The 226,992-nt window shown below is 61.4% G+C and carries 204 protein-coding genes and 3 pseudogenes (2 of these 207 cut by a window edge); 99 read left to right on the top strand and 108 right to left on the bottom strand.

Translation table 11 applies throughout. The features are described 5' to 3' along the window. On the top strand, nt 1-583 hold the final stretch of the coding sequence (locus ACZZZU_RS20720; RefSeq protein WP_463551688.1) for an LTA synthase family protein. Its footprint begins 1,667 nt before the window's first position; only the last 583 of its 2,250 coding nucleotides appear in the window; its start codon lies off the left edge, out of view; the stop codon is at nt 581-583. Between the two features lie 6 nt (nt 584-589). On the opposite strand, the gene ACZZZU_RS20715 is transcribed toward ACZZZU_RS20720, so the two are convergent. Then, nucleotides 590-1,726, bottom strand: coding sequence for a PQQ-dependent sugar dehydrogenase (locus tag ACZZZU_RS20715; protein ID WP_463381989.1), 1,137 nt, complete (start codon nt 1,724-1,726; stop codon nt 590-592). 109 nt (nt 1,727-1,835) lie between these two features. After that, nucleotides 1,836-2,564, bottom strand: coding sequence for a substrate-binding periplasmic protein (locus tag ACZZZU_RS20710; RefSeq protein ID WP_463381988.1), 729 nt, complete (start codon nt 2,562-2,564; stop codon nt 1,836-1,838). Nucleotides 2,565-2,698: 134 nt separating this feature from the next. Between ACZZZU_RS20710 and ACZZZU_RS20705 the strand changes: the two genes are divergently transcribed. Together ACZZZU_RS20705 and ACZZZU_RS20700 are read left to right on the top strand one after the other, a co-directional pair. Then, nucleotides 2,699-4,489 (top strand): S8/S53 family peptidase, encoded by a 1,791-nt coding sequence (locus ACZZZU_RS20705; protein WP_463551687.1) that lies wholly within the window; start codon nt 2,699-2,701, stop codon nt 4,487-4,489. A gap of 59 nt (nt 4,490-4,548) precedes the next feature. Next, nucleotides 4,549-5,529 (top strand): zinc-dependent alcohol dehydrogenase family protein, encoded by a 981-nt coding sequence (locus ACZZZU_RS20700; RefSeq protein ID WP_463551686.1) that lies wholly within the window; start codon nt 4,549-4,551, stop codon nt 5,527-5,529. A 214-nt stretch (nt 5,530-5,743) separates the two neighbouring features. Here ACZZZU_RS20700 and ACZZZU_RS20695 read toward each other — a convergent pair whose 3' ends face one another. The 4 genes from ACZZZU_RS20695 to metE form a co-directional block, all read right to left on the bottom strand. Further along, nucleotides 5,744-7,078, bottom strand: coding sequence for a DEAD/DEAH box helicase (locus ACZZZU_RS20695; protein WP_162998689.1), 1,335 nt, complete (start codon nt 7,076-7,078; stop codon nt 5,744-5,746). Between the two features lie 112 nt (nt 7,079-7,190). Beyond that, nucleotides 7,191-8,087, bottom strand: coding sequence for an EamA family transporter RarD (gene rarD, locus ACZZZU_RS20690; protein WP_463551685.1), 897 nt, complete (start codon nt 8,085-8,087; stop codon nt 7,191-7,193). Nucleotides 8,088-8,232: 145 nt separating this feature from the next. Then, the gene (locus ACZZZU_RS20685) at nt 8,233-9,222 is read right to left on the bottom strand and encodes an alpha/beta fold hydrolase (RefSeq protein WP_122492623.1); all 990 of its coding nucleotides are present in this window, start codon (nt 9,220-9,222) and stop codon (nt 8,233-8,235) included. A gap of 583 nt (nt 9,223-9,805) precedes the next feature. Continuing rightward, complete coding sequence (gene metE / locus ACZZZU_RS20680) at nt 9,806-12,100, bottom strand: 5-methyltetrahydropteroyltriglutamate--homocysteine S-methyltransferase (RefSeq protein ID WP_463551684.1); 2,295 nt, start codon at nt 12,098-12,100, stop codon at nt 9,806-9,808. 146 nt (nt 12,101-12,246) lie between these two features. Here metE and metR point away from each other — a divergent pair, with 146 nt between their 5' ends. The 8 genes from metR (at nt 12,247) to ACZZZU_RS20640 (ending at nt 19,919) form a co-directional block, all read left to right on the top strand. Then, the gene (metR, locus tag ACZZZU_RS20675) at nt 12,247-13,170 is read left to right on the top strand and encodes a transcriptional regulator MetR (RefSeq protein ID WP_122492624.1); all 924 of its coding nucleotides are present in this window, start codon (nt 12,247-12,249) and stop codon (nt 13,168-13,170) included. A gap of 110 nt (nt 13,171-13,280) precedes the next feature. Then, nucleotides 13,281-14,945, top strand: coding sequence for an FMN-binding glutamate synthase family protein (locus tag ACZZZU_RS20670; RefSeq protein ID WP_463551683.1), 1,665 nt, complete (start codon nt 13,281-13,283; stop codon nt 14,943-14,945). 190 nt (nt 14,946-15,135) lie between these two features. Continuing rightward, nucleotides 15,136-15,744: a LysE family translocator gene (locus ACZZZU_RS20665; protein WP_463551682.1), complete on the top strand. Its 609-nt coding sequence runs from the start codon at nt 15,136-15,138 to the stop codon at nt 15,742-15,744. A 3-nt stretch (nt 15,745-15,747) separates the two neighbouring features. Continuing rightward, a complete protein-coding gene (locus ACZZZU_RS20660) occupies nt 15,748-16,518 on the top strand; it encodes an AraC family transcriptional regulator (RefSeq protein ID WP_463551681.1) in 771 nt (256 codons plus the stop codon). Between the two features lie 103 nt (nt 16,519-16,621). Beyond that, on the top strand, nt 16,622-16,795 hold the full coding sequence (locus tag ACZZZU_RS20655) for a DUF1427 family protein (protein ID WP_122451872.1): 174 nt from the start codon (nt 16,622-16,624) through the stop codon (nt 16,793-16,795). A 35-nt stretch (nt 16,796-16,830) separates the two neighbouring features. Further along, on the top strand, nt 16,831-17,790 hold the full coding sequence (locus ACZZZU_RS20650) for a quinone oxidoreductase family protein (protein ID WP_122492630.1): 960 nt from the start codon (nt 16,831-16,833) through the stop codon (nt 17,788-17,790). A gap of 105 nt (nt 17,791-17,895) precedes the next feature. Continuing rightward, on the top strand, nt 17,896-18,618 hold the full coding sequence (locus ACZZZU_RS20645) for a substrate-binding periplasmic protein (RefSeq protein WP_463551680.1): 723 nt from the start codon (nt 17,896-17,898) through the stop codon (nt 18,616-18,618). Nucleotides 18,619-18,701: 83 nt separating this feature from the next. Further along, nucleotides 18,702-19,919, top strand: a complete 1,218-nt coding sequence (locus ACZZZU_RS20640) for an MFS transporter (protein WP_122492632.1) — start codon at nt 18,702-18,704, stop codon at nt 19,917-19,919. On the opposite strand, the gene ACZZZU_RS20635 is transcribed toward ACZZZU_RS20640, so the two are convergent. Further along, on the bottom strand, nt 19,920-20,336 hold the full coding sequence (locus tag ACZZZU_RS20635) for a cupin domain-containing protein (RefSeq protein ID WP_463541410.1): 417 nt from the start codon (nt 20,334-20,336) through the stop codon (nt 19,920-19,922). 2 nt (nt 20,337-20,338) lie between these two features. Next, nucleotides 20,339-20,782 (bottom strand): carboxymuconolactone decarboxylase family protein, encoded by a 444-nt coding sequence (locus ACZZZU_RS20630; RefSeq protein ID WP_122492634.1) that lies wholly within the window; start codon nt 20,780-20,782, stop codon nt 20,339-20,341. Nucleotides 20,783-20,896: 114 nt separating this feature from the next. Between ACZZZU_RS20630 and ACZZZU_RS20625 the strand changes: the two genes are divergently transcribed. From ACZZZU_RS20625 to ACZZZU_RS20580, 10 genes and pseudogenes are all read left to right on the top strand, one after another. Next, nucleotides 20,897-21,817: a LysR family transcriptional regulator gene (locus ACZZZU_RS20625; protein WP_122492635.1), complete on the top strand. Its 921-nt coding sequence runs from the start codon at nt 20,897-20,899 to the stop codon at nt 21,815-21,817. Nucleotides 21,818-22,031: 214 nt separating this feature from the next. Continuing rightward, nucleotides 22,032-22,311 (top strand): annotated as a pseudogene (locus ACZZZU_RS20620) (type II toxin-antitoxin system RelE/ParE family toxin). 16 nt (nt 22,312-22,327) lie between these two features. Continuing rightward, complete coding sequence (locus ACZZZU_RS20615; protein ID WP_122492637.1) at nt 22,328-22,615, top strand: HigA family addiction module antitoxin; 288 nt, start codon at nt 22,328-22,330, stop codon at nt 22,613-22,615. A gap of 32 nt (nt 22,616-22,647) precedes the next feature. Beyond that, on the top strand, nt 22,648-23,184 hold the full coding sequence (locus ACZZZU_RS20610; RefSeq protein WP_463551679.1) for a GNAT family N-acetyltransferase: 537 nt from the start codon (nt 22,648-22,650) through the stop codon (nt 23,182-23,184). 250 nt (nt 23,185-23,434) lie between these two features. Further along, a complete protein-coding gene (locus ACZZZU_RS20605) occupies nt 23,435-23,743 on the top strand; it encodes a DUF6482 family protein (RefSeq protein ID WP_463551678.1) in 309 nt (102 codons plus the stop codon). Nucleotides 23,744-23,846: 103 nt separating this feature from the next. Then, on the top strand, nt 23,847-24,710 hold the full coding sequence (locus tag ACZZZU_RS20600; RefSeq protein WP_463551677.1) for a LysR family transcriptional regulator: 864 nt from the start codon (nt 23,847-23,849) through the stop codon (nt 24,708-24,710). 120 nt (nt 24,711-24,830) lie between these two features. Beyond that, nucleotides 24,831-25,886, top strand: coding sequence for a putative 2-aminoethylphosphonate ABC transporter ATP-binding protein (locus ACZZZU_RS20595; protein WP_463551676.1), 1,056 nt, complete (start codon nt 24,831-24,833; stop codon nt 25,884-25,886). After that, the gene (locus ACZZZU_RS20590) at nt 25,886-27,625 is read left to right on the top strand and encodes a putative 2-aminoethylphosphonate ABC transporter permease subunit (protein WP_463551675.1); all 1,740 of its coding nucleotides are present in this window, start codon (nt 25,886-25,888) and stop codon (nt 27,623-27,625) included. Before ACZZZU_RS20595 ends, ACZZZU_RS20590 begins: the two co-directional genes overlap by 1 nt. 39 nt (nt 27,626-27,664) lie before the next feature. Beyond that, nucleotides 27,665-28,684: a putative 2-aminoethylphosphonate ABC transporter substrate-binding protein gene (locus ACZZZU_RS20585; RefSeq protein WP_463551674.1), complete on the top strand. Its 1,020-nt coding sequence runs from the start codon at nt 27,665-27,667 to the stop codon at nt 28,682-28,684. 136 nt (nt 28,685-28,820) lie between these two features. Continuing rightward, on the top strand, nt 28,821-29,972 hold the full coding sequence (locus ACZZZU_RS20580; protein WP_463551673.1) for a TIGR03364 family FAD-dependent oxidoreductase: 1,152 nt from the start codon (nt 28,821-28,823) through the stop codon (nt 29,970-29,972). Nucleotides 29,973-29,978: 6 nt separating this feature from the next. Here ACZZZU_RS20580 and ACZZZU_RS20575 read toward each other — a convergent pair whose 3' ends face one another. The 4 genes from ACZZZU_RS20575 to ACZZZU_RS20560 all read right to left on the bottom strand — a co-directional run bounded on the left by ACZZZU_RS20575 (nt 29,979) and on the right by ACZZZU_RS20560 (nt 34,235). Then, nucleotides 29,979-30,971, bottom strand: coding sequence for an alpha/beta fold hydrolase (locus ACZZZU_RS20575; protein ID WP_463551672.1), 993 nt, complete (start codon nt 30,969-30,971; stop codon nt 29,979-29,981). 93 nt (nt 30,972-31,064) lie between these two features. Further along, nucleotides 31,065-31,616 (bottom strand): DUF3237 domain-containing protein, encoded by a 552-nt coding sequence (locus tag ACZZZU_RS20570; protein ID WP_463551671.1) that lies wholly within the window; start codon nt 31,614-31,616, stop codon nt 31,065-31,067. A 5-nt stretch (nt 31,617-31,621) separates the two neighbouring features. Then, nucleotides 31,622-33,487 carry a CocE/NonD family hydrolase gene (locus ACZZZU_RS20565; RefSeq protein ID WP_463551670.1) on the bottom strand — a complete coding sequence of 622 codons (1,866 nt, stop codon included), beginning with the start codon at nt 33,485-33,487 and terminating at the stop codon, nt 31,622-31,624. 19 nt (nt 33,488-33,506) lie between these two features. Further along, nucleotides 33,507-34,235 carry a TorF family putative porin gene (locus ACZZZU_RS20560; RefSeq protein ID WP_463551669.1) on the bottom strand — a complete coding sequence of 243 codons (729 nt, stop codon included), beginning with the start codon at nt 34,233-34,235 and terminating at the stop codon, nt 33,507-33,509. A 341-nt stretch (nt 34,236-34,576) separates the two neighbouring features. Between ACZZZU_RS20560 and ACZZZU_RS20555 the strand changes: the two genes are divergently transcribed. Next, entirely contained in the window at nt 34,577-35,917 is a 1,341-nt protein-coding gene (locus ACZZZU_RS20555; protein WP_463551668.1) for a pyridoxal phosphate-dependent decarboxylase family protein, read from the top strand. 4 nt (nt 35,918-35,921) lie between these two features. Here the strand turns inward: ACZZZU_RS20555 and ACZZZU_RS20550 are convergent, their stop codons facing one another. Next, the gene (locus ACZZZU_RS20550) at nt 35,922-36,878 is read right to left on the bottom strand and encodes an AraC family transcriptional regulator ligand-binding domain-containing protein (protein ID WP_463551667.1); all 957 of its coding nucleotides are present in this window, start codon (nt 36,876-36,878) and stop codon (nt 35,922-35,924) included. 77 nt (nt 36,879-36,955) lie between these two features. On the opposite strand from ACZZZU_RS20550, the gene ACZZZU_RS20545 reads away from it, so the two are divergent. Then, on the top strand, nt 36,956-37,810 hold the full coding sequence (locus ACZZZU_RS20545; RefSeq protein ID WP_463551666.1) for a sterol desaturase family protein: 855 nt from the start codon (nt 36,956-36,958) through the stop codon (nt 37,808-37,810). Between the two features lie 39 nt (nt 37,811-37,849). Here ACZZZU_RS20545 and phnX read toward each other — a convergent pair whose 3' ends face one another. The 5 genes from phnX to phnD all read right to left on the bottom strand — a co-directional run bounded on the left by phnX (nt 37,850) and on the right by phnD (nt 42,380). After that, nucleotides 37,850-38,677, bottom strand: a complete 828-nt coding sequence (gene phnX, locus ACZZZU_RS20540; RefSeq protein WP_463551665.1) for a phosphonoacetaldehyde hydrolase — start codon at nt 38,675-38,677, stop codon at nt 37,850-37,852. A gap of 32 nt (nt 38,678-38,709) precedes the next feature. After that, the gene (psrA, locus tag ACZZZU_RS20535; RefSeq protein ID WP_463551664.1) at nt 38,710-39,804 is read right to left on the bottom strand and encodes an iron-containing alcohol dehydrogenase PsrA; all 1,095 of its coding nucleotides are present in this window, start codon (nt 39,802-39,804) and stop codon (nt 38,710-38,712) included. A gap of 80 nt (nt 39,805-39,884) precedes the next feature. Continuing rightward, nucleotides 39,885-40,703, bottom strand: a complete 819-nt coding sequence (phnE, locus tag ACZZZU_RS20530; protein ID WP_122492654.1) for a phosphonate ABC transporter, permease protein PhnE — start codon at nt 40,701-40,703, stop codon at nt 39,885-39,887. A 28-nt stretch (nt 40,704-40,731) separates the two neighbouring features. Then, the gene (gene phnC / locus ACZZZU_RS20525; RefSeq protein WP_122492655.1) at nt 40,732-41,517 is read right to left on the bottom strand and encodes a phosphonate ABC transporter ATP-binding protein; all 786 of its coding nucleotides are present in this window, start codon (nt 41,515-41,517) and stop codon (nt 40,732-40,734) included. Beyond that, the gene (gene phnD / locus ACZZZU_RS20520; protein ID WP_463551663.1) at nt 41,514-42,380 is read right to left on the bottom strand and encodes a phosphonate ABC transporter substrate-binding protein; all 867 of its coding nucleotides are present in this window, start codon (nt 42,378-42,380) and stop codon (nt 41,514-41,516) included. Before phnD ends, phnC begins: the two co-directional genes overlap by 4 nt. A gap of 113 nt (nt 42,381-42,493) precedes the next feature. On the opposite strand from phnD, the gene ACZZZU_RS20515 reads away from it, so the two are divergent. Continuing rightward, complete coding sequence (locus tag ACZZZU_RS20515; protein ID WP_122492657.1) at nt 42,494-43,360, top strand: LysR substrate-binding domain-containing protein; 867 nt, start codon at nt 42,494-42,496, stop codon at nt 43,358-43,360. On the opposite strand, the gene ACZZZU_RS20510 is transcribed toward ACZZZU_RS20515, so the two are convergent. Then, a complete protein-coding gene (locus ACZZZU_RS20510) occupies nt 43,342-44,379 on the bottom strand; it encodes an AraC family transcriptional regulator (protein ID WP_463551662.1) in 1,038 nt (345 codons plus the stop codon). The two genes, ACZZZU_RS20515 and ACZZZU_RS20510, sit on opposite strands and share 19 nt — an antisense overlap. Before the next feature lie 131 nt (nt 44,380-44,510). On the opposite strand from ACZZZU_RS20510, the gene ACZZZU_RS20505 reads away from it, so the two are divergent. After that, on the top strand, nt 44,511-46,250 hold the full coding sequence (locus tag ACZZZU_RS20505) for an N-acyl-D-amino-acid deacylase family protein (protein ID WP_463551661.1): 1,740 nt from the start codon (nt 44,511-44,513) through the stop codon (nt 46,248-46,250). A 3-nt stretch (nt 46,251-46,253) separates the two neighbouring features. On the opposite strand, the gene ACZZZU_RS20500 is transcribed toward ACZZZU_RS20505, so the two are convergent. The 5 genes and pseudogenes from ACZZZU_RS20500 to ACZZZU_RS20480 all read right to left on the bottom strand — a co-directional run. Beyond that, nucleotides 46,254-46,577, bottom strand: a complete 324-nt coding sequence (locus ACZZZU_RS20500) for a helix-turn-helix domain-containing protein (RefSeq protein ID WP_122492660.1) — start codon at nt 46,575-46,577, stop codon at nt 46,254-46,256. A 144-nt stretch (nt 46,578-46,721) separates the two neighbouring features. Next, nucleotides 46,722-47,054, bottom strand: coding sequence for an XRE family transcriptional regulator (locus ACZZZU_RS20495; protein ID WP_122492661.1), 333 nt, complete (start codon nt 47,052-47,054; stop codon nt 46,722-46,724). Beyond that, nucleotides 47,047-47,412, bottom strand: coding sequence for a type II toxin-antitoxin system RelE/ParE family toxin (locus ACZZZU_RS20490; protein WP_122492662.1), 366 nt, complete (start codon nt 47,410-47,412; stop codon nt 47,047-47,049). The genes ACZZZU_RS20495 and ACZZZU_RS20490 overlap by 8 nt, the downstream gene beginning before the upstream one ends. A 246-nt stretch (nt 47,413-47,658) precedes the next feature. Next, nucleotides 47,659-49,923, bottom strand: coding sequence for a catalase/peroxidase HPI (katG, locus tag ACZZZU_RS20485; RefSeq protein ID WP_463551660.1), 2,265 nt, complete (start codon nt 49,921-49,923; stop codon nt 47,659-47,661). 305 nt (nt 49,924-50,228) lie between these two features. Continuing rightward, a pseudogene (locus tag ACZZZU_RS20480) lies at nt 50,229-51,719 on the bottom strand (flavin monoamine oxidase family protein); the annotation flags it as partial. A 225-nt stretch (nt 51,720-51,944) separates the two neighbouring features. Between ACZZZU_RS20480 and ACZZZU_RS20475 the strand changes: the two are divergent. The 4 genes from ACZZZU_RS20475 to ACZZZU_RS20460 all read left to right on the top strand — a co-directional run bounded on the left by ACZZZU_RS20475 (nt 51,945) and on the right by ACZZZU_RS20460 (nt 57,145). Beyond that, complete coding sequence (locus ACZZZU_RS20475) at nt 51,945-53,348, top strand: adenosylmethionine--8-amino-7-oxononanoate transaminase (RefSeq protein ID WP_463551659.1); 1,404 nt, start codon at nt 51,945-51,947, stop codon at nt 53,346-53,348. Nucleotides 53,349-53,599: 251 nt separating this feature from the next. Continuing rightward, complete coding sequence (locus tag ACZZZU_RS20470; RefSeq protein ID WP_463551658.1) at nt 53,600-54,271, top strand: GntR family transcriptional regulator; 672 nt, start codon at nt 53,600-53,602, stop codon at nt 54,269-54,271. Between the two features lie 121 nt (nt 54,272-54,392). Further along, complete coding sequence (locus tag ACZZZU_RS20465; protein WP_206000733.1) at nt 54,393-55,499, top strand: polyamine ABC transporter substrate-binding protein; 1,107 nt, start codon at nt 54,393-54,395, stop codon at nt 55,497-55,499. 35 nt (nt 55,500-55,534) lie between these two features. Beyond that, nucleotides 55,535-57,145: a gamma-glutamyltransferase family protein gene (locus ACZZZU_RS20460; RefSeq protein WP_463551657.1), complete on the top strand. Its 1,611-nt coding sequence runs from the start codon at nt 55,535-55,537 to the stop codon at nt 57,143-57,145. Nucleotides 57,146-57,532: 387 nt separating this feature from the next. Here the strand turns inward: ACZZZU_RS20460 and aldA are convergent, their stop codons facing one another. Then, nucleotides 57,533-58,969 (bottom strand): aldehyde dehydrogenase, encoded by a 1,437-nt coding sequence (gene aldA / locus ACZZZU_RS20455; protein WP_463551656.1) that lies wholly within the window; start codon nt 58,967-58,969, stop codon nt 57,533-57,535. 65 nt (nt 58,970-59,034) lie between these two features. Then, nucleotides 59,035-61,185: a PQQ-dependent dehydrogenase, methanol/ethanol family gene (locus tag ACZZZU_RS20450; RefSeq protein WP_463551655.1), complete on the bottom strand. Its 2,151-nt coding sequence runs from the start codon at nt 61,183-61,185 to the stop codon at nt 59,035-59,037. Nucleotides 61,186-61,549: 364 nt separating this feature from the next. Between ACZZZU_RS20450 and ACZZZU_RS20445 the strand changes: the two are divergent. The 3 genes and pseudogenes from ACZZZU_RS20445 to ACZZZU_RS20435 form a co-directional block, all read left to right on the top strand. Further along, a pseudogene (locus ACZZZU_RS20445) lies at nt 61,550-62,308 on the top strand (PAS domain-containing protein); the annotation flags it as partial. Then, nucleotides 62,288-62,866, top strand: coding sequence for a methyl-accepting chemotaxis protein (locus ACZZZU_RS20440; RefSeq protein WP_463384652.1), 579 nt, complete (start codon nt 62,288-62,290; stop codon nt 62,864-62,866). The pseudogene ACZZZU_RS20445 and the gene ACZZZU_RS20440, both read left to right, overlap by 21 nt. A gap of 409 nt (nt 62,867-63,275) precedes the next feature. After that, nucleotides 63,276-63,497: a hypothetical protein gene (locus ACZZZU_RS20435; RefSeq protein ID WP_463551654.1), complete on the top strand. Its 222-nt coding sequence runs from the start codon at nt 63,276-63,278 to the stop codon at nt 63,495-63,497. Nucleotides 63,498-63,535: 38 nt separating this feature from the next. Here the strand turns inward: ACZZZU_RS20435 and ACZZZU_RS20430 are convergent, their stop codons facing one another. Continuing rightward, on the bottom strand, nt 63,536-65,023 hold the full coding sequence (locus ACZZZU_RS20430) for a helicase HerA-like domain-containing protein (RefSeq protein ID WP_463551653.1): 1,488 nt from the start codon (nt 65,021-65,023) through the stop codon (nt 63,536-63,538). A 128-nt stretch (nt 65,024-65,151) separates the two neighbouring features. On the opposite strand from ACZZZU_RS20430, the gene ACZZZU_RS20425 reads away from it, so the two are divergent. Continuing rightward, on the top strand, nt 65,152-67,029 hold the full coding sequence (locus ACZZZU_RS20425; RefSeq protein ID WP_463551652.1) for a methyl-accepting chemotaxis protein: 1,878 nt from the start codon (nt 65,152-65,154) through the stop codon (nt 67,027-67,029). Between the two features lie 52 nt (nt 67,030-67,081). On the opposite strand, the gene ACZZZU_RS20420 is transcribed toward ACZZZU_RS20425, so the two are convergent. Both ACZZZU_RS20420 and purU read right to left on the bottom strand, forming a co-directional pair. Further along, nucleotides 67,082-67,255 (bottom strand): hypothetical protein, encoded by a 174-nt coding sequence (locus tag ACZZZU_RS20420; protein ID WP_463551651.1) that lies wholly within the window; start codon nt 67,253-67,255, stop codon nt 67,082-67,084. A 17-nt stretch (nt 67,256-67,272) separates the two neighbouring features. Further along, nucleotides 67,273-68,124 carry a formyltetrahydrofolate deformylase gene (gene purU / locus ACZZZU_RS20415; protein WP_463551650.1) on the bottom strand — a complete coding sequence of 284 codons (852 nt, stop codon included), beginning with the start codon at nt 68,122-68,124 and terminating at the stop codon, nt 67,273-67,275. 292 nt (nt 68,125-68,416) lie between these two features. Between purU and mvaT the strand changes: the two genes are divergently transcribed. Beyond that, nucleotides 68,417-68,791 (top strand): histone-like nucleoid-structuring protein MvaT, encoded by a 375-nt coding sequence (gene mvaT / locus ACZZZU_RS20410; RefSeq protein ID WP_122492674.1) that lies wholly within the window; start codon nt 68,417-68,419, stop codon nt 68,789-68,791. Between the two features lie 110 nt (nt 68,792-68,901). On the opposite strand, the gene sbcB is transcribed toward mvaT, so the two are convergent. Next, entirely contained in the window at nt 68,902-70,335 is a 1,434-nt protein-coding gene (gene sbcB, locus ACZZZU_RS20405) for an exodeoxyribonuclease I (RefSeq protein ID WP_463551649.1), read from the bottom strand. A gap of 227 nt (nt 70,336-70,562) precedes the next feature. Between sbcB and ACZZZU_RS20400 the strand changes: the two genes are divergently transcribed. From ACZZZU_RS20400 to ACZZZU_RS20370, 7 genes are all read left to right on the top strand, one after another. Further along, entirely contained in the window at nt 70,563-71,375 is an 813-nt protein-coding gene (locus tag ACZZZU_RS20400) for a DUF975 family protein (protein ID WP_122492676.1), read from the top strand. A 92-nt stretch (nt 71,376-71,467) separates the two neighbouring features. Then, complete coding sequence (locus ACZZZU_RS20395) at nt 71,468-72,193, top strand: RDD family protein (RefSeq protein WP_463551648.1); 726 nt, start codon at nt 71,468-71,470, stop codon at nt 72,191-72,193. After that, nucleotides 72,190-73,167 carry a stage II sporulation protein M gene (locus ACZZZU_RS20390; protein WP_463551647.1) on the top strand — a complete coding sequence of 326 codons (978 nt, stop codon included), beginning with the start codon at nt 72,190-72,192 and terminating at the stop codon, nt 73,165-73,167. Before ACZZZU_RS20395 ends, ACZZZU_RS20390 begins: the two co-directional genes overlap by 4 nt. Beyond that, nucleotides 73,154-74,752 (top strand): DUF4129 domain-containing protein, encoded by a 1,599-nt coding sequence (locus ACZZZU_RS20385; protein WP_463551646.1) that lies wholly within the window; start codon nt 73,154-73,156, stop codon nt 74,750-74,752. Before ACZZZU_RS20390 ends, ACZZZU_RS20385 begins: the two co-directional genes overlap by 14 nt. Then, on the top strand, nt 74,749-76,023 hold the full coding sequence (locus tag ACZZZU_RS20380; RefSeq protein ID WP_463551645.1) for a DUF4350 domain-containing protein: 1,275 nt from the start codon (nt 74,749-74,751) through the stop codon (nt 76,021-76,023). Before ACZZZU_RS20385 ends, ACZZZU_RS20380 begins: the two co-directional genes overlap by 4 nt. Next, nucleotides 76,020-77,147, top strand: a complete 1,128-nt coding sequence (locus ACZZZU_RS20375; RefSeq protein ID WP_463551644.1) for an AAA family ATPase — start codon at nt 76,020-76,022, stop codon at nt 77,145-77,147. Before ACZZZU_RS20380 ends, ACZZZU_RS20375 begins: the two co-directional genes overlap by 4 nt. Before the next feature lie 34 nt (nt 77,148-77,181). Next, nucleotides 77,182-78,513, top strand: a complete 1,332-nt coding sequence (locus ACZZZU_RS20370; RefSeq protein WP_463551643.1) for a DUF58 domain-containing protein — start codon at nt 77,182-77,184, stop codon at nt 78,511-78,513. A gap of 561 nt (nt 78,514-79,074) precedes the next feature. Here the strand turns inward: ACZZZU_RS20370 and ACZZZU_RS20365 are convergent. The 3 genes from ACZZZU_RS20365 to ACZZZU_RS20355 form a co-directional block, all read right to left on the bottom strand. Next, a complete protein-coding gene (locus tag ACZZZU_RS20365) occupies nt 79,075-79,431 on the bottom strand; it encodes a PilZ domain-containing protein (protein WP_122492681.1) in 357 nt (118 codons plus the stop codon). Between the two features lie 60 nt (nt 79,432-79,491). Next, nucleotides 79,492-79,914 carry a DUF4124 domain-containing protein gene (locus ACZZZU_RS20360; protein ID WP_122492682.1) on the bottom strand — a complete coding sequence of 141 codons (423 nt, stop codon included), beginning with the start codon at nt 79,912-79,914 and terminating at the stop codon, nt 79,492-79,494. Between the two features lie 94 nt (nt 79,915-80,008). Next, nucleotides 80,009-80,380, bottom strand: a complete 372-nt coding sequence (locus tag ACZZZU_RS20355; protein WP_122492683.1) for a tol-pal system YbgF family protein — start codon at nt 80,378-80,380, stop codon at nt 80,009-80,011. Nucleotides 80,381-80,560: 180 nt separating this feature from the next. Between ACZZZU_RS20355 and ACZZZU_RS20350 the strand changes: the two genes are divergently transcribed. Together ACZZZU_RS20350 and pyk are read left to right on the top strand one after the other, a co-directional pair. Continuing rightward, nucleotides 80,561-81,364, top strand: a complete 804-nt coding sequence (locus ACZZZU_RS20350; RefSeq protein ID WP_463551642.1) for an outer membrane protein assembly factor BamD — start codon at nt 80,561-80,563, stop codon at nt 81,362-81,364. 103 nt (nt 81,365-81,467) lie between these two features. Next, a complete protein-coding gene (gene pyk, locus ACZZZU_RS20345; RefSeq protein WP_463381936.1) occupies nt 81,468-82,919 on the top strand; it encodes a pyruvate kinase in 1,452 nt (483 codons plus the stop codon). Between the two features lie 333 nt (nt 82,920-83,252). On the opposite strand, the gene ACZZZU_RS20340 is transcribed toward pyk, so the two are convergent. Genes ACZZZU_RS20340 through ACZZZU_RS20330 form a run of 3 tightly spaced genes read right to left on the bottom strand, consistent with a single transcriptional unit; the run spans nt 83,253 to nt 86,093 of the window. Next, nucleotides 83,253-84,026, bottom strand: a complete 774-nt coding sequence (locus ACZZZU_RS20340; RefSeq protein ID WP_463551641.1) for an enoyl-CoA hydratase-related protein — start codon at nt 84,024-84,026, stop codon at nt 83,253-83,255. 8 nt (nt 84,027-84,034) lie between these two features. After that, entirely contained in the window at nt 84,035-84,973 is a 939-nt protein-coding gene (locus tag ACZZZU_RS20335; protein ID WP_463551640.1) for an iron-sulfur-binding ferredoxin reductase, read from the bottom strand. Next, nucleotides 84,966-86,093 carry a GGDEF domain-containing protein gene (locus ACZZZU_RS20330; protein WP_463551639.1) on the bottom strand — a complete coding sequence of 376 codons (1,128 nt, stop codon included), beginning with the start codon at nt 86,091-86,093 and terminating at the stop codon, nt 84,966-84,968. Before ACZZZU_RS20330 ends, ACZZZU_RS20335 begins: the two co-directional genes overlap by 8 nt. Before the next feature lie 219 nt (nt 86,094-86,312). On the opposite strand from ACZZZU_RS20330, the gene ACZZZU_RS20325 reads away from it, so the two are divergent. Both ACZZZU_RS20325 and ACZZZU_RS20320 read left to right on the top strand, forming a co-directional pair. Further along, nucleotides 86,313-87,833, top strand: coding sequence for a fumarate hydratase (locus ACZZZU_RS20325; RefSeq protein WP_122492688.1), 1,521 nt, complete (start codon nt 86,313-86,315; stop codon nt 87,831-87,833). A 291-nt stretch (nt 87,834-88,124) separates the two neighbouring features. Then, nucleotides 88,125-88,436 (top strand): hypothetical protein, encoded by a 312-nt coding sequence (locus tag ACZZZU_RS20320; protein WP_463536298.1) that lies wholly within the window; start codon nt 88,125-88,127, stop codon nt 88,434-88,436. A 163-nt stretch (nt 88,437-88,599) separates the two neighbouring features. On the opposite strand, the gene ACZZZU_RS20315 is transcribed toward ACZZZU_RS20320, so the two are convergent. From ACZZZU_RS20315 to ACZZZU_RS20270, 10 genes are all read right to left on the bottom strand, one after another. Then, nucleotides 88,600-88,902, bottom strand: a complete 303-nt coding sequence (locus ACZZZU_RS20315) for a ribbon-helix-helix domain-containing protein (RefSeq protein ID WP_122451933.1) — start codon at nt 88,900-88,902, stop codon at nt 88,600-88,602. Nucleotides 88,903-88,962: 60 nt separating this feature from the next. Next, entirely contained in the window at nt 88,963-89,544 is a 582-nt protein-coding gene (locus ACZZZU_RS20310) for a DJ-1/PfpI family protein (protein ID WP_463551638.1), read from the bottom strand. A 96-nt stretch (nt 89,545-89,640) separates the two neighbouring features. Then, the gene (locus ACZZZU_RS20305; RefSeq protein ID WP_463381931.1) at nt 89,641-90,222 is read right to left on the bottom strand and encodes a DUF2846 domain-containing protein; all 582 of its coding nucleotides are present in this window, start codon (nt 90,220-90,222) and stop codon (nt 89,641-89,643) included. A 152-nt stretch (nt 90,223-90,374) separates the two neighbouring features. Further along, entirely contained in the window at nt 90,375-91,532 is a 1,158-nt protein-coding gene (locus ACZZZU_RS20300; protein ID WP_463551637.1) for a phospholipase D-like domain-containing protein, read from the bottom strand. Between the two features lie 60 nt (nt 91,533-91,592). Continuing rightward, nucleotides 91,593-92,177 carry a YceI family protein gene (locus tag ACZZZU_RS20295; RefSeq protein WP_122492693.1) on the bottom strand — a complete coding sequence of 195 codons (585 nt, stop codon included), beginning with the start codon at nt 92,175-92,177 and terminating at the stop codon, nt 91,593-91,595. A 70-nt stretch (nt 92,178-92,247) separates the two neighbouring features. Next, nucleotides 92,248-92,595, bottom strand: coding sequence for an amidase (locus tag ACZZZU_RS20290; protein WP_463381929.1), 348 nt, complete (start codon nt 92,593-92,595; stop codon nt 92,248-92,250). After that, nucleotides 92,595-93,728 (bottom strand): serine hydrolase domain-containing protein, encoded by a 1,134-nt coding sequence (locus tag ACZZZU_RS20285; RefSeq protein WP_463551636.1) that lies wholly within the window; start codon nt 93,726-93,728, stop codon nt 92,595-92,597. The genes ACZZZU_RS20290 and ACZZZU_RS20285 overlap by 1 nt, the downstream gene beginning before the upstream one ends. 143 nt (nt 93,729-93,871) lie before the next feature. Further along, nucleotides 93,872-94,282, bottom strand: coding sequence for a hypothetical protein (locus tag ACZZZU_RS20280; protein ID WP_163016506.1), 411 nt, complete (start codon nt 94,280-94,282; stop codon nt 93,872-93,874). A 52-nt stretch (nt 94,283-94,334) separates the two neighbouring features. Further along, nucleotides 94,335-94,826 (bottom strand): Hcp family type VI secretion system effector, encoded by a 492-nt coding sequence (locus ACZZZU_RS20275; RefSeq protein WP_463551635.1) that lies wholly within the window; start codon nt 94,824-94,826, stop codon nt 94,335-94,337. A 228-nt stretch (nt 94,827-95,054) separates the two neighbouring features. Continuing rightward, nucleotides 95,055-95,939, bottom strand: coding sequence for an acyl-CoA dehydrogenase middle domain-containing protein (locus ACZZZU_RS20270; protein ID WP_463551634.1), 885 nt, complete (start codon nt 95,937-95,939; stop codon nt 95,055-95,057). A 135-nt stretch (nt 95,940-96,074) separates the two neighbouring features. On the opposite strand from ACZZZU_RS20270, the gene olsB reads away from it, so the two are divergent. Both olsB and ACZZZU_RS20260 read left to right on the top strand, forming a co-directional pair. Beyond that, nucleotides 96,075-96,830: an L-ornithine N(alpha)-acyltransferase gene (gene olsB, locus ACZZZU_RS20265; RefSeq protein ID WP_122451943.1), complete on the top strand. Its 756-nt coding sequence runs from the start codon at nt 96,075-96,077 to the stop codon at nt 96,828-96,830. After that, nucleotides 96,830-97,624 (top strand): lysophospholipid acyltransferase family protein, encoded by a 795-nt coding sequence (locus ACZZZU_RS20260; RefSeq protein ID WP_122492699.1) that lies wholly within the window; start codon nt 96,830-96,832, stop codon nt 97,622-97,624. Before olsB ends, ACZZZU_RS20260 begins: the two co-directional genes overlap by 1 nt. Nucleotides 97,625-97,720: 96 nt before the next feature. Here ACZZZU_RS20260 and ACZZZU_RS20255 read toward each other — a convergent pair whose 3' ends face one another. Further along, nucleotides 97,721-98,296, bottom strand: coding sequence for an acyl carrier protein phosphodiesterase (locus ACZZZU_RS20255; RefSeq protein ID WP_463551633.1), 576 nt, complete (start codon nt 98,294-98,296; stop codon nt 97,721-97,723). A 165-nt stretch (nt 98,297-98,461) separates the two neighbouring features. Between ACZZZU_RS20255 and ACZZZU_RS20250 the strand changes: the two genes are divergently transcribed. From ACZZZU_RS20250 to ACZZZU_RS20215, 8 genes are all read left to right on the top strand, one after another. Next, a complete protein-coding gene (locus ACZZZU_RS20250) occupies nt 98,462-98,767 on the top strand; it encodes an ArsR/SmtB family transcription factor (RefSeq protein WP_122492701.1) in 306 nt (101 codons plus the stop codon). Nucleotides 98,768-98,802: 35 nt separating this feature from the next. After that, complete coding sequence (locus ACZZZU_RS20245; RefSeq protein ID WP_122492702.1) at nt 98,803-99,963, top strand: MFS transporter; 1,161 nt, start codon at nt 98,803-98,805, stop codon at nt 99,961-99,963. Nucleotides 99,964-100,032: 69 nt separating this feature from the next. Further along, on the top strand, nt 100,033-101,082 hold the full coding sequence (locus ACZZZU_RS20240) for an alkene reductase (RefSeq protein ID WP_122492703.1): 1,050 nt from the start codon (nt 100,033-100,035) through the stop codon (nt 101,080-101,082). A 194-nt stretch (nt 101,083-101,276) separates the two neighbouring features. Further along, nucleotides 101,277-101,675 (top strand): ESPR-type extended signal peptide-containing protein, encoded by a 399-nt coding sequence (locus ACZZZU_RS20235; protein WP_463551632.1) that lies wholly within the window; start codon nt 101,277-101,279, stop codon nt 101,673-101,675. A gap of 164 nt (nt 101,676-101,839) precedes the next feature. Next, nucleotides 101,840-104,173: a hypothetical protein gene (locus tag ACZZZU_RS20230; protein WP_463551631.1), complete on the top strand. Its 2,334-nt coding sequence runs from the start codon at nt 101,840-101,842 to the stop codon at nt 104,171-104,173. A gap of 195 nt (nt 104,174-104,368) precedes the next feature. Next, nucleotides 104,369-105,520: a succinyl-diaminopimelate desuccinylase gene (gene dapE / locus ACZZZU_RS20225; protein ID WP_463551630.1), complete on the top strand. Its 1,152-nt coding sequence runs from the start codon at nt 104,369-104,371 to the stop codon at nt 105,518-105,520. Beyond that, complete coding sequence (locus ACZZZU_RS20220) at nt 105,520-106,332, top strand: putative RNA methyltransferase (RefSeq protein ID WP_463551629.1); 813 nt, start codon at nt 105,520-105,522, stop codon at nt 106,330-106,332. The genes dapE and ACZZZU_RS20220 overlap by 1 nt, the downstream gene beginning before the upstream one ends. Nucleotides 106,333-106,362: 30 nt before the next feature. Beyond that, the gene (locus ACZZZU_RS20215) at nt 106,363-106,746 is read left to right on the top strand and encodes a hypothetical protein (protein ID WP_122492707.1); all 384 of its coding nucleotides are present in this window, start codon (nt 106,363-106,365) and stop codon (nt 106,744-106,746) included. 255 nt (nt 106,747-107,001) lie between these two features. On the opposite strand, the gene ACZZZU_RS20210 is transcribed toward ACZZZU_RS20215, so the two are convergent. Beyond that, the gene (locus tag ACZZZU_RS20210) at nt 107,002-107,211 is read right to left on the bottom strand and encodes a cold shock domain-containing protein (protein WP_108095713.1); all 210 of its coding nucleotides are present in this window, start codon (nt 107,209-107,211) and stop codon (nt 107,002-107,004) included. Between the two features lie 406 nt (nt 107,212-107,617). Between ACZZZU_RS20210 and plsB the strand changes: the two genes are divergently transcribed. Then, nucleotides 107,618-110,101: a glycerol-3-phosphate 1-O-acyltransferase PlsB gene (gene plsB, locus ACZZZU_RS20205; RefSeq protein ID WP_122492708.1), complete on the top strand. Its 2,484-nt coding sequence runs from the start codon at nt 107,618-107,620 to the stop codon at nt 110,099-110,101. Nucleotides 110,102-110,258: 157 nt separating this feature from the next. On the opposite strand, the gene ACZZZU_RS20200 is transcribed toward plsB, so the two are convergent. Together ACZZZU_RS20200 and mdaB are read right to left on the bottom strand one after the other, a co-directional pair. Then, nucleotides 110,259-110,654: a hypothetical protein gene (locus tag ACZZZU_RS20200; protein ID WP_122492709.1), complete on the bottom strand. Its 396-nt coding sequence runs from the start codon at nt 110,652-110,654 to the stop codon at nt 110,259-110,261. A gap of 112 nt (nt 110,655-110,766) precedes the next feature. Continuing rightward, on the bottom strand, nt 110,767-111,351 hold the full coding sequence (mdaB, locus tag ACZZZU_RS20195; RefSeq protein ID WP_463551628.1) for an NADPH:quinone oxidoreductase MdaB: 585 nt from the start codon (nt 111,349-111,351) through the stop codon (nt 110,767-110,769). A gap of 161 nt (nt 111,352-111,512) precedes the next feature. Between mdaB and ACZZZU_RS20190 the strand changes: the two genes are divergently transcribed. From ACZZZU_RS20190 to ACZZZU_RS20180, 3 genes are all read left to right on the top strand, one after another. Then, complete coding sequence (locus ACZZZU_RS20190; RefSeq protein ID WP_463551627.1) at nt 111,513-111,830, top strand: putative quinol monooxygenase; 318 nt, start codon at nt 111,513-111,515, stop codon at nt 111,828-111,830. Nucleotides 111,831-111,938: 108 nt separating this feature from the next. Then, nucleotides 111,939-112,553 (top strand): Yip1 family protein, encoded by a 615-nt coding sequence (locus tag ACZZZU_RS20185; protein ID WP_122492711.1) that lies wholly within the window; start codon nt 111,939-111,941, stop codon nt 112,551-112,553. An 82-nt stretch (nt 112,554-112,635) separates the two neighbouring features. Next, complete coding sequence (locus ACZZZU_RS20180) at nt 112,636-113,325, top strand: DUF4197 domain-containing protein (protein WP_463381920.1); 690 nt, start codon at nt 112,636-112,638, stop codon at nt 113,323-113,325. A gap of 56 nt (nt 113,326-113,381) precedes the next feature. Here ACZZZU_RS20180 and ACZZZU_RS20175 read toward each other — a convergent pair whose 3' ends face one another. Then, nucleotides 113,382-116,462 carry an efflux RND transporter permease subunit gene (locus ACZZZU_RS20175; RefSeq protein ID WP_463551626.1) on the bottom strand — a complete coding sequence of 1,027 codons (3,081 nt, stop codon included), beginning with the start codon at nt 116,460-116,462 and terminating at the stop codon, nt 113,382-113,384. A gap of 6 nt (nt 116,463-116,468) precedes the next feature. Next, complete coding sequence (locus ACZZZU_RS20170; protein ID WP_463551625.1) at nt 116,469-117,572, bottom strand: efflux RND transporter periplasmic adaptor subunit; 1,104 nt, start codon at nt 117,570-117,572, stop codon at nt 116,469-116,471. A gap of 94 nt (nt 117,573-117,666) precedes the next feature. Here ACZZZU_RS20170 and ACZZZU_RS20165 point away from each other — a divergent pair, with 94 nt between their 5' ends. Next, nucleotides 117,667-118,305, top strand: coding sequence for a TetR/AcrR family transcriptional regulator (locus ACZZZU_RS20165; RefSeq protein WP_463551624.1), 639 nt, complete (start codon nt 117,667-117,669; stop codon nt 118,303-118,305). A gap of 62 nt (nt 118,306-118,367) precedes the next feature. Here ACZZZU_RS20165 and ACZZZU_RS20160 read toward each other — a convergent pair whose 3' ends face one another. From ACZZZU_RS20160 to ppc, 8 genes are all read right to left on the bottom strand, one after another. Beyond that, nucleotides 118,368-119,147, bottom strand: a complete 780-nt coding sequence (locus ACZZZU_RS20160; protein ID WP_463551623.1) for a class I SAM-dependent methyltransferase — start codon at nt 119,145-119,147, stop codon at nt 118,368-118,370. 44 nt (nt 119,148-119,191) lie between these two features. After that, nucleotides 119,192-119,884 carry an extensin-like domain-containing protein gene (locus tag ACZZZU_RS20155; protein ID WP_463551622.1) on the bottom strand — a complete coding sequence of 231 codons (693 nt, stop codon included), beginning with the start codon at nt 119,882-119,884 and terminating at the stop codon, nt 119,192-119,194. A 2-nt stretch (nt 119,885-119,886) separates the two neighbouring features. After that, complete coding sequence (locus ACZZZU_RS20150; protein WP_463551621.1) at nt 119,887-120,717, bottom strand: isocitrate lyase/PEP mutase family protein; 831 nt, start codon at nt 120,715-120,717, stop codon at nt 119,887-119,889. 56 nt (nt 120,718-120,773) lie between these two features. After that, nucleotides 120,774-121,631: a DUF72 domain-containing protein gene (locus ACZZZU_RS20145; protein ID WP_463551620.1), complete on the bottom strand. Its 858-nt coding sequence runs from the start codon at nt 121,629-121,631 to the stop codon at nt 120,774-120,776. 7 nt (nt 121,632-121,638) lie between these two features. After that, complete coding sequence (locus ACZZZU_RS20140) at nt 121,639-121,983, bottom strand: hypothetical protein (RefSeq protein ID WP_122492720.1); 345 nt, start codon at nt 121,981-121,983, stop codon at nt 121,639-121,641. A gap of 175 nt (nt 121,984-122,158) precedes the next feature. Further along, the gene (gene tsaB, locus ACZZZU_RS20135; protein ID WP_463551619.1) at nt 122,159-122,839 is read right to left on the bottom strand and encodes a tRNA (adenosine(37)-N6)-threonylcarbamoyltransferase complex dimerization subunit type 1 TsaB; all 681 of its coding nucleotides are present in this window, start codon (nt 122,837-122,839) and stop codon (nt 122,159-122,161) included. 95 nt (nt 122,840-122,934) lie between these two features. Beyond that, nucleotides 122,935-123,582 carry an adenylate kinase gene (gene adk / locus ACZZZU_RS20130; protein ID WP_463381911.1) on the bottom strand — a complete coding sequence of 216 codons (648 nt, stop codon included), beginning with the start codon at nt 123,580-123,582 and terminating at the stop codon, nt 122,935-122,937. A 201-nt stretch (nt 123,583-123,783) separates the two neighbouring features. Further along, nucleotides 123,784-126,420 carry a phosphoenolpyruvate carboxylase gene (gene ppc, locus ACZZZU_RS20125; RefSeq protein ID WP_463551618.1) on the bottom strand — a complete coding sequence of 879 codons (2,637 nt, stop codon included), beginning with the start codon at nt 126,418-126,420 and terminating at the stop codon, nt 123,784-123,786. Nucleotides 126,421-126,643: 223 nt separating this feature from the next. Between ppc and ACZZZU_RS20120 the strand changes: the two genes are divergently transcribed. The 3 genes from ACZZZU_RS20120 to ACZZZU_RS20110 all read left to right on the top strand — a co-directional run bounded on the left by ACZZZU_RS20120 (nt 126,644) and on the right by ACZZZU_RS20110 (nt 128,523). Then, complete coding sequence (locus tag ACZZZU_RS20120; RefSeq protein WP_463381909.1) at nt 126,644-126,988, top strand: pilin assembly protein; 345 nt, start codon at nt 126,644-126,646, stop codon at nt 126,986-126,988. 293 nt (nt 126,989-127,281) lie between these two features. Next, the gene (locus tag ACZZZU_RS20115; RefSeq protein WP_463551617.1) at nt 127,282-127,692 is read left to right on the top strand and encodes a DUF4398 domain-containing protein; all 411 of its coding nucleotides are present in this window, start codon (nt 127,282-127,284) and stop codon (nt 127,690-127,692) included. A gap of 54 nt (nt 127,693-127,746) precedes the next feature. Beyond that, nucleotides 127,747-128,523 carry an OmpA family protein gene (locus tag ACZZZU_RS20110; protein ID WP_463551616.1) on the top strand — a complete coding sequence of 259 codons (777 nt, stop codon included), beginning with the start codon at nt 127,747-127,749 and terminating at the stop codon, nt 128,521-128,523. 153 nt (nt 128,524-128,676) lie between these two features. Here the strand turns inward: ACZZZU_RS20110 and cadR are convergent, their stop codons facing one another. Continuing rightward, a complete protein-coding gene (cadR, locus tag ACZZZU_RS20105) occupies nt 128,677-129,144 on the bottom strand; it encodes a Cd(II)/Pb(II)-responsive transcriptional regulator (RefSeq protein WP_463381906.1) in 468 nt (155 codons plus the stop codon). 91 nt (nt 129,145-129,235) lie between these two features. Between cadR and ACZZZU_RS20100 the strand changes: the two genes are divergently transcribed. After that, nucleotides 129,236-131,413, top strand: a complete 2,178-nt coding sequence (locus ACZZZU_RS20100; protein WP_463551615.1) for a heavy metal translocating P-type ATPase — start codon at nt 129,236-129,238, stop codon at nt 131,411-131,413. A gap of 585 nt (nt 131,414-131,998) precedes the next feature. Here ACZZZU_RS20100 and ACZZZU_RS20095 read toward each other — a convergent pair. The 16 genes from ACZZZU_RS20095 to ACZZZU_RS20020 form a co-directional block, all read right to left on the bottom strand. After that, a complete protein-coding gene (locus ACZZZU_RS20095; protein WP_122492730.1) occupies nt 131,999-132,325 on the bottom strand; it encodes a hypothetical protein in 327 nt (108 codons plus the stop codon). Next, nucleotides 132,322-133,227, bottom strand: a complete 906-nt coding sequence (locus ACZZZU_RS20090; protein WP_463551614.1) for an alpha/beta hydrolase — start codon at nt 133,225-133,227, stop codon at nt 132,322-132,324. Before ACZZZU_RS20090 ends, ACZZZU_RS20095 begins: the two co-directional genes overlap by 4 nt. A 37-nt stretch (nt 133,228-133,264) precedes the next feature. Then, nucleotides 133,265-134,560, bottom strand: a complete 1,296-nt coding sequence (locus ACZZZU_RS20085; protein ID WP_122493123.1) for a flavohemoglobin expression-modulating QEGLA motif protein — start codon at nt 134,558-134,560, stop codon at nt 133,265-133,267. Between the two features lie 64 nt (nt 134,561-134,624). Further along, nucleotides 134,625-135,176, bottom strand: coding sequence for a hypothetical protein (locus ACZZZU_RS20080; RefSeq protein WP_122493124.1), 552 nt, complete (start codon nt 135,174-135,176; stop codon nt 134,625-134,627). A gap of 126 nt (nt 135,177-135,302) precedes the next feature. Further along, the gene (locus ACZZZU_RS20075) at nt 135,303-136,034 is read right to left on the bottom strand and encodes a TetR/AcrR family transcriptional regulator (protein WP_463381903.1); all 732 of its coding nucleotides are present in this window, start codon (nt 136,032-136,034) and stop codon (nt 135,303-135,305) included. A gap of 132 nt (nt 136,035-136,166) precedes the next feature. After that, the gene (lysS, locus tag ACZZZU_RS20070) at nt 136,167-137,681 is read right to left on the bottom strand and encodes a lysine--tRNA ligase (protein ID WP_463381902.1); all 1,515 of its coding nucleotides are present in this window, start codon (nt 137,679-137,681) and stop codon (nt 136,167-136,169) included. 124 nt (nt 137,682-137,805) lie between these two features. Then, nucleotides 137,806-138,901, bottom strand: a protein-coding gene (prfB, locus tag ACZZZU_RS20065; protein ID WP_122451979.1) for a peptide chain release factor 2 whose coding sequence is annotated in 2 segments (ribosomal slippage) — nt 137,806-138,828 and nt 138,830-138,901 — 1,095 coding nt in all. Because the reading frame shifts where the segments join, the coding sequence is not laid out codon by codon here. A gap of 229 nt (nt 138,902-139,130) precedes the next feature. Further along, nucleotides 139,131-139,838: a tellurite resistance TerB family protein gene (locus ACZZZU_RS20060; protein WP_122492733.1), complete on the bottom strand. Its 708-nt coding sequence runs from the start codon at nt 139,836-139,838 to the stop codon at nt 139,131-139,133. Nucleotides 139,839-140,265: 427 nt separating this feature from the next. Next, nucleotides 140,266-141,219 carry a diguanylate cyclase domain-containing protein gene (locus tag ACZZZU_RS20055; protein WP_463384649.1) on the bottom strand — a complete coding sequence of 318 codons (954 nt, stop codon included), beginning with the start codon at nt 141,217-141,219 and terminating at the stop codon, nt 140,266-140,268. Nucleotides 141,220-141,298: 79 nt separating this feature from the next. After that, nucleotides 141,299-142,306: a chemotaxis-specific protein-glutamate methyltransferase CheB gene (cheB, locus tag ACZZZU_RS20050; RefSeq protein ID WP_463551613.1), complete on the bottom strand. Its 1,008-nt coding sequence runs from the start codon at nt 142,304-142,306 to the stop codon at nt 141,299-141,301. Continuing rightward, nucleotides 142,307-144,577 (bottom strand): response regulator, encoded by a 2,271-nt coding sequence (locus tag ACZZZU_RS20045; protein WP_463551612.1) that lies wholly within the window; start codon nt 144,575-144,577, stop codon nt 142,307-142,309. Then, nucleotides 144,574-145,254 (bottom strand): chemotaxis protein CheW, encoded by a 681-nt coding sequence (locus tag ACZZZU_RS20040; RefSeq protein ID WP_122492736.1) that lies wholly within the window; start codon nt 145,252-145,254, stop codon nt 144,574-144,576. The genes ACZZZU_RS20045 and ACZZZU_RS20040 overlap by 4 nt, the downstream gene beginning before the upstream one ends. A gap of 5 nt (nt 145,255-145,259) precedes the next feature. Then, nucleotides 145,260-146,495, bottom strand: a complete 1,236-nt coding sequence (locus ACZZZU_RS20035; protein ID WP_463381899.1) for a CheR family methyltransferase — start codon at nt 146,493-146,495, stop codon at nt 145,260-145,262. Continuing rightward, nucleotides 146,492-147,010, bottom strand: a complete 519-nt coding sequence (locus ACZZZU_RS20030; RefSeq protein ID WP_122492738.1) for a chemotaxis protein CheW — start codon at nt 147,008-147,010, stop codon at nt 146,492-146,494. Before ACZZZU_RS20030 ends, ACZZZU_RS20035 begins: the two co-directional genes overlap by 4 nt. Nucleotides 147,011-147,017: 7 nt before the next feature. After that, a complete protein-coding gene (locus ACZZZU_RS20025; RefSeq protein ID WP_122492739.1) occupies nt 147,018-148,640 on the bottom strand; it encodes a HAMP domain-containing methyl-accepting chemotaxis protein in 1,623 nt (540 codons plus the stop codon). Between the two features lie 205 nt (nt 148,641-148,845). Continuing rightward, a complete protein-coding gene (locus tag ACZZZU_RS20020; RefSeq protein ID WP_277342727.1) occupies nt 148,846-148,974 on the bottom strand; it encodes a hypothetical protein in 129 nt (42 codons plus the stop codon). 118 nt (nt 148,975-149,092) lie between these two features. On the opposite strand from ACZZZU_RS20020, the gene ACZZZU_RS20015 reads away from it, so the two are divergent. The 11 genes from ACZZZU_RS20015 to ACZZZU_RS19965 all read left to right on the top strand — a co-directional run bounded on the left by ACZZZU_RS20015 (nt 149,093) and on the right by ACZZZU_RS19965 (nt 163,510). Next, complete coding sequence (locus ACZZZU_RS20015; protein ID WP_463551611.1) at nt 149,093-151,030, top strand: autotransporter domain-containing protein; 1,938 nt, start codon at nt 149,093-149,095, stop codon at nt 151,028-151,030. A 90-nt stretch (nt 151,031-151,120) separates the two neighbouring features. Next, on the top strand, nt 151,121-152,032 hold the full coding sequence (locus ACZZZU_RS20010; RefSeq protein WP_122492741.1) for a LysR family transcriptional regulator: 912 nt from the start codon (nt 151,121-151,123) through the stop codon (nt 152,030-152,032). Nucleotides 152,033-152,169: 137 nt separating this feature from the next. Then, nucleotides 152,170-153,636, top strand: coding sequence for a gamma-aminobutyraldehyde dehydrogenase (locus ACZZZU_RS20005; protein WP_463551610.1), 1,467 nt, complete (start codon nt 152,170-152,172; stop codon nt 153,634-153,636). Between the two features lie 110 nt (nt 153,637-153,746). Continuing rightward, nucleotides 153,747-154,907 carry a putative ABC transporter substrate-binding protein YdcS gene (gene ydcS / locus ACZZZU_RS20000; RefSeq protein WP_122492743.1) on the top strand — a complete coding sequence of 387 codons (1,161 nt, stop codon included), beginning with the start codon at nt 153,747-153,749 and terminating at the stop codon, nt 154,905-154,907. 214 nt (nt 154,908-155,121) lie between these two features. Further along, nucleotides 155,122-156,162: an ABC transporter ATP-binding protein gene (locus ACZZZU_RS19995; protein WP_463551609.1), complete on the top strand. Its 1,041-nt coding sequence runs from the start codon at nt 155,122-155,124 to the stop codon at nt 156,160-156,162. Nucleotide 156,163: 1 nt separating this feature from the next. Continuing rightward, a complete protein-coding gene (locus tag ACZZZU_RS19990) occupies nt 156,164-157,114 on the top strand; it encodes an ABC transporter permease (protein WP_122492745.1) in 951 nt (316 codons plus the stop codon). Further along, nucleotides 157,104-157,916, top strand: a complete 813-nt coding sequence (locus ACZZZU_RS19985) for an ABC transporter permease (protein WP_463551608.1) — start codon at nt 157,104-157,106, stop codon at nt 157,914-157,916. The genes ACZZZU_RS19990 and ACZZZU_RS19985 overlap by 11 nt, the downstream gene beginning before the upstream one ends. A 139-nt stretch (nt 157,917-158,055) precedes the next feature. After that, nucleotides 158,056-159,480 carry a gamma-aminobutyraldehyde dehydrogenase gene (locus tag ACZZZU_RS19980; RefSeq protein WP_122451995.1) on the top strand — a complete coding sequence of 475 codons (1,425 nt, stop codon included), beginning with the start codon at nt 158,056-158,058 and terminating at the stop codon, nt 159,478-159,480. A gap of 248 nt (nt 159,481-159,728) precedes the next feature. Continuing rightward, nucleotides 159,729-161,195 carry an APC family permease gene (locus ACZZZU_RS19975; RefSeq protein ID WP_463551607.1) on the top strand — a complete coding sequence of 489 codons (1,467 nt, stop codon included), beginning with the start codon at nt 159,729-159,731 and terminating at the stop codon, nt 161,193-161,195. A gap of 162 nt (nt 161,196-161,357) precedes the next feature. Continuing rightward, a complete protein-coding gene (locus ACZZZU_RS19970; protein WP_463551606.1) occupies nt 161,358-163,010 on the top strand; it encodes an ABC transporter substrate-binding protein in 1,653 nt (550 codons plus the stop codon). Nucleotides 163,011-163,093: 83 nt separating this feature from the next. Next, a complete protein-coding gene (locus ACZZZU_RS19965; protein WP_463551605.1) occupies nt 163,094-163,510 on the top strand; it encodes a phosphotransferase system, HPr-related protein in 417 nt (138 codons plus the stop codon). Nucleotides 163,511-163,700: 190 nt separating this feature from the next. Here the strand turns inward: ACZZZU_RS19965 and recJ are convergent, their stop codons facing one another. From recJ to ACZZZU_RS19950, 3 genes are all read right to left on the bottom strand, one after another. Beyond that, nucleotides 163,701-165,416: a single-stranded-DNA-specific exonuclease RecJ gene (gene recJ, locus ACZZZU_RS19960; protein ID WP_463551604.1), complete on the bottom strand. Its 1,716-nt coding sequence runs from the start codon at nt 165,414-165,416 to the stop codon at nt 163,701-163,703. An 81-nt stretch (nt 165,417-165,497) separates the two neighbouring features. Further along, the gene (locus tag ACZZZU_RS19955) at nt 165,498-166,598 is read right to left on the bottom strand and encodes an FUSC family protein (RefSeq protein ID WP_463551603.1); all 1,101 of its coding nucleotides are present in this window, start codon (nt 166,596-166,598) and stop codon (nt 165,498-165,500) included. 33 nt (nt 166,599-166,631) lie between these two features. Continuing rightward, entirely contained in the window at nt 166,632-167,177 is a 546-nt protein-coding gene (locus ACZZZU_RS19950; protein ID WP_122452001.1) for a YaeQ family protein, read from the bottom strand. Between the two features lie 95 nt (nt 167,178-167,272). Between ACZZZU_RS19950 and ACZZZU_RS19945 the strand changes: the two genes are divergently transcribed. Both ACZZZU_RS19945 and ACZZZU_RS19940 read left to right on the top strand, forming a co-directional pair. After that, nucleotides 167,273-168,472: a CaiB/BaiF CoA transferase family protein gene (locus ACZZZU_RS19945; protein ID WP_463551602.1), complete on the top strand. Its 1,200-nt coding sequence runs from the start codon at nt 167,273-167,275 to the stop codon at nt 168,470-168,472. 192 nt (nt 168,473-168,664) lie between these two features. Then, nucleotides 168,665-169,534 carry a TIGR02285 family protein gene (locus ACZZZU_RS19940; RefSeq protein WP_122492754.1) on the top strand — a complete coding sequence of 290 codons (870 nt, stop codon included), beginning with the start codon at nt 168,665-168,667 and terminating at the stop codon, nt 169,532-169,534. Nucleotides 169,535-169,724: 190 nt separating this feature from the next. Here the strand turns inward: ACZZZU_RS19940 and thrC are convergent, their stop codons facing one another. From thrC to xerD, 4 genes are all read right to left on the bottom strand, one after another. Further along, nucleotides 169,725-171,134: a threonine synthase gene (thrC, locus tag ACZZZU_RS19935; RefSeq protein ID WP_463536287.1), complete on the bottom strand. Its 1,410-nt coding sequence runs from the start codon at nt 171,132-171,134 to the stop codon at nt 169,725-169,727. A 10-nt stretch (nt 171,135-171,144) separates the two neighbouring features. Further along, the gene (locus ACZZZU_RS19930; RefSeq protein WP_122492756.1) at nt 171,145-172,449 is read right to left on the bottom strand and encodes a homoserine dehydrogenase; all 1,305 of its coding nucleotides are present in this window, start codon (nt 172,447-172,449) and stop codon (nt 171,145-171,147) included. Nucleotides 172,450-172,587: 138 nt separating this feature from the next. Next, on the bottom strand, nt 172,588-173,316 hold the full coding sequence (gene dsbC, locus ACZZZU_RS19925) for a bifunctional protein-disulfide isomerase/oxidoreductase DsbC (protein ID WP_122492757.1): 729 nt from the start codon (nt 173,314-173,316) through the stop codon (nt 172,588-172,590). A gap of 110 nt (nt 173,317-173,426) precedes the next feature. Then, entirely contained in the window at nt 173,427-174,323 is an 897-nt protein-coding gene (gene xerD, locus ACZZZU_RS19920; RefSeq protein ID WP_463551601.1) for a site-specific tyrosine recombinase XerD, read from the bottom strand. 84 nt (nt 174,324-174,407) lie between these two features. On the opposite strand from xerD, the gene ACZZZU_RS19915 reads away from it, so the two are divergent. Together ACZZZU_RS19915 and ACZZZU_RS19910 are read left to right on the top strand one after the other, a co-directional pair. Further along, the gene (locus tag ACZZZU_RS19915; protein WP_463551600.1) at nt 174,408-176,207 is read left to right on the top strand and encodes a cation:proton antiporter; all 1,800 of its coding nucleotides are present in this window, start codon (nt 174,408-174,410) and stop codon (nt 176,205-176,207) included. 110 nt (nt 176,208-176,317) lie between these two features. Beyond that, nucleotides 176,318-176,980 (top strand): hypothetical protein, encoded by a 663-nt coding sequence (locus ACZZZU_RS19910; protein ID WP_463551599.1) that lies wholly within the window; start codon nt 176,318-176,320, stop codon nt 176,978-176,980. Nucleotides 176,981-177,061: 81 nt separating this feature from the next. Here ACZZZU_RS19910 and ACZZZU_RS19905 read toward each other — a convergent pair whose 3' ends face one another. The 6 genes from ACZZZU_RS19905 to ffh all read right to left on the bottom strand — a co-directional run bounded on the left by ACZZZU_RS19905 (nt 177,062) and on the right by ffh (nt 181,110). Next, complete coding sequence (locus ACZZZU_RS19905; RefSeq protein ID WP_463551598.1) at nt 177,062-177,469, bottom strand: acyl-CoA thioesterase; 408 nt, start codon at nt 177,467-177,469, stop codon at nt 177,062-177,064. 88 nt (nt 177,470-177,557) lie between these two features. Continuing rightward, nucleotides 177,558-177,908 (bottom strand): 50S ribosomal protein L19, encoded by a 351-nt coding sequence (gene rplS, locus ACZZZU_RS19900; RefSeq protein WP_108095773.1) that lies wholly within the window; start codon nt 177,906-177,908, stop codon nt 177,558-177,560. Between the two features lie 41 nt (nt 177,909-177,949). Beyond that, nucleotides 177,950-178,702 carry a tRNA (guanosine(37)-N1)-methyltransferase TrmD gene (gene trmD / locus ACZZZU_RS19895; protein WP_122492762.1) on the bottom strand — a complete coding sequence of 251 codons (753 nt, stop codon included), beginning with the start codon at nt 178,700-178,702 and terminating at the stop codon, nt 177,950-177,952. An 18-nt stretch (nt 178,703-178,720) separates the two neighbouring features. After that, a complete protein-coding gene (rimM, locus tag ACZZZU_RS19890) occupies nt 178,721-179,257 on the bottom strand; it encodes a ribosome maturation factor RimM (RefSeq protein WP_463551597.1) in 537 nt (178 codons plus the stop codon). A 5-nt stretch (nt 179,258-179,262) separates the two neighbouring features. Continuing rightward, the gene (gene rpsP, locus ACZZZU_RS19885) at nt 179,263-179,514 is read right to left on the bottom strand and encodes a 30S ribosomal protein S16 (protein WP_108095776.1); all 252 of its coding nucleotides are present in this window, start codon (nt 179,512-179,514) and stop codon (nt 179,263-179,265) included. A gap of 216 nt (nt 179,515-179,730) precedes the next feature. Continuing rightward, nucleotides 179,731-181,110 (bottom strand): signal recognition particle protein, encoded by a 1,380-nt coding sequence (gene ffh / locus ACZZZU_RS19880; RefSeq protein ID WP_122492764.1) that lies wholly within the window; start codon nt 181,108-181,110, stop codon nt 179,731-179,733. Nucleotides 181,111-181,266: 156 nt separating this feature from the next. Here ffh and ACZZZU_RS19875 point away from each other — a divergent pair, with 156 nt between their 5' ends. The 3 genes from ACZZZU_RS19875 (at nt 181,267) to ACZZZU_RS19865 (ending at nt 184,911) form a co-directional block, all read left to right on the top strand. Further along, nucleotides 181,267-182,067 carry a cytochrome c biogenesis protein CcsA gene (locus ACZZZU_RS19875; protein ID WP_122492765.1) on the top strand — a complete coding sequence of 267 codons (801 nt, stop codon included), beginning with the start codon at nt 181,267-181,269 and terminating at the stop codon, nt 182,065-182,067. 8 nt (nt 182,068-182,075) lie between these two features. Beyond that, complete coding sequence (locus tag ACZZZU_RS19870) at nt 182,076-183,362, top strand: HlyC/CorC family transporter (RefSeq protein ID WP_463551596.1); 1,287 nt, start codon at nt 182,076-182,078, stop codon at nt 183,360-183,362. 232 nt (nt 183,363-183,594) lie between these two features. Then, entirely contained in the window at nt 183,595-184,911 is a 1,317-nt protein-coding gene (locus ACZZZU_RS19865) for an MFS transporter (RefSeq protein ID WP_463551595.1), read from the top strand. Nucleotides 184,912-185,066: 155 nt separating this feature from the next. Here ACZZZU_RS19865 and purT read toward each other — a convergent pair whose 3' ends face one another. The 4 genes from purT to ACZZZU_RS19845 are packed head-to-tail and all read right to left on the bottom strand — an operon-like array spanning nt 185,067 to nt 187,658. Beyond that, complete coding sequence (gene purT / locus ACZZZU_RS19860) at nt 185,067-186,248, bottom strand: formate-dependent phosphoribosylglycinamide formyltransferase (protein WP_463381884.1); 1,182 nt, start codon at nt 186,246-186,248, stop codon at nt 185,067-185,069. 40 nt (nt 186,249-186,288) lie between these two features. Further along, a complete protein-coding gene (locus tag ACZZZU_RS19855) occupies nt 186,289-186,498 on the bottom strand; it encodes a DUF1289 domain-containing protein (protein WP_463552169.1) in 210 nt (69 codons plus the stop codon). Beyond that, nucleotides 186,495-187,019: a gamma carbonic anhydrase family protein gene (locus ACZZZU_RS19850; protein WP_463551594.1), complete on the bottom strand. Its 525-nt coding sequence runs from the start codon at nt 187,017-187,019 to the stop codon at nt 186,495-186,497. Before ACZZZU_RS19850 ends, ACZZZU_RS19855 begins: the two co-directional genes overlap by 4 nt. Nucleotides 187,020-187,055: 36 nt before the next feature. Further along, nucleotides 187,056-187,658 (bottom strand): CoA pyrophosphatase, encoded by a 603-nt coding sequence (locus ACZZZU_RS19845; RefSeq protein ID WP_463552168.1) that lies wholly within the window; start codon nt 187,656-187,658, stop codon nt 187,056-187,058. A 164-nt stretch (nt 187,659-187,822) separates the two neighbouring features. Between ACZZZU_RS19845 and ACZZZU_RS19840 the strand changes: the two genes are divergently transcribed. Further along, the gene (locus ACZZZU_RS19840; RefSeq protein WP_463551593.1) at nt 187,823-188,392 is read left to right on the top strand and encodes an NUDIX hydrolase; all 570 of its coding nucleotides are present in this window, start codon (nt 187,823-187,825) and stop codon (nt 188,390-188,392) included. A gap of 52 nt (nt 188,393-188,444) precedes the next feature. Next, nucleotides 188,445-188,948: a L,D-transpeptidase family protein gene (locus ACZZZU_RS19835; protein ID WP_122492773.1), complete on the top strand. Its 504-nt coding sequence runs from the start codon at nt 188,445-188,447 to the stop codon at nt 188,946-188,948. A gap of 137 nt (nt 188,949-189,085) precedes the next feature. On the opposite strand, the gene ACZZZU_RS19830 is transcribed toward ACZZZU_RS19835, so the two are convergent. The 3 genes from ACZZZU_RS19830 to purL form a co-directional block, all read right to left on the bottom strand. Next, nucleotides 189,086-189,403 carry a Nif3-like dinuclear metal center hexameric protein gene (locus ACZZZU_RS19830; RefSeq protein ID WP_122452022.1) on the bottom strand — a complete coding sequence of 106 codons (318 nt, stop codon included), beginning with the start codon at nt 189,401-189,403 and terminating at the stop codon, nt 189,086-189,088. Nucleotides 189,404-189,572: 169 nt separating this feature from the next. Then, nucleotides 189,573-189,809, bottom strand: a complete 237-nt coding sequence (locus ACZZZU_RS19825; protein WP_463552167.1) for a CDGSH iron-sulfur domain-containing protein — start codon at nt 189,807-189,809, stop codon at nt 189,573-189,575. An 82-nt stretch (nt 189,810-189,891) separates the two neighbouring features. Then, the gene (gene purL, locus ACZZZU_RS19820; RefSeq protein WP_463551592.1) at nt 189,892-193,788 is read right to left on the bottom strand and encodes a phosphoribosylformylglycinamidine synthase; all 3,897 of its coding nucleotides are present in this window, start codon (nt 193,786-193,788) and stop codon (nt 189,892-189,894) included. A gap of 166 nt (nt 193,789-193,954) precedes the next feature. Here purL and mltF point away from each other — a divergent pair, with 166 nt between their 5' ends. Next, nucleotides 193,955-195,421: a membrane-bound lytic murein transglycosylase MltF gene (gene mltF, locus ACZZZU_RS19815; RefSeq protein ID WP_463381879.1), complete on the top strand. Its 1,467-nt coding sequence runs from the start codon at nt 193,955-193,957 to the stop codon at nt 195,419-195,421. A gap of 116 nt (nt 195,422-195,537) precedes the next feature. Here the strand turns inward: mltF and tadA are convergent, their stop codons facing one another. From tadA to ACZZZU_RS19785, 6 genes are all read right to left on the bottom strand, one after another. Next, nucleotides 195,538-196,023, bottom strand: coding sequence for a tRNA adenosine(34) deaminase TadA (gene tadA / locus ACZZZU_RS19810; protein WP_463551591.1), 486 nt, complete (start codon nt 196,021-196,023; stop codon nt 195,538-195,540). A gap of 16 nt (nt 196,024-196,039) precedes the next feature. Then, nucleotides 196,040-197,407, bottom strand: a complete 1,368-nt coding sequence (locus ACZZZU_RS19805; RefSeq protein WP_122492778.1) for a multicopper oxidase family protein — start codon at nt 197,405-197,407, stop codon at nt 196,040-196,042. Nucleotides 197,408-197,660: 253 nt separating this feature from the next. Next, nucleotides 197,661-199,718 (bottom strand): TonB-dependent siderophore receptor, encoded by a 2,058-nt coding sequence (locus ACZZZU_RS19800; protein WP_463552166.1) that lies wholly within the window; start codon nt 199,716-199,718, stop codon nt 197,661-197,663. 312 nt (nt 199,719-200,030) lie between these two features. Further along, nucleotides 200,031-201,608 (bottom strand): glutamine-hydrolyzing GMP synthase, encoded by a 1,578-nt coding sequence (gene guaA, locus ACZZZU_RS19795; RefSeq protein WP_463551590.1) that lies wholly within the window; start codon nt 201,606-201,608, stop codon nt 200,031-200,033. Nucleotides 201,609-201,706: 98 nt separating this feature from the next. After that, complete coding sequence (gene guaB, locus ACZZZU_RS19790; RefSeq protein ID WP_463381875.1) at nt 201,707-203,176, bottom strand: IMP dehydrogenase; 1,470 nt, start codon at nt 203,174-203,176, stop codon at nt 201,707-201,709. 245 nt (nt 203,177-203,421) lie between these two features. Continuing rightward, nucleotides 203,422-203,976, bottom strand: a complete 555-nt coding sequence (locus ACZZZU_RS19785; protein ID WP_463551589.1) for a sugar ABC transporter ATPase — start codon at nt 203,974-203,976, stop codon at nt 203,422-203,424. 83 nt (nt 203,977-204,059) lie between these two features. Here ACZZZU_RS19785 and xseA point away from each other — a divergent pair, with 83 nt between their 5' ends. From xseA to leuA, 4 genes are all read left to right on the top strand, one after another. Beyond that, on the top strand, nt 204,060-205,439 hold the full coding sequence (gene xseA, locus ACZZZU_RS19780) for an exodeoxyribonuclease VII large subunit (protein ID WP_463552165.1): 1,380 nt from the start codon (nt 204,060-204,062) through the stop codon (nt 205,437-205,439). A 27-nt stretch (nt 205,440-205,466) separates the two neighbouring features. Next, nucleotides 205,467-206,297 carry a peptidoglycan DD-metalloendopeptidase family protein gene (locus tag ACZZZU_RS19775; RefSeq protein WP_463551588.1) on the top strand — a complete coding sequence of 277 codons (831 nt, stop codon included), beginning with the start codon at nt 205,467-205,469 and terminating at the stop codon, nt 206,295-206,297. 32 nt (nt 206,298-206,329) lie between these two features. Then, entirely contained in the window at nt 206,330-207,589 is a 1,260-nt protein-coding gene (locus ACZZZU_RS19770; protein WP_463551587.1) for a mechanosensitive ion channel family protein, read from the top strand. A gap of 345 nt (nt 207,590-207,934) precedes the next feature. Further along, nucleotides 207,935-209,611, top strand: coding sequence for a 2-isopropylmalate synthase (gene leuA / locus ACZZZU_RS19765; RefSeq protein ID WP_463551586.1), 1,677 nt, complete (start codon nt 207,935-207,937; stop codon nt 209,609-209,611). Between the two features lie 544 nt (nt 209,612-210,155). Here leuA and ACZZZU_RS19760 read toward each other — a convergent pair. After that, nucleotides 210,156-210,992 (bottom strand): ATPase, encoded by an 837-nt coding sequence (locus ACZZZU_RS19760; protein ID WP_463551585.1) that lies wholly within the window; start codon nt 210,990-210,992, stop codon nt 210,156-210,158. A gap of 342 nt (nt 210,993-211,334) precedes the next feature. Between ACZZZU_RS19760 and ACZZZU_RS19755 the strand changes: the two genes are divergently transcribed. Then, nucleotides 211,335-211,598 carry a hypothetical protein gene (locus ACZZZU_RS19755; RefSeq protein ID WP_122492787.1) on the top strand — a complete coding sequence of 88 codons (264 nt, stop codon included), beginning with the start codon at nt 211,335-211,337 and terminating at the stop codon, nt 211,596-211,598. A 10-nt stretch (nt 211,599-211,608) separates the two neighbouring features. On the opposite strand, the gene ACZZZU_RS19750 is transcribed toward ACZZZU_RS19755, so the two are convergent. Further along, nucleotides 211,609-212,607: an NAD-dependent epimerase/dehydratase family protein gene (locus ACZZZU_RS19750; RefSeq protein WP_122492788.1), complete on the bottom strand. Its 999-nt coding sequence runs from the start codon at nt 212,605-212,607 to the stop codon at nt 211,609-211,611. Between the two features lie 289 nt (nt 212,608-212,896). Between ACZZZU_RS19750 and ACZZZU_RS19745 the strand changes: the two genes are divergently transcribed. Beyond that, nucleotides 212,897-213,214: a hypothetical protein gene (locus ACZZZU_RS19745; protein ID WP_122492789.1), complete on the top strand. Its 318-nt coding sequence runs from the start codon at nt 212,897-212,899 to the stop codon at nt 213,212-213,214. Nucleotides 213,215-213,301: 87 nt separating this feature from the next. On the opposite strand, the gene ACZZZU_RS19740 is transcribed toward ACZZZU_RS19745, so the two are convergent. Further along, nucleotides 213,302-214,192: a LysR family transcriptional regulator ArgP gene (locus ACZZZU_RS19740; RefSeq protein ID WP_463551584.1), complete on the bottom strand. Its 891-nt coding sequence runs from the start codon at nt 214,190-214,192 to the stop codon at nt 213,302-213,304. Nucleotides 214,193-214,289: 97 nt separating this feature from the next. On the opposite strand from ACZZZU_RS19740, the gene ACZZZU_RS19735 reads away from it, so the two are divergent. The 3 genes from ACZZZU_RS19735 to ACZZZU_RS19725 all read left to right on the top strand — a co-directional run bounded on the left by ACZZZU_RS19735 (nt 214,290) and on the right by ACZZZU_RS19725 (nt 218,088). Continuing rightward, nucleotides 214,290-214,892 carry a LysE/ArgO family amino acid transporter gene (locus ACZZZU_RS19735; RefSeq protein ID WP_463381867.1) on the top strand — a complete coding sequence of 201 codons (603 nt, stop codon included), beginning with the start codon at nt 214,290-214,292 and terminating at the stop codon, nt 214,890-214,892. 221 nt (nt 214,893-215,113) lie between these two features. After that, a complete protein-coding gene (locus tag ACZZZU_RS19730) occupies nt 215,114-215,695 on the top strand; it encodes a superoxide dismutase (RefSeq protein WP_463551583.1) in 582 nt (193 codons plus the stop codon). 335 nt (nt 215,696-216,030) lie between these two features. After that, entirely contained in the window at nt 216,031-218,088 is a 2,058-nt protein-coding gene (locus ACZZZU_RS19725; RefSeq protein WP_122492793.1) for a GGDEF domain-containing phosphodiesterase, read from the top strand. A 188-nt stretch (nt 218,089-218,276) separates the two neighbouring features. Here the strand turns inward: ACZZZU_RS19725 and ACZZZU_RS19720 are convergent, their stop codons facing one another. Next, nucleotides 218,277-219,149 carry a GIDE domain-containing protein gene (locus ACZZZU_RS19720; RefSeq protein ID WP_463552164.1) on the bottom strand — a complete coding sequence of 291 codons (873 nt, stop codon included), beginning with the start codon at nt 219,147-219,149 and terminating at the stop codon, nt 218,277-218,279. 37 nt (nt 219,150-219,186) lie between these two features. After that, entirely contained in the window at nt 219,187-219,759 is a 573-nt protein-coding gene (locus ACZZZU_RS19715; RefSeq protein WP_463551582.1) for a LemA family protein, read from the bottom strand. Nucleotides 219,760-219,963: 204 nt separating this feature from the next. Between ACZZZU_RS19715 and ACZZZU_RS19710 the strand changes: the two genes are divergently transcribed. From ACZZZU_RS19710 to ACZZZU_RS19690, 5 genes are all read left to right on the top strand, one after another. Next, complete coding sequence (locus tag ACZZZU_RS19710; RefSeq protein ID WP_463551581.1) at nt 219,964-221,304, top strand: imelysin family protein; 1,341 nt, start codon at nt 219,964-219,966, stop codon at nt 221,302-221,304. A gap of 279 nt (nt 221,305-221,583) precedes the next feature. Next, nucleotides 221,584-223,014, top strand: a complete 1,431-nt coding sequence (locus tag ACZZZU_RS19705; protein ID WP_463551580.1) for a di-heme oxidoreductase family protein — start codon at nt 221,584-221,586, stop codon at nt 223,012-223,014. Nucleotides 223,015-223,029: 15 nt separating this feature from the next. After that, nucleotides 223,030-224,109: an imelysin family protein gene (locus ACZZZU_RS19700; protein WP_463551579.1), complete on the top strand. Its 1,080-nt coding sequence runs from the start codon at nt 223,030-223,032 to the stop codon at nt 224,107-224,109. A gap of 1 nt (nt 224,110) precedes the next feature. Beyond that, the gene (locus ACZZZU_RS19695) at nt 224,111-225,211 is read left to right on the top strand and encodes a DUF1513 domain-containing protein (RefSeq protein ID WP_463551578.1); all 1,101 of its coding nucleotides are present in this window, start codon (nt 224,111-224,113) and stop codon (nt 225,209-225,211) included. A gap of 852 nt (nt 225,212-226,063) precedes the next feature. Next, a protein-coding gene (locus ACZZZU_RS19690) for a methyl-accepting chemotaxis protein (protein ID WP_463552163.1) crosses the window boundary here: on the top strand, nt 226,064-226,992 show its 5' portion. The gene runs 160 nt beyond the window's last position; only the first 929 of its 1,089 coding nucleotides appear in the window; it begins with the start codon at nt 226,064-226,066; the stop codon falls past the right edge of the window.

Genomic DNA, 226,992 nt, shown 5'->3' with positions numbered 1-226,992 from the left:
AGGGTTTATCGCTGACCAGGCCCGCTACCTGGGCCGTGTGGGCGGCAAACAGGCGCGGCTGGTCAGTGAACGGGCGGCCTTGCTGGATCAATCGCTGAGCAACGGCCAGATCGGCCAGCAATACCAGTTCGCCAATAACGAACGAATTCGCCTGAAGGCCGAGGCCAAGGACGACTGGGCCGACAACCTGATCGGCGCCCAATATCTGGAACTGCCGCAAGGCACCCGCACGCGGGTAAACGTCACCATTCGCGCGGTGCGCATGGCCAAGCAAGGCGCCAAGCTGCTGCTCAAAACCAAGGAATTCGATCGCGATGTGGCCGGGCTGATTCCCGAGCTGCCGGCGCTCAAGGCTGGGCAAACGCTAAACCTGAGCTTCGGCTTCGACAACCTCGAAACCCGCAAGGCCTTCTCCTTTCACCTGCTGGGCGAAGGCCAAGGCGCCATCGAAATTACCGACTTCAGTGTGGTGACCGAACCGTTGCTCGCCGCCGACATGCTCGATTTGGAGAAAACCGAGGAAAGCGCCCAGGCCGACAGCAGCGCGCCTGAAGAGGCGCTCGACGAGCCCGTCGACCTGTAACGCGGGTTACTCCACCAAGCCGATGCGCACCAGACTGCCCGTGTCGGCATCGGTCAGCACATACAAGAAGCCGTCCGGCCCCTGGCGCACGTCGCGAATGCGGCCGAGTTTGTCTTTCAGCAAACGCTCTTCGTGCACCACGTCATTGCCTTTCAGCTCCAGGCGAATCAGTGACTGGTCGGCTAGCGCGCCAATAAACAGATTGTGCTGCCAGCCGGCAAAACGCTCGGCGTTGTAAAACGCCATGCCGCTCACGGCCGGCGATTTTTCCCAGACATGCTGGGGCGGCTCGGTGCCCGGCGCGGTTTTGCCCTTGGCCTCGCGAATCGGCAGCAGGGTGTAATCGATGCCATGGGTTGCCAGGGGCCAGCCATAGTTTTTGCCGGGCTGGGGAATATTGATTTCATCGCCGCCGCGCGGGCCGTGCTCGTGCAGCCACAGTGCGTCAGTCCAGGGATTGAGCGCCGCGCCCTGAGCGTTGCGGTGGCCGTAGGACCAAATTTCCCCACGCGCGCCTGGCTTACCTACAAACGGGTTGTCGGCCGGAATGCTGCCGTCCAGGTTCAGGCGCACCACTTTGCCTTGCAGCTTGTCGAGGTCCTGAGCCGCCGTGCGCTGGTAATTTTCGCCAAGGGTTACGAACAAATGACCTTCGCCATCGAACACCAAGCGCGCGCCGTAGTGGTTACCGGTAGACAGCTTCGGCGCTTGGCGAAAAATCACCTCAAAGCCTTCCAGGCTTTTACCGTCGGCAGCCAATTTACCCCGCCCCACGGCGGTGCCGCCCAGGTTGTCGTCGCCCTCTTCGGCGTAGGCCAGGTAAACCCAACGGTCATCCGCGAAGCTGGGTGACAGGGCAACATCCAGCAATCCCCCCTGCCCACGGCTATAAACCTGGGGCACACCGCTAACCTGCGATGAACCGGTGAAATCGGCTGCCACCAAGCGCAACTGTCCAGACCGCTCGGTGATTAGCAACTGGCCATCGGGCAAAAACGCCATGCCCCAGGGATGGCGCAAATCGTTGAGTAGGTATTGCACCTGCACGGTGCCGCGTTCGCTGCTCTGCTGAAAATCTTCTTCGGCTTGCGCTGCACCGCCCAACACCGACAACCCCACCACTGCTAACGCTTTGAACAGCATCGTCCGTTCTCCAGGCTTGAAATCGAGTGGGCAAAAGACTGGCAAAAAAACGCCGGCGCAGCTGTTTGCAATTGCAACGGGAAACTACAGCCGAGGGCCTCCGCAGACCTCAATAGTCCGCATATTTGCGCTCAATCTCCTCGTATTCACCCGTGCGGCGTATGGTGGCCAACCCGTGATTGAAGGCATCGCGTTGGCGCTGCAAACGGAAACCTGCCTTGTAAGCGGTGGGCGGGAATAGCTCGTACCACGTCAGCGGCTGGGTGATGTCCACCTGGCCGAGCACGTCGCGGTTGAAGTAACGAATCACCTTGAGGTCGCCAATAATTACGTCGATACGGCCGCTATAGAGCAACCGATTACGCGTGACCTGCTGCGATTCCTCACGGTAATTGGGATGGTCTTTCATGGCGGCGGCGTACTCGGGGCCGAGCAGAAAGCGCGCCCGCTGAAAGGCACTGACCGAATAACCGCGCAGGTCATTAATGCTGTGCAACTGCACCTTGCGCGAACTCAGCGCCACCGCCGTGTTGTGGTAATAAATGTAGGTATCGGAGTAGTACGCCGCCACGCCGCTCAGTTCATTGGTGGTGGTTATGCAGTCCAGCTCGCCGTGGGCCAGCATCAAATGCAGGCGTTCCATGGGCGCAAAGTAAGGCTGCATTTCATAGCCGGCGCGGCGCAACGCCGCTTCCACCACTTCGTACTCCAAGCCGCGGCGTTCGACCTCGAACACATACGGCGGCTTGTTCAACCCAAAGCCAACACGCAGCGGCTCCGCGTGCGCGGCCACCGCCATAATCACGAGCGACACCAAGGCCCACAGTCGGCAAAACATGCGACCTCCCGGGTTTGTCGGCGTGTTGCTCAAGCATAGCGCGCCCAGCCCGCGCTGCCTGGCATAACGTGGCCTGAACCAATGCCGCCAGGGCGACTCACAGCCCTACTTCGATCTGCCATGGAACCCTATCGATGCGCGCCCTTCCCCTCGCTGGTTTGACCCTGTCGCTGCTCGTCACCGCCCTGCCCGCTAACGCCGCCGACCCGCTGCGCCTGGTGCACCTGCAACGTTGTGGCGATGTGTTGAGCGATGCTCAGCAGTTCTGCCTGAACGCCCAGGGGCTGCAAAACGGCGCTGTGCACGTCATGTTCGGCGGCGAGGCGCTGCCCGAAAGCGTGGTGCAACGCGACGGGCAGCACGTGCAAGTGCAACTGAGCGGCGAACGCTACAAAAGCGCGCCGGTGTGGCTGGAGCAGCAGGGCCAAGCGAGTAATCCGGTGTGGCTGTCGCTGAACCGAAGCCACGTGGTCGCCGCCAAGAAAGACGAAGTGACGAAGAACATGGATGGCCTGACCACGTACATCAACCTAGTCAGCCTGATCATCGAGGAAGACACCGACGGCCTGAGCATGGCCCGGCAACTGGCCAAAAAATACGGTGCAGAAGTGGTCGGCGCCATCCCACCGCTCAATACCTACCAGCTTCGTTTGCCGGCGAAAAACCTGATGGAGCGCGATGCCTTGATTTTGCGTCTCGGCACGGAAGTCAGCGTCGACGCGGTGGTGATCGAGGAGTCCGCGGCCGAAGAAGGCGAAAACGAAAACCTCGACGACGACCTCGCCGCCGGCAAACAAGCGCCTGAAGAAAAACCGAGCGGTGATGAGTGGGCCGCCAACCGTTTTCTAGACGCGGTGAATTACTACCAGCGGCGCATTCCATCCAAGAACAAACCGGTGCCGGTGGCACCCGTCCGCATCGGCATCATCGAACGCAATGTCGACTTCGATACTGCCGACTTTGCGGATTACCTCGGCGCGGCGACTCGTGACGACGGCAAGCCGCACACCCGCGTGTACGCCCGCGACGCCAGCAAGCCCGATGGCCACGGCACCACCGTGACCGGCATTCTCGCTGCGCGCTGGGACAAGGGCGGCAACACCGGCTTTTTGCGCGGGCTTGACGGCGCCGGGCCGGGGTTTGAAGTGATTGTGGAGCGCAACTCCGACGCAGGCATTACCGCCAACATCGCCGCCTCGGTGAACCTGGTGGAAGACGGCGTGCGCGTGCTGAATTGGAGCTGGGGCATTCACCGCGTCGGCGCAAAAAACATCCAAGGCGACGAGGTGGATTCGCTGGTGCGCTCTGGCCTGGCCATGAACGGCTACGAAGAGTTGCTGGAAGAATTCTTCCTCTGGCTGCGCGCCAAACACCCGGATGTGATCGTGGTGAACTCGGCCGGCAACGGCTCGTCCTTTTCTGGCGCTGACGAGTACCGCCTGCCTTCTTCGTTTATTACCGATCAGTTGCTCGTCGTCGGCGGCCACCAGCGCAGCGAGCGCCAGGACGTAGCCGTGGACGATCCGGCCTACGTGGTTAAACGCAGCTCGTCCAACAGCGACATGCGCGTCGACATCACGGCCGCCGCCTGCGCCCATGCCTCCACGGTAGCCGCCGACGCGGCGGGCGACGCCCATTGCGGCACCTCGTATGCCACGCCGATGGTCACCGGCATCGTTGCCGCCGTGCTGTCGATCAACCCGCAGCTGCACCCGGAACAGGTGCGCATGCTGCTGCGTCGTAGCGCCATGACCATCGGCGAGGAGTTCGACTTCGAGCCCGCCGACGCTGAAGACCTGACCGCCCCGATTCTGCCTTCCGAGCGCAACTACGACCTCAACAACAAAGACGTCGGCCGCTCCGCGCGGCTGGATATGCAAAAGGCCCTCGACCTTGCGGTAAAAAGCCGTGATCGCGTGCGCTGAGGCGTCGAGGCTTCAGGGCAGCTAGACTGCCTCGTTCGTTTAACTGCCAGGAGATCGACATGCTCAAAGCTCAATACCAAACCCGCAGCAACGTGCCGCATGAGGTGATCGAAGCCGTTGAACTGCAACTGCCGGCGCCCGCTGCCGGGCAGGTGCGCATCAAGGTGCTGGCCGCGCCGATCAACCCCTCCGACGTGCTCACTCTCACCGGCGAATACGGCATGTTGCCGCCCTTGCCGGCCATTGGCGGCAACGAAGGCGTGGGCAAGGTTGAGGAATTGGGCGCCAATGTGAGCAACCTCAGCGTCGGCCAAACCGTACTGCTGCCGGTTGGCAGCGGCACCTGGGTGACACATTTGAACGCCGAGGCCAGCAAGCTGATTCCGCTGCCAGACGCCGACCCGCAGCAGCTGGCGATGCTCACCGTCAACCCGCCCACTGCCTCGTTGCTGCTGAGCCAGTTTGTAGATTTGCAGCCGGGCGAATGGTTGATTCAGAACGCCGCCAACTCCGGCGTTGGCAGCTACATCATGCAGTTGGCCAAATTGCGCGGTTTTAAAACCGTGAACGTGGTGCGCCGTGACTCAGCCGTCGCCGCCACCCAGCAAGACGGCGGCGACGTGGTACTGGTCGACGGCCCGGACCTGGCCAAGCGCGTTCGCGAAGCCACCGGCAGCGCCACCCTGCGTCTGGCCATCGACGCCGTGGGCGGCGCCGCCACCGACCACCTCGCCGCGTGCCTGGGCGAAGGTGGCGTAGTGGTGAACTACGGAATGATGAGCGGCGAACCGTGCCAGGTGTCGCCGTCGGCCATCGTTTTCCGCGACGTCAGCCTGCGCGGTTTCTGGCTGGCGAAATGGTTCCGCAGCGCCAGTCAGGCTGATCAGGGCAAGGTGTTCGGAGAGTTGGTGCAGTTGATCGCCAGCGGCAAATTGAAAACCCGCATTGCGGCGACATACGACGTGAGTCAGATCAAGGACGCGGTGAAGGCGGCGGCGAGTGGCGAGCGTGAGGGGAAGATTTTGGTGGTGCCGAAGTAGTTGCTTTGGAGTTGTTTTCGAATGCTTGTTCCATCTTGAAACTCTGGATCCCCGCCTTCGCGGGGATGACGGTGTATAGACGGGATACACCGGACTTCTAAACATCACCGTCATTCCCCCGTAGGCGGCGGGCCGACGATTCGGGATCCAGAATCTCAAGGTGGAAAAGCATCGCGGCTAAAGCCGCTCCTACGGAAATTGCGGTGTGCAGCGATTACTCGGCAGCCGGCGCTTCCGGCTTTTTGCGCTTCAACGGCGCCATGCCATCGCCACTCACCAAGGAGCTCTTCGGCTTGTTGGCCGTTTTGCGTTTGCTTGGCGCTTTGGCGACTGCCTTCTTGTCGGTCTTCTTGTCGGTCTTTTTCTTCTTCACGCCGACCGCTTTGCCCGAGGCTTTGACCTTTTTCGGGCCGCCGTAGGTGCCTTTTAATTCCTTGACCACGCGGCGCTCGAAGCTCTGTTTCAGGTAGCGCTCGATGCTGGACATCAGGTTCCAGTCGCCGTGGCAGATCAGCGAAATCGCAAGGCCTTCGTTGCCCGCACGGCCGGTGCGGCCGATGCGGTGAACATATTCGTCGCCACTGCGCGGCATGTCGTAGTTGATGACCAGGTCGAGGCCATCCACGTCCAGGCCACGGGCGGCTACATCGGTGGCGACCAGAATTTTCACGCCGCCCTGCTTCAAGCGGTCGATGGCCAGCTTGCGGTCTTTCTGATCTTTCTCGCCATGCAGCACGAACACCTTGTGCTCCGCTGCAACCAGGCGGCCGTAGAGGCGGTCTGCCGCGACGCGGGTGTTGGTGAAGATGATCGCTTTTTGGTACGTCTCGTTGGCCAGCAACCAGAACACCAGTTGCTCTTTGTGCTGGTTGTGGTCGGCGGTGATGATCTGCTGACGCACGCCGTCGCTCAGCTGGCTGACGGCGTTGAGTTGCAGGTGCTGCGGGTCTTTGAGTACCGAGGCGACCATCTCGCGCAAGCCGTTGCCGCCGCTGGTAGCGGAGAACAGCATGGTTTGGTGCGCGCCTTTGCACTCGCCTGCAAGGCGCTGCACATCTTCGGCAAAGCCCATGTCGAGCATGCGGTCGGCTTCGTCCAGCACCAGCACTTCCACGGCCTTGAGGTCGAGGTTGCCGGCGTTCAGTTGTTCGAGCAGACGGCCCGGCGTGCCGATGAGGATGTCTGGCACTTTGCGCAGCATGGCGGCTTGCACTTTGAAGTCTTCACCGCCGGTGATCAGGCCGGATTTGATAAAGGTGAATTGCGAGAAGCGCTCCACTTCTTTCAGCGTCTGCTGCGCCAACTCGCGGGTTGGCAGCAGGATGAGTGCGCGAATGACCACGCGGGGTTTGGCGTCGCCCATTAGGCGGTTGAGCATTGGCAGCACGAACGCAGCGGTTTTGCCGCTGCCGGTTTGCGCGGTAACCCGCAGGTCTTTCCCTTCCAGCGCCGGCGGAATGGCCGCGACTTGTACCGGGGTGGGCTCGACAAACTTCAGCTCGGCCACGGCTTTAAGCAGGCGTTCATGCAGGGCGAATTGGGAAAACACAGGGGCTACCTCGGCGAAGATCACTAAACAGCCGCATAGGTTACCGGTTGTTGCCCCGGAACGCCCGCAGTCTGTGCAGGCGGTCGACCGCAGGCGCGCCGTTTCGCCCCAGTTAAAGCGGCTGTCGGCCCTGCTTGCGCAGCACGTGAATGCTGTCCCAGGCGGTTAGCACAATGGCCAACCAAATGGGCAGATACGTCCACAACTGCGCCGGGTTGAAGGTCTCACCAAGGAACAACAAGGTCACCGCAAACAGCAACGCCGGCTCCAGGTAACTGAGAATGCCGAACACGCCCAGCGGCAATAGCCGGCTGGAGGCCATCATCGCGGCAAAGGCCAGCGTGCCCAGCAAGCCGATGCCAGGCAGCAGCCACCACATTTGCGGGGCTTGGGTGAACAGGTTGTCCGGGCCGTAGGCAACGATCAACCAAATCGCCACCGGCGCCAGCATGAGCATTTCCAGAATAAAACCGGACAGCGAATCCAGACGCATCCAGCGGCGCAGCATGAAATACGGCGGGTAGCCCAACGCGGTCACCAGCGTCGCCCAGGAAAACGCGCGGGTCAGCCACAACTCATGCAATACGCCCAACAGTGCCAGGCCGACGGCGATGCCCTGCAAGGGGCTCAATCGTTCGCGGTAAAACACGCGCCCCACCAGCACCATCGCCAGCGGCAACAGAAAGTAGCCGAGCGTCACTTCCAGCATCATGCCCTGCAGGGGCGCCCAGAGAAAAAGCCCCCATTGGATGCCGATCAGCGCCGCCGCCACGGGCAAGGCCAGCACCAGCAGCGGCTCGCGGCGCAGACGTTGCAGCGCGCCGAGCAAAAGCCCCCATTGCCGTGACAGGGCCACCAACAACAGCACCATCGGAATGGACCACAGCACGCGCTGGGCGAAAATCTGAATGCCATCGAGCGGCGCCAGCTGGTTCACGTAGCCGGGCATAAAAGCGAACAACACCGATGCCAGCACCGACAACGCCACCCCGCGACCGGACAACCTCATGCCTTTTCCCACCCAAATAAATAGCCGGCGACCATAGCGCGGTTGCCGGATTGTGTCGTGAGGGTAGAAGAGAAAACTCGCCGTCAGCGAGACAGAAGCGCGGTCCAGTTGTGCGTGGGCGACAGCGACAACCGACCGCCCCGCTTTAAAGCTGCGCCAAGCCGACCGGCTGGCGATGCTCAGCCAGATATGGCAACACGGCGGCCAGCAACGGCGCTTTGAAGGCTTCCTGGAAGCGGTGGGCCAGCCCCGGAATCAGCTTCAACTGCGCGCCCTTGATATGCGCCGCCACATGCACGCCATGCATCACCGGCAACAGCGGATCAGCGGTGCCGTGCACCACCAGGGTCGGCACCCGCAGGCGATCCAGCAACGCCACGCGGCTCGGTTCGGCGAGGATGGCGAGAATCTGCCGCTGCACGCCGGCCGGGTTGAATGCGCGGTCGTAGGCCACGGCGGCCTGTTCTTTGAGCAAGGCGCGGTCGTCGTGCACCGTCGGGCTGCCCAGCGCGGCGAGCAAGTCGGCCTGTTGCTCGATGGCGACCTCTCGGTTCGGCGCTTCACGGCGGGCCAACAAGGCCAGCAACGCCGGCTTGGGCTCCGGCAATCCCTGGGCGCCCGAGCTGGTCATGATCAGTGTAAGACTGGCGACCCGATCAGGCGCCATGTCGGCCATGTGCTGGGCAATCATGCCGCCCATGCTCGCGCCCAACACATGGAAACGGGTCACGTGCAGGCTGTTCATCAAGCCGAGTGCGTCTTGCGCCATGTCGGTGAGGTGATACGGCGCGGTAACGGAAAAACCGAGTTTGTAGCGCAGCACTTCATACGTGAGATTGGCCGTTTCCGGCGCGTGGGCCCAGGTCGACAACCCGACGTCGCGGTTGTCATAACGAATCACCCGAAAGCCTTGCTGGCAGAGGGCGACCACCACTTCGTCCGGCCAGTGAATGAGTTGTCCGCCCAGGCCCATGACCAGCAATAACGCCGGATCGGACTCACGGCCGATGCTCTGGTACGCAAGGTTTACCTCGCCCAGATCAGCCCGTTGAGTTGGAACCGTGACATCACACCGTGAAGCCGCAAAAGACGGCAAGGCACACCACAAGGCGGCCCAGAAAAGAAACGCTCGCATAAGAAAAATACCAACACGCAAAACCCCAGTAAGGGCGGATTCTGCTGACATCTGTGCGAGCGCGCTGCCACATAACCGTGACAGTTTGATGAAGGGCGCTGAACGGTAGTGGGTTGGGGTGGGGAACGCAGGTGCAAACCAAAAATCTCCGTCATCCTCGCGAACGCGGGGATCCAGAGTTGTGTGGCGGGCATGCATCGCGGACCCATCCGAAATTCTGGATTCCGAATCGTCGGACCGCCGCCTGCGCGAGGATGACGGTGTTGCATTGGGGAACGCAGGTACAAACCGAAACCTCCGTCATCCTCGCGAATGCGGGGATCCAGAGTTGTGTGGCGGGCATGCATCGCGAACCCATCCGAAATTCTGGATCCCGAATCGTCGGACCGCCGCCTGCGCGAGGATGACGGTGTTGCATTGGGGAACGCAGGTACAAACCCAAACCTCCGTCATCCTCGCGAAGGCGGGGATCCAGAGTTGTGTGGCAAACATACATCGCGGACCCATCCGAAGTTCTGGATCCCCGCGTGCGCGAGGATGACGGTGTTGGGGTGGGGAACGCAGTTAGAACCCAAAACCTCGATCATCCGCCCGCCCGCATCTGCCGCGCCGCCGCCACCATATTCACCAACGCCGCCTCCGTCTCAACCCACCCTCGCGTCTTCAGCCCACAGTCCGGATTCACCCACAGCCGCTCCAGCGGGATACGCCTAGCCGCTTTGCTCAGCAGCCCAACGATTGCCGCCGTGTCCGGCACCTGCGGGGAGTGAATGTCGTACACGCCCGGACCAATGTCATTGGGATAAGCAAACGCTTCGAACGCATCCAACAACTCCATGGCCGAGCGCGAGGTTTCGATGGTGATGACGTCGGCATCCATAGCCGCGATGGCTTCGATCACATCGTTGAATTCGCTGTAGCACATGTGCGTGTGAATCTGCGTGGCATCGCCAACGCCGCTGGCGCACAGGCGAAACGCTTCCACCGCCCAGTCGAGATACGCCGACCACTGGGCTTGGCGCAGCGGCAGCCCTTCGCGGAAGGCGGCTTCGTCGATTTGCACAATCTTGATTCCGGCGCGCTCCAGGTCCACCACTTCATCGCGGATGGCCAATGCCAGTTGTCGCGCCTGTTGCTCGCGAGGGATGTCGTCGCGGGCGAAGGACCACATCAGCATGGTCACAGGACCGGTGAGCATGCCTTTCATCACCTTGTCGGTGAGGCTCTGGGCGTAGGTGATCCAGTCCACGGTCATGGCCTGCGGGCGGCTGAGGTCGCCGACTATCACCGCCGGTTTTACGCAACGCGAGCCGTAGCTCTGCACCCAGCCGAAGCGGGTGAAGGCATAGCCGTCCAACTGCTCGGCAAAGTATTCGACCATGTCGTTGCGCTCCGCCTCGCCGTGCACCAGCACGTCCAGGCCAAGGCGTTCTTGCACTTGCACGGCGTGGCGAATTTCGCAGTGCATGGCGTCGGTGTATTCGCCCACCGACAGCTTGCCGCGCTTGTAGGCCTGACGCGCCAGGCGAATGGCCGAGGTTTGCGGGAACGAGCCAATGGTAGTGGTCGGCAACAGCGGCAAATTCAGGCGCGCCCGCTGCACGTCGATGCGCTGCTCGAAGGGCGATTGGCGTTTGCTGTCGGCCGGCTGGATGGCGGCGATGCGCGCCTGCACCTCAGGTTTATGGATCCGTGTGGAATGAGCCCGACTGGTTTGTACCGCCGCGCTGGCGGCCAGTGCGGCGACCACGTCAGCGTCTTGCGGCGTGTTCAACGCCTTGGCCAGCACGGCAATCTCAGTGCACTTCTGCACGGCAAACGCCAGCCAACTGCGCAGCTCTTCGTCCAGTTGGTCTTCGCGGTTCAGGTCGACCGGGCTGTGCAGTAACGAACACGAACCGGCGACCCACAGGTTGTCGCCGAAACGCGCCTGCGCTTCCTGCAATTGCACCAACGCCTGCTGCAAATCGCAGCGCCAAACGTTGCGGCCGTTGACCACGCCCAGCGACAACACTTTGTACGTGGGCACGCGGTCGAGCACCGCCGCCAGTTGCTCCGGAGCGCGCACAAGGTCCACGTGCAAGCCTTGCACCGGCAGGCTGGCGGCCAGGCCGAGGTTGTCTTGCAAGTCGCCAAAATACGTAGCGACGAGTTTTTGCGTGGGCGAGTACTGCAACAGGTTGTAGGCGCGCTCAAAGGCGTTCTTCCAGGCCTGCGGCAGGTCCAGCGCCAGGATCGGTTCGTCGATTTGCACCCACTGCACGCCCTGCGCCGCCAGGCGTCCAAGAATTTCGCCATACAGCGGCAGCAGGCGGTCGAGCAGGTCGAGTTTGTCGAAGTCGCCATCACGGGCTTTGCCCAGCCAAAGGAACGTGATCGGGCCGAGAATCACCGGCTTCACCTGATGGCCCAGCGCGTGCGCTTCAGCCACTTCTTCAAAGAGCTGTTCCCAGCTGAGGGTGAAGTGTTGGTCGTGACTGAATTCAGGCACCAGGTAGTGGTAGTTGCTATCAAACCACTTGGTCATTTCTTCGGCATGGGCGCCAGCGCAGCAACCTTCACCGTGGCCGCTGCTGCCACGGGCCATGGCGAACAAGGTGTCGAGCGTCGGCAGGCGGCTGCTATGACGGAAGCGTTCGGGCACCACACCGCACAGCAGCGAGTGACTGAGCACCTGGTCGTACCAGGCAAAGTCGCCGACAGGCAGCAACTCGATGCCCGCCTCTTTTTGCAAACGCCAATGGCGGGCGCGCAGGTCACGGCCTACTGCGCGCAGGCCGGTTTCATCGAGATCCCCTTGCCAATACGCCTCAAGCGCTTTTTTCAGTTCACGGTCGCGACCGATGCGGGGAAAGCCCAGGTTGTGTGCCACTGCCATTGCGATGTGCTCCAGGTAATCGATGGCGCACATTGTCGGGAGGGGCAACACATGAAACAAACTCAACATTTTCCAGTTGAACCGTAAATCCATTCACGTTAGTTTCGCTCATGTTCAGCCCGTCAGCCGCTTCGAGAGCCACGCCCATGTTGGAATTGCGCCACCTGAAAACCCTGCACGCGCTGCGTGAAACCGACAGTTTGGTAGACGCCGCCGAGCGCCTGCACCTCACCCAGTCCGCCCTCTCCCACCAGTTCAAGGAACTGGAAGAACGCCTCGGCATGCCGCTGTTCGTGCGCAAAACCAAGCCCGTGCGCTTTACCAGCGCCGGCTTGCGCCTGCTGCAATTGGCCGATTCGCTGCTGCCGCAACTGCGCGCTGCCGAACGCGACATGGCGCGCTTGGTCGGCGGCACGGCAGGCCGGCTGCACATGGCCATCGAATGCCACAGCTGCTTTCAATGGCTAATGCCGACCATCGACCAATTCCGCGACGCCTGGCCCGAGGTCGAGCTGGACCTGGCCTCCGGCTTCTCCTTCGCCCCGCTGCCGGCACTGGCGCGCGGTGACTTGGATTTGGTCGTCACCTCCGACCCTATCGAGCTGTCGGGCATCACCTACGTGCCGCTGTTCACCTACGAAGCCATGCTCGCCGTGGCTAACCAACATGGTCTGGCGAACAAGCCCTACATCGTGCCTGGCGACCTGGCCAAGGAAACATTGATCACCTACCCGGTGGAGCGCGATCGCCTGGACATCTTCACCCGCTTCCTGGAGCCGGCTGATATTGAACCGGCGCAAGTGCGTACCTCGGAACTGACGGTGATGATGATGCAGCTGGTGGCCAGCGGCCGTGGCGTGTGCGGCCTGCCCAACTGGGCGCTGCACGAATACAGCTCGCGCGGTTACGTGACGGCCAAGCGCCTGGGCGATAAAGGCTTGTTCGCCACGTTGTATGCCGGCATTCGCACCGACATGCTCGATGCGCCGTTTATGCGCGATTTCCTGCTGACTGCGAAAGACACATCGTTCTCGACGTTGGAAGGCGTCAGCGCGGCGAAGGAAAAGTAGGCGCCTGCGCCCAACAATGAAACGGGCTGCATGCGCGGAATCGACGCTCGACTCCCCTGCCCGGCCCGTCTACTCTCAGCCCTTGCCGCCACCGCCCCAAGGGACTTCGCATGAGCCTGTCGTTACTCAGCCGTTACGCGTTTTTTGTCGCCTGTCTCGTGTTCACCCTCGCCAGCTTGCCCTTCTACCACCACGAATGGCTGTGGCCGTTCACGCTGTTAACCGGCGTGCTGACGTTGGTCGGCATTGGCGATTTGCTGCAGACGCGCCACGCGGTGCGGCGCAATTACCCGATTCTGGGCAACATCCGCTACCTGGTTGAGGGCATCCGCCCGGAGATCCGCCAATACTTGCTCGAGGCCGACGGCGACAAGCTGCCGTTTTCCCGCGCGCAGCGTTCGTTGGTGTATGCGCGGGCCAAGAACGAGGGGGCCGATAAACCCTTCGGCACGTTGATCGACGTGTACCAGAACGGCTTCGAGTTCATCGGCCACTCCATGCGCCCGGCGGCGCTCGCCGACCCTGACAGTTTCCGCGTGATGGTCGGCGGTCCGGCCTGCAAGCAGCCGTACTCGGCCTCGTTGTTCAACATCTCGGCCATGAGCTTTGGCTCTCTGAGCGCCAACGCCATTCGCGCACTGAACAAAGGCGCCAAGCTCGGCAATTTTATTCACGACACTGGCGAGGGCAGCATCAGCCCGTATCACCGCGAGCACGGCGGCGACCTGACCTGGGAACTGGGCAGCGGCTATTTTGGTTGCCGCACCAGCACGGGGTTATTCGACCCCGAGCGCTTCGCCAAACAGGCGCAAAGCCCGCAAGTGCGGATGATTGAGATCAAGCTGAGCCAAGGCGCCAAACCCGGCCACGGCGGCATTCTGCCCAAGCACAAGGTCACCAAGGAAATCTCCGAAACCCGTGGCGTTCCGATGGGCGAAGACTGCGTATCGCCCTCGCGCCACAGCGCGTTTTCCACCCCCACCGAACTGATGCAATTCGTCGCCCAACTTCGGGAGCTGTCGGGCGGTAAGCCGGTGGGGTTCAAGTTTTGCCTCGGCCATCCATGGGAGTTCATGGGCATTGCCAAGGCCATGCTGGAAACCGGAATTTTGCCGGACTTTATCGTCGTCGACGGCAAGGAAGGCGGCACGGGCGCGGCGCCGGTTGAGTTCACTGATCACATCGGAGTACCGCTGCGTGATGGGCTGCTGTTTGTGCATAACACGCTGGTGGGGTTGAATTTGCGCGAGCACATCAAGCTCGGCGCCAGCGGCAAAATCGTCAGTGCCTTTGATATCGCCAGCGTGTTGGCCATCGGTGCCGACTGGGCCAACTCCGCGCGCGGCTTTATGTTCGCGATCGGCTGCATTCAAAGTCAGAGCTGCCACACCAACAAATGCCCCACCGGCGTCGCCACCCAAGACCCGCTACGCCAACGCGCGCTGGTGGTAGAAGACAAAGCCGAGCGGGTGTTCAGCTTCCATCGCAACACCCTCAAAGCCTTGGCCGAAATGTTGGCGGCCGCCGGCCTGAGCCATCCTTCGCAACTCGATGCACGCCACTTGGTGCGGCGCATTTCCAATACCGAGATCAAGCTGTTTTCCCAGGAACACGTTTTTCTCAAACCCGGCGCGCTGTTGAGCGGCCAGGTGAGCGGCGAGTTCTACGAGCGCATGTGGAAAATGGCCCGCGCTGACAGCTTCGACCCAGCGCCGCCTGAGCCGGACCATCAACCGGTTGCACCGGTAAAATCGGATGCGGTGGAAAGCGTTTAGATCGCCCCGTCCACTCAACGGAAAGTTACACAAACCGTGACTTTCTGTTGAGTGATGGTCGCCTTCTGTGGAGCTGGCGGACTTCCTCGATGCGAAGCCTGCCCCCCAAACCGAGCCAAGCTTCGCTATGTAAATGCACGGGGCCGCCCTGCTATTCTCGCCGCTCACTCGCGCGTTTCGGATCACCTCCATGGCTTTGAATACCTGGCTCGTTTATTTGCTCGCCGTCGTCGGCCTGTCGCTGACGCCGGGACCGAATGCGTTGTTGGCGCTCAGCCATGGGGCGTTGTATGGGCAGCGCAAAACGCTGTTTACCATCGCAGGTGGCATGCTTGGTTTCACGCTGCTGATGGCGCTGTCGATGTTTGGCATCGGCGCGTTGTTACAGGCGTCGGCGCATGCGCTGACGGTGTTGAAGTGGATAGGTGGGGCGTACCTGGTGTGGTTGGGTTTTCAACTATGGCGCGCGCCGCCGATTACGCTGACCGAGGAAACCGGGCCGGACCGAGCCGGCCACACCTTGTTTCGTCAGGGGCTGTTGTCCGCCGTTTCGAATCCGAAGGTGATTCTGTTCTTCGGCGCCTTCTTGCCGCAGTTCCTCGATCCAAGCCGCGCGCTGTGGCTGCAATTTGTGATTCTGGTGCTGACCTTCGTGTTGTTCGAAGCGGTGGTGGAGTTTCTGCTGGCGCGCATGGCGCATCGCATTCGGCCGTGGCTGGAACGCACCGGCAAAGGCTTCAACCGGGCCTGCGGCGGTATGTTCGCCCTGATGGGGGCGGCGTTGCCGACATTGCGTTAAACCATGGCTCGCGCTGCTCCCCCCGACCTTCATCGCCCTGGCGCCGCTTTACGAACGGTGGCGCGCAGCTATCCACGCGGTTTGTTTATCGAGCCCCACGCCCATGATTGGGGTCAGTTGCTGTATGCCATGAGCGGCATCATGTGGGTGGAAACGCCCGGCGAGGCGGTATTGGTTCCGCCGTTGCGCGCGGTGTGGTTGCCGGCCCATGTGCCCCATGCGGTTCGGGTGGTTTCGGAGCTGGAGATGCGCAACATCTACCTGCGCCCGGACCAGCCGCATACCTTGCCCACCACCACGCGAGTGGTCGATGTGAAGCCGCTGCTGCGCGAGCTGATTCTCGGTTTGGTGGAGCAGCAAGGCGCCGAAGACAGCGAGTACTACCAACACCTGAGCGCCCTGGCCGTGCTGGAGTTGCAGCGCGCCCACCATTCGTATTTGCGCGTACCGCTGCCGGATGCCAGCGACCGGCGCTTGCTGACCCTGTGCCAAGCGGTAATCGCCTCGCCCTCGCTGGCGTTTTCGTTCGAGCAGCACGCGGCAGCCGCCGGTGCCAGCGTGCGCACACTGGCGCGGCTGTTCCAAGACAGCGTGGGCATGGGCTTCGCCCACTGGCGCCGGCAAGTGCAGTTGGCAACGGCAGTCGCCGCGTTGATTGAAGGTGCGCCGGTTAGTCGTATTGCCGCCGACCTCGGCTATCGGCCCAGCAGCTTCAGCGACATGTTCCGGCGCGAACTCGGCATGGCGCCTTCCGAGTACGTGGCGAAGCAATAGCCGCACAGGTTGGCCGATATACAGAAGCGTTTGACCTGAGCACCGTTTTCCCGTCAGTAGACTGAGCCCCATTCCCACCTCACTTCCGGGAAAGGAGGCTCCCATGAACTACCTTATTTCTCTCGCCGCCGGGCTGCTGGTCGGCGTCATCTACAACGTATTGGACGTGCGCTCTCCCGCGCCGCCGGCCATCGCCCTGGTCGGTTTGCTGGGCATGTTGGCCGGCGAGCAACTGATTCCGGTCGGCCGCCAATTGATTGCCCACTGGTTGTCCTGATTCTTCTTTCAATCTGCCTCGCAAAAGGAGCGCATATGCACGCGTTGCAATTTACCCTCACGGGCGATCTGAACTCTCTCCAGCACGTTGAAGTGCCAACGCCTGCCGTCGCAGAGGGCGAGGTACTGGTGGAAATTCGCGCAGCGGGTTTGAACCCCAGCGACATCAAGAATGTGCTCGGCCGTTTTCCGTACACCACCGTGCCGCGAATTCCGGGGCGCGATTTTGCCGGCGTGGTCGTTGAAGGGCCAAGTCACTTGCTCGGTCAGGCGGTGTGGGGCACGGGCAAGGGCCTGGGTTTTACCCGTGATGGCAGCCATGCCAGCCATATCGCCCTGCCGGCTGCTGCCGTTGCGCTGAAACCTCAGGCGTTGAGTTTTGCCCAGGCGGCCAGTTGCGGCGTGCCGTTCACGACCGCTTGGGATGCGCTGGAGCGCAGCGGGGTAAAAGCCGGCACCACGTTGTTGGTGATAGGCGCCAACGGTGCCGTCGGCGATGCGGCGGTGAACCTGGCCAAGGCCAGAGGCGCCCAGGTACTCGCAGCGGTGCGCCGGCCGGAAGCGGTGGAAAACCTCAATCAGCGCGGCATTGCTGCCTTGCTTTTGGGCGATCCGGCAGCGTTGCCGGCTCAGGTTGAAGCCCACTTTCCGGGCGGTGCCGAGGTGATCTTCGACACCACCGGCTTCTGGCTTCCCGCCGCCGTGCCAGCCTTGGCCACCTTCGGGCGCATCGCCATTATCGCGGCGCCGGTAGACGGCAACGTGCAATTCCCGGCGCTGGCGCTGTATCGGCGCGGCGGCGTACTGGTGGGCGTCAATTCGTTGCTGTACAGCCCGCAAGAATGCGCAGCGATGCTCGACGGCTTTGGCAGTTTGTTCGATCAGGGCTTGTTGCCGCTGCCCGAGCAACTGCGCGAAGTGCCATTGAGCGAAGGCGTGGCGAGTTATCACGCGGTGAATGGCGGCAGCGGCGATAAATTCATTCTGCTGCCCTGATCGCGGCGACACGGGCGCGGGCTTTGTGGTTAGATTTGACCGCCCTCGCCCGCTTCCGGCCTGCTTTTGACCACGTCCGGGCGACTGACTCAACCCGGTATCGCCATGCGTTTTCTGCCTTTTGCCCTTTTGTTGCTTTGCGCCTGCAGCGCAGCAGAAGAGCGCCCGCTGCGTTTTTCGGTGATCGAAAGCTGGGCCATGCCGCTGATCAACGTAGAAAACGGCGAAGCCACCGGCGGCATCATTTATGACTTGCAGACGCGCCTGGCCGAAAAGGTGGGCCGGCGCGCTGAAATGCTCGTGCTGCCACGCAAGCGCGTGCAGGCCATGCTGGTTCGCGGCGAAATTGATGTGCGCTGCTATGTGAACCCGACTTGGATGACCGAGTCCCACCATCAGTACATTTGGAGCGTGCCGTTTATGAAACAGCGCGACATGCTGGTGGCCCGCAACACGCAGGACATGACGCTCGAACAGTTGCACGGCCAGATGGTCGGCACCGTGCTGGGCTATGTGTACCCGCAACTGCAGGGCAAATTCGACAGCCGCGACTTGCAGCGCGACGACGCCCGCACCCAGGAATTGGCCCTGCTCAAGCTTGATGCCGGCCGTAACGACTACGCGGTGAGCAGCGAACTGACGCTGAACTGGTTCAACCGCACCCAGGCGCCGCAGCACAAGTTGCAGGCGCTGCAAGAGCTCTCGTCAGACCTGGCCTCGTGCATCGTTCGCGACGAGCCGGACGTGCCCACCATGGCCTTGCTGCGCGCGCTGGTGCAAATGAGCAACGACGGCGAATTCGAAAAGATATTGGCCAGTTACCGCTAAACCTTCCCGCAAGAATTTGTTCTCACCTGCCCCACCGGTGAATCCGTTCACCCGTTCAAGTTATCCGATTCGAGGCTGTATCCATGTCTGATGTGTTGCCCGCTGCGGCGCCCACTGCACCGATTGCCAAGCAGTTGTCGGCCCGCGCGATTTTGTTGATTGAACTGGCGCTGTCGCTGGGCGGTTTCGCCATTGGCACCGGTGAGTTTTCGATCATGGGCTTGATGCCAGACGTGGCCGCCGACTTGGGCATTACCGAGCCGCAGGTGGGCCATGTGATCAGCACCTACGCGCTTGGCGTTGTGGTCGGCGCACCGCTGTTGGCGATATTGGGTTCGCGTCTGCCGCGCCGTAATTTGCTCTTGCTGCTGATGGCGATTTTCGCCGTCGGCAACTTCGCCACCGCGCTGGCACCGGATTACCACTCGATGATGGCGTTCCGCTTCTTCGCCGGCCTACCCCATGGTGCCTATTTTGGCGTGGCAATGCTGGTGGCGGCGTCCATGGCGCCGCCGCACAAACGGGCCAAGGCCGTGAGCCGGGTAATGCTGGGCCTTACGGTGGCGATTCTAGTGGGCAACCCGCTGGCCACCTGGCTCGGTCAGTTGGCCAGTTGGCGTTATGCCTTTGCTCTGGTCGGCGTTATCGCCCTCAGCACGGTGGCGATGGTTGCGTGGTTTTTACCGCTGGATAAAAACGAACCACGCAGCTACCCGATGCGCGAGCTACGCGCGTTTAACCGTGCGCAAGTGTGGTTGGCGCTGGCCATCAGCTCGGTCGGTTTTGCCGGTATGTTTTGCGTGTTCAGCTACATGGCGCCCACGTTATTGCAAGTGACCCACCTGTCAGCAGCCTGGATTCCCTTCGCCCTTGCCGCATTCGGGCTGGGCAGCATTGTCGGCAATATGGTCGGCGGCTGGCTGTTCGACAAACTGCAATTCAAAGCCGTGGCGTGGCTGTTGGTGTGGAGTGCGCTGGTACTGGCGATATTCCCACTGGCGGCGCTGTCGCCCTGGAGCGTGTTGCCAGCGGTGTTCGCCGTCGGCTCCATGGTGTCGCTCGGCGCGCCATTACAAACGCATTTGATGGATGTGGCCCAAGACGCGCAAACCCTCGCCGCCGCCTCCAACCACGCTGCCTTCAACGTGGCCAACGCGCTCGGCCCTTGGCTCGGCGGCATGGCGATCAGCGCCGGTTTCGGCTGGACGTCCACCGGCTACATCGGCGCGGCCACAGCGCTCGCCGGTCTGATGGTGTTTTTCGTGGCCTGGCGCTTTGAGCCCAAAGCAGCAACGCGCTGATTACTCGGCGCCACCCAGCGGTTTTACCAACGGCGTCTTGCCGTCGGACAGCAACCACGCCACCAGCACAGCCGGCTCGCTCTGGCTGGCGTTGCGTGTCACGCGATGCTCCTGCCCTGGCGCCTCGTACCACGCATCGCCGGCTTTGTAGGTGTGCAGCGGGCCGTCGTCCAACGACGATTCAACCGCGCCGCTGACCACCACCACAAACACCGGTCCGGGGTGCCGGTGCGGCTTGGACGTGGCGCCCGGGGCGAATTCCACACGCAGTGCGGTGGCATCGGAGCTGGCAACCGCAGGCAAATTGGCGTGGGCGACGGGCGCTACCGTTTCGTCGCCAGCACCGCCGCCGTGGGCATGTGCCAGTGAAGTGAACAGCGTTAACAGCAATGCCGAGGTGCGCAAGAGCGTGCCCATGGTCACAACCCCGGCTGCATGGCGAAGCCCACACCGAAACGGTTCCAGGCGTTGATGGTGGCAATGGCGAAGGTCAGGTCGGCGAGTTCGCGTTCGTTGAATTGCTTCGCCACTTCGCTGTAAACCGCGTCTGGGGCACCGCGCTCTGCCAGCAAGGTCAGGGTTTCAGTCCACAGCAACGCGGCCCGCTCGCGCTCACTGAAAAACGGCGTTTCGTGCCAAGCCGACAGGGCAAAGATGCGCCGCGGGGTTTCGCCCAGTTTGATCGCGTCGGCGCTGTGCATATCGATGCAGTAGGCGCAGCCGTTGAGCTGTGAGGCGCGAATTTTCACCAGCTCGTGCAGCGATTTTTCCAGCGACGATTCGCCCATCGCTTTTTCCAGCCCCAGCAATGCCTTGAAGGCGTGGGGAGCGACCTGAGCGTAGTTAACGCGCGAATTGTTCATGTCCGTTTCCTCAGTGGTGGCCGGCGGCTTGCCGGGGTGAAACCACTCTATTGCTCAGCTATGCGCGGATAAATACACTGAAACCGGAAACATTAGACGGATTCTCGGACAACCATGGCCTTTGACCGCATCGATGCAATGCGCGCGTTCTGCCGCATCGTGGAACTGAGCAGTTTCACCCGCGCCGCCGAAGCCATGGGCGTGGCGAAAACCACGCTGTCTGGGCAGATTCAGGCGCTTGAAAGCCAACTCGGGGTGAAATTGCTGCACCGCACCACGCGCCGGGTAACCCCCACCACAGACGGCGCCGCCTATTACGAGCGCGCCAGAACCGTGCTTGAAGATGTCGACGAACTGGAAGCCAGCGTCTCGCAAACCCGCACCGTTGCACGGGGCAAGGTGCGAGTAGAAATGCCTTCGCCGGTGGGACGTTTTTTGCTGATTCCAGCCCTGCCGGATTTCGTCGCTGAGTACCCGGACATTCAACTCGACGTCGGCTGTAGCGAACGCGTGGTGGACCTGGTGCAAGAAGGCGTGGACTGCGCCATTCGCGGCGGCACCGTCACCGACGCGGATTTGGTGTGCCGTGCCATCGGCCAGATGCGCTTCGTCCTGTGCGCATCGCCCGGCTACTTGCACGGCAAAGCGACCATCTGCACGCCCGCCGACCTACCGCAGCACCGCTTTTTGGCGTTTGTGTTTCCGGTGACCGGGCGGCAGAACCCGGTGCGTTTGAGTCGCGCTGAACACAGCGTGGTCATTGAGCAGACGCCGGCCATGCGCTTCAACACAGGCGGTGCGTATATCGCGGCAGCGCAGGCTGGGTTGGGGTTTGTGTCGGTACCGCTGTGCGAAGCGCAACCGCTGCTAGTCAGCGGCGAGCTGGTGCAACTGCTGCCGGACTGGAGCCTGCCGAGCATGCCTATCAGCGTGGTGTATCCCTATGCCAGGCGCCTTTCGGCACGGGTTCGCGCCTTTACCACGTGGGCGGCAGCAACCATGGCCGACGACCCGATGTGGCGTCTGGACGACTGAGCGGCTGAACGCGGCAATAGCGCCGCGCGCTCCCTGCTTTCTCCCACGCTGCTGTGCGTTACTTCCTCCAGACGCAACTGGCGCGGCGGCCTAGTGTCGTTGCAGCCATGGCAGCGGCCTTGGCGGCACTAACGGAGAGGGATTTCCAAATGAGTACACGCACTGCGCTTTTATCACTTGCAAGCCGTGATGCAATACATCACACTTCTTTCCCATGATCCGCAGCTTCCAGCACAAGGGTTTACGCCAGTTTCACGAAAACGGCTGTACCCGCGGCATTCAAGCCGATCATGCCAAACGCCTCGCGCGACAGCTGCAGTTTATGGACCACGCTGTCGCACCTGCCCGACCTCAACATCCCTGGCTGGCGGCTGCACGCGCTCAAGGGCGAGCTTGATCAGTACTGGTCGCTCACGGTGAACGCCAACTGGCGAATGGTGTTTCGCTTCATCGATTCCGATATCGAATTGGTCAACTACGTGGATTACCACTGATAAGGAAAACCGCACCATGGGCATTTTCAATCCGCCACACCCTGGCGAAACACTGCGAGAAGACGTGCTGCCCGAGCTGAACATCAGTGTCGCGGAACTGGCGCGCCGTTTGGGCTTTGCTCGCGAAACCCTGTCGCGCATCCTGCATGGCCATGCCCCCATCAGTCCGGACCTGGCGGTGCGTCTGGAGGCTGCCGGAATCGGTACGGCGCAGACGTGGATGAGCGTGCAGATCGATTACGACCTGTGGCAAGCGCGAAATCGACCCCAGCCTGCCATCGAGCGTTTTGCGGCATTGCCTTGATGCTTGGCGCGCATTGCCAGGAGCAGCGCTTAATGTCGATCACCACCGCTCGCCTGCTGCTACGCCCTCCGGTGTTGGCAGACTTCCCACGCTTCTTTGCCATTCACTCTGACCCCGCGACCAACCAGTTCAACCCGGCGGGGCCGCTCACCGATTGCAGCAAAGCCGAGACGCTGTTCAACGCCTGGCTCGCCCATTGGCAACTGCATGGCTACGGCCAGTGGGCCGTCGCCAGCCGCACTGAACCGGAGGAAATTATCGGTTTCGGCGGTATCGCCCAGCGCCTTTACGGTGAGGTGGAGCGCCTCAATTTGGGATACCGCTTTGCGGCGTCGGCGTGGGGCAACGGGTACGCCACCGAACTGGCCGTTGAGGCGCTTCGCTATGCCCTGGAAGACCTGCAACAACCCCGTGTGTTTGCCATCGTGCGGCCGGCCCATGCGGCTTCTATCCGAGTGCTTGAGAAGATCGGCATGCAGCGAACCGGCGTGCTCGATGATGTGCCCGGCCAGCCGGCCAGTCTCATTTATGAAACGCAGGCAAAGCCCCGCCTCGCTTGCCCTGAATAATTGCGGTGGCGCAGACGCCATCACTTTTGACGCCAATCCCATCACATTTTTTGCCTCAACCGCCCTAGAACGGGCTTTTGCGGGCGAAATGTGCGAGCTGTTTCCTATACAAATGGCGAATCTGGCTTAGGGTTAACTTAGCCATCCCGGATTTCCCCGTACCCGCTTTCGGGTTCGCGGTTGGCCCTGTTGTGTTCGCCTCGTCCAGGCAGAACACAGCGCCACTTGGTTCAAACGAAGGGAAGCGAAGATGAACGTAAACGATGTCTACGAAAATGCTGCCACTGGCGATCTGCAAGCGCTTGAATTGATCTCCATCGAGGGCGGTATTTACTTGCTGCAAGCCCATGTCGAAGGGCGTGTGCATCCCGTCAAAATGCCCGACGGCGCCATGCTGCGTTTACGCTCGGTGACCCATGCCCGCGAGCTGCTCCAGGGTTTGCCGATCACCGTGCCGTTTCATTTGGTGCACAGCGAAGTGCATACCGAAATGTGCGGGTTCAGCGAGGGCGTGCAAGAACCATTGCGAGAGCGCATTTCGCTGGGTTCGGCCTGGTGAATAACATAGCCATCACCGCCGCCTGAACGGTCATTCAACCGTCATATTTTTTTCATACCGTTGCCGTCTCGTGATGCAGTTCCGACTTCAGACGGCCCGTCCAATGCTTTGCAGCGAACTCAAATCCTTTCACATGGTGGCCCGCCTCGGCAGCATCACTCAGGCGGCGAAAAAACTGGGGCTGAGCCAGCCAACGGTGACCACGCAAATCCGCCAACTGGAAGGCCAATACGGCGTCGAGTTGTTTTACCGTGGCGGCCGGCGTTTAACCTTGAGCGACGAAGGCGCACGCCTGCTGCCCATGGTGCAAACGCTGTTGCAGCAAGAGGCCGACATCGAGTTTTTCCTGCGCAATAGCGGGTCGGTTCAGGGCGCGTTGCGCATCGGCGCCACGGCGCCCTACTACGTGCTGGACCTGGTGCGCGGTTTCCGTGAGCAGTTCAGCCAGTGCACGGTCACGCTCACCATTGGCAACTCGCAGGAAGTGCTCGAAGCGCTGGAAGACTACCGCGTCGATCTCGCTGCCTCCTCGCAACTGGTGGAAGACGCGCGTCTGACGCGCCTGGTGCTCGGCCACGATCCCCTGGTGCTCGCCGTGCACCGCAGCCATCCCCTCGCAGTGCACAACCGCGTGCCATTGAGCGCATTGGCCGGCCATTGCCTGCTGATGCGCGAAGTCGGCTCGACCACGCGCCAGCTCAGCGAAAAACTGTTGAACGAGGCTGGCGTGGCGCTGGGGCCGCTGCTTGAAATCGGCAGCCGTGAGTCCATCCGTGAAGCGGTGCTGCGCAACATTGGCATTAGCCTCATCGCGCGCCACGAAGTGCCTGATAACCCGCAGCTCAAAGTCGTTGAGCTCGAAGGCGCGCCGTTGATGGCTGAATATTTGTACTGCCTGAAAGAGCGCCGCCAGGCGCGTTTGCCCGCTGCGTTTCTTAGCCTGGCGCGCAACGGCGCCATCGAATAGCCCGCCCTACCCAAGAATGCCGATACCACTATCGGTAACTTTTGCCTCCCTGCCACAAAGCCTTCGCATGGCCTCTCTAGCATGAGCCTGGTCTAGCCCAATCGCGCTTCGAGGTTTCCGATGGCCACGCCCCACGCCGTGAGCATGAAAGTCCGCAACATCCATAAAGGCTTCGGCGCATTCAAGGCCCTGGATGGCATTTCGCTGGACATCGCAGCAGGCGAACTGGTGTGCCTGCTCGGCCCATCGGGCTGCGGCAAAACCACCTTGCTGCGCTGCATTGCCGGCCTGGAGAAGCAGGACAGCGGCACCATCGTCATCGGCTCGCGCGACGTCTCCGATCTGCCGCCGCAAGCCCGCGACTACGGCATTGTGTTTCAGTCCTACGCGCTGTTCCCCAACCTCAGCGTTGAACAAAACATCGGCTATGGCCTGAACGGCAACAGCCGCGCCACCATCAAGGCGCGGGTTATGCAAATGTTGGAATTGGTCGGCCTTGCCGGCAGCGAAAAGAAGTACCCCGGCCAGCTCTCCGGCGGCCAACAGCAACGCGTCGCCCTGGCGCGCGCGCTGGCACCGGCGCCGTCGTTGTTGCTGCTCGACGAGCCCATGTCGGCCTTGGATGCGCGGGTGCGTGAACACCTGTGCGGCGAGTTGCGCGAGCTGCAAAAACGCCTCGGCATCACCACGCTGATGGTCACTCACAATCAGGACGAAGCCATGCTCATGGCCGACCGTATCGCGGTGATCAACCAAGGTCGCGTTGAGCAATACGCCAGCGCCCAGGACATTTACCGCAGCCCCGCTACACCGTTCGTGGCCGAGTTTGTCGGCCAAGGCAACTGGCTGCCCTTCGAGCGCAGCCTGGACGGCCATGCCCAGGTCGGCGGCCTTCATGTGCGCCTACCCGTTCGCTTGCCCGGTGAGTCGCGCGGGAGGCTGTTCTGTCGCCCCGAATCGGTGGTGGTCAACCCGCCGGTGCACGAAGACAACCTGTTCAGCGCGCACCTGCACGAGCTGACTTTTCTAGGCAATCGCTGCCGCCTGCGCTTTGAACTCGATGCCCTGCCCGGCCATTCGTTGCTCGCCGAAGTTGAGCCCGACGCCATGCCGAGGCTTACCGGTGCAGACATGTGGGTGGCGCTGCCGCCGCGCAGCCTGCAGGTGTTTGTGTGATGGAGGCCGAAACATCCGTTTCGGCTGGGAGCCAAGCGCGGCTGAATCCGCAGCTAAAGGACACGCTGGCCAGCAACGGCGTGATCGCCGACCGCCTGTTTATCAAAGGCGGCCAATGGTTGCTGTTGGCGCTGTTGCTGCTCACCGTGGTGTTTCCGCTGGCGGCCATGCTGTGGCGCGGCATTGCCGGTGATGCCAGCCAGGGCGGCGGTATGCAGGCGGCGATGACGTTATTGAGCAGCGCCAACTTCCGCTGGTTGCTGGGCAACAGCTTGAAAGTCTCGCTCACCGTGGCGCTGATTGTGGTGCCGCTGGCCTACGCATTCGCCTACGCCTTGCAGCGCACCTGCATTCGCGCCAAGCCGCTGTGGCGCGGTATTTCGCTGCTGCCGTTGCTGGCGCCGTCGATGCTGCCCGGCATTGCGCTGATCTACCTGTTCGGCAACCAAGGCGTGTTGCGTGGGCTGTTGAGCGACAACATTTATGGCTTCTGGGGCATCGTCATTGGCCAGGCCATTTACACCTTTCCCCACGCGCTGATGGTGTTGCTATCGGCGTTGGCGCTCGCCGATGCACGCCTGTTCGACGCAGCGTCGAGCATGGGCGCCTCGCCGTGGCGGGCGTTTCGCAGCATCACCTGGTCGGGCAGTCGACAAGGCGTATTTGCCGCGCTGTGTCTGGTGTTCACCCTGTGCATTACCGATTTCGGCGTGCCCGTGGTGGTCGGTGGCGATTACCAAGTGTTGGCGCTGGAAGCTTACAAGGCGGTGGTGGGCCAACAGCAATTCGGCCGCGGCGCGCTAATCGGCATGGTTTTGCTGCTGCCGGCGCTGTTGAGCTTTGCCGTTGACCTTTGGCTACGCCGCCGCCAGCGCGACGCCATGGGAGGCCGGGCGCAGGTGTATCACCCGCGACCATCGCGCGGTCGCGACCTGGCGTTTCTCTGCACCACGGCGCTGATTTGCCTGGCCTTGCTCGGTGTATTCGGCATGGCCATTTATTCCTCGCTGGTGAAGTTCTGGCCGTACAACTTATCGCTGTCGCTGGACCACTACGCGTTCTCGGAACTGCCCGGCGGCTGGTTGGCGTATCGCAATAGTCTGATGCTGGCAGGGTGCAGCGCGCTGTTTGGCAGCCTGGTGATTTTCACCGGTGCGTACCTGATCGAAAAAACCCGGCAAACCGCGCTGACGCAATTGTTGCGCTTGCTCAGCTTCGTGCCGATGGCGGTGCCGGGGTTGGTGTTCGGCCTGGGTTACGTGTTTTTCTTCAACCAGCCGAACAACCCACTGAGTGGTTTGTACGGCACGCTGACGTTGCTGGTGCTGTGCACCATCGCCCACTTTTTCACCACCGCGCAGATGACCGCCGCTGCTGCGCTGCGCCAACTCGACGGCGAATACGAAGCCGCCGCGTTGTCGCTGAAAGTGCCACTGGTGCGCCATTTTTTCCGCGTCACCTTGCCCATCTGCTTACCCGCCTTGCTCGACATCATCCGCTACCTGTTCGTGTCGGCGATGACCACGGTGTCGGCCGCCATTTTCCTCTACAGCCCCGACAGCGTGCTCGCTGCCGTGGCCGTGTTGAACATGGACGACGCCGGCAACGTCGGCGGTGCGGCGGCCATGTCCACCTTGATTCTGCTCACCTCGGCCGGCGTGTCGCTGCTGCTGGCTGGAGTTTCCCGTGGCCTGTTGCGCCGCTCCCAAGCCTGGCGTCAGCCAACGCCGGGCCTTTGATCACGTCCCTTATACCAACGCCAACCCTAGGAGCTTCACATGTTCAAACGCACCGCCCTGGCCGCCGGCCTGCTCGCTGCTTGTGCATTTCACGCTCAAGCCAACACTGAGCTGACCGTGTACACCGCGCTCGAAGTGGAACAACTCAAGGCCTACAAAGAAGCCTTTGAAAAACAGAACCCGGACATTGAGATCAAATGGGTGCGCGACTCCACGGGCATCGTCACCGCCAAGCTGCTGGCCGAGAAAGAACGTCCGCAAGCCGACGCCGTATGGGGCCTGGCCGGTTCCAGCCTGGCGATTCTGAAACAGCAAGGCATGCTTGAAGCCTACGCACCGGCCAACCTGGACAAAATCGGCGGCAACTACCGCGACACCGCCAACCCGCCGTCGTGGGTGGGCATGGACGTGTGGGCCGCCACCATTTGCTTCAACACCGTGGAAGCGGAAAAGCAGGGCCTGCCCAAACCGACCAAATGGGAAGACCTGACGAACCCCGTCTACAAAGACAAAATTGTCATGCCTAACCCGGCCTCCTCCGGCACCGGCTACCTGGACGTCAGCGCCTGGCTGCAAACCTTCGGCGAAGCCCAGGGCTGGGCCTATATGGACAAACTGCACGCCAACATCGGGCAGTACACCCATTCCGGTTCCAAACCTTGCAAGCTCGCCGCCGCCGGCGAATTCCCGATTGGTATTTCCTTTGAATACCCAGCCGTACAGCTCAAGCGCAAAGGCGCGCCGCTGGACATCGTGCTGCCCAAGGAAGGTCTGGGTTGGGAAATTGAAGCCACCGGCATCATCAAAGGCACCGCCCACCTGGCCGCCGCTAAAAAGCTCGCCGACTTCTCCGCCAGCCGCGAAGCGATGGATTTGTACAAGGCCAACTTTGCCGTACTCGCCCAGCCGGGCATTGCCGAACGCTTCCAGGAACTGCCGGCCGATTACGAACAGCGCCTGATCAAGAACGACTTCAACTGGGCCTCGGAAAACCGCGACAAAATTCTCGCCGAGTGGCGCAAACGCTACGACGGCAAATCCGAACCGCTGCCCCAATAACCCGCCGCTATCACCGCCCCGCCCTTGTAGGAGCGAGCGTGCTCGCGAATTGCCCACGCCGTTATTTGCGAAACCGCGTGGCCTTTTTCGCGAACAAGCTCGCTCCTACGGGTCGGTGGAATACAGGAGTCAACACATGTCTGAACACGACTGCGATCTGCTGATCGTCGGCGCCGGCATTCTAGGTCTCGCCCACGCCTGGGCAGGCGCTAAACGTGGCCTCAAGGTCAAGGTATTCGAACGCAGCCATACGCCGTTGGGTGCCTCAATCCGCAACTTCGGCCAGGCGCTGGTGAGCGGTCAGCCGCCCGGCATCATGCTCAATTTGGCGCGACAGTCGCGCGGGCTGTGGGCAGAGTTGGGCCAGGCTGCCGGGCTGACGCTGCACCAGCAGGGTTCGTTGTGGTTTGCCCGCACCGAGACCGAAGAAGCATTGCTGGAAGCCTTCGTACACGGGCGCGGTGACGAGCTGGGTTATCGCACCGAACTGCTGCGCGGCGAGGCGTTGAATGCGCTGTATGACGGCAGTTTCAGTCATCACCGTGCGGCCTTGCATGGCCTCGACGATCAACAGCTCTATTCGCGCGAAGCGCTGCCGCAAATCGTCGACTACCTGCGCCGTGAACTGGGCGTGGCCTTCCATTTCTCAACGCTGGTGCGCGATGTGCAATCCGGCCACGCCGACACCACGGCCGGGCGTTTTCGGGCGCGGCACATTCTGGTGTGCGCCGGCCACGACTACCAAACCCTGCTGGCCGACCACTTGGCTCGCTTGCAACCGAAGGTGTGCCGTCTGCAAATGCTCCGGGCTCGCCCCGCGAAACCCTTGGCGCTCAAGCACGCGGTACTCACCGGGCTCAGTTGCGCTCATTACGGCGCGTTCTCAGACTTGCCCGAAGCCGATGCCATTCGCGCGCAAATCCGCCGCGACCAACCCGAACTGGAAACCCTGGGCATCCACCTGCTCATCAGCCCAACGCCCTATGGCGAGCTGATTATTGGCGACTCCCACGACTACGGCAGCGACGCCTCGCCGTTCAACGCCGAAAGCACCGACCGCATCATGCTTGAGCTGGCTGAACACACCTTGGGCATGGGCGTTGAAGTGCTGGAACGCTGGCAAGGCGTTTATGGCGCGCGCGGGCCAGGCCCGTTCAGCATTACCCGCGCTGCCGACGGCGTCACGGCGGTGTTGATGCACACCGGCGTGGGCATGAGCGTAGGCCTTGGCCTGGGCGAACGCACCCTCGCCGCTGTGCTGGGCGAAGGGGCGTGGCCAACGGCGTAGCGGTTTTTACAGCTTCAGCTGCTCGACCAGTTTCTGATTGAACCCCACCGGATCCTCCATCTGCGGCGCGTGGCCCTGGCCCGGAAATTCCACCAGCTTCGCGCCCGGAATCATGGCGGTGACCTGCTTGCCCAGCACGCTGTAGCGGCCCAGCTTGGCTTTCAGCTCGGGGCTGGCGATGTCGCTGCCGATGGCGGTGGTGTCGGCATCGCCAATCATCAGCACGGTCGGCACCTTGAGGTTGGGGAACTCGTAGAACACCGGTTGGGTAAAAATCATGTCGTAGATTAGCGCCGAGTTCCACGCCACGCGCTGTTTGCCCGGGCCGTTGCTAAGGCCGGCGAGCATGTCGACCCAACGGTCGTACTCGGGTTTCCAGCGTCCGGCGTAATAGGTGTTCTGCTCGTACTTGCGAATGCCTTCGGCCGTGACCTTCAGCTCGCGTTCGTACCATTGATCAACACTGCGCCATGGCACGCCCAGGGCTTTCCAATCTTCCAGGCCGATGGGGTTAACCATGACCAATTTGTCGGTCTGCTGCGGATACAACAGCGCATAGCGCGTGGCCAACATGCCGCCGGTGGAGTGGCCGATGATGCTGGCCTTGCTCACGCCAAGCTTGCTCAGCAAGGCATGGGTATTAGCCGCCAACTGATGAAAGCTGTACTGGTAATTTTCAGGTTTGGTCGAGGTGCAGAAGCCGACCTGATCCGGCACCACCACGCGGTATCCCGCCGCGCTCAGCGCCTTGATGCTGTCTTGCCAGGTGGCGCCGCAAAAGTTCTTGCCGTGCATTAACACGGCGGTACGGCCGTTGGCTTTGCCGGTGGGCGCGACGTCCATGTAGCCCATATCCAACGCCTGGTGTTGCGACTCGAAGGTGAAGCGCTGAACCGGATACGGGTAGTCGAAACCCTCCAGTTGCTGGCCATATTCGGGGGCGGCGCTGGCCAGCAGTGGCGCGGCGAACAGCAGCGCCAGGCATGAGCGTTTGAACATGAATAATCCTCCAAAAGCTCAAAGCCTAGCCGCCGCCGACCGCTCTGGCACAGCCCTTACAGGACTCCAATCTATACAGGATGTTATTAACCATTAGGCGCCGTCGACGCGGTACACGCCGATCAATACCTCATCCTCGCTGACGTCATCGATGGTGCCGACAAACACATAATCGCTCAGCCACGAATAGGCGCCGGGCTGGGTTTTGAAGCTCGGGGTGGTGCGGCAGTAGTAATCGTTTTCGAGCAATTCCTGGCCCTTGGCCTGCTTGGCCAAACCGTCGGCGTTGGGCCGCCAGATGCCCGGGTTGTGAATGATGATGATCTGCCCGTCATCGGTTTTCAGGCGGTACAGCGCTTCGATCAGCGTCACGCCATCGGCGCGCTCTACCGACAGGTCGGCGCCGCCCGGCACCACGATGCCCTTCATGCCTTTGCCGACAAACGTGCCGCCGACAATGGGGTAGTTGATGCGATGGCCGTCTGCGTCTTTGCCCATGTCTTCCTCGGGGCCGAGCTTGACGTGAATTTGCATCACCAACTCGTTGGTCACGCGGTTGGCTTCCGGCTCTTTCAGCTCATCGGCCTGAACGCTGGCTAAGCCCAGCAGTGACGCGGCGAGCAATACGGTGCGAAAACTGTTCATGGTGGTTAATCCTCAGCGATGGGTGACTGGAGCGGGTCGGGACGGCATGGCTGTTTGAGCAGGCTGTTGCAGGCCGGTTGCGGCACCGGCACCTTCACGCCTTGCAACTCGCCCAGCACCAGCTGCGACGGGTGCTCGGCGTCGTGCAGCAATTTGCTGCGCGCGGCCAGGGCGTAGGTGTCGAAGCCATAGCCGCCGGTACGGCCGGGTGCGTCGATCCAGATGCGCAACCGCGAACCGGCGCGGAAGGTGTGGGAAAACGGGCGCAACTCCACCCGGCCCAGCACCGGCTCATCGGGCTCCAGCGGCATCAGGCTGTCCGGCGTGTCGAGCAACCATGGGCGCACGGCGGTGGATTTTTGTGGGTCCAGCGCGCGAGCCGACAAGCGCAGCCAGCCGCGCTGCACATACACTTCCTGGCCGTCGGGCAACAGTTGCGTGAGCGTCACTTGCACGTCCATGTCAGGGCCCAATGGCGTGGCCAGCCACAGGTCGGCACTGCCTGGGCCGTAGGTCACCAGGTCGCGGCTCAGCGGTGCGCTGGTGTAGGCCAGGCTGCCTTCTTTCCAGCCGTGCTTGAGTTCGCCCCAGGCGTTATCGACCTCGTAGGTGTTCACGTCCGGGCCGGCGACTGGGTAGTTGTATTCATCGGGCTCGCCGCTGGCTTTGCCGCCTTCGACGAGCGTGCGGTTGGCGCCCAGGGCGAAGCTCAGCGGTTTGACGGCCACCGGGAAACGCTCGCGGGTGATGGTCCAGCCAGGCTTGGCCGGCTCGTTGAGGCCATGCAGGTCATTGACGGAGCCGGTACTCGTGGTTTCTTGCCATATCTCCACGTGCGGCAGTTTGTCGAAGCCGTTATCCAGCCCCTTCACAAAGTGATCGAAAAACGCCTGCAGCTTTTTGCGGAAATGGGTGGACTCATACAAGTCGTGCGGGCCGTTGGTTTGCACCAGCCACAGTTGCTCGGGATCAAGCGTTTCCTGGTAATAGCCTTCACGCGCCATCACGGCTTCGTCTTGCCAGGCCTGCATGGACAGCACCGGCACCTGAATGCGCTGGGTGCGATCACGAATGCTGCGTTGCGCAGTCCAGGCGTCACGCTGCGGATGGCGGATGATCTGGTAAGTCAGCGCGTGCTTTTTCACCTCCACTTCGTTTTGCGCCACTTGCTTGAGGCAGCGTTGGTCTTGCTCGCTTAGCGCGCTGGCTTTGACGGCCGCCCAGCGCTGGCTCAAATACCAATGCCAGCCGGTCACGAATTCCGGGGCCGGCACGCCGCCGGGCGCCCAACTGTCGCTGCGCGCATCGCCCATGGCCATGCCGGGGGCGATGGCTTTGAGGCCGGCCGGACGCTCGGAGGCGGTCATCAATTGCGACATGCCCGCCCACGACCAACCAAACATGCCGACATTGCCATTGGACCAGCCTTGGCTGGCAGCAAACTCGACCGCTGCGCGACCGTCTTTGCCGTAATCCGGGCCGAGAAAATCGAAGGTGCCTTGCGAGCAGCCGGTGCCCCGCGCTTGCACGCCCATGATGGCGTAGCCCTGTTCAAGCAGTTGTTTGTCGAGGTCGACGGAGAAGGTTTCGTCGTCAGCCAGATAGGCCGAGCCGCCGATGCTGCCGCTGTCGTATCCGCTGTAGCGCACCAGCACCGGAAACGTGCCCTCGCCCTTGGGCAGCAACACCGAATAGCGCAACTCGGTGCCGTCTGGTGCGGCCAGGTAACCGGTGAGGCGTTTGCCCCAGAACGGTTGCCAGGTGCGCGTCGGGGCGCTGCTGACATCCTGGCCTGGCACATCTTGGGCTGCGTGGGCGCCGAGGGAAAATAGCAACGCACAGGCGGCGAGCATGAAGTGTTTTGGGTTCATCGATTAATACCTGAGAAGGTCAGAAACGTTTCGCCACCTGGGCGACCACCGTGGCCGAGCACACATCGTCGAAGCCGTTTACCGAGGCGCATTCGGCCTGCGACAAATCGGTGTCGATGTACGCCACACGCCAGTCAAAACCGAACAACGTTTTGCTCAGCCCCACTTCCCAGTCGTAGTAGCTATGGCGTGTGGAACCGTCGCTGGAAATCCACACCTCGTCTTTGGCATCGCTGTAGCCGTAGCGCAGATCCAGCGCGGCTTCGTACGGCAGGTCGACCGTGTAACCGAGCCACATCACGCTGCGGTCATCGTCGAACGGTTTCACCTCGTTGGTGTACTTGATGCCGAAGGTCGCGCCATAGGCGCCGAACGTGCCGATCCACTCGCCGTAGTTAAATTCGCTGTCCTTGGGGTAGTCGTACTCGACATACATCAGGTTGACGTTCAACTGCTCGCTGAAGTCGTGGGCGAAGCCGACGTAATAGTCGTACTCGCGTCGGGTGTCGGTGCCGAAGTCGACGTTGGAACTGAACACGCCGGCGTACGCGCCGCTGCTGTGGGTCAGGGTGACATCCGTCCACAACGCCGGGTCGCCGGCGGTTTGCGAGATGCCGCCGGTGCGGTAGTCGCTAAGCGCGGTCAGCGTCAGGCTCAGAGAGAAATCGTCATTGAGTTCAACGGCGTGTGCCGGCAGCGCGAGGCAACAAAGCAGGCCGGCGGCGAGGCACAGTGGTGTTCGGGTCATGCGGTTCCGCTCCATTTTTATGATTGTTGAATGGCAGAAGTGCAGGAGATTCATTGGTTATTACTGTTATCTGGTTACTAACAATCCAGGTAACCGTCGATGTCATTTTTGAGCCAAGAACCACGATTTATCTATCCACTTTGCGAAAACCGCACCGCACCGCAACGGTGCAACCAGTTATCACTCATAACTATATTTTCAGCCAACTGTGCTGCACACAGTGAAAATCGCGCGGCCACTGCTGCGCTTAGGAAATAGGCGGCTGTACGGCTGCTTCGCAGCGGCGTCAGTGAATACTTTCTGCACCGCGCCACTGCCGCGCACCAACGCCTGGAAGACGTATGAACGAAGTCGAACTACTCGCCGACGCCGATGCGCGCGGCCTGAATTACACCGCCAGCCTGGCCACGCGCCGGGTGTACCCGGATGCCGAAGCGCTGGCCGGGCTGGCTGCCTTTGACGAGCCACTGCCCGCGCTCGGGCTGCCCGCCGAACAAACACTGCAGTTACTGGATGAACGCGGTTCGGCAGCGACCGTGGTGTCCAACGGGCCGCGCTATTTCGGTTTCGTGATCGGTGCGTCGTTGTCGGTGGCGGCGGCCGCCGAGCGCCTGATGCTGGCCTGGGACCAATGCGCCTCGACCTTCGACAACGCCCCCGTGGCCGCCACGGTGGAAGCCACGGCCGCGCGCTGGGTGCTGGAGGCGCTGGATCTGCCGCGTGACAGCGCCGTGGGTTTCGGCACCAGCGCCACCGCCTGCACGCTCAGTTGCCTGGCCGCTGCACGTCGTTCGCTGTTGGCGCGCCACGGCTGGGACTTCGACCGCGACGGGTTGATCGGCGCGCCGGAAATCAAAGTGGTGGCGTCTGAGCTTGCGCATATCACCGTGAAAAAAGCCCTGCGCGTGCTGGGCTTTGGCAGCGCGAAGATCATCTATGCGCCGGTTAACGCCCTCGGCCAGGTCGACCCGGAGCGCCTACCGGCTCTGGATGCGCACACCATTGTTTGCCTGCAAGCCGGCGAGGTGAACACCGGCGAGTTCGACCCCTTCGCCCAACTGATTCCCAAGGCACATGCAGCCGGCGCCTGGGTGCATGTCGACGGCGCCTTCGGCCTGTGGGCGCGCGCATCGGCCTTGGCGCCGCTCACGGCTGGCATCGAACAGGCGGACAGCTGGACCACCGATGCGCACAAATGGCTGAACACGCCCTACGACTGCGCCATGGCCATCTGCCGAGATGCCGACGCGCTCGCCAGCGCCATGAACAGCGACGCTGCCTACTCCAGCGCCAGCGCCGACGCGCAGAAAAACCTCACCCTGGAATTTTCCCGGCGAGCGCGTGGCATTCCGGTGTGGGCCGCATTGCGCAGCCTGGGCAAACAGGGCGTGGCGCAGCAAGTGGAACGCCATTGCCGTCAGGCCCAGCGGGTCGCCGAGGGCTTGCGCGCGGCAGGCTTCGAGGTGCTTAACCGCGTGGTGCTCAATCAGGTGCTGTTTCGTGCCGACAGCGATGCGCAAACCATCGCCACACGTGAGGCGGTGCAAGCGTCAGGGCAAGCGTGGTTCGGCGGTACCGTGTGGCAAGGCCGCCCGGCGTTGCGCATCAGTGTGTCGTCGTGGCGTACCGGCGATGGCGATATCGAGGCGCTGATCGATGTGGTGGCGCGCCTCAACGCCTGATCGGCTATTCGCTGCGCCAGCGCTTGCGCGCGTGTAGGTAGGCGCTGAGGTCGCTGTAGCCGAGTTGCGCGGCAATGTCGGCGCGGCTTTCGCCTTGCAACTCGAGGGTTTGCTCAAGGTCGGCGCGCACCAGGTCCAGCAACTGGCGGAAGGTCATGCCTTCGTCGTCCAGGCGTCTGCGTAACGTGCGCGGGCTTTGATGCAGCAGCTCGGCCTGGCTATCAAGACTGGGCGTTTGGCCACGGGCAAAACTGTGACGAATGCTCTGCGCCACCTTCCCCGCCCAACCGCTGAGCTGTTGCTGGCGCGCCAGGCAGCGATCCAGCTCCGCACACAACACGGCGAGCATGCCGGGATGGCGGTGGCGCATCGGTAGCGCCAGGCTGGCCGCGCTGAAGTAAAGGCGGTTATGGCCGCAACCGAAGCTGACGTGCTCGCCAAACCAGGCCGCATATTCAGCGTGATAGGCCGGGCGCGGGTGCGCCAATTGCACCCGCGTCGGCAGCACGCGTTGCCCCGCGCCTTCGCTGCACACTGTCAGGGCCATGACGAAATAGTGTTCCACCAGATAACGCGCCAGGTTCGCCGGCGCGTCGATGGTCACCTGCACACCAATGCCATTGGCGTCTTCCACGCGCGTCAGGCGATCCATGTCCGAAGCCAAGCCGGCATAGCGCACCCAGTTGTGGGTGGCCTGCGAAACGGTGTCGGCGTACTGCGCCATCAAGGCAATCACATGGCGGTCTTGCGAACTGAACAGGCCAAACAAGTGCAAGCCAACAGCCGGGTCATGGTGCGCGGCTTCGTCCCACAACTGTTCCAGTGCCAGGGCGCTGTAGTCGGCTTTGGCGGGGCGCTTGCTGTTGAGAAACCGCTCGAGCACGCCGCCTAACGGGCCACGGTGAAAGCGTTGGCCTGGGGCGTGCGGCGCATTGGCCAGTTCGGTCAGTTTTCTGTCCATTTCGCGCCTGTTGTCAGGTGAGGTCATGGTTTCTCATAGGGTGGCACTGCCCGTTCCGGGCCAGACGAAAGATTGCCATGGATATAACAATGACCGCCAATAACCCTATCGCCGTCGTCGCCGCCATCTTCTTTATGTTTATCGCCCTGGAGCTGGCCTTCGCCTGTTTTCGCCAACCCGCCGGCAGCCGCCGTGATGTGCTGATCGAGTGGATCGGTTCGAGCTTGCTGCTGGGCGTCACCTTTCCGCTGGTGATGTTCTTAAGCGCCACTCTGCTGACCCACACCGCGCCGCAGTTAAAAGACAGCCTGGCCAACCTGCCCTGGTGGGCCGGCTTCGGCTTGTTTCTGCTGTTCGATGACATGACCCAATACTGGTGGCATCGCCTCACTCACCGGGTGCCATTTCTGTATGCGTTGCACCGCGCCCACCATTCGGCGCCGTACATGAGCATTCGCATCGTGTACCGCAACAACAGTTTCTATTACCTGCTGATGCCGGGTTTGTGGTTGTCGGGAATGCTCATCTACATGGGCCTGGCGCCGGTGTATTACCCGTACCTGGTGCTCAAGATGCTGGTGATTTTCGGCGCCCACAGCAGCGTGCTCTGGGATGCCAAGCTCTACGAGATAAAAGCGCTGCGCCCGCTGATGTGGCTGGTAGAGCGCACCATTTCCACGCCCTCCACCCACTCGGCCCACCACGGCCTGAACGCCACTGACGGCGTGACCCACTACAAGGGCAACTTTGGCAACTTGCTGTTCCTGTGGGACGTGCTGTTCGGCACCGCCAAGATCACCCGCCGCCGTCCACAGGCCTACGGCATCGAAGACCTCAATCCGGTGTCCTGGCAGGAAGAACTGTTCTGGCCGGTGGTGCGCAAACCCCAGGCCAGCCCTCAGCAAACGCCTGACAAAACCTTGGCTCAGTAAGCCGCGGTCGCCAGCCGTTTGCCGTGAGCGGCGGACGGCTTAGCTGCTCTGCGGCATTTCACCGTTGGCCAAGCGACGGTTGATATCCGCCACCACCTCCGGCAGCTCAGCGATGGTGTCGATGATGTAATGCGGACGGCTCGGCGCGAACAGCTCACCGATGCGCTGGCGCTGGGCGTCCAACTCGGCGGCAGGCAAGGCTTGGTACTGCGCATACGTCAGGCCCAGGGCATTGCCGGAACAACTAAGCGCCACGGTCCACATACCGGCGCTGCGGCCTTCGAGAATGCCCGGCCAGGTGTCGTCCACTTTCACGCACGCGGCGACATCATTGATGCCCAGAGCGATGACGTTGGCCAGCGCCTGCGCCGGGTGCGGGCGGCCGTTAGGCACTTCATCGGTGGCCACCACGTGGTCGGGCACAAAGCCATTCTGGCGCGCCAGCTCCACCACTTTTTCCATCACCACGGCCGGGTAGCCCGAGCACGAGCCAATGGCCAGGCCCGCTTCGCGCAGCTGGGCGACGGTTTCCAGAGCGCCAGGAATCAAGGCTGAGTGCAGGCCGATTTTCTCGATTTGCAGCGGCATGAAACGCTCGTAGATAGCGGTAACGTCGTCGTCCGTGGGGCGTTTACCCACCGCGCGGACGAAGCGCTCAGCAATGGCCGGTTGGTCGCACAGGGTGCGGATGTGGTCCCACTTGCCCATGCCCATTGGGCCGCGCGCTTCCTCCAGCGATACCTGCACGCCGAATTCAGCGAAGGCCTCAACAAAGATTTGCGTCGGCGCGAACGAGCCGAAGTCGACCACGGTGCCGGCCCAGTCGAGAACCACGGCGGCGAGTTGGCGAGGCGATTGGTAGTGCATGGGTAGATCTCCGGTGTCGGGTGAAATAAGGCTCAGCTCAGCGCAGCCGAGCCGATGAAGTTCTGCCCACGGGCGCCTTTGCTGGCGGCCTCCAGCAGGGTTTTGGCTTGTTCGTCGCTGACGCCGTAATCGGCAAAATCGGTTTTCACCGACAGGCTGTGTAAAAAGCCCCGCAAGCGCGCCTGGGCGCTGGGCAGGTCAGGGCCAAAAATGCGTTGCAAGGTGCGGTCGCGCTCGGCGTCCTGGCCCCAGGCCAGGCCCAGCACCAGCGGCAAGGTGAACGAGCAGGCGATGCCGTGTGGCAACCCGTGTTGCAGGGTCATTTCGTAGGAAATGGAATGGGCCAGCGCGGTCTTGGTGTTGGAAAACGCCATGCCGGCTTTCAATGCCGCCAGCGCCATGCGCGAGCGCAACTCGCGATTGCCTAGGTCGTTTTGCAGCGCCGGCAAGCACTCGAGAATGTCTTCAATGGCGGCGATGGCGAAGGTGTCGGAAAGCGGATTGGCGTTGCGATTCCAGATGGCTTCCAGCGCATGGGACAAGGCATCCAGGCCCGTGGAAACCGTCACGCTGGCCGGCACGCTGACCATCAACTGCGGGTCGATCAGCGCCACGCTGGGCCAGGTGCACGGCAGGTGCAGCGAATATTTCTTCTGTTCGGCGGCGTCCCAGATCGTCGCCCATGGCGTGACTTCGCTGCCGGTGCCTGCGGTGGTCGGCACAGCAATTAGGCGCTTGCTACGCGCCGGCTCGAACGGTTGACCACTGGCCAACAGCGCCAGCAATTCATCAAAGCGCCCTTGCTCGGTGCCGACGATCAGCGCCTTGGCGGTGTCGATGGCGCTGCCACCGCCCACGGCAATCACCGTTTCGCAGTGACCCGCTTGTTGCCAGAAGCGCTCGTACACCTGACGCAGTTGCGCCACGTCCGGATTGGGCTGCACGTCTTCCACCACATACACCAGGCGCTCGCCCAGCAGCGCCTGAATACGGGCCAATACGCCCAGCTGGCGAGCCTCGGGAAAAATCACCAAGGCCACGGTCTGCCCTTCGGTAAGGCCGGCGAGCAGCTCGATACTGCCCCAGCCAAAGCGGGTGTCGACCGGGTTATGGAAGCGCGAAACCATACAAACTCCTGAAAGTGATGAAGTTGGCGGCAAAGCACCGCCCTGCCCGACCTGCGCCGGGCGGAAAAAAGGGCTAACGATCAGTGACTGGCGCCGCGCTGGATGGCGTTGCGCAAGCGGCTGGACAGGGTGTCGGCGGCGACCACCATGACGGTGATGACGATGATGCAGGTGGCGGTTTCCGGGTACTTGAACAGCTTGAGGCTGCTGACCAGCTCAAAGCCCAGACCGCCGGCGCCGACCATGCCCAGCACCGTGGCCGAACGCAGATTCACCTCGAAGCGATACAGCACCACGGCGATCCAGGCGGTGACGACTTGCGGAAGTACGCCGAACACGATGATCTGCAACGGCCGCGCACCCGTGGCCTGCAACGCCTCGATTGGGCCTTGGTCGATTTCCTCGATGCTTTCGGCGAAAAACTTGCCGAGCATACCGACGCCATGCACCGCCAACGCCAGCACCCCGGGGAATGGCCCAAGGCCCACTGCGGAGACAAAAATCAACGCCAGAATCAGCTCGTTGATGCTGCGCGTAATGTTCAAAAACTGGCGAGTGAGGTGATACAGCACCGGGTTGCGGCTGAGGTTGCGCGCGGCCAGAAACGAGATCGGCACCGCCAACACCACGCCCAGCAGCGTGCCCCACAAGGCGATTTGCAGGGTTTCCAGGGCGGGTGCCCAAAGACGCGGCAAAATGCTCAAGTCCGGCGGAAAAGTACGGCCAAGAAAGTCGCCGATTTGCGGCAAACCGGCGGCCAGTTCGGCCACGCTCAATTGCGCGCCTTCGGCGCTCCAATTCAGCACCAGCACGGCGACCAACACCATCGCGGCGGTGACTAACCAGCCGCGCGCGTTCTGTGGCGTATCGACGGTCCACTGGTATTTACGCGCCTGCATGACGTCGCTCCGGTCAGTTGGTATACGGTTAGTTGGCATAGCGCACACGCAACGCCTGACCAGCCTCGTCGGCCGGTTGCTCGGGCTCTTGGCCTGGGTAGATGCGGTGCAGATCGGCGTCGGTCATGCCGTGCGGACACCCGTCGTACACCATGCGGCCATGGGCCAGGCCGACGATGCGGTCGCCAAATTCGCGGGCGTAATCCACTTGGTGCAGATTGCACACCACGGTAATGCCCAGTTCACGGGTCGCGTCGCGCAGGTATTGCAGCACCAAGCGCGCGGTTTTCGGGTCGAGGCTCGCCACCGGTTCGTCGGCCAAAATCACTTGCGGTCGCTGAGCCAGGGCACGGGCAATGCCGACGCGCTGCATTTGCCCGCCCGACAACGCATCACAGCGCTGCTGCGCTTTGTGCGCCAACTCGACCCGTTGCAAACACTGCATGGCCAGGTCGATGTCTTCGCGGCGAAACAACTGCAGCACCGAGGCCAGGGTCGATACCGCGCCCAAGCGTCCGGTCAGTACGTTTTTCAGCACCGACAACCTCGGCACCACGTTGTGGTGCTGGAAAATCATCGCTACTTGCTGGCGCAAGGCGCGGGTGTCGCGACAGGTGACGGCGTCCATGCCGGCCACGCTCAGCTCGCCGGCATCGGCCTGAACCAGGCGATTCATGCAGCGCAGCAAGGTCGATTTGCCGGCGCCCGACTGGCCAAGAATCACCACGAACTCGCCGGCCTGAATCTCCAGGTCTATGCCACGCAGCACGGCATTGCTGCCGTACTGCTTGGTCAATTGGCGGGCGCGGATCATTTCATGCCCTTGAGGTCGAGGTTCAGCACCTTGGCGGTCTCACGCACCACGTTGTAGGCGGCGTCGTCGGTTTTCTGGAAACCGTCCAGTTGCCCCTGGTCGCCCCATGGCACGTCTTTCATCGATGCCAGTGCCGCCGCTACTTTCTGCTTGAGCTGTGGGTCCAACGCCTTGCGCCAGACCATTGGCGATTCAGGAATGGGCTGCGAGGTCCAGACCACCTGGAAGTCTTCGTTCTTGACGATGCCCTTGGCTACCGCGCCAGCAAGAATGCGGTCAGCAACGGCAGCGGCGTCGACCTTGTTGTTGGCCACGGCGAGAATGCTGGCATCGTGGGAGCCGGAGAAAATCAAGCGGGAGAACAGTTTTTCCGGGTCATAACCGGCTTTCTCCAAACCGGCCTTGGGAAACAAATGGCCCGAGGCCGAGCTTGGGTCGACGAAGGCAAACGTGTGGCCTTTGAGGTCAGCCAGGTCGTTAATGCCGCTGCCTTTGCGCGCCAGAATCAAACTCTTGTAGGCGCTCTGCCCGGTCTTTTTGGTGACCGCTACGGCGAAGGCTTCCACGTCGGCCACCGAGGCCGCCAGCACGTAGGAGAACGGGCCGAGGTAAGCGACGTCCAGCTTGCCGGCGCGCAGGGCTTCGATAATGCCGTTGTAGTCGGTGGCCACGAACGGCTCGACTGGCATGCCCAGTTGTTTCTCCAGCCCTTCGAGCACCTGTTTGCTGCTCTCGATCATGGCTTGGGAGTCTTCGGACGGAATCAAACCGATGGTCAGCTTTTCAGCCGCCTGGGCATTTGCACCGAGCAACGGCAGCAACGCAAACCCGGCAATACGCAACAGCGAAGCGATAGAAGTCATGGCATTTCCAGCACGTGTGGTTGGGAAGTGAGCACAGGCTAGAAGCGTCACGTGACAGTCATACGATCAATTCAATATGGGTTTTTCCCGGTAACTATTGATGGAGGCTATGGATGTCTACCGCTCGAATTCGCGCGTTTCTGGCTGTGGCGCGGCACGGCAGTTTCAGCGCGGGCGCCCGCGCGCTGGGGCTGAGCCAGCCGACGCTGACCACCCAGGTGCAACAACTGGAGCGCCAGTACGACGTCGAGCTGTTTCACCGCAAAGGGCGGCGCATTGAATTGTCCGCTGTCGGCCAGCAATTGCTGCCCATCGCTCAACGCATGGCGTTGTTGGAACTGGAAGCGAACAACCTGCTGCATGACTCTGGCCGTCTCGACAGCGGCCAGCTGAAGCTGGGCGCGGTGGGGCCATTCCATGTAATCGAGATGGTCGACCACTATCGCCAGCGTTACCCGCGCATCGACGTGTCGATTCGGGTCGGCAACTCGGCGCAGGTGCTGGCCGATCTGGAGCAATACGCCACCGACATCGCCGTGCTCGCCGGCCGCCACGACGATCCCAGTCTCAGCGCGGTGCACTACGCCCGCCACGCCATCATTCTGTTCGTGCACCACAACCACCCGTTCGCCCAGCGCGAAAGCGTGCCGTTGCAGCTACTCGAAGACCAGCCGCTGCTGCAGCGCGAAACCGGCTCGACCACCCGTTCGGCCCTAGAGCGCGCACTGGCCGAGGCCGGCGTCACGCCGCGCAAGGCCATGGAAATCGGCAGCCGTGAAGCGCTGCGCGAAGCAGTGGTGCGGGGCATCGGTATTGGCACGGTGTCTGAAGCCGAATTTATTCCCGACCCGCGCCTGCACGCGCTGCGTATCGAGGGCGACCCGGTGTTTACCGAAACCTACGTGTATTGCCTGGCGGAACGGCGCAGCAGCCGGTTGATTTCGTCGTTCTTCGACGCTATTCAACGCGCGCCGACATAAGCCACCCGCACCGCACGATGCTGCTCACGCCACTGCGAGGGCGCCATGCCGTGATGGGATTTAAAAGCGCGGGAGAAGGCGGCTAAATCGTTGTAGCCCAGGGCATCAGCGAGCCGCGTGAGGTCCATGGTCGAGGCGTGCAAATGCCAACTGGCCAGCTGCATTTTCACCGCCAGCACCAACTGCTTGAAGCTCAGCTGCTCGCTGCGCAAGCGGCGCTGCAAAGTGCGCGGATGCAAGCCGAGCAAGGCGGCGATGTGTTCCAGGCTGTGCAGGTGCAGACCGACAGTTTGGGTAATGAGGGTGCGGACCTGCATTTCCAGATTGCTGTCCAGATAGTTCACCAGCTCGCGCAAGTAGGTGTCGATTCGCGCCTGTGCCTGGGTGGATAAAGGTTTCACCGGCAAGACCATGATGCTCTCAGCAAATACCAGGCAATCGCGCTCCTGGTTGAACAGCACCTCGCAGCCAAAGTGCTGGCGGTAGGTTTTCACCGCCGCCACCGGGCTATGGCTGAACTCCACACGCAACGGCCGCACATCGCCGCCGGCACAGATTTCCCGCGCCAGGCGCGCGCACGCGGCGACCGCCATTTCCCGGTATTGCTGGGCGTGTTCGGCGCCATAGAAATGCTCGATGCGCTGCACATATACGCGCCCGCCGTGCTGCTGCAACCGCCAATGCTCGGCCTTGTTGTGCAAGGCGATATAACGCTGCGCGGCCGCAAAAGCCGCCTGCACATTGGGCTCGGCGCATAGCAACGTGCCGAGCAAGCCCAACATGCTGATGCCTTGATGACTGGCGACGCGCAGGCCCAGATCCGGGCAACCCAAGCGCTCGGCAGCGGTGGCCAGCAGGTGAATAACCTGCTCGCTGCCGATCAGCCGATCGGCTTCGCGCAACTGCGTCACGCTGAGCCCAACGTCGGCCAGCAGCGACGCTAAATCACCGCCCAACGCGGCCACTTCCTCTTCGAAGCCAAGCAGGCTGGCGCTGCGCAATTCATAACGGATGGTCATCGGCGGCTCCCGCAACGGTGAAAAGACGATGCCGAAATTGTCGTGTTATGACAAGGAAACGTGCATTCAGCGCCCTACTCTCGCATCACCACTTCCCCCAAAAACTACAAAAACAAGCAACGAGGTGATCCATGGCTATGTACGACATCGTGATTCAAGGCGGCCGCTATTTCGACGGCACCGGCGCACCGTCAGCCATTCGCAGCGTGGCGGTGAAGGACGGCAAAGTGGTGGCCGTCAGTGCAACGCCGTTTGACCAAAGCCTCGCTGAACGCGTGATTGCCGCCCACGGCAAATGGGTGACGCCGGGCTTTATCGACAGCCACACCCACTACGATGCCGAACTGATTGTGGCGCCGAGCCTCAGCGAGTCGGTGCGCCACGGCGTGACCACCGTGTTGGTGGGCAGTTGCTCGCTAAGCATGGTCTGCTCAGCGCCGGAAGATGCTTCAGACATTTTCACCCGTGTAGAAACTGTGCCGCGCGACAAGGTGCTGCCGATTCTGCGCGCGCACAAAACCTGGAACACGCCGCGCCAATGGGTCGAGTTCATGGGCACGCTGCCATTGGGGCCAAACGTGGTGAGTTTTCTCGGTCATAGCGACCTGCGCGTGGCAGTGATGGGTCTGCACCGTGCCACCGATCGTCAGGTGCGGCCCAGTGAAGCGGAAATGAAGGAGATGGAGCGGGTAATGGAAGAGGCGCTGGATGTCGGCTTTCTCGGCCTGTCCACCATGAGCCTGAAGTGGGACAAAATTGACGGCGACCGCGAATGGTCGAAAAGCCTGCCCAGCACTTATGCGCACTGGAGCGAGATCCGCCGCCTGAATACTCTGCTGCGCCAGCGCGGCCGCGTGCATCAGGGCGCGCCGAACGCGGCCAACCCGTTGCAAGTATTGCAGTACCTCGGGCAAGCCATGGGAGTGCTGCGCAAACCGCTGAAGACCACGCTGATTTCCATGCTCGATCTCAAGGGCAACAAAACCATCGCGCCCATGGCACGGCTGTCGGCCTGGTTCACCAATTTAATGGGCGGTGATTTTCGTTGGCAGCTGTTGCCAACGCCTTTCAAAATCTACGCAGACGGCATAGACGTGGTGCTGTTCGAGGAATTCGGTGCCGGCGAAATGGCGTTGAATCTTAAAGACGCCGTGGCGCGCAACGCACTGCTTGAAGATGAAAGTTATCGCCGCACCTTTCGCAAGTTCTACGCCGAGAAACTCTCGCCCCGTGTGTGGCAACGCGACTTCGGCGACGCCGTGATTCTCGGCTGCCCGGACGAAAAACTGATCGGCCGTAACTTCGCCGACGTGGCCGTAGAGCGCGGCCTGCATGTGGTCGACTTGTTCCTCGACATGGTGGTGGCCTACGGCACGCAACTGCGTTGGTTCACCGTGATCGGCAATCACCGCAAAGACGTACTGCGCAAGATGGTCTGCAACCCGAACACGCTCATCACCTTTTCTGACGCGGGCGCCCACCTGCGCAACATGGCGTTCTACAACTTGCCGCTGCGTTTGTTGAAACTGGTGCAGGAGAGTCACAACGAAGGTCGGCAGATCATGGCCGTCGAGCAGGCCATTCACCGGCTGACTGGCGAACAGGCGGACTGGTTAGGTATCGATGCCGGGCGTATCCGCGAAGGCGACCGAGCCGATATCGTGGTGCTCGACCCCCACGGGTTGCAGCAGGATCTGGAAAATGAAACCTGGGATGACATGCAAGGCTTCGGGATTCAGCGCATGGTCTGCCGCAATCCGGGTTGCGTGTCCCATGTGCTCATAAATGGCCGGCTGGCGGTGGATGACGAAGCGGTGGTAGCGCAATTGGGAACTGCGCCGGGTTACGGGCAATTCCTGGGAGCGCGCTGATAGTCAGCCAAATGACAGGTTCGACTCATCGGGTTGATAGGCCTCGTTTTCCAAGTCGATGAAATTGCTTAGCCGCACCGCGCCTTCGGGGAAGCGCACGATCACTTGCAACTGGCCACCCATGGCCTCGATATGCTGGCGCAACGTAGCCAGGTAAATGTCGGTGTAACGCTCCATTTTGTTCACGGCCGCCGGGGGCAGCCCGAGGTTTTTCGTAAGTGACTGCTGCGACTGGCCAATGGCGAGCATCACTTTGGCCGTGGCCTCGGCGCGTGCCTGGGAGGGCGGCAGCAGCTTGGTTCTGCGGGTGGAATACTTGCTGGTCATGAAGCGGGCTCGAGGCGAAATGAATTGATCGGCGAGCCTAGCCCATCGCCCTAGGTCAACATGAGTGCACGCGGATGGTAGTGAGGTGGGAACACTGCCCCCGTCGTGTATGAACTGGCCTCATTCGTACGAGACGTCTCTGGGTTACGCCTGGTTAAGCGAGCCGTCATCGAGATCAGCGAAGTTGCTGATGCGCACGGCGCCTTCGGGAAATCGCGCAATCACTTCCAACTGTCCGCCCATGGCCTCGATGTGGTTGCGCAGGGTGGAAATGTACATGTCTGTGCGCCGCTCCATTTTCGCGATGGAGGGTTGCTGAACATTCAACAGCTCGGCGAGCGACTGTTGGGACAACCCACGCGCCTGGCGCAATTCGTGTAGCGGCATTTGCGCGAGCATTTCGCGCGTTTTCGCCTCGGCGCGAGCGCGCGCCTCGGGCGACATGTTTTTACGCAGTTCTGAGTATTTGTTAGCCATGTGTTGCGGTCTCCTTTTTCACCGTAAGCAGGTGCTTGTCGTAAAGCCGATCCGCCAGCGGAATGTTCGTGGCGTACCAGCGGTTATCACCTGTTTTGTCACCGCCAACCAAGAGGATGACGCACCGCCTGGGATCAAATGCATACAAGCTGCGCAGTGGCCTGCCACCTTGTTGTGTACGCAGTTCGCGCATGTGTTTGTGGCGCGAGCCCGACACACCGCTGCTATGGGGGAAGCCCAGAAACGGCCCGCACTCAACCAGTAAACCGATCGAAGCGTCCAACGACTCCTGCTGCTTTTGCGACAACCCCTGCCACCACGCGCCGAACTCATCCGTGTATTCAACATCCCAAGCCATGGCGACTTTCCACCTTTATTTATATTCCGTCAATGGAATATTTGCTATTGAGTAAAACCTGGTAAAACCGTGCGATTGAGCCTGGACAACCGCAGCAACAAAAACGAGCGCCTGTAGCGCGCAGTCAGGTGGGAAGACCGCCGCGCCATCGTCTGACGCAGCGCCAGAATTCAGCCATTTACGCGCAAAAAAAACGCCCCCTTTGCCGCGAGAGCAAAGGGGGCGCCGGCTGGGGCGAGGGCTTGATCAGCTATGCAGGTCGAAGCGATCCAGGTTCATCACTTTCGTCCAGGCCGCGACGAAGTCCTTAACGAGCTTGGCCTGGCCGTCGGCACTGGCGTACACCTCGGCGATGGCGCGCAACTGCGCGTGGGAACCGAACACCAGATCAACGCGCGTACCGGTCCATTTCACCTGCCCTGTCTTGCGCTCGCGCGCTTCGAAGGTGGTGGCCGAAGCCGGTTTCCATTCCACGCCCATGTCCAGCAGGTTGCTGAAGAAGTCGTTGGTCAGTACGCCCGGACGCGTGGTGAGCACGCCATGCTGGGCGCCCTCGACGTTGGCCCCGAGCACCCGCAAACCGCCAACCAACACGGTCATTTCCGGCGCGGTGAGCGTCAGCAACTGGGCTTTATCCACCAGCAGCGTTTCAGCCGACACGGTGTATTTGCCTTTGAGGTAATTGCGGAAGCCATCGGCGATGGGCTCCAGGAAGCCGAACGATTCCACGTCGGTCTGCGCTTGCGAGGCGTCCATGCGCCCGGGTGCGAACGGCACGCTGACGGTTTGCCCGGCGGCCTTCGCTGCTTGCTCAACGCCTGCGTTACCGGCCAGTACGATCAGGTCCGCCAAGGAAATGCGTTTGCCGCCGACCTGGCCTCCGTTGAATTCCCCCTGAATGCGCTCCAGCGTGCCCAGCACCTGCGCCAACTGCGCCGGCTGGTTCACGGCCCAGGATTTCTGCGGTTCCAGACGCAGGCGTCCGCCGTTGGCGCCGCCGCGTTTGTCCGAGCCGCGGAAAGTAGAAGCAGCGGCCCAGGCGGTAGAAACCAGTTGCGCCACGCTCAGGCCCGAAGCCAACACTTTGTCCTTCAGCGCAGCCACGTCGCTGGCATCGACCAGGGGATGGTTCACCGCAGGAATCGGGTCTTGCCACAGCAGTTCTTCCTGCGGTGTTTCCGGGCCGAGGTAACGGGCCAATGGGCCCATGTCGCGGTGGGTCAACTTGAACCAGGCGCGGGCGAACGCGTCGGCCAATTGCTGTGGGTTTTCCAGGAAACGGCGCGAGATTTTTTCGTACGCCGGGTCGAAGCGCAGCGCCAGGTCAGAGGTGAGCATCGACGGTGCGCGGCGTTTGCTCGCGTCGTGGGCGTCCGGAATTTTGCCCGCGCCTGCGCCGCCTTTGGGCTGCCATTGATGAGCGCCGGCTGGGCTTTTGGTCAGCTCCCATTCGAAGCCGAAGAGGTTTTCCAGGTACTCGTTGCTCCAGCGCGTTGGCGTGGAGGTCCAGGTCACTTCCAGGCCGCTGGTGATGGTGTCGCCGCCTTTACCGCTGCCAAAAGCGTTGCGCCAGCCCAGGCCTTGTTCTTCCAGGCCAGCGGCTTCCGGTTCCGGGCCCACGTTGTCAGCAGGGCCGGCGCCGTGGGTTTTGCCGAAGGCGTGACCGCCAGCGATAAGCGCCACAGTTTCTTCGTCGTCCATGGCCATGCGGGCAAAGGTTTCGCGAATGTCGCGGGCCGAGGCGACCGGGTCTGGATTGCCTTCCGGCCCTTCCGGGTTCACATAAATCAAGCCCATCTGCACAGCGGCCAGCGGGTTTTCCAGATTGCGTTCCAGCTCACGGCCTTCCTGCTCCGGACGTTTTGCAGGTTCCGCCACCAAGTCTCCCTGGCCAGGCTCTTCCACTTCTTTGCTGGCTTTGCCGTAGCGCTTGTCGCCGCCCAGCCACACGGTTTCGGTACCCCAGTACACGTCTTCGTCCGGTTCCCAGACATCGGCACGGCCACCGGAAAAGCCGAAGGTTTTAAAGCCCATCGATTCCAGCGCGACGTTGCCGGTGAGCACGATCAGGTCGGCCCAGGAAATGGCGTTGCCGTACTTTTGCTTCACGGGCCAGATGAGACGGCGCGCTTTGTCGAGGCTGACGTTGTCTGGCCAGCTATTGAGCGGGGCGAAGCGCTGTTGCCCGGAACCGGCGCCGCCACGGCCATCGCCGGTACGGTAAGTGCCGGCGCTGTGCCAGGCCATGCGCACGAACAGCGGGCCGTAATGGCCGAAGTCGGCCGGCCACCACTCTTGCGAGTTGGTCATCACGGCCTCGAGGTCGCGTTTAACCGCGGCGAAGTCGAGATTTTTGTAGGCGCTGGCGTAGTTGAAGTCTTCCCCCAGCGGATCGGATTTTGCCGAGTGTTGATGCAGCACTTTCAGGTTCAACTGGTTGGGCCACCAATCACGGTTAGTGGTGCCGCCGCCAGCGGCGTGGTTGAACGGGCATTTTGATTCAGTCGACATGGTGTTCTTCCTTAATAAGGTCGAGTAATCCGGCTTCAGCCAACGTGGCTACGAACGCTGATACACAGGTCAGTGTGATCGGGGCGGGCCTGGGGTCGTTACCGCTCTGCGCGGGTGAGGGCTCTGAGTCCCCTCATCAGTGAAACGGCGCCGCAACGAAACGGCGCAGTGCAAGACTAGCCGTCTATGGGAGGAGGTCTAATAGAGCGTATGTGCTGTGTTGATAGCGTGGCTCTGTCAGGCGCATTAAATGCCGACCGACAAAGCCACCGTCGCCCGCCTTGCGCGGGCGATGTGCATCAGTTGAACAGTTTGGAGAAGAAGCCGGGCTTGTCGTCGCCCTCTTTGGCAGGCTTCTTCTCAGGCGCGGCCTGGGCCACCACCGGCTTGGTGGGGTCGACAAAGGTGCCGGCCAACAGACTCTGCGCCTGGCTAGCCGCGCGCTGGCCACTGCGCAGTGCGCCTTCCAGTGTTCCGGGATACAAGGCGTCGGTGTGCTCACCGGCAAACACCACGCGTTGCAGCGGTTGTTCCCACAAACGCCAGTTGCGCGTCAGTTGGCCGGGGCCATAGGCCAGGTACGAACCGCCAGTGGAAGGGTCGGTGCTGTAGCGCTTGATTTCATAGCCGGTGAAGGCGCCACGCGCTTTCGGGTAGAACGCGTGCAGGCGAATCAGCACCTGATCGACCATCTGTTTGTCGCCAAATGCCTGCAGCACGCGGGCGTTGTCGCCCGACAGGTTGATCACCACATTGGCGCCGCCCTTTACTGCGGGCTCGATCCACAACATGCCCAGCCCCTGGTCGGTGAAGATTTCACCGGACAGCCGCGCCTTGCTCTCCCACACCGGGGTTTTGAACTTGAGCATAATCTGGTCGCGCCAGCCGTAGTTGGTGCTTTTGATGGCGCCCAGGTGCGCGGCGTCCAGCGCCGGGGTTAGCTGAATCTGCGCCAGGGCTTTGAGCGGCACGGCCAGCACCACGTAGTCGGCGCTGTAACCGACGCTGCCCACTTTTACCGTGGCACCGTCTTTGTCCTGGCTGATGGCCGAGACCTTGGCGTTGGTTTTGATGGTTTTGATTTGCTTGAGAAACGCCGCCGCCAGCACCTGGCTGCCACCGGGCAGGCGCGCGGCGCGCAGGTCACGGTCGTCCACGCCACGGTAAACACGGGTTTGCTGGGCGAGGTAAAGCAACGACAGGCGCGACGGTTCGTCGTAACGCGAGCGAATGCGTTGGTTCACCAGCAAGCGCGCGGTGGGCGGCAGCGCGAGTTTGTCGAGCCACTTGGCAACGGTGATCTGGTCGAGCGCGAACAGGGTGTTGTTGGCGGCCGGGTTCATCGGGTCGGCAATGGACGCTGCCAGGTCGTCCAGACTTTTGTCGAAACGCTTGAGGCCTTCGGCGGTTTCCGGCTGTTTGGTGGCCAGGTCGGCGGCGGTGAAGTAGTCGCCATTAATCAGGTAGCTGGGGTTACGCACGAACTCCGGCGCCGGCAGGGTCTGCAGCTTAAAGGTGTCGATGTAACCGTTGAGCGTGGGCTGCACTTTCTTGCCCGCGATCCACTCGCTGGTGGCCAGCCCCGAACGCCCGCCGATGCTCGGTTTGGCTTCCAGCAGCGTGACCTGCCAGCCCTTTTGTTGCAGCTCGTACGCGGCGGTCAAACCGGCCAACCCGGCGCCCACCACAATGGCCGTGGGCTGCTTGGTGGCCGCTGGCTTGTCGGCGGCAGTGGCCGCCACGCTGAACACACCCATTGCCAGCAGCGCCAAGGCGCGCAAACCGGTTCGCAACATAAACGACTCCTTACATCCGTTCCGCAGGCAGCGGAACGCTCTTAGATGGCGCGCAGAATACGCCGCCCCCCGCCCAGGAACCAGCCAAGTCCGTCGCCTTGAAAACGTGTGGGCGGTTTGCAGTTGTTCACCGGCGCGCCATTGCATAGGCTGCTGTCCTGCTTTGCGTGCCCAGCACCATGCTGGCCGCGTCTGTACAGCTGTCTTGACTGCCTGGAGTTTCGAATGAGCCTGAATAATCAGTGGATGCAACGCGACCTGGCGGTGCTCTGGCACCCCTGCACGCAGATGAAGGACCACGAGCAATTGCCGCTGGTGCCGATCAAGCGTGGCGAGGGCGTGTGGCTCGAGGACTTCGATGGCAAGCGCTACCTGGACGCCGTCAGCTCCTGGTGGGTAAACGTGTTCGGCCATGCCAATCCGCGCATCAACCAGCGCATCAAAGACCAAGTCGACCAACTGGAGCACGTGATTCTCGCGGGCTTCAGCCATCAGCCGGTGATTGAATTATCCGAGCGCCTGGTCAAGCTCACGCCGGCGGGCCTGGACCGTGTGTTCTACGCCGACAACGGTTCATCCGGCATCGAAGTGGCGTTAAAAATGAGCTTCCACTTCTGGCGCAACAGTGGCCAGGAGCGCAAGAAACGCTTCGTCACGCTGACCAACAGCTACCACGGCGAAACCATTGCGGCGATGTCGGTGGGCGACGTGGCGCTGTTCACCGAAACCTATAAATCCCTGCTGATGGACACCATCAAGGTTCCCAGCCCCGACTGCTACCTGCGCCCGGAAGGCGTGAGTTGGGAAGAACATTCGCGGGTGATGTTTGGCCAGATGGAACAGGCGCTGGCCGAAAACCATCAGGACGTGGCCGCCGTGATTATCGAGCCGCTGATCCAGGGCGCCGGCGGCATGCGCATGTACCACCCGGTTTACCTCAAGCTGCTGCGCGAAGCTTGCGACCGCTACGGCGTGCACCTGATTCACGATGAAATTGCCGTGGGCTTCGGCCGCACCGGCACCATGTTCGCCTGTGAGCAGGCGGGCATCGCGCCGGACTTTCTGTGTTTGTCCAAAGCGCTCACCGGCGGCTACTTGCCGATGGCCGCCGTGCTCACCAGCGAGGCGATTTATCAAGGCTTCTACGACGACTACGAAACCCTGCGCGCCTTCCTGCACTCCCACACCTATACGGGCAACCCACTCGCGTGCGCGGCGGCTTTGGCCACGTTGGATATTTTCGAGCAAGACAACGTGATCGAAGCCAACCGCGCCCTCAGCGCCCGCATGGCCAGCGCCACGGCACACCTGATGGACCATCCGCACGTGGCCGAAGTGCGCCAGACCGGCATGGTGCTGGCCATTGAAATGGTGCAAGACAAAGCCAGCAAAACGCCTTACCCGTGGCAAGAGCGCCGGGGTTTAAAAGTGTTCCAGCACGCGCTGGAACGCGGCGCCTTGCTGCGGCCTTTGGGCAGCGTGGTGTATTTCTTGCCGCCGTATGTGATTACCCCGGAGCAGATCGACTTTCTCGCCGAAGTTGCCAGCGAAGGCATCGATATTGCCACCGCAACGAAAACCTCCGTGCCCGTCAGCGGCCGCCACCCCAACTTCCGCGATCCGGGTTAATAACTCGATTCTCTACCCACCATCAATCCGCCCCCTCTGCCCGCTCGCGGGCGAGGGTTTGGCTTCTAAACTGCGCACTCCCGTAACGCTCCGCTCCAAAACGTGACACCTCTCTTCCCCTACCGCCCGACTCCATCCTCGCGTTAACCCTTAATAATCAGTCAGATACAGATAATAGGCCGCACTGGCCCGCATCCTGCATTTCCTGGCTTTATGGATAATTGGATCCAAAAAACCATGCGAGCACTGCGATGCACATCGTCCCCTCCTACGCCGAACGCAAACCCATGACCGCCGAAGAAGAGGCTTACAGCTTTCTTCTGAATGCGATTTGCACCGGCCACTACCGCACCGGCGACCGTCTGGTGTCGGAAGAAATCGCCAGTGAAATCGGCATGAGCCGCATGCCTGTGCGCGAAGCGTTTCGCCGCCTGGCGGCCGAGGGTTTGGTGACCATGCGGCCTAACCGCGGCGCCGTGGTCAGCGGCTTGAACCTGGACGAGATACACGAAGTGTTCGACATGCGCAGCGCCCTCGAAGGCTTAGCGCTGCGCGTGGCGGTGCCGAAAATTACCGAGCGCCATTTGAACCGGCTTGAGCGCCTGCTCGATGAAATGGACGAGTGCCGCGACGACAGCGCCGAGTGGGTCGGCCGCCATCGCGTGTTCCACGAATACCTGTGCAGCCTCAGCGAGCGGCCGCGGCTGATGCGCCAAATCAGCGCGCTGTATTCGGTCATCGAACCGCCCATGCGCCTGTGGCTGCAACATGCACAAGCGCCCAGCGCCCGCGAAGAACACAGCGAAATACTCGACGCCATCCGCAGCGGCGACGCCGCGCTGGCCGAGCGGGTATTGCGTGAACACATCGAAGGCACCGTGCCGGAACTGGCGCGGTTTCTGGAACAGATGAACCCACTGTAGGAGCGAGCTTGCTCGCGGATCAGGCGCTGCGGTTTGTCGCTGAATCGCACACGCTCTTTCGCGAGCAAGCTCGCTCCTACGGCCCGCTTTTCTCCTCGTCGTAACAGAAGGAATTACCCGCATGAGCCTGCGCCTTTCCGTTTCACGCACACTGCTGGGCGCGTTCTGCGCCCTGGCGATTTTGCCGGCCACCCAGGCGGCGGAGCAGACGATTCGCTTCTACAACTGGTCCGATTACATGGGCCCCGACACGCTGAAGAGTTTCGAAAAAGAAACCGGCGTGCCAGTGCAATACGACGTCTTCGACACCAACGAAATGCTCGAAGCCAAGCTGCTGTCCGGGCACTCCGGCTACGACTTGGTTGTGCCCTCGAGCCAGTTTCTGCCCAAGCAAATTCGCGCCGGTGCCTACCAGCCGTTGCAGCGTGAATTGCTGACCAACTGGAAGCACCTCGACCCACGCCTGATGCAGCGCCTTGAAGAAGCCGACCCCGGCAACAAATACGCCGTGCCGTACATGTGGGGCACCTTGGGCATTGGCTACAACGTGGAAAAAGTGCGCGCCGCGCTGGGCGCCGATGCGCCAGTGGATTCCTGGGCGCTGGTGTTCGACCCGGCCAACCTGGCCAAGCTGAAAAGCTGCGGTGTGGCCATGCTCGATGCGCCGGTAAAAATCATTCCGCAAGCCATGCACTTCATGGGCATGAACCCCAACAGCACCAACGCGGACGACTACAAAAAAGCGTCGGCGCTGCTGCAAAAACTGCGGCCGTCGGTGACCTACTTCAGCTCGTCGAAATACACCACCGACCTGGCCAACGGCGACATCTGCGTGGCCATCGGCTATTCCGGCGACGTGATGCAGGCGCAAACCCGCGCCAAGGACGCCGGCAAAAACGTCGACATCCGCTATGTGATTCCCAAGGAAGGCGCCAACCTGTGGTTCGACATGATCGCCATTCCCAAAGACTCGACCAACGCCAAGAACGCCCATGCGCTGATCAACTACTTGCTGCGCCCGGAAGTGATTGCGCCGGTTAGCGACTACGTCGGCTACGCCAACCCGAACAAGGACGCGACCGCCCTGCTCAGCCCTGCCGTGCGCGACAACCCTGGCATTTACCCAAGCGATGAAGTGATTGCCAAGCTATTCGTGTCGGCCGATTTGCCGCCTGCGATTCAGCGCGTCATCACTCGCGAGTGGACACGAATCAAGTCCGGCAAATAAGCGGACGCCGTTTTTACCTTTTATGAGTTCTGCCCATGTTGAAATTTTCTGCCCATGAATACCCATACGCCTCCCAACGCCAGAGCGTGTTCGCCAAGCGCGGCATGGTCGCCGCTTCGCAGCCACTGGCCGCCGAAGCGGGGATTGAAATGCTGCGTCGCGGCGGCAACGCCATCGACGCCGCCATCGCCACGGCGGCGGCGCTCACGGTGGTCGAGCCCACTGGCTGCGGCATCGGCGGCGACGCCTTTGCCTTGGTGTGGGTGAACAACCAACTGCACGGCCTGGATGCCAGCGGCCATGCGCCGCAAGCGTTGAGCATCGAGGCTATGCAGGCGGCGGGGCATGAAAAAATGCCGGTGTATGGCTGGGCGCCGGTGACGGTGCCGGGCTGTCCGGCGGCATGGGCAGAACTTTCCCGACGCTTCGGCCGCCTGCCGTTTGCAGACCTGCTGCAACCGGCCATCGAGTTGGCGCGCGACGGTTTTCCGGTATCGCCGGTGGTCGCGCATCAATGGCAAACCGCGCTGGACGAATACACCCCCGAGCGCCAGCCCGTGTTGGAAAGCTGGTTCTCGACCTTCTTGATCGACGGCCGCGCGCCTCAGGCGGGCGAGCTGTTCTGTAACCCGGCGCAAGCCGAAACCTTGGCCGAGCTGGCCGCCACAGGGTGCGAAAGCTTCTATCGCGGCAGCATTGCAGAGCGCCTGGCCGCGCATTCAGAGGCCACCGGCGGCTACTTGCGCGCCAGCGATCTGAGCGGTTACCAAGCCAAGTGGGTTGAACCGATCAGCGTGAATTACCGAGGCGTGGATGTCTGGGAAATTCCCCCGAGCGGCCAAGGCCTGATTGCCTTGATGACGCTGAAAATCCTCGAAGGCTTTCAGTTCGACCAGCGCGACAGCCAACTCACCTGGCACCGCCAATTGGAGGCCATGAAATTGGCCTACAGCGACGGCTTGCACCACATCACCGACGCCGAGCACATGCGCGTGGCGGTCGAGCAACTGCTAAGCCCCGGTTACATCGAACGCCGTCGCGCTCAAATTGGCGACCGCGCCCAACCGCCGCTGCACGGCGACCCGCACGCCAGCGGCACGGTGTACCTGGCCACGGCCGATGCCGAGGGCAACATGGTGTCGTTTATCCAAAGCTGCTACCACGGCTTCGGTTCTGGTGTGGTGCTGCCCGACAGTGGCATCGCCCTGCAAAATCGCGGCTCGGAATTCAGCCTCGACCCCGGCCACGCCAACAGCCTGGCGCCCGGCAAGAAAACCTTTCACACCATTATTCCCGGCTTCCTCAGCAAAGACGGCCAAGCCCTCGGCCCATTCGGCGTAATGGGCGGCTATATGCAGCCGCAAGGCCATGTGCAAATGGTGATGAACCTCGTCGACTTCGGCCTTAACCCGCAGGCGGCGCTGGATGCGCCGCGCTGGCAATGGCTCGGCGAGATGAAAGTCGGCATCGAACAAGGCACGTCTCGCGACCTGGCGTTTGCCTTGGCGCGGCGCGGGCATCAGGTGGAAATTGCCCACGACCTCACCGACTTTGGTCGCGGCCAGATCATTCTGCGCGACCCGGAAACCGGCGTGCTGTGCGGTGGCACGGAGCCGCGGGCGGATTCGCATATTGCTGTGTATTGATCTTGCAGGAGCGGTTGGGCGGCATTCCGATTAGCCGCGATGCTTCCGATCTTCCGCAAAGGGCATCGTGCCTCCAGTGCCCACACGATGCTGCACATGTTTCGGGGGAGCGCCCGGCTCAAAATTCTGGATCCCCGCGTGCGCGGGGATGACCGGGGTATTGGCAAAAATGCCGCCCGACCACTCCCACATACACCACCTCCCGCAGAGGCACCCCTTTAACCTGTGGGAGCGGCTTCAGCCGCGATGCTTTTGATCCGAGCACAAATCCAATCGCGGCTAAAGCCGCTCCCACAAAAAAAACCGCCAGGCGTAAGCAAAAAAAGCGGGCGCACGCCGAAACGTGAACCCGCCAAAGCACTGCTTACCTAGTCTGTTGCGGCGCGGTTATTCCTGGATGTACACCACATGGGTGTGGGTGAATTCATACAGGCCGTGCTTGCCATCCGCGCCGCCGATACCGGATTTACGCGTGCCGGCATGGAAGCCCTGCATGGCTTCGAAGTTCTCGCGGTTGATGTAGGTTTCGCCAAAATCGATCTCACGGCTGGCTTTCATGGCGGCGCTGAGGTTGCAGGTGTAGAGCGAGGACGTCAGGCCGTATTCGCTGTCGTTGGCCAGGGCGATGGCTTCGTCCAGGTCGTCGACAATTTGCACCGGCAACACCGGGCCGAAAATTTCCTTGCGCATGATTTCCATGTCGGCGGTGCAGCCGGCGAGCACGGTTGGCTGGTAGTGGAAGCCTTTGCCAAGGTCAGCCACCGCGCCGCCCGTGATGATCTGTGCGCCCTGCCCGCTTGCGGTTTTGACCATTTGCGCGACTTTGTCGAGGCCCATCTGATTAACCAGCGGGCCCATGTCCAAATCTGCCTCGGCTGACGGATCGCCGTACTTGGTGGCGGCCATGGCGCTGGCGAGTTTGTCGATAAATTGATCGGCCACTTTGCGCTCCACGTACACCCGCTCGGCGCAGTTGCACACCTGCCCGGTGTTGATGACCCGCGAGGCGGTAATGGCGTTAACCGCCAGTTCCAGGTCGGCGTCGGCCAGCACGATGGCCGGCGCTTTGCCGCCCAGTTCCAGATTGAGTTTGGTGATGTTCGGCGCAGCGGCGGCCATGATGCGCGAGCCGGTGGCGACGCTGCCGGTAAAGCTGATGAGGTCAATGCCGGCGTGGCTGGTCAGCGCATGGCCGACGCCAGCGCCGGTGCCGCTGACGACGTTGAACACGCCCGTGGGCAGATCGGTTTCCGCCACCAGGCGGGCGAATTCGAAGCAGTTGATCGGCGTTTCTTCGCTGGGCTTGATGACGATGGTGTTGCCGGTAATCAGTGCCGGCGCCATCTTGCGAGCGATCAGAAAGAACGGGAAGTTCCACGGCAGAATGCCGGCCACCACGCCCAAGGGTTTGCGTTGCAGGAAGATGTGTTCACCGGCGCGGTCGCTGGTTAGCACTTCGCCTTCCAGGCGGCGCGCCCACTCGGCCATGTAGTCGAGGTAGTCGGCGGTGAAGTTCACTTCCACCATCGCCAGCCCGGGCACCTTGCCTTGCTCTTGGGTAATGATGCGCGCCAGGCGCTCGGCGTTGTCGCGCACTTTCTGGGCGATGCGGCGCAGGTAGCCGGCGCGCTCGATAGCGGGTTTTGCTGCCCAGCCTTTTTGCGCTTTGCGCGCGGCGGCGATGGCCCGTTCCACTTGCACGTTGGTGGCTTGCGGTACGCGTGCCAGCAACTGGGCGTTGGCCGGGTTGAACACCTCGATCAGCTCTTCGCTGCCGATGAAGGCGTTATCGATGTAGTTCTCGTAGGTCACGATGCTGCTCATGCGTTCTCTCCTGTCCACGCATCGGCCCGCCGGGGCGAGCGTCTGCGTGGTGACGGGTTTACGGATTAGTTGCTGGCGGTTTTCTTCGCGGCGGCCTGCTGTTCTTGCAGGTCGTAGGCGCGCTTGATCAGGTATTGGTGCACCGCTTCGGCTTGCTGAATATCGAGGTGGCCCTGGAACGAGGGCATGCCGTCCGGAATGCGCCCGCCGTAGACGATGCCGAGGAAGCGCTCGTGGTTTTCCTTGCTCAGGGTGCGCAGGTCCGGCACTACGCCGCCGCTGATGGCATTGATGCCGTGGCACTGCGAGCAACTGGCGTTGAACAGTTCGCGGCCCTGGTCGATTTGCGCGGTGGTGCCTGTGAGTTCTGGTGGCTCGGGTTTGCGGTCGGCAAAGCGGTCGTTCAACTCGGGCAACTTGGCGGTGCCGCCGAGTTTGTAGGTGAGCACTTGCGCGTTCGGTTTCACCCCGGCACGCAGCGACAACGCGCCCGCGAAGGTCGAAAACGCCCCGCCCCAGCCGGCCATAAAGGTGACGTACTGCTCGCCGTCTACTTCATAGGTCACCGGTGCGGCCATCACGCCAGTGTTGGCCGGTTGCTCCCACACCTTCTTGCCTTTGTCGGCGGTGTAAGCCACCACGCGGCCATTGGCGGTGCCTTCGAATACAAGGTTGCCGGCCGTGCTCAGCGTGCCGCCGTTGAAGATGGTGGTGTACGGCACTTCCCACGCGGCCTCTTGCTTGACCGGGTCCCAGGCGATGAGTTTGCCTGTCCAGGTGTCGGCAATTTTGCGCAGGCCTTCGGGGTCTTCGGGCATCATGCCGGTGTTCACGTCGAGCTGATAAATGCTCTTGAACTTGGTGCGCGGCGGTGCGCCGTCAACGTCTTGGTACATGGCCGACATGATGTGCGCCGGAATGTACACAAGCCCGGTGTTGGGGTTGTACGACATAGGCTGCCAGTCGTGGGCGCCCCAGAACGCCGGCTGAATCAGGCGCGCTTTTTTCTCGGGGTCTTTCCAGTATTCGGCGACTTTCTCGTTACGAATCGGTCGGCCGGTTTTCATGTCGATGCCGGTCGCCCAGTTGATCGGAATAAAATTTTTCGCCGACAGCAGCTCGCCGGTTTCGCGGTCGATCACGTAGAAGAAACCGTTCTTCGGCGCCTGCATCAGCACCTTGCGTTTTTTGCCGTTGAGCTCCAGGTCCACCAGCATGATGTGCTGCGTGGCGGTGTAGTCCCAGGCATCGCCAGGGGTGGTCTGGTAGTGCCAGACGTATTCGCCGTTGTCCGGGTTGATGGCGACGATGGAGGACAGGAACAGGTTGTCGCCCTTGCCTTCGCTGCGAATGCGCGGGTTCCACGACGAGCCGTTGCCGACGCCGATGTACAGCAGGTTCAGCTCGGGGTCGTAGGACATCGAATCCCACACCGTGCCGCCACCGCCCTGCTTGACGTAGTTGTCGCCAAACCAGGTTTTCGCGGCGATTTCCATGCCTTTGCCCTTGGGCATTTCTTTGGGGTCGCCGGGCACGGTGAAGAAGCGCCAGTCTTGCTTGCCGGTCTCGGCGTCGTAGGCGGTGATATAGCCGCGCACGCCAAACTCGGCGCCGCCGTTGCCGATGATGACCTTGCCTTTGACGATGCGCGGAGCACCGGTGATGGTGATGCTGCGGGTCGGGTCGTTGCGGGTGTCAACGCTCCAGACTTTCTGCCCGGTCTTGGCATCGATAGCTTCCAGACGGCCGTCCAGAACGCCGACATAGACCTTGCCATTCCATACCGCCACGCCACGGTTCACCGCGTCGCAGCACGCCTCGCCAGCGCGGGAACGGTCCGATTGCGGGTCATACTTCCACAGCAATTTGCCGTTGCGGGCGTCCAGTGCATACACAATGGAAAACGGTCCGGTGGTGTACATCACGCCGTCAACGATGATCGGCGTGGCTTCCACGCCACGGTCAATATCCAGCTTGTAGCTCCAGGCGAGGCCGAGCGTGTCGGCGTTGCCGTCGTTGATCTTTTTCAACGGGCTGTAGCGTTGTTCGTCGTAGGTGCGGCCGGTGGTCATCCAGTTGCCGGGCTCGCTGTCGGCCGCGCTGATGCGCGCGCCATTGACGGCGGCCGGTTTGTCTGTCGCCAGGGCGTGGCCGCTAATGGCCGCACTCAGAAGCAGGGAAGCGAATAGGCACCGCTGCAGGCCAATCTGATTCATCGTGGAATCTCCAGTTCTTATTAGAAGCCGCAGCGTCGCGCTGCTGACGAAAGGGACTGGAGCAACGGCTGTGCCAGCGCTGCCATACCGGCTTGCAACCCAAGCATGCCGCGGCTTGCAGCAAACTGACGTGGCGAGACTGGTGCGGGCAGGTGTCGCAGCGGCGCAACAGGTGGTGCGACAGGTGTCGCAGGGGATGAGGCGTTTTCCGGCGAGCCCTGCCCCGGACAGCGGTACCGCGCGACCCGAACAATTTGGCTCGGCCTCATGCCGGAGTTTTTTTTATCTTCTACGCTTCAGGAACATTCTGCCGTGCCGACCTAACAGCAAATGGAATGCACATCTAACACGCGGGTAACACAGCATGTTCAATAAGCAGCTCAAAGAACGACTGGCCGAACTTGAAGAAGAAGTGGCCCGCACGCAGCAAATCAAACAGTCGCTTAATGAGGAGATGCTCGTTCTGGAAGTTGATACGAGCGGCGTCATCACCTATGCCAACGAGAACTTCCTCAAGGAAATGCTTTACCGCCCCGAGCAGTTGATTGGCCGTCCATTGGATGAGTTCTTTCCGCAGAGTTTTCGCAGCGAAGAAAACTACCGCCGCATCAAACACGCCCTGCAAACAGGCGATCATCTGGCCGGCGCTTACCGCCTGCTGCGCGGAAACGGCAATGAGGCCTGGTTGCGGCTGATTTTGCAGCCCAGCCGCAGCAGCCAGGCCAAATTGAAGAGTTTCACGGTCATTGCCAACGACCTGACTCGAACCATCGAAACCTCCAAGGAGCACGAAGGCATTATCAACGCCTTGCTGCGTTCTACTGCCGTGATCGAGTTCAACCTCAAGGGCGAAGTCATCACCGCCAACCCCAACTTTCTAAACGCCATGGGCTACAGCCTTGAGCAGATCAAGGGCAAACACCACGCCATGTTCTGTGATCCGCAGGAAGTGAATAGTCCGGGCTACAAAGACTTTTGGGCCAAGCTCAATCGCGGCGAATACGTGGCCAGCCGATTCAAGCGCGTGGATGCCATGGGCCGCCCGGTGTGGCTGGAAGCGTCGTACAACCCGGTGCATGACGCCCATGACCATTTGTACAAAGTGGTGAAATTCGCCACGGTTATTTCCGATCAGGTGAACCAGGAAATCGCCGTCGCCGAGGCCGCCAACATTGCTTACAGCACCTCGCAGCAAACCGACCTGAGCGCGCAGAAAGGCGCCTCCGTGGTGCAGCAGACGGTGGACGTGATGCGCCAGATTACGCAGCAGGTTCAGGAAGCAGCCGAAGGCATCGAGGCCCTGGATAAACAGTCGCAGCTGATCAGCTCAATCATCAAAACCATCAGCGGTATCGCGGGCCAGACCAACCTGTTGGCGCTGAACGCAGCCATTGAAGCCGCGCGCGCCGGCGAGCAAGGCCGTGGCTTTGCCGTGGTGGCCGATGAAGTTCGCTTACTGGCCGGCCGCACGAGCCAGGCAGCGGAAGAAATTGTCGAGGTTGTGCAGAAAAACCAGCAGTTGGCACAGACGGCAGTGGGCAGTATGGCCAGCAGCCGGCAACAAGCCGAACAAGGCCTGGGCCTGGCTAATGAAGCCGGCGCGGTTATTGTGGAGATTCAAGACGGCGCGCAAAAAGTGGTGGATGCCATTGGCCAATTCGCCAGCCAATTAAAGAACTGAATCCGTGACACCTGACGGCGCTAATAACGCAGCGTTAATCCGTTTCGTTTAAACCAGACGGAGCGTTATTGGATTGACGCGTTTAGCGCCCCACCCAACAACACCATTAAGTTGTGCGTGCCGTTTCCCAACTTAGGTGGGGAACTTGGCTAACGTTCTGGTGAATGTCGCTTAATCATTTTCAGCGCATAGATTTTTAATTGCGCCTGACTATAATCTTCCCCACGACGGAATACCGTCGGCCTGCTTGAGATCCCAGCCAGTCAATCCAAGCAGTTGATTTAGATAGACTTTTAATAAATCACACTCATAAAACCAGGCGGAGCCTTGCGCTCCCCGATGCTGGCCGCTGATGCAGCGCATGCCAGAACGCAGACGGCCAGGCCTTAACCATGAGCAGAGACACGACGTGACCAAAGACGAACTGCGCGCCGAACTTGAGCGCCAGGCGCAGCGTTATACGGAAGTTTATGGCGGAGAAGTTGTGACCTACGCCGCCCAGCCGGAACCTGAACGCAAGCCATGGCGCAAACGCTCCAATGTCCTCGATCAAGCGGTTGAGCGAGAAATGGAAAAGATCGAAAAAGAACATCAAGCCCGTCTGGAGTCGGTTAAAGACACCGACGTTTGACGGCGCACCTTTATAAAGTGCGCCGATAAACAAGTGCTTCAGCGGCGTTTCTTTCCAAGTAACGAACCCAACAAGCCACGCACCAACTCGCGACCAATTTGATTGGCCGCTTGCCGTGCTGCGCTCTTCAACGCCTGACCGGCGACACCGCCGAGCAACTCGCCCGCCATGTCGGCGAAGCTGCCGCCGCTCTTCTCTGCGTCAACAGGCGGCGCGTTTTGCGCTTCGCTACTGGCGGCGGCACGCGTGGTGAGACGCTCGTAGGCAGACTCGCGGTCGATGGGTTTGTCGTAGCGCCCGGCTTGCGGCGACTGACGAATCAACCCGGCGCGCTCAGCTTCGGTAAGCGGCCCGATACGCGATTGCGGCGGTGCAATGGCCACGCGCTGGACCATGGCCGGCGTGCCCTTTTCCTCTAGCGTGCTGACCAGCGCTTCGCCAATGCCCAACTCGGTCAGCACGCTCAAGGTGTCGAACGCCGGGTTGCTGCGGAACCCATCGGCGACGGCGCGCAGGGATTTCTGCTCTTTGGCGGTGAACGCGCGTAAGCCGTGCTGGATGCGCAGCCCCAATTGCGCCAGCACGTCGTCTGGCAGGTCGCTCGGCGACTGGGTGACGAAATACACGCCGACGCCTTTGGAACGAATCAGCCGCACCACCTGCTCCAATCGTTCTTGCAGGGCCTTGGGCGTGTTGGCGAATAACAGGTGAGCTTCGTCGAAAAACAGCGCCAGCAATGGTTTGTCGGCGTCGCCGCGCTCGGGCAGTTGTTCGAACAACTCGGCCAGCAGCCACAGCAAAAAGGTGGCGTACACCTTTGGCGCTTCGTGCACCAGCCGGCTGGCGTCGAGCAGGTGAATGCGGCCACGGCCATCGGCGTCGGGGTGCAGAATGTCTTCCAGCTGCAACGCCGGCTCGCCAAACAAGGCGTCGGCGCCCTGCTGTTCCAATACCGCCAGCCGGCGCAACAGTGCCTGACTGGAGCCGCTGGTGAATAACGCGCTGTCATCGCCGAGCAGTTGTGGGTGCTCTTTGAGGTGATTGAGCATGGCTTTGAGGTCTTTCAAATCCAGCAGCAGCAAGCCTTCACGGTCGGCCACTTGAAAGGTGGCGTAGAGCGCAGCTTGCTGGCTGTCGCTCAGCTCAAGCAGATTACTCAGCAGCAGCGGCCCCATCTCGCTCAACGTGGTGCGCAGCGGATGGCCGCTGCTGCCCTGCACATCCCACAAGGTAACGGGGTAGGCCTGCGGCGTGTGGTTGAGCCAGGGCATGCTGGCGATGCGCTCGGCCACCTTGCCCTGCGGCGTGCCGGCTGCACCGATGCCGCATAAGTCGCCCTTGATGTCAGCAGCAAAAACCGCCACACCAGCGTCGCTGAAGGCTTCCATCAAGTGCTGCAAGGTCACGGTTTTGCCGGTGCCGGTGGCGCCGGCGATCAGGCCGTGACGGTTGGCCAAGCGCATCGCCTGCGCCACCGGTTGCCCGGCCGGATCGGCGCCGAGAAAGAATTCGTTATGCCCTGGCATTTCGCTCTCCTGATTTAAAGCTTTAATGCAGTGTGGCCGACATAAAAAAAGACACGGAGCCGAGTCGATCGACACACGCCTGCTAGCCAGCCAAGACTGGCGCCAGCGCCAACCGGACGCAACAAGCCATGACCAAAAACCTGAAGTTCAGCCACAAGATTCTGCTTGCGGCCTCGTTAGTGGTGATCGCCGCATTCGCGCTATTCACGCTGTACAACGATTACCTGCAACGCAATGCCATCCGGGACGACTTGAACAACTATTTGCAAGAAATGGGTGAGGTGACGGCTAGCAACATCCAGAACTGGCTGGCGGGGCGCATCGTGCTGGTGGAGAGCACCGCGCAAAGCATTGCCGCCAACAGCGAACCCGATGCCGTGGCCAAACTGTTGGAGCAGAAGGCGCAGAAATCCACGTTCGACTTCACCTACCTGGGCAGCGCCGACGGTTCATTCATCATGCGCCCCACCAGCGAAATGCCCGCCGGTTACGATCCGCGTACACGCCCTTGGTACAAAGACGCCATGGCCGCCGGCACCACCACGCTGACCGAACCCTATGTGGATGCCGCCACCGGCGCGCTGATCATCACGATCGCCACGCCCGCGCAAACGGCCGGTGTGGTCGGCGGCGACCTGAGCCTTAATGCCTTGGTGAAAATCATCAACTCCCTGGACTTCGGCGGCATGGGCTACGCCTTTCTGGTAAGCGCCGACGGCAAGATCCTGGTGCACCCAGACAAAAATCTGGTGATGAAAAACCTCAAAGACCTCTACCCCACCAACACGCCGAGCATCAGCAGCGCCATCAGCGAAGCCGAGGCCAATGGCGAAGCGCGCATTCTCACCTTTGCCCCGGTGAACGGCCTGCCGTCGGTGAAGTGGTACCTGGGCTTGTCGGTCGATAAAGACAAAGCGTATTCAATGCTCACCGAATTTCGCGCCTCGGCCATCATCATGACCATCGTCGCCGTGGTCGGAATCCTGTTCCTGCTGGGCATGCTGATTCGCGTGCTGATGCAACCGCTGCACGTGATGGCTGGCGCCATGCGCGACATCGCCCAAGGCGAAGGCGACCTGACCAAGCGCCTGGCTGTGCAGTCCAACGACGAGTTCGGCGACCTGGCCTCCTCGTTCAACCAGTTCGTCGAACGTATTCATAGCTCGATCCGGGAAGTGTCCTCGGCCACGGCACAGGTCAATGAAGTGGCGAAGCTGGTGGTCAATGCCTCCAACTCCTCAATGGTGAACTCCGACGAGCAGGCCAACCGCACCAATAGCGTGGCGGCGGCGATTAACCAGCTCGGTGCAGCGGCGCAGGAAATCGCCCGCAACGCCGCCGACGCCTCCACGCAAGCGTCGGACGCCAAGGTGCTGGCTGAAGACGGGCGTCAGGTGGTGGAGAAAACCATCGTGGCGATGAACGAGCTGTCCGACAAAATCCGCACCTCGTGCGGCAACATCGAAACGCTCAACGGCAAAACCGTCGACATCGGGCAGATTCTGGAAGTGATCAAGAGCATCTCCCAGCAAACCAACCTTCTGGCGCTCAACGCCGCCATCGAGGCCGCGCGGGCCGGTGAAGCCGGGCGTGGGTTTGCCGTGGTGGCCGATGAAGTGCGCAACCTGGCGCACCGCACCCAGGAATCGGCGCAGGAAATTCAAAAGATGATCGAAGAGCTGCAAGTGGGCTCGCGTGAGTCGGTGACCACCATGACCGAGAGCCAGCGCTACAGCGAAGAAAGCGTGGAAATCGCCAACCGCGCCGGCGAGCGCCTGGGCAGCGTGACCCAGCGCATTGGCGAAATCGACGGCATGAACCAATCGGTTGCCACCGCTACCGAGGAGCAAACCTCGGTGGTGGAATCGCTGAACATGGACATCAGCGAGATCAACATGCTCAACCAGGAAGGTGTCGAGAACCTGCACGCCACCTTGCGTGCGTGTGGCGACCTTGAACAGCAGGCCACGCGGCTCAAGCAGTTGGTGGACAGTTTCAGGATTTAACGCGTTCTCGCCGTTGGGCGTCGCTGCGCAGCGACGCCCAACTCAACCCCCCTCACGCGTCAGGCTTTTTATCCGACTCTGGATGCAACTCCTCCCAAAGCCTGGCCGCCTCTTCAAACTCGGTACCCGTTTGTTCGTCCATCGCCTCCGGGTCATAGCGGCTCAGGCAACCTTCGCCCAACGTCGCGGGCGCGGTGGAGGTGGCGCGGTCGAGGGGATCACTCATGGGCTGCCTCGCAAGGGTTAATCGAACACCACGGTTTTGTTGTTGTGCACCAGCACGCGGTCTTCCAAGTGATAGCGCAAGCCACGGGCGAGCACCATTTTTTCCACGTCTTTACCCAGGCGCACCAGCTCTTCAATGCTGTCGCGGTGGCTAATGCGGACCACGTCTTGCTCGATGATCGGGCCGGCATCCAGCTCTTCGGTGACGTAGTGCGAGGTCGCGCCAATCAGCTTGACGCCGCGCAGCGAGGCCTGGTGATAAGGCTTGGCGCCGATAAACGAGGGCAGGAAGCTGTGGTGAATGTTGATGACGCGCTGGGCAAACTCTTGGCACAGCTCTGGCGGCAGAATCTGCATGTAACGGGCAAGCACCACCACATCGGCGCCCACTTCGCGGACCAGGCGGGTGACTTCGGCGAACGCCGGCTCTTTATCCAGCGGATTGACCGGCACGTGATGGAAGGGAATGCCATGCCACTCGACCATGCTGCGCAGGTCGTTGTGGTTGGAGATTACGCACGGAATTTCGCAGTCCAGCTCATCGCTGTGCCAGCGGTGCAGCAAATCGGCCAGGCAGTGCGATTCGCGGCTGGCCATCAGCACCACGCGCTTCTTTTGCTCTGAATCAGTAATGCGCCATTCCATCGAGAACTGTTTGGCGATGGGCGCGAAGGCCTGGCGGAAACCGTCGAGATCGAAGGGCAGCGAGTCGGCGCGAATTTCGTGGCGCATAAAGAACCAGCCACTTTGGTTATCCGAATGATGACTCGCTTCGGTGATCCAACCGTTATAGGTCGCCAGAAAGTTACTGACCTTGGCAACGATACCGACGCCGTCGGGGCAGGCGATTACCAAGCGAAAAGTGCGCATGCGGGAACTCCAGAAACTCACAAAGGCCGCCATTCTAGCGACAGCGCGGGAAAACTTCAGCAGTGGCGCACGCACCTTGGCGCCGCGTGCATATGGCCCTGCACTGTGCAGGGATTTAAACCCGAGTAACGCAAAGTCACTTTAACTATTTAGCGCTGGGTTGGTCTTACACAACGAGCGCAATAGTCTCGAAACTAATTCAGGCAAAACTTTTCAAACATGTTTACTTGTATTAAGTGCGTGACTATTATCACCAACACTAACCCCCGACCTCCGATTCAAGGTATCGCCCATGTCTCTGATCAATGAATACCGCGCAACAGAAGAAGCCATCAAAGAACTGCAAGAGCGCCTGAAAAACCTCTCGCAGGATGACAAGCTGAAAAAAGAACTGGAATTCGAAGGCAAACTGCGCACGCTGATGGGCGAATACCAGAAATCGCTGCGTGACATCGTTGCCATGCTCGATCCAGATGCTAAATCCAGCAAAGCCCCACGTGCCGCTAAAGCCACTGGCAGCAAGCGTGCTCGTAAAGTTAAGCAATATAAAAACCCGAACACCGGTGAAGTCATCGAAACCAAAGGTGGCAACCACAAAACCTTGAAAGAGTGGAAAGCCAAGTGGGGCGCTGCAGCCGTTGAAGGCTGGGCAACTCTGCTCGACTAATGCAGCTTGGCCAATCTGCAAACCACGCGAGTGCGTTTCAGATTGCTCAGCGAGACATGAAAAAACGCCGGCTTATGCCGGCGTTTTTTATTGCCTGGTTTTTCTGATGCCTAGGGCAGCTCATAACGCTGGCGCAAATCCAGCGCGTAGTTCTGCCATTGCTGCAGCATAGCCTGCTGCGCGGCATCTGCCGTGCCCCAGGCCTGCTGCAAAGCGCTGTCGAACGCCGCCAAGGTATTGGGCGCGCCCCATTGTGGCGCGCTTAAACGCTGCTGGCAGAATAAGCGCCATTGCTCTTGTTCGCCCGGCGTGAGGGTGTGAGGAAAGTTCCGCGCGCGGTAGCGAAACAATAGTTCGGGCAATCGCGCATCATCGAACGGCCATTGTTCCTGGCCCAATCGTTGCGGTTCAGCGGTGCGCACTTGTTCACACAAGCGTCGATCACGGTCGCCTATAAAACCGTCATATAACTGCTGTTCCGGATCTTCGCTGGGGGTGAATTCTTCGGCGGCATAAACCGTTTGCAATTTTTCCTGCCAAGTTGCCTGGCTGGCGCGTAGTTGCTCGGCACGCTGTTCGATTGTTGCCATATCCAGTTGCAAGCGCTGTTTATCTTCTTCACGCAGCACGCCCATGGGCGCTACCACGGGGCAACGATTGATATGCACAAGTTTCAGCGGCACCGGCAATTGCCCCTCAGCCAATTGCTCGCGGCGGGTGTACAGCAACCGGCGCAAGTTTTCGCCGTCAAGCTCCAACAATGGTGAGAGGTCACTCTGCAAATCGCAAACAATCAGGGCGTTGCGATTGCGCGGGTGCCAGGCCAGCGGCATTACCACCGCCAAGTAATTACGCGCCGCAGAGAATCGGCCAGATATATGCACCATCGGTTGCAAAAGACGAACTTGGTCGAGCACCTTCTGTTTACTGCGCAGTTGATAGAGGTAGTCGTACAGTTTTGGTTGTGCGCTGCGCACCAACTTGGCCAGGCCGATGGTGGCGCGCACATCCGACAACGCATCGTGCGCTTGGCCATGGTCGATACCGTTGGCAGCGGTTAATCGCTCCAACTTGAGGCTGACGCGCTGTTCTTCCTGCGGCCAATTAATGCCCTCGGGCCGCAACGCATAGGCGGTGCGCACGACATCGATCAAATCCCAGCGGCTATTACCGCCTTGCCATTCACGAGCGTAAGGGTCGAAGAAGTTGCGGTACAGGCTGTAGCGGGTGACCTCATCGTCGAAGCGCAAGCTGTTATAGCCGGCACTGCACGTGGCGGGCGCGGCCATTTCAGCGTGCACGCGGGTCATGAAATCGGCTTCATCCAGGCCCTTGCTGGCTAGTGTGTGCGGGGTAATACCGGTAATCAGACAGGCCATCGGGTGCGGCAGGATGTCGTCGCTGGGCCGGCAATACAGATTCACCGGCTCGCCAATCTCGTTGAGCGCTTCATCGGTGCGAATGCCGGCAACTTGCAGCGGTCGGTCACTGCGCGGGTCGATGCCAGTCGTTTCGTAGTCGTACCAGAAGATGCTTGCGCTCACGGCGAATCCTTATGCGGGCCTGCGGGGCGAAAATGGGGAAGGGAAAGCGGCGGCAGTCTAGCACCGCGCAAAACCACGACGCAGACGCTCAGTCACCCGAAGGCTACTGCTTACGCGGCCTCGCTAAGTATGAAGCGCCGCACACACCGCGTGCGCGGGGCTTGTCGCCGAGATGGCCGACGGCTAGCATGCGGCCACTCGGAGAACCTACCCACAAGGAAGTAAGCATGACCGAATCCATTGCTCCAAATCCCTTCGCCGCACCCGCCAGCAACCTGCAAGCCATTGCAGACACCGGCAGCGTTCCCACTATTGAAGAAGCGTTGAGCCGCCGTTACGACTTCGGCGTCAGCGACCTGCTGGGCGAAGCCTGGCGCCTGACCAAGGGCACCAAAGGCATCATCATCGGCGGCTTCGTGGTGTTCTACGCCGCGCTGTTCGCGGTCATGAACATCCTCACCATCGTGCTCACCATCTTCGGTGTGGCCGGCGTAGCGGGCCTGGGTCTGATGAGCGGCGACGACGGCTCCATGGCCGTGGGCGCGATGTTCGCTTTCATGATCGGCTCCATGCTCCTTGGCTTCCTGGCCACCGCCATGGTTTACCCGTTCCTGGCGGGCATCAACATGGTCGGTATCCGTGCCGCCGCCGGCCAGCCGGTGCGCTTCGGTGAAATGTTCAGCCACTTCGGTCGCTCGGTGCCGGTTGTCATCACCGCGCTGCTGATGAGCGTGCTGATCATGGTCGGCTATTTCCTGTTTGTGATTCCTGGCATCTACCTGAGCGTTGCCTACATGCTCGCCATCCCGCTCGTAGTAGAGCGCGGCCTGTCGCCGTGGCAAGCACTGGAAACCTCCCGCAAAGCCATCGGCCAACACTGGTTCAAAGTGTTCGGCCTGCTGATGATCTTTGGCGTGTTGATGGCCCTCAGCGGTCTGACCCTGTTCATCGGCCTGCTGTGGCTGATTCCGTTGATGGTTGTGGCCATTGGCGTGCTGTACCGCACCATCTTCGGTGTGCGTCCGGTGCCGACTAACTAAGTCGACCCGATGCGACCGGGCTTGCTGCATAGCCCGGTTGCTTCCCCGCCTGCTGCTCGCTAGCATCGGGCTTTCCTCGACGCCGTGCCCCGATGCCTCACTCCCCTTCCCCCGCTCTTCCCTCCGCGCCTGGCACCTTGCTGGATACGCGCTTTCACGTGGAAACGCCGGAAGGCATCGACCTGGCCTTGCGCCCTGCTGGCCTGCTGGTACGCGCCCTCGCCTTCGCCATCGACCTGGGCCTTCGCGGCCTTATTCTGGGCTTCGCCGCCATTGTGTTAGCCCTGCTGGGCCAACTGGGCATGGGCCTGGGCGCGATTTTGTATTTCCTGGTGAACTGGTGGTACATGGTGCTGTTCGAGGTGCTCAACCAAGGGCAGTCTCCAGGCAAGCAGTTCATGGGCCTGCGCGTGGTGCACGACGACGGCACGCCGATTGGCTGGGCCGCCTCGCTGACACGCAACCTGCTGCGCTTTGTGGATGTGCTGCCCTTCTCCTATGCCTTCGGCATCGTCAGCTGCCTGAACAGCCGAACCTTCAAGCGCCTTGGCGACCTGGCCGCCGGCAGCGTGGTGGTGTACCGCGACATTGCGCTGAAGCGCCCGCCGCTCGCCAATGCCGAACCGCTGCGGGCGCCGTTCCCGCTGAGCCTCAACGAGCAGCGCGCGGTGATGGCCTTCAGTGAACGTCAGGGCGAACTCTCCGCCGCGCGCCGTCAGGAATTGGCCGCCATTCTTGCCGAGCCCTTGCAAGTGCCTGCCGAGCAGGCCGAACAGCAGCTCAACCGCATCGCCAGCGGCTTGCTGGGGCCGACATGAAACAGACCGTATTCGAGAGCCGTCATCAGGCTGAGTGGCAACGCTTCACCGCGTTGCTCGAAAGCCTTGAGCGTGGCAAAGCCTCAGCTGAGGCCAGCCAAGCCTTCGCCGCTGACTACCGGCGCCTGTGTCATCAACTGGCCTTGGCGCAGGAACGTGGTTACAGCAGCTACCTGATCGATCAGTTGCAACTGCTGGCCATGCGTGGGCACCAGCAGTTCTACCGTCACCGCAGCCAATTGGGCGCGCAGATCATTCAGTTTGTGCTGGGCGGTTTTGCCCGTTTGGTGCGTGAGGAATGGCGCAGCGTGCTGATCGCCACGCTGGTGTTCTTCGGCACGCTGATTCTGATGGGCGTGCTGGTCTATGCCTTCCCCGACCTGATCTACAGCGTGATGGCGCCCGATCAGGTCGCAGACATGGAACACATGTACGACCCCGACGCCCGCCGCATCGGCCGCAACGAACGCGACGCCGGTGATGACTGGATGATGTTCGGCTACTACATCATGAACAACATCGGCATCTCCTTTCAGACCTTCGCCAGCGGCTTGCTGTTTGGCCTGGGCAGTCTGTTTTTCCTGCTATTCAACGGCCTGACCATCGGCGCCGTGGCCGGTCATTTAACCCAGGTGGGCTACACCGAAACCTTCTGGTCGTTCGTGATCGGCCATGGCGCGTTTGAGCTGACTGGCATCGTATTCTCCGGCGCAGCGGGCTTGAAGATGGGCTGGGCGCTGCTCGCGCCGGGGCGGTTTACCCGCGCGGAGGCGTTGCGCCTGGCGGCCGGGCGCGCCGTGCAACTGGTGGCCGGGGTCATTCTGTTTTTGCTGATCGCCGCGTTTATCGAGGCCTATTGGTCGTCGATGACCTTCACCACGCCGATGGTGAAATACATCGTCGGCGCGGGGTTGTGGACGCTGGTGCTGAGCTATTTCGTGTTTGCCGGTCGGGGTGTGCATGCGCCTGACTGACGCCAGCGTGGCCATTCGCCCGCGCAGCAACTGGGAAGCCATCGACCTCGGCGTGCTGCTGGCGCGGCAACACCTGCGTGTTCTGTTCAGCAGTTTTTTCCTCATCAGCTTTCCGGTGTTCGCCCTGATCACTGCGGTGCTGTGGAACTACCCTAGCGTCACTATGTTCCTGTTCTGGTTGCTCAAGCCGGCGTTCGACCGCTTGCCGCTGCATATCTTGTCGCAAGCACTGTTCGGCAATACCCCGACCATCAAGCAGGCCGTCAAAGCCTGGCCGCGCCTGCTTAAGCCGCAACTGCTGGCGAGCCTGACCTGGCGACGCCTGAGCTTCACCCGCAGCTTCGATTTGCCGGTCATGCAACTGGAAGGCTTGGGCGGCGAAGCACGCAGCAAGCGCCTGGTGGTGCTCGGCCAACGCAGCACCGGCGCCGCCACCTGGCTCACCGTGATTGGCGTGCACGTTGAAACCGCGCTGCTGTTCGGCCTTACCGCACTGTTCTACCTGCTGCTGCCGCAGCAGATGAAAACCGATTGGGACTGGCAAAACCTGATCAATCCGGAAGCCGGCGAATGGCTGTGGCTGGAGCATTTGTACAACTCCCTGTACGTGTTGGTGCTGTGTGTGTGGGAGCCGGTATACGTGGCGTGCGGTTTCACCCTGTACCTGAACCGGCGCACCACGCTGGAAGGTTGGGACATTGAGCTGACGTTCCGCCGCCTGCGCCAACGCCTGACCGGCATCGCCTATGTGTTGGTGCTCGGCTTCAGCGCATTGCTGCTGAGCACACCGGGCAGCGCCTGGGCCGACGATGAGCCGGCTGTGGTTGGCAGTTGCCCGATTCCGTTCGACGACCCGCTCGGCCCGGACAAAGACCGGCTCGCCAACCAATCGCTGACCAGCAAAGCCGCGCAAGCCAGCATCAGCAAAATTCTCGACGCGCCGCCGTTCGAGAACCGCGAAACCGTCACCCGTTGGCGCTTCGGCGACGATGCCAAGAAAGAACCGAAAAAAGCCAAAGACAGCAAAGAAGACGAGGCGTCCTCGCTGCTCGAGGGCATCAAGCACCTGCTCGAAGCGTGGCAAGGCATGAAGTGGGTGGCCAAGGCGGTCGAAGTGTTCCTGTGGGGCGCAGTCATTGCGCTGGTGGTGCTGATTATCTGGCGCTACCGCGAATGGCTGAGCACGTTCACCGGACGCCTATCTCTGCCCAAACGGCAGAAGCGCGAGGTGCCGAGCATGCTGTTCGGCCTCGACGTGGCGCCGGAGAGCTTGCCAGACGATGTCGCCAGCACCGTCGAACGCTTGTGGAACGAACAGCCGCGCGAAGCCTTGGGTTTGCTCTACCGCGCCTTGCTCAGCCGTTTGCTGCATGACTACCACCTGCCCCTCAAAGGCTCGCACACCGAGGGCGAAGTGCAGCAATTGGTACAGAACCTTGAGCTTGGTGACCTCACCCGCTTCACCCAAGTGCTCACGCGCCATTGGCAGAACCTCGCGTACGGTCACCAAAATCCGCCCGACAACCTCAAGCGCGGCCTTTGCGAAGGCTGGCGTCGCTTGTTCCAAACGGGGGCGCAGGCATGAACCGGCGCGTCACGTTTGCCGTCGCGGCGGTGATCTTTTTCCTCCTCGGCTTGGCCGCTATCTATGTGATGAGCCTGGCTACGCCCTATCAAAAAGAAATCAAACACGGCCCCTCGCCGGAAGTGGGCGCCAACCCCTACCTGGCGGCCGAAACCTTTTTGAAAGACCGGCAGATCAGCGTCACCCGTGCCGACGGCCTGGAGGTGCTCAGCACCTTGCCGAGCCAAGGCAATACCTTGCTGCTGTTGGGCACGCGAGAAAAGATGACCCCACGGCAAACCGAGCGCGTGTTGGCATGGGCAGCCAAAGGCGGGCATCTGCTGGTGGTGGCAGAGTCGCTGTGGGATGAAGACGAAGGCAAAAGTGACGACCTGCTGCTCGACAAACTGGGCATCCACCAACTGCTCACCGACGACCTCGACCAAGACACCGAAGTCCAAGACAGCGAAGACTCAGAACAAGCCACTGCCGAAGACAGCAGCGAACAAGAAGCACAGCGCGACGATTCAGACGAGCCGCAAGAACCCGGGCCTGGCGACGAGGCGGACGCAGACGCGGACCTTTATCCCGAGCTGACCAAGCTGTACCTGGAAAACGAAGAGGCGCCGGCCTATATCAACTTCGATACCGACTACCACTTGTTCGACGCCAAGAACCAGGCCCAAGCCTGGGCCAACAGTGCCGACTCCACGCACATGCTGCAGCTCAACCACGGCGACGGCCTGGTAACGGTGCTGACCGACAGCTGGATCTGGCAGAACGAAAGCATCGCCGACTACGACAACGCCTGGCTGCTCTGGTACCTCACGCAAGACAGCAAAGTCACGCTGTTGTATCGCGCCGACCGCGACGACTTGCTCACGCTGCTGTGGCGCAACTTCCCCGAAGCGCTGGTGGCCTTGGCGCTGCTGATCGCCCTGGTACTGTGGGCCAACGGCCGTCGTCAGGGTCCGCTGCTCGCGCCGGCCAGCCTGGCCCGCCGCCAGCTTCAAGAACACCTGCGCGGTAGCGCTGATTTCCTGCGCCGCAACAGTGGCGCGCAAAGCCTGCTGCAAGGGCTGCAGCGCGATATCCAGCGCCAGGCCCGTCGTCGTCACCCAGGTTTCGAACGGCTGGACATTGCCCCCCAATGGCAAGTGCTTGGCCGTCTCAGTCGCTTACCCAGCAGTGCCATTAGCCAAGCCATGCGTCCGCTGCCGAAACAGCGGATCTCCGCCACCGAATTCACCCGCCAGGTCGCCCACCTGCAAACCCTCAGGAATGCCCTATGAGCGAACAGACGCCCGATCAGCCCGGCCGCCCAGTCGATGCCCCCGCCACCGAACTGGAGCTGGACCCGCAAGCCCTGGAGCCCACCCCGGCTCCAGCATCCGCTGCCATTGTTGGCGCGCTGACGCCACCGCCCGCCCCGGCCCCTGCCGCGCCGCCGGCGAACGCCCAGCGCCAACGCGCCATTCAATTGGCCCAAGCGTTGCGCCAGGAATTGCAAAAAGCGCTGATCGGCCAGACCGCCGTTATCGACGATGTGCTGACTGCGCTGTTGGCCGGCGGACACGTGTTGCTCGAAGGCGTGCCGGGCTTAGGTAAAACCCTATTGGTACGCGCGCTGGCCCGCTGCTTTGGCGGCGAATTCGCGCGCATTCAATTCACGCCCGACCTGATGCCAAGCGACGTCACCGGCCACGCGGTGTACGACCTGCAGTCCGAGCAGTTCAAGCTGCGCAAAGGCCCGGTGTTCACCAACTTGCTGCTGGCGGACGAAATCAACCGCGCCCCGGCGAAAACCCAGGCGGCGCTGCTGGAAGTGATGCAAGAACGTCAGGTCACGCTGGAAGGTCGTGCGCTCGCGGTAGCTCAGCCGTTTATGGTGCTGGCCACGCAGAACCCGATCGAGCAAGAAGGCACGTACCCGCTGCCCGAAGCCGAGCTCGACCGCTTTATGCTCAAGCTGCGCATGGATTACCCGCAGCTCGACGAAGAGCTGACCATGGTCCGCCAGGTCAGTCGTTCATCGCGCGCCGACATGCTCGACGTGGTGCCACTGCGCCCGCTGCTGCAAGCCAAAGACGTACTGGCGCTGCAGAAAATCGCCAGCGACCTGGCCCTTGATGAACAAGTGCTCGACTACGCCGTGCGCCTGGCGCGTGCCACGCGCAGCTGGCCGGGTCTGGCCATTGGCGCCGGCCCGCGTGCCTCCATTGCCTTGGTGCGTGGCGGCCGTGCCCGTGCGCTGCTGCGTGGCGGCGACTTCGTGACCCCCGACGACGTGAAAGGCTGCGCCCTGGCGGTGCTGCGCCACCGCGTGCGCTTGTCGCCGGAACTGGATATCGAAGGGTTGTCGGTGGATCAGGTGCTGCAACAGTTACTCGACCAGGTGGCAGCGCCGCGTCTATGACCCACTTCGCCATGTCGGCTAATAAAGGGCCGCAATGAAACCGTCGCGCCTGCTGTTGCTGCTACTCGGCGGCTTGCTGAGCCTGGCCATTGTGTTGGGCATTTTGCAGGCCGTGGACGTGCATGTGCCGCCGACCTTGCACACGCTCTGGTGGGCGGCGCTGCTGGCACTGTTGCTGGTCAGCGGCCTGGACGTGTTGTGGCTGCGGCAACTGCCCTCGCCACAGCTGACACGCACCTTGCCGGGCAACTTGTCGCTCGGCCGTTGGGGCGAGGTGCAGCTGGTTGCGCAACACGGCTTGCGACATCGCCAGCAACTTGAGGTGTTCGACCACGTGCCCGCCGGCATGGACGTCGACTACCTGCCGCAACGCATCGAGCTGCGCCCCGGCGAACAAACGCAATTCAGCTACCGCGTGCGGCCATTGGTGCGTGGGCACTTCGCGTTCGAACGCTGTGAGTTGGGCATCCCCAGCCCACTGAAACTCTGGCAAGGCCGGCGCTACGTGGAGCTGCCAGGCGCCACGCGCGTGTACCCGGACTTCGCAAGGCTCTACGACGCCAGCCTCAAAGGCGTGGACGACTGGCTCGGACAACTGGGCGTGCGCCAGCAACAGCGCCGTGGCTTGGGTCAGGAATTTCAGCAGCTGCGCGAATTCCGTGATGGCGACACCTTGCGCCAAATCGACTGGAAAGCCACCGCACGCAAACGCACGCCGATTGCCCGCGAGTATCAAGACGAGCGCGACCAGCAGATTATTTTCCTGCTCGACTGCGGCCGGCGTATGCGCAGCCAGGACGGCGACCTTTCCCATTTCGACCACGCCCTCAACGCCTGCCTGCTGCTCAGCTACGTAGCCTTGCGCCAAGGCGACGCTGTGGGCATGGCGACGTTTGCCGGCGACCAGCCGCGCTTTCTGGCACCGGTCAAAGGCCAGGCGCATTTGAACGTGCTGCTTAACGCAGTGTACGACCTGCAAAGCACGCAACGTCCTGCCGATTACGCAGCGGCCATCGACGCCCTGCTCGCCCGCCAACGCCGCCGCGCGCTGGTGGTGATCGTCAGCAACCTGCGCGACGAAGACGACGAAGAACTGCTGGCCGCCGCCAAACGCCTCGGCCGCCAACACCGCGTATTGATCACCAGCTTGCGCGAAGAAGTACTCGACAGCCTGCGCCACAATCCCGTGCACAACTACGAAGAGGCGCTGGCCTACTGCGGCACGGTGGATTATTTAAATGCGCGTGCCGGGCTGCATGAACGGTTGATCGCCCATGGCGTGCCGGTGCTGGATGCAAGGCCGAGCCAGTTGGGGCCGGAGCTCGTCGAGCGGTATCTGGCCTGGAAAAAAGCCGGCGTGTTCTAGGTTCGGCTTTCGATCGCCGGGTCGTCGGCCTGGCGGCGTTGCGTCCTCGCTTTAAATGCTCACGTACAAAAGTACGCTGCGCTTTAAAGCTGCGGGGCGCCTTGCCAAGCCTTAGCCCCGACGATCTCGATTTGGTTGGAATATTCCTGGACGATCGCCGGGGCGTCGGCCTGGCGGCGTTGCGCCCTCGCTTTAAATGCTCACGTACAAAAGTACGCTGCGCTTTAAAGCTGCGGGGCGCCTTGCCAAACCTTAGCCCCGACGATCTCGAATGGCGGCGCACTTAACGGTCGGCTCGGCAGCTTCGCCAAACTACGCCTCCGTAGGAGCGGCTGGGCGGCATTCCGATTAGCCGCGAGCTTTTCGATCAACAACTCGCGGCTAAAGCCGCTCCTACAGAGAGCCCAGCGGCGGACTCGGATCTGCGCTGCGCCCCTCCCTCTCCCCTAACCCCTCTCCCGCAAGCGGGCGAGGGGAATCAATTCGCGCACGACTTCGCCCCCTCTGCCCGTTTACGGGAGAGGGCTGGGGAGAGGGTTTTGATTGCAGAGCGAAAAGCAGCTAAACCGGCGTAGCCAAGGTTTGAAACGTGAAGTACTGACGCAACGCGTCAACCATTTCAACGTAATCCGGCGGCGGTGCCACCAGCGAGAAGCCTGAGTCCCAACCACCCGGGGTGACATCCTCGCGGCACCATTGGCAGGTGGCGGAGAAGTTGATGATGCGCTGGCCAGTCGGCCCCGGAATTTTCAAACACATTTCAAACCGCGCGCCAACGAGCATGGGCAGCTCGCTGATCAGCATCAAGCCATCCAGCGACACGTTGCCGATATGGCCCATGGGTTTGTCGGTGATGCGGTTGAAGACATTCAGGTAAGACGGCAACTGATGTCGATCGATTCGGCGTTCACTTCGCATGATGGCAAATCGCTATGGACGGCCCCTGAGTATGGCCGCTGCTTATAGGGAGGGCCAGCCTCAGTCGCAGTCGCGAGCAATTTGTTGGCTGATTTGGCGACGAGCGGTGTCCAGTTGCTGGTCGCTGTAATACTCGCGGTCGCCCTTGTCATTGACGGAGTAGTACGTGCTACCAGGGGGAATCTGCGCCAGTTTGTTGCGTAGGCTTGCGCAGTAATTGTGGACTTCGGCCTGCTGTTTGCTCGCGCGCTGCTGGGCTTGCGCTTGCTCTTCACGGCGAGCGTTGTAGAAATTGTCGGTGCGTTCCTGGCGCTGGCGGGTGGCTTCATCGCGCTCGATCACTTGCGGCTTCACCGCCACAGGCGCCGAGCCTGATACCTGGCGCTGGTCGAAGTGCACCGTGCCATTGGCATCCGTCCATTTGTAGATTTCTGCCGCCGCCACACTAGGCAGCAGCGCGACGCATAACAACCACACGCGCATCACCTTCCTCCTTGAATCAACGCCACGTCAGCGCCTGGCTATCTTCGCTAAGCGCCGTGGGCTTGCCAATAGCGCAACGCCGGCGCTGAGAAATTTACAGCGGTGCAGCGGACGTTTTGGCCGCTTCGCTCGGCCGGTGGCCAAGCTGCTGCAAAGTGTCCAAACGCGCGCGGGCGCGGTAGGCGTACTCGCTCGACGGGTAGCGCGCGATGATGAACTGGTAGGTTTGCGCCGCGTCCACGAAGAGGTTTTCACGCTCCAGGCACTGGCCGCGCAACAGCGAGATTTCCGGTTGTACATAACTGCGCGAACGGCTTTTGCGCTCAGCCTGCGACAGCTCCAGCATGGCCTTGTCGCAATTGCCGGCGTTGTATTCCTGGTAAGCCTGATCCAGGTGGTAATCCATGGTCATGCTGTTGCAGCCTGCGGCGCCGAGCACCACCGCACCAATAAGTAAAAATCGCATGGGCAAATCCTCCGATGTGGAGTGTATCGACAGCCTTGAGAAAAACTGCAGAGCAGGCTGAGCATATCCTCCGATTGGAGATGCGTCAGCGCCCTTGGTCCATCTGCGCCGCCTGACTAGACTGGCCGAACCGGGCCGCAGCGCACCGCCCGGCACTTCTATAAAAGCCAAGGAACGCCCATGCCCGCCCGCCGCTTTGTGCCGCTGTTGTATTGCCTACTTGTGCCCGGCTGCGCACCTACCACGCCGCTGTTTATCGCCCAGGTCACCACGCAGGAAGTGGCCGAATCCAAGGAAAGCAAAAACAACCGCATGCTCGGCGCCATCGAAGACGAAGGCGACTTGCTCACCTACAGCGCCATGGCCATTCGCGACGGCACCAGCGCCAAGGCTGAAACCACGTACTTGCAGGGCTATCAGGACGACAAGCTGAGCGACGAGGTGCGGGCCATTTCGCTGTACCAGATCGGCCTCATATATATGAGCCGCTTCAACGACCAACGCGACGACACCAAAGCCCTCAACACCTTTTATAAAGTGCGCAATGAGTTCGGCCAAACCCGCGCCGCAGCGCGCAGTGAACAGCGCATTGCGCTGATCAATCAGCGCGCCAACGAGCCGCTGCAACAGAACGCCCGCGAACTGCTGGCCAACTGGAAACCCAGCCAGAGTCTCAACCTCGACCAGCCTAGCCTCGACCCGGATATGACCCTGCTCTCACGCCGCGCAGTGCTCAAAGATCGCGTCGCCGAGGCAGAAGAGCTGTACCGCGTGGCGCTCAAAGACCCGGCGGTCGAACCCTCGATCAAAGAAGAAGCGCTGTACCAAGTAGCGCTCATGTACCTGGCGCCAGACAACCCGCACCCCAGCCGCGACAAGGCCATCGAGTACCTGCGCCAGTTGCTGGCGCAGTACCCCAACAGTGAATTGCGTGACAAAGCCGAGCGCCATCTGGACACCGCGCTGAACACCATCACACCTTGAGCAGCGCGCCATATAACCCGCAGTAAGGTAGTGCAAGCGAACAATGACTACAGCGGCGCAGCATAGTAGCCTCGGCTTCTGCTCGCCCTTCGGAGTCTTTCGCATGACCTTTCGCCGCACCAAAATCGTCGCCACCCTCGGTCCCGCCAGCAATTCCCCGGAAGTGTTGGAACAATTGATTCTCGCGGGCGTCGACGTCTGTCGCCTGAACTTCTCCCACGGCACCCCCGACGAACACAAAGCGCGCGCCCTCCTGGTTCGTGAAATCGCCGCCAAGCACGGCCGTTTCGTGGCACTGCTCGGCGACCTGCAAGGCCCGAAAATCCGTATCGCCAAATTCGCTGACAAGCGCATCGAACTCAAAGAAGGCGACAGCTTCCGCTTCTCCGTCACCCACCCGCGCGATGCCGGCACGCAAGAAGTGGTCGGTATCGACTACCCGGACCTGATCAAAGACTGCAAAACCGGCGACGAGCTGCTGCTCGACGACGGTCGTGTGGTGATGCTGGTGGAATCGACCACCGCTGACGAATTGCACTGCCGCGTACTAATCGGCGGTCCGCTGTCGGACCACAAAGGCATCAACCGTCGCGGCGGTGGCCTCACCGCGCCAGCCCTGACCGCCAAAGACAAAGCCGACATCAAGCTGGCTGCCGAGATGGAGCTGGATTACCTCGCCGTCTCCTTCCCGCGCGATGCGGCCGACATGGAACTGGCCCGCCGTCTGCGTGACGAAGCCGGTGGCACCGCCTGGCTGGTGGCGAAAATCGAACGCGCCGAAGCGGTTGCCGACGACGAAACCCTGGATGGCCTGATTCGCGCCAGTGACGCCGTAATGGTCGCCCGTGGCGACCTAGGCGTAGAAATCGGTGATGCCGAGCTGGTGGGCATTCAGAAGAAAATCATTCTCCACGCGCGTCGCCTGAACAAAGCGGTGATCACCGCCACGCAGATGATGGAGTCGATGATCAGCAGCCCGATGCCGACGCGCGCCGAAGTATCGGACGTGGCCAACGCCGCGCTGGACTTCACCGACGCCGTGATGCTGTCGGCCGAAAGCGCTGCCGGCATGTACCCGATCGAAGCGGTCAAGGCCATGGCCCGCGTGTGTCTGGGCGCTGAAAAGCACCCGACCAACAAGCGCTCCAGCCACCGCCTGGGCCACACCTTCGAGCGTTGCGATGAAAGCGTAGCGCTGGCCGCCATGTACACCGCCAACCATTTCCCGGGCGTTAAAGCGATCATCGCGCTGACCGAAAGCGGCTACAGCCCGCTGATCATGTCGCGCCTGCGCTCGCAAGTTCCGATCTTCGCCTTTACCCCACACCGTGAAACCCAGGCCCGAGTGGCCATGTTCCGCGGCGTGTACACCGTACCGTTCGACCCGGCATCGCTGCCGTCGAACAAAATCAGTGAAGCGGCGATTGAAGAGTTGGTGAAACGCGGCGTGGTACAGCCAGGGGATTGGGTGATTCTCACCAAGGGCGACAGCTACCACACCACCGGTGGCACGAACTCGATGAAGATTTTGCACGTGGGCGAACCCCAGGTCTGAGACTCTCCCGGCGCCGATTTCCGGGTCGTCGGCCAGGCGGCGTTGCGTCCTCGCTTTTAATGCTCACGTACTGCAGTACGCTGCGCTTAAAAGCTGCGGGGCGCCTTGCCTGGCCTTAGCCCCGTAAATCTCGGTTGCTAAAGGCACGATGCAACCCTGTGGGAGCGGCTTTAGCCGCGATGTTTTTGATCTTTAAAGCATCGCGGCTAAAGCCGCTCCTACACTAGGCCTCGATCATAACTTGCTGGCGAATCGATCAGGCGACGCCGATTAGCGTCGTTTGCAGGGTTCGCCAGCAAGCTGGCTCCTACGGGCTTGGAAGGTGCGGTGCCTCTACGCGATCTTCGAAAAATCCGCTTTGCGCCGCTGCATAAACGCCGACAACGCTTCAATCGCTTCCGGTGACCGCAGGCGCTGGTTGAATAAAGCGCCCTCCTCCTCGATCACTTTTCTCAGCTGTTCCCTTCCCGGTTTGCGCATTAGGCCTTTGCTGTCTTCCACCGCTTTGGGCGGCAGTTGTAGGAAGCGCTCGGCCATTTCTTTAGCGCGGGCCAGCGTCGCCGCGCCATCTTTCAACGCTTCGTTGGCAATGCCCCACGCGGCAGCCTGTTCGCCACTGAAAGACTGGCCCAGGAGCAACAATTCGGCAGCTTTGGCGTGGCCGAGCATTTGCGGCAGGATCAGGCTGGAGCCGTATTCAGGGCACAAGCCCAACGCCACGAATGGCATCTTCAATACGGCATCCTGGCTGACGTACACCAGGTCGCAGTGCAGCAGCAAGGTGGTGCCGATGCCAACGGCCGGACCGGCCACGGCGGCGACCACGGGCTTTTTCATTTCAAGCAAAGCGCGCATAAAGAAGAACACCGGGCTGTCCATGCCGCTGGGTGGCTCTTGCAGGAAATCGGCGATGTCATTGCCGCTGGTGAAGCAGTCTTCACCACCGCAGATCAGCACGGCACGAATGCTCGAATCGGCGTCGGCTTCTTCCAGAACTTCGGCCATGCGGCTGTACATGGCGCGGGTGAGCGCGTTCTTTTTATCCAGACGGTGCAGGCGCAGGGTCAGCAGACCCGCTTCGCGCTCGACCAGTACATGTTCGCTCATAACCATCCTCACGCGTGGGGCAAGAACAGGTCCGCGAACAGTTGGCTGCGCGGTAAACCTGCCAGGTAGAGCCGGCGCGAGAAGGTTTCGACAACAGCCGGCTGGCCGCAGAGTAAGGCGAGGGTTTGCCGTGAAACAAGGCGTAGTTCGGCCAAAGCGGCTGGCAACTCGGCCGCATTCACCAGCTGAATTTCAAGCTGCGGATGGGCATTAGCGAGGGTGTTTAATTCACCGGCCAGGTAGTGCGCCTCGGCGTTCGGGGCCACATGCATCAGCCGGATCGCGCCCTCATGGTTTTGGCGTAACGCCTCACGCAGAACGCCATACAGCGGAGCCAGACCGGTGCCCGCCGCCATCAGCAACAGCGGGCGCTGCTGCCAGTCCGGGTCGTAGTGCAAGGCGCCGCCGCGTAGTTCGCCCAGACGCAACATGTCGCCCGCCTGCAACTGCCGCGCCGCGTCGCTAAACGCGCCGTGCTGACGACAGTCGATGTGAAACTCCAGCCAGGGATCTTCACCCGCTACGCTCGCCAGCGAATACGGCCGGGCAATGCCAGAGGCCGTCCACAGCAGCACGTGCTGCCCCGCCCAATAGCGCAGCGGGCGCTCCGGCACCAGCCGCAGACGCAGCACCGTGGCGCTGGGCCAATCGAGCTGCGCCACGGTGGCGGGCAGACCGTCGCGCAGCGGGTCGTATACCTCAACGCTGAGGTCGTCCACTACCCGGCACTGGCAAGCCAACCGCCAGCCTTGCTCACGCTGGGCGGCGGTCAATGCTTCGGGTTTGGCGTCCAGCGGTTCGCCGCCAACGCAGCGCACCATGCACGCATGACAACTGCCGGCGCGGCAGCTGTAAGGCACGGCAATGCCGGCTCCGAGCAAGGCATCCAATAAATTACTGCCAGCGGTTAACGGGTACGCCTGCCCGGCCACCTTCAGTTCAGGCACCGCTGTTCTCCCACGCCGCGTGGCAGCAATTGCGGCCGCTGTGCTTGGCGCGGTAGAGCGCCTGATCGGCGCGGTGCAGGGCTTCGTCGAGGTCGTCGCCGGCTTCAAGCAAGGTCATGCCGGCGGACAAGCTGATGCTCTTCACTTTCAAGCCCACCGGTTCCGCGTTGGCAAATGCCTCACGCAGGCGCTCGCAGCACGCGGTGAGTTGGTCGGCGTCGGTGCACGGCAACAACAACACAAACTCTTCGCCGCCGTAGCGCGCCAACACATCGCCGTCGCGCAGGCAGGCTTGTGCCACCGTGGCGAAGGTTTGCAGCACGCGGTCGCCGCTGGCGTGGCCGTGTTGGTCGTTGATGCGTTTGAAGTGATCGAGGTCGATCAGTGCCAGGCCGTGTTGCATGCCAGGGCTGAGGCTGGCCAGTTCGCGGGCCGCCAGGCGCAGGAAATGGCGGCGATTGAACAGGCCGGTGAGTTCGTCGGTGGCCACCAGGTCTTCAAGCTGACGCATCATGCCGCGCAAGGTGTCTTGGTGGGCCTGCAAGGCGAAGCGGCGCTGGCGCATGCGTTGGCGCAGCGCCTGCACATAGCCGGCGAACAGGCTGAACCAGACCAGCGTCACCAGCAGCACGCCCACTTGCAGCAACGCCAGTTTCGGGTCCGGCAGACGCATCTGGTAGGCGTCCCACAAATTCACGCTGGCGAAACCAAAAAACGCGAACGCGGCGCAGCGTGCAAACACCCGGGGCGCCAGTTGGAACACACCGAACATCAGAATCAATAGATAGAACACCAGCATCGTGCCGCGCGCGGTGTGCAGGTTGTACATGAGGAAGGTGTGCATGCTCAGGGCGACGAGTACCTGAGGCGCGGTGAGGCTGGGGTCGTTAAAGCGAAGGTTGATGCCGCTGATGAAGATGGCGAAGAAAATCAGTTGGCTGACAATCACCATGCCCGCACAAATAAGCGCAGCGCCGGGTTCGGCAGAGTATTGGCCGCCCGCTACCAGCAGGCCGAACAACAGCAGTGCCAATCCATAAGTAGCCGCCGCCATGCCAAACCGCTTCAGTAGCAGGCTCTGCAGGGCTTTCTGTGTCCCCTTTTTAGTGGCGCTGCTCATGGGCTCCGTCCCGTACTGGCATCGTGCCGTCACTGTACCTAGCTGAAGGCAAAAAACCTAGTACACCAACACGTGCGTTAATCGACCAAGGTCTATCGTCAGCGGGTGCGCCAACAACGCCCTGCGCGTTATACTGCCGCGCCTTTTTTGCCTTACCGAGCCTGCCGGGCCTAGCCCTGCGCGCTTAGATGTTCCCGTGTTTAGAGAGGAGCGCGCTGCATGACCGTGATCAAGCAAGACGACCTGATTCAGAGCGTCGCCGACGCTTTACAGTTCATTTCTTATTACCACCCCGTGGACTTCATCCAAGCGATGCACGAAGCCTACCTGCGCGAAGAATCGCCAGCGGCCCGTGATTCCATGGCGCAAATTCTGATCAACTCGCGCATGTGCGCCACCGGCCATCGGCCAATCTGCCAGGACACCGGCATCGTCACCGTATTCGTACGCGTGGGCATGGACGTGCGCTGGGACGGCGCCACCATGGGCCTGGACGACATGATCAACGAGGGCGTGCGTCGCGCCTACAACCTGCCGGAAAACGTGCTGCGTGCATCCATCCTCGCCGACCCGGCAGGCGCGCGTAAAAACACCAAGGACAACACCCCGGCAGTCATCCACTACTCCATCGTTCCCGGCAATACCGTGGAAGTGGACGTGGCGGCCAAAGGCGGCGGCTCTGAAAACAAATCGAAGATGGCCATGCTCAACCCGTCCGACTCCATCGTCGACTGGGTACTGAAAACCGTGCCGACCATGGGCGCGGGCTGGTGCCCACCCGGCATGCTCGGCATCGGTATCGGCGGCACCGCCGAGAAAGCGGCCGTGATGGCCAAAGAAGTGTTGATGGAGTCCATCGACATTCACGAGCTGAAAGCCCGTGGCCCGCAGAACAAGCTGGAAGAAATGCGCCTTGAGCTGTTCGAGAAGGTCAACCAGCTCGGCATTGGCGCTCAAGGCCTCGGCGGCCTGACCACCGTGCTCGACGTAAAGATCATGGACTACCCCACCCACGCCGCCTCCCTGCCGGTGTGCATGATCCCCAACTGCGCCGCCACCCGTCACGCGCACTTCGTGCTCGACGGCTCCGGCCCGGCGTCGCTGGAAGCGCCACCGCTGGACGCCTACCCGGAAATTGTCTGGGAAGCTGGCCCATCGGCCCGTCGCGTCGACCTCGACACCCTGACACCCGAAGACGTGCAGAGCTGGAAACCGGGCGAAACCGTGTTGCTCAACGGCAAAATGCTCACCGGCCGTGACGCCGCGCACAAGCGCATGGTGGAAATGCTCAACAAAGGCGAAAGCCTGCCGGTGGACCTTAAAGGTCGCTTCATCTATTACGTCGGCCCGGTTGATCCGGTTGGCGACGAAGTCGTGGGCCCAGCCGGTCCAACCACGGCAACCCGGATGGACAAATTCACCCGTCAGATTCTCGAACAAACCGGCCTGCTGGGCATGATCGGTAAATCCGAGCGCGGCCCGATTGCCATCGAAGCAATCAAGGACAACAAAGCCGTGTACCTGATGGCCGTCGGCGGCGCCGCTTACCTGGTGGCGCAAGCGATCAAGAAGTCCAAAGTGCTGGCGTTCGCCGAACTGGGCATGGAAGCGATTTACGAGTTCGAGGTGAAAGACATGCCGGTGACAGTGGCGGTCGACACCAACGGCGAGTCGGTGCACATCACAGGACCGGCTATCTGGCAGAAGAAGATAAGTGACAGCTTGGCGGTCGAAATTTAAGCCGCCGCTGAGTCGTTAAAGGAAGGAAAAATACCCGGCCAAGCGCCGGGTATTTTTTTGGCGTCAGAAAAGTGTGGGAAAAGCGACATAGGTGATGTCGTACGCGACACTATGGCGAATGTCCTACAGACGGTAGTGGCAGGCTGACATCCCTGTAGGTAGGATCGCCTCCCAAGGAAATGACGGAATATGCGCGCATCGCCGGGTTTAGGAACCGGTTCGCTACGGATGGTTGTAAACGCTTTGCTGCCTGAGTGCAGTCAACCCGAACCATCACACTGAGCGAACAGTATGAACCGCACCCGTCGTTTTGCTTCCCTCGTTACCGCCTCCGCACTGCTGTTCATGGGCGCTCAAGCCCAGGCAGGCCAAGCCTCGGGCAATCTGGCGGTCGGCATCACCATCACCTCCAGCTGCGCACTCAGCAGCAATGCCAACGGCCAGTCCCTGCGTGTTGAAAACCAGAACTGCGACGGCATCAACAGCTTCCGTGTAGACCGTGAAAGCAACGGCGTGCGTTCTGAAGCCCCCCTTTCCAGCAACGCTGTCAGCGAAGTGAAAGGCACCCAAGCGGCTCCGACCGTGGTCACCTTGTACTGGTGATTGTCCTACAAAAGTAAGTCATCAGCGGGTTATTGTAAGTGATGGCTTACATCGGCCAGGTTTCAGGCTCACATAAGTATTGAAAAATATCGCGGCTGAAGCCGCTCCTACAGAACCCGTAGGAGCGGCTTCAGCCGCGATGCTTTTTGCATTCACCGGCAGCTCAAGACCGACTCGCCACCAACGCCAACGGCGCCCGCTTTTCCTGCGGCTGCGCCAGATAGCGGCAGCAACTCACCCGCAGAAACGACGCGAAGTTCACCACCTCGCCGCGGTAGTCCATCACCTCTTCATACAGCTTGCTGATCAGCTGATTGGTGGTCATGCCATCGACCGCCGCGATTTCCGAAAGGATGTCCCAGAACTGGTTCTCCAGCCTCAACGTGGTCACCACGCCGCAAATACGCAGCGAGCGTGAGCGGGATTCGTAAAGGATGGGATCGGCTTTAACATAGAGCTCGCACATGCGCCCTGCTCCTGAATTGGCGAGGCTCGACGGCAACCGCCGAGCCTGAAAGACCTGAGCTTACAGCGTGATGGAGGTGCCCAATAGCAGCAGAAAGCCCGCCAGCCAGTTCGGATGCGCCGGCCATGCAGGCGCTGTCACCAGGTTGCCTTCGATGTGCGCATGGTCAACGGCAATCTCCACATAGGTGCCGCCGGCCAGCTTCACTTCCGGCGCGCAGGCCGGGTAGGCGCTGCATTCTCGGCCCTTGAGAATGCCGGCGGCCGCCAGCAACTGCGCACCATGGCACACGGCGGCAATCGGCTTGCCGGCCTTGTCGAAGGCTTTCACCAGATCCAGCACTTTCTTGTTTAGCCGCAGGTATTCCGGCGAACGCCCGCCCGGCACCACCAGCGCGTCGTAGTCTTTAGCCTTGACCTTGGCGAAGTCGAAATTCAGGCCAAAGTTGTGGCCCGGCTTTTCGCTGTAGGTCTGATCCCCTTCGAAGTCGTGAATGGCGGTGCGCACGCTTTGCCCGGCGGTTTTATCTGGGCATACGGCGTGCACGGTGTGTCCCACCATCTGCAGCGCCTGAAACGGCACCATCACTTCGTAGTCTTCGACGTAATCGCCAACCAGCATGAGAATTTTCTTCGCGGCCATCGGGGTATCTCCAGCAGGGGAAAGGGCAGATGCATGCCAACCCAGCCAGTATCCCCGCGCCGTGTGGCGAACAGGTAATAGGCGACTACTACCGAATCACTGCTCGCCGAAACCCAACGCGCCCCAGAAACCCGGCGATGGCTCCATGGCAAAGCGCTGCGGCGGCTGGAACTCATGGGTAGCCACGATCTCCTTTTCCGCCAGACTCGCCGGCACCAGTTGCAACGGCCCGTCCCCCAGCGTGGCCACGCCTTCGCCGAGTGGCGGGGGATTGAGCTCGTCATAGCGCAGGTAGTAGGTGCCGCCCGCGCCTACATCCAGATTGAAGCCGGCAATGCGATTGAAATCGAGCATGCCGTCGGCCAGCGCCGTCCAGAACGAACCGAACAGCGGCCGGCGCATTTCCAGCGGATAACTAGCCACGTCCAGTTCCAGCACCAGGTAGCTATTGCTCGGCAGACTGGCGATCAGGCGTTTGTTCAGAAACAGGCCGGGGGCTTCCAGCTCCTGGTCCGCCCAATCGCTTTGCGGGCGATAGAGATACACCAGCGCAAGGTCTTCCTCGGGGGAATGGGGCGTGAACAACGGGCCGTCATTGGTATTCAGAAAGGCGCCGGGCGAGGAGCAACCGGCGAGGCACAGCAGCAGCAAAACAAGCAGCGGGTGATGTCGGCTCAAGCGCGCATTCCTCTTATGGTTATGGCGATGAGACTAGCGAGGTGCCCCGCTGAAGGCACCCGACAAAAGGCTGGGTTCCACTGTTTGCAGCCTCGAGGCTAAAAATAAACACGCCATCTGTAGGAGAGGCTTCAGCCTCGATTGGCCCTCCGCTACTTGCGCCGATCCAACACATTCACCACCAACCTATCCAACCACCCCCACAACCGCTGCTGCATGCGCTTCCACAGCGGCCGCGACTTCCACAGGTCCATGGTTATTTCGCGACTCTGGCCAAAGTCGTTGAGAAAACTCTGCACCACCGCCTCGGTCAGCGGCGGCTCAACGGCCTCCAGGTTCGCTTCCAGATTGAAGCGCAGGTTCCAGTGATCGAAGTTGCACGAGCCAATGCTGGTCCAGTCATCCACCAGCACCATTTTCAGGTGCAGGAAGCACGGCTGGTATTCGAAGATTTTTACCCCTGCGCGCAGCAGCTTGGGGTAATAGCGCTGGCCGGCGAAGCGCACCGGCGGGTTATCCGTTTGCCGGCCGGTGAGCAGCAGCTGCACGTCGACGCCGCGCTGCGCCGCCTTGCGCAGCGAGCGGCGAACCTTCCAGCTCGGCAAAAAATACGGCGTGGCCAGCCAAATGCGCCGTTGTGCGCTGTTCAACGCGCGCACCAAGGACTGCACGATGTCGCTGTGCTGCATGGCGTTGGCATACGCCACGCGGCCCAGCCCGGCGCCGCCGGCCGGCAACACCGGCAAGCGCGGACGCGGCCCCGGGGAAAATGGCAGCCAGGCGCGGTTTTGCGGATTGGCTGCCCATTGCTGTTCGAACAGCGTTTGCCAGTCCTGCACCAATGGCCCGGTGATTTCTACCATCACCTCATGCCACGCGCTGGTCGGCTCGCCGGGCGTCCAGAAAGCGTCGGTCAGGCCCGTGCCGCCCACAAACGCAACGGCACCGTCGACCAGCAACAGCTTGCGATGGTCGCGGTATAGGTTGCGCTGCCAGCGCCAGATTTTGATCGGGTTATAAAAGCGCAGCTCGATGCCGGCCTGCACCAGGCGCTCGCGATCGACCGCCGAAAGCGCCGAGCTGCCGAAGCCGTCGAACAAGCAGCGCACCTGGACGCCACGCGCCGCAGCGGCACATAGCGTTTGCACCATCTGGTTTACGCAGGCGCCCGATTCGACCAGGTAAAGCTCAAGCTCCACCTGGCGCTGGGCGCGGTCGATGCACGCGAACATGCGCGGGAAAAATTGTGGTCCGTCCACCAACAACTCGAAGCCGTTGTCGGTGCGCCAAGGATAGATACGCCCCGGCATCAGCTCTGCATCCTTTGCGATCGCGCCACGCTCAACTCCTGATTCAAAAAGGAAAACGCCTTAACGCGCGGTGAAGATCAGCACAGCGCCCACCGGCACCGACCAACTGATGGTGGAAACGCCAGCCGCTTTGCGCAGGGCTTCGAGCCCGTCGGCGAGGCCGAAGTCTTCAACTTGCAGCACCAGCGGCGCCAGGGTAACGACTTGGAAACGCTGTTCATCCAGGCGCGTCGCCAGCAGCTCGGCGCTATAGGCCTGGGTCTGGCCATGCAGTTCGACCGTCAACGGCAAGCGCAATTCCAACTGCGCACCAGGGGCCAGGTTGGCGATGGGCGCGAGGTCGAGTTGCGCGTTCACCAAGGCTTCGGGGAAGCGCTGAGTATCGAACAACAAGGTGCGCAAGCGCTCGTCGCGTAGCGGAATGCCCGTGCTGGCCGAATCCAGTTCCACGCGCAAGTTGGCCTTGCCGGCTTCATCGATTTGCCCGTGCAGCGTCAGAAAGCGATGCACCTCCGACAGCTTGCCGTTCTTGGTGGAAATAAACGACAGTCGCGAAGACTCATTATCCAAGTACCAATCGGCCTGGGCCGGCGTCAGCGCGGTGAGGACAAAGGCGGCAAGTGCACCGGTGAACAGCGAACGCATTAGAGCTCCAAGTAAGAATATGAGGCGGCACCTTAACCGCCTCACACTGACCTGCAAACCCCGGTTCGGTTCAGGATTGCGGCAGCGAATCAGCCTTTGGCAACAGCTGGCATCCCTGGCGCGGCCCTTGCCAGGCGGCTGTTTGCGTGCTGCCCAGGCCGCGCGCGGTTACCCGTTTATTGGCTTCGTCGTCGAAGAAACCGCTGATGGGAATGTACTGCTTCACATAGCCCTGGCAGTACTGCGCCGGGTTATCCATCACATAGCGGCACGAGCAATATTCCTTGGCCGACAGCGCGCCGATGATGCCGGGAAACGCTGCCAGGTGAACGCGGTTCTGCCAGGCCAACGCGGCCAGTGCCAGCACGATCAGCAACAGCACGCTGGTGAACGGACGACGCTTGATAAAAGTGCTCATCAGTTGGCCTCCGCAGCGGTTTGAGCGGTCGGCGCGAAGGCCGCCTCAACCCGTTTCAACAGTTCGTTATGGGAATAGGTTTTGTCGCGGTCATCGGCGTAACGCACCACCACCAGCCCTTGCGCCGGCAGTACGTAAAGCGCCTGGCCCCAATGGCCGAGCGCGGCGAAGGTGTCGTCCGGCGCATCCGGCCAGGGCTTGGCAGCGCCAGGCACGGCGACGTTCAGCCACCACTGCCCGCCGGGCACCGCATCGCCCTCGGTTTCCTTGGAAGGCTGGTAGTTGGCAAATGGCGTGCGGTTGAAACCCACCCAGGCTTTGGGCAGCACTTGCTGATCGGCCCAACGACCGTCGCGCTGCATCAGCAGGCCGATACGCGCCAGGTCGCGGGCGGTCAGGTAGGCATAAGACGAACCCACTAACGTGCCGCTGGCGTCGGTTTCCCACACGGCGCTGGTGATGCCCAGCGGCTCAAACAAGGCGGTCCACGGATAATGCTTGTACGCCTCATCCCCGACCATGCCGCGCAACGCGGCGGCGAGCAAATTGGCGTCGCCGCTGGAATAGAGGAAGCGCGTGCCGGGCGTCGCGGCCTGATCGAAGCTGGCGGCAAACGCGGCCATGTCGCTACGGCCATGGGTGTAGAGCATTGCGACCACGCTGGAGCGCACCGGGGCGTACTCGTAGCCTTCCTGCCAACCCAGGCCCGAAGCCCAATTCAACAGGTGCCCGATCTTTACTTGCGGGTGGGCGTTCATGGGCGGATAGAACTTGGCCGCCGGGTCATCCAGTTTGAACAAACCCTTGCCATACGCCACGCCGAGGGTCGTGGCCAGGATGCTTTTGCTCACCGACCACGCCAGGTGCGGGGTGCTGGCCTTGGTCGGCCCGGCGTAGCGTTCGTAAATAACCTGACCATCGCGAATCACCAGCAGCGCGTCGGTGCGAATGCCCTTGCGGGTGTCATCGTCGCGGGTGGGAAAGGCGTAGGTTTCGAGCGCTTCGATGGCTGGGCTGGCGGCGGCGGGCGTCACCGCCCAGTCGGCAGTCGGCCAGGTTTCAGCGAAGGCGTGAGGAATCGAGCACAGCAAGCCGAGCGCAAGGCTTAAACGGCGTAAGGCGGGAGCGGGCATTGGACGGCCTCTTGTTGGCAAAGGCGCCAACCCTAGCACGCAGCCCATGAACGCAAATAGCGCCGAACATGCGTGCAAGACGGCGCTTCGGCGCGATGGGGCCACACATTGAAGTGACCCATGACGGGCATGATGATGCGCCGCTAAACGGGGCTCATCTCATCGAACAGCGCGCGCTGCTGCACAGACATGCGTTCCCGGTCGGCGTTGGCGAAAACCAACGCACTGCCGGTGATGTTGACCAACACACCTGTCGCGGTAAAGCTCGCCTCACCGAAATGCCCAGCGCGCAGCAAGTCAACGGTATCGCGGGTGAACACGCAGCTTTCCCGGAGCGAGGCGGCTGCTTCCGTTCGGTTGCCATTGCTGACCTGCTGGATGTTGTCGGAAATACTCTCCAACGCCCGCGCACTGAGCCCAATACCGGCGGTCTTCAACATCGAATTAACCGCGCCTACTGCGGGAATGTAAACCGACCCTGGTGTGCAGTTGTTATTCACAATATCGGCCAGTGCATCACGCCTAGCCAACCCAGGGCTTTGCGACCCATTCATCAGACCTCCTTTTACTCAAAGTAGCGCGCAATAACGCAATGGCCTACGCCTGTTAATACGACGGCCGCTCGCTCCACGAGTCGGAATGAATAATATTGCCATCCTTGTAAGTCCACGTAATTCTCTCGTATCGCAACTGCACACTTTCCATGTGATTGAAACGCTCGGTCGCAGGAATTTTAACGTTATGCATCACCGGTGCGACGGACACCACTTTCACGTTTTCAAGTTTGGTATTGAAGTATTCAACTTCCTGGCCTGCATCATTGACCCTGTACCACTTTATTTCTGCCGATTTCAGCGTTTGGCCAGACGTGACGGCCTTATACAGAAAGGGCGAGGCAGCGTCGAACTCTTTAACGAATATAACCGGAGCGTGAATTCGCGTACCTGTTAACTTGCCCGTGGTGCTATCGGTTGGAATATTGACCGAATGCACGAACTCTAATATTTCGATACTTCCCTCTCGGGAGAAGACATCGACCGAACCTTTGATCGCCGCACCACCGTCGTCGGTTAACCATAAATAGGAAGGAATGGCCATTACTTACCCTCAAGCTATGTAAATACATTGCGAGCAGAGGTAGATGCGATTAACGACAATCGCCCCTTATCGCGCTATTGCCACGGTAAAGTTCGATTGCCGCTATTTAAGTCGGACGCAAGATTTATCCCTGTGGCTGGCGTCGCTTAAATAAAACGTAACGCCGTAAATGGAACAGCGAAATTCGTTACAGCCGCAGCGACGGAAACAGGGACGGAGCGTTCCGCGCTACTGAAGCGCCGCTAGCGCATTGCTCAGACGCTTTTCGCGGGCAGTGCGGGCGATTTCCAATAAGCCGGCGTCGCGCTTCCACAGGTGCTGCCAATGCGGATCGCCACCGGCCATGGCGGCGTCGATGTCGCCACGCAGGCTGTTGAACTGCTCGAATAATCCGGCCAGCAGCAGATGCGTAGCGGGCTCGTTCATGCCTTGGCGCGACACTTCAGCGCTACTACTCAGCAGCGCCAACAAGCGCAGCTTGAGCGCTTGCGGCCAGGCATTGTCGCCGCCAAGGCCATACAGCCAGGCGGCCAGAGCGGTGAGCACGTGTAAATCTTCCAGCGAGCGGAACGGTTTGGCGTAAGCGTCCCAGCCATCGCCCGGCAAGCGCTCGCACTGCGCGCCTTCAAGGTGCAGGCGACCATGGCTGACGTCCGGCATCAGCGACAACGGCGGTAGCACTTCTACGCGCACTCCCGGCGCGCCGTTGTAGGCCACGCACACGGCCACTTGCGGCGTGTTGCCGGGCAGTTCGCTGCGGGCGGCGACCAGCAGCCAGTCGGCTGCATCGGCGGCGGTCACGAAATCTTTGCGACCCGTGAGGCTCAGGCCGTCCAGGCGCACCTGCATATCGGCGGGGCGCACGCTGCGGTTTTCGGTCACGCATAACGCGCCCAGCGTCCACGGCGCCGAGGGCCACAACGCGCGCAACGCACCTTGATAACCGGCCAGAAACGCCAGGCCTGGCGTGGCAGCCAGGCGCCCGCCCAGCAGCGCCAACTCGAACGGCGACACGCCCTCGCCCACCTGCGCCAACAAGGCGGCGTACCACTCTTCCAAACCAGCGGTTGCCGGCAGGCGCTCGGTACAGCCGAGCAGTCGTTGCCAGTACATAAGCGCGTCCTCGTTCATTGTCATGCAAGCATCACTAAAGATTCATGGTGATGACACCGGGTGTTCCTAGCCTGAGCTTGCCCAACAAGGTCGACCGGCTGCAACCCAATCAAGCCGGCTTATGGAGGCTACTCGATGTCTACAATCGCCCGCACTCGTGACACCACTGCCGAACGCCGCCTGCAAGCCGAGCGCCTGGTCGGCCCTCGTGCCCTGCGTGAAGCTCAGGCTTTGCGCTTCAGCGTATTCAGCAAAGAGTTCGACGCCAAGCTCAAAGGTGCCGAATTGGGTCTGGACATGGACGATTACGATGGCCACTGCGCCCACATTGGCGTGCGTGACCTGAACACCGGAAAGCTGGTGGCCACCACCCGGTTGCTCGACCACAACGCCGCCCGCAGCCTGGGGCGCTTTTACAGTGAAGAAGAATTCAGCCTGCACGGCCTGGCGCATCTGCAAGGCCCGGTGCTGGAAATCGGTCGCACCTGCGTAGATCCGGCTTACCGCAACGGCGGCACCATCGCCGTGCTGTGGAGCGAGTTGGCCGAAGTGCTCAACGAAGGCGGCTACAGCTACCTGATGGGCTGCGCCAGCATTCCCATGCAGGACGGCGGCATTCAGGCTCAGGCCATCATGCAGCGCCTGCGCGAACGCTACCTGTGCAACGAACACCTGCGCGCGGAACCGAAAACCCCGCTGCCGAGCCTGGAAGTGCCGAGCAACGTCATCGCCGAGATGCCGCCGCTGCTCAAGGCCTATATGCGTCTGGGCGCGAAAATTTGCGGCGAGCCGTGCTGGGATCAGGATTTCCAAGTGGCTGACGTTTTCATTCTGCTCAAACGCGACGAGCTCTGCCCGCGCTACGCCCGCCACTTCAAGGCGGCAGTCTGATGAGCAAACTGCGCCTGTACGGGCGCCTCGCCAGGTTGCTGGCCACGGTGGGCCTGGGCCTGCTGGTGGCGACCACCATGACCGTGGTGGAGCGCCTGCACCTGCGCAATGAAAGTGCCATTCGCCAACGCTTGACCCGCTGGTTTCTGGCGCGTTTGAGCGGCGCATTGCCGTTTCAGATAGAAGTGCTCGGCAGCCTGCCGCAACGGCCGATGCTGTGGATCAGCAACCACATTTCCTGGACCGACATTCCGCTGCTGGGCATGTTGGCGCCGCTGTCGTTTTTGTCCAAAGCCGAGGTGCGCACCTGGCCGGTCGCCGGCTGGCTGGCGAAAAAAGCCGGCACGCTGTTTATTCGTCGCGGCTCAGGCGACAGCGCCCTGCTGGGTCAGCAACTGCGCGAACACCTCGACGGGCAACGCTCGCTGCTGATTTTCCCCGAGGGCACCACCACCGACGGCCGCCAACTGCGCACCTTTCACGGACGCCTGCTGAGCAGCGCCATCGAAACCGGCACGCCGTTGCAACCGGTGGCCATTCGGTATGTGCGCGAGAACCAGGTAGACGTTGAAATTGCGCCGTTTATTGGCGATGACGATTTGGTGTCGCATCTGCTGCGTTTGCTCTCAAGCGACGTGGCCAGCGTGCGCATTCATCTGTTGGAACCGATTGAAACGGCGGGGGCTTCACGCAATGTGCTGGCCAAGCAGGCGCATCGGGCAATTGGCGTGGCGCTGTTTGGGGAGGCTGAGGTTGTGGATGTTGAAGAGCAAGATACCGAGCTGGCGGCCTAGCCAAAAAGCATCGCGGCTAAAGCCGCTCCTACAGAACCCGGTGACCCTGTAGGAGCGGCTTCAGCCGCGATTCCTGCAAACGTGAAGCCTGGCCCCCTACGCGATCTGCCCCCGCGCAAACGCCTGCAATTCGGGATAAAACGCGTGAAAATCCTCGGTCAGCGGCTCATACAAGCCGCGCAATTCTTCCATCGCCCCGTCCAACATCTGCGGCCGTGACAAACGTCGGCTCATGCCGAGCACCACCTGCTGCAACACCTCGAACGCTTCATAACTGCCCAGCCAATCCTGCGCCGCCATGCGTGGCGCCACATAGGCCAAGCGCTCGGGCAAAGCCGGCTCGTTGCTGAGCACTTGGTAAACACGGGCGGTGAACTGAGCCAGCGGCTCATCGGCGTAACGCTGCCAATGGCGCGCCAGGCAATGATCAAAAAAAACGTCAATCAAAATACCCGCCGTTCGCCGCCGCGCTTGCGGGAAGCGGGCTTTGGCTTGCAGCACCAATGGGTGGCTGTCGGTGAAGGCGTCGATTCGCCGGTGCACGGCAATCGCCCGCTCTATGGGCGCGGGAAAGCGGCCGGCTAGCGGGCCTTTTACGAAGTCGCCGTACAGGCTGCCGAGCAGTTGTTCCGGCTTGTCGCCGCCTAAGTGCAAGTGTGCGAGGTAATTCATAAGGCGAGTGTAGAGGCAGAACGGGGGTCAATCCCAGTCGCGCCGATCACTCGGGCTGATGACTACTATCGCCACGATCAATCTGTATATCGGCAAACACCGATATAAAGTTCGCCCCACGCCGATACACACCCGGCACCTTTTAGCGAACGGACGGTTACGACCATGCCAATCGACCTCGACGAAATCTTCAAAGCCCTCGCCCATCCGGTGCGTCGCCAGATGCTGGTGTGGCTCAAAGACCCGCACACGCACTTCGTTGAGCAAGAACACCACCCGTTCGAGATCGGTGTGTGCGCCGGCAAGTTCGATGTCAAAACCGGCCTTTCGCAATCCACCGTGTCTGGCCATCTCGCCGGTCTGGAACGCGCCCGCTTGGTCACTCGGCAGAAAGTCGGCCAGTGGAACTTCTTCAAACGTAATGAAGAAGTGATCCAGGCCTTCATCAGCCATTTGCACGACGCGCTGTAAGCACAGCCGCCCTCGCCTTTTCCGGAGCACCCGACATGCCCCTCGCACTTATTGTTCTGGCGTTATCCGCCTTCGCCATCGGCACCACCGAGTTCGTGATCATGGGGCTGTTGCCCGACGTGGCCGCCGACCTCGGTGTGTCGATTCCCGGCGCTGGCTGGCTCGTCACCGGTTACGCCCTGGGCGTGGCCATCGGCGCGCCGTTCATGGCCATGGTCACCGCCAGTTGGCCACGCAAAGCTGCCTTGCTGGCGCTGATGGGCATCTTTATCGCCGGCAACCTGTTCTGTGCCCTCGCCGCCGACTACCAGATGCTGATGATCGCCCGCATCATCACCGCCCTCTGCCACGGCGCCTTCTTTGGTATCGGTTCGGTGGTAGCCGCCAGCCTGGTGCCGGCTAACCGCCGCGCCTCGGCGGTGGCTTTGATGTTCACCGGTCTGACCCTCGCCAACGTGCTCGGCGTGCCGCTGGGCACTGCCCTTGGCCAAGCCGCTGGCTGGCGTTCGACCTTCTGGGCCGTCACCGTCATTGGCATAGTTGCTCTTATCGGCCTGTGGCGCGCCCTGCCCCACCAGCACGATCAGGAAAAAGCCGACCTGCGCAGCGAACTGCGTGCCATGCGCGGCGCCGGGGTGTGGCTGGCGTTGAGCACCACCGTATTTTTCTCCGCCTCGGTATTCGCCCTGTTCACCTATATCGCGCCGATGCTGGGCGAAGTGACCGGCGTTTCGCCCACCGGCGTGACCTGGACCCTGCTGCTCATCGGCCTCGGCCTGACCATCGGCAACATCGTCGGCGGCAAGCTGGCCGACTGGCGTCTGGGCACAACGCTGACTGGCGTATTCATCAGCCTGGCGGTGTTGGCCAGCCTGTTCAGCTTTACCGCTGGAGCGCTGATTCCCGCCGAGATCACCTTGTTCCTCTGGGCCATGGCGGCGTTCGCCGCTGTGCCCGCGCTGCAAATCAACGTCATGGCCTTTGGCAAAGACGCGCCGAACCTGATCAGCACCCTGAACATCGGCGCCTTCAACCTGGGCAACGCACTGGGCGCCTGGGTGGGCGGCGTGGTCATCAGCCGCGGCATGGGGCTGACCGACGTGCCCCTGGCCGCCGCGGCGCTGGCGGTCGTCGCCCTGATCGCCACACAACTTACCAACAATGCCCGTAATGAATTGCAGCCGGTGCTCGACTGAGCCCGGTTGTTCGAACCAAGCCCTACCCCTTACTGACTCATTACTTACGACCCACTGGAGACTGTATTCATGGCGACTCTTTTTGACCCGATTACCATTGGCGACCTGCAACTGAAAAACCGCATCGTCATGGCCCCGCTGACCCGCTGCCGCGCCGATGAAGGCCGCGTGCCCAACGCGATGATGGCCGAGTACTACGCCCAGCGCTCCTCCGCTGGCCTGATTCTCAGCGAAGCCACTTCGGTTACGCCGATGGGCGTGGGCTACCCCAACACCCCCGGCATTTGGTCCGACGCGCAAGTGCGTGGCTGGAGCAACATCACCAAAGCCGTGCACGCCAACGGCGGCAAGATTTTCCTGCAACTGTGGCACGTGGGCCGTGTATCCGACCCCAGCTACCTGGACGGCGAACTGCCGGTAGCACCGAGCGCCATCGCCCCTAAAGGCCACGTCAGCTTGGTGCGTCCGCTGAAAGACTTCGTCACCCCGCGCGCCCTGGCCACCGAAGAAATCGCCGACATCGTCGAGGCCTACCGCAACGGCGCCGAGAACGCCAAAGCCGCCGGTTTTGACGGCGTGGAAATCCACGGCGCCAACGGCTACCTGCTCGACCAATTCCTGCAAGACAGCACCAACCAGCGCACCGACCAATACGGCGGCTCCCTGGAAAACCGTGCCCGTCTGATGCTCGAAGTGACCGACGCCGTATTGTCGGTATGGGAACCGGGCCGCGTCGGCATGCACCTGGCACCCCGCGCCGACAGCCACGACATGGGCGACTCCAACCGCTCCGCTACCTTTACCTACGTGGCGAGCGAGCTGGGCAAACGCGGCATCGCGTTTATCTGCACCCGTGAAAAACAAGGCGAAGACAGCATTAGCGCCGAACTGAAAGCAGCTTTCGGCGGCGTGTTTATCGCCAACGAACGCTTCACCAAAGAAAGCGCCAACGCCCTGCTCGCCAGCGGCGGCGCCGACGCGGTGGCGTTTGGTATTCCCTTCATCGCCAACCCGGATCTGCCAGCGCGTTTGGAAAAAGATGCACCGCTGAACGAACCGCACCCGGAAACCTTCTACGGCAGCGGCCCGGTGGGTTACATCGACTATCCGCGTCTGTAATGTCCGCGCTTAGTGACCTGTAAAAAAGGCGACCTTCGGGTCGCCTTTTTTACATTCGCCGATTCGTCCTAGTGTGCGCACAGAAAGATCATAACGTTGCCGTTGCGCTCTGCGGCCTCAGCCGGAACCGTCCTGCAACTGCACCTTTGAGCCTCCTTTAGTGTTTTGGAAACTCAAGTTTTACGGACCCGGCCATGAACAAACACTGCTTTCGTCTTATTTTCAGCAAGCCTCTGGGCTTTTTTATTCCCGTCGCCGAAATCGCTACTGCCCAACGCAAACCTGGGCAGCGGCAGGGGCCTGCTGCTAGTGCAGTTGCACCTAAACCGCCGGCTTTTTCGATTAAGCATCTTGCACTTTCTATGTGGGTGGCCGCTGTTCCGAGCTGGGCCACCGCAGAAATTCTGCTGGATCGCAGCAGCGGCGCCACGGTATCCAGCGCCGTCAATGGCGTGCCCGTGATCGAGATCGCCAAGACGATCTGCAACCCGCAAGTCAACTTAAACAGACTGCGGAACAAAAGACCGCCAAAACTGAACTTGCTGTCAGACCGGCAGAGAGCGTCATCTGGAACTCCGAGCGAGACGGAATAATTACGCATGAAACAGCCAGTTATCTCGATGCGCTGCACAGCAAAGTATCAGAAAAGCTTAAGGACGGTCCGGTTTTAATTGGCGAAAACCACGACGAGCCAAACTCTAGGCTCCTGATACACCAGTTAATTTCAGAAAATAAAGTAGATCGCATAGTAATTGAAATGCCCCCACTGGAAATGCTGTCTTCTTTCGCTCAATCAGATAAAACCAAACGCGCTTTAAATGAAGTTGGCTATAACTCCCTTGATGACTATTTTAGCAACTTCGACGACGCCCTGAGGAACACCGAATTTCACAAGGAGGCACAGCGAAAAGTCCTGAAGGACCTGCACGAAGCAACGGACAGTGAAATGTATTTCATCGTATCGGACGCAATGAAAGCCGGACTTCATCTTGACTTCATCGACGGTGCCCGAAACGACGACACCTTCGGCTTGGACGAGATCAAAGAACTAACTGACCGAAACATTTACATGACAGACAAACTTAGCGAGGAGGCGAAATATAAAGAACCTCGAGTTCTAGGCTTATTTGGCTACGACCATTTGCGAACTTATGTAGGCAGCGATGGCACATTAAAACCGGCCATACAGCAAACATTGAATCTTGAGCAAAATCGAGTGTATGAAAGCGCCGCAATGTTTCATGACTTCACATCGGGACAACGGTTCTTCCCATGGCAGGATTTAGGCACACTAAAAAATCAAACAGCCGAAATGTCGAAATTTTTCCCTTACAAACAGACAGCGGACCAGCAATTCGAGGCACGAACAAACAAAAGCCATATCATCATCGACGGATCCGGCGGTATAGCGGACGAACACATCAAGCGGATCGCAGAGCAACGTCCGTCGTCCAGCATCATCTTCAAGCCCTCCGACACGCAAGGCGTCCAATACGTCTCAGGACAAAGGATCAACATGGACCTTCCTACCAAAGTGTATTTATTTGGTAAAGAGAGCCGCGACAGTGCGATATTAGACCGTCTACTTATGTATACGTCCTTCATGCTAGATGCAGATCTGGCTGATTTTTCAATCAGAAAAATCTACCTCGATAGCCCGCAAACGCCAGTACACGCGGGAGAAAAAAGTCCTGAGCAAAACGTCACGGCTGATACCGAACTCACTAACTCCATGGCCGCTGACGAAGACGCTGCGGCGGCCCTCGGTCCACCACTTGCCATCCTTTCCTCGCCCTCGCAGGCGCCCGACTTTATAGCGCAGGCCAGAGCGGAGCGAATGATCAGCCAAAACTCTAAAGAGTACCTTGATCAAGTAAAACTGGTAATTACCGAGCAACTAACTTCCGGGCCCGTGCTGTTGGGCGAATACCATATGATGCCCGAAGCGCCACTCTTGACCAAGGAGCTTATTTCAGAAAAAAAAGTTAAGCGACTGCTACTTGAGGCTCCGCCGCTGAGCGAATTACTGCATGATGAAAAGGCCGCCAACATCAGCAACTATATGATGGAGAAAAATATACCTTCCTTTGAGGCGCTCGCCCCCCTCCTTCCAGCGCTGGGAGAGTCTTCAGAACACATCGAGGCCGTTCTACATTGGCAAGAAAAAATAAAGCCCTTCGCCGACAAGCTAAACAGTTCTGGATGGGCCTCCCTGGAAAACTACCTTGCCAATTTTCAGCCTAGCGATACTGCATCGGAAACTTTCCATCAGGCGCAGTATTTATTCAGCGAAGCAACCGCCGCAGTAGGCTCTGACGAGTACAACACCCTAGCTACTCATGCGCTTAGCTCAGGAACTCAAATAGCCTTCGTCGACGGAGGCAGGACGCTCGTTGAACACATCAATGATAAAAGTACAGCCTTGTACGATGGCGATTCTTTTCACCTGCGAAACTTGGACATGGCCAACCGGATAAAGCCCGACGGAAATGAGATTGCCGCCGGCACACTTGGGCTGTTCGGACTGGATCATCTAAAAACCTCCGTTTCCAATCAAGGCACCCTGAATCCTGCTTTACAAGAGCTTCTAAACGTACCCGAAGATCGAGTCCATCAGATCATGCCAATGTTCACAGACCTTCAATCCGGCAAGGAATACTTCCCATCGCTCACTCAACCCAAAGCCAGCCATGCAGGCGCGTCAATCGCTCATCCTTTCAAGTTCGTACCTGAACATGACCAGCTGAACAACGCACAGGGGTTTTATCAGGAGCGGAAAAATAGAAGCCATGTAATCGTGAATCTTGTAGGGGATAAGGCGGCAGCTGAAGTAACCCAAATACAGGCCGCGCATCCCTCAAGTAGCATTACTTTTGCAGGCGACTCGAAGGGCCTACATTACGAATCTGGTATCGCGCCAAACTTCCGTTCCGATATTCCAACCAAGGTTTATCTTCTGCTTGACCCGGCCAAACCGACTCTTTCGACCGACGTTGTTTTAAGCCAACTGGGAAAGATGTTGGGCAGGGATGAAAACAGCTTCAAGGTAAAGGAAGGTTCGCTCGACAGTGGAGCAGACACCCACTTATAAACGAGCGAGCCAACCCCACTCCCGACCAGCGGCGGCGAACGGCATAAGAGGGAAACTAACGTCGCCTCCCACACAAGTGCAGCCTTTGGTCTTAACCTTGGGCTGCCTGGTGACGACGCTTTTGCCCGAGGCACCCCGCTTCGATATTGCTAGAATGCCCCCCCCCAATTCGTACGCCGCCGTTGGAGCTGCTTCATGACCGTCGTTTCGTCCCCCCTTTCGCCCACGTTGCAATTGGCTTGCGATCTGATCCGCCGTCCTTCGGTTACCCCGGTGGATGCCGATTGCCAGGCGGTGATGATCGAGCGGCTGCGGGCGCTGGGTTTCGCCATCGAACCGATGCGCATCGAAGACGTAGATAACTTCTGGGCGACCCACGGCGGCGAAGGTCCGGTGCTGTGTTTCGCTGGCCACACCGACGTAGTGCCGACTGGCCCACTGCAGGCGTGGCAGCACGCGCCGTTCGATGCCAAGGTTGATGGAGACGGCATGCTCTGCGGCCGTGGCGCGGCGGATATGAAAGGCAGTCTGGCGTCGATGATCATCGCCGTGGAGCGCTTTGTGGCGGACCACCCTAACCACAAAGGGCGCATCGCCTTTCTGATTACCAGCGACGAAGAAGGCCCGGCGCACCACGGCACCAAAGCCGTTGTCGAGCGTTTGGCGGCACGAAACGAGCGGCTGGACTGGTGCATTGTTGGCGAACCGTCGAGCACCACCCTGGTAGGCGATGTGGTCAAGAACGGCCGCCGCGGCTCGCTCGGCGCCAAGCTCACCGTGCGCGGCGTGCAAGGCCATGTGGCCTATCCGCACTTGGCGAAAAACCCGATTCACCTGGCCGCGCCGGCCCTAAGCGAATTGGCCGCCGAGCATTGGGACGACGGCAATACATTCTTCCCGCCGACCAGCTTCCAGATTTCCAACCTCAACGCCGGCACCGGCGCCACCAACGTCATTCCCGGCGAGTTGGAGGCGGTGTTCAATTTCCGTTTCTCCACCGAATCCACGGTTGAGGGATTGCAGCAGCGCGTGGCGGTGATTCTCGACAAACACGGCCTGGACTGGCATGTGGAGTGGTCGCTGTCGGGCTTGCCATTCCTTACCGAACCGGGCGACTTGCTCGATGGCGTGGCGGCGGCGATCAAGTCGGTTACCGGCCGCGACACCAAGCCGTCCACCAGCGGTGGCACGTCCGATGGGCGCTTTATCGCCACCCTTGGCACACAAGTCGTGGAGCTCGGCCCGGTCAACGCCACCATTCACCAGATCAACGAACGGGTTCTGGCCAGCGATCTCGACACCCTCACCGAGATCTACTACCAAACCCTCGTCAACCTGCTCGCCTGATGCTCGCCTGCCCCATTTGCAGCGCGCCGCTGCACGCGGTCGATAACGGTGTCGCCTGCCCGGCCAACCACCGCTTCGACCGCGCACGCCAGGGTTATCTAAACTTGCTGCCGGTGCAGCACAAAAACAGCCGCGAACCTGGCGACAACCAGGCCATGGTCGAAGCACGTCGGCGCTTTCTCGAAGGTGGGCATTACGCGCCGGTGGTCAAGCGTCTGGCTGAGCTTGTGGCCGAACGCGCGCCGGAGCACTGGCTGGATATCGGCTGCGGCGAAGGCTATTACACCGCGCAGGTGGCAGATGCCGTGCCGGCTGCCGATGGTTATGCGCTGGATATTTCCCGCGAGGCGGTGAAGCGCGCGTGCAAACGCAGCCCGCAGTTGACGTGGCTGGTGGCGAGCATGGCGCGTATTCCCTTGAGCGATGCCAGTTGTGAGGCGCTGATCAGCGTATTCAGCCCGCTGGACTGGCAAGAAGCCAAACGCGTGCTCAGCCCCGGCGGCGGCTTGCTGCGCATCGGCCCAACCAACGAGCACCTGATGGAGTTGCGCGAAAAGCTCTACGACCAGGTGCGCGACTACAGCGACGACAAACACCTGGCCTTGGTACCCGAGGGCATGCGCCACGCCCACAGCGAAACGCTGCAATTCACCTTGAGCGTGGACAGCGAACAAGCCCGCGCCGACCTGCTGGCCATGACGCCGCACGGCTGGCGCGCCAGTGCCGAGCGGCGCGAAGCGGTAATCGCCGCCGCGCTGAAGGTGACCGTTTCCATGCGCTACGATTGGTTTGAGTTAGATCGCCAAGCCTGAGCGGCGAATCCTGAATTAGAGAGAATCTCCATGCGCCAACCCGACATCGAAATCTACGTAAAAGACGCCGACCACAACGCCATCACCGACTGGCTGAGCAAGGCGCTGGGCCCGTGTTCAGCGTGGCGTCAGCAAGGGCAGACCTACAAATGCAGCATCACCACCAGCGAAGGGCTGATCCCCGTGACCTGGCTGCCCAAAGCCGTGGGCAAGTGGAACAGCCTGTTTCTGGAAAGCGATATCACCCCGTGGGACGACGACCTCGCCTGCGCCCGCGCCGCCTTTGCCGCGTTGAATGTAGAAGTGCGCTGCGCACCGGGTGGCTGGAGTGAGGAAGAGGCCGAAGAACAGGCTGATCGCTGGATTCGCATCAGCGCGGATGGGGAAGAAGAGATTACCTGGCATACGAGTTGAAGCAGATTCCCACGACTGTCGTTTGCAGGGATCGCGGCTAAAGCCGCTCCTACAGATGGTGCAGAACTTGTGGCAGCGGCTGGCAGGCATTCCGTTTAGCCGCAATGCTCTTACCTTCAGCCCTTCGCAGCCCCGCTAGATCGAGCGAGCTAGAGCGATCCAAGGCAAAAACGGCTTTTGAAGCGCAGTGGGCTGTAGCCCATGAGCATTCAAAAGCCGTTTTTAACGCCGGAGCGCCGACGCGCAGCCGATCGCTTACCCGCGAACAACATCCTCAGCTTGTGGGCCTTTTTGACCGTCTATCACTGCAAACTCAACGCGATCGCCTTCATTCAGGGACCGGTGGCCTTCGCCGCGAATCGCGCGGTAGTGAACAAACACATCGGCGCCACTTTCACGCTGAATGAAGCCATAGCCTTTGGAATCATTGAACCACTTAACGGTTCCTGTCTCGCGTTCAGCCATTACTACTTTCTCCAACTCGCATTTTTTTATGTCCTCTCAAGGAGGAGTCGACGGATCAGCGGCGGCACGCCTCAAGCGAAGCGGCGCCGGCTGATTGCGTAAGCACAAAGCCTGCCAAGCAATTTCCGCCAAAGCGCCACACACCCCGTGATAGAGCGCTCCAGAAGCTTTTTGGGTCAGGTACGCGCGTACGAAAAAGAGGTTCAGCTCGGCCTCGTCTGTGGGCATCGGTAACATTTCGGTGCGCGTTCGAAGGGCTTAGCCCCCGCTTGCGGCAAGCGGCGTAACCCCGCCTCTGTGGCGCCCTCAAACGACGGTGGCTCGCCTGCCAGATGCCTTTTGCCGCCGGCCCCTTCATACGGCAAACTAGCGTCCCCGAGCCGAGGCTCGATTTCGCAGACTCCGTATGACCCGCTCCCCGTTTCGCCGTCTTGTCTTCGGTACCTTGCGCCGCCTCCTGTATCTCTGGGTGCGCTCGGAAACCATCAACCAGTCCGCCTTTACCCTCAAGCTCGACCGCAGCAAGCCGGTGCTCTATGTGCTGCAACAGCCGTCGCTGAGTGACTTGGCGGTGCTCGACAGAGAGTGCACCAAGGCCGGCCTGCCGCGCCCCGTGGTGCCGGTGGCCGTTGGCGATCTGATTGAGCCGGCTGCATTCTTCTATCTCAACCCCGAGCCGGGTTGGTTGGGCACGCCGAGCAAGCCTGGCACCTCGCCGACCTTGGTACGCCTGGTCGGCGCGCTGAATCAGCATGCCGTGGAAGACGCGCAAATCGTGCCGGTGAGCGTGTTTTGGGGCCAGTCGCCCGACCGCGAAACCAGCCCGTGGAAGCTGCTGTTTGCCGACAGCTGGGCCGTGACCGGGCGCCTTCGCCGCCTGGTGAGCATTTTGATTCTGGGGCGCAAAACCCGCGTGCAGTTTTCGGCGCCTATTCACCTGCGCGAAATCGTGGCGCAAGACAAAGGCCACGAGCGCACCCTGCGCATGGTGCAGCGCCTGTTGCGGGTGCACTTTCGCAACCAGCGCGCGGCCGTCATTGGGCCGGACGTGTCGCACCGACGCAATTTGGTGAAAGGTCTGGTGCACGGCCCGTTGGTGCGCCAAGCCATTGCCGAGGAAGTCGAGCGCGAAAAAATCTCGCCGGCTAAAGCTGAAGCCCTGGCACTGCGCTACGGCAACGAAATCGCCTCGGACTACACCTACACCGCCATCCGTTTCCTGGAGCTGGTGCTGAGCTGGTTCTGGAACAAGATTTACGACGGCATCAAGGTCAACCACATCGAGGGCGTGCAAGACGTAGCGCAGGGGCACGAGGTGATTTACGTGCCGTGCCACCGCAGCCATATCGACTACTTGCTGCTCTCTTACCTGCTGTTCCGCAACGGCCTGACACCGCCGCACATCGCCGCCGGCATCAACCTGAACATGCCGGTCATTGGCGGCCTGCTCCGCCGTGGCGGCGCCTTCTTTATGCGCCGCACCTTCAAAGGCAATCCGCTGTACACGGCGGTGTTCAACGAATACCTGCACACCTTATTCAGCAAGGGTTTCCCGGTTGAGTACTTCGTTGAAGGCGGCCGCTCCCGCACCGGGCGCATGCTGCAACCGAAAACCGGCATGCTGGCGATCACCTTGCGCAGCTTCTTGCGCTCCAACCGCCTGCCGGTGGTATTCGTGCCGGTGTACATCGGTTATGAGCGCGTGCTCGAAGGCCGCACGTATTTGGGCGAGCTGCGCGGGGCAAGTAAGAAGAAAGAGTCGATCTTCGATATTTTCAAAGTCATCGGCGCGCTTAAGCAGCGTTTTGGCAGTGTGTGGGTGAACTTCGGCGAGCCAATCAAGCTGGCCGAATTCCTCGATGCCGATCAACCGGGCTGGCGCGAGCAGGAACTGGGGCCACAGTACCGCCCCGAGTGGCTGAGCGACAGCACCCATCGGTTGTCCGAGCGCGTGGCGCAGCACCTCAACGAGGCGGCGGCGGTGAACCCGGTGAACCTGGTGGCGCTGGCGCTGTTGTCCACCAGCAAGTTGGCCCTCGACGACCGCGCCCTCACCCGCGTGCTCGACCTGTACCTGACGCTGCTGCGCGCCGTGCCGTATTCGCCGCACACCACGCTTCCCGAGGGCGACGGCCAGGCGCTGATTCAGTACGTGCAAGGCATGAAGCTGCTCGCCGAGCAGAAAGATTCGCTGGGCAAGATTCTGTATCTGGATGAGCAGAACGCCATCCTGATGACCTACTACCGCAACAACGTGCTGCACATTTTCGCCCTGCCGGCGTTGCTCGCCAGCTTCTTCCAAAGCAGTGCGCGCATGAGCCGCGAGCAGATTCTGCGCTACACCCGCGCGCTGTATCCGTACTTGCAGTCGGAGCTGTTTATCCGCTGGAGCGTGGATGAACTGGAGCCGGTGGTGGATCAATGGCTGGCAGCGTTTGTGGAGCAAGGGCTGCTGAAGTTCGAGAACGATGCCTACGTGCGCCCGGCGCCGAGCTCGCGCAATTTCGTGTTGCTGACGCTGCTGTCGCGCGCCATCGCGCAAACCTTGCAGCGCTTCTACATGGCCACGGCCCTGCTGCTAAATGCCGGGCAGAACACCATCAGCGCGGAAGAGCTGGAAGACCTGTGTACGGTGATGGCGCAGCGCTTGTCGATTCTCCACGGCCTGAATGCGCCGGAGTTTTTCGATAAGAGCCTGTTCCGCCACTTCATCCAGACGCTGCTCGACCAAGGCGTGCTGCGTCAGGACCAGGCCGGCAAGCTCAGCCACCATCCGCTGCTTAACGAGCTGGCTGAAGGCGCCGCCAAACGCGTGTTGCCGGCAGAGATTCGGCTGTCCATTCGCCAGGTGGCGATGGATCGCAGCGAAGATTTGGTGGACGGGTTGTAAGGGTTTGGCAGATGTGAAAAAGGGAGCGCTGAGCGCTCCCTTTTTTTGCCTGTAGATCACCTTTTACAGGGATCGCGGCTGAAGCCGCTCCTACAGAAATCGCGGTGTTTGGGGGAGCGGCTTTAGCCGCGATTCCTGCCAACACCACGCTTGGCGATCAACGCGGCAAACGCTGATTGCGGCGCAGGTCGATCATGTCCTGATGTGTACAGGTCAGCGGCGATGCGCCGGTCAGGTCGTAGCAGGTCTGGCCGAATTTCATTGGCCAATAAATGATCGCGAACGGTGGCCAGAAAATCGAACCCACGCGGAAACGCGCACGCAGTTTGCCTTCTTGCAACACGGCGCCGTTGTCGTCGGTGATTTTGTAGGGAATGCCACCCGCTGCACTCCAGGCGAACGGACGGGTTTTGATCAACCCTTGGCTGTACTGGGTGTCGCGTTTGTAGATTTCGACTTTGCTGTGCTCAGGCAGCTTGAAATAGGCGGCGGTGGAGCAGCCACTCACCAGAGCGGCCAGCGCCAACGCGCCGGCAATACGGGAGAACTTCATTGCGCGGAATGTCCTTATAGTCGCCGCCTGGAACGTTGGCGGGCGCGCATAGTGCCAACCTGCCACTTGTAATGCCAGCCCTCCCGTCTCCTGGCACTTACGTGCTGCGCGGTCAGGCCTTGAACACGCTCGCCAAGTGCTGCTCGTAACGAGCGATATCACCTTCTACGTTCGGACGCTTCATCACATCCACGCTGAGAAAGGTCGGCAAGCCGGTCATACCGAGGAATTGATTGGCTTTGTGAAACGGGAAGTACACCGCGTCCACGCCTTTGCCTTCGAAGAAATCGGTGGGGTCATCGAAGGCTTGCTGGGGCGCGTTCCAGGTTGCAGAAATCATGTACTGCTTACCGTGCAGCAAGCCGCCGCTGCCGTATTTCTGCGAAGCATCGGAGCGGGTGCGGCCGTCGTTGGCGTACAGGCTGCCGTGACCTTCGGTGAACACTTCGTCGATGTACTTTTTCACGGTCCAAGGCGCGCCCATCCACCAGCCCGGCATCTGATAAATGATCACGTCGGCCCAGAGAAACTTTTGCACTTCCTCGGCCACGTCGTAGCCGCCGTCGATGAAGGTTTCGCGAACGTCAAAACCGGAGCGATCGAGAAAGCTCAGCGCGGCGTCGTGCAGGGTCTGGTTGTAGCGGCCATCAGAGTGGGCGAACTGTTTGCCGCCATTAAGCAGAAGGATATTTTTCACGGGGAAAACCTCGGTGAGTGAGTCGATGGCCGGCAGACTACCGGCCTCACGCGAGGAGAAAAACCGCAGGGGGCGCAAATGATATTTGCTTAAGAAGCATGAATCAGTGATCGACTCCCCATTTAAACTGCAGCAATCCACACCACCTCGGAGCGACTCACATGAGCGACCAACCCTACGGTTTTATTCTGCACGCCTACACCAAACCCGAAATGTCCAACGCCTTCGAGGCGCTGTTCAGCGCTTATGTCGAGCCCAGCCGCGCGGAGCCGGGCTGCATCGAGTACCACATGCTGCGCGACGCCCAGGACCCGACGCTGTTCATCTTTTATGAGATCTGGCAAAGCAAAGCGCACCTCGACGTGCACTCGGCGCTGCCGCATATGCAGCGTTTCGCTGAGACGCGCATGGACTACCTCACCCGCGATTTCGACATTCGCCCCGTGGTCATGCTCAGCCCATCGTCTGCCAACCGTTGAGCCCGAAGCGGCAAAAACTCTTGAAACCCTCAGCGCAGGTCGCGTCTAAACCTGTAACCGGGCGACATCCATCGATACGTCGCTCCGATCTGCGCGAGGACCCGAATGATGAGTACGCACCTGATCAAACTCTTCACCCAGCCGGACCGCGTCTGGACTGAAATCCGCAAGGAAGAGGAAGAGAAACCCCGTAATTACTGGCCGCATCTGATTTTTCTTGGGCTGATTCCGCCCTTCGCCCTGTTTATAGGCACTACCCGTGTCGGCTGGAGCCTGGCGGAGAACGAGACCGTTCGCCTCACTGCCGACAGTGCAATAGCCCTGAGCGCCATGATTTATGCCGCCACGCTGATCGGTACGGCATTAATGGGCTTTTTCATCCGCTGGATGTCCCGCACATTCGACGCCCGCCCCACCTTGAACCAATGCATCGGCTTCGCGGCGTACACCGCCTCGCCGCTGTTTGTCGCCGGCTTGGCCGGGCTCTACCCGAGCCGCTGGTTGGCTGTGTTTGTGCTACTGGCCGCCTGCGCTTATTCAACGTTCCTGCTGTACGTTGGCCTGCCCACTTTTATGCGTAATAACCAGAAGCAAGGCTTCCTGTTCGCCTCCAGCGTGTGGGGCGTTTCCGTGCTGACGCTGACCACGGTGCTGGTGTCGGCGATTCTGTATTGGTACTTCTACCTGCCGCCGGAATACCTGCGCGGCCCGATGGGCCAGTAACCATCGTCAACACACCGCCCGGGTTTGCTTGGGCGGTGCGCTCAGCTAAGCTCCGGCCATTCATCACAACAGGAATGCGCCCATGCTTCGCTCCACTGCCACCTTCGCCACCTTGCTCGCCGGCATTGCGCTTTCTGCGCAGGCGTTCGCGTTGTCCATTAGCGACCTCTCGCAAACCGACGCCAGCAGCGGCCTTAAAGATGCCCTGACCCAAGGTGCACAAATTGCCGTGAAAGAGCTCGGCAAACCGGGCGGCTTCAGCAACAACGACGAGGTGCGCATCGAGTTGCCCGGCAAACTGGGCAAAGCCGCCAAGGCCATGAAAATGATGGGCATGGGCGCGCAGGTCGACCAACTCGAAACCAGCATGAACAAAGCCGCCGAAGCCGCGGTGCCGCAAGCTCAGGCGCTGCTGGTAGATGCCGTGAAGAAAATGACTGTGGCCGACGCCAAAGGCATTCTCGCCGGCAAGGATGACGCCGCCACCCAATACTTGAACAAAAGCAGCCGCGAGCAGATTCGCGCCAAGTTCTTGCCCATCGTCAAGCAAGCCACTGACCAGGTTGGCCTGGCTAAGCAGTACAACGCCTTCGCCAGCCAGGCTGCGACCCTCGGTGCTGTGGATGCAAAAAGCGCCAATATCGAAAACTACGTGACAGAGAAAGCGCTCGATGGCTTGTTTGAAATGATCGCTAAACAGGAAGCCACCATCCGCGAAAACCCGGCGGCAGCGGCAACCAGCCTGGCCAAGAAAGTGTTCGGCGCGCTGTAAGCCACGCCCACGACAGCCACAAAAAAGCCCGGCCAATTGGCCGGGCTTTTTTGTTTCTACTCGGCGACCTTCTCTTCCGGTCGCACCTTGAACCACGCGGCATACAAGGCCGGAAGGAACAACAAGGTCAGGGCCGTCGCCACAATCAGCCCCCCCATGATCGCCACCGCCATCGGCCCGAAGAAGGTACTGCGCGACAGCGGAATCATGGCCAGCACCGCCGCCAGTGCGGTGAGCACGATGGGACGGAAGCGCCGCACCGTGGCGTCGATGACGGCGTGCCAACGGTCATGGCCGGCGTTAATGTCTTGCTCGATCTGGTCCACCAGAATCACCGAGTTACGCATGATCATGCCGGACAAAGCGATGGTGCCGAGCATGGCCACAAACCCGAACGGCTGGTTGAACACCAGCAGGAACAAGGTCACGCCGATCAGGCCCAACGGCGCGGTGAGAAACACCATGGCCGAGCGCGAGAAGCTTTTCAGCTGCAACATCAGCAACCCCAACACCACCACGATAAACAGCGGGATACCGGCGTTCACCGAGTTCTGGCCTCGGGCGGAATCTTCCACCGTGCCGCCCACGTCGAGCAGGTAACCATCGGGCAGCTTGGCGCGCACGTCGCTGAGGGTCGGCAGGATCTGTTTGACGATGCTGGCCGGCTGTTCCTTGCCGTACGCATCGGCGCGCACCGTCACCGTCGGCAGACGATCGCGGTGCCAGATAATGCCTTCTTCAAAGCCGTATTTGAGCGTGGCAATTTGCGACAGCGCCACGCTCTGGCCCGTGTCGGTCGGCACCGACAGGCTTGGCAGCAACGCCAACTGTTGGCGCTCACGCACGGTGCCGCGCAGCAGAATTTCGATCAACTCATTGTCTTCGCGGTACTGGCTGACGCTGTTGCCCGACAAGGCGCTTTGCAGGAAGGTCGACAGGCTGGCACTGCTCACGCCCAAGGCTCGGGCGCGCTCCTGGTCAATGCTCAGGTACACCACTTTGCTCGGTTCTTCCCAGTCCAGATGCACGTTGGTGACGTGTGAGTTTTCGCGCACACGGTCCGCCACTTCACGCGCCAGGGTGCGCACTTCATCAATGTGCTCACCCGAGACCCGGAACTGCACCGGATAGCCCACAGGCGGGCCGTTTTCCAGGCGCGTGATGCGGGTGCGCAGGGTCGGGAATTCATTGGCCAGGGTTTCGATCAGCCACTTGCGCACGGCTTCACGGTCTTCGATGGTCTTATTCAGCACCACAAATTGCGCGAAGCTGGCGGCCGGCAGTTGCTGGTCCAGCGGCAGGTAGAAACGCGGCGAACCGGTGCCGACGTAGGCCACATAGTTGTCGATGCCGGGGTGATCTTTAAGCAGGGTTTCCAGATGGCGAACCTGCTCTTCGGTGGCCTTCAACGACGCGCCCTCGCTGAGTTTCAAATCGACCATCAGCTCCAGTCGCCCCGAAGACGGGAAGAACTGCTGGGGCACGAACTTGAACATAAAGATCGAGCCGGCAAATAACGCCAGGGTCAGCACGATTACGGTTTTGCGATGGCCCACGCACCATTCGACAACCCCGCGCACACGGCGGTAGAACGGCGTCGAGTACGGGTCGTGGCCGGCGTCGCTGCCGCCGTGTTTGGCGGCGTGCAGCTTGGCCAGATCGGGCAGCAGTTTTTCGCCGATATAGGGCACGAAAATCACGGCGGCGATCCACGACACCAGCAGCGCGATGGCCACCACCTGGAAGATCGAGCGGGTGTATTCGCCAGTGCCCGATTGCGCGGTGGCGATTGGCAGGAAGCCGGCCGCCGTAATCAACGTGCCGGTCAGCATCGGGAAGGCGGTGCTGGTCCAGGCGAAACTCGCGGCTTTAAAGCGCGAGTACCCCTGCTCCATTTTGATCGCCATCATCTCAACGGCGATGATCGCATCGTCCACCAACAACCCCAGCGCCAGCACCAGCGCGCCAAGGGAAATTTTGTGCAGGCCGATGCCCAGGTAGTACATGGCCGTGAACGTCATGGCCAACACCAGTGGAATCACCAGCGCCACCACCAGACCGATGCGCAAACCCAGGGAGAAGAAGCACACCAACATCACAATGGCCAGGGCTTCGACCAGCACCTGAACGAACTCGCCGACGCCGGTTTTCACCGCCGCGGGTTGGTCCGACACCTTGCTCAGCTGCATACCGGCCGGCAGCGTTTGCTGCATACGGGCGAATTCTTTTTCCAGTGCGCTGCCAAGCACCAGAATGTCGCCACCGGGCTTCATCGACACGGTCAAGCCAATGGCGTCCTGGGCCATGAAACGCATGCGCGGCGCGGGCGGATCGCTGAAGCCACGGTGCACTTCGGCGACATCGGAAATACGGAAGGTGCGGTCGCCGATCCGGATCGGGAAGGCTTTGATTTCATCCACCGACTCGAAGCGCCCCGTCACCCGCAACTGAATACGGTCTGACGGCGTTTCGAAAAAGCCCGACGAGGCCACGGTGTTTTGTTCTTCCAGCGCCTTTTGCACGGCCGCCATGGGCAAACCGAGGGTCGCGGCTTTGACGTTGGAAAGCTCGATCCAGATTTTCTCGTCCTGCAGCCCGAGCAGGTCGACCTTGCCGACGTCCTTAACGCGCTGCAGTTGCAGCTGAATGCGGTCGGCGTAGTCCTTGAGCACGGCGTAGTCGAAACCCTCGCCGGTCAGTGCATAGATGTTGCCGTAGGTGGTGCCGAATTCGTCGTTGAAGAACGGGCCTTGAATGCCTTGCGGCAAGGTGTAGCGGATGTCGCTGACCTTCTTGCGAATCTGGTACCAGAGCTCGGGAATGTCGCGGGAATTCATGGAATCACGGGCCATAAACGTGACCTGCGACTCACCCGGACGCGAGAACGAAACGATCTTCTCGAACTCGCCCGTCTCCATCAGTTTTTTCTCGATGCGCTCGGTCACCTGCCGCGACACTTCCTCGGCGCTGGCGCCCGGCCACAGGGTGCGCACCACCATGGCCTTGAAGGTGAAGGGTGGGTCTTCGCTCTGCCCCAGTTTGGTGTACGACAGGCCGCCGACAAGGGCCAACAGCAACATCAAGAACAGCACGATCTGCCGATTGCGCAGCGCCCATTCGGATAGGTTGAAGCTCATCCGTGCTTACTCCTGCGCTGCCAGTTTGACCGAGCGATTGGCGTGGTCCACCGGCCGGACTTCCTGGCCTTCACGCAGTACTTGAACACCGGCGGCGACGACCCAGTCGGTGGCTTGCAACCCTTCGAGCACCGGCACCTGGTCTTCGCCATACGGGCCGACCTTGACGCTGCGGCGCATCAGCTTGGCGGTTTTCGGTTCCACCACCCACACAAAGGGTTTGCCGCCTTCGGCACTCAGCGCCGACAGCGGAATGGCCAGCGGCACTTCACCGGCCACCGGCACGAACACGCGCGCGCTCTGGCCGAGGTCGGCTGGCACTTTATCGGCAGTGAAAGAAACGCGGGCGGCGTAGGTGCGCGACTGCGGATCGGCCGCTGGCGACAGTTCACGGATGCGTGCGGAATAACGAATATCGGGACGCGACCAGAGCTCGACGAACACTTCCTGACCGATGCTGAAGCGCTCGATGCTGTGCTCTGGCAGGCTGATCAGCACCTCGCGCTCGCCGTCGGCGGCCAGGGTGTAAACCGTTTGCCCGGCGGCAACCACGTTGCCGACCTCTACCAGCCGCCGCGCCACCACGCCCGATTGCGTCGCGCGCAGCACCGAGTAGCCGGCCTGGTTGTTGGAGACATCGAATTCAGCCTTGGCCTGTTTCACCCGCGCTTCGCCGGCGCGGTACAGGTTTTCGGCGTTGTCGTACTGCGAGCGGCTGGCCATCTGCCGATCAAACAAGGTTTTGTACCGATCACGTTCGCTGCGCACCAACTGCAGGTTGGCGGTCGCGGCGGCCACCTGTGCGCGCTGAGCTTCCAGTTGCAGTTGCACATCTTGCGGATCCAGCTCGGCCAGCGGCTGGTCCTTCTTCACCCGCGCGCCTACATCTACCAGGCGCTTGGTCACTTTGCCGCCGATGCGGAAGGCCAAATCCTGCTCCAGTCGGGCCCGCACTTCGCCAGGGAAGGTGTCGGCGGTTTCGCCGGCAGGCTGGGGCTGAACCACCAAGGCCGGACGCGGGGGCGTTTTCACTTCCTCGGCGGAGCCACAAGCAGCGAGCAAAACAACAAGCGAGACGGGCAAGGCGAGTGGCAGGACATGGCGGAACATGATGTAAGACCTTTCGCGAATTAAGGCTTTGAATAATTGTACTGGGCGGTATAGTAAAAATAGCAAACTCGCCAGTCCAGTAATAAAACGCGAAATGTCAGACAATCTATTACCGCCAAGCGGACCCGGTCGTCCGAAAGACCTTACAAAGCGCGCCGCCATTCTTGATGCCGCCAAGAACCTGTTTCTGCGCCTGGGTTACGACGGTTGCAGCATGGATGCGATTGCCGCCGAAGCCGGCGTTTCCAAGCTCACGGTGTACAGCCACTTCACCGACAAGGAGACACTGTTCTCCATGGCGGTGCGCGCCAAGTGCGAAGAACAGATGCCGTTGGTGATTTTCGAGCTGCTGGAAACCGCGCCCATCGAAACCGTGCTGCTCAATATTGCCCAGGCGTTTCACTGCCTGGTCAGCAGCCGCGAGTCCATCGAACTGCACCGCGTGATGATTTCCCTAGGCAGCCAGGACCCGAAGCTGGCAAAGATGTTTTACGAGTCCGGCCCGAAGGTCGTGCACGACGAAATGGCCGGTTTGCTGCGCAGAGCCGACCAGATAGGAAAATTGGACATCGAAAATCCGGAGCTGGCCGCCGAGCATTTCCTGTGCCTGCTCAAAGGCGGCATCAACTTCCGGCTGCTGATTGGCTGCAATGCCGAAGACGAGCTGTGCTCCACCGAGGAGCAGATTGCCGACGCGGTGGCGATGTTTGTGCGGGCTTATTTGCCGCGTTGAATTGAAGACTTAAAAGCTCGCGGCTGAAGCCGTTCCTACAGGATTGCGGTGTTGGAGGCGCTTTAAGGTTTCAGCGCTTTTTTCGGGTAGATGTCGTAGCGGCTCGACTTGCCGTCCAGCGCATAGCTGGGCTTGGTGCCAGCGATAATCGGCGCCTTGCGCGGGCGCTTGACCACCACGCGGTGAGTGGCCAATGCCAGGGCCGCTTCGAGTAGCGCCGGGGCATCGAGGTCGTCGCCCACCAGCGGGCGGAACAGGCGCATTTCCTTTTTCACCAGCGCGCTTTTGTCGCGATGGGGAAACATCGGGTCGAGGTAAATCACCTGCGGCGCCTCCCCTTCCCAGCCGCGCATCAATTCGATGGCGTTGCCGACCAGCAAGCGCATCTGCGCCACAATCGCGCCCACCTCTTCATCACCTTTGGCGCGCGCCAGGCCGTCTTCAAGCAACGCGGCAATCAGTGGCTGACGCTCGATCATCGCCGTCTGGCATCCCAGGCTCGCCAGCACAAACGCATCACGCCCCAGGCCCGCCGTGGCATCCAGTACCGAAGGCCGCACGCCCGGTTGCACGCCGACCGCCTTGGCGATCATTTGCCCCGTGCCGCCGCCAAACAAGCGCCGATGCGCCACCGCGCCCTCGACGAAATCGACCCGCACCGGCCCCGGCGCCTGCGGGCCCAGGTCGGCCAACTGCAAACCACTCTCGCCCAGTTGCAGGGCAAAGTCGGCTTCGCCTTCCAGCGGCAATCCCAGGCGCGCGGCCCACTGCGCAGCGGCCTCGGTAAAGGCCGGCGCCAAAGCTTCGGCACGCACTACAACGCTGGGAATGTGATCGCTCATGGGCTGGCGGCTCGTGATAAAGGGGCGCGGCATTCTGCCAGAGCCTAGCGACAGAGGCGAAACATGCCCATGTCGAGGTGGAAATGGTCGTGGTGCGCGGCGTTGTATTCTGGGCTCAGGGTGACGTTGAACGCTTTGCAGCCGGCATCGCGGGCCAGGCGCAGAAAGCGCGCCTCGTCATCGTCGCCGTTCCAGTCGCGCGCAACGGTAATGCGGCGGCCGTCGGCCAAGCGGAAACCGGCGATATCCAAGGCATTGGCGCTGGCGTGCTGGCTGCGCCGCGAGCTGTTGCCGATGTTGCGGCAGGCGAAGCTGCCGAGATGGTCGATGCGCGTCACCGCCTGGCCGTACACCGCTTGCGCAGCCGGTTGCAGGCCGTGGCGCTCGTACAGGGCAAAGGCCACCGCCAGCGGGCACGTGGCGATAAAGCTGCTGCTGAAGGCCACCTGTGAGCCTTGCACCCGCACCACGTTACTCAGCGGACAGTTAGCCGTGGCAGCGTTGTCGGCCAGCGGCAAAAAACGCACCGGCGAGGTGGCCAAGGCTTGGGCGCAGAGCTCACGGTCCTGGCCCAGACGCATCATCTTCCACGGTGTCAGCCAGTTCGGCGCCAGGCGCACGTCCAGCGGCGCCCAAGGGTTCCACTGCGGCGGCACCTGCCACCAGCCGCGCCACACCGCGAACGGCGCTGCGCCCAGAACCACGAGGACGATTAACAATTTGAGCAGCCCGCGCACCGTCAGCCCTTGAACAGGTTGTTCAGCTGTTGGAACGGCATCGCCTGCTCGGCGAACGTGAAGCGGCCTTCTTGCTGAATGGCCTGGGCGGCGCGAAAGAATTCACCGTAGGCCGCGCGGGCCAAGGACGAGCCGACGCTGATGCGCTTCACGCCCAAATCCTGCAACTGCGCCACGGTGAGCGTCACGCCAGACAAGCCCATCAATACGTTCACCGGCTTGGGCGCCAGGGCGCGCACCACCGTTTCAATCTCCTGCACCGAACGCAGGCCCGGCGCGAACAACACGTCGGCACCCGCTTCGGCGAACGCTTGCAGACGGCGGATCGTGTCGGCCAGGTCGTCGCGGCCATTCAACAGATTCTCGGCCCGCGCCGTGAGGGTGAACGGAAACGCCAGGCTGCGCGCAGCGGCGACGGCCGCCTGGACGCGCTCTACCGCCAGTTGGAAATCGTAGATCGGCGCCTGGCTGCGGCCGCTGGCGTCTTCGATGGAACCGCCGACCAAGCCGACGGCAGCCGCACGTTGAATGCAGACGGCGCAGCCTTCGGGGTCATCGGCAAAACCGTTTTCCAGATCCCCCGCCACGGGCAAATCGGTGGCAGCCACGATGGCTTGGGCGTTGGCGAGGTTCTCGTCCAACGACAGCGCGCCTTCGGCGTCTGGTCGCCCGAGGGAAAACGCCAGGCCGGCGCTGGTGGTGGCCAAGGCGTTGTAGCCGAGGCTGGCGAGCATTTTCGCCGAGCCGGCGTCCCACGGATTGGGGATTACAAACGCACCATCGGCGACATGGAGTTGCTGAAAGGCGTGGGCGCGTTCGAGTTGCGAGGGCATGGGGGCGTCCTGCGTTCTGTTTGGTTTGATGGGTGGGGCTGGCGTCGGCATCAACCTTAAAGCAGACCCAACTGCTCCGCCGCCGGTTCGACCTCTAATTCCGGCAACGTCGGCAAACCGGGCAGCAACTCGCGCAACTGCTGGTGAAACCGTCGCGCCAGTTGCGCAGCCAATACGTTGTCGGGCGTGTGCAGAAAGACATAGGGCGTACGCCCCTCTTCAATCCAGCCGGCCACCTTGCTCAGCCAAGGCTGCATAAACGCGTCATTGGCCTCCAACTCGGGACGGCCAATAAAACGAAGCTGTGGGAACTGCGTGAATGCCGCCGGCCGAGTCGGCAACCGCGGCTTTTTCGCCTGCGCGTGGAGCACCGCGGGGTCGTTGGACACGCAACTGAACAATGCCCGGGAATCCAGGCACACGCGCTCGACGCCCTGACCGAGCAGCATCCGATTCAGCGCTCGCTCATCTTCACCTTTGGCAAAGAACGCGGGATGGCGAACCTCCACCGCCAACGGCACAGCCAGCTCAGCGATAAACGCTTGCAGCTCGGCCAGGCGCTGCGGGCCGAACTTGGCGGGCAACTGCAACCAATACGGCGCCACGCGCGGACCCAACGGTTTTAACAGGCGGACGAAGGCGTGCGCGGCGTCGAGCTGGGCATAAAGGTCGCTGCTGTGACTGATGTCGCGGGGCAATTTGGCGCAGAAGCGAAAGTGTTCCGGCATCTGCTCGGCCCAGCGTTGCACGGTGGCTTCCGAGGGCTGGGCGTAGAAAGTGGTGTTGCCCTCAACGGTGTTGAAGACGTGGGCGTAGAGGCCGAGAAAGTCGGCGCTGCGGGCGGAATCGGGATACAGATCACCGCGCCAGGCAGGTTCGCTCCAGGAAGGACAACCGAGGAAATAGGGAAGCATCCAGGCTTCAGGCGTACGTATCGAGGCCGAGAATTTCCGTGGCGTCGGTTTCGTTCGAGTAGCTGGCGGTGCTGGCGTAGCTGGCCAGTGCCTGCTGAGCGCGGGCGCTTACGCCGCTGCGCTGGGTGTACACGTCTTGCGAGCGGGCCGGCAGGCTATCGCTGCTGGCGTTGCTGGCTTGCACACGGCGTTGCTGAGGGGTGCTTTCGATACCTTGCGTGGTCGACGGGGTAGCGGGTACCTCACGACGCGCCTCTTGCTCGCGCTGAATCTCGCGAAAAGGCGTGACCGCGCTTCCCGGACGAGGGGTGCGATCCAGCGTGTAAGAGGAGGTAAAACCGTCGATGCGCATTACTGCTCGTACTTCTCTAGCAAAAGTATCGGAAATGGCTGACAGACATTGGCCAATCGCAACTACGGCCAATCTATGTGTCGGGTATGTAACCAGAGTCGATTTATAAGCGCAATCCGGGCTTACACAGCTAGTCGGAAATTACTTACAAGCGGGACGTTTTAGCGCCGGACGGTCAAGGCGCCGCTTTGGGCGTGGCCACGTTGTCGCGCAGGTATAACGGTTGCGCCTGATCCGCCGGCAGCGCTTCGCCACGGGCCCAGGCGCCTTGGGCCAGGGTGAGCAAGTCCAGGGCGTGGGGCAGCATGGCCGGTTCCTGGCCAACGATAGCTACCGGAATGCGCGCCGCGAAGGTGCCCCAGCCGGTGCCGGCGCCGAACCAGTCGCCGCTGGCGTCGCGCGGCAGGTTCGCCTGCTCGGGCGGCAACACCGCTTCCACGCCGGCTAAACGCATTTCGCCCTGCTCGGCGCGGTAACAACCCCAATACACTTCGTCCATGCGCGCGTCGATGGCGCTCGCCACTTGCTGCGCGCCGTGCTCGCGCAATGCGCGCTGGGCCAGAACGGCCAGGTTCGACACCGGCAGCACCGGCCGATCCAGCGCAAACGCCAGCCCTTGCACCACGCCGATGGCAATGCGCACCCCGGTAAACGCGCCAGGACCCCGGCCAAAGGCGATGGCGTCCACGGCTGACAAGCTGATACCGCCTTCGGCGAGCAGGTCTTTGATCATCGGCAGCAGGCGCTGAGCGTGCAGGCGCGGAATCACTTCGTAGTGGCTCAGCACTTTGCCGTCATGCAGCAAGGCAACGGAGCAAGCTTCGGTTGCGGTATCCAGGGCCAGCAGAGTGCTCATTCGGGGTATCCAGGGCTTTGGTCGAAAAAAACGCTGCGAAGTATAAACGCCAACGGCCCGCAAGCGGGCCGTTGGTTTGAAGCGGGTCGGTTCGCTTAGCTCAGGGCCGCGAGAACCTTGGCAGTGATGTCTTCCACCGAGCCAACGCCTTCGATGTAGCTGTACTTGGGCGTGCCTTCAGCGGCGGACAGCTGCTGGTAGAAGTTCACCAGCGGCTTGGTTTGATCGTGGTAAACCCGCAGGCGGTTGCGCACGGTGGCTTCGGTGTCATCCACGCGCTGCACCAGGTCTTCGCCGGTGACGTCGTCTTTGCCTTCCACTTTGGGCGGGCTGTAGATCAGGTGGTAAACACGGCCGGAGTCAGCGTGAACGCGGCGACCGGAGATGCGCTGAACGATTTCTTCGTCGTCTACCGAGATTTCCACCACGTGGTCCAACTTCACGCCGGCGTCTTTCAAGGCTTCGGCCTGAGGAATGGTGCGCGGGAAGCCGTCGAACAAGAAGCCATTGGCGCAATCTGCTTGAGCGATGCGCTCTTTGATCAGGCCGATAATCAGGTCATCGGAAACCAGACCGCCGCTGTCCATCACGCCCTTCACCTGCAGACCCAGCTCGGTACCCGCTTTGACGGCTGCGCGCAGCATGTCGCCGGTCGAGATCTGTGGAATGTTGAATTTCTCGGTGATGAAGCGAGCCTGGGTACCTTTGCCGGCACCGGGCGCTCCCAACAGAATCACGCGCATCTCTGTGCTCCTCAAGATTGAATAGAACTCGTCGGATTCGCCTCGTTGGGCCAATCTCGGTATAGGTCCCGGCAGCACGGAGCGGCCAAAAGGTTGATCAAGATACACAGCGCACCGGCACCGCACAAGCCACCGAAAGTATGAGCAAACCGGGCCTTTCAAGGCATCTGGAATGCCCTTTCCAGGCCCGTCGCCAATGCCTTAACCGGTGTTGCGCAACCCCGCTGCAATACCTGCCACGCTGACCAGCAGTGCTTGCTCCAACGGGCTGTCTGCCTGGCGCTCGGACTGTCTAGAACGGGCCAGCAGCTCGGCCTGCAGAAGATGCAACGGGTCGAGGTAAGTGTTCCTTACAGTGAAGGCCGACAACGTCTGAGGACTGTGCGCCAACAGCTGCGACTGACCAGTCAGGGTCAGTACACAGGACCCCGCCTGCGACAATAGGTCGCGTAAATGCGCACCCAGCGGTCGCAGCTCGTCTGACACCAGACGTTCGTCGTACAAACCGGCAATGGCGGCGTCTGCTTTGGCCAGCACCATCTCCAGCATGTCGATGCGCGTGCGGAAGAACGGCCAACGCTCGCGCATCTCGGCCAGCAGCTCGCCCTCGCCCCGCTCCAGCGCGTTGCCCAGCGCCGCTTCCCAGCCCAGCCAGGCCGGCAGCATCAGGCGCGTTTGCGTCCAGGCGAATATCCACGGAATGGCGCGCAGGCTTTCCACCCCGCCTTCGCGCCGTTTCGCCGGCCGACTGCCCAGCGGCAACCGGCCCAACTCCTGCTCCGGCGTGGCTTGACGGAAATACTCAACGAACTGGGGATGCTCGCGCACCACGGCGCGGTAACCGGCGACGCCGTCCTCGGCCAACTTGCTCATCAAGTCGCGCCATGCAGGTTCCGGCACGGGTGGCGGTTGCACCGTGGCTTCCAGCACGGCGGCCAGGTACAGGTTGAGGTTTTGCTCGGCGATGTCGGGCAGACCGAACTTGAAGCGAATCATCTCGCCCTGCTCCGTGGTGCGGAACCGACCCGCCACCGAACCCGGGGGCTGCGACAGAATCGCCGCGTGGGCGGGACCGCCACCGCGCCCAACCGTGCCACCACGGCCGTGAAACAGCAGCAGTTCCACTTGATGCTCACGGCACACGTTCACCAACGCTTCCTGCGCGCGGTACTGCGCCCAGGCGGCGGCGGTGGTGCCGGCGTCTTTGGCCGAGTCGGAATAGCCGATCATCACTTCCTGCGGGCCATGCAAGCGTGAGCGATAGCCCGGCAGGCCAAGCAAGCGGTCAATGGCCGGGCCGGCGTTTTCTAGATCCGCCAGGGTTTCAAACAGTGGCACCACCCGGATCGGGCGTTGCAACCCGGCTTCTTTTAATAGGAGTTGCACCGCCAGCACATCCGAAGGCGCACCGGCCATGGAAATGACATACGAACCGAGCGAAGCCTGCGGCGCCTGGGCGACCACCTTGCAGGTGGCGAGCACTTCAGCGGTGTCGGCCGACGCCTGGTAATGAGCCGGCAACAAAGGCCGACGGTTGTTGAGTTCGCGCAGCAAAAACGCCACGCGGGTTTCTTCGTCCCAGTCTTGATAGCGGCCCAGGCCGAGGAAGTCGGTGATTTCGCTCATCGCCGAGGCGTGCCGAGTCGAGTCCTGGCGCACGTCCAAACGCACCAGAAACAAGCCAAACGTGGCAGCGTTGCGCAGGCAATCGAGGAGCGGGCCGTTGGCGATCACGCCCATGCCGCACTCATGCAGCGAGTGGTAGCAGCGCTCCAGCGGTTCCAGCAATTCGTTGTTGCTGTGCAGCACCGCTGCCGACGGCGCGAGGTCGCCATGGAGCGCCGCTTCGGCCCAGGCCCGCGTGGCTTTCAGGCGCTCGCGCAGTTGTTTGAGCAGCGCGCGATACGGTTCCGAGCTGTCGCCCACCAGCTCGCGCACGGCGGCGTTTGCCTGCTGCATCGACAGTTCGCCGGCCAGGTTATCGACGTCGCGCAGGTACAAATCCGCCGCCATCCAGCGCGCCAGCAGCAACACTTCGCGGGTGATGGGCGCGGTGACATTGGGGTTGCCGTCACGGTCGCCACCCATCCAGGAAGCGAAGCGAATCGGCGCAGCCGTCAGCGGCAAGCGCAGGCCGGTGGCGGCATACAGCGCGTCATCAGCGCCACGCAGGTATTTGGGCACGGCCTTCCATAGCGAATGCTCGATCACGGCGAAACCCCACTTGGCTTCGTCCACGGGGCTGGGTCGGGTTCGACGAATTTCCTCGGTGTGCCACGCTTCGGCGATCAGGCGGTGCAACCGCTGTTTGATCTGGTTGCGCTCGGCGGGCGAGAGGTCGCTGTGATCCTGCGCGGCCAGTTGCGCGGCGATGGCGTCGTACTTCTGGATCAGGGTGCGGCGCGACACTTCGGTCGGGTGCGCCGTCAGCACCAGCTCGATTTCCAGACGGCTCAGGTGGCGGGCCAATACCTCGGCGCTGTTGCCGTCCTGCTTCAAACGCTCCAGCAATTGCGGCAGCACCTCGGCTTCGAATCGCGGCGGTTCTTCCGGCCCCAAGCGGCGGACTTGGTGATATTGCTCGGCAATGTTGGCCAGGTTGAGGAACTGGTTAAACGCCCGCGCCACGGGCAGCAGCTCGTCTTCTTTCAAACTGTCGAGGGTGCTGGTCAGTTGCGCCGCGCCTTTCGCCGAGCCCTGGCGGGCCGCTTTCGCGCCTTTACGAATGCGCTCGATCTTGTCGACAAATCCCTCGCCCCGCTGGGCGCCAATGGTTTCGCCGAGCAGTTCACCGAGCAGGTGGACGTCCTCACGCAACCGCGCGTCGATTTCAGCCATTCGCACTTCTCCGCTGCCAATTCATTGTTGTTGATGCACGCATGGGCTTGAGCTTAACCCGCGCTGGCCACTTCGCGAGCAGCGTCGTGAATGCGCCATGGTCGTGCAAGGGTGCGACGAACGGCGCCGCTCGAATGCGCAGCGGTCTAGTCTCAACCCTGTAAGCCCGGCGCCCGCTGCTCGGCTGCTGGGTGCTCATTCTCGTCAGACACCTGAGGACGCTATGAAGATTCGCGAACTGGTTCGCCAATGGGAAAACGATGCCACCGGCCGCCTGACCCGCAGCCCTTACGAAGTACACCTCGACCTGGAAGCCGCCGCGCGTCTGGCCGCGCTGGCCGAGATGTATCCCAAACGCCAGCCGCACGAACTGCTCGGCGAACTGATTGGCGCCGCGCTTGAAGAACTCGAAGCCGGCCTGCCGTATGTAAAAGGTACCCATGTAGTCGCCACCGACGAGCAGGGCGACCCGCTCTACGAAGACGTCGGCCCCACGCCGCGCTTCTTAGAACTGTCGAAAAAACACCTGCACCTGCTGAGCGAGCAACTCGACAGCACCAACCACTAGCTACATTCGCCTTTACCAAGGCCCGCCGCAGCGATTTTCAGCGCCATGCCATTAAATTAATTGCATCGCTGCAAGCCCGCTGCGGCGGGCGTTTGCGCGTTTCGCTCCCACAAATAAGCACCGCTTATCGTCAATTATGTTGAACATTTTTCGCAGCCCTCCAGTCGTAACGAGTAAGCCAGCGCATCAGCCACTAGCCGCAAACTAGTCGCCATCGTCGGCTAACTAGCGCTACTAAGCATGCATCTGGAAGGCAAGTTGTCTTGAGTGAAGACATCTGTGGAGAAATACCAATGGAGCGGAATATCATGAAGACAAATCCTGCTGTCACCTCGAAATCTACTCTGCTGGCGGCCCTCGCTCTGGGCGGCAGCCTGCTGTTGACCGGCTGTGCCGGCAACCCACCGACCGAGCAGTTCGCCGTCACCAATACCGTGGTGAAAAGTGCGGCCGCAGCCGGCGGCGCCGAGTACGCACCGGTACAAATGAAAGCCGCGCAAGACAAGCTCACCCAAGCTGAGCAACTGCTGCGCGAAGACGAATACGAGCAAGCGCGCCTGTTGGCTGAACAAGCCGAGTGGGACGCCCGCGTAGCCGAACGCACTGCCCTGGCAACCAAGGCGCAGAAAATGCTGCAGGACTCGCAACAAGGCGTTCAGCAAATCCGTGAAGAAGGCGCTCGTACGCCGATCATCGTGCAGTAACGGGCCCCGCCCCTCGCATCGATCGCGCCCTCGCTTAGATAAGGACAATCCCCTATGAACAAGTTGATTTCTGTTTCTGCCCTGTCGGTTCTGAGCCTGGCATTGGTGGCCTGCGCCTCCAAGCCCAACCCGAACCTGGACCAAGCACACAGCAACTACTCGGCCCTGACCGCCCAGCCGCAATCGCAAACCCTGGCCGCGCTGGAAACCAAGGAAGCCGCCGACATGCTGGCCCGCGCCGACATCGCCTATGCCGATGGCAAGCCGCAAGCCCAGGTCGACCAGCTCGCCTACATCAGCAACCAGCGCGTAGAAGTCGCGCGCCAAACCCTGCTGCAAAAACAAGCTGAGCAACAACTGGCCAACGCCCCGGCCTTGCGCACCCAGGCGCAACTGGATGCGCGTAACAAACAAGTCGACACCCTGCTGCAACAGCTGCAATCCAAGCAGACCCCTCGCGGCACCGTGGTCACTCTGGGCGACGTACTGTTCCAGATCGACCGCGCCGAGCTGACACCGAACGGTCTGCGCAACGTGCAGCAGTTGGGTACTTATTTGCAGCAGAACCCGAACAGCCAGGTTGTAGTGGAAGGCTTCACTGACAACACCGGCACCACCGACCACAACCTGCGCCTGTCGCAAGCACGTGCCGACTCGGTGCGTAGCGCACTGGTGGCCATGGGCGTGTCGCCGACTCGCATTACCACCCACGGCTTCGGCAAGGATTATCCAGTGGCTACCAACGCCACAGCGGATTCGCGCACGCTGAACCGTCGCGTTGAAGTGACCATTGCCGATGGCAATGCACCGGTGGCACCGCGGGTTTTGTAAGGTAGGTCGCGATATGAAGACGCCCGCAGATGCGGGCGTTTTTTTTTGCAGATCAAAGAGCATCGCGGCTGAAGCCGCTCCCACAGATTTCACCGTCCTGTGGGAGCGGCTGGGCGGCATTTCGATAAGCCGCGATGCTCTTGGGCAAACCGCTCAGTGCCGCTTATGCACCCCCGGCACGTGTAAATGCCCCGCCTCGATACACGCCTCGCTCGCCACCGCAGGCGGCGCCGGCTGTTCCAACTCACGCAGGATGCCGCACGCCTCGCTATTGCCCACCACCTGGCAATGCGCGCGCAAATCCCGTAACTGATCCTGCAAAGCGCGCAGTTCGTTAATTCGCACTTCAACGTGGTGAATGTGTTCGTCGATCAAGCGATTGGCGGCGGCGCAATCCGCCTCGGGCGCGTCGCGCAACGCCAGCAGCTCACGGATTTCCTGCTGGGTCATGTCCAGCGAGCGGCAGTGACGGATAAACGCCAGGCGCTCGACGTGCACTTGCGTGTACTGCCGGTAGTTGCCTTCCGAGCGCGCCGGTTCAGGCAGCAGGCCCTCGCGTTCGTAGTAGCGGATGGTTTCCACGGGGCAGTCGGTCAGTCGTGCCAGTTCGCCAATTTTCATCTTGAGCTTCTCGCCTGTTGACTCTGTAGTAGCTACAGGGTGTGCAATCGCTTCCATAGCGTCAACTCGAGACGCGCCAACGGAGCGGACCATGAGCCACGATCACCACCACTGTTGCGACCATCATCACGAGACGGCGCCGGCGCCGGCCGTGGCGGTCAGCGGCGCGACCGGTGAATTGCGCTGGAGCAGCCTGCGCATCGACGCGATGGATTGCCCCACCGAAGAACGCCTGCTGCGCGATGCGCTCGGCAAAGTGAAGGAAGTGGAAGCGCTGGAATTCAACCTCATCCAACGCGTGCTGCGCGTGCATCACCGCTTTGCCGAGTTGCAACCGCTGCAGCAAATTATCGCCAGCCTCGGCATGACCGGCGAACCGGTAGACAGCGCCACGCCTGCACCCGCTGCCGCACAGAAACCCTGGTGGCCCCTGGCGGCAGCCGGTGTGGCGGCATTGGTGTCGGAAGTGCTGGAGTGGACCGGCGCCGGCCCGACCTGGCTGATCGCCGCTTTCGCGTTGGCCGCCATTGCCGGCGCCGGTCTGCCCACCTACCGCAAGGGCCTGATCGCCCTAAAAAACCGCAACCTCAATATCAACGCGCTGATGAGCATCGCCGTGACCGGCGCGCTGCTGATTGGCCAGTGGCCGGAAGCGGCGATGGTCAGCGTGCTGTTTGCGATTGCCGAGCTGATCGAAGCGAAATCGCTCGACCGTGCGCGTCGGGCGATCCGTGGGCTGCTCGACTTAACCCCTGCGCAGGCCACCGTGCAGGTCGACGGCCAATGGCGAGAGGTGCCAGTCGCTGAGGTCGAGCTGGGCAGCCAGGTGCGCGTGCGCCCAGGCGAACGCATTGCGCTGGACGGTGAGGTGCTGGCCGGACGTTCCAGCGTCAACCAGGCGCCGATCACCGGCGAAAGCATGCCCGTGGAGAAAGCACCGGACGACGTACTGTTCGCCGGCAGCATTAACGGCGAAGGCGAGCTGGAATACCGCACCACCCGCGCCGCCGACGACAGCACCCTGGCGCGCATCATTCACGCCGTTGAGGAAGCGCAAAGCTCGAAGGCGCCGACCCAGCGCTTCGTCGATCGTTTCTCGCGCATCTATACGCCCACCGTGTTCGCCATTGCCCTGCTCACCGCCGTGGTGCCGCCGCTGGTGCTGGACGGCGCCTGGCTGGACTGGATTTACAAAGCCCTGGTGCTGCTGGTGATCGCTTGCCCGTGTGCGCTGGTGATTTCCACGCCGGTGACGCTGGTAAGCGGCCTGGCAGCGGCGGCGCGCTCGGGCATTTTGGTCAAGGGCGGCGTATTCCTGGAAATGGGCCGGCAATTGGCCTGGGTGGCGCTGGATAAAACCGGCACGCTGACCCACGGTCGTCCGCAGCAAACCGATGTGGTGCTCTTGGGCGATCAACCTCACGCCCGGGCGATTGCCGCCAGCCTGGCCGCGCGTTCGGACCACCCGGTGTCGCAGGCGCTGGCCCGTGCGGCGGAGGCTGAGCAGATTGAGCGGGTGGCGGTTCAGGACGTGGTCGCCCTGCCCGGCCGGGGCGTGAAAGCAACGGTCGACGGCGCGCTGTATCACTTGGGCAATCACCGCCTGGTGGAAGAGCTGGGGCTGTGTTCAACCGACCTGGAAGCCCAACTGGACACCCTGGAGCGCCAAGGCAAAACCGCCATTGTGCTGCTCGACGGCAACGGTCCGCTGGCATTGTTTGCGGTGGCCGATGCGGTGCGCGAAACCAGTCGCGAAGCCGTCAGCGAGTTGCACAAGCTGGGCGTTAAAACCCTGATGCTCACCGGCGATAACCCGCATACGGCTGCTGCCATTGCCGCGCAAGTGGGTATCGATGAGGCGCAAGGCGATCTGCTGCCGGAAGAGAAGCTGGCGTTTATCCGCCAACGGCAGGAAGGCGGCCAGCGGGTCGGCATGGTCGGCGACGGCATCAACGACGCCCCGGCCCTGGCCCGCGCCGACATTGGTTTCGCCATGGGCGCAGCGGGCACTGACACCGCCATTGAAACAGCGGGCGTGGCGTTGATGGACGACGACTTGCGCAAGCTGCCCGTGTTTATCCGCCTGTCACGCCGCACCCATGCGGTGCTGATGCAGAACATTGCGCTGGCCCTGGGGATAAAGGTGGTGTTTCTCGGCCTGACGTTGGCGGGAATGGGCAGTCTGTGGATGGCGGTGTTTGCGGATATGGGGGCGAGTTTGCTGGTGGTGTTTAACGGGTTGCGGTTGTTGCGGGCGGGCAGAGTTTGATTCGACGCCGGGTAACGTACCAACACCGTCATTCCCGCGCAGGCGGCGGTCCGACGACTCGGAATCCAGCATGTTGGACGGGACGAAGATCGGAAGCAAAAAGCGGTTTCTGCCGGGTCCGAAAACTGCGGCCCATCCGAAACTCTGGATTCCCGCTTTCGCGGGAATGACGGTGCTAGACGGGGGCAGGCGGGGATTCAGAATGGAGGAAGGTGACAACCTGCGGAGTAAAAACCGGTTTCTCATGAGGCCAAGAACTGCGGTTCATCCGAAACTCTGGATTCCGAGTCGTCGGACCGCCGCTCCCGCGGAATGACAGATGATTTAGCAAAAACCCCCGTCATTCCCGCGCACGCGGGAATCCAGAATGTTGGACGGGACGAAGATCGGAAGCAAAAAAGCGGTTTCTGCTGGGTCCGAAAACAGCGGTCAATCCGAAACTCTGGATTCCGAATCGTCGGACCGCCGCCTGCGCGGGAATGACGGTGATTAGTTTGAAAGTGTCGCCCCAAACAAAAAGACATCGGTCTCGCAACCATAAAAAAACCCCTCCGAAGAGCGGCTTTTCATAACCCAGCCACCCAATTACTCCGTCTTCTGCGGCGTCTCCTGCCCAATACACCGCACGGCCTTCTTACGGTTATCCACCAACACACCGGTCAAACCCTTCTGCTCGGTATCAAACAACACCACCACGCCATCCACGCACTGCGCCACTTGCGCCGCCGGTTCCAGGGAGACTTTGTAGTCCTCGCCCGGCACAGTCTTGAGCATGGTGAATTCGGAGAGCAGCAAGGCGTCTTCGGGTTTGGCGATGTGCAGGTAGCCGTAGTACCAGAGCGCGGCCACGGTGCCGATGATGCTGCACACGCCGGTGATGATCAGGGGAATTGCATCGCGTTGTTCGCTCATTGCGCTGTCTCTGCTTTTGAATCGGAAGTCGGGGTGTTGGGCACTTCAGCCAGGCGCCGCAGGCCGGTAAAGCCGGTGGGGTCGCTGAGGAACATGAGCATTACTTGCCGCCATACGGGGTCTGCGAAGGTTTGCACATGGCCGCCACGCGTGGGCTGGAACACTCGCGGCGGGCGCGCAGCTTGATACAAGCTCACGCCGTTGGAAAGGGGCACGACCGTATCGTCGATGCTCTGGTAGATCAACAACGGCAGCTGCGGCAAATTGCCAATGGCGGCGAGCGCGCTGTCGCCGTCGGGCACCAGCCACGACAGCGGCACCTGCAGCGGCCAGGTCAGCCACGAGTTGCTCAGGGTCAGCTGAGCAATGTCGCGGTAGCTGGCTGGCACGCCATCCAGCACCAGGGCGCTCAGGCGTTTGGCTTGTTCGGGGTTTTCGCTAAGGTAACGCACCGCCAGCGCGCCACCGATGCTTTGCCCGAGCACGTACAGCGGCTGACCGTTGGTTTCAGGCGCGGCGTGCAGCCAGGCGAAGGCGGCATCGATGTCTTGGTAAACGCCTGGCAGATTCGGTTTGCCCTCGGAATTGCCGTAGCCCCGGTAATCGAGCAGCAGCACGTTGTAGCCCTGCTCCGGCAACCAGTAGCTGCCGCCCAAATGAGTGGCCACATTCCCGCCGTTACCGTGCAGGTGCAGCACCGTGCCTTTGAGCGCCACGCCTGGCTTCACCGGCAGCCACCAGGCATGCAGGCGCGTGCCGTCTGCGGCGGTGAGGGTGAGGTCGCGGTAGTCGAGTTTGGCCACCGTAGGGGTAAACGGCAGACCTTTTTGCGGGAAGAACAGCAGATTGCTGCAACCGCATAAGCTGACCAGCAGCAGACCAAGCATCAGCAGTCGTCGCATCAATCGCCTCCCCTACGCGTTTTATCCAAGCCTGTCTTTACAGAATGTTGGCGTAGTCGGCTTCGATGCGGTCCAGGCTCAGGTGGTTGAGGAAGTTGGAGAAACACATCCAGGCCGACAACGCGTTGAGGTCGCGAAATTGCGGAGGCAGGTATTTGGGCGGCACCACCAGGCCTTCGTCGACCAACTGGCGCAAGGTGCGCATGTCTTCCAGCGTGGCCTTGCCGCAGAACAGCAGCGGAATGGCTTCGAGCTTGCCTTTGCGCACGGCCAGCTGGATGTAGTTGTAGATCAGGATAAAACCCTTGAGGTACGACAAATCCTTGGTGAACGGCAACCCGTCTGGCGTTGAGCCCCGGAAGCTGCGGCTGGCGTTGGCGTAGCTCTGCTCCATGTCGAAGCCCTGGGCGCGGAAGAAGTCGAACACCTGAAGGAAGTCTGCGCCCTCCTCGGCCATGTGGATGGCGCGGGTGCGGTTGGTGAGTTTGCGCAAACGGCTCGGGTAAGAGGCGAAGGCGATCACTTCCATCAGAATGGCCAAGCCTTCCTGGGTCACCGTTGAAGAAGGCGGGCCTTTGGCGAGAAAGGTGCAGATCGGCTGGTTCAGGCCGTTCAATGTTGTGCCGACATGCACCAGCCCTTCGTGTACTTCCAGGGCGCGCACATCGCGTTCGTTGAACATGGCGTCAGCGCGAATCTTGATGTAATCGGCGCCAGCAGCGGCGTCGGCCAGAATGCCGTCCGACTCGAACACACGAATGGTGCTCTGTTCTTCACCAAACACGGTATTCAACCGGCCTTGCAGCAACTGCACGGCGTCTTTGGCGGTGAGGGTTTTCGGCTCGTCTTTGAGGTCGCCGCGGTCGTCGATCTTGTTCAGGTAATCGGAAAACATCAGGCCCAGGTCGGCCAGGGTCGGGTCGCCGGCGTGGAAGGCGTCGGAGGCGGAACCGTAAAGTTCTTGCGAGATCAGGCCGAAATCCGGGGTGCCGCGCGCTTCGAGCATGCGGATCACCATGCGGTATTCCTTGCACATGCGCCGCATGATCTGGCCCACCGGGTTGAACTGGCCGAGCTGGCGGGTGATGTCGCGCTCGATGTTCTGAAATTCCAGTTTCTTGGCACCGGAATCAAAACCCAGCGGGCGGCCGGCGTAGTAGTCGCGACCTACCTGCGGCATTTCCTTGCCTTTGCCCTTGAGGAACGCCTGGCGCACGTTGTCGTCCCACTTGACGGCGTCCAGCACGCGAATCGGCGTTTGCGCTTCCACCAGCCGGTCGGACAGCGCGCGAATGACTAATTGGTAGTTGTCGAGTGGGGTTTGGCTGTTCATCGGTCCCTCGCTTTTCAACATCAAGAGCATCGCGGCTGAAGCCGCTCCTACAGAATGCGGTTTGCTATTCGCCGGTGCGTTGGTAGCGCGCCACTTCGACGAACACGTCCGAGTTGGCTTGGTCGTCGAGGTAGGCAAACACCTTTTCCAGCGGGCTGGTGATGAGCACGCCGTCGCCTTCCGGGGTTTCTATCACATCGCCCTGCAATCCACCGACTTGCAGCTCTTGACTGACCCGGTCGATGTCGAGGTTATAGAGCAGCAGCTCGTTGTCTTTGGTCAGTTCAAAGCCGCCAATGGCGAAGTTCGCGCCCAGGGTTTTCGGCAGGCCCGCCGACAAGTACCAGCGACTGCCGTGGTGCGACACGGTGAAGCTGTATTCCTCGACGCTCTTGGCGTTGTCGGGGCTGTTGATATAGGTGCGGGCTTTGTAGACGTTGGAGCCGGAGCGGCTGATGTCCAGGTAGAGGGTGTCGCCGAATTCATTCTTGCGCGTCCACTCGCCGAGCAGCGGCATGGGCGCCGGCTCGTTGGCGGGGATGGGGTCTTTAAACGTCACCAGGCAGCCGCTGAGCAACAGGAACGACAAGGCCATCAGCACGCGCCAGACGTTTATCGATTTTTCCATCCGCAGCCCACTCCTTCTTACGTTTGCCATTACCACTGCCACTCCCCTGACTACAAAACGGCGCACCCTACTCCTGAAATGTGACAAGTGATGCGAACCGGGATTCGAGCAGCTCTACAGGCCAAGCACCAGATAAATGTAGCGTTTGAGCAGCGCCAGTTGCTCGGCGCTGTTCATGTTCGATGCGCCGTCGATCAAGCCCTGATATTCCATGCGTTCAACGATACCGGTAAGCACCTTGGCGTCTTCGGTTGGGTGCTGCGAACCCAATACTTCAAAGAAATGCGTCACGCCCTGCTGCAGAATTTGCCGGTGCGAGCGCACCAGTTCATGCAAGCGCGGGTTGAGCAAGGCTTCCTGCTGAAACGCGCGCTCGGCGAGCAGATGCGCCGGGCGCTCCATCACTTGGCGGTACACGTAATCGACCGCCATGGCGGCGATATAGTCGGCCAGCTCACGGCGCGACTCGGCGCTGCCATGCAGTTTTTCCACACGCGTGCGCAACAGCCCTTCAGCCCCTTCCCAAAACGCGGCCATGTCGGCAGCGCTGCGTTCTACGAACAACGCGAAGGTATCGGTGATGAGGTCGTTGATGTCTTTGAAGTAGTAGGTGGTGGCAGACAACGGTACGTCGGCCTCGGCGGCCACGGCGCGGTGCCGGACTGCCCGTACGCCTTCGCGAATGATGATGCGCATGGCGGCATCGAGAATGGCTTGACGGCGTTGTTCACTGCCCTGGCGGCTGGCCTTGCGGCCTTGGTACTGCACGCTTTCGGCAACGGCGCTGGCGACGTCTGCGGCTCTGTCTCGGGAAGGTTGGGTCACGACTGGGCTTACCTCTCGCATTGGTGAAATGCTCGCAATGGTGAAACTCTCGCCTTGGAGCACGCCTAGGCAGAATAAATCCCTTCCCCACTAAACCTTTCTAGCCGCTACCGCAGCAGGCCGAACGCATGGGCATGCGCTCGGCCGCATTGCTTACGCCTGAGGGCGCATGTGGGGGAACAGGATCACGTCGCGAATAGACGGCGCATCCGTCAACAACATCACCAAACGGTCGATACCAATGCCCTCGCCCGCCGTCGGCGGCATGCCGTACTCCAACGCGCGGACGAAATCGGCGTCGTAGTGCATGGCTTCGTCGTCGCCGGCGTCCTTGTCGGCCACCTGCGCCTGGAAGCGTTCGGCCTGGTCTTCGGCGTCGTTCAACTCCGAATAGGCGTTGGCGATTTCGCGGCCACCAATAAACAGCTCGAAACGGTCGGTCACGCTAGGGTCCTGATCATTGCGACGGGCCAGCGGCGAGACTTCGAACGGGTACTGGGTAATGAAGTGCGGTTGTTCGAGTTTGTGCTCGACCAGCTCTTCAAAAATCATCACCTGCAATTTGCCCAGACCTTCGAAGCCCAGCACCTTGGCGCCGGCCTTCTTGGCGATTTCACGCGCTTTGTCGATATCGGTGAGATCGGCAGCGGTCAGTTCCGGGTTGTACTTGAGGATCGAGTCGAACACCGACAGGCGCACAAACGGCTCGCCGAAGTGGAACACCTTGCCCTGGTACGGCACGTCGGTGCTGCCCAGCACCAGCTGCGCCAACTCGCGGAACAGTTCCTCGGTGAGGTCCATGTTGTCTTCGTAGTCGGCGTAGGCCTGGTAGAACTCGAGCATGGTGAACTCGGGGTTGTGCCGGGTCGAAACGCCTTCGTTACGGAAGTTGCGGTTGATCTCGAAGACACGCTCGAAACCGCCCACTACCAGGCGCTTGAGGTACAGCTCCGGCGCGATGCGCAGGTACATGCCCATGTCCAATGCGTTGTGGTGGGTTTCAAACGGCTTGGCCGCGGCGCCGCCCGGAATGGTTTGCAGCATCGGCGTTTCCACTTCGAGGAAGTCGCGCTTCATCAAAAAGCTGCGGATGTGGGCGATGACTTGCGAACGAACGCGGAAGGTCTGGCGGGTTTCTTCGTTAACGATCAGGTCAACGTAGCGCTGGCGATAACGGGTTTCGGTGTCGGTCAGGCCGTGGTGCTTGTCCGGCAGCGGACGCAGCGACTTGGTCAGCAGGCGCACGCTGGTCATCTCAACGTACAAGTCGCCTTTGCCGGAACGGGCCAGGGTGCCTTCGGCGGCGATGATGTCGCCCAGGTCCCAGGTTTTTACCTCTGCCAGTGTTTCTTCCGACAGGGTTTTGCGATTCACGTACACCTGAATGCGGCCGGACATGTCCTGGATAACCATGAACGCGCCACGGTTGAGCATGATGCGACCGGCAACTTTCACCGGGATAGCCGCTGCTTCCAGTTCTTCCTTGGTCTTGTCGGCGTACTGCTTTTGCAGGTCGTTGCAGTAATTGTCGCGACGGAAGTCATTGGGGAAGGCCTGACCTTTGCTGCGCGCAGCGGCGAGCTTTTCTTTGCGCAGGGCAATCAGGGAATTTTCTTCCTGTTGCAGCGCTTGCAGGTCGGGTTGCGGTTCGGCTTTGTGGTCGCTCATGTTTTTTCGGTATCCATTACAGGGTGCGGTACGCGCAGGTGTGGGAATTCGGCGGCTTATTGCATCACGGCCATCGCGGCTGAAGCCGCTCCCACACTGCGTCCGATTCAGTTACTCGGCGGTTTTAAAGCCCTTGCTTAAGGCTCGCGATCAGGTATTCGTCCAAATCGCCGTCCAGCACTTTGTCACAGTCGCTGCGTTCGATGCTGGTGCGCAGGTCTTTGATGCGCGAGGCGTCGAGTACATACGAGCGAATCTGGTGACCCCAGCCGATATCCGACTTGGTGTCTTCCAGCGCCTGGGACGCCGCGTTGCGTTTCTGCACTTCCTGCTCATACAAACGAGCACGGAGCATCTTCATCGCGGTGTCTTTGTTGGCGTGTTGGGAGCGCTCGTTCTGGCAGCTGACCACGGTGTTGGTCGGCACGTGGGTAATACGCACGGCCGAGTCGGTGGTGTTTACGTGCTGACCACCGGCACCGGATGAACGATAGGTGTCAATTCGCAGGTCTGCCGGGTTGATCTCGATTTCGATGTTGTCGTCGATTTCCGGCGACACAAACACCGCCGAGAACGAGGTATGGCGACGGTTACCCGAGTCGAATGGGCTTTTTCGTACAAGACGGTGAACGCCGATCTCGGTGCGCAGCCAACCAAACGCGTATTCGCCTTTGATATGCACGGTGGCACCTTTGATACCCGCCACTTCGCCGGCCGACAATTCCATGATGGTGGCGTCGAAGCCGCGCTTGTCGGCCCAGCGCAGGTACATGCGCAGCAAAATGTTGGCCCAGTCCTGGGCTTCAGTGCCGCCGGAACCGGCCTGGATATCGAGGTAAGCGTTATTGGCGTCCATTTCACCGCTGAACATGCGGCGGAATTCGAGCTTCTCCAGCGCTTCGCGCAGGCGCTCGACCTCGGCGGCCACGTCGTCGACGGCGCCTTGGTCTTCTTCCTCAGCTGCCATTTGCAGCAGATCGCGGGCATCGCTGAGGCCGCTGCTCATTTCGTCGAGGGTTTCGACGATCTGCGCCAACTGAGCACGTTCGCGGCCCAGATTCTGCGCATATTCGGGGTTGTTCCACACGGCCGGGTCTTCCAGCTCGCGGTTGACTTCCGTCAGACGATCACTCTTGTGATCGTAGTCAAAGATACCCCCGAATCGTTTCGGAACGTTCGGAGAGGTCCTTGATGCTGTTAAGGATCGGGTTGATTTCCATGGTGGGCAGCACTCGCAGGCGTTACTTTCGAAAAGCCGGCGAGTATACCCGAGTAGATATGCGGGTTGCAGCGGGAAATCGGGGGGATTGGCGTTTGCTTCGGCCCTCACCCCAACCCTCTCCCGCAAGCGGGAGAGGGAGCCGACCGAGCGTTCCTGAAAGGATGCCGGCGATTGGATTCCCCTCGCCCGCTTGCGGGAGAGGGGCTAGGGGTGAGGGGCTCTTGCCGTTAAACCGCCTGACGCACCTGATTCTCCAACTCCAGCTTCAACGACGGCTCAAGCTTCAACTGCTTGGCCAGTTCGTCCAGATATGCACGCTCCATAAAGTGCTCTTCATCCACCATCAACACGCTCGCCACATACATTTCCGCCGCCATTTCCGGCGTAGTGGCCACACGGGCGACATCGGCTGGGTCGAGGGGTTTGTTCAGTTCGAGGTCGAGCCAGGTTTTCAGCTCGGGATCGTTGGTCAGCTTGACGAATTCGCCTTCAATCAACTGCCGCTCACGGGCATCGACGTGGCCATCGGCTTTGGCCGCTGCCACCAGCGCTTTGAGAATGCCCTGGCTGTGCAGCTCGGCCTGCGACTCCGGCAGACGGTCAAGGGTTTGCGGTTCGGTGACGGCGCCGTTGGCCTGATTGGCCTGCCAGTTGCCGTAGGCTTTGTAGGCGATCACGCCCAGCGCGGCGAGGCCGCCGTAGGTCAGGGCTTTACCGCCCAGCTTGCGCGCGCTCTTGTTGCCCAGCAGCAGGCCCATGGCCCCGGCTGCCAACGCGCCGCCACCGGCACCGCCGAGCAAACTGCCGAGATTGGCGCTGTCCAGCAGCCCGCCAGCCTTACCGCCACTGTTGCCGGGCTTGGCGCCGCCGGTTTTGCTTTGCAGCAGATCCTGGCCGGACTTGAGCAGTTGATCGAGTAAGCCACGGGTGTTCATAACGCCTCCAGTCATTGAATAAACCGACCGGCAGACTAGAACCAAATGTGGGAAAAGCCTTACGCGAGAGTGTTTGCGGATGTTGCTTTTGGGGAGTGTGGCCATTGGCGACAATCCGTTTCAAAAGCCGCGAGCAGGCGTCCGACGGTCCGGAACTGCAGGGTTCGGGGATGTTCGTTCGACTCAAGACTCTGGATTCCGAATCGTCGGACCGCCGCCTTCGCGGGAATGACGGTGGTCGCAACAAAAACCTCCGTCATTCCCGCGCAGGCGGGAATCTAGTATGCCGCGCCGAACGTAGTTCCCTGAACGAGCCTGGATTCCGAATCGTCGGATCGCCGCCTTCGCGGGAATGACGGGGACTTGGGTTTGAGTGGCGGTCAAAGACGAACGCTGACCCGCACAGAGGCCACCGGACCAAGCCCTCCTACAACATCCCCACCTGATTACGCCCCGCATTCTTGGCCTGATACAGCGCCCTATCCGCGCTTTGTATCAGCAGCCGGTGCTCTTCGCCCTGCTGCGGCAGCATGGTCGCCAGGCCGATGCTGACGGTCAGCACCGAGCCGTCTTTGGGCGAGGTATGGGCGATGTTCAGCCCTTCCACGGCGCGTCGAATTTTCTCGGCCACCAGCCGCGCGCCGCCTGACGAGGTGCTCGGCAGCACCATGGCGAACTCTTCTCCGCCGTAACGGGCGGGCAGGTCCGAGGGCCGACTGCAGCCGCCGCGAATGGCGTCGGCGACCTGGTGCAAAGCTTCGTCGCCTTTGAGGTGACCGAAGCCGTCGTTAAAGGCTTTGAAGTAGTCGACGTCGATCATCAGCAGCGACAGCTGGCTTTGCTCGCGCATGGCGCGGCGCCATTCCATTTCCAGGTATTCGTCGAAGTGGCGACGGTTCGACAGGCCGGTCAGGCCGTCGGAGTTCATCAGCCGTTGCAGCACCAGGTTGGTTTCCATCAACTGCTGCTGGCTTTCGCGCAGGGCGCGGTGGGCGTCGTCGCGTTGCACTTGCATCTGGTAGGAACGTGAGTGATAGCGGATGCGGGCAATCAGTTCGATGGAGTCGGGCAGCTTCACCAGGTAATCGTTGGCGCCCGCGCCGAAGGCCGAGCTTTTCACCAGCCCGTCGTCTTTGGTCGACAGCACGATAATCGGGATATCGGCCGTCACCGGGTTGGCGCGGTAGGCGCGCACCAGCGACAGGCCATCCACGCCTGGCATAACCAGGTCCTGGATGATGACGGTGGGTTTTATCTGAATGGCCTGCGCCACGGCCTGATGAGGGTCCGAGCAGAAGTGAAAGCCGATGTTCGGCTCGTTTGCCAGGGCACGGCGGATGGCCTCGCCGATCATGGCTTGGTCATCTACCAGCAACACCATTACGGCGTTTTCGTCGTTAATCACTTCGGTACTACCCTCGATCAATCATTGTTGTTGTGGAACGAGAAACCCGTGACGCCTAGGCCCACAGCCGGCACAGCGTGGGCGCGATGGCGTCCAGTGAACAAATTTCCACCGCTGCATCAATGGCGGCCGCCGCCTTGGGCATGCCGTACACCGCCGAGCTTTGTTGGTCTTGCGCAATGGTATGGAACCCGCGCTCCCGCAGGAGTTTCAGGCCGTTGGCGCCGTCGCGCCCCATGCCGGTGAGCAGCACACCAATTGCCTCGCCTTGCCAATACTGCGCGACGCTTTCGAAAAACACATCTATGGACGGCCGGTAAATGTGCTCGCTCGGCTCCACCGTGTAGCTCAATGTGCCGTCCTTGAGCAGCCGCAGGTGATTATTGGTGCCCGCCAGCAACACCGTGCCCACCTGCGGTTGTTCGCCCGCCACGGCCAGGCGCACCGGCATAGTGGCGGCGCTGCACAGCCAATCCGCCATGCCCGCGGCAAACACTTCATCCACGTGCTGAACCAGCACCACGGCGGCGGGAAAATTCGCCGGCAGCGCTTTCAGCAGAATTTCCAGCGCAGCCGGCCCACCTGCCGAGGCGCCGATGGCCAGCAGCGCTTTGCGCTGTCGGTTCGGCGCCACGGCCGGGGCTTTGTCCGCAGGCTTCTTTTCGCGCTCGCCCAACAGCCAGCCGATGTTCTGAATCTTGCGCAGCAGCGGCGCGGCGGCTTCACGTAAATCGCCAACGCCCAGCGCCGGCGTGTCCACCACATCCACCGCGCCGTGGCCCATGGCCTCGAACACGCGGTTCATGCTCTGCTGCGAATTCACCGTCACCACCACCACGGCGCACGGCGTGTTGGCCATGATCAGCCGGGTGGCCTCGACGCCGTCCATCACCGGCATGATCAAATCCATCAGCACCACGTCGGGCCGTTGCTCGGCGCATTTGGCCACGGCTTCGGCGCCGTCGCCCGCCACCCAAATCACCTGATGCGCCGGCTCCAGCGCCAGCGCCCGGCGCAGCGCCTCCACGGCCAGTGGCATGTCGTTGACAATCCCTATCTTCACCTACGGCTCCCCAATCAAATCGACGACGGCTTCCAGCAGCGCTTCGTCATGGAAACTGGCTTTGGCCAGGTAGTAATCGGCGCCGGCATCCAGGCCACGGCGACGGTCTTCCTCTCGGTCTTTGTACGACACCACCATCACCGGCAACGACTGCAAACGGTTGTCGCGGCGAATCAGGGTGACCAGCTCGATGCCGTCCATGCGCGGCATGTCGATGTCGCTTACCAATAAATCGAAATGCTCGGAGCGCAGGGCGTTCCAACCGTCCATGCCGTCTACCGCCACGGCCACGTCATAGCCGCGTTGCAGCAGCAATTTGCGCTCCAGTTCGCGCACCGTGAGCGAGTCATCGACCACCAGAATGCGTTTGCGCGCAACCGCGCCGGCTTGCCGCGCGCCCCGGTCGATACGCTCCAAACGCCCGGTGCTGAGCAGTTTTTCCACCGAGCGCAGCATGTCTTCAACGTCGAGAATCAGCACCGGCGTGCCGTCGTCGAGCAAGGCGCCGGCTGAGATGTCTTGCACCTTACCCAACCGCGCATCAATGGGCAGCACCACCAGCGTGCGCTCGCCGACAAAACGCTCCACCGCCACGCCGTACACCGCATCGCGCTCACGAATCACCACCACGCGGATGTCGCCGGCCGAGGCCTCACCTTCCGGGCGTTGCAACAGTTGATGTGCGGCTACGAGGCCGACATGCCGGCCTTCGTGCCAAAAATGCTGACGGCCTTCGAGCTGCACGATGTCGGCCGGCGCCAGCTCCAGCATGCGGTCGATCTGCGCCAGCGGAAATGCATAGGCCTCACCGCCAATCATCACCACCAGACTGCGCACCACCGACAGCGTCAGCGGCACCTCCAAGTGGAACGTGGCGCCCTGCCCCGGCACCTGGCGCAGCTCAATGGCCCCGCGCAGCTGGCGCACCATGTGTTGCACCACATCCAGCCCCACGCCACGGCCAGACACCTCGGTCACCGTGTCGCGCATGCTGAAACCGGGCAGGAACAGAAAGCTCAGCAGCTCGTCTTCGCTCATCTGCGCGATGGTGTCGGCGGTCGATAGCTGCCGCTGGGCAATGGCGCGGCGCAGGCGATCCAGGTCGATACCGCCGCCGTCGTCGCTCAACTCCAGCACCAGCAAACCGGCCTGGTGACTGGCCCGAATGCGGATCACGCCTTCTGCCGGCTTGCCGGCTTGCGCCCGCGCCTCGGCGCTCTCGATGCCGTGGTCGACAGCGTTTCGCAGCAAGTGCACCAGCGGCGCTTCGAGCTTTTCCAGCACCTCGCGGTCGACCTGGGTTTTCTTGCCGACCACCTCCAGCCGCACCTGCTTGCCGAGCGAGCGGCCGAGGTCGCGGATCATCCGTTCCTGGCCACGCAGCAAGTCGTTGAATGGCCGCAGGCGGCAGGCCAGCGCCGTGTCGTAGAGCAACTGCGCACGCTGCTCCGACTGCCAGCTGAATTCGTCGAGGTCGCTGGCCTGCTGGGTCAGCAGTTGCTGGCATTCGTCCACCAGGCGCCGGGCGTCGGCCAGCAGCGCCAAGGTTTGCGGGTCGGTATCGGCCTCGTTCAATGCGTCGTGCACGCCATTGAGCGTGCGACTGGCGTTGGTTTGTAGGCGCTTCATGCGTTGCATCGAGGTGAGAAACGGCTTGAGCCGCTGCGACTCCACCAGCGACTTGCTGGACAAATCCAACAGCCGGTTCAGGCGCTCGGCCGTTACACGCAATACGCGCTCGCCACCGGCATCGGCCACTGGCGCTTCATCGACAACGGGCTCCGGCGACGCTGGCGCGGCAAGCGGTTCGGCCGGGGGCACGGCGGTTTCGACAAACGCCGGCTCCGGCGCCGCCACACGGCTTTCCTGCATGGCGATAAAACCGCCACGGCTCATGATGTCCATCTGCTCGACGAACTGCGCGACCTCCGCCGGGGTTACGCCGGAGTCGGGCTTGGCCACGCGCAGCAACAGATCGGTGCCTTTGAGCAACGCATCGATATGATCGGGCGTCAGGCGCAACTGGCCGTTCTGCGCGCTTACCAGGCAGTCTTCCATCACATGGGCAATGCCCACGCCGGCATCGACGCCGACAATACGCGCCGCGCCTTTGAGCGAATGCGCAGCGCGCATGCAGGCTTCCAGCTGCTCGGCGTGCGTAGGGTTGCGCTCCAGCGCCAGCAGGCCGGCGTTGAGCACTTGGGCCTGGGCCTCGGCTTCCAGCTGAAACAGCTCCAGCATCGAGGCGTCGCGCATCTGATCCGGGGTCATGTCAGGCTCCGCATCACGGCGTTCAGTAGAAGGTCTTCATCGAGCAGGCGCACGCTGCGTTGCTGCCACTGCAACACGCCACGGGTGAACTTCGCCGCCGCCACACCAGCGCCCGCCTGGCCGGCGCTTGCCTGATCCAACTGCTGCTCCGGGAAGGCGTGAATGCCCAGCACTTCATCCACCGGCGCCACCACGTTGCCGCCCTGCGCCGCCAGAATCAGCAAGCGCGGCACCACGCGGCCGGCGGCTTTGGCCGGGGCCGCATCCAGGCCCAGCAACTCGCTGAGCGACACACACGGCACCAGCGCGCCGCGCACATTGGCCACGCCTAACAGCGCACGCGAGCGCTGATGGGGCAACGAATGAATCGGCGCCAGCGGCGACACTTCCACCAACGTGCGGGTGGCCAGGGCCAGCCATTCTTCGCCGAGACGAAACACAATCATGGAGCGCGTTATTTGCTCGCTGAGGTCGTCGGTGTGTTCGTACAGCGCCACGTGTTCCTGGCTCAGGCTGTAGCGATCAAGCAGGCGCGTGGCAGCCGCGCCGTAGACTTCACAGTTGCGGCAGTGCACATGTTCGATCAGTTTCGGGCAGCTCTTGTCGCCGCGCACGCCGATGCGGTTCCAGCAGTCGTCCACCGCGTATTCGCTGCGGTGCAGGCTCACGTCAGTCATGGCAATTACTCATGTCGGCCGGCTCCCCGTTGCGCCCGCCCCTGCAAGCGCTCGGCACCGGCCTTGTCGCCCTGCGCCGCGAGCAGCGCCGCCAGTTGCGCCAGGGCGGCCGGGTGGTGCGGTTGCAGGTACAAGGCCTTGCGGTAGAAACCCTGGGCGCCGGGCATGTCGCGCTCCACTTCGCAAAGCAGCCCCAGCCAATAAAACACTTCGGCCGAGGGGCCGTGGCTGGCCAGAAACCCATCGGCCAGGCGCCGCGCCTCCTGGCTGCGCCCCTGATTGGCCAGCGCAGCGATTTGCCCCAGTTGCTCCGCAGACGAATCCACCGCCGGCGCGTTGGCCACCACCGGTTTGGCAGGCAAGCGCGCCACCGGACGCGGCGCAGGCACCGGCGGCAACGCGCGACGGGGTGGCGGCGCAGGCATGCGCGGCACATCGGCCGCCAGCGGCTGGCGGCGAAACGCGAACGACAGCGCAATGCCCAGCGACTGCATGCCCACGCGGGTAAACAGGCCGGCTTCGGCCGGGCCGATAAACAGCACGCCGTCGTCGCGGGTCAGGCGCTTGAGCACCTCCAGCACCTGCTCCTGGGTCGGCACATCGAAATAAATCAGCAGATTGCGGCAGAACACCATGTCATACGGCAGCTCTGCGGCCAGCAGACCGGGCTCAAGCAGATTGCCGGCCTGAAAACGCACCTGTTTGCGCACCTGCGGACTGATCACATAACCATTGCCCTCGGCGCTGAAGTAGCGATTGCGAAAGCCCAGGGTGTCGCCGCGAAACGAATTGCGCCCGTACCGGCCGGCCACTGCGCGCTCGATGGACAAGGGGCTGATGTCCAGCGCGTCGACCGTGAACGAGGCGGCGGGCAGGTTGGCGTCGAGCAGGCACATGGCGATGGAATACGGCTCCTCGCCGGTTGAGCACGGCAGGCTCAGCAGCCGCAACGGCCGCGCGCCGGCCAATTCGCCGATGCGCCGGGTGGCCAGACGGGCCAGGGTGGCGAACGACTCGGGATAACGAAAAAACCACGTCTCGGGCACGATCACCGCTTCAATCAGCGCCTGCAATTCGGCATCCGACTGATTCAACGCGCGCCAGTAGTTTTCAACATCGCGCCCTGGCACAGCGGCCATGCAGCGCTGCACCGCGCGCTCGACCACCGACTCGCCCACCGTGATGGCGTCCAGGCCGATGCGTTCTTTCAGCAGTTGCTCGAAACGCGGGTCAATGCTCATGGCGTGCCGGTTTCCAGGCTCAAGCCGGCGGGCGGAAACAACAGCGCCTGCGCACTTTCAGGCAGCAACTGCTCGATCTGAATGCGCTGCACTAGGCCGTCGCGGGTTTCCAGTACCGGGCCTAAATATGGGGAGTCGGGGCTGAGCAAACCGTAATCGCGGAATGCCTCGGCGTCGCAGCGCAAGGTGTCGCTGGCTTGTTCCAGCACCAGACCGAGCGGGGTTTGGCGGCCGTCGCTGGTGCGGTAGTCGACCAGCACCGTGCGCGTGCTGGTGCGTGCTGGCGCAGGCGTGCCGAGGCTCAGGTGGCAAAGGTCGAGCACCGGCACCAGCGCGCCGCGAAAGGCGAACACGCCGGCCACCCAAGCCGGAGCGCCCGGAATGCTTTTAACCGGCACGCGGGGCAGCACCGCCACCACCTCGCGGGCAGCCAGCGCATAGCGTTCGCCGCCTAGCGAAAACAATAAATACAGCGGCGCCTTTTGAAGCGGCGCCGGCTGCGAGTGGCTGCTCATGGCGGCCTTAAACCTTGAAGCTCGACACGCCGCTACGCAGGCTGCCGGCCACCTGATTCAGCTCTTCGATGGCGAAGCTGGCCTGGCGCAGCGACTCCACGGTTTGCCCCGTGGCCTCGCCCAGTTGCGTGAGCGCCTGGGTAATCTGCTCGGCGCCGGTGGCCTGGGCTTGCATGCCCTCGTTGAGCACCACCACGCGCGGCGCCAGCGCCTGAACCTGGTCGATGGTTTGCGACAACTGCTCGCCCACCTCCTGCACCTCGCTCATGCCACGGCGCACCTGCTCGGAGAATTTATCCATGCCCATTACGCCGGCCGAGACCGCCGATTGAATCTCGCGCACCATCTGCTCGATGTCGTACGTGGCCACGGCCGTTTGGTCGGCCAAGCGCCGGACTTCGGTCGCCACCACCGAGAACCCACGCCCGTACTCGCCAGCCTTTTCCGCCTCGATGGCGGCGTTGAGCGAAAGCAGATTGGTCTGATCGGCCACTTTGACGATGGTGGTCACCACCTGATTAATGTTGCTGGCCTTCTCATTGAGAATGCCCAGCTTGGCGTTTACCAGCTCGGCGGCGCCCATTACCTGGCGCATGGTGTCTTCCATACGCTGCAGACCCACTTGCCCGGCCCCGGCCAGCGCCGATGCTTGCTCGGCGGAATAGGAAACCTCGCCCATGGTGCGCACCAGATCGCGCGAGGTAGCGGCAATCTCCCGCGAGGTGGCGCCAATTTGCGTAGTGGTGGCGGCGGTTTCGGTAGCCGTGGCCTGTTGCTGTTTGGAGGTGGCGGCAATTTCCGTGACCGACGTGGTGACCTGCACCGCCGAACGCTGCGCCTGGGACACCAGCGTGGTGATGTCATCGACCATGGCGTTGAAGCCGCCCTGCACCGCGCCGAATTCGTCGGCGCGCACATTGTTGAAACGCGTAGTGAGGTTGCCGGTGCGCATCACCGTGAGAATCTGCGCCAAGTTATTCAGCGGGCCCATGATGGCGCGCATCAAAACGAAACCGCTGATCAACGCCACGGCAATCACCAGCAACAGCGACAACACCAGGCTGATCTTCGCGCCGGCCGCCTGGGCGGTAATGGAGGTGGTGGCCACGTCGGCGCGGTCTTTATTGAACTGCACCATTTGCAGCAATTGCTCGCGGCCTTCAGCCCAGACCGGGTGCAGGCGCTCATTGAGAATTTTGCGTGCTTGCAGCGGCTGGCCTTGCTGGAAAGTGCCGAGCACCTCGGCGAGCGCCTTATTGAATTCGTCGCGGTTCTTCAGGAAGGAATCGAGGTGTGCTTTGTCTTCAACCTCAACAATGGACCGGCGGTATTCGGCTACGCGGGCCATGAGTTTTTCGTCGTTGCTGGTGAACTCGGCCAGCACGGCCGGGCTGATTACCTGCTCATCGGACAAACCCACCACTTGTTGCGCCAACAGGAAACTGTCGACCCAGGAGCTGCGAATGTAGGAGCTGAAATACACGCCGGGCATGGAATCTTCGGCCACGCTTTTGGCGCTGGTTTCGATGGTAACCAGCCGCGAATAGGCCACCACGACCATCAGAATAATGATCGCGATGATCACCGCGAAACTCGCCAGAATGCGCTGACGCAGGGTCCAGTTCTTCACTCGTAACTCCCCTAATGAACGGTGCCCGCGCACGGCTCAAGCTGACGGCGGCAGGTGGCGCGCCAATGCCAGCGACTGTAAGACGCGTCCTACACCGGCGCAAGCTGAAAGCGTAGCAGCGCGTAGGCAGATCAACGACTTATGGAAGGTAGTTACGGTCGGGTTTAGCGTGTGCAGGAAACGCTGGGCACACCTGCTTTTTGGTTTACGCCGAGCCGAAGGGGCGAAGCGCTTCGCTGCACCAGCCTTCGGGAAAGGCCTTGCCCAGAACGTTGAGGCGGCCCGGGCTCACTTTGACCGCAGCAGTTTCTTTCGCGTCAGCCTTCTGGCCCATCAGAATCGTCCTACCTCGCTTGGCACCGCGCCCCTACCTACCGCTAAGAGGCAGATGACAGCCTAAGCCACCTCGTTTCACCAAGCTTGCGGCTCACCTTCCGCGCGGGCCTATCACTATGAAACTCAGTTCGTTCCTACCGTCTTCGCTAAGCAAAACGCTCACGCCCTGGCACTACATTTCAGCGACCGCCTTGGTTGCGCTGACGGTGTTCAGCAGCCAATCGGCGTCAGCCGTAATGCTTGATCTGGGCACGTTGAGTGCCGAAGCCATCAGCGGAGACGGAACCACAGTGGTGGGAATTATCGGTACCGCCGAATTGTTTTACTGGCGCGCCGGCACGGGCGTCGTTTCGCTAGGCTCGCTTACCGACCTGACCTTTAACAGCGTGGTCAATCGCGACGGCACCTACATCGCCGGCAGCGCCGCCATCATCCCCGGCGACCCCCTCAACCATGCATTCCGCTGGGACGCGGTTAACGGCTTCGTTGACCTCGGCGCGTTAAATGGTCCGTGGAGCCAAATCTCTGGAATCAGCGACGACGGCCGTGTCGTAGTGGCTACCGACCTGGACTCGGCTGGCTACGATCAGTTTTTCCGCTGGGAGGCCGGTACGGTTAAGTATGTAAGTAATGCTCGCGCACAGGCCGTAAGCGGCGATGGCAACGTTGTGGTAGGCAGGTCGGCCGACTTAGCCTTTCGTTGGGATGAGGCTTCTGGAATTGTCTCGTTGGGCGCCTTACCCAACGGCGTGTTTTCCACTGCGAACGCCACGAACCGGGACGGCTCGGTCATCGTTGGCATCAGCGATTTAGGCGGCCCGGCGCAGCACGCTTTTCGACACACCGCCGCTGGCATGCAGGACCTCGGAACGCTGGGCGGGGGCTGGAGCTCGGCAATTGATGTGAACGCCGACGGTTCAGTCGTAGTGGGCACCAGCGAGGTGGCAGACGGTAGCGACCGCGCGTATCGCTGGACCCTCGGCGCCGGCATGGTCGACCTGGGCGTGCTGACGGGGCAACGCGAAAGCATGGCCTCGGGCGTAAGCGATGACGGCAACATTGTGGTCGGGGATAGCGGCGACCGCGCCTTTATTTGGAGTACCGCCAGCCCGGCAATACAAGACCTGTCCTACCTGCAAGCCTCGCTCTTGCGCAGCGCCATCACCGTCGATCACCTCGTTTCCGCCCAGACCCGCCGCCTGCGCGACCTCGCTCAGCAGCAATGCGTGCCCGGCGCGCTGCAGACGTTTTGCCTGAGCCTGGGGGGCAACCGCTACCGTGGCGAAGGCGATACCAACGGCAACCAAAATCACCTGAACGTGGCCGCCGGTCTGCGTGTGAACGAATACGTCGCGGTGGGCGCGACGGCGATCGTTGGCCGCGCGGACCTGCGCGAACAAAGCGCGGAACAGCGCAAGGCGTTTGGTTTGAGCGTGTGGGGCGCCTACCAGCAAAACGCCGATGCCACGGGCTGGAACGCCAGCGCCAGCGCGGCGGCCGGGGAAAGCGACAACCAGTTCGAGCGTGGCACCGGGCTGGACGATGTGCAGCGTGCTCGCGCCAAGGTGGACATCAACAGCAGCGTTCTGCGCCTTGCCGCTCAGTACGGCGTACCCGTTGGCAACTCGATGATTTCGCCCGAAGTGGCGCTCAGCCATGGCAAGACCACGCAAAACGGCTTCACCGAGCGCCACGTGGCCTTCCCGCTGACTATTGATAGCGCGCAACGCCGCGAAACTTACGTCACCCTTGCTGTGCGCAGCGCCACCGAGCTAAGCGCCAACGGCACCCTGCACCTGAGCGTGGCGGCCGACACGTTGGTCAAAGACAACACGCCGCCTATCACCGGTCACTCGACCGTGCCGGGCCTGCGCGGCTTCAAGCTAGACAGCAACCTGGACAAGCGCCGCGTCATACCGGTGGCGAATCTCGGCTACAGCCATGCGCTCGACGCCCATTCAACGCTGGGCGGCGGCGTACAGCTGTCGCAGTCGCGCTACGCGGGGGAACGTCCCCTGTTTGGCCTGGGCGTGCAGTACCGCTATTCGTTCTGAATAGCGATCTTAAAAATAGATAGCTCTTCTTTCCAACCGAAGAAACTCATGGCAAGGTCGCCTCATCGACCTTGCCGCGAGCCGCCTTCCATGATGACCCTGCGTCAGATCCGCCATTTCATTGCAGTGGCTGAGACCGGCTCCATCTCCGCTGCCGCCCAAGCGGTATTCATTTCCCAATCCACGCTAACGCTGGCCATTCAGCAACTGGAGCAGGAAATCGGCGTCAGCCTGTTCAATCGCCACGCCAAAGGCATGACCCTCACGCACCAAGGCCATCAGTTTCTGCGCCAAGCGCATTTGATTCTGGCGACGGTGGACAACGCCAAACGCAGCCTGCAGCAGAGCACTGACCAGGTCGCCGGCCAGCTCACCATCGGCGTTACCGGCTTGGTGGCCGGTTACTACCTGGCCGATTTGATCACCCGCTTCCAACGCGCCTACCCGAACGTGGAAATCCGCGTGATGGAGGACGAGCGCCCGTATATCGAGCATTTGCTAGTCAGCGGCGAAATTGATGTGGGCGTGCTGATTCTGTCCAACCTCGAAGACCGCCACGCCTTGCAAACCGAGGTGCTCACCCATTCGCCGTTGCGCCTTTGGTTGCCGCCGCAACACCCGTTGCTGGAGCACGACAGCATCAGCCTGGCGGACGTGGCGAAGGAGCCGATGATTCAGCTGAACGTCGATGAAATGGGGCTGAACGCACAGCGCATCTGGTCGCGCGCTGGCTTGCAGCCGAACGTGACCCTTCGGACCGGCTCTACCGAAGCGGTGCGAAGTCTGGTGGCGGCGGGCTTGGGGCTTTCTATTCAGCCGGACATGACTTATCGGCCGTGGTCGCTGGAGGGCGATATTATCGAGGCGCGGGCGGTAGTGGATCTGACCCAAACGCTGGACGTCGGCCTGGCCTGGCGGCGAGGCACGGCGCGGCCTGCGCTGGTCGACCCGTTCCTTACGGTCGCCCGCGAGCAGCTCAACAACCGCAGGCCATCTATTTAATCGAACGCGGCGTTCGGTATTTAGAATTTGTCGCCTACCTAACGGCCCACTAGTCTCTGTTGCCATTCGTATCAAAGCGTTTCAGCTCTCGCGAAAGCGGCTGGCGCTTTAAAAAACAACAACAGTGAGCGAACTTGATGGCCGGTGCCGCCCCCTCCGCGACTTTTTGCAGCGCCCTGCTGATCGACGGCCAGCTCGTGACTGGCGAAGGCTTTGTCGAGCCGATTCTGAATCCCGCCTCCGGCGAAACCCTCATTCGTATTGCCGAAGCTTCAACCGACCAGGTCGAAGCCGCCATTCATGGCGCCCACCGCGCCTCCACTGGCTGGGCCCGCACCACCCCGCAACAGCGCTCCGTCATCTTGCTGAAGATTGCCGATGCCATCGAGCAGCGTGCTGACCAATTGGCGCAGTTGGAGGCGTTGAACTGCGGCAAGCCGCAGCATCTGGCGCGCCAGGACGACCTGACCGCTGCCGTCGATGTATTTCGCTTTTTCGCCGGTGCCGTGCGTTGCCAGACCGGGCAACTGGCCGGCGAATACCTGCCGGGCTACACCAGCATGGTGCGTCGCGATCCCATTGGCGTGGTTGCCTCAATAGCGCCCTGGAATTACCCGCTGATGATGGCCGCCTGGAAAATCGCCCCGGCGCTGGCGGCTGGCAACACGCTGGTGTTCAAGCCGTCCGAACACACGCCGTTGTCGATTTTGAGCCTGGCACCGGTGCTCGCCGAGCTGCTGCCGTCGGGCGTGATCAACATTATTTGTGGCGGCGGCGAAAGCGTCGGCAGCCATTTGGTCAGCCACCCAAAGGTGCGCATGGTGTCGCTCACGGGCGATATCGTCACCGGCCAGAAAATTCTTCAGGCCGCCGCCAAAAGCGTGAAGCGCACGCATCTGGAGTTGGGCGGCAAAGCGCCGGTGATTGTGTGCAACGACGCCGACCTGAAAGCCGTGGTCGACGGCGTTCGCACCTATGGCTATTACAACGCTGGCCAGGACTGCACCGCCGCTTGCCGCATCTATGCGCAAGCCGGCATTCACGACCGTCTGGTAGCCGAACTGGGCGACGCGGTCAGCAGCCTGCGCTTTGCCCGCAAGCGTGATTCCGACAACGAAATCGGCCCGCTGATCAGCGCGCGCCAGCGCGACCGCGTGGCCAGTTTTGTCGAGCGTGCGCTGGGCCAGCCGCACATCGAACGCGTGACCGGCGCCGCCGTGCATTCCGGCCCCGGCTTTTACTACCAGCCGACGCTGCTGGCCGGCTGCAAACAGAGCGACGAAATTGTTCAGCGCGAAGTGTTTGGCCCGGTGGTCACCGTGACCCGCTTCGACGAATTGAGCCAGGCGGTGGACTGGGCCAATGACTCCGAATACGGCCTGGCCTCTTCGGTGTGGACGCAAAACCTCGACAAAGCCATGCAGGTCGCCGCCCGTTTGCAGTACGGCTGCACCTGGATCAACAGCCACTTCTTGCTGGTCAGCGAAATGCCCCACGGCGGGCTGAAACGCTCGGGTTACGGCAAGGATTTGTCCAGCGACTCGCTGGAGGATTACACCGTGGTGCGTCACATCATGGCGCGCCACGGCCAACTGACCGTTTGACGATTTACGCAAGCCCTTCCAGCCCGGCCTAGACCGTGCGGTTACATAACAAGAAGTCCCGTTACACGACGTTCAACTGCCCCAATAAAACAGAGAAGAGGGATACCTAAATGTTCGTGAAAAAAACCGCTTTATTAAGTGCGCTGACCACCGCCCTGCTGGCCAGCGCCAGCCTGCAAGCGGCTGAAACGCTGAAGGCTGTCGGTGCTGGCGAAGGCGCGCTGGATATCATCGCCTGGCCTGGTTACATCGAACGCGGCGAGACCGACAAGAACTACGACTGGGTGACCCAGTTCGAGAAAGACAGCGGCTGCAAAGTGAACGTGAAAACCGCTGCCACCTCGGACGAAATGGTCAGCCTCATGACCAAGGGCGGCTACGACCTGGTCACCGCCTCGGGCGATGCTTCGCTGCGCCTGATCTACGGCAAGCGCGTACAGCCGATCAACCCGGAATTGATCCCCAATTGGAAAACCATCGACGGCCGCCTCAAAGACGCGCCGTGGTACGTGGTCGACGGCAAAACCTACGGCGCGCCCTACCAATGGGGCCCGAACGTGCTGATGTACAACACCAACGTGTTCAAGAAAGCGCCGGACAGCTGGAGCGTGTTGTTCGAGGCCCAAGACCTGCCCGACGGCAAGCCGAACAAAGGCCGCGTGCAAGCCTACGACGGCCCGATCTACATCGCTGACGCTGCGCTGTACCTGAAAAACGCCAAGCCTGAACTGAAGATCAACGACCCTTACGAACTCAACGAAACCCAGTACAAGGCCGTGCTCGACGTGCTGCGCAAACAGCACGAGCTGATCCACCGCTACTGGCACGACACCACCGTGCAAATGAGCGACTTCAAAAACGAAGGCGTTGTGGCCTCCAGCGCCTGGCCGTATCAAGCCAACGCGCTGAAAGGCGAAGGTCAGCCGATTGCCACCGTGTTCCCGAAAGAAGGCGTGACCGGCTGGGCCGACACCACCATGTTGCACGCCGAAGCCAAGCACCCGAACTGCGCTTACAAGTGGATGAACTGGTCGCTGGAACCGAAAGTACAAGGCGACCTGGCCGCCTGGTTCGGCTCGGTGCCAGCGGTGCCGGTGGCGTGCAAATCCAGCGAGTTGCTGGGTGCTGAAGGCTGTGCGGTGAACGGCTACGACCAGTTCGACAAGATCGCCTTCTGGAAGACCCCGCAGGCCAAGTGCAAGACGCAGGATTCGTGTGTTCCGTATTCCAAATGGACGCAGGATTTCATTTCGATCATGGGCGGTAGGTAGTTTTCAGCCGCACCACCGTCATCCCCGCGCAGGCGGGGATCCAGATTTGCATGGCGAACATCGCTCTGTCCGAAACTCTGGATTCCCGCCTACGCAGGAATGACGGTGCAATTGTCCTTTGCTGTGTTTGCACCCACCACCTCGTTCGCCGCGTGCCGTGAGCATCTAACGGCTCGGGCAATCGAGGGTGGCTTTTACCCCGGAGTTCCCCGCTATGACCCCTGCTGTGCAATTCACCGATGTGTCCCGCGTGTTCGGCGACGTCAAGGCTGTGGACCGTGTGTCCATCGACATTCAGGACGGTGAGTTTTTTTCCATGCTTGGCCCTTCCGGCTCGGGCAAAACCACGTGCTTGCGGCTGATTGCCGGTTTCGAGCAGCCGAGTGCAGGCTCCATTCGCATTCATGGCGTCGAGGCCGTGGGCCTGGCGCCGTACCAGCGCGATGTAAATACGGTGTTTCAGGATTACGCCCTGTTTCCCCATATGAACGTGCGCGACAACGTGGCCTACGGCTTGAAAGTAAAAGGCGTGGGCAAGAGCGAGCGCCTGAACCGTGCCGAGGAAGCCTTGGGCATGGTGGCGCTGGCCGGTTATGGCGAGCGCAAGCCGGTGCAATTGTCGGGCGGCCAGCGTCAGCGCGTGGCCTTGGCCCGCGCGTTGGTCAATCGGCCACGCGTGTTGCTGCTCGACGAACCCCTCGGCGCGCTGGATTTGAAGCTACGCGAGCAAATGCAAAGCGAGCTGAAGAAACTGCAGCGCCAGCTCGGCATCACCTTTATTTTTGTCACCCACGACCAGACTGAAGCGCTGTCGATGTCCGACCGCGTGGCGGTGTTCAACAAGGGCCGCATCGAGCAGGTCGACACCCCGCGCAATCTCTATATGAAACCGGCCACGCCATTTGTGGCCGAGTTCGTCGGCACCTCGAATGTGCTGCGCGGCGAGTTGGCGCAACTGCTGACGGGCAGCGCCGCGCCCTTCTCGATTCGCCCGGAACACATCCGTCTGCAAGAGGCCGCTGGCTCTGATGCTAACGCCACCGAGGTGCTCGTCACCGGTTTGCTTCACGACGTGCAGTACCAAGGCGCCGCCACGCGCTTTGAAGTACGGCTGGAGAACGGCCAGAACCTCAGCGTGACCCAAGCCAACAATCAGTGGCAGCAAAGCGCACCGGCGTTCCAGGCCGGGCAGCAAGTGAGCGTGCGCTGGGCCCGCGAGGCCATGGTGGCGCTTGTTGACGTGGAGGCTCGCTGACATGAGCGCCCTCGCTACGCCCTTGGCTGAACGCCGCCCTGGCGGGTTGCTGCACGGGTTGTCGAACCTGCTGTACCGCAAGCCCAATCTGTATCTGGCGATGCTGCTGATACCGCCGCTGCTGTGGTTCGGCGTGATCTATTTCGCCCCGCTGCTGACCTTTCTTTGGCAGGGCGTGTACACCTACGACGAAATGGCCATGGCCGCCACGCCCGACCTGACCTGGGCCAACCTGGCCGCGCTGTTCGAGCCGGCCAACTACGACATCATTCTGCGCACCGTGACTATGGCCATTGCCGTGTCGCTGGCCAGCGCTGCGCTGGCCTTTCCCATCGCCTATTACATGGCGCGCTACACCACGGGCAAAACCAAGGCGTTCTTTTACATCGCGGTGATGCTGCCGATGTGGGCCAGTTACATCGTCAAGGCCTACGCCTGGACGCTGCTGTTGGCCAAGGGCGGCGTGGCGCAATGGTTCGTGGAGCAGCTGCATCTGGGGCCGGTGTTGCAATTCATTCTGGGCATTCCGGGCATTGGCGGCAGCACCTTGTCGACCTCGCAGCTGGGCCGCTTTCTGGTGTTTGTGTACATCTGGCTGCCGTTCATGATTCTGCCGATTCAGGCCTCGCTGGAGCGGCTGCCGCCGTCACTGTTGCAGGCCTCGGCCGACCTTGGCGCGCGCCCTTCGCAAACCTTTATGCAGGTGATTCTGCCGCTGTCGGTGCCGGGCATTGCTGCCGGTTCGATCTTCACCTTCAGCCTCACCCTGGGCGATTTCATCGTGCCGCAGCTGGTGGGCCCGCCCGGGTTGTTTATCGGCAACATGGTTTATACCCAGCAAGGTTCGATCGGCAACATGCCGATGGCCGCCGCGTTCACTTTGGTGCCGATCGTGTTGATCGCCGTGTACCTGTCCATCGTCAAACGACTGGGGGCTTTCGATGCACTCTGATGCTTCGGCTTCGCTGCCGCTGAAAATGGCGGCCTGGGGCGGGTTGGTGTTTTTGCACTTCCCGATCCTGATCATCTTTATGTACGCCTTCAACACCGAGCAGTCGGCGTTCAGCTTTCCGCCGCAGGGCTTCACGCTGCACTGGTTCAGCGTCGCCTTCGCGCGGCCGGATGTGCTGGAGGCGATCAAGCTGAGCGCGCAGATCGCCTGCCTGGCCACGCTGATCGCCATGGTGCTCGGCACCCTCGCTGCGGCGGCGCTGTATCGCCGCGATTTCTTCGGCAAGGAAGGCGTGTCGCTGATGCTGATTCTGCCCATCGCCCTGCCCGGCATCGTGACCGGCTTGGCGCTGCTGACGGCGTTCAAAGCCTTCGGCATCGAGCCGGGCATTTTCACCATCGTGGTGGGCCACGCCACGTTCTGCGTGGTGATTGTTTACAACAACGTGATCGCCCGTTTTCGCCGTACTTCCCACAGCCTGATCGAAGCCTCGATGGACCTGGGCGCCGACGGCTGGCAGACGTTCCGCTACATCATTTTGCCGAACCTCAGCTCGGCGTTACTGGCCGGCGGCATGTTGGCGTTTGCGCTGTCGTTCGACGAAATCATCGTCACCACCTTTACCGCTGGCCACGAACGCACCTTGCCGCTGTGGCTGCTCAACCAACTCAGCCGCCCGCGCGACGTGCCGGTGACCAACGTGGTCGCCATGCTCGTGATGCTGGTGACCATGCTGCCGATTCTGGGCGCGTATTACCTCACCAAAAGTGGGGAAAGCGTGGCCGGTAGCGGCGGGAAATAAAAGCGATGCACTTCCCCCTGTAGGAGCGGCTTCAGCCGCGATGCTCTTAAAAAATCAAAAGCATCGCGGCTAATCGGAATGCCGCCCAACCTCTCCTACAAGGGAGCCCGAACCACACCTGATAAAGAGGGTAGAACCGATGCAAACCAAACTGCTGATCAACGGCCAACTGGTCGCCGGTGAAGGCGCCGCGCAAGCGGTTTTAAATCCCTCGCTGGGCACCGAGCTGGTGAGCATCAACGAGGCCAGCGAAGCCCAGGTGGACGCTGCTGTGCGCGCCGCCGACGCCGCGTTCGACAGCTGGTCGCAAACCGCGCCGAAAGACCGTTCGCTGTTGCTGCTCAAACTCGCCGATGTGATCGACGCCAACGCCGAAGAACTGGCGCGGCTCGAATCACAGAACTGCGGCAAGCCGTACAACGCCGCGCTGAATGACGAGCTACCGGCGATTGCCGATGTGTTCCGCTTCTTCGCGGGCGCCAGCCGCGTGATGGGTGGCTCGGCCGCCGGTGAATACCTGCCCGGCCATACCTCGATGATTCGCCGCGATCCGGTCGGCGTGGTCGCCTCCATCGCGCCGTGGAACTACCCGCTGATGATGGCCGCCTGGAAGCTCGGCCCGGCCCTGGCCGCAGGCAACACGGTGGTGCTCAAGCCGTCCGAGCAAACGCCGCTGACCGCCTTGCGCCTGGCCGAACTGGCTGCCGACATTTTCCCCGCTGGCGTGCTCAACGTGGTGTTCGGCCGTGGCCCAAGCGTGGGCGCGCCGCTGACCGGTCACCCGAAAGTGCGCATGGTGTCGCTGACTGGTTCGGTGGCGACGGGCAGCAACATCATCGCCAGCACCGCCGACACCGTGAAGCGCATGCACATGGAATTGGGCGGCAAGGCGCCGGTGGTGATTTTCGATGACGCCGATATCGACGCCGCCGTGGAAGGCATCCGCACCTTCGGCTTCTACAACGCCGGACAAGATTGCACCGCCGCCTGCCGCATCTACGCGCAAAAAGGCATCTACGAAAAATTCGTGACCAAGCTGGCCGAGGCCGTGAGCACCATCAAATACGGTGTGCAGGATGACGACAGCACCGAGCTTGGCCCGCTGATCACGCAGCAGCACCTGGACCGCGTGGCCGGTTTCGTTGAGCGTGCCCGCGCCATTCCCCATATCAAAGTGCTTACCGGCGGCAAGAAGGTCGACGGGCCTGGCTTCTTCTTCGAGCCGACCGTGCTGGCCGGCGCGCTGCAAGACGACGAAGTGGTGCGCCGCGAAATTTTCGGGCCGGTGGTGTCGGTCACCGAGTTCAGCGACGAAGCCCAAGCCCTGGCGTGGGCCAACGATTCGGACTACGGCCTGGCCTCCTCCGTGTGGACCCAGGACGTCGGCCGCGCCCACCGCTTTGCCGCCCGCCTGCAATACGGCTGCACCTGGGTGAACACGCACTTCATGCTGGTCAGCGAAATGCCCCACGGCGGCCAAAAGCTGTCGGGCTACGGCAAAGACATGTCCATGTACGGCCTGGAGGACTACACCACCGTGCGGCATGTGATGTTCAAACATTAAGGAAAGCCTGTAGGAGAGGCTTCAGTCTCGATTGGCCCGACATAACGCGGCCAAGCGCATCGAGGCTAAAGCCTCTCCTACAAAGGTCTTTGCAAGGTTTTACCTCCACTTTTCACCGTCCCGGCCGTTGCTGGCGTGCGCAGCAGCGGTGGTGAGCCGTGGCCGTTTGCGGGTGCGCAATGCCAATAACGACAGCCCAACCGGGCACATAAATAAATAGCTGCCATCACTTTCGAGGAGCACTAAAAATGAGCGATCAATTCGCCGACAGCGACGCGGAGCAATTACGCGCGCTGGGCTATACGTCCAACTTCAAACGCAGCATGAGCGTGACGGAAAACTTCGCGCTGGGCTTTACCTACCTGTCGCCCGTGGTGGGCGTGTACACCCTGTTTGGCCTGTGCCTGGCAGCCGGCGGCCCGCCGATGTTCTGGGCCTATTTGCTGGTGGGCCTGGGGCAAATGCTGGTGTGCCTGGTGTTTGGCGAAGTGGTGTCGCAGTTCCCGATTTCCGGCGGCGTCTATCCGTGGGCCCGCCGGTTGGTGGGCAAGCGCTGGGCGTGGATGGTCGGCTGGGTGTATGCCTGGGCATTGGTGGTGACCATCGCCGCCGTGGCGGTGGGCGCCGGGCCGTACATGGCGGCCATGCTCGGCTTCGAGCCGAGCAATAACACCAACATCGGCATCGCCCTGGTGCTGACGGTCATCGCCACGGTGGTCAACCTCAGCGGCACCAAGGTGCTGGCGCGCATCGCCATGTTCGGCTTTATCTGTGAACTGCTGGGCGCGTTGGTGGTGGGCATCTACTTGCTGATTTTCGAACGTCATCAGCCGTTCAGCGTGTTGTTCAACACGTTCGATATCAGTATCGATGGCTCGTACCTGCCGGCCTTCCTCACCGCTTCGTTGGCGGGCATGTTTTTGTATTACGGCTTCGAGGCGTGCGGCGATGTGGCCGAAGAAACGCCGAACCCGAGCAAGAGCATTCCCAAGGCCATGCGCATGACCATTTACGTCGGCGGTATCGCGGCAATGTTTGCCTGCCTGGCGCTGATTCTGGCGGTGCCAGACATGGCCGCCGTGATCAACGGCACCGACGCCGACCCGGTCACCACCATTCTCAACAACGCCTTCGGCGCCACGGGCTCGAAAGTGGTGATGGCAGTGGTCATGGTGTCGTTCATCTCCTGCGTGCTGAGTCTGCAAGCGGCGGCCAGTCGCCTGCTGTATTCGTATGCCCGTGACGAAATGATCATCGGCAGCAGCTTGCTGAAAAAACTCTCGCCCACCACCCACGTACCGACCACGGCCTTGCTGGTGTGCGGCGTGTTGCCGGCCATCGTCATCTGCCTGGGTTTTGTGCTGCAAGACGCCATCGCCACCATCGTCAGCTTTGCTGCCATCGGCATTTACCTGGCGTTCCAGATGATTGTCAGCGGCGCCTTGTTTGCCCGCCTGCGTGGCTGGAAACCCAGCGGTGCGTTCACCCTCGGCGGCTGGGGCATGCTGGTGAATATCGGCGCGTTGATCTACGGCGTGCTGGCGATCATCAACATGGCCTGGCCGCGCTCGCCGGATGCCGCCTGGTACGTGAACTACGGCATGCCGTTGTCCACCGCCATCGTGATTGGCCTGGGTGTGATTTACATGGTGCTGCGCAAGCCGTACGAACATGGCACTGCGCCGGCCGGCGATGCCTGGAAACTCAACAAGTAAAACCGCTAATGCCCGGTTCACGCCGGGCCCAGCGTGGCAGGATGTTTGTGCTTACGAGGTGCGCGCGATTGCGCGCCTCGTAATACAAGAGGCATGATGCGGCGAAGGCACCCACCGTCAGCTCGGAGCAGCCGGCAGTGACCGCTGCTCATGGAAGATGCCATGCCACACTCGATTTCGCGCCAAGGTCGGCCAATCCCCTCTCAGCGTTCAACACGACGGCCGTTCTGGCTGCTGGTGTTGTTTTTGCCGTGGTTTGCCAGTCAAAGCAGCCAGGCTGCCGTGCCGCCGCCGGCACATTTGCAGACCATCGATTTTCAGCTGCGCTGGAAACACCAATTCCAATTCGCCGGTTATTACGCCGCCATCGCCCAGGGTTATTACCGTGAGGAAGGCTTCGACGTGCGCCTGCACGAGGGCGCGCCGGGCAAAACGCCGGTCGAAGAAGTGCTGGCCGGGCGGGCGCTGTATGGCGAGTCCAACAGCGAATTGCTGTTCGAGCGTTTGAACGGCAAACCGCTGGTGGCGCTGGCGGCCATTTTTCAGCATTCGCCTTCGGTGCTGCTGGCCCGCTCCGATGCCGGCATTCACACGGTGCACGACCTGGTCGGCAAGCGCGTGATGCTGATGAACGCGCAAACCGATGCCGACTTTCTCACCATGTTCAGCCGCGAAGGCATCGACCCCGCCAGCCTCGATTTGCAGCCAAGCAGTTACGACGTCAACGACCTGGTGAGCGGCAAGGTGCAGGCGTTCAATTCGTACCTCACCAACGAGCCGTTTTACCTGCAACAGCACAACGTGGCTTACACCGTGCTGTCGCCGGCCACCTACGGCATCGATTTCTACAGCGATATTCTGTTCACCACCGAGGCCGAAGCCACCGACAACCCTATCCGCGTGGCCGCGTTTCGCCGCGCCACCTTGCGCGGCTGGCGGTATGCGATGGATCACCCGGACGAAATCATCGACCTGCTGCTGACCAAGTATCAGGTGAACAAAACCCGCGAACACCTTGAGTTCGAAGCGCAGGCGATGCGCGGCCTGATTCTTCCCGACCTGGTGGACATCGGCCACATGAACCCCGGCCGCTGGCTGCGCATGGCCGAAGCGTTCAAAGAACAGAAAATGGTGCCGAGCATGAGCCGCCTGGACGGCTTTCTTTACGACCCCAACCCGCCGCAACTGGTGGAACGGCTGCGCACCATCATCATGCTCATCAGCATTGGCTGCGCCGCGATTCTGGTGGTGGTGCTGATTCTGCTCAGCAGCCAGCGTCGACTGCAGCGCGAGATTGCCCGGCGCATCGTGGCCGAGGAAGAAGTGCGCGCCCTGGCGTTTCATGACTCGCTCACGGGGCTGCCGAACCGCAACAGCTTTATTCCGTATGCCACACAGAAGCTGCTGACCGCCAAGCGCAACGACGAGCGTTTGGCCCTGTGTTACCTGGACCTGAACAAATTCAAAGAAATTAACGACTCCTACGGCCACCAGGCCGGCGATGCGATTCTGGTGCACGCGGCGCAAGCCATCAGCGCCAACATTCGCGAGGCCGACATGGCCGCGCGCATGGGCGGCGACGAGTTTGTGGTGCTGCTTGACGGCGTACACGACGCCGATGACATCTACCGCCTCACCGAGCAGATTTCCCACGCCATCGCCCAGCCCATGCTTTGGCAGGGTCGAGAACTGAGCGTGACGTGCAGCCTGGGCGTGGCGATTTATCCGCAAGCGGGCGAGCAGCTGGACGAGCTGATGTCCAAAGCCGACTCGGCGATGTTCTATAAAAAAGCCGCGATGCTGGCCCTGCGCTAGGGCCGCTGCCAGTCAACTAGCCTGAACCATCTGCGGCCCAAGCCGGTCCACCCTTTCAGTTACCTCTGATTGAAGGAACGGCTATGAACACGCAAAAACGCTACGTCCCGCAGGAAATCGACGACATCGAAGACCGCATGGGTTCCATCGAGCAGTTGGACTTCGACGACCGCAACGATGAGCGCAGCGGCCAGGTAGGCGACCTTAAATCCCCGGAAGAAATCGCCCGTGAGCAGCCGGCCAAGCGCGTGCGTGAAGCAGGCCAGAGCGGCGGCGAAACGTTGGGCATCGGTGAAAACGAAGACGGCGTGAGCATGGACGACCTGAGCCCGGAAACCCTGATCGACGAAACCGGCGCCCGCTCACCCAACGAGCCAGGCGGCACCGTGGCGGCAGATTGGGATTTGAGCATTGTCGATGAGGCGGATATCGGCGAGGGGTATGGGCTGGATGAGGAAGAGTTGGCGCATGTGAAGCCGTTGGATGGGAAGCCGGAGTAGATAAGCCTTCTGATTAGGCGTTGGGCTAAGCGGCTGTGTCCGTCGCGCTATTCTGGATCCCCGCGTGCGCGAGGATGACGGAGATTTGGATGATAAACACCGTCATCCTCGCGAAGGCGGCGGTTCGACGACTCGAGATCCAGAATCGATCAGGCTAACGGTGATTGCCGACAAAGCCTCAAGTGCACCCCTACCGCGCAGCAATATGCGCAATCATCAACTGCACCGTCTCCTGCCCGCGATACTCGTTAACGTCCAGCTTGTAAGCCAACTCCACCCAGCGCACGGTGGGGTTCGGCCACACCTCACGGTCAACGCCAAACGCGATGCCGTCTAGCTGCACCGAGCCGCACTCGCTTTTGAGCACCACTTTCAAATGCCGCTCGCCAACCACCCGTTGCTGCACCACTTGAAACACGCCGTGAAACAGCGGCTCGGGGAAGTGTTGCCCCCACGGTCCGGCGTTGCGCAGGGCGCGGGCCAGTTCCAGGTGGAACTCTTCTACGGCCAGTGCGCCGTCTGATAGCAGCCGGCCGGTAAGGTCATCTTCTTGCAGGTGGCGGCGCACTTCGGTGTCGAAAGCAGCGGCAAATGCGGTGAAATGTTCCTGCGGTAACGACAGCCCGGCGGCCATCGCGTGGCCGCCGAATTTGCTGATCAAGCCAGGGTTTTTGGCGGCCACGGCATCCAGTGCATCGCGAATGTGGAAGCCCGGCACCGAACGGGCCGAGCCTTTGAGCACGCCATCGCCGGCATCGGCAAAGGCAATGGTCGGCCGGTGGTAACGCTCTTTCAGGCGCGAGGCGAGGATGCCGATCACGCCCTGGTGCCAGTCTGCTTCGAACAGGCACAGGCCAAACGGCAGGGTGTCCAGCGGCAGGTCTTTAAGCTGGGCCAACGCTTCGCGCTGCATGCCCTGTTCGATGGCTTTGCGGTCTTGGTTAAGCTGGTCGAGTTGTACGGCCATGTCGCGCGCAAGGGCTTCGTCTTCGCACAACAGGCACTCGATGCCCAGGCTCATGTCGTCCAGCCGGCCAGCCGCGTTCAAGCGCGGGCCGAGAATAAAGCCCAAGTCGGTGGAGGTGATGCGCTCGGCCGGCCGCCCCGCCACCTCCAGCACCGCACGCAAGCCAGGGCGCGCACGGCCTGCGCGAATCCGGGCGAGGCCTTGGTGCACCAGAATGCGGTTGTTGGCGTCCAGCGGCACCACGTCGGCGACGCTGCCCAAGGCGACCAGGTCGAGCAATTCAGCCAGGTTCGGTTCTTTGATGCCGGCACGGGTGAACCAGTCCAGCTCACGCAACCGGGCACGCAGGGCCAGCAATACATAAAAAATCACGCCAACGCCGGCCAGCGCTTTGCTCGGGAAGGTGCAGCCGTGCTGGTTCGGGTTGACGATGGCGTCGGCGGCGGGCAGTTCAGGGCCGGGCAAGTGGTGGTCGGTGACCAGCACGTTCAACCCGGCAGCCTTGGCCGCCGCCACGCCTTCAACGCTGGAAATGCCGTTGTCCACCGTCAGCAACAACTGCGGCTCGCGCTCCAACGCGACGGCGACAATTTCCGGGGTCAGGCCGTAGCCGTATTCAAAGCGATTGGGCACTAGGTAATCGACGTGGGCCGCGCCCAGCGCCCGCAAGCCGAGCACGCCGACGGTGCTGGCGGTAGCGCCGTCGGCGTCGAAGTCGCCGACGATCAAAATGCGCTGACGCTGCTCCAGCGCCTGCACCAGCAATGCCACGGCGGCATCGATGCCCATCAGTTGCTGGTAGGGAATCAGCTTGGCCAGGCCTTTATCCAACTCCAGCGCCGACTGCACGCCACGGGCGGCATACAAACGGGTCAGCAGGGGCGGCAGGTCGCCGAGGTTGGGCAAGGTGGCAGGTAACGGGCGGGCTTCGATGCGCATGGGTTTTGGCAGGTTCTACACAAGTAAAAAGGCATTCAACGGGGCGACCCCATGACGCTGAGGAGTCGGCGCGGGCGCGCATCAGGCATTCGGTCGGCGGGCACCTTCGATGTTCCAGTGCGGCTCGATTTCGCTGAGGCGCAGTCTAAACCGTTCCACCTGTTCGGAGAAACGCATGGCCAGCCAATGCAGGCCCTGCAGGGTGCTGTCCTGACCAAGGGGCGTGGGCTCTTCGCCAACCAGGCTGTTGGAGGCCTCGTTACGCTGAAGCAGCAGGCCCACCCGGCCAAAACGCAGGGCACGGGCGGTGCGCAATAACTGGCGACGCACCGCGATTTCACGCGGCGTGCAGGCCAGCTCGAAGCCGGACGCGGGCTGCGAGTTGATCAACATTTCCAGCGTTTCAAGAATCGAGCGGTGCAGACGCTGCAGCTCTTCCAGGCGCGCGAGCGGCACGCGGGTTTCCTTGGCCACCGACTCCATTAGCGCCCGCGCCTGCACCAGCCGTTGGCTCATGACCACAAAGCGCTGGCCCGTTTGTTCGACGGACTGCGGTTTGCCGTCCAGTAGTGCGCCGTAAAGCCGGGCGCAGTCGCGCAGGTTGTCGGCCAGGCGATAACGCCACGCGTATACCGCGTATTGCGGCAGCACAAAGGAGAACGCCACGGCAATGGAAATGCCGATCAGCACGTTGGCGGTGCGCCATAAACCGGTACTGAAATCCAGATCGCCGTGACCGGCGACGATCACCATGGTGATGGCCGTCAGCACCGCGACATAACCGGGCCGGCCGATGGCGTAGTAGGCGCAGGCACCCGCGCTGATCGACATGAGCGTGAAGAACAGCAGCAGCGAGCCGGACAGGTTCATCAGCACAATCAACCCCAGCCCAATAACGGCGCCGAGCATGGTGCCCAGCGCGCGCTCCATGGCTTTCTTGCGCACATTGCCGTAGTGCTGCAACCCGCCGACCACCACCAGCAGCGACACCGATGCCCACACGCCGTGGGGCAGGTTGATACCAGTGGTTAGAACAACGGTGGCCGCCATGGCCAGGCCCACGCGCACGGCGTGGATCATGTTGGCGTGTTTGTAGCGAACGTAGGGCGAGGTAATCGCCTGTATCAGCCGCGCCAGCCGGCCGCGTCGTTGCGCTGCGGTCGGTGAAGTCTTAGAACCCATGGTGCCGTGACCTCGGTTAACCCTCGGCGGCGTTTATTCGCCGCGATCGCCCATCAGCCATTCCAGTTGCACTTCGTGCTGGCCACGCTCGTCGGTGACGTAAATGGTGCCTTCGCTGATCATCACGGCCCAGTTGATGGCGCGCGGCATGTCTTTGGCCAGGTTCTCCAGCGCCTCTTGCGGCACGGCGGCGATGTTGACGTTTTTCAGCATTTTTGCCGCGTCCACCACCTTGCTCTGCCACACGCGCAAGCTGCCGTAGGCCAACAGGCTGGTGCGTTCGGTGCGGCGCGAACACCAGGTCAGGCGATCGGCATCCGGCAAGCCAACTTCGATCCAGTGCAGCACACGGCCGTCCAGGCTCTTCTCCCACAGCGCCGGTTCATCGACATCCGACAAGCCACGGCCAAAGCTCAATTCTTCGCTGTACCACAGGGCGTAAGCGAGCAGGCGCACGGTCATGCGTTCTTCGGTTTCCGAAGGATGGCGGGCGATGGTCAGGCGCGATGTGGCGTACACGCCTCGGTCGAGGTCGGTGAGGTTGAGGTCGACTTTGTAGGTCGTGGAAGGCTGGGCCATGGTCGGGTGTCTGGGCAGGGGAAAGGTCGGCAAGTCTACCGCAAGCGACCGCTGCGGGTTAGAGTCGCGGCCATTGTCTGCCGCCGGATTGCGCCATGAACCTTGCCAACAAACCCCTCGCTGGGGTGAAAGTCGTCGAACTCGGCACGCTGATCGCCGGGCCGTTTGCCTCGCGCATCTGCGGCGAATTTGGTGCAGAGGTGGTGAAGGTGGAGTCGCCCGATGGCGGCGACCCGCTGCGCAAGTGGCGCAAGTTATATGAAGGCACCTCGCTGTGGTGGTTTGTGCAGGCGCGCAATAAAAAGTCGCTGACGCTTAACCTCAAACACCCGGATGGCCGTGAGGTGCTTCGCAAATTGCTGAGTGAAGCGGACATCCTGATCGAAAACTTCCGACCCGGCGTGCTGGAAAAACTCGGTTTCGGTTGGGACGTTTTGCACGCGCTGAATCCAAACCTGGTGATGGTGCGGCTGTCCGGCTTCGGCCAGACCGGCCCGATGAAAGACCAACCGGGGTTTGGCGCGGTGGGCGAGTCCATGGGCGGGCTGCGTTATATCACCGGCTTCGAAGACCGCCCGCCGGTACGCACCGGCATTTCCATCGGCGACTCAATTGCTGCGCTGTGGGGCGTGATCGGCGCGTTGATGGCGCTGCGGCACCGCGAGGTCAACGGCGGCAAAGGCCAAGTGGTGGACGTGGCGTTGTACGAGGCAATTTTCGCCATGATGGAAAGCATGGTGCCGGAGTTCGATGTGTTCGGCTTTATTCGCGAGCGCACCGGCAACATCATGCCGGGCATCACGCCCTCCTCCATCCACACCAGCGCCGACGGCAAACACATTCAGATCGGCGCCAACGGTGATGCGATTTTCAAACGTTTTATGCTCGCCATCGGCCGCGCCGACCTGGCGGACGATGCCTCGCTGGCCAGCAACGATGGCCGTGACCTGCGCCGGGATGAGTTGTACGGCGTGATCGACCGTTGGGTTGGCTCGTTGCCGCTGGAAGCGGTGTTGGCCGCGCTTAACGCCGCCGAGGTGCCGGCCAGCCGCATTTTCTCCGCAGAAGACATGTTCGCCGACCCGCAATACCTGGCCCGGGAAATGTTCCTCAGCGCCAAGCTGCCGGACGGCAAAGCCTTCAGGATGCCGGGCATCGTGCCCAAGCTGTCTGACACACCCGGCAGCGCCGAGTGGGTGGGGCCGCAATTGGGCGAGCATAACCACAGCGTGCTGGCGGGCTTGGGGTACAGCGCCGAGCAGATTGCCGCGTTGAAAAGCGCGGGCGCGATCTGACCGCGTCAGTGCCACCCGGCGCGTGGTTCGCGAGCAAGCTCGCTGCTACAAAATCTCGTACGTCTGTGCCATCTGGATAAGCGCTCTGGACTCCGCCAGGCGCGGCCTTTATCGTTCGCCGACTGAGTAAGGGCGCGTTAGACGCCGATACTTTCCACGCTGTACTCCTGGTACCCCCGGAGTGTTGTTTTGATGCCTTCACTGCCCTTTTTCCAACGCTTGCTGGTGCTCGCGCTATGCGCCGTCGCTGCGCTCCCCGCGTGGGCGCAGGACAAGCCGCGTCTGATCTGGACGATGCGCGACATGCCGCCGTTCACCATTCTCGAAGGCCCGCTCAAAGGCCAGGGCATCGCCGACCGCATGATGAAACGGCTTATCGCCGACTTGCCCCAGTACGAGCACGTATTCAGCCTGGCCAACCGCGCCCGCGCGATGCAGATACTCAACAGCGGCGTGCTGACCTGCGATTCCGGTTTGCTCTGGAGCAAAGAGCGCGAGCAGGTGATGCATTTCTCGATTCCCACCTTGGGCATCCTCACCAACGGCATTGTGGTGCGCAAAAGCGATGAGCCGGAACTGGCCGCTTTTATCCAAGGCGGTGCGTTCGACCTCGAAGCGTTTCTGGCCGACGGCCGCTACAACGTCGGCACGCTGGTGGAGCGCAGTTACGGCAAGGTTATCGACGCCGAACTGCAGCAGGCCAAGCCGGAGCGAATCGTGGTTCACCACGGCATTGATGCCACCTTGAGCTTGCTGCGTATGCAGCAACACCGGCGCCTGACGGCGGTGCTCGGCTACTGGCCGGAAATGCGCTATCAGGGCGAGAACGCCGGCGTGCCGTTGGATGCGCTGAGCTTCTACCCGGTCAAGGGTGTGCCGGTGTATCAGCTGGCGTATGTCACCTGTTCGAAAACGCCGGAAGGCCTGGAGGCGATTAAAGCCATCAATGCGTCCGTGCGCCGTTTGCGTGAGGGCGAGGTGATTGAGCTGTACGCGCAGTGGCTGAATGGGGCGACGCGGGAGGCGTATTTGAAGGCGGCGAAGGGGTTCTTTAAGGAGTGAATCGGGGAGCTTGAAAGCCCTCTCCCCCGGTCCCTCTCCCGCAAGCGGGCAGAGGGGAGAAGAACGCGTTAGCCCCCTCGCCCGCTTGCGGGAGAGGGTTGGGGTGAGGGCAAGGCACAACACAAAACCCCAGCCAGAAAAAAGGCCGGCACCACAGAAGTGGGCCGGCCTTTTTCGTTACCGCTCGCGCTTACAACGGCTTACCGCGATTGCCGTGTTCGCTCACAAAGCTCTGCATGGCTTTGATGTCGTTCGGCAGCACGGTGCAGCGCTCGTCACGATCAAACAGATCTTGCAGATGCGGCGGCAAGATCGGGCCTTTGCCGACGCCGGCTTTTTCCACCGCTTCGGGGAATTTCACCGGGTGGGCGGTGCCCAGCACCACCATCGGCGTGCTCAGGCTACGGCGGCACTCGCGCGCGGCTTTCACGCCAATGGCGGTGTGCGGGTCGAGCAGCTCACCGCTTTCGGCGTACACCTGGGCGATGGTTTCGCAGGTTTCTTCGTCGCTGACGGCCAGCGAGTCGAACAGCTTGCGCGCTTCGGTCCAGCGATCCTGGTCAACGCTGAAACCGCCGCCTTTCTTGAAGGTGGCCATCAGGTCGAAGATCGCGGCGCCGTTGCGGCCGTGCAGGTCGAACAGCAGGCGTTCGAAGTTCGACGAAACCATGATGTCCATCGACGGCGACAGCGTGGGGTGCAGCGTGTCTTTCACATACTGATTGCCGCTCATGAAGCGGTGCAGGATGTCGTTGCGGTTGGTGGCGACGATCAGCTGGCTGATCGGCAAGCCCATGTTGCGCGCCAGGTAGCCGGCGAAAATGTCGCCAAAGTTGCCGGTCGGCACCGAGAAGGCCACCGAACGCGCCGGGCCACCCAACTGCAAGGCGGCGTGAAAGTAGTAAACGATCTGGGCCATGATCCGCGCCCAGTTGATCGAGTTCACCGCCACCAGACGCGTGCCTTTGAGGAAGCTCTGGTCGGCGAAGCTGTCTTTGACCATTTCCTGGCAGTCGTCGAAGTTACCTTCCACGGCGATGTTGTGAATGTTGTCGCCAAGGATGGTGGTCATCTGCCGGCGCTGCACTTCCGAGACGCGGTTGTGCGGGTGCAGGATGAAGATGTCGACGTTCTCGCACGCCTTGCAGCCTTCGATGGCGGCCGAACCGGTATCGCCGGAGGTGGCGCCGATGATCACCACGCGCTCGTTGCGCTTGGCCAACACGTAGTCGAGCAGACGGCCAAGCAGTTGCAGGGCGAAGTCTTTGAACGCCAGGGTCGGGCCGTGGAACAGTTCCAGCACCCACTCGTTGCCGTTCAGCTGACGCAGCGGGGCGATGGCGTTATGGGCGAACACACCATAGGTTTCTTCGAGAATCTTTTTGAAATCGGCATCCGGAATGCTGCCGGTTACAAACGGGCGCATCACGCGGAAGGCCAGTTCGTGGTACGGCAGGCCGGCCCACGAGGCGATTTCTTCCTGGGTGAAACGCGGCAGGTTTTCCGGCACGTACAGGCCGCCGTCGCTGGCCAGGCCAGTGAGCAGCACGTCTTCGAAATTCAGCGCAGGCGCTTGGCCGCGGGTACTGATGTAACGCATGGAGAAATCCTCAGCTCAGTTGCTCAACGCGAATACGCACAACGCTGCCAACCACATCGCTCAGGGCCTCGAGGGCGGCGATGGCGTCGTTCATGCGTTGTTCTACTACGCGGTGAGTGACCAGAATCATGGGCACCAGGCCGTCTTGTTCTTCGACTTCCTGCTGCATGATCGATTCGATATTGATGCCGCGCTCCGACAGGATGGTCGCCACCTGGGCAAGCACGCCGGGGTGATCTTTGGCCTGAATGCGCAGGTAGTAAGCGCTCTCGCAGGCCTCGATCGGCAGAATCGGGTGGGTGGACAGCGCGTCCGGCTGGAAGGCCAGGTGCGGCACGCGGTTTTCCGGGTCGGTGGTCAGGGCGCGAACCACGTCGACCAGATCGGCGATCACCGACGATGCGGTGGGCTCCATGCCGGCGCCGGCGCCGTAGAACAACGTGCTGCCAGCGGCGTCGCCATTGACCATGACGGCGTTCATCACGCCATTGACGTTGGCGATCAGGCGGTCGGCAGGAATCAGCGTCGGGTGCACGCGCAGCTCGATGCCAGCGGACGTGCTGCGGGCCACGCCCAGGTGCTTGATGCGATAGCCCAGCGCTTCGGCGTAGTTGACGTCAGCGGTGGTCAGTTTGGTGATGCCTTCGGTGTAGGCCTTGTCGAACTGCAGCGGAATACCAAAGGCGATGGAGGCCAGAATGGTCAGCTTGTGGGCAGCGTCGATGCCTTCAACGTCAAAGGTCGGATCGGCTTCGGCATAACCCAGCGCCTGGGCTTCGGCCAGCACGTCGGGGAAGGTGCGGCCCTTTTCACGCATTTCGCTGAGGATGAAGTTGCCGGTGCCGTTGATGATGCCGGCCAGCCAGTTGATACGGTTGGCAGACAGGCCTTCGCGGATGGCCTTGATCACTGGAATGCCACCGGCCACGGCCGCTTCGAACGCGACAATCACGCCCTTTTCGCGCGCTTTGGCGAAAATCTCGTTGCCGTGCACGGCGATCAGCGCTTTGTTGGCGGTGACCACGTGCTTGCCGTTTTCGATGGCTTTGAGCACCAGTTCATGGGCGACGGTGTAGCCGCCGATGAGCTCGATGACGATGTCGATTTCAGGGTTGGTGGCCACCGCGAACACGTCGTTGGTGGTGGCAATACCGGTAATGTCGCATTGAGGGTTCTGCGAGCGCAGCGCAATTTGCGCCACTTCGATGTCGCGCCCTGCGCGCCGGGCAATTTCCTCGGCGTTGCGCTTGAGCACATTGAACGTACCGCCACCGACGGTACCCAGCCCACAGATGCCTACTTTGACCGGTTTCACCCTGAACTCCCCAGAACTTACTGCGTGAAACGGCCCGGTATTAGCGGGCCGTAAAGATAAAAGAGCCGCACCTTACGAAGCGGCCCGGGTTTAGTCAATCGAGCTACGAGTGCCGCGTGGCAACGAGCGCAGCGGTTTTCACTTGGCCTTCAAAGCCAGAGCGGCAACCTGCGGCGCCGGCTGGTAACCGGGAATCAACTTGCCGTCTGCCAGCACGATGGCCGGCGTGCCGTTCACGCCGATGGACTGGCCGAGGGCGAACTGTTTGTGCACCGGGTTTTCGCACTTGGTCGCTTTGATGTCCTTGCCGTCGACCATCTGGTCCATGGCCTTTTTGCGATCAGTCGAACACCACACGGCCTGCAGCTGTTGATCACCTTCCGAACCCGGGCCCTGACGTGGGAAAGCCAGGTAACGCACTTCCACACCGCGACGGTTCAGCTCGGCGATTTCGCCGTGCAGTTTGTGGCAGTACGGGCAGGTGGTGTCGGTGAAAACCGTGATGTGGGTTTTGGCTTCGCCAACGGCCGGGTAGATGACCATTTCGGCTTTGGGGATGGCATTGATGGTTTTGGCGATGCCTTCGCTTTCGGCTTTCTCGGTCAGGTTGACGGGCTTTCCGTCGTTGACTTCGAACAGGTAGCCCTGCATCACGTACTTGCCGTCGGCGCTGGCGTACAACACGCGGCCGCCTTGCATGCGCACTTCATACAGCCCATTGAGCGGGCTGGCGGCGATGCTTTCGATGGGAACATCCATTTGCAGGTTTTCGAGGGTTTTGCGGATGGCCTGGTTGGCATCATCGGCCCACGCAACGCAGCTGCTCACGGCGATAAGGGCAGCAGCAATAATTCGGGTGACGCGCATTGGATACTCCTGGAAAACGCGGCGAAACAGCGAGGGCGAAGCCTACCATACAAGCCCGGCAAAGGCCGACCGCAGCGGGTCGGAAGGTGCAACCGCCTGTGAATGACTGCTCAGCCGCGCGGGTGGTGGCGAGCGTGCAGTTCCTGCAAGCGGGCACGGGCGATGTGGGTGTAGATCTGCGTGGTCGACAGGTCGCTATGGCCCAGCAACATCTGCACCACACGAAGATCGGCGCCATGGTTGAGCAAGTGGGTGGCGAAGGCGTGACGCAAGGTGTGCGGCGACAGCGCCTTGCCGATACCGGCGACCTTGGCGTGGTGCTTGATGCGGTACCAGAAGGTTTGGCGAGTCATCTGCTCGCCGCGATTACTGGGGAACAGCACATCGCTGGGCCGCCCTTCGAGCAGTTGCGGCCGGGCTTCGCGCACGTAGCGCTCGATCCACACAATCGCCTCTTCACCCAGCGGCACCAGGCGCTCTTTGCTGCCTTTGCCGAACACGCGCAAAACGCCTTGGCGCAGGTTCACTTGTTCCAGCGTCAGGCTGATCAACTCGGTCACCCGCAGGCCGCAGGCGTAAAGCACTTCGAGCATGGCGCGGTCGCGCAGGCCAATGGGGTCGGTGGTTTCCGGGGCGGCCAGCAGTGCGTCGACGTCGGCCTCAGACAAACTTTTAGGCAGCGGGCGGCCCAGCTGCGGCATGTCGACTTGCAAGGTGGGGTCGACGGCAATCAGATTTTCGCGCAGCAAGTAGCGGTAGAAACCACGCACAGCGGAGAGAAACCGCGCGGTCGAACGTGCCACATATTTCTGCTCCAGGCGCCAGGCCAAGTGGTCGAGCAGCACGTCGCGGCCGATGTCCGGCAGGTCCAAACCGCGTTCCTGCAACCAGCCGTTGAAATGGGCGAGGTCGCTGCGATAGGCCGAACGGGAATGTTCGGACAGGCCTTTTTCCATCCACAGCGCATCGAGAAATTGGTCGATAAGAGGGTGATCGAACGCCGGCATAAATAGTCTGTATGTGCCCAGAGAGAGCGCGCTAGTCTTTCACAGCCGCGCCTCGCGTCACAGGCTCAACGCCAAGGAAACTCCATGACTGAACAACATATTCTGCTGGCCCTCGGTGGCATCGGCGCCGCCGCCCTGCTCTGCCAGTGGCTGGCGTGGCGCTTGCGGTTGCCGGCCATTCTGTTTTTGCTGCTGGCCGGCATCAGCGCCGGGCCGGTGTTGGGTTGGCTTGACCCACAGCTGTTGTTCGGCCCGGTGCTGATGCCGCTGGTATCGCTGTCGGTGTCGCTGATTCTGTTCGAGGGCAGCCTGACCCTGCGTTTCAGCGAGTGGAGAGAAATCGGCACGGTGGTGCGCCGCCTGGTGACTGTCGGCGCGCTGTCGACCTGGGCCGTGATCGCCGTCACCAGCCATTACCTGCTGGGTCTGGAATGGAACCTGGCGGTGCTGTTCGGCACGTTGACGCTGGTAACCGGCCCCACGGTGATCGTGCCGATGCTGCGTGTGGTGCGACCCAAAGCCTCTATTGCCAACATCCTGCGCTGGGAAGGCATCGTCATCGACCCGATTGGCGCGCTACTCGCGGTGGTGGTGTTCAGCTACATCATCAGCAGCGACGGCAACGGCATTCTCAGCGGCTCGGGCACGTTCGCCGGCGTGATTGCCAGCGGCCTGATGTTCGGGCTGGCCGGCGGCTGGCTGTTCGGGCAGGTACTGCGTCGGCACTGGCTGCCGGAATACCTGCAGAACTTCGCCTCGTTGGCGGCGGTGCTCGGTGTGTTTATTGCGGCCAATCAGGTGATGCATGAATCCGGGCTGTTGGCGGTCACGGTGATGGGCGTGCTGTTGGCAAACATGAAGGGCGTGGACGTTAAAGAGATCCTGCACTTCAAAGAAAACCTCAGCGTGCTGCTGATTTCCGGTCTGTTTATTTTGCTGGCTGCGCGCCTGGACTTGCAGGCGCTGATCGCCTTCGGCCCTGCGGTGATTGTGTTGCTGCTGGTGATTCAATTCATCGCCCGCCCGCTGAACGTGGCGATTTCCACGTTCCGCTCGAACCTTGACTGGCGCGAACGCGCGCTGCTGGCCTGGATCGCACCACGCGGAATTGTGGCGGCGGCGGTGTCGGCGATTTTTGCCATTCGCCTGGGCGAGGCTGGGCATCAGGGCGCTGAACTGCTGGTGCCGCTGACGTTCGCGGTGATCATCGGCACGGTGGTTTTGCAGAGCGCCACCGCGCGGCCGTTGGCTCGCCTATTGAAAGTGGCCGAGCCCGCGCCCAATGGCTTTCTGATCGTGGGCGCCCATCCGCCCGCACGCGCCATCGGCAAGGCGCTGCAACAGCTCGGCAGCCGCGTGCTGCTGGCGGACTCCAGTTGGGAAAACGTCAGCGCCGCGCGCATGGACAACCTGCCGACCTACTTCGGCAACCCGGCTTCACAGCACGCTGAAGCGCACTTGGACCAAGTGGGGCTGGGCTTTTTGTTGGCGCTTTCCCCGGCTGGCGAATTGAACACGCTGGCGTGCATGCGCTTTCGCCATGAGTTTCACCGGCGCAATTTGTATGCGCTGGCGAGCGGCCTGGAGAACAAACGCAGCGACAAGCACCGCGCCAGTGATGAGCACCGCGGCAATGTATTTGCCAGCGTTGATCTGACTTACGGCAAGCTCGCCAGCCGCCTGAACCAGGGCGCCCAGATGTACCAGACCACGCTCACCAGCGGCTTCACCTGGGCGGACTACCAAGCCCTGCACGGCGATCGCGCGTTGCTGCTGTTCGCGCGTGATAACCAGGGTCACGTGCACGTCGCCACCCCGGCGCAAAGCCTGCAACCGCAGCCGGGTTGGGTGCTCGTGGCCATGATCGACCCGCAGCCGGAATAGGCGTCCGACGGCTGGCGCGTAAATGCCTGAGTCACCCTATCTTTGGGTGGGTGACAGTCAGGGTTTGCGCGGCGATGATTTCATCACGCCACTACTGCACCGGACGTCCCATGGCCACTCAACAGAACTCCCGCCTCGGTCAGATATTGCTGAACAAAGGACTGATCAGCGCCGACCAACTTGCTCAAGCCATTCAACTACAAACCAGCAGCCGCAAGCGCTTGGGGGAAATCCTCATCGAGCAGGGCCTGGTCAGCGACCGTCAACTGAGCAAGGCACTGAAAAAGCAAAGCAACCTTCGCGTTGCGGCCACGTTGGTCGCGGCGTTGCTTAGTCCGTTCCAGATGGCCAGCGCCGACCTGCACCGCCCGGCGCCGAGTAGTCTCAGCCGCACGCTGCAACCGCTCGATGATGCCGAGATGAGCAACGTCAGCGCTCAGGGCCTGGACGATGTGCTTCAGGGGTTATTTCTGCAGGCCGAGAGCGGCGACGGCGTGGGCACCGCCGCCAAACTGGCGAAGCTGGTGATGCCGGTGCTCAACAGCCTGGATGCGGAAACGTCGATGAAAGACGTGCGTTATGACACCAGCAAACTGACGTCTGTGCGCAATGCCGACGGCAGCGTGAACGTGCGTTTGCCGAGCTCGATTGGCGAGCTGCGTTTCGACAATGTGCGGGTGGCGGGGGCCAATACGAGCCAGAGCATGGGCAGCGTGACGCTTCAGGATATCGATCTGTCGCAAGCATCCCTGCGCATCAGCCTTAGACCATAAATATCTGTAGGAGCGGCTTCAGCCGCGATGCTGCCAACAAAGCATCACGACTGAAACCGCTCCTACAGCTGGTCAGCACATTCAGAACCCCGGCAAAACCGGCACCGGCTGCTTGTTGTCATCAATCGCAACAAAGCTGAACACTCCGGTAATCGCTCGCTCGCGGCCGTCGCTGTACATGCTTTCGACAAACACCTCGACCTCGACCTTGAGGCTGGTGTTGCCGACCTTCACTACGCGCCCTACCAACTCGACGATCGAGCCAGCCGGAATCGGGTGGTTGAAATCGATGCGGTCGGACGACACGGTCACCAGCGGCAGCCGGCAAAAACGAGTAGCGGCGATGAATGACACCTCATCCATCCACGCCAACGCGGTGCCGCCGAACAAGGTGTTGTGGTGGTTAGTGGTCGGCGGGAACACGGCTTTGGTCACGCGGGTTTCCGAGCGCTCGGTGCGTAGCTGGATTTCTTGCTCTCTGGGGGTCATGCGAACAGGTCCTGCGCAAACGGTTAGTCAAATCACGGGCATAAAAAAGCAGCCCGTAGGCTGCTTCTTTTGACAAGGAAGACTGGGATTAAACCAGTTTTTCCTTGATGCGAGCTGCTTTACCAGACAGGTCACGGAGGTAGTAAAGCTTGGCTTTACGCACGTCACCACGACGCTTGACGGCCAGGCTGTCAACCAGCGGGCTGTAGGTCTGGAAGGTACGCTCAACGCCAACACCGTTGGAGATTTTACGTACGGTGAAGGCACTGTTCACGCCGCGGTTGCGCTTGGCGATTACAACGCCTTCGAAGGCTTGCAGACGCGAACGGTCGCCTTCTTTCACTTTAACCTGAACGACAACGGTGTCGCCTGGAGCGAAAGTCGGGATTTCTTTGCTCATCTGCTCGGCTTCGAGGGCCAAGATAATTTTGTTAGTCATGTTGTGCTCCTAAGACAAACCACCGGTTTGCCATCGATACGTTAACTATCGTCCCGTTGCCGGATGTATTCCGCCAACAGCTTTTTCTCTTCTCCAGAAAGCGAGCGGCTTTCCAGAAGATCAGCGCGTCGTTCGCTGGTCCGACCAAGGGACTGCTGCAAACGCCAGCGCCGGATATGTGCGTGATTGCCGCTAAGCAACACGTCGGGAACACGCTTATCCGCATACACCTCCGGTCGGGTGTAGTGCGGGCAGTCGAGCAAGCCATCCGTAAAGGAGTCTTCCTCGGCCGAATCTGCATGACCCAATGCACCGGGCAGCAGACGCGTTACCGCATCGATCAGAACCATTGCCGGCAGCTCACCGCCGGAAAGGACGTAATCCCCGATCGACCACTCTTCATCAACATGCGTTTCTATAAACCGCTCATCGATGCCTTCATATCGTCCGGCAATGAGGATCAAGGTCTCCTCTTTTGCCAGTTCTCGCACAGCTGACTGAGTCAACTGGCGGCCTTGCGGCGAGAGGTAAATAACCTTCGCCTGCGCTCCAGCGGCCTGCTTGGCATCTGCCAAGGCGCCTTCCAGAGGCTTGATCTTCATCACCATGCCGGGGCCACCGCCGAAAGGCCGATCATCCACGGTTTGGTGGCGATCTTCGGTGTAGCTTCGTGGGTTCCAACAGGTGAGCTGTAAAAGCCCCTGCTTCACCGCGCGGCTGGTAATGCCGTATTCGCTGATGGCAGCAAACATTTCAGGGAACAAACTGATGACTTCAACACGCAGGCTAGCCATATCTCTACTAACCGTTGCTTAAAAGTCCGCATCCCAGTCAACCCGCATTTCACCGGCTGCCAAGTCGACCGAGAGAACACAATGCGCCGTGTAAGGCAGCAAGCGTTCGCGATCATCCAGGCTGCCCGCGCAGGGCGTGACCACCATCACATCGTTAGCGCCGGTTTCCAGCAGGTGGTCGATAACGCCGAGCAGCTGCCCGAGTTGGTCGATCACTTTCAAACCTTTGAGCTGGTACCAGTAGTACTCGCCATCGGTCAGATCTGGCAGCAGGCTGCGGGCAACACAAATGTCGAAACCCGCGAGAAGGCGAGCTTCTTCACGGTCGTCGAAACCCTTCAGCTTTGCTACGAGGACCTTGTTTTGCAGGCGGCCCTGGGCTAACTCAACCTGTCGTACATCACCGTCGCGTTTGAGCGTCCAGTGTTTGTAGTCCAGCAGGTTGTCAATCGGATCGGTAAAGGAGAAGACCTTCACCTCGCCGCGAACACCATGCACCGAAACAATCTTACCAATGACGATCAAGTCATCAGCAGGAGCGGGCGTCGCGTTCATGCGGCTTAGGCTGCTGCCTTAGCGGCATCCTTGAGCAGCTGAGCAACGCGCTCAGACGGCTGTGCACCCTGGCCGAGCCAGTAAGTAGCACGCTCTTGGTCTACGGACAGACGGATCTCTGCACCGGAAGCGATTGGGTTGAAGAAACCAATACGCTCAACAAAACGACCGTCGCGCGCATTGCGGCTGTCGGTCACGGTGAGGTGGTAAAACGGGCGCTTCTTGGAGCCGCCACGGGCAAGACGGATGGTTACCATGTGAACATCGTTCCTGTAGTCGGTGCTGCAAAACTAAAATTACATGCCAGGCACTAGGCCCGAAAGGCCGCATATTCTAAGGATTATCGGGATTTTTGCAAATCTCTTTTTGCCCTGCCCCGATCACAGACGCTCACAGGCCCCGAACCGGCGATCCATTTGCGTGTAGAACGCCCAGGCAACGCCTTTTAAGAGCAACGCCCAGGCGAGATCGGATCACATCTTCGGCATACCACCGCCGCCGGGGAACATCCCACCCATGCCGCGCATCATCTTCGCCATGCCGCCTTTTGCAGTGACTTTTTTCATCATCTTCTGCATTTGCTTGTGCTGTTTGATCAGCCGGCCGATGTCTTGCACCTGTGTGCCGGAGCCCATGGCGATGCGGCGTTTGCGCGAGCCGCTGATTACGTCCGGGTCGCGACGCTCTTGAGGCGTCATGGAGTTGATGATCGCCTCCATCTGCTTGAACTGCTTCTCGGCCGCGCCCTGGGCGTTGCCCATCTGCGACAGGTTCATGCCGCCAATGTTGGGCAGCTTGTCCATCAGGCCGCCAAGGCCGCCCATGTTCTTCATCTGTTGCAGCTGATCGCGGAAGTCTTCGAGGTCGAAGCCTTTGCCCTTTTTCAGCTTTTTCGCGAGCTTGTCGGCCTTGTCGCGGTCGAGGGTTTGCTCGGCCTGTTCGATCAGGCTGAGCACGTCGCCCATGCCGAGGATGCGTGAGGCGATACGGTCCGGGTGGAACGGTTCGAGCGCTTCGCTCTTCTCGCCCATACCGATGAATTTGATCGGCTTGCCAGTAATGGCGCGCACCGACAGCGCCGCACCGCCACGGGCATCACCGTCAACTTTGGTCAGCACAACGCCAGTCAGCGGCAGTGCATCGCCAAAGGCTTTGGCGGTGTTGGCGGCATCCTGACCGGTCATGGCGTCGACCACGAACAGCGTTTCAACCGGGTTGATCGCAGCGTGAACGGCCTTGATCTCGGCCATCATCTCTTCGTCGATGTGCAAACGACCGGCGGTGTCGACGATGACTACATCGATGAATTTGATCTTGGCTTCGCGGATGGCCGCGGTGGCGATATCCACCGGCTTTTGGCTGATATCCGACGGGAAGAACGTCACGCCGATGTCGTTGGCCAGCGTTTCCAACTGCTTGATGGCCGCCGGACGATAAACGTCAGCCGACACCACCATCACGGTTTTCTTTTTGCGCTCTTTTAGAAAGCGCGCCAGCTTGCCGGCGGTGGTGGTTTTACCCGCACCCTGCAAACCTGCCATCAACACCACAGCGGGCGGCGTGGCATTCAATGCCAGATCTTCGTTCGCAGCGCCCATCAACTCTTCGAGTTCAAGACGGACGATTTTCACGAACGCCTGGCCTGGCGTCAGGCTTCTGGAAACCTCGGTGCCGACGGCGCGTTCTTTGACTTTATTAACGAAGTCTTTCACCACCGGCAGCGCGACGTCGGCTTCCAGCAAGGCCATGCGCACTTCGCGCAGGGTGTCCTTGATGTTGTCCTCGGTCAGCTTGGCCTTGCCGGTGACGTGGCGCAGGGTCTGCGAGAGGCGGTCGGTTAGATTTTCGAACATGCGCGTTCCTTTCAGGCGGTCTGGCGCCGGGTTGAGCTTGCGGCAAGGGCGCGATTATAACCAAGACGCCTGGATGCCGACACCGCTGCCGGTCTTTCGTGAAACGCGCGTTTTATGCCACACTCTCGCCCTTTCGGGCTCGCCTAACACGGACTTATGCACCCTCTGCTGCCAAGCCTCGCCGCTGCCTTTCTTTATATAGGCGCTACTGCTTACCAAGGCCTGCGCCTTTCCCAGCGCGCACTGCCTTCCAAACGCGTGCTCGCCCCCCTGGTGTTGCTGGCGTTGTTCTTCCACGGCGGCACGCTGTTCGCGCAGCTGAATGCCGAAGCCGGCCTGGCGCTGGACTTTTTCAATGCCGCCAGCCTGATTTCCTACGCAGCGATTCTGCTGACCATCGTCGCCAGCGCGCGCATTCCGGTGCTCAATCTGCTGCTGCTGTTCTTGCCGCTGGGCTGCCTGACGGTGCTGCTGGCGCAGTTCGTACCGGCCGGTACGGTGCCGGTGATCAACGAAAAACCGGGCATTCTTGCGCACATTCTGCTGTCGATTCTGGCCTACGGCATGCTCACCATCGCCGCGTTCCAGGCGCTGCTGCTGTTGGTGCAAGACCACCAGCTCAAGCACAAGCACCCGTCCGGTCTGATCAAGAATTTCCCGCCGCTTCAAACCATGGAAAGCCTGTTGTTCGGTTTTCTCTGGGCTGGCTGGGCGCTGTTGAGCCTGTCGTTGATTTCCGGCTGGCTGTTTCTCGACAACCTGTTCGCCCAGCATCTGGTGCACAAAACCTTCCTTGCTTGCGTGGCCTGGCTGATTTTTGCCGTGCTGTTGTGGGGTCGCCATCAGCGCGGCTGGCGCGGACACAAGGCCATTCGCTGGACCCTGGCCGGCTTCTGCCTGCTGATGCTGGCGTATTTCGGTAGCAAGCTGGTACGTGAATTCATCCTGCATATCTAGGCCGCGCCGTGTCTGAGTTGAATCCGCAGTACCTGCTGGGCCTGCTGGCGTTGCTGATCGTTTTATCAGCATTCTTCGCCAGCGCCGAAACCAGCCTGCTAAGCCTCAATCGCTACCGCCTGCGCTACCTGGCCAAACAAGGCCGTCGTGGCGCCAAGCGCGCCAGCACCCTGCTCAACCGCCCGCAATTGCTGCTCGGCGTGCTGCATTTTTGCAACATGCTGGTGACGGTGCTCGCCGCCACCGTCGCCGCCCTGCTGGCCACGTCGCTATGGGGCGATCTGGGCCTGATTCTTTCCACCCTCGGCCTCACCCTCGCGCTGCTATTGTTCGCCGACATCACGCCAAGAAGCCTCGCCGTGCTGCGCCCCGAAGCCTTCGCATTTCCCTTCAGCGCGCCGCTGCGTGTGTTGGTGGAACTGCTGGAACCGTTGGTATGGCTGCTAAACGCGGTGAGCAATGGCCTGCTGCGCCTGTGCGGCATCGACCCCACGCGTAAACGCAAAGACGGCCTGAGCCCGGAAGAACTGCGCAGCGTGGTGCGCGAAGCGACGCACGAGCTGCCAGAGAATCGCCAGAGCATGCTGCTGAGCATTCTCGACCTGGAAACCGTGACCGTTAACGACATCATGATTCCGCGCAACGAGGTCACGGGCATCAACCTCGACGACCCGCTGGAAGACATCATTACCCAGCTGCGTACCACCTCGCACACGCGCCTGCCGGTGTTTCGCAGCGACCTCAATCAGGTTGAAGGCGTGGTGCATATGCGCCAAATCGCGCGGCTACTCACGCACGACCAACTGACCATCGAGGCGCTCAGCGCGGCAGCCCACGAGCCTTATTTCGTGCCGGAAAGCACGCCGCTGTCGACCCAGCTGCTGAATTTCCAGAAGCAGAAACGCCGCATCGGCATCGTGGTCGATGAGTACGGCGATGTGCAGGGCATCGTCACGCTGGAAGACATCCTTGAGGAAATCGTCGGCGACTTCAGCAATCAGGACGCCCTGCGCAGCCCGGACATTCACCCGCAGGAAGACGGCACCCAAGTGATCGACGGCGCCGCGTACATTCGCGAAGTGAACAAGGCGCTGGGCTGGAGCCTGCCGTGCGACGGACCGAAAACCCTCAACGGACTCATCACAGAAGCGCTGGAGAATATTCCCGACAGTGCCGTGTGCCTGAAGATCGGTCCGTATCGCTTGGAAATTCTGCAATCCACCGATAACCGGGTGAAAAGCGTGCGCGTCTGGCGCCCTGCCCCGCGCGTGGCGCCGAGCGAAAACGGCCAATAGGCGCACCACTGGCGAAAAGTGTAATTGTCAGCGCCTGCGCCGGGCTTTTATAGTCGTCGTACCTCTCGCCCGCCTGCCATCCGCAGACCGGCCAGTGCCGCACCGAAGGCCCCACAAAGTCCCCTTCCCAAGCAGCACACCGCCAGCGTTTTACCCCCATGCGCTACCACAATAATTCGCTTCGGCCATGGCCTCGCCCATGGAACCGAGCCCTGCCCCGTGAAGGCTCAGCATGACCAGCGCTATCGCAACTCCCGCCCGCGACGACAGCAAGCCGGTGAACTCCACCAAGCGCGTCGCCACCGCCAGTTTTATTGGCACCGCTATCGAGTTCTACGATTTCTACGTTTACGCGACCGCCGCTGCACTGGTGATCGGTCCGGTGTTTTTTCCCGCCGAATCGACCACGGCGCAAACCCTGGCGGCGTTTCTGAGTTTTGGCATCGCCTTCCTCGCCCGCCCGCTGGGCTCGGCGCTGTTCGGCCATTTCGGCGACCGCGTCGGCCGCAAGTCGACGCTGGTTGCCTCCTTGTTGCTGATGGGCGTGTGCACCACGCTGATCGGCGTGCTGCCCGGCTACAGCAGCATCGGCGCCTGGGCGCCCATTCTGTTGTGCCTGCTGCGCTTTGGTCAGGGCTTGGGCCTTGGCGGCGAATGGGGCGGTGCCGCCTTGCTTGCCACCGAAAACGCACCGGCCGGCAAGCGCGGCTGGTTTGGCATGTTCCCGCAGCTTGGCCCATCGATCGGCTTCCTGGCCGCCAACGGATTGTTCCTGACGCTGGCGATGACCCTGACCGACGAGCAATTCCGCGACTGGGGCTGGCGCATTCCGTTCCTGCTCAGCGCCGCATTGGTGCTGGTCGGTTTGTACGTTCGCCTGAAGTTGGAAGAAACCCCGGTATTCGCCAACGCCGTCGCCCGGCATGAACGGGTGAAAGTGCCGCTGTTCGAGCTCTTCGGCCAATACTGGGCGCCCATGCTGCTGGGCGCGGGCGCCATGGTGGTGTGCTACGCGCTGTTCTACATCTCCACGGTGTTTTCCCTGAGCTACGGCGTGGCCAGCCTGGGTTACACGCGGGAAACCTTCCTCGGTTTGCTGTGTTTTGCCGTGGTGTTTATGGCATTGGCCACGCCGCTGTCGGCCTGGGCGAGCGACCGTTTTGGGCGCAAACCGGTGCTGATCGTGGGTGGCGTGCTGGCCATTGTGTCGGGATTTTTGATGGAACCGCTGCTCACCCACGGTTCGACCTGGGCGGTGGCGCTGTTCTTGAGCATCGAGCTGTTCTTGATGGGCGTGACCTTCGCCCCCATGGGCGCCCTGCTTCCCGAACTGTTTCCAACACGGGTGCGCTACACCGGCGCGTCGGCGGCCTACAACCTGGGCGGCATCGTCGGCGCCTCGGCGGCTCCGTTCTTTGCGCAGAAGTTGGTGGCGATGGGCGGATTGAGTTGGGTCGGCGGGTATGTGTCGGCGGCAGCGTTGCTTAGCGTGATTGCGGTGCTGTGCCTGAAGGAAACCAGTAAGACGGATTTGCAGAAAATTGCGTAGGTTGGGTTGAGCCATAGGCGAAGCCCAACGATAAACATCACGTCGCTCTAACGGCGCCCTTGAACAGGACCGTGCGAATCGGTGCACGTCCTGTTTTATGACGTTGTGCGGGCAGAAACCTGCGTATCGTTGGGCTTCGCTTTGCTCAACCCAACCTACAGCTCGACCACAACCGCCTGAGCGGCACGAGTCGCTTTGGCGCGAGCGGCATCGGTGGATTCGTCACGCGCCAGGGCAACGCCCATGCGGCGCTGGCCGTTCACTTCCGGCTTGCCGAACAGACGCAGCGCGGTGTCTGGCTCGCTCAGCGCGGCGCCCAGGTTGCTGAATGCGGTTTGCGTGGAGCTGCCTTCTACCAGCACCACCGCCGAGGCCGATGGGCCCAGTTGGCGAATGGCCGGAATCGGCAGGCCGAGAATGGCGCGGGCGTGCAGGGCGAATTCCGACAGGTCTTGAGAAATCAGGGTCACCAGACCGGTGTCGTGCGGGCGCGGCGAAATTTCGCAAAACCACACCTGATCGCCCTTCACGAACAATTCCACGCCAAACAGACCACGGCCACCCAGCGAACCGGTGACGGCCAAGGCGATGCGCTCGGCTTCGGCGCGGGCTTTGTCGCTCATGACCTGGGGCTGCCACGATTCCTGGTAATCGCCTTTGACCTGGCGATGGCCAACCGGCTGGCAGAAGGTGGTGCCGCCGACGTGGCGCACGGTCAGCAGGGCGATTTCGTAGTCGAAGTCGATAAAGCCTTCAACGATCACCCGGCCTTTGCCGGCACGGCCGCCCGCTTGGGCGTAGTCCCAAGCGGCTTGCAGGTCGGCGGCGCTTTTCAGCACGGACTGGCCTTTGCCCGACGAACTCATGATCGGTTTGATCAGGCACGGAAAGCCCACGGCTTCAGTAGCCGCCTTGGCTTCTTCAAAGGTGTCGGCGAAGCGGTACGGCGAAGTCGGCAAGCCCAGCTCTTCGGCGGCCAGACGGCGGATGCCTTCGCGGTTCATGGTCAGCTGCGCCGCACGCGCAGTCGGAATCACGGTGAAGCCTTCGTTTTCCAGCTCGGCCAGGGTGGCGGTGGCGATGGCTTCAATTTCCGGCACGATGTAGTGCGGCTTTTCCAGTTCGATGACGGCGCGCAGGGCGGCGCCGTCGAGCATGTCGACCACGTGGCTGCGGTGCGCCACTTGCATCGCCGGGGCGTTCGGGTAGCGGTCCACGGCAATCACTTCAACGCCCAGGCGCTGCAGCTCAATGACCACTTCTTTGCCCAACTCACCCGAGCCGCACAGCAAGACGCGCGTCGCGCTGGGCGACAAGGGGGTTCCGATACGAGGCATGAGGCTTTCCTTCACGTTGCAGTTTGAAAATAGAGGGTGATTAAACAGGCTTGCTGGTTTCAGTCAGCAGGCCGCTGGCGCGCGCACGTTGCAGGCAATAACCGAGCACCAGGCGGCGCTCGGCATTGTCCATTCGGCCCCAGCGGGTAATTTCGTCGGCGGTGCGTTGGCAGCCGGTGCAGATGTCATCGTCATCCAGCGCGCACACGCTCACACAGGGGGAGCGCACCGGGCGTTCGGCGTCCATCAGTCGTCCTGCTCCGTCAGGTCGCGGGCGTAGCGCTGCGAATTATGAACGTAGTGGGCGGCGCTGGCTTCGAGCATTTTCTTCTGTGCGTCGTTGAGTTCGCGCACCACTTTGCCCGGCGAGCCCATGACCAGCGAGCCATCGGGAATTTCCTTGCCTTCGCCGATCAGCGAGTTGGCGCCGATGATGCAGTACTTGCCGATTTTGGCGCCGTTGAGAATCACCGCGTTAATGCCGATCAGGCTGTAATCGCCCACGGTGCAGCCGTGCAACATGGCGTTGTGGCCGATGGTGACGCCGGTGCCGATGTTCAGCGGAAAACCCATATCGGTGTGCATCACGGTGCCGTCTTGCACGTTGCTGTTGTGGCCGATGTGAATCAACTCGTTGTCGCCGCGCAGCACGGCGTTGAACCACACGCTGGCGCCGGGCTCCAGCTTGACCTTGCCGACCAGCGTTGCGTTGGGGGCAACCCAGCTTTCGGGATGGGTTTCGACACTCGACTGTCCCAAGCGGTATTCCATAAACGGTTCCTCACGGCGGCTTGTATAACGAGCGGCTCAGCTCAGGCTGATGTAATGCTCTGGCGGTTGGTGCAGGGAAATGTTGGCGTCGTACAGCAGGTTGACCAGCTCGACCACCATGATCGCCGTCAGCCCCCAGATTTTGTATTCGCCGTAGCGATAGCTGGGCACGTACCAATCGCGGCCGCGGTAGTCGATACGGTGGGTGACTTCACGGGGATCGCTGCGGAAAAACTCCAGCGGCACGCTGAACACAGAGGCGATTTCGCCATCATTGGCCTGGTACTCGACGAAGTCTGGCACCACGCCCACATACGGCGTGACCTGAATGCCGTGGCGCGAAACCAGGCTACTCAGGGGGCCGATAATTTCGACCAGACCCGGCGGCAGGCCGATTTCCTCTTGCGCTTCGCGCAGGGCGGTGGCGACCAGGTCGGCGTCTTCAGGATCACGACGGCCGCCCGGGAAGGCCACTTCGCCGCCGTGGGTCGACAACCCACTGGCGCGCAGGGTGAGCACCAATTCGGGGGCATCGCTGCGGGTGATCGGCACCAGAACGGCGGCTTCAGGAAAGCTTCGGTCGGTGCCCAGAACGACTGGCTGGTAGTCGCGAACGCGCTGGAGCAACTCATCGAGCATGGGGAATTCTCGGTCTTTTGTTCTGCGGGGCATGATGGCATGAAAGCGCAAAGCTGCCCAAGCCCCGCACCGCCGACTGCTTGGCTTTGGCCGCCATGCCTTGCTCCTGACTGCGGGGCACGCGAAGATGCGCCACACAGCCGCAACCACGCCCAGGAGCCGGGATGAAATTTTGCAGCCAGTGCGGCAACAGCGTGTCGCAACGAATTCCAGAGGGTGACGGCCGCATGCGTTACGTGTGCGACACCTGTAACACCATTCACTACCAAAACCCGCGCATCGTCGCCGGCTGCGTGCCGGTGTGGGGCGATCAGGTGTTGATGTGCCGTCGCGCCATCGAGCCACGCCGAGGCTTCTGGACGCTACCGGCCGGCTTTATGGAAAACAGCGAAACCATGGCCGAAGCCGCCATGCGCGAAACCGAAGAAGAAGCCTGTGCCCGCGTGCGCGACCTGCAGTTGTATGCGCTGTACGACCTGCCGCACATCAGCCAGGTGTACGTGTTTTTCCGTGCCGAGCTGGCCGATCTGGATTTCGCCGTGGGCGAGGAAAGCCTGGAAGTGAAACTGTTCGATGAGGCCGACATCCCTTGGTCCGAGCTGGCTTTCCCGACGGTAGGCCGTACCTTAGAATGCTTTTTCGCCGACCGGGTCGCCCAACACTTCCCGGTGCGCAATGAGCCGCTAGAAGCTCTGCGCCCACACTTCGTCTCTGGTAAACAGAGCAGCGTCTGACCACACAACACTCGAGCCGCTTCGCGCGGTTCAACACCTGGAAATTGCACCAATGCGCTGGTTGTTAGCTGCCGTCTGCCTGTCGTTTGCGATGCTTTCGCACGCTTCCACCACCGTAACCCTGGACGGCAAAACCGTGGACAAGGTGCTGGTGATGAAAGCCGAACACAAACTTGTACTGATGAACCGCGGCGAAACGCTGAAGAGCTACCGCATCTCGCTGGGCAAAGCGCCCAAAGGTGCGAAGCAACGCGAAGGCGACCACAAAACCCCCGAAGGCTATTACTGGATCGACTGGCGCAAGCCCAGCGACAAGTACAACCTCTCCATGCACATTTCCTACCCCAACATCAAAGACCAGGCCAATGCGCGCCAGGCAGGCGTACCGCCAGGCGGCATGATCATGATTCACGGCACGCCCATCGATGAGGAATTTCCGGAGTGGTACTTCCATACCCTCGACTGGACCGAGGGCTGCATCGCCATGAAGAACGATGACATGCGTGAGGTATGGAATTTGGTGAAGGACGGGACGTTGATCGAGATTCGGCCCTAATTCGCTGTACCGCTCTTTGTAGGAGAGGCTTCAGCCTCGATGCTTTTAAACATCGAAACATCGCGGCTCAAGCCGCTCCCACAGGGTTGTGACAGAGACCGAGAACAACAAAGGCGCCCGAGGGCGCCTTTTTGTATTCAGAAAACCAGGTCCGACAGGCGCCAGACCTCAAACGCCGGCGTCTCGTACGGATGCGCCTGGCGCAGTGCCTTCACCGCGTCATGTATCAACTCATCCGCCACTACCAATTCCACCTTCCATTCGGCCACGTGCTCCAGCACGCCGGTCTGTCCGATGAATGCGTTACTGCCGGGCAGCGGGCGGAACTGTCCTTGGCCCAAGCCCTGCCAGCAGCAACTGTCGTAATTCCCTATGCGTCCTGCACCCGCTCCAAACACAGCATTCTTGACGACGTCCAGATGGGTTTCCGGAACGTAAAAACACAGCTTGTACATCGAGGTCTCCACGGAGCATTTACATGCTTTACCAATGCAGGAACCTGGCGCCAATTTCTCAACGCGCAGTGATGGCATATTGCCTTATTCCTGCGTAAGGGTGCAATTTCACAATGCTTGTTGGAGTGCCCAGAAGCGCCGAGTGTTCAGGCGGCGTGAGCCAACTCGTTTATGAACCCGACCAGAAGCGCCGCCATTTCGCTCGCCACGACGGTGCCGGTGGCGCATGGCTGCCATCGCAAAAGGGCAATTGCCGGGAACGCCCGCAGCGGCAAAGCAGCAAGCGTTGCTCACGCTTGGCAGCGAAGACCAGCGCGTGCTCGCACGTCGAGGAGCAGTCAGGGAGCTGGGCTGATTGGCCACAGGTGCACAACCGCAAGGTGGCGCCGGCCTGAAGCAGGCGCACCTCGGGAAGTGACGGGGAATTTTCGTTAATGCCAGGAGCAGGATTGCCCTGCTCCCGTTGTTCGCTCACGGCGGTGAACCTATCAGTTCACCCAGACGCGGGCGTTGCGGAACATGCGCATCCAGGCGCCGTCTTCGTCCCACTCTTCCGGCTTCCACGAGTTCTGCACCGCACGGAACACGCGTTCTGGGTGCGGCATCATGATGGTCACGCGGCCGTCGCGGCTGGTGAGGCCGGTGATGCCACGCGGCGAACCGTTGGGGTTGGCCGGGTAGTTTTCGGTGACCTTGCCGTGGTTGTCGATAAAGCGCAGCGACACGCAGCCCGACAGATCCGCTTCCAGCAACGCCTCTTCGCTTTCGAATTCGGCATGGCCTTCACCGTGGGCGATGGCGATTGGCATACGAGAGCCGGCCATGTCACGCAGGAAGATGGAGGCCGAATCCTGCACCTGCACCATCGCCACACGCGCTTCGAATTGCTCCGAGCGGTTGCGCACGAAGTGCGGCCAGAATTCGCTGCCCGGCACCAGCTCGCGCAGGTTGGACATCATCTGGCAACCGTTGCACACGCCGAGGGTGAAGCTGTCTTTGCGCTCGAAGAAGGCGCTGAAGGCATCACGGGCGCGGTTGTTGAACAGCACCGATTTGGCCCAGCCTTCGCCAGCACCCAGCACGTCGCCGTAAGAGAAACCGCCGCAGGCCACCAGGCCTTTGAACTCTTCCAGGCTAACGCGACCGGCAAGAATGTCGCTCATGTGCACGTCAATCGCGTTGAAGCCGGCGCGGTCGAAGGCAGCGGCCATTTCAACCTGACCGTTGACGCCCTGCTCGCGCAGCACCGCCACTTGCGGACGCACATTCTTCTTGATGTACGGCGCGGCGATGTCCTGGTTCACGTCGAAGCCCAGCTTCACGCTCAGGCCGGGGTTGGCTTCGTCCAGCAGCACGTCGTATTCCTGCTCGGCGCATTCGACGTTGTCGCGCAGACGCTGCACCTGATAGCTGGTCGCTGCCCACTCACGCTGCAACATGCGGCGCTCGCCGGTGAACACCGACTCACCGTTAAAGCTGATGTTCACTTCGGCATTGTTCAACGGCTGACCGACCACGGCCACGCAGTCGCCCAAACCGGCAGCGCTGAATTGCGCCAGCACTTCCGGGGTGGCGTCCTGGCGAACCTGAATCACGGCACCCAGTTCTTCGTTGAACAGTACGGCGGCGAGTTCTTCGCGGTTGTGCGCCACGGTGTCGAGCACGATGTTCAAGCCACAGTGGCCGGCAAAGGCCATTTCCAGCACGCTCACCAACAGACCACCGTCGGAACGGTCGTGGTAGGCAAGCAAGCTGCCGTCGGCGTTCAGGCCCTGGATCACGGCGAAGAACGCTTTCAGGTCTTCAGCGTCGTCCACATCCGGCGCCTGGCGCGCCAACTGGCCGTAGACCTGGGCAAGAATCGAGGCGCCCATGCGGTTCTGGCCGCGACCGAGGTCGATCAGAATCAGGTCGGTTTCGCCCTTGTCCATGCGCAGCTGCGGGGTCAGGGTTTTGCGAATATCCAGCACCGGCGCGAAGCCCGACACGATCAGCGACAGCGGCGAGGTCACGCTCTTGTCGGCGCCCTCTTCGCTCCAACGGGTTTTCATCGACATCGAGTCTTTGCCCACCGGAATGGTGATGCCCAACTCCGGGCACAACTCCATGCCGACCGCTTTCACGGTGTCGTACAGACGGGCGTCCTCGCCCGGGTGACCGGCAGCGGACATCCAGTTGGCCGACAGTTTGATGTCGGAAAGCTTGCCGATGCGCGCGGCCGCCAGATTGGTCAGGGTTTCGCCAATGGCCATACGGCCCGAGGCCGGCGCGTTGAGCAGGGCCAGCGGCGTGCGCTCGCCCATGGCCATGGCTTCACCGCTGTACACGTCGAAACTGGTGGCGGTAACGGCGCAGTCGGCCACCGGCACTTGCCACGGGCCGACCATCTGGTCGCGGGCAACCAGACCGGTAATGGTGCGGTCGCCGATGGTGATCAGGAAGCTTTTGCTGGCAACGGCCGGGTGATGCAGCACGCGCTCGACGGCTTCGCTGAGGTCAAGGCTGGCGGCGTTGAAATCGTCGCCCAGCTCGGCTTCACGGGTGGCCGAACGGTGCATACGCGGGGCTTTGCCCAGCAGCACTTCGAGTGGCATGTCGACGGCGTTGTTGCCGAAGTGGCTGTCGGCAACGGTCAGCTGCGGTTCGGCCAGGGCCTCGCCGACTACGGCAAACGGGCAGCGCTCGCGCTCGCAGATGGCTTTGAAAGTTTCAAAGTCGGCGGCGTCGACGGCCAGTACGTAGCGTTCCTGCGATTCGTTGCACCAGATCTCGTGCGGGGCCATGCCCGGCTCGTCGTTCGGTACGGCGCGCAATTCGAAACGACCACCACGGCCGCCATCGTTGACCAGCTCAGGGAAGGCGTTGGACAAACCGCCCGCGCCCACGTCGTGGATAAAGCTGATGGGGTTCTTGTCGCCCAACTGCCAGCAGCGGTCGATCACTTCCTGGCAACGGCGCTCCATTTCCGGGTTTTCCCGTTGCACGGAGGCGAAGTCCAAGTCCGCCGAACTGGCGCCAGTGGCCATCGACGAAGCCGCGCCGCCGCCCAGACCGATCAGCATGGCGGGGCCGCCGAGCACGATCAGTTTCGAGCCAACGGTAATTTCAGCTTTCTGTACGTGTTCAGCACGGATGTTGCCCATGCCGCCGGCAAGCATGATCGGCTTGTGATAGCCGCGCACTTCTTCGCCGCGTGGCGTGGTGATGCTTTGCTCGAAGGTACGGAAGTAACCGGTGAGTGCCGGGCGACCGAATTCGTTGTTGAATGCGGCGCCGCCCAGCGGGCCTTCGATCATGATGTCCAGCGCGGTAACGATGCGCTCAGGCTTGCCGTATGGGGTTTCCCACGGCTGCTCGAAACCTGGAATCTGCAGGTTGGACACGGTGAAACCAGTGAGGCCCGCCTTTGGCTTGGCGCCGCGACCGGTCGCACCTTCGTCGCGGATTTCACCGCCCGAACCGGTAGAGGCACCCGGGAACGGCGCGATGGCGGTCGGGTGGTTGTGGGTTTCCACCTTCATCAGAATGTGCACCGGCTCCTGCACCGCGCCGTACTGGCGGGTTTCAGGATTCGGGAAGAAACGCCCGGCGACCGAGCCTTCGATAACGGCGGCGTTGTCTTTATAAGCAGAAAGAACGCCCTCGCCGTGCATCTGGAAGGTGTTCTTGATCATGCCGAACAGGCTTTTCTCTTGGCTCTCGCCGTCGATATCCCAACTGGCGTTGAAGATTTTGTGACGGCAATGTTCGGAGTTGGCCTGGGCAAACATCATCAGTTCGATGTCGTGCGGGTTGCGACCCAGCTTTACAAACGCGTCGACTAGATAGTCGATTTCGTCGTCGGCCAGGGCCAAACCGAGGTCACTGTTGGCTTTTTCCAGCGCGGCGCGGCCGCCGTTCAAGATGTCGACGGCGGTGAGCGGCTTGGGCTCGGCGTGGTTGAACAGACCGGCGGCCTGTTCCAGATCGCCGAGTACCAGTTGGGTCATGCGGTCGTGCAAGGAAGCGGCGATCAGCTCGGCCTCGGCGTCGCTGAATTCGCCGGCTACGTAGTAGGCGATGCCGCGTTCCAGGCGCTGGATTTTCGCCAGGCCGCAGTTGCGTGCAATGTCGCTGGCTTTACTGGACCACGGGGAAATGGTGCCGAAACGCGGCAGCACCAGGAACAGACGACCGCTTGGCTCTTGCACCGGCACACTGGGGCCGTACTTGAGCAAGCGGGCGAGCACTTTCTCTTCGTCGCCGGTCAGCAGACCGGTCACCTCGGCAAAGTGGGCAAACTCGGCGTACACCGCAGTAACGGCGGGGACTTTGGCAGTCAGCTGGTCGAGTAACTTGCCGTGGCGGAAGGCAGAAAGGGCTGGAGCGCCGCGCAGGATCAACATCTCGGGGAAAGCCTCGGGAAGGGGGATGCTTTGAGGCCGTGCATTCTAACGCAAACCTCCCGCCAAGGCACTCGCGACGGGGACCCAGTCGACAGTTTTGCGCTAGCAGAAGAGCGGCCCGGCTGTCGAGATATGGCGACTTCAGCGCTTTGCGTATACTCCGCCGATGCCTGCACACACCTCGCTGCACAAACGCCCCCAGAAATGGTTGGCGGCAGCCACACTCCTGCTGTTGCTCTGCGGCTGCAGTGAGCCTCAGCCGACAGCCCTTGAGCGCATCCAAAAGGATGGCGTGCTGCGTGTGCTCACCCGTAACAGCCCCGCGACTTACTTTCAGGACCGCAACGGTGAGACCGGTTTCGAGTACGAGCTGGTCAAGCGTTTCGCCGACGATCTGGGCGTTGAACTGAAGATCGAGACCGCCGACAACCTCGATGAAATCTTCACCCGCCTCAACCAGGAAAACGGTCCGGCGTTGGCTGCGGCCGGTTTGGTCAGCAGCAAGGGGCGGATGAATCAGGCGCGCTTTTCTCAGTCGTACCTCGAAGTCACCCCGCAGATCATCTACCGCAACGGCGAGAACCGCCCGACTCGGCCGGAAGATTTGCTCAACAAACGCATCATGGTGCTCAAAGGCAGCAGCCACGCTGAACAGCTTGCCACCCTTAAAGGCCAATACCCCGAACTGAACTACGAAGAGTCGGACGCCGTAGAAATCGTCGACCTGCTGCGCATGGTCGACGAAGGCCAAATTGACCTGACGCTGGTGGATTCCAACGAGCTGGCAATGAACCAGGTGTATTTCCCCAATGTGCGCGTGGCCTTCGACTTCGGCGATGCCAACACCCTGGGCTGGGCGCTGCCGCCGGGCACCGACGACAGCCTGCTCAAGGAAGTGAATGCCTTTCTTGAGCGGGTGAAAATCAACGGCGTGCTGCAGCGTTTGAAAGACCGTTATTACGGCCATGTGGATGTGCTGGGCTACGTCGGCGCTTATACCTTCGCCAAGCACCTGCAACAACGCTTGCCGCGTTACGAGCAGCACTTTCGCCAGAACGGTAAAACCTATGAGTTGGACTGGCGCTTGCTCGCGGCCATCGGCTATCAGGAATCGTTGTGGCAACCCAACGCCACGTCGAAAACCGGCGTGCGCGGCTTGATGATGCTGACGCAAAACACCGCCGAGGCCATGGGTGTGTCCAACCGCCTGGACCCAAAACAGAGCATCAACGGCGGCAGCAAATATTTCGCCTCGATTCTGGAAAACCTCGCTCCCGAACTGACCGAGCCGGACCGCACCTGGTTTGCCCTGGCTGCCTACAACATCGGCATCGCTCACCTTGGCGACGCGCGCAAGCTGGCCGAAGCCGAAGGGCTGGACCCGAATAAGTGGCTGAACGTGAAATCCATGCTGCCGCGTTTGTCGCAAAAGCAGTGGTACAGCAAAACCAAATACGGCTATGCCCGAGGCGGCGAAACGGTGCACTTCGTGCAGAACATTCGCCGCTACTACGACATCCTCACCTGGGTGACGCAACCGCAACTGGAAGGCGGGCAGATGGCCGAAGGCAATCTGCATATTCCCAGTATTGAAAAGCCCAAGCAGGACGGTAACGGGCCGGCGGCGCTCTAAACATTGTGCTTTGGGAATGCCGTCATCCTCGCGAACGCGGGGATCCAGACTTTTCGTTATGACTCACATTCTGGATCCCCGCGTTCGCGAGGATGACGGATGATTGTTTTAAAGAGTTATTCGGCCTTCGCCCGCCGCTGTTTGAAAAACTCACTCAACACCGCGCTGCACTCCTCCGCCAACACCCCGCCTTCCACCATCACCCGATGGTTGAGAAAGATCTGGTCGAAGAACTTGCCCCGGCTTTGCACGGCGCCAGCTTTCGGCTCGGTGGCGCCGAACACCACGCGGTGGATGCGCGCATGCACCAGCAACCCGGCGCACATGCTGCACGGTTCCAGCGTGACGTACAGCGTGCTGCCCGGCAGCCGGTAGTTTTCCACGGCAGCAGACGCCGCGCGGATGGCGACCATCTCGGCATGGGCGCTGGGATCAAAGGTGGTGATCGGGCAGTTGAAGCCGCGCCCGATCACTTCACCGTCCTGCACCAGCACCGCGCCCACCGGCACCTCGCCAAGGCCGGCGCCCTGCGCGGCGAGCGCCAGGGCCTCGCGCATAAAGTGCGCGTCCTGGCTGCGGTCGATGATTTGCACTTTTCTCATGCCGTACTTGATCCGGTTACTCGACGAGGATGGAAGCCATCAACCCGGTTTCCATATGGTCGATCACGTGACAGTGGAACATCCACACGCCTGGATTATCGGCGACCAACGCCACCCGCGCATTTTCGTTCTTGCCCAACAGATAGGTGTCGGTGAAGTACGGGATGATTTTCTTGCGGTCCGAACTCAACACTTTGAAGCTCATGCCGTGCAGGTGAATCGGGTGCTGGTACTGGGCCATGTTGCGAAATTCGAGGATGTACGTCTGCCCCAGCTTCATTTTGGCGATAGGCCGGTCGGCGCAGGTTTTGTCGTTGATATCCCAGGCCTTGCCGTTGATTTGCCAGAAGGCAGGCGCGCGGCCATTGGTGGTCACCGACACGGCGCCCACCCACTCGAACTTGAAGTCGAGCACTTCGGCATTCTGCAAATCCGGCTCCGGAATCGGGTTGGCCGGCAGTTGCGGCGGCCAGTCGCCCGCCACTTCGTCGCTGGGCACCGAGCGGAACGTGGCCAGGCGTACCGGGCCGTTGCGCAGCGGCAGCTCAACGCCCGCCTCGGGCACTTTCAAGGCCAGGCACACGCGCATGCCGGGGCCTATCCAGTATTCCTTGCCGAACGGGCGCGGCTCAATCGGGTTGCCGTCCAACGCATACAAACGTGCATCAGCGCCTGGCAAGTTGAGGCGGTAGGTCACGGTGTTGTCGAGGTTGAAGATGCGCAACCGCACGATCTGCCCAGCCGGCAAATCGATAGTCGGCAAGTGCTCGGCATTGATCGTCGAGTAGCTGCCCGCCGTACCGCCGCGCGCGGCTTCACGGGGAATGCTGAAGGGCGTGAACGCGCCTTCGGCATCGATGTGCCAGGTTTTCAGGCTGAGCGAGCGTTCATGCTTGAAGCCGGTCGGCTCGCGCTCTTCCACCACCAGCGGCCCGACCAGGCCGTGGCCCAATTGTTGGCTGCTTAGCACGTGGGGGTGGTACCAGAAATTGCCGGCGTCCTGGGTGCGGAATTGGTAGTCGAAGTACTCGCCCGGCAATACCGGCAGTTGCGACACGTAGGGCACGCCGTCCATTTCCAACGGCAGGCGGATGCCATGCCAGTGAATGGTGGTGGGTTCGCTGAGTTTGTTGATAAAGCGCACCCGCAACCAATCGCCCTGACGGCTGCGCAGCTCCACGCCAGGCGCCGAACCGTTATAGGCCCAGGCCGGGGTTTTGTGACCGGCCACCAGTTCCAAATCCATGGGCGCGGCGATCAATTCGTAATCATGGGTCGTGCTGCCCAGCGGCCGTCCAAGCCAATAACGTACTCCTCCGGCACCAAGGCCAACGGCGGTCAAACCGAGCAGGCCACCGAGAATTTGTCGACGTGTAAAAGACATGGGTACAGACACCTTTTGACGATAAGGGACTTCGCTGGCCCATCAGGAATTCAGGTAGTGGCCGGTCTCTGGTGGACCGGCTTCGAGAAGCGGATTGGCACGCAAGGCCGCCGCGCATTATGACGAACACCTAGCGATCTTGCATGCCTGCGGTCAACCCGCAGCGGCCACGATCGGCCGTTCAAAGATACGGCGGGCCAGCGAAGGCGCGCCGTATGTGAGGCGTGCCGGCAGCGACGCTGCCGACGAGGGCTTACCAGTTGTAGCTGAGCTTGGCCGTGATTTCGCGGCCTGGGTTGTAGTAGTTGGCGGTGCCGGAGCCGACCACGTGCTGCTCGTCCAGCAGGTTGCTGACGTTAAGCGCCAGGTCGGTGCCTTTGTAGAGTTTGTAGTTGAGGGCGGCGTCGAAGAGGGTTTCGCCGTCGCTTTTGCCGGTGTTGGCGGCATCGTAGTAGTACGAACCGACGTAACGCGCACCCAAGCCGACGCTTACGTCCGTCGCCGGGATGTCGTAGTAAGTCCATAGCGACGCCGAGTGCTTGGGCGTGGCGACGAACTGGTTGCCCTTGATCGAGCTGCCGTCGTAGGAGGTGCCGCGAACCACTTCCGAATCTGTGTAGGAATAGCCGCCAAGCACGCTGACGTTTTCAGTGATTTCGGCTTTTGCTTCCAGATCAACGCCGCGAGCGCGTGACTCCCCAATAACTCGTTGCTGAATACCCGCGCCCGGCACCACCACGGAAATGGTGACGTTTTCCTGGGTCAGGTCATAAACGGCTGCCGAGAAGATTGCGTTCATGCCCATCGGCGCGTACTTGGCGCCCACTTCGTACTGGTTACCGGTCTTCGGTGTAACGCCCACTTCAGGCGGCGCTACCGATTCCACATAGCTGATGTAGGTTGAAATTTCGTCCGTAACGATAAAAGTCAGGGCCCCGCGATACGACGTCTCAGCGAAGTTATCCGACTCTTTGGCATCGCTGATATCGGTCACCGACAAATCCATAAAGTCGCGACGGGCGCCGGCAGTGAGGATGACGCGCTCATAAAAAGACAGGTTCTGCTGAGCGAACAGCGCCTTGTTTTTTGCGTCGGTCTTGTTGTCGGCATACGGGGCAACGCCCCGAGCCACGCCGGTGTAGACCGGACGGGAAAGATCAATCGGCGACGCACCGGTGTACACCGACTTCTCCGTTTTCGAAGAATCCAGGTACTCAACGCCGGCCACCGAGCTGCTGTCGATATTCTCGAAGCGGTGATCGTATTGCAGCATCACGTTGCCGTTGAACTGATGAGCCTCGGTGTCCGTGCCGAATTGATCGCGCGCCACGACGGAGCCGGTACGCGTGGACGAGTCGTTGACGTACACGTAGCCGAAGTCATCGTTCACTTCGCTGTAACGCAGATTGCTGCGCAGCGTGAAACCGTTATCGAAGTCATGGGACACGTTGCCGCTGAGACTGGTGCGCTCAACGTGGTGGAAGTTGTAGCTGGGCTCACCGTAAAAGTCGTCGCGGTCGTATTCCTTGTCCAACGGATAGCCGCCGCTATTCGGCGTGCTGTCGGTTTTCAGATAATCGAGAACCACGGTGGCTTTGGTGAAATCCGTGGGTGCCCAGGTCAAACCGCCCATGGCAAAGCGGTTGTCGTCCTGCGAGTGGTCGTATTCGCGATCACTGTTTTGCATCTTGGCGGTGAAGCGACCGGCGACGGTCTTTTCCTCGTTCAGCGCGTCGCCCACGTCGATCCCGGTTTCCTTGTGGTTATAGGAACCGTAGGTCACGTAGCCTTGGCCGAAGCTATTGAAGCGCGGCTGTTTGGTGACGAAGTTGACCGAACCACCTGGATCGGCCGGGCCAAACAGCGTGGAGTTGGCACCACGCAGGATTTCGATACGCTCGTAGGCGAACGGTTCTTCACGAACGCCGCGCATGGAGCTAAGCGTCAAACCATCCCGGTAGGTGGTGGCTTGGAAGCCGCGAATCTGGAAGTAATCGTTACGGTCATCGGAGCCGTAAAAATCAGTAATCACACCCGGCGTGTACTGCAACGCCTCTTCGGTGGTACTAACGCTGCGCTGTTCCATTTCCTTCTGAGTCACCACAGAAACAGAAGCCGGCGTGTTGAGGATACTGGTCGCAACTTTGCCACCTACCCACAGCTCTTGCGCCACCACGGTTTGCGAGTCGTCGCCGCTTTCGGCACTGGCATCGACAATAATCGGCGCAAGACGGTACGCGCCGTCTTCAGTCGCCGCCGTCTCTTCGGCTTTCACACCGATCGGCGCTCCGGCCAATGGCACACAAAGCATCACGGCAGCCGCCGTGCGCTGCTTGGCCGAGCGGCCGTTCACAAACCCCGTTTTGTTTTTGCGCATGCTTGCGATCCTTGATCTTCAACAACGTCAGCCGAAGGAACTCAGTGCACCGCGAGCAAAGCGGCGCCATCCCAAAATTTTCGGAAGAGATTGTATTAGAAAATAACTCGCAAATGACAAAGATACGCAAACACAAACGAGAAAATATTTTTTGAACGAAACGCGCGTTTCGCGCCCACAAAAAAGCCCGCTATTACGCGGGCTTTTCGCCGACCGTCCTTGGTCGGCAGGCAACCGAGGGAACCGTTATTCCCACTCAATCGTCGCAGGCGGCTTGCTCGACACGTCGTAGGTAACGCGCGAAATGCCTTCGATCTCGTTGATGATCCGGCCACTCACTGTTTCGAGCAGTTCGTAAGGCAGATGCGCCCAACGTGCGGTCATGAAGTCGATGGTTTCCACGGCGCGCAACGCCACAACCCAGGCGTAACGGCGACCATCACCGACCACGCCCACCGATTTCACCGGCTGGAATACGACGAAGGCCTGGCTGACTTTGTGGTACCAGTCGGCTTTGCGCAGTTCTTCGATAAAGATGTGGTCGGCACGGCGCAGCAGGTCGGCATATTCCTTTTTCACTTCGCCGAGAATGCGCACGCCCAGGCCCGGACCGGGGAACGGGTGGCGGTACACCATGTCGTACGGCAGGCCGAGTTCCAGGCCCAGACGGCGCACTTCGTCTTTGAACAGTTCGCGCAGCGGCTCGACCAGTTTCAGGTTCATTTCTTCCGGCAGACCGCCCACGTTGTGGTGCGACTTGATCACGTGCGCCTTGCCACTCTTGGCGCCAGCCGACTCGATCACGTCCGGGTAAATGGTGCCCTGAGCGAGGTACTTGATGTTATCGAGCTTGTTGGACTCGGCATCGAATACGTCGATAAAGGTGCGGCCGATGATTTTACGTTTCTTCTCTGGATCCGCTTCGCCCGCCAGGTTGTTGAGGAACTGCTCTTCCGCGTTGGCGCGAATCACTTTGACGCCCATGTTTTCAGCAAACATGGCCATCACTTGCTCGCCTTCATGCAGACGCAGCAGACCGTTGTCGACAAACACGCAGGTCAGCTGATCGCCAATGGCTTTGTGCAGCAGGGCAGCCACTACCGACGAATCCACACCGCCAGACAAGCCGAGCAGCACGTTGTCGGTGCCGACCTGAGCACGAACCTGGGCGATGGCGTCTTCGGCGATTTTCGACGGCGTCCACAGCGCTTCGCACTCGCAGATGTCGAGGATAAAGCGCGACAGAATGCGGCCACCTTGCTTGGTGTGGGTCACTTCCGGGTGGAACTGCACGCCGTAGTAACGACGCTCGTCGCTGAACATGCCGGCAATCGGGCAGCTCGGGGTGCTGGCCAGAATGTGGAAGTCTTCGGGCATCTTGGTGACTTTGTCACCGTGGCTCATCCACACATCGAGGCCGAGCACGCCGTCGGCGTCGACGTGGTCTTCAATGCCGTCGAGCAGGCGGCTTTTGCCGACCACGTCGACACGGGCGTAACCGAATTCACGCAGCTCGGAACCTTCAACCTTGCCGCCCAGCTGCTCGGCGATGGTTTGCATGCCGTAGCAAATACCGAAAACCGGCACGCCAAGATCGAACACCGCTTGCGGGCAACGCGGGCTGTTGGCGACGTGCACCGACTCCGGGCCGCCAGCGAGAATCACACCCTTGGGCGCAAATTCGCGGATTGCATCTTCGTCCATGTCGAACGGATGCAATTCGCAGTACACGCCGATCTCGCGCACGCGGCGAGCAATCAGTTGGGTGTACTGAGAGCCGAAATCGAGGATCAGGATGCGGTGGGCGTGAATATCGAGGGCCATGATTCAGTCTCGTCTAATCAATCGGTAACAGTCGTGGTTCAGAAACAACTCGGGGCTGAATAGAACAGCCCCGGTTGCTTAACGATTTGCTTGAAGGCTCAACCTACGCGGTAGTTCGGCGCCTCTTTCGTGATCTGCACATCGTGCACATGCGACTCGGCCATGCCCGCGCCGGTGATGCGCACGAACTCAGGCTCAGTCCGCATCTGCTCGATGGTGGCGCAGCCGGTGTAGCCCATGGAGGCACGCAGGCCACCCATCAGTTGATGGATGATGGCGGCCAGCGGGCCTTTGTAAGGCACGCGGCCTTCGATGCCTTCGGGAACCAGCTTTTCAGCACCGGCAGCGGAGTCTTGGAAGTAGCGGTCGGACGAGCCCTGGGTCTGCGCCATGGCGCCCAACGAGCCCATGCCACGGTAGGCCTTGTAGGAACGACCCTGGAACAGTTCGACTTCACCTGGCGCTTCTTCAGTACCGGCGAACATCGAGCCCATCATCACGCAGGACGCACCGGCAACGATGGCTTTGGACAAGTCACCGGAGAAGCGGATGCCACCGTCGGCAATCAACGGCACGCCGGTGCCTTCAAGGGCAGCGGCAACGTTGGAGACGGCGGAAATTTGCGGAACGCCAACACCAGCAACGATGCGGGTAGTGCAGATCGAGCCTGGGCCGATACCGACTTTCACTGCATCAGCGCCCGCTTCGGCCAGCGCCTTGGCGGCTGCGCCGGTGGCGATGTTGCCGCCGATAACCTGCACGTCCGGGAAGTTCTGTTTAACCCAGCGCACGCGGTCGATCACACCTTTGGAGTGACCGTGGGCGGTGTCGACCACGACTACGTCTACACCGGCAGCGACCAGGGCGGTCACGCGGTCAGCGGTGTCGGCGCCAGTGCCGACCGCCGCGCCAACGCGCAGACGACCTTGGTCATCTTTGCTGGCGAAGGGGTAAGCCTTGGCTTTCTCGATGTCGTTAACGGTCATCATGCCTTTAAGGTTGAAGGCTTCGTCGACGATCAGAACGCGCTCGATGCGGTGCTTGTGCAGCAGCTCGCGGGCTTCCTGTTTGTCGGCGCCTTCACGCACGGTGACCAAACGCTCTTTAGGCGTCATCACGTCGCGGACCTTGGCATCCAGACGGCTTTCGAAACGCACGTCACGGGAAGTGACGATGCCGACCAGATCGCCGTTGTGCAGCACGGGCACACCGGAAATGTTGTTCTGGCGGGTGAGGTCGAACAGATCACGCACGGTGGCGTCGGCTTCGATGGTGATTGGATCTTTCACCACGCCGCTTTCGAAGCGCTTCACTTTGCGCACTTCGGCAGCTTGCTGCTCGATGGTCATGTTCTTGTGGATGATGCCGATGCCGCCTTCCTGCGCCATGGCAATGGCCAGACGGGATTCGGTAACGGTATCCATCGCTGCGGAAATCAGCGGAATGTTCAGTTCAATACCACGGGTCAGTCGAGTTTTGAGGCTGACGTCTTTAGGCAGAACTTCGGAATAACCTGGAATAAGAAGGACGTCGTCGAAGGTTAGAGCTTCTTGACTGATACGCAGCATGGCGGGGGCTCCCGGACGGGAAAATGGAAGCGCGCCATTATACCCACGCGGGTAGCTTGGCTCAATGCAAAAGGTGAATTAGATGAAGTGGGGTTTTCCAAAACAAACTCAACTGCTTTGCTCCCCTCTCGCGCGTGCGGGAGAGGGGCCGGGGGTGAGGGCCAGCCGTCACGCAGATCAAAAACAAAAGCCCCTCACCCTCGCCCTCTCCCTAAGGGAGAGGGGACTGACCGAGTAAGCCTCGCTTACTCCCAATCAACCACCACTTCCCGCACCCCAAACCGCAACCGCTCGCCAAACTCTTCTATAAAGGAAGGCTTGAACGCCGCCTCGCCCCAGTTATTGAAAATAAACCCCAGGTTGGAAAACCCGCACGGCTGCAAAAACAGAAACCCATTGATGTCATCTTCAAATCCGCACAGCGGGCAAGTGAAGTTGTCGCTGACCTTGGGCATCCACTCGTCCAGGCTGTCGAACAGCGCCTCGCCCACTTCCTTGCGGCACTGCGGGCAGCCGGCTTCTTCATGGAAGTTCTTCGTCGGCGTATAGATGCAGCGTTTGGTCACTACCTCCAAGCCATTCACCGGCTGGCCAAACGGCAATCGCTCGGGATGCAAAACAATGCGTCTGGCGCCAGGAGCAATGGCGTAGGCCATGCGGTTGCCGGTGCGCCCGCAGGTGCTCAGCTCGGGCTCGACAATGTTGCGCTGCACCAGCCAACGCAGCATCAGCCGCGCCCGCGCCTCGTGGTTGGGAAAGGTGGAAATCTGTGGCACCAGAATGCGTTGTTGCTCAGCCATGCTCGCCCCCGAAATCAAAACAGCGCGCAGTTTAACAGCCCGCGCCTTTGGCTCACGGCGCGTAAGCCTCTATCATGCCCGCCATGATCAAAGACCCGTTCCAACGCCTCGGCCTTGACCGCGAAGTGCTCACCGTCAGCCAACTCAACGGCCGCGCACGCGTGCTGCTGGAAGATGTGTTCAGCAATATCTGGGTCGAGGGCGAGATTTCCAACCTGGCCAAGCCTGCCTCCGGCCATGTGTATTTCACCCTTAAAGACAGCAATGCCCAGGTGCGTTGTGCGCTGTTCCGGCAGAACGCCGCCCGCGTTCGTCAGGCCTTGCGCGATGGCTTGGCCGTTAAGGTGCGCGGCAAGGTTTCGCTGTTCGAAGGCCGCGGTGATTACCAGCTGATTCTCGACAGCGTAGAGCCGGCCGGCGACGGCGCGCTGCGTCTGGCCTTCGAGGCGTTGAAAGAAAAGCTCAGCAGCGAAGGCCTGTTCTCCGCCGAGAACAAAGTGCCCCTGCCCGCTCACCCGCAACGCATCGGCATCGTCAGCTCGCCGACCGGCGCGGTTATCCGCGACATCATCAGCGTGTTCAGCCGCCGCGCGCCGCACATTCAACTGACGCTGATCCCCACCGCCGTGCAGGGCCGCGAAGCCACCGGGCAAATTGTTCGTGCCTTGCAGCTCGCCGACCGGCACGGCTTTGACGCCTTGATCCTGGCCCGAGGCGGCGGCTCGCTCGAAGACCTCTGGTGCTTCAATGAAGAAGTGGTAGCCCGCGCCATTGCCGCCTGCGAAACCCCGATCATCAGCGCCGTTGGCCATGAAACCGATGTATCGATCAGCGACTTCGTCGCCGACGTTCGCGCGCCCACGCCATCGGCCGCTGCGGAATTGCTGGCGCCCGACGCCAACGAGTTGGTGCAACGCCTAACCAGCCTGCACCGCCGCCTGGTGATGCGCATGCACAACCGCATCGAGCGCGAACGCCTGCGCCTGGACGGTATCAGCCGCCGCCTGCGCCACCCCGGCGAGCGCCTGCGCCAGCAAGCACAACGGCTGGACGACCTGGACATGCGCCTGCGCCGTGCCTTCGTCACCCATCGGCAAAATTGCCAGGACCGCCTGATCCGCCTCGACATGCGCCTGGCTGCGCAACACCCCGGCCGCGCACTGGCTTTATTGCGCCAACGCCTCGACGGCCTCAACGAGCGCTTGCCACGCGCCATGCGTGAAGCGCTGAAAGACCGGCGCCAGCAGCTGCACAGCCAAGCGCAAACACTCAACGCCATTAGCCCGCTGGCAACGCTCGGCCGTGGCTACAGCATTTTGCTCGACGACAAAGGCCACGCTATTCGTAACGCCGCGCAAACCAAGCCCGGCCAGCGCCTCAAAGCGCGCCTGGGCGAAGGCGAGTTGGACGTGCGCGTAGAAGATAACCACCTGACCCCGGTGACCCTGTCACTGCTGGACTGACTTCCCACTCTTTATTCAGGCTTGCCCATGCGTGCTGTGCTGTTCTGCTTGTTTTGCCTCGCCCTCCCCGCCCACGCCGACAGTTACATCACACGCCTGCTGAACAAGCCGGTGCCCGGCGGCGTGGCGGTTGTCGACCTGGGCGCTGGCAACGGCACGCCATCCGCTACTTACCAAGGCAAGCCGGTGCTGGTGGTCAATGAACAAGGGCAGCGCTGGCTGGCGATTGTCGGCGTGCCGCTGACCAGCAAAGCCGGCGCGCAGAATGTGCTCGCCAAGGATGCCAGCGGAAGCCGCACGCTGAGCTTTACCGTCGGAGCCAAGCGTTACGCCGAGCAACGCATCACCTTGAAAAACCAGCGCCAGGTCAACCCGAACCCGGCTGACCTCAAGCGCATCGAGCGCGAACTGGCCGAGCAAACCCGCGCCTACCAAACTTTCAGTCCCGGCACGCCCAGCAACCTGCTGCTCGACAAACCGGTGAACGGCCCACTCTCCAGCCGCTTCGGCGTGCGCCGCTTTTTCAACGGCGAAGAACGCAACCCGCACTCCGGCCTAGACTTCGCGGTAGGCGCCGGCACGCCGATCAAAACCCCGGCGGCGGGCAAGGTCATTCTCATCGGCAACTATTTCTTTAACGGCAATACGGTATTTGTCGACCACGGCCAGGGCTTTATCAGCATGTTCTGCCATATGTCGAAAATCGACGCGAAGCTCGGCCAGGTGCTGGCGCGCGGCGGCGTGGTAGGCAAGGTCGGCGCCACTGGCCGGGCAACCGGGCCGCACATGCACTGGAATGTCAGCTTGAATGATGTACGCGTCGACCCCGCCATTTTCATCGGCAAGTTCGAGCCGTAAGCCCAACCCAACGCCTGCACAGGACGATGCACATGCAACAGCACTACGAAAACGCCGTGCAGTGGCTGGAACGCTTTCCTTATCTGTACAACCTGCTGGCCCTGGTGCTGCTGCTGTTTGCCGCGTGGCTGGCGAACTGGTTGATCAAGCGCGTGCTGGTGCGCGGCTTTTATCGAATGTTGCGCGCCACCCATTTGGGGCAGGACAAAGCCCTGGCGCGCTCGCACATCATTTCGCGCCTGGCCAATGTGGTGCCGGCGCTGATTCTGGCCAGCGGCATCGAGCTGATTCCCGACTTACCCAAAGGCGTCATCACCGTCACACGCAACGTGTGCGGCGCGTTTATTGTGCTGACCCTCGCGCTGGCCGTGAGCGGCGCACTAACCCTGGCCAACTCGTTTTACGAGCGCCGCCCGGACGCGCATTTGCGGCCGATCAAGGGTTACTTCCAGATCGTCAAAATCGCCATCTACGTGATCGCCACGGTGCTGATGATCGCCACACTGGTCGACCGCTCGCCGCTGATTCTGCTCTCCGGCCTGGGCGCCATGGCCGCCGTGCTGATTCTGATATTCCAGGACACCCTGCTCTCGCTGGTGGCCAGCGTGCAGATTTCCTCGAACGACATCGTGCGCGTGGGCGACTGGATTGAAATGCCGCAACTGAACGCCGACGGCGATGTGATCGACATCGCCCTGCACACCATCAAGGTGCAGAACTGGGATAAAACCATCACCACGATTCCCACCAAACGCTTTATCACTGACTCGTTCAAAAACTGGCGCGGCATGCAGGAAGCCGGCGGGCGGCGGATCAAGCGCAGCCTGCATCTGGACCAGAACAGCGTGCACTTCCTCAACCCCGAGGAAATCGAGCATCTGCGTCAGTTCAAACTGCTGGCGCCGTACCTGAAAAGTAAAGAAAGCGAGCTGATGAGCTGGAACAGTCAACTGGAGGAACCGCTGCGCGTGGCGGTGAACACCCGGCGCGTGACCAACATCGGCACCTTTCGCGCCTACGTCGAAAATTACCTGCGCCAGCACCAAGGCATCCGCCAGGACATGACCCTGCTGGTGCGTCAGATGGCGCCACTCGCCGACGGACTGCCCCTGGAGCTGTATTGCTTCACCAACACCACCGCCTGGGTGGCGTACGAGGCGATTCAGTCAGACATCTTCGACCACATGCTGGCGATCCTTCCGGAGTTTGGCTTACGCGTGTTCCAGCACCCGAGCGGCGCGGATATGCGCGCGTACCAGGCCGCCATCAGCGAGCGGCCGGCGTCGTTTTAGCGGCCTAGGCCCGCGACCATTAACCCCCAGGCGAACGCGACGATGTGCGCGCGCAATATTTGCCAAACAAGGGTTCGTGTCGCACAACTTTATTTCGCCAATTGGCCCGCTGCGCTACAAATCACCAAATTTTTCGCACCGGTTGCCATATTCAACCCAAGTGAATAGGGTTAACCGCATGAAAACGCCCCATACCCTCATTCTGCTGCGCCAACACGCCTGCCTGTGCCTGGTCAGTCCGCGACTGCAAAGCTGACTGCTCACCTCGCCGCGCTACGCTGTTATAGAAATCAAATATCCCGGTCGGCCACCCTCATCTGGCCACGCTTCATAAAGGAACTCGCCATGAGTATGCTCAAAGACCCGTCGCATAAATACCGTGCCTTCACACCGATCAACATTCCCGACCGCACCTGGCCGAGCAAAGTGATCGACAAGGCGCCGATCTGGCTGAGCACCGACCTGCGTGATGGCAACCAGTCGCTTATCGAGCCGATGGATGCCGACAAAAAAATGCGTTTCTTCAAAACCCTGCTGGCCGTGGGTTTGAAGGAAATTGAAGTGGGCTTTCCGTCCGCCTCGCAAACCGACTTCGACTTCGTGCGTGAACTGATCGAAGGCGGCCATATTCCGGACGACGTGACCATTCAGGTGCTCACCCAGGCCCGCGAAGACCTGATCGAGCGCACCTTTGAATCGCTCAAAGGCGCCAAGAAAGCCATCGTTCACTACTACAACGCCTGCGCGCCGAGCTTTCGCCGCATCGTCTTCAACCAAGACAAAAACGGCGTAAAAGAAATTGCCGTGAGCGCCGGCCAGATCATCAAGCGCCTGGCCGACGCCGCGCCAGAAACCCAGTGGGGTTTTGAGTATTCGCCGGAAGTGTTCAGCTCCACCGAAATCGATTTCTCGGTCGAGGTGTGCAACGCGGTGATCGCCGTGTTCCAGCCAACCCCGGCCAAGCCGCTGATCCTCAACCTGCCGGCAACCATCGAAAACGCGACGCCGAACAACTACGCCGACCAAATCGAATGGTTCTGCCGTCATGTGGATCGCCGTGACAGCGTGTTGATCAGCCTGCACACCCACAACGACCGTGGCACCGGCGTGGCCGCCACCGAGCTGGGCTTGATGGCCGGCGCCGACCGCGTGGAAGGCTGCCTGTTCGGCAACGGCGAGCGCACTGGCAACGTGTGCCTGGTGACTGTCGCCCTGAACCTGTACACCCAGGGCATCGACCCGCAGCTGGACTTCTCCGACATCGACACCGTGCGCAAGGTGGTTGAAGACTGCAACCAACTGCCCGTGCACCCGCGTCACCCGTACGTGGGCGACCTGGTGCACACCGCGTTCTCCGGCTCGCACCAGGACGCCATCCGCAAGGGTTTCGCCCAGCAGAAAGAAGACGGCGTGTGGGAAGTGCCGTACTTGCCAATCGACCCGGCCGACATCGGCCGCAGCTACGAGGCGGTGATTCGCGTCAACAGCCAGTCGGGCAAAGGCGGCATTACCTTCCTGCTCGAACAGGAATACGGCATCAGCTTGCCGCGCCGTATGCAGATCGAATTCAGCCAGGTTGTGCAGAAAGAAACCGACCGCCTGGGCCTGGAAATGACGGCCGAGCAGATTTACAGCCTGTTGCAGAACGAATACCTGCAAGCCGCCAGCCCGTACGCCCTGAAAAGCCATCGTTTGCAGGAAGAGAACGGCATCTGCAACGTCGATGTCGACGTCAGTGTCAGCGGTGAATTGCGCCGCAAACACGGCACCGGCAAGGGGCCGCTGGAAGCACTGGTTGCCGCCTTGCCGCAGAACCTGGAAATCATCGACTACCACGAACACGCCATCGGCGCGGGCGCCAATGCCAAAGCGGCGGCGTATATCGAAGTGCGCCTGAACGGCGGGCGTCCGGTATTTGGGGTAGGCATTGACGAAAACATCACCACCGCCAGCTTCCGCGCCTTGTTCAGCGCGCTGAACCGAGCGTTGAAACAGGCCGAGGAAAGCTCGCAGGCGGCGTGAGTGGGTTGCGGTAGTTGGGAACGGGGCGCCTGGTGGGCGCCCTTTTTTATGGCCTTTGGAAACTGCGGAACGAAGGACGGCGGTGCAGCCGGGAGATGCGTCTCTGGACTTAACGACGTCCTCGCCCCCACCGCCGTCACCCTCGCGCACGCGAGGATGACGGGGGATTGGCTGAGAGGTACGTCCCTAGACTGACGAGGCCCTCGCCCACACCACCGTCACCCCCGCGAAGGCGGGGGTCCAGTATCGGTCAGGAGAGCGGCGATCTATCCGAAAGCCTGGATCCCCGCCTTCGCGAGGATGACGGGGAATTGAGCTGAAAGGTACGTCCCTAGACTGACGAGGTCCTCGCCCCCACCACCGTCACCCTCGCGCACGCGGGGGTCCAGTATCGTTCAGGCGAACGGTGATCGATCCGAAAACCTGGATCACGAATCGTCGGACCGCCGCCTTCGCGAGGATGACGGTGGTTTGGGCCAGGTCTACCGCCACCCAACAAAAAGCCCCGCATTCAGCGGGGCTCTTCTAATCCAGCAAAACGCCCTTACTGCCGCGCATTCAACTGCTGCTGAAGATTCTGCACCTGCGCCTGCAGCGTGCTGATGTTGCGGGTCATCTGCGCACGGAAGGCGTCGAACTCGCTGGTGTTGGCACTCGCCGCAGCCGGCCGGTTTTCCTGTTCGCTTTTTAGCACCAGCAAATCCTGCTCAAGCCGGCCAATCGCGACATTCGGGTTGCCCTGTTTTTTCAACGCGTCGATGTCAGCGCCAAGGCTTTTGAGCTGGGCGTCGATCTTGCTGGTGTCACCCTGCGCCGCTTTCAGCGCGGCCTGGTCGCTGGCCACGGTTTTCAGTTTGCTGTCGAACTGCGCGGTGGCGTCTTGCTGGGTTTTCAGGTCGGCGGCGACTTGCTCTACGCGCTTGCTCTGGTCGCCCTGCTTGCTGTTCAAGGTTTGCAGTTGCTTGGTCAAGTCGGCGACTTTGCTTTCCAGCCCTTTGACCTGCAAGCGCAAGGCTTCGCTGCCGCTGGTGACGTTGGACTCCGTGGCCACCACCTTGCCGGAAATATCCTGAATACGCCCGGCGGCGTCTTCGCTGATGCGGGCGAAGCTTTCTTGCGTGGCAACCAGTTGCTGGCTCATCAGCTCGATTTGCTGATGACTCCACCAGCCCAAGCCGCCAAACGCGATCATCAGGGCGGCGACCAATGTCCACAGCGGCGCCGTGCTAGGGCCTTTGGTTTTGGCGGACGGGCTTACATAACCACGGTCCAGCGGCGCGTGGCGGGGGTGATCGTGGTTTTCGGCGGCAAAGTCATGGTCGCGTGCGTCAGTGGTCAGGCTGGGAACGTTGTCCAGTTCATCGAGAGCGTCGTTACGCATGGGTCAACCTTTTGGGCACGCAGTGAATGATTGGAGCGACAGGGCGCGCAGTATACCGAGCGCAGCGGTGGTGCCCAATGGGGCATAACGCACCGCCGCCGCGCATGTAAAGCCGCCGAGACACCCATCGACCGCCTGCAGAGCGCGCAGTTCCTGGTTTTGTGAACTGGTACAGCATTTGCTATGACCCTGATGCTCGCCAACGAGCGGCGAATAACCACGCGCCAGATCGGCCCAAGCCGGCAAACGCGCGGGTTATTCAGTCCGGAAAACACTGCCCGACCAGCACACGTTTTCACACCCAGGCTCCGCTTCGGCCTTGGGTTAACGGGGGAAAATCGAATGGAACTGACTAAATCTGTACTCGATTGCATGCAAACACTGCGGCGCCGACTGCGTCAGGAACAACAGGTGGACGTGCGCCTCAGCCAGCCCGACGCCATCATGTGCATGCTGGTGGCCTGCGCGGCGTCCGATAACGAACAAACCCGCGAGATGGGCCACACGCTCAGTGAGCTGACCGACATCCGGCTCGCCCCGCCGGCACTCAGCGAAGCCGAACTGATCGCCAAGTACACGCGCTACGCCGGCCCGCTAAGAGGCTGACGGAACGCGCTTAGCGAGCGCCTTCGCCGACCACTTTCCACCAAGTGCAAAACTCATCGAGCGCGGTCCAGATCGGGGTCTGGGGCGCGTAGTCGAGTTCGCGTCGGGCGCGACTGATGTCGAGGGAAAAGTCTTTCGACATGACCGCCACGCCCAGGCGAAACAGGTTCGGCTGCGGCCGCCCCGGCAGTAACTTGCATACGGTTTCGTTCACCGTGGCGGCCGCATAGGCCAGGCCCACGGGCACGTGTTTGGTCACGGGCGGCAGGTCGAGCTGGCGTAACACGTAATTGACCACATCCCACAGCGGCACCGGTTCGCCGTTGCTGATGTTGTACACCTTGCCCAACGCCGGCCCGCCCGCCAGCAGGCTGCTGAACAGCGCCTCGTTGAGGTTGTGCATGCTGGTGAAGTCGACGCGGTTGAGGCCGTTGCCGATGATCGCCAGGCGGCCCTTGCGCTGCATCTCGATCAAGCGCGGAAAGATGCTGGTGTCGCCTGCGCCGGTGACGAAGCGTGGACGCAGGGCGATCACTTCCAAACCGAATTCCTGCGCCGCCATCACCTCCTGTTCGGCGATGAATTTGGTTTCGCCGTAGTAGTCGACGAACTTCTTCGGCACCTGTTCTTCGGTGAGGCCGATGTGGGATTTGCCGTCGAAATACACCGAGGGCGAAGACAGGTGCACCAGTCGCCGCACCTTCTGCCCGAGGCAGGCTTCGATCACGTTTTGCGTCAGCACTACGTTGCCGTTGTAGAAATGCTCCCGCCGGCCCCAGGTGCCGACGGCGCCGGCACAGTGCACGACCATGTCCACGTCGTGGCAAAGGCTGCGCACCAGGCTCGGGTCGCTGAGGTCGCCCTGCACATATTCGGCGCCGCGCTTGATTAGGTGCTCTACCGCTTCCGGGCGGCGGCCGTTGATACGCACCGCCAACCCTTGCTCCAACGCAAAGCGGGCGAAGCGTCCGCCGATAAAGCCACTCGCCCCGGTCACCAGAATCTTCATCGCCCACCGCCATGGTTTTTGTAATGGCGGTGACTGTAGCAAGCACAGCGTACCGGCGCTGTGACCTGTAGAGCCAAGATTCTGGCTTACCACCTGCCCTGGCGCACCTGATCAACTGAGGCATCGCGCTGCGCGTCCGCTCCGGATTTCCGCGCTCAAGCTGCAGTGCTCCGAGTCCTCGGACGGAAAGCTCAGACGCTCAAAGCCGAAGCAGGCGCTTTAGACCAACGCCTTCCTCGCCCACTGTTTCCACTGCTTCAAAACCCCACAATCGAGAAAGGACGTAACCATGCATCAGAAAACCACTGCAGCTGACGACGACCAACCCGTGTTGACCCGGGGGGTCCTGGGAAAGCACATTTTTGGTGAACTCATGCAATTCATCAGCGCCCCGTCGGTGCTTACGTTCGATGGCAAACCGTACGACAACAGCCAGGCCGAGCACGAATATATGGCCATCAATATTGACCGGGACAACTACGGATACATGAAGGAACCAGAACAGGGCTTTAACACCACCTGGTTCAACCCTAGTGACCACGACCACGTGATGACCGACACCGACATCGCGTACGCCAAAAAGATTGCCGTAGTTTCCGGTCGCTGATCAGAACCATCGCCAAACACGCCTATTAGGCGGAAATGGGCGCGCCGCTACGTACGTCCACACACGCGGGCGTACGCACGGCGCGCCCTAAATCTGGACCAGTATCTGGGAGGTGGCCTTCTGCAAGTGGCGGGTCATCTCGCCCAGCAATTCCCCGCCATTGCGCCAGTGGTGCCAGTACAGCGGCACGTCGATCAACCGATCAGGTTGCAGCACCTGCAAGGCGCCGCGCTCCAGCAGTTCAGTCACTTGCAGTTCCGGCACCAGGCCCCAGCCCAACCCCGCTTCGGCCATGCGTATAAACCCTTCGGACGAGGGGCACAGGTGGTAAGCAAACGCGCCGTCCACGCCCTGGCTGGCGAGGTAGCGATGCTGAAGAAAATCGTCCGGGCCGAAGACAATAGCCGGCGCCTTGGCCAAGCCGGGCGCGGTAATACCGCCGCCGAAGTGCCGGGCGATAAAAGCAGGGCTGGCCAAGGCGCGATAACGCATGGCCCCGAGCGCCAGACTGCGGGCGCCGGCCACCGGTTTGTCGGTGGCGCACACGCAGGCCGCCACGTCGCCACCGCGCATGCGTTTCAGGCCAACTTCCTGATCTTCCACCACCAGTTCCAGCAACACCCGATGCTCGGCGCAAAACGCAGTCACCGCCTGCGCCCACCACGTCGCCAGGCTGTCGGCATTCAGGGCGATGCGCAGCCGTTCAGGCGCCGCGCCTTCGTCCAGCGCCGGCACCTGGCCGGACAGGTCGCGCTCCAGCAAGCGCACCTGCTGCACATGGTTGAGCAAACGGCGGCCGATGTCGGTCGGCGCTGGCGGCGTGCCGCGCACCAGCACCGGCTGCCCGACCCGCGCTTCCAGCAGTTTGATGCGCTGCGACACCGCCGACTGCGACAGCCCCAGCACTTGCGCGGCGCGTTCAAAGCCGGCCTGTTCAACCACGGCGGCCAACGCGGCAAGAAGCTTGTAATCGAACATTATCGAATTTCCTAATAGACGATCAGCAGGATTCGTTTTCCTTATACAACGCTGCCGCGCAGACTCGCCACACGAATCAGCATCAGGACTTCTCTCTATGTGGCAGAGCTATCTCAACGGCCTTCTTGTGGCCGCCGGTTTGATCGTGGCGCTGGGTGCGCAGAACGCCTTCGTTCTGGCCCAAAGCCTGCGCCGCGAACACCACTTGCCGGTCGCCGCGCTGTGCGTGTTGTGTGATGCGGTGCTGGTGGTGGCCGGCGTGTTCGGCTTGGCCACCCTGCTCGCCCAAAGCCCGGTGCTGTTGGCCGTAGCGCGCTGGGGCGGTGCGGCGTTTCTGTTGTGGTACGGGGTGAAAGCGCTGCGCCGCGCGTGCCAACCGCAAGCGTTGAATGAGGCGGCCAATGCCGGCCCGCGCTCGCGCAAGGCGGTGTTGATGACGGCGCTGGCGGTGACGCTGCTCAATCCGCATGTGTACCTGGACACCGTCTTGCTGATCGGCTCGCTCGGCGCCCAGCAGGCAGCGCCTGGCGCTTACGCAGCCGGGGCGGCGAGTGCGTCGTTGTTGTGGTTCTTTACCTTGGCGTTGGGAGCAGCATGGATGGCGCCGTGGTTAGCGCGGCCGACGACCTGGCGGGTGCTGGATGTGCTGGTGGCAATCATGATGTTCGTCGTTGCAGGGCAACTAATAGCCGGTGCGTGAGTCCACCTACAGCGACACCCGCTTGCGCGACTGACGCAGCCGTCTGCAACACAGCTCTGGGCCGGGCTTAACCACACAGTTGCTGCGTGGTTATGCCGCAGGCCCGGTGCTATGATCCGACCCCTGCGGCGCAAAGAGTACAAACTCCCCGTCGCATGTTTGGCCGCCCGTGATCGGCCTTGCGCCTATACCGCAACTGACCCTGATTAGGAGAATCACCCATGGCTTTCGAATTGCCTCCGCTGCCGTATGCCCACGACGCATTGCAGCCGCACATCTCCAAGGAAACCTTGGAATACCACCACGACAAACACCACAACACCTACGTCGTGAACCTGAACAACCTGGTGCCAGGCACCGAGTTCGAAGGCAAAAACCTGGAAGAAATCGTCAAGACCTCGTCGGGCGGCATCTTCAACAACGCAGCCCAGGTCTGGAACCACACCTTCTACTGGAACTGCCTGGCGCCTAACGCTGGCGGCCAACCGACTGGCGCTCTGGCCGACGCCATCAACGCAGCCTTCGGCTCGTTCGACAAATTCAAAGAAGAATTCAGCAAAACCTCGATCGGCACCTTCGGCTCCGGCTGGGGCTGGCTGGTGAAGAAGCCTGACGGTTCCCTGGCTCTGGCCAGCACCATCGGCGCCGGCTGCCCGATCACCAGCGGCGACACCCCGCTGCTGACCTGCGATGTGTGGGAACACGCTTACTACATCGACTACCGCAACCTGCGTCCAAAATACGTAGAAGCGTTCTGGAACCTGGTTAACTGGGATTTCGTTGCGAAAAACTTCGCCTCTTAAGCCCAGCACCCGTTCTGAAAAAACCCGGCATTCGCCGGGTTTTTTTATTCGTGCTTCACAGCCTGCTTTGGTAGCGGTTTACGAGCGCGGGCCATTTATCGCAATCTCCACCCCTGACGGCGAGAAAAATGCTCAGCGGTCTAAAGTTGTGAAGAGCCCCGACCGACACAGTTCGAGCGCAACCGTGGCAGCTCAGCGCCTGGTTTGAAAAAGCGCTGGCGGCGCGACGCGCCTTCTTGATAATTTTTTCACTGTGATGGCCCTTTGACTGCTTCCTCACGATTGCTAATACTCCATCGGTATGACGCCTGTGGTCTCGAACAAGGAATGGTCATTTGAAGCTGGAACTCAAACACAGCCTGTCGCTGAAACTGCTCCGCGTGGTGCTGTTATCGGCGCTAGTGGTCGGGGTGCTGTTGAGCTGCGCGCAAATCATGTTCGACGTCTACAAGACGCGGCAGGCGATTGCCGATGACGCGCACCGCATCCTGGATATGTTTCGCGACCCTTCCACGCAAGCTGTCTACAGCCTGGACCGCGAGATGGGCATGCAGGTCATCGAGGGCCTGTTTCAAAACGAATCCGTACGCGTGGCCTCCATCGGCCATCCCAACGAGCCGATGCTCGCGGAAAAATCGCGCGAGCCAATGGTGCGCTCCACCCGCTGGCTGACCGACCCTATTCTTGGCGACGAAGCCACCTTCACCACCCAGCTGGTTGGCCGCGGCCCTTACAGCGAATACTACGGCGACCTCGCCATCACCCTCGACACGGCCCGCTACGGCCAGGACTTCATCACCAGCTCGGTGATCATTTTTGTCTCCGGCGTGCTGCGCGCGCTGGCCATGGGGTTGGTGTTGTACCTGGTCTACCACTGGCTGCTGACCAAGCCGCTGTCGAAAATTATCGAGCACCTCACCAACATCAACCCGGACCGCCCCAGCGAGCACAAGTTGCCCATGCTCAAGGGCAATGAGAAAAACGAGTTGGGGCTGTGGATCAACACGGCCAATCAGTTGCTCTCCTCCATCGAACGCAACACCCATTTACGCCGCGAAGCCGAAGACAGTTTGCTGCGCATGGCGCAGTACGACTTCCTTACCGGCCTGCCCAACCGCCAGCAATTGCAAACCCAGCTTGACCAGATTCTTGGCGATGCCGGGCGCCTTCAGCGTCGGGTCGCGGTGTTGTGCGTGGGCCTGGATGATTTCAAAGGCATCAACGAACAATTCAGCTACCAGACCGGCGACCAACTGCTGCTCGCCTTGTCCGATCGCCTGCGCAGCCACAGCGGCCGCCTCGGCGCCCTTGCCCGCTTAGGCGGCGACCAGTTCGCCCTGGTTCAGGCAGACATCGAACAACCCTACGAAGCCGCCGAACTGGCGCAAAGCGTGCTGGATGATCTGGAAGCGCCGTTCCTGCTCGACCAACAGGAAGTGATGCTGCGGGCCACCATCGGCATCACCCTGTTCCCGGAAGACGGCGACAGCACCGAGAAGCTGCTGCAAAAAGCCGAACAGACCATGACCCTGGCCAAGAGCCGCTCGCGCAACCGCTACCAGTTCTATATCGCCAGCGTCGACAGCGAAATGCGCCGCCGCCGCGAGCTGGAAAAAGACCTGCGCGAAGCGCTGACCCAAGGCCAACTGCACTTGGTTTATCAGCCGCAAGTGGACTACCGCGACCACCGCATCGTCGGCGTCGAGGCGCTGCTGCGCTGGCAGCACCCGCAGCATGGCTTGGTGCCGCCAGACACCTTTATTCCGCTGGCCGAACAGAACGGCAGCATCATTCCAATTGGCGAATGGATTCTCGACCAGACCTGCCGCCAACTGCGCGAATGGCACGACCAAGGCTTCACCGACTTGCGCATGGCCATCAACCTGTCGACCGTACAGTTGCACCACGCCGAGTTGCCACGCGTGGTCAACAACCTGATGCAGATGTACCGCCTGCCACCGCGCAGCCTGGAATTGGAAGTGACGGAAACCGGTCTGATGGAAGACATCACCACCGCCGCCCAGCACCTGCTCAGCCTGCGCCGCTCCGGCGCGCTGATCGCCATTGACGACTTCGGCACCGGCTATTCCTCGCTGAGCTACCTAAAAAGTCTGCCGCTGGACAAGATCAAAATCGACAAGAGCTTCGTGCAAGACCTGCTCGACGACGAAGACGACGCCACCATCGTGCGCGCCATTATTCAGCTGGGGAAAAGTCTCGGCATGCAGGTGATCGCCGAGGGCGTGGAGACGCTGGAACAAGAGGCCTACATCATTGCCCAGGGCTGCCACGAAGGTCAGGGCTACCTCTACAGCAAACCGCTGCCAGCGCGTGAGCTGACGCTGTTCCTCAAGCAATCACGCAGAATTAGTGACGCCAGCATTACGCTTTGATGCGTGGCGTTTTTTGTTGGGCTCATCGGCGGATGAATGAATCTCGCAGTCTTCACTCCGTCATTCCCGCGAAGGCGGTGGTCCGACAATTCGGAATCCAGAATGTCCGGCGGACGCAGTTACCTGCCAAATTCTGGATCCCCGCCTTCGCGGGGATGACGGGATGACGGGATGACGGGGACGTAGCCTCAGCCCTGAAAATTCTGCAACAACCAGTTAATCGCCAACGCCCCCGCCAAACACACCACCACGCCCAATCCGGCCTGCCAATAAAACGTGCGGGCCAGTTCATCTTCCCCGGCATTGGAAAGAATGAACGGCTGCGACGTCTCGGGCTGGCCCATAAAGTTGGTCGCGGGCCGTGAGCTGGTTTGCCGGTGCCGGTCTTCGGCTTCCAGCTGCGCAGCCAGGCGCACGCGGTTCCATTCCTGGTCGTCGAGCTGCCCGTCGGCGTTGCTGTCAAAGCGCTGCAACAAGCCGCTGAAATCCCCCTTCCACTCGCGAATCACCTCGCCCTGCGCAGCGTTAAGGTCCAGGCCCTGGCGTCCGCCGCCGGTGGTTTTGAAGTCGCCGATGGCGTACAGCGGCTGGCCCACATGCAGGCGTTCTTCGGTGTAGCGGTATTGGTCGCTGTGGCTGAAAAAGGCGAGAAAACCGGCCTTCGCCGGCCCCATCGGGTGACGGGTGCTGCCGTACCAGACCTTGCGGGTTGAAGGCCGAACCTGCGCGCCGTTGGGGTCGATCAGGCATTCGCCGGTGCTGTCGGAGAGTTGCAGCCAGCCTTCACTGGTGCGGCTGTCGACCACGCTCCACGAGCGGGTTTTGCCATTGCTGCGCGACTCTTCCACCTTGATGCGCCACCACAAACACGGCGTGCCGGAAAGCGGCGCTATGGTTTGCGCCATGCCCGGCACCTCCTGCAACAGGCCATAAAATTCGACATAGCCTTGCGCGGCGGAGCGGATTTTCGAGGTCGGTGTGTCGAGCATGTGCCGCGCGGCGCTGAAGCGGCTCATGCACCACCAGGCGCCACCGCCGCACATGGCCACGGCGAAGCACATCAGAAAGCTGAACTGCTGAATGTCCACGATTCAGCGCTTAACCGAACAGTGCTTTGACGTTGACGTCGGCCTTTTCCGCATCGCTGAACACCAGCAAGTCGGCGGGCTTGAAGTTGCAGGCGCGGGCGACGATCACATCGGGAAATTGCTCGATGCGCACGTTGTTGATATTCGCCGCCTCGTTGTACAGCTCACGGCGATCGGCAATGCCGTTTTCCAGGCCGCTGATGCGCTGCTGCAAGAACTGGAAGCTCTCGTTGGCTTTGAGCTGCGGGTAGTTTTCCGCCAGCGCGAACAACTGGCCGAGGCCGGCGCGCAAGCCACTTTCGGCCTGGCCAACGGCGCTCACATCGCCCCGTTCACGGGCGGTGCCCACGGCGTTGCGCGCGGCAATCACCTGCTCAAGCGTGGTGCGTTCGTGTTGCATGTATTGCTTGCAGGTTTCCACCAGCTTGGGCAACTCGTCGTGGCGCTGTTTCAGCAACACGTCGATGTTGGACCACGCCTTGGTCACCCCGTGCTTGACCCGCACCAGCGCGTTGTAAATCGACACCGCGTACACCGCGATAAAAAACAGCACCACCAAGGTCACAACGGCCGTCACGCTCATAGCAGGATCTCCCATCCAAGCAGCATTCACGATGCTGGCATTCTAGCCACGAAGCCACCAACAAAGCAGAACTGGCGCACGCGTAAAAACAATAAATCGCGGCACAAGGCTTTGCACAAAATGAAAATCTTTCGCATTATGTGCGCGTTTTGCAGCCCAGACGCGCTGCGCAGTCACCCACCTCACGATGCAAAGGACCTCGCCATGATTCGTATGCCTCTGGCTACCGCCAGTCTGCTGGCCATCGCTATTTCTCTCGCCGGCTGCGGCGATGACAAGAAAGAGCAAGCCACTCAAGCAGCCGCTCCTGCTGCCAGCACCGCCACCGCTCCTGCTGCCGCCGCTACTGGCAAAGTCGATGAGGCTGCGGCCAAAGCCGTCGTCAACCATTACGCTGACTTGGCATTCGCTGTATTCAGCGACGCTGCTACCACCGGCCACGCCCTGCAGAAAGCCGTAGACTCCTTTATCGCCGCACCGTCCGCCGCAACCCAGAAAGCTGCGCAAGACGCGTGGCTGGCCGCTCGCGTTCCGTACATGCAGAGCGAAGTGTTCCGTTTCGGCAACGCCGTGGTGGATGACTGGGAAGGTCAACTGAACGCCTGGCCGCTGGACGAAGGTCTGATCGACTACGTCGCCGCCGACACTCCGGCCGCCCAAGGCAACCCGGCCGCCACCGCCAACATCATCGCCAACAAGAGCATTCAGGTTGGCGACGACAAAATCGACGTGACTGAAATCACCGGCGAAAAACTGGCCAGCCTGAACGAGCTGGGCGGTTCCGAAGCCAACGTGGCTACCGGCTACCACGCCATCGAATTCCTGCTGTGGGGTCAAGACCTGCACGGCACCGGCCCAGGTGCTGGCGAGCGTCCGGCTACCGACTACGCCACCGGCAAAGACTGCACCCACGGCAACTGCGACCGTCGCGCCGAATACCTGAAAGCCGCTACCGCGCTGCTGGTTCAAGACCTCGACAGCATGGTTGAGCAGTGGAAAGCCGGCGTTGCCGACAACTACCGCGCCACCCTGGTGGCTGAAGCCCCGGAAAATGGCCTGCGCAAAATGCTCTTCGGCATGGGCAGCCTGTCCCTCGGCGAACTGGCTGGCGAGCGTATGAAAGTGGCGTTGGAAGCCAACTCCACCGAAGACGAACACGACTGCTTCAGCGACAACACCCACAACTCGCACTTCTACAACGGCAAAGGCATTCGCAACGTCTACCTGGGCGAGTACAAGAAAGTCGACGGCACCACGCTGACCGGCCCAAGCCTGTCCTCGCTCGTGGCGAAAATTGACCCGGCCACCGACACCACCGCCAAAGACGACCTGGCCGCCACCGAAGCCAAGCTGCAAGTGATGGTCGACAGCGCCAACAAAGGCGTGCACTTCGACCAACTGATCGCCGCCGACAACGCTGCGGGCAACCAGATCGTGCGTGACGCGATTGCTGCTCTGGTGAAACAGACCGGCGCCATCGAGCAAGCTGCTGCCAAGCTGGGCATCAACGACCTCAAGCCTGAAACCGCTGACCACCAGTTCTAAGCCACTTACCCGGCACCTGAACTGCAAACGGATGCGCCCACAAAGCGCATCCGTTTTTTTATGCCTCACGCTTGCCCCTGTAGGAGCGGCTTCAGCCGCGATGCTTTTAACCGACCCCGCGAAATCATGGTTGAACGCCTGCCACCAAAACCACCCGCCCTTCACATCTTTTTGACGCTGTGACAATTAACCTCCTCGGCAAACGCAAATCCCTCTTATTTGAACCGGCCCTAGCTGCTAAGCTTGCGCGCTTGTTTTCGTGGTCTGGAACACCCCTTGATGCCTCGCGCGCGCCCTTCCCTGCTGCTTGCCCTGAGCGTGGTCACCTTTTGTGTGGCTGGCCTGAGCGCCTGCGATAAGTCGCCGCGCTTTACCGAGGCCGAGCCTGGCGAAGCGCTGTCTGGCGGGCAGGCCACGGTGGGCAAGCACAACCGCGACGCCTTCTCCCAACCCTCCGGCAACCTCACGCCTACCCGGCGTCTGGACTTCGCCGTAGGCAACAGCTTCTTCCGCAACCCGTGGGTCATCGCGCCGTCCACCACCATCGCCCGCGACGGCCTCGGCCCGCTGATGAACACTAACGCCTGCCAGAATTGCCACATCAAAGACGGGCGTGGCCATCCGCCGGTGGGCGACGACGTCAACGCCGTGTCGATGCTGGTGCGCGTGTCGCTGCCAGCAAGCGCCGAGCAGGCCGCGCTGATCCAGAAGGTCGGCGTGGTGCCGGAGCCGGTCTACGGCACGCAGCTGCAAGACATGTCGATTCCCGGCGTGGAGCCGGAAGCGCGCATTCGCGTCGACTACCAGACCCATCCGGTCGCATTCAAAGACGGCACGCAAATCGAGCTGCGCCAACCGCAGCTGCAAATCAGCAACTGGGGCTACGGCCCGATCAGCGCCAACGCGCAGTTTTCCGCGCGCATCGCCCCGCCGATGATTGGTCTGGGCTTGCTTGAAGCGATCCCCGATGACGCCATTCTCGCCGTCGCCGCCGCGCAAAAAGCCGCCGACAACGGCATCGCCGGCCAGCCCAACCAAGTATGGGACGACGTGCAGCAGAAAACCGTGCTCGGCCGTTTCGGCTGGAAAGCCGGGCAGCCCTCGCTCAACCAACAGAACGTGCATGCGTTCTCCGCCGACATGGGCCTGACCACCACGCTGCGCCCCTTCGACGAATGCACGCCGGCGCAAACCGCCTGCAAAGCCGCGCCTGATGGCGGAATGCCGGAAGTCAGCGATCATTTGCTCAGTCAGGTGCTGTTCTACACGCGCAACCTCGGCGTGCCGGCGCGGCGCCAGGTCAACGACCCGCAAGTGCTGGCCGGCAAAGGCCTGTTCCACCAGGCCGGCTGCCAGCAGTGCCACACGCCACAGTTCACCACCCGCAGCGACGCGGCCGAACCGGAGCTGGCCAATCAGCTGATTCGCCCCTATACCGACCTGTTGCTGCATGACATGGGCCCCGGCCTCGCCGACAATCGCCCGGAATTCAACGCCAGCGGCAGCCAATGGCGCACGCCGCCGCTGTGGGGCATCGGCCTCACGCAAACGGTCAACGGCCACACCCAATTTCTGCACGACGGTCGCGCGCGCAACCTGCTGGAAGCCATTGTCTGGCACGGCGGCGAAGCGCAGGCCGCGCAACAGCAAGTTCTCGCTTACGATGCCGAACAGCGCGCTGCGCTGCTGGCGTTCCTGAATTCTCTGTAAGGAGCTTTTAGCCTCATGTTTGGGAAGAAGACGTTCCGCACCAAATTGCTCTTCAGCAGCATTGCCGCCCTCGCCCTGGGCGCCTGCTCGCCTACCGACCAGCAAGCGCAGATTTCCACCGCGCTGGCCAAGCAAGTGATTCTGCCCACCTACAGCCGCTGGGTTGAAGCCGACCGTGCCCTGGCCGCCAGCGCCCTGGCGTTCTGCTCCGGTAAGGCCGACGTGGAAAAAGCCCGTGCCGACTTCCTCGCGGCGCAAAAAGCCTGGGCTGAATTGCAGCCGCTGATGATCGGCCCGCTGGCCGAAGGCAACCGCGCCTGGCAGGTGCAGTTCTGGCCCGACAAGAAAGACCTGGTCGGCCGTCAGGTCGAGCAGTTGATCAAAGCGACGCCGAATATCGACGCCGCCGCCCTGGCCAAGTCCAGCGTCGTGGTGCAAGGCCTGTCGGCCTACGAATACATTCTTTACGACAGCAAGCTCGACCTCGCCGACGCCCAAACCAAAGCCCGTTATTGCCCGCTGCTCGAAGCCATCGGTCAACGTCAGCAAACCCTCGCCGAAGAAATCCTCGGCCGCTGGGACAGCAAGGACGGCATGGTCGACCAGCTGAGCAAATTCCCCAACCAGCGCTACGCCGACTCCCACGAAGCCATCGCCGAATTGCTGCGCGTGCAGGTCACCGGCCTCGACATGCTGAAGAAAAAACTCGGCGCGCCGCTGGGCCGGCAAACCAAAAACCTGCCACAGCCATTCCAGGCTGAAGGCTGGCGCAGCAATACCTCGCTGAAAAGCATCGCTGCCAGCCTGGCCAGCGCCGAGAACCTCTGGAAAGGCGTCGACAACCACGGCATTCGTGGCCTGCTGCCGGACGAGCAAAAAGCCTTGGCGGAAAAAATCGACGCCGCCTATGTGGAATCCCGTCGCCAGCTCGACGCCATGGACCGCCCGCTTACCGAACTGCTCGCCGACGAAGCCGGGCGCAAAGCCCTGAATGACTTCTACGACAGCCTCAACGTGGTTCATCGCCTGCACGAAAGCGAGCTGGCCAAAGCCCTCAATGTTCAGCTTGGCTTCAACGCCAACGATGGTGACTAACATGCTCCGCCGCCATGTCCTGGGCCTCGGCAGCCTGCTGCTCGGTGCACTGACACTGGGCGGCTGGACCATCAGCCGCAAAGGCCAAAACCCGCTGGTGCTGTCGGCGCGCGACGACAGCCATGGCAAACACTACGCCGTCGGCTATCGCCTCGACGGCACTCAGGTGTTCGCCACCGAAGTGGCGCAGCGCTGCCACGATGTAGTCGAGCACCCAAGCCAGCCGGTCGCCCTGTTCGTGGCGCGTCGGCCGGGCACCGAAAGCTACCTGATCGACCTGCGCGATGGCCGTCTGCTGCAAACCGTGCGCTCGCAACCGAACCGCCACTTCTACGGCCACGGCGTGTTCCATAAAAGTGGCGAGTGGCTGTACACCACCGACAACGACACCACCGATCCGGGTCGCGGCCTGCTCACCGTTTACCGCTACGACAACGGCCAGCTCCACCACAGCGGCGAGCTGAGCACCCACGGCCTGGGTCCGCATCAAGTGTCGTGGATGCCCGACGGCGAAACCTTCGTGATTGCCAACGGTGGCATCCGCACCGAAGCCGAAAGCCGCAAGGAAATGAACCTGCACGCCATGGAACCCAGCCTGGTGCTGCTCCAGCGCGACGGCACGCTGATCTCCAAGGAAACCCTGAGCCAGCAAATGAACAGCGTGCGTCACCTGGCGATTGCCAGCGACGGCACCATCTTGGCCGGCCAGCAATTTATGGGCGATTCCCATGAGCCGGCCGAGCTTCTGGCCATCAAGCGCCCGGGCCAACCGTTCCAGGCCTTTCCTATCGAAGCCGAACAACGCGACGCCATGGCCCAGTACACCGCCAGCGTGGCCGTGCACAGCGACCTGCGCCTGGTGGCGCTCACCGCACCGCGCGGCAATCGCTTCTTTATATGGGACCTGGACAGCGGCGCCGTGCGCCTGGATGCACCGCTGCCAGACTGCGCCGGCGTGGGCGCGGTGCAAGACGGCTTCGTCGTCACCTCTGGCCAGGGCCGCTGCCGCTTCTACGACTGCCGCAGCGCCAGCATCAGCCCGCAAGCACTGGATCTACCGGCAGGGCTTTGGGACAACCATCTACATCTGAAGACGGCCTGATCCTCTTTCGTTTCCAAGAATCGAGGCTAAAGCCTCTCCTACAGTTAAAACGCGGTCTCCGTAGGAGAGGCTTTAGCCTCGAGCTTTTAACTGGCAGCCGCGACCGCCCGTCATGGCCATCTGCCAGAATCTTCCTACAGACTTAAGTCCAAACTCTACAGCCGACTATATTCAAACAACACCTGTGCGCTCTGGGCCACTTAGCTCGGCGGACAGTTTTGGCGTGTCTGTCGTCATGAGCTACAGGGAAGTAAGACGCCTCGCACCTTGAGCGAACCGGTGTTTAGCCACCACTTTCCCGAGAGGCGTTTCCCTATGTTTTTACAAAACTCCCTGCGCGCGCAGATTCTCGCCTTATTGGGCGGGAGCCTGCTGCTCACCGTGATCATCGCCCTGGCCTGTTTCAGCTTTCTGTCCGGCGGCATCCAGAACTATCGCGGCCTGTTGAACGGCCCGTTGCAAGAGTCGCAGCTGGTCGATCAGGCCAACCTCGAATTTAAATCCCAGGTTCAAGAGTGGAAGAACGTGTTGCTGCGCGGCAAAGACCCAGCCGCTCAAGACAAATACTGGGGCCAGTTCGAAGAACAGGAACGCAAGGTTCAGAAGATTCTCGGCGACCTGATTGCTGAATCCGGCGACGACGTTGCACTGAAAAGCCAAGTCGAAAAACTGCGCAGCGAACACCAGGCTCTCGGCGCCTCGTACCGCAAAGGCAAAGCGGCGTTGCTTGCCGCTGACGCCGAGCCCACCGCAGGCGACAAAGCCGTGCAAGGCATCGACCGCGCCACCAGCGATCAAATGGGCGCGCTGGTTACCCAACTGCACCAGCGCAGCGAAGAACAGGCCGCCGCCATCAGCGCCAGCGCCGAACGCACCGTGTGGCTCGGTACCGCCGTATTGCTGGGCGCCAGCGTGCTGATCGCCCTGCTCAGCCTGTGGCTGATCAACCGCAACCTGATCACGCCGATCAAAAGCCTGATCGAACACATCGGCCGTCTCAGCCAAGGCAACTTCGGCCAGCGTGTAGACACCAGCCGCCGCGATGAACTGGGCAACCTGGCCGTAGCCGCCAACACCCTGCGCGACTTTCTCGCCGACACCTTCACTCGCCTGCAACGCAGCACCAGCGAACTGGACAGCGCCAGCGGCGAGTTGAACGCCATCGCCACGCTGATGGCTCAAGGCACCGCCGAACAGTTCTCGCGTACCGACCAGGTGGCCACGGCCATGCACGAGATGTCGGCCACCGCTCAGGAAGTGGCGCGTCACGCCGCCGAAGCCGCAGGTGCGGCCGATGATGCCGACCACTCGGCGCAGCAAGGCAGCACGGTGATGCAATCGACCATTCAGACCATCACCGCCATGAGCGGCGAAATCGCCAACACCGCCGAGGTTATTCGCCGCCTGGAAACCGACAGCGGCCGCATCGGCAAAGTGCTGGAAGTGATTCGCGGCATCGCTGATCAAACCAACCTGCTCGCGCTTAACGCCGCTATCGAAGCGGCACGCGCCGGTGAGGCGGGCCGTGGTTTCGCCGTGGTAGCAGACGAAGTGCGCACCCTGGCGCAACGCACCGCGCAGTCCACCGCCGAAATTCACCAGATCATCGACACCGTGCAAACCGGCGCGCTGAACGCGGTGAAGGCCATCGAAAACGGCCAGAGCCGCAGTGAAGCCGGCGTGCAGCAAGTGACCGAGGCCGGGCAAATGCTCGACCGCATCACCCAGGCCGTCGAAGCCATTCGCGACATGAACCGCCAGATCGCCACAGCGGCGGAAGA

Source organism: Pseudomonas sp. AC136 (assembly GCF_979258585.1).
The sequence above is the reverse complement of the archived record's forward strand: the minus strand, read 5'-3'. Positions and strand labels throughout refer to the sequence as shown.

What these genes read in the sequence shown, in the direction of transcription:
- ACZZZU_RS20715 (WP_463381989.1), bottom strand. Translation starts at nt 1,726, where the DNA reads ATGCTGTTCAAAGCGTTAGCAGTGGTGGGGTTGTCGGTGTTGGGCGGT.
- ACZZZU_RS20710 (WP_463381988.1), bottom strand. Translation starts at nt 2,564, where the DNA reads ATGTTTTGCCGACTGTGGGCCTTGGTGTCGCTCGTGATTATGGCGGTG.
- ACZZZU_RS20705 (WP_463551687.1), top strand. Translation starts at nt 2,699, where the DNA reads ATGCGCGCCCTTCCCCTCGCTGGTTTGACCCTGTCGCTGCTCGTCACC.
- ACZZZU_RS20700 (WP_463551686.1), top strand. Translation starts at nt 4,549, where the DNA reads ATGCTCAAAGCTCAATACCAAACCCGCAGCAACGTGCCGCATGAGGTG.
- rarD (WP_463551685.1), bottom strand. Translation starts at nt 8,087, where the DNA reads ATGAGGTTGTCCGGTCGCGGGGTGGCGTTGTCGGTGCTGGCATCGGTG.
- ACZZZU_RS20685 (WP_122492623.1), bottom strand. Translation starts at nt 9,222, where the DNA reads ATGCGAGCGTTTCTTTTCTGGGCCGCCTTGTGGTGTGCCTTGCCGTCT.
- metE (WP_463551684.1), bottom strand. Translation starts at nt 12,100, where the DNA reads ATGGCAGTGGCACACAACCTGGGCTTTCCCCGCATCGGTCGCGACCGT.
- metR (WP_122492624.1), top strand. Translation starts at nt 12,247, where the DNA reads ATGTTGGAATTGCGCCACCTGAAAACCCTGCACGCGCTGCGTGAAACC.
- ACZZZU_RS20670 (WP_463551683.1), top strand. Translation starts at nt 13,281, where the DNA reads ATGAGCCTGTCGTTACTCAGCCGTTACGCGTTTTTTGTCGCCTGTCTC.
- ACZZZU_RS20665 (WP_463551682.1), top strand. Translation starts at nt 15,136, where the DNA reads ATGGCTTTGAATACCTGGCTCGTTTATTTGCTCGCCGTCGTCGGCCTG.
- ACZZZU_RS20660 (WP_463551681.1), top strand. Translation starts at nt 15,748, where the DNA reads ATGGCTCGCGCTGCTCCCCCCGACCTTCATCGCCCTGGCGCCGCTTTA.
- ACZZZU_RS20655 (WP_122451872.1), top strand. Translation starts at nt 16,622, where the DNA reads ATGAACTACCTTATTTCTCTCGCCGCCGGGCTGCTGGTCGGCGTCATC.
- ACZZZU_RS20650 (WP_122492630.1), top strand. Translation starts at nt 16,831, where the DNA reads ATGCACGCGTTGCAATTTACCCTCACGGGCGATCTGAACTCTCTCCAG.
- ACZZZU_RS20645 (WP_463551680.1), top strand. Translation starts at nt 17,896, where the DNA reads ATGCGTTTTCTGCCTTTTGCCCTTTTGTTGCTTTGCGCCTGCAGCGCA.
- ACZZZU_RS20640 (WP_122492632.1), top strand. Translation starts at nt 18,702, where the DNA reads ATGTCTGATGTGTTGCCCGCTGCGGCGCCCACTGCACCGATTGCCAAG.
- ACZZZU_RS20635 (WP_463541410.1), bottom strand. Translation starts at nt 20,336, where the DNA reads ATGGGCACGCTCTTGCGCACCTCGGCATTGCTGTTAACGCTGTTCACT.
- ACZZZU_RS20630 (WP_122492634.1), bottom strand. Translation starts at nt 20,782, where the DNA reads ATGAACAATTCGCGCGTTAACTACGCTCAGGTCGCTCCCCACGCCTTC.
- ACZZZU_RS20625 (WP_122492635.1), top strand. Translation starts at nt 20,897, where the DNA reads ATGGCCTTTGACCGCATCGATGCAATGCGCGCGTTCTGCCGCATCGTG.
- ACZZZU_RS20615 (WP_122492637.1), top strand. Translation starts at nt 22,328, where the DNA reads ATGGGCATTTTCAATCCGCCACACCCTGGCGAAACACTGCGAGAAGAC.
- ACZZZU_RS20610 (WP_463551679.1), top strand. Translation starts at nt 22,648, where the DNA reads ATGTCGATCACCACCGCTCGCCTGCTGCTACGCCCTCCGGTGTTGGCA.
- ACZZZU_RS20605 (WP_463551678.1), top strand. Translation starts at nt 23,435, where the DNA reads ATGAACGTAAACGATGTCTACGAAAATGCTGCCACTGGCGATCTGCAA.
- ACZZZU_RS20600 (WP_463551677.1), top strand. Translation starts at nt 23,847, where the DNA reads ATGCTTTGCAGCGAACTCAAATCCTTTCACATGGTGGCCCGCCTCGGC.
- ACZZZU_RS20595 (WP_463551676.1), top strand. Translation starts at nt 24,831, where the DNA reads ATGGCCACGCCCCACGCCGTGAGCATGAAAGTCCGCAACATCCATAAA.
- ACZZZU_RS20590 (WP_463551675.1), top strand. Translation starts at nt 25,886, where the DNA reads ATGGAGGCCGAAACATCCGTTTCGGCTGGGAGCCAAGCGCGGCTGAAT.
- ACZZZU_RS20585 (WP_463551674.1), top strand. Translation starts at nt 27,665, where the DNA reads ATGTTCAAACGCACCGCCCTGGCCGCCGGCCTGCTCGCTGCTTGTGCA.
- ACZZZU_RS20580 (WP_463551673.1), top strand. Translation starts at nt 28,821, where the DNA reads ATGTCTGAACACGACTGCGATCTGCTGATCGTCGGCGCCGGCATTCTA.
- ACZZZU_RS20575 (WP_463551672.1), bottom strand. Translation starts at nt 30,971, where the DNA reads ATGTTCAAACGCTCATGCCTGGCGCTGCTGTTCGCCGCGCCACTGCTG.
- ACZZZU_RS20570 (WP_463551671.1), bottom strand. Translation starts at nt 31,616, where the DNA reads ATGAACAGTTTTCGCACCGTATTGCTCGCCGCGTCACTGCTGGGCTTA.
- ACZZZU_RS20565 (WP_463551670.1), bottom strand. Translation starts at nt 33,487, where the DNA reads ATGAACCCAAAACACTTCATGCTCGCCGCCTGTGCGTTGCTATTTTCC.
- ACZZZU_RS20560 (WP_463551669.1), bottom strand. Translation starts at nt 34,235, where the DNA reads ATGACCCGAACACCACTGTGCCTCGCCGCCGGCCTGCTTTGTTGCCTC.
- ACZZZU_RS20555 (WP_463551668.1), top strand. Translation starts at nt 34,577, where the DNA reads ATGAACGAAGTCGAACTACTCGCCGACGCCGATGCGCGCGGCCTGAAT.
- ACZZZU_RS20550 (WP_463551667.1), bottom strand. Translation starts at nt 36,878, where the DNA reads ATGGACAGAAAACTGACCGAACTGGCCAATGCGCCGCACGCCCCAGGC.
- ACZZZU_RS20545 (WP_463551666.1), top strand. Translation starts at nt 36,956, where the DNA reads ATGGATATAACAATGACCGCCAATAACCCTATCGCCGTCGTCGCCGCC.
- phnX (WP_463551665.1), bottom strand. Translation starts at nt 38,677, where the DNA reads ATGCACTACCAATCGCCTCGCCAACTCGCCGCCGTGGTTCTCGACTGG.
- psrA (WP_463551664.1), bottom strand. Translation starts at nt 39,804, where the DNA reads ATGGTTTCGCGCTTCCATAACCCGGTCGACACCCGCTTTGGCTGGGGC.
- phnE (WP_122492654.1), bottom strand. Translation starts at nt 40,703, where the DNA reads ATGCAGGCGCGTAAATACCAGTGGACCGTCGATACGCCACAGAACGCG.
- phnC (WP_122492655.1), bottom strand. Translation starts at nt 41,517, where the DNA reads ATGATCCGCGCCCGCCAATTGACCAAGCAGTACGGCAGCAATGCCGTG.
- phnD (WP_463551663.1), bottom strand. Translation starts at nt 42,380, where the DNA reads ATGACTTCTATCGCTTCGCTGTTGCGTATTGCCGGGTTTGCGTTGCTG.
- ACZZZU_RS20515 (WP_122492657.1), top strand. Translation starts at nt 42,494, where the DNA reads ATGTCTACCGCTCGAATTCGCGCGTTTCTGGCTGTGGCGCGGCACGGC.
- ACZZZU_RS20510 (WP_463551662.1), bottom strand. Translation starts at nt 44,379, where the DNA reads ATGACCATCCGTTATGAATTGCGCAGCGCCAGCCTGCTTGGCTTCGAA.
- ACZZZU_RS20505 (WP_463551661.1), top strand. Translation starts at nt 44,511, where the DNA reads ATGGCTATGTACGACATCGTGATTCAAGGCGGCCGCTATTTCGACGGC.
- ACZZZU_RS20500 (WP_122492660.1), bottom strand. Translation starts at nt 46,577, where the DNA reads ATGACCAGCAAGTATTCCACCCGCAGAACCAAGCTGCTGCCGCCCTCC.
- ACZZZU_RS20495 (WP_122492661.1), bottom strand. Translation starts at nt 47,054, where the DNA reads ATGGCTAACAAATACTCAGAACTGCGTAAAAACATGTCGCCCGAGGCG.
- ACZZZU_RS20490 (WP_122492662.1), bottom strand. Translation starts at nt 47,412, where the DNA reads ATGGCTTGGGATGTTGAATACACGGATGAGTTCGGCGCGTGGTGGCAG.
- katG (WP_463551660.1), bottom strand. Translation starts at nt 49,923, where the DNA reads ATGTCGACTGAATCAAAATGCCCGTTCAACCACGCCGCTGGCGGCGGC.
- ACZZZU_RS20475 (WP_463551659.1), top strand. Translation starts at nt 51,945, where the DNA reads ATGAGCCTGAATAATCAGTGGATGCAACGCGACCTGGCGGTGCTCTGG.
- ACZZZU_RS20470 (WP_463551658.1), top strand. Translation starts at nt 53,600, where the DNA reads ATGCACATCGTCCCCTCCTACGCCGAACGCAAACCCATGACCGCCGAA.
- ACZZZU_RS20465 (WP_206000733.1), top strand. Translation starts at nt 54,393, where the DNA reads ATGAGCCTGCGCCTTTCCGTTTCACGCACACTGCTGGGCGCGTTCTGC.
- ACZZZU_RS20460 (WP_463551657.1), top strand. Translation starts at nt 55,535, where the DNA reads ATGTTGAAATTTTCTGCCCATGAATACCCATACGCCTCCCAACGCCAG.
- aldA (WP_463551656.1), bottom strand. Translation starts at nt 58,969, where the DNA reads ATGAGCAGCATCGTGACCTACGAGAACTACATCGATAACGCCTTCATC.
- ACZZZU_RS20450 (WP_463551655.1), bottom strand. Translation starts at nt 61,185, where the DNA reads ATGAATCAGATTGGCCTGCAGCGGTGCCTATTCGCTTCCCTGCTTCTG.
- ACZZZU_RS20430 (WP_463551653.1), bottom strand. Translation starts at nt 65,023, where the DNA reads ATGCCAGGGCATAACGAATTCTTTCTCGGCGCCGATCCGGCCGGGCAA.
- ACZZZU_RS20425 (WP_463551652.1), top strand. Translation starts at nt 65,152, where the DNA reads ATGACCAAAAACCTGAAGTTCAGCCACAAGATTCTGCTTGCGGCCTCG.
- ACZZZU_RS20420 (WP_463551651.1), bottom strand. Translation starts at nt 67,255, where the DNA reads ATGAGTGATCCCCTCGACCGCGCCACCTCCACCGCGCCCGCGACGTTG.
- purU (WP_463551650.1), bottom strand. Translation starts at nt 68,124, where the DNA reads ATGCGCACTTTTCGCTTGGTAATCGCCTGCCCCGACGGCGTCGGTATC.
- mvaT (WP_122492674.1), top strand. Translation starts at nt 68,417, where the DNA reads ATGTCTCTGATCAATGAATACCGCGCAACAGAAGAAGCCATCAAAGAA.
- ACZZZU_RS20400 (WP_122492676.1), top strand. Translation starts at nt 70,563, where the DNA reads ATGACCGAATCCATTGCTCCAAATCCCTTCGCCGCACCCGCCAGCAAC.
- ACZZZU_RS20395 (WP_463551648.1), top strand. Translation starts at nt 71,468, where the DNA reads ATGCCTCACTCCCCTTCCCCCGCTCTTCCCTCCGCGCCTGGCACCTTG.
- ACZZZU_RS20390 (WP_463551647.1), top strand. Translation starts at nt 72,190, where the DNA reads ATGAAACAGACCGTATTCGAGAGCCGTCATCAGGCTGAGTGGCAACGC.
- ACZZZU_RS20385 (WP_463551646.1), top strand. Translation starts at nt 73,154, where the DNA reads ATGCGCCTGACTGACGCCAGCGTGGCCATTCGCCCGCGCAGCAACTGG.
- ACZZZU_RS20380 (WP_463551645.1), top strand. Translation starts at nt 74,749, where the DNA reads ATGAACCGGCGCGTCACGTTTGCCGTCGCGGCGGTGATCTTTTTCCTC.
- ACZZZU_RS20375 (WP_463551644.1), top strand. Translation starts at nt 76,020, where the DNA reads ATGAGCGAACAGACGCCCGATCAGCCCGGCCGCCCAGTCGATGCCCCC.
- ACZZZU_RS20370 (WP_463551643.1), top strand. Translation starts at nt 77,182, where the DNA reads ATGAAACCGTCGCGCCTGCTGTTGCTGCTACTCGGCGGCTTGCTGAGC.
- ACZZZU_RS20365 (WP_122492681.1), bottom strand. Translation starts at nt 79,431, where the DNA reads ATGCGAAGTGAACGCCGAATCGATCGACATCAGTTGCCGTCTTACCTG.
- ACZZZU_RS20360 (WP_122492682.1), bottom strand. Translation starts at nt 79,914, where the DNA reads ATGCGCGTGTGGTTGTTATGCGTCGCGCTGCTGCCTAGTGTGGCGGCG.
- ACZZZU_RS20355 (WP_122492683.1), bottom strand. Translation starts at nt 80,380, where the DNA reads ATGCGATTTTTACTTATTGGTGCGGTGGTGCTCGGCGCCGCAGGCTGC.
- ACZZZU_RS20350 (WP_463551642.1), top strand. Translation starts at nt 80,561, where the DNA reads ATGCCCGCCCGCCGCTTTGTGCCGCTGTTGTATTGCCTACTTGTGCCC.
- pyk (WP_463381936.1), top strand. Translation starts at nt 81,468, where the DNA reads ATGACCTTTCGCCGCACCAAAATCGTCGCCACCCTCGGTCCCGCCAGC.
- ACZZZU_RS20340 (WP_463551641.1), bottom strand. Translation starts at nt 84,026, where the DNA reads ATGAGCGAACATGTACTGGTCGAGCGCGAAGCGGGTCTGCTGACCCTG.
- ACZZZU_RS20330 (WP_463551639.1), bottom strand. Translation starts at nt 86,093, where the DNA reads ATGAGCAGCGCCACTAAAAAGGGGACACAGAAAGCCCTGCAGAGCCTG.
- ACZZZU_RS20325 (WP_122492688.1), top strand. Translation starts at nt 86,313, where the DNA reads ATGACCGTGATCAAGCAAGACGACCTGATTCAGAGCGTCGCCGACGCT.
- ACZZZU_RS20320 (WP_463536298.1), top strand. Translation starts at nt 88,125, where the DNA reads ATGAACCGCACCCGTCGTTTTGCTTCCCTCGTTACCGCCTCCGCACTG.
- ACZZZU_RS20315 (WP_122451933.1), bottom strand. Translation starts at nt 88,902, where the DNA reads ATGTGCGAGCTCTATGTTAAAGCCGATCCCATCCTTTACGAATCCCGC.
- ACZZZU_RS20310 (WP_463551638.1), bottom strand. Translation starts at nt 89,544, where the DNA reads ATGGCCGCGAAGAAAATTCTCATGCTGGTTGGCGATTACGTCGAAGAC.
- ACZZZU_RS20300 (WP_463551637.1), bottom strand. Translation starts at nt 91,532, where the DNA reads ATGCCGGGGCGTATCTATCCTTGGCGCACCGACAACGGCTTCGAGTTG.
- ACZZZU_RS20295 (WP_122492693.1), bottom strand. Translation starts at nt 92,177, where the DNA reads ATGCGTTCGCTGTTCACCGGTGCACTTGCCGCCTTTGTCCTCACCGCG.
- ACZZZU_RS20290 (WP_463381929.1), bottom strand. Translation starts at nt 92,595, where the DNA reads ATGAGCACTTTTATCAAGCGTCGTCCGTTCACCAGCGTGCTGTTGCTG.
- ACZZZU_RS20285 (WP_463551636.1), bottom strand. Translation starts at nt 93,728, where the DNA reads ATGCCCGCTCCCGCCTTACGCCGTTTAAGCCTTGCGCTCGGCTTGCTG.
- ACZZZU_RS20280 (WP_163016506.1), bottom strand. Translation starts at nt 94,282, where the DNA reads ATGAATGGGTCGCAAAGCCCTGGGTTGGCTAGGCGTGATGCACTGGCC.
- ACZZZU_RS20275 (WP_463551635.1), bottom strand. Translation starts at nt 94,826, where the DNA reads ATGGCCATTCCTTCCTATTTATGGTTAACCGACGACGGTGGTGCGGCG.
- ACZZZU_RS20270 (WP_463551634.1), bottom strand. Translation starts at nt 95,939, where the DNA reads ATGTACTGGCAACGACTGCTCGGCTGTACCGAGCGCCTGCCGGCAACC.
- olsB (WP_122451943.1), top strand. Translation starts at nt 96,075, where the DNA reads ATGTCTACAATCGCCCGCACTCGTGACACCACTGCCGAACGCCGCCTG.
- ACZZZU_RS20260 (WP_122492699.1), top strand. Translation starts at nt 96,830, where the DNA reads ATGAGCAAACTGCGCCTGTACGGGCGCCTCGCCAGGTTGCTGGCCACG.
- ACZZZU_RS20255 (WP_463551633.1), bottom strand. Translation starts at nt 98,296, where the DNA reads ATGAATTACCTCGCACACTTGCACTTAGGCGGCGACAAGCCGGAACAA.
- ACZZZU_RS20250 (WP_122492701.1), top strand. Translation starts at nt 98,462, where the DNA reads ATGCCAATCGACCTCGACGAAATCTTCAAAGCCCTCGCCCATCCGGTG.
- ACZZZU_RS20245 (WP_122492702.1), top strand. Translation starts at nt 98,803, where the DNA reads ATGCCCCTCGCACTTATTGTTCTGGCGTTATCCGCCTTCGCCATCGGC.
- ACZZZU_RS20240 (WP_122492703.1), top strand. Translation starts at nt 100,033, where the DNA reads ATGGCGACTCTTTTTGACCCGATTACCATTGGCGACCTGCAACTGAAA.
- ACZZZU_RS20235 (WP_463551632.1), top strand. Translation starts at nt 101,277, where the DNA reads ATGAACAAACACTGCTTTCGTCTTATTTTCAGCAAGCCTCTGGGCTTT.
- ACZZZU_RS20230 (WP_463551631.1), top strand. Translation starts at nt 101,840, where the DNA reads ATGCCCCCACTGGAAATGCTGTCTTCTTTCGCTCAATCAGATAAAACC.
- dapE (WP_463551630.1), top strand. Translation starts at nt 104,369, where the DNA reads ATGACCGTCGTTTCGTCCCCCCTTTCGCCCACGTTGCAATTGGCTTGC.
- ACZZZU_RS20220 (WP_463551629.1), top strand. Translation starts at nt 105,520, where the DNA reads ATGCTCGCCTGCCCCATTTGCAGCGCGCCGCTGCACGCGGTCGATAAC.
- ACZZZU_RS20215 (WP_122492707.1), top strand. Translation starts at nt 106,363, where the DNA reads ATGCGCCAACCCGACATCGAAATCTACGTAAAAGACGCCGACCACAAC.
- ACZZZU_RS20210 (WP_108095713.1), bottom strand. Translation starts at nt 107,211, where the DNA reads ATGGCTGAACGCGAGACAGGAACCGTTAAGTGGTTCAATGATTCCAAA.
- plsB (WP_122492708.1), top strand. Translation starts at nt 107,618, where the DNA reads ATGACCCGCTCCCCGTTTCGCCGTCTTGTCTTCGGTACCTTGCGCCGC.
- ACZZZU_RS20200 (WP_122492709.1), bottom strand. Translation starts at nt 110,654, where the DNA reads ATGAAGTTCTCCCGTATTGCCGGCGCGTTGGCGCTGGCCGCTCTGGTG.
- ACZZZU_RS20190 (WP_463551627.1), top strand. Translation starts at nt 111,513, where the DNA reads ATGAGCGACCAACCCTACGGTTTTATTCTGCACGCCTACACCAAACCC.
- ACZZZU_RS20185 (WP_122492711.1), top strand. Translation starts at nt 111,939, where the DNA reads ATGAGTACGCACCTGATCAAACTCTTCACCCAGCCGGACCGCGTCTGG.
- ACZZZU_RS20180 (WP_463381920.1), top strand. Translation starts at nt 112,636, where the DNA reads ATGCTTCGCTCCACTGCCACCTTCGCCACCTTGCTCGCCGGCATTGCG.
- ACZZZU_RS20175 (WP_463551626.1), bottom strand. Translation starts at nt 116,462, where the DNA reads ATGAGCTTCAACCTATCCGAATGGGCGCTGCGCAATCGGCAGATCGTG.
- ACZZZU_RS20170 (WP_463551625.1), bottom strand. Translation starts at nt 117,572, where the DNA reads ATGTTCCGCCATGTCCTGCCACTCGCCTTGCCCGTCTCGCTTGTTGTT.
- ACZZZU_RS20165 (WP_463551624.1), top strand. Translation starts at nt 117,667, where the DNA reads ATGTCAGACAATCTATTACCGCCAAGCGGACCCGGTCGTCCGAAAGAC.
- ACZZZU_RS20160 (WP_463551623.1), bottom strand. Translation starts at nt 119,147, where the DNA reads ATGAGCGATCACATTCCCAGCGTTGTAGTGCGTGCCGAAGCTTTGGCG.
- ACZZZU_RS20150 (WP_463551621.1), bottom strand. Translation starts at nt 120,717, where the DNA reads ATGCCCTCGCAACTCGAACGCGCCCACGCCTTTCAGCAACTCCATGTC.
- ACZZZU_RS20145 (WP_463551620.1), bottom strand. Translation starts at nt 121,631, where the DNA reads ATGCTTCCCTATTTCCTCGGTTGTCCTTCCTGGAGCGAACCTGCCTGG.
- ACZZZU_RS20140 (WP_122492720.1), bottom strand. Translation starts at nt 121,983, where the DNA reads ATGCGCATCGACGGTTTTACCTCCTCTTACACGCTGGATCGCACCCCT.
- tsaB (WP_463551619.1), bottom strand. Translation starts at nt 122,839, where the DNA reads ATGAGCACTCTGCTGGCCCTGGATACCGCAACCGAAGCTTGCTCCGTT.
- adk (WP_463381911.1), bottom strand. Translation starts at nt 123,582, where the DNA reads ATGCGCGTGATTCTGTTGGGAGCGCCCGGTGCCGGCAAAGGTACCCAG.
- ppc (WP_463551618.1), bottom strand. Translation starts at nt 126,420, where the DNA reads ATGGCTGAAATCGACGCGCGGTTGCGTGAGGACGTCCACCTGCTCGGT.
- ACZZZU_RS20120 (WP_463381909.1), top strand. Translation starts at nt 126,644, where the DNA reads ATGAAGATTCGCGAACTGGTTCGCCAATGGGAAAACGATGCCACCGGC.
- ACZZZU_RS20115 (WP_463551617.1), top strand. Translation starts at nt 127,282, where the DNA reads ATGGAGCGGAATATCATGAAGACAAATCCTGCTGTCACCTCGAAATCT.
- ACZZZU_RS20110 (WP_463551616.1), top strand. Translation starts at nt 127,747, where the DNA reads ATGAACAAGTTGATTTCTGTTTCTGCCCTGTCGGTTCTGAGCCTGGCA.
- cadR (WP_463381906.1), bottom strand. Translation starts at nt 129,144, where the DNA reads ATGAAAATTGGCGAACTGGCACGACTGACCGACTGCCCCGTGGAAACC.
- ACZZZU_RS20100 (WP_463551615.1), top strand. Translation starts at nt 129,236, where the DNA reads ATGAGCCACGATCACCACCACTGTTGCGACCATCATCACGAGACGGCG.
- ACZZZU_RS20095 (WP_122492730.1), bottom strand. Translation starts at nt 132,325, where the DNA reads ATGAGCGAACAACGCGATGCAATTCCCCTGATCATCACCGGCGTGTGC.
- ACZZZU_RS20090 (WP_463551614.1), bottom strand. Translation starts at nt 133,227, where the DNA reads ATGCGACGACTGCTGATGCTTGGTCTGCTGCTGGTCAGCTTATGCGGT.
- ACZZZU_RS20085 (WP_122493123.1), bottom strand. Translation starts at nt 134,560, where the DNA reads ATGAACAGCCAAACCCCACTCGACAACTACCAATTAGTCATTCGCGCG.
- ACZZZU_RS20075 (WP_463381903.1), bottom strand. Translation starts at nt 136,034, where the DNA reads ATGCGAGAGGTAAGCCCAGTCGTGACCCAACCTTCCCGAGACAGAGCC.
- lysS (WP_463381902.1), bottom strand. Translation starts at nt 137,681, where the DNA reads ATGAGCGACCACAAAGCCGAACCGCAACCCGACCTGCAAGCGCTGCAA.
- ACZZZU_RS20060 (WP_122492733.1), bottom strand. Translation starts at nt 139,838, where the DNA reads ATGAACACCCGTGGCTTACTCGATCAACTGCTCAAGTCCGGCCAGGAT.
- ACZZZU_RS20055 (WP_463384649.1), bottom strand. Translation starts at nt 141,219, where the DNA reads ATGGTGTTGCTGGTAGATGACCAAGCCATGATCGGCGAGGCCATCCGC.
- ACZZZU_RS20045 (WP_463551612.1), bottom strand. Translation starts at nt 144,577, where the DNA reads ATGACCCCGGATCAGATGCGCGACGCCTCGATGCTGGAGCTGTTTCAG.
- ACZZZU_RS20040 (WP_122492736.1), bottom strand. Translation starts at nt 145,254, where the DNA reads ATGACTGACGTGAGCCTGCACCGCAGCGAATACGCGGTGGACGACTGC.
- ACZZZU_RS20035 (WP_463381899.1), bottom strand. Translation starts at nt 146,495, where the DNA reads ATGAGCATTGACCCGCGTTTCGAGCAACTGCTGAAAGAACGCATCGGC.
- ACZZZU_RS20030 (WP_122492738.1), bottom strand. Translation starts at nt 147,010, where the DNA reads ATGAGCAGCCACTCGCAGCCGGCGCCGCTTCAAAAGGCGCCGCTGTAT.
- ACZZZU_RS20020 (WP_277342727.1), bottom strand. Translation starts at nt 148,974, where the DNA reads ATGGGCCAGAAGGCTGACGCGAAAGAAACTGCTGCGGTCAAAGTGAGC.
- ACZZZU_RS20015 (WP_463551611.1), top strand. Translation starts at nt 149,093, where the DNA reads ATGAAACTCAGTTCGTTCCTACCGTCTTCGCTAAGCAAAACGCTCACG.
- ACZZZU_RS20010 (WP_122492741.1), top strand. Translation starts at nt 151,121, where the DNA reads ATGATGACCCTGCGTCAGATCCGCCATTTCATTGCAGTGGCTGAGACC.
- ACZZZU_RS20005 (WP_463551610.1), top strand. Translation starts at nt 152,170, where the DNA reads ATGGCCGGTGCCGCCCCCTCCGCGACTTTTTGCAGCGCCCTGCTGATC.
- ydcS (WP_122492743.1), top strand. Translation starts at nt 153,747, where the DNA reads ATGTTCGTGAAAAAAACCGCTTTATTAAGTGCGCTGACCACCGCCCTG.
- ACZZZU_RS19995 (WP_463551609.1), top strand. Translation starts at nt 155,122, where the DNA reads ATGACCCCTGCTGTGCAATTCACCGATGTGTCCCGCGTGTTCGGCGAC.
- ACZZZU_RS19990 (WP_122492745.1), top strand. Translation starts at nt 156,164, where the DNA reads ATGAGCGCCCTCGCTACGCCCTTGGCTGAACGCCGCCCTGGCGGGTTG.
- ACZZZU_RS19985 (WP_463551608.1), top strand. Translation starts at nt 157,104, where the DNA reads ATGCACTCTGATGCTTCGGCTTCGCTGCCGCTGAAAATGGCGGCCTGG.
- ACZZZU_RS19980 (WP_122451995.1), top strand. Translation starts at nt 158,056, where the DNA reads ATGCAAACCAAACTGCTGATCAACGGCCAACTGGTCGCCGGTGAAGGC.
- ACZZZU_RS19975 (WP_463551607.1), top strand. Translation starts at nt 159,729, where the DNA reads ATGAGCGATCAATTCGCCGACAGCGACGCGGAGCAATTACGCGCGCTG.
- ACZZZU_RS19970 (WP_463551606.1), top strand. Translation starts at nt 161,358, where the DNA reads ATGCCACACTCGATTTCGCGCCAAGGTCGGCCAATCCCCTCTCAGCGT.
- ACZZZU_RS19965 (WP_463551605.1), top strand. Translation starts at nt 163,094, where the DNA reads ATGAACACGCAAAAACGCTACGTCCCGCAGGAAATCGACGACATCGAA.
- recJ (WP_463551604.1), bottom strand. Translation starts at nt 165,416, where the DNA reads ATGCGCATCGAAGCCCGCCCGTTACCTGCCACCTTGCCCAACCTCGGC.
- ACZZZU_RS19955 (WP_463551603.1), bottom strand. Translation starts at nt 166,598, where the DNA reads ATGGGTTCTAAGACTTCACCGACCGCAGCGCAACGACGCGGCCGGCTG.
- ACZZZU_RS19950 (WP_122452001.1), bottom strand. Translation starts at nt 167,177, where the DNA reads ATGGCCCAGCCTTCCACGACCTACAAAGTCGACCTCAACCTCACCGAC.
- ACZZZU_RS19945 (WP_463551602.1), top strand. Translation starts at nt 167,273, where the DNA reads ATGAACCTTGCCAACAAACCCCTCGCTGGGGTGAAAGTCGTCGAACTC.
- ACZZZU_RS19940 (WP_122492754.1), top strand. Translation starts at nt 168,665, where the DNA reads ATGCCTTCACTGCCCTTTTTCCAACGCTTGCTGGTGCTCGCGCTATGC.
- thrC (WP_463536287.1), bottom strand. Translation starts at nt 171,134, where the DNA reads ATGCGTTACATCAGTACCCGCGGCCAAGCGCCTGCGCTGAATTTCGAA.
- dsbC (WP_122492757.1), bottom strand. Translation starts at nt 173,316, where the DNA reads ATGCGCGTCACCCGAATTATTGCTGCTGCCCTTATCGCCGTGAGCAGC.
- xerD (WP_463551601.1), bottom strand. Translation starts at nt 174,323, where the DNA reads ATGCCGGCGTTCGATCACCCTCTTATCGACCAATTTCTCGATGCGCTG.
- ACZZZU_RS19915 (WP_463551600.1), top strand. Translation starts at nt 174,408, where the DNA reads ATGACTGAACAACATATTCTGCTGGCCCTCGGTGGCATCGGCGCCGCC.
- ACZZZU_RS19910 (WP_463551599.1), top strand. Translation starts at nt 176,318, where the DNA reads ATGGCCACTCAACAGAACTCCCGCCTCGGTCAGATATTGCTGAACAAA.
- ACZZZU_RS19905 (WP_463551598.1), bottom strand. Translation starts at nt 177,469, where the DNA reads ATGACCCCCAGAGAGCAAGAAATCCAGCTACGCACCGAGCGCTCGGAA.
- rplS (WP_108095773.1), bottom strand. Translation starts at nt 177,908, where the DNA reads ATGACTAACAAAATTATCTTGGCCCTCGAAGCCGAGCAGATGAGCAAA.
- trmD (WP_122492762.1), bottom strand. Translation starts at nt 178,702, where the DNA reads ATGGCTAGCCTGCGTGTTGAAGTCATCAGTTTGTTCCCTGAAATGTTT.
- rimM (WP_463551597.1), bottom strand. Translation starts at nt 179,257, where the DNA reads ATGAACGCGACGCCCGCTCCTGCTGATGACTTGATCGTCATTGGTAAG.
- rpsP (WP_108095776.1), bottom strand. Translation starts at nt 179,514, where the DNA reads ATGGTAACCATCCGTCTTGCCCGTGGCGGCTCCAAGAAGCGCCCGTTT.
- ffh (WP_122492764.1), bottom strand. Translation starts at nt 181,110, where the DNA reads ATGTTCGAAAATCTAACCGACCGCCTCTCGCAGACCCTGCGCCACGTC.
- ACZZZU_RS19875 (WP_122492765.1), top strand. Translation starts at nt 181,267, where the DNA reads ATGCACCCTCTGCTGCCAAGCCTCGCCGCTGCCTTTCTTTATATAGGC.
- ACZZZU_RS19865 (WP_463551595.1), top strand. Translation starts at nt 183,595, where the DNA reads ATGACCAGCGCTATCGCAACTCCCGCCCGCGACGACAGCAAGCCGGTG.
- purT (WP_463381884.1), bottom strand. Translation starts at nt 186,248, where the DNA reads ATGCCTCGTATCGGAACCCCCTTGTCGCCCAGCGCGACGCGCGTCTTG.
- ACZZZU_RS19850 (WP_463551594.1), bottom strand. Translation starts at nt 187,019, where the DNA reads ATGGAATACCGCTTGGGACAGTCGAGTGTCGAAACCCATCCCGAAAGC.
- ACZZZU_RS19845 (WP_463552168.1), bottom strand. Translation starts at nt 187,658, where the DNA reads ATGCTCGATGAGTTGCTCCAGCGCGTTCGCGACTACCAGCCAGTCGTT.
- ACZZZU_RS19840 (WP_463551593.1), top strand. Translation starts at nt 187,823, where the DNA reads ATGAAATTTTGCAGCCAGTGCGGCAACAGCGTGTCGCAACGAATTCCA.
- ACZZZU_RS19835 (WP_122492773.1), top strand. Translation starts at nt 188,445, where the DNA reads ATGCGCTGGTTGTTAGCTGCCGTCTGCCTGTCGTTTGCGATGCTTTCG.
- ACZZZU_RS19830 (WP_122452022.1), bottom strand. Translation starts at nt 189,403, where the DNA reads ATGTACAAGCTGTGTTTTTACGTTCCGGAAACCCATCTGGACGTCGTC.
- purL (WP_463551592.1), bottom strand. Translation starts at nt 193,788, where the DNA reads ATGTTGATCCTGCGCGGCGCTCCAGCCCTTTCTGCCTTCCGCCACGGC.
- mltF (WP_463381879.1), top strand. Translation starts at nt 193,955, where the DNA reads ATGCCTGCACACACCTCGCTGCACAAACGCCCCCAGAAATGGTTGGCG.
- tadA (WP_463551591.1), bottom strand. Translation starts at nt 196,023, where the DNA reads ATGAGAAAAGTGCAAATCATCGACCGCAGCCAGGACGCGCACTTTATG.
- ACZZZU_RS19805 (WP_122492778.1), bottom strand. Translation starts at nt 197,407, where the DNA reads ATGTCTTTTACACGTCGACAAATTCTCGGTGGCCTGCTCGGTTTGACC.
- ACZZZU_RS19800 (WP_463552166.1), bottom strand. Translation starts at nt 199,718, where the DNA reads ATGCTTTGTGTGCCATTGGCCGGAGCGCCGATCGGTGTGAAAGCCGAA.
- guaA (WP_463551590.1), bottom strand. Translation starts at nt 201,608, where the DNA reads ATGGCCCTCGATATTCACGCCCACCGCATCCTGATCCTCGATTTCGGC.
- guaB (WP_463381875.1), bottom strand. Translation starts at nt 203,176, where the DNA reads ATGCTGCGTATCAGTCAAGAAGCTCTAACCTTCGACGACGTCCTTCTT.
- ACZZZU_RS19785 (WP_463551589.1), bottom strand. Translation starts at nt 203,976, where the DNA reads ATGGCTGAGCAACAACGCATTCTGGTGCCACAGATTTCCACCTTTCCC.
- xseA (WP_463552165.1), top strand. Translation starts at nt 204,060, where the DNA reads ATGATCAAAGACCCGTTCCAACGCCTCGGCCTTGACCGCGAAGTGCTC.
- ACZZZU_RS19775 (WP_463551588.1), top strand. Translation starts at nt 205,467, where the DNA reads ATGCGTGCTGTGCTGTTCTGCTTGTTTTGCCTCGCCCTCCCCGCCCAC.
- ACZZZU_RS19770 (WP_463551587.1), top strand. Translation starts at nt 206,330, where the DNA reads ATGCAACAGCACTACGAAAACGCCGTGCAGTGGCTGGAACGCTTTCCT.
- leuA (WP_463551586.1), top strand. Translation starts at nt 207,935, where the DNA reads ATGAGTATGCTCAAAGACCCGTCGCATAAATACCGTGCCTTCACACCG.
- ACZZZU_RS19760 (WP_463551585.1), bottom strand. Translation starts at nt 210,992, where the DNA reads ATGCGTAACGACGCTCTCGATGAACTGGACAACGTTCCCAGCCTGACC.
- ACZZZU_RS19755 (WP_122492787.1), top strand. Translation starts at nt 211,335, where the DNA reads ATGGAACTGACTAAATCTGTACTCGATTGCATGCAAACACTGCGGCGC.
- ACZZZU_RS19750 (WP_122492788.1), bottom strand. Translation starts at nt 212,607, where the DNA reads ATGAAGATTCTGGTGACCGGGGCGAGTGGCTTTATCGGCGGACGCTTC.
- ACZZZU_RS19745 (WP_122492789.1), top strand. Translation starts at nt 212,897, where the DNA reads ATGCATCAGAAAACCACTGCAGCTGACGACGACCAACCCGTGTTGACC.
- ACZZZU_RS19740 (WP_463551584.1), bottom strand. Translation starts at nt 214,192, where the DNA reads ATGTTCGATTACAAGCTTCTTGCCGCGTTGGCCGCCGTGGTTGAACAG.
- ACZZZU_RS19735 (WP_463381867.1), top strand. Translation starts at nt 214,290, where the DNA reads ATGTGGCAGAGCTATCTCAACGGCCTTCTTGTGGCCGCCGGTTTGATC.
- ACZZZU_RS19730 (WP_463551583.1), top strand. Translation starts at nt 215,114, where the DNA reads ATGGCTTTCGAATTGCCTCCGCTGCCGTATGCCCACGACGCATTGCAG.
- ACZZZU_RS19720 (WP_463552164.1), bottom strand. Translation starts at nt 219,149, where the DNA reads ATGTGCTTCGCCGTGGCCATGTGCGGCGGTGGCGCCTGGTGGTGCATG.
- ACZZZU_RS19715 (WP_463551582.1), bottom strand. Translation starts at nt 219,759, where the DNA reads ATGAGCGTGACGGCCGTTGTGACCTTGGTGGTGCTGTTTTTTATCGCG.
- ACZZZU_RS19710 (WP_463551581.1), top strand. Translation starts at nt 219,964, where the DNA reads ATGATTCGTATGCCTCTGGCTACCGCCAGTCTGCTGGCCATCGCTATT.
- ACZZZU_RS19705 (WP_463551580.1), top strand. Translation starts at nt 221,584, where the DNA reads ATGCCTCGCGCGCGCCCTTCCCTGCTGCTTGCCCTGAGCGTGGTCACC.
- ACZZZU_RS19700 (WP_463551579.1), top strand. Translation starts at nt 223,030, where the DNA reads ATGTTTGGGAAGAAGACGTTCCGCACCAAATTGCTCTTCAGCAGCATT.
- ACZZZU_RS19695 (WP_463551578.1), top strand. Translation starts at nt 224,111, where the DNA reads ATGCTCCGCCGCCATGTCCTGGGCCTCGGCAGCCTGCTGCTCGGTGCA.